This is a genomic window from Pseudomonas sp. PDM03 (assembly GCF_014852385.1).
Classification (GTDB): domain Bacteria; phylum Pseudomonadota; class Gammaproteobacteria; order Pseudomonadales; family Pseudomonadaceae; genus Aquipseudomonas; species Aquipseudomonas migulae.
In genome coordinates this window covers 1-203,509 of the sequence record NZ_JACVBM010000010.1, presented here as the reverse complement: position 1 = coordinate 203,509, position 203,509 = coordinate 1, and the positions used below count along the sequence as shown (strand labels likewise).

The window sequence follows — 203,509 nt, the reverse complement described above, 5'->3', positions numbered from 1 at the left end:
GAAACGATGCATCGCCGATGGTAGTGTGGGGTTTCCCCATGTGAGAGTAGGTCATCGTCAAGATTAAATTCCGAAACCCCAATTGCGAAAGCAGTTGGGGTTTTGTTTTGCCCGCAGGAAAGTGGCGAAAAAAAGGGCAGCCACATTGGCGGCCCTTGAAAACACTGCATTGTCAGTGGAACTTTGGCAGAACGTATTCAGCAATCTCTTCAATAACCCCGGCAACCGGGCGTTCGCTACGACGCACATGCAGGCCAACATGTTGTACCCCGGCTTCACGTAATGCCTGAAGCTCATCAATCAGCGCCAACCGCCCGCAAATGCCGCCAAAACGCACACGTCGCATCGGAGCGTGAGGATTGGCTGCCAGATCAAGGTGGACAAAGCTGATGTAAGGTTTATCCCCACCCACCTCGCGCCACAACCCGACCCGACGCCGATGCTCATCTGGCGTGCCCGGGTAGGCGAGCCAGCCATCCATGTGCTCACCAATCCATGCGGGTGATTGCTGGCCAAGACCTGCCACCAACAATGGAGCCGCTTCATCTCGCTGCGGAAGCAAGTGCGCACCTTCAGGCAGACGGCCTTCACCCTGGTCGCGCAACAACTCCACCGTGTCGCGAAAAATCTCTCCCCTCTGATCGTAATCGACCCCAAACAATGGATATTCCATAGGCCGGTCACCACTGGCCACGCCAAGCAGTAAACGCCCATCGCTCAACTCATCAACACTGTTTGCTGACTTCAAAGTGAGCCAAGGCTGACGCAATGGAAGTACAACCGCCGCCGTACCCAACATGATGTTGTCGGTGATTCCGGCCAGGTACCCAAGATAGGAAAAGGTTTCGAAAACCTGTGCGGCATCGCCGAAATTCGGGTCGTAAACCGGTACATCGCGGACCCACAGAGCACGGAATCCAGCCTTGTCCGCCAGCCTCGCCATCGCTGCATGTTGCTTCAGATCCGGAACACCAAAAGGGCGGTCTTCGGCAATTCGTCGGCGCTGGCCGTCGCTGGACCAATCGTTATCCAGTGGCAGCTCCAGCCCAATGGAAAAACCGTTCGAACCGAGTAATCGTGTAAATCGTGGATGCATGAACAAACTCCAAAAAAGGAATGACATGCACCCAGTATCCACAGGCCTATCTGCAAGAAAAATGCATGAATCGGAATATCAATTTTGAACAAATCGCACGAGTCAGAAAAAACCAACCGTCGTTTTGGCCCTCAAGGACAACCGTTAGAGGAAATCGCACTAAAGTGACCGCACGGTTTTTGGTATGGTGCAGCTCGTTTTTTTAACGGACTGATTTCAAGCCTACGGATCGGCGCCCCTTTTTAGTTAAAGAGCAGCTGCAGAAATGCCCCAACCGATACCGATCAAGGACCACGAAAAAGAGACGCGCCTGGTCAACAAAAGACTGATGGCTTGCGCCTTGTTCGTCGTCGCTATCACCTGCGCACTGGTGGTGCGCCTGTACGTGCTGCAAGTCGTCGAGTTTGACTATCACTCGACCATCTCGGAAAACAATCGCGTCCACGTATTGCCGATCACCCCCACGCGCGGATTGATCTACGACCGCAATGGCGTGGTCCTCGCGGACAACCGCCCCAGCTTCAACCTGACCATCACCCGCGAACGCGCCGCTGACGTCAAAGAAGAACTGGATGAGGTGGTCAATCTCCTGCACCTGCCCGCTGAAGACCGGACGTTGTTCGACAAGGCGATGAAGCAGGCGCGCCACCCCTTTGTGCCTGTCACGCTGTTCTACGAACTCAGTGAAGAGCAAATCGCCGTACTCGCCGTCAACGAATTCCGCCTGCCCGGAATCGACGTAGAGCCGCAGTTCGTTCGCCATTACCCGATGGGCGCGCACTTCGCCCATTCCATCGGCTACGTCGGTCGAATCAACGAGAAAGAATCCAAGGCCCTGGACACTGTCGAGTACCGAGGCACCCAATCCATCGGCAAGACCGGGATTGAAAAGTTTTATGAATCAGAATTGCACGGCCACGTCGGTTACGAAGAAGTCGAAACCAACGCCCAAGGTCGCGTGCTGCGAGTGCTCAAACACACCGATCCGGTGCCTGGTAAAAACATCGTCCTGAGCCTCGACGTCAAACTTCAGGAAGCCGCCGAAGAAGCCTTGGGTGATCGTCGCGGTTCAGTGGTCGCGCTCGATCCATCGACCGGTGAAGTGCTGGCCATGGTCAGCAAGCCAAGCTTTGACCCGAACCTGTTCGTGACCGGGATCAGCTTCAAGGAGTACGCGGCACTGCATGACTCCATCGACCGGCCGCTGTTCAACCGCGTACTGCGCGGTCTTTATGCGCCCGGTTCGACCATCAAGCCTGAAGTGGCGATTGCCGGCCTGGATGCGGGTGTCGTGACCCCGCAAACCCGTGTCTTCGACCCGGGTTATTACCAGCTCCCGGACTTCGATCACAAGTACCGTAACTGGAACCACAGCGGCGACGGTTGGGTGGACATGGACGCGGCGATCATGCGCTCCAACGACACCTACTTCTACGACCTGGCGCACAAGCTGGGCATCGATCGCCTGCACGACTACATGGCGATGTTCGGGCTTGGCGAGAAGGTCTCGCTGGATATGTTCGAAGAGTCTGCCGGCTTGATGCCGTCTCAGGCCTGGAAGCGTGCCACGCGCCGTCAGGCGTGGTTCCCCGGCGAAACGGTGATCCTCGGCATCGGCCAGGGTTACATGCAAGTCACGCCGCTGCAGCTGGCTCAAGCCACCGCACTGATCGCCAACAAAGGTGTCTGGAACCGTCCGCACCTGGCCAAGACCGTGGACGGTGTGACGCCAGTGGATGAGCATCCGATGCCAAACATCCTGTTGAAAGACCCGCGTGACTGGGAGCAGGTCAACCACGGCATGCAAATGGTCATGCACGACGCTCGCGGGATCGCCCGAGCGGCGGCCCAAGGCGCCCAATACCGCATCGCCGGGAAAAGTGGTACCGCGCAAGTGGTCGCGATCAAACAGGGTGAGCGCTACAACCGGGCGAAAACCCTGGAGCGGAACCGCGACAACGCCTTGTTTGTCGGCTTCGCGCCAGCCGAGCACCCGAAGATTGTCATCTCGGTAATGATCGAAAACGGCGAGGCCGGCGGTCGCGTCGCCGGGCCTGTGGTGCGACAGATCATGGACGCCTGGTTACTCGATCAGGACGGCCACCTGAAACCGCAATACGCCACGCCGAGTAAAGCGCCTGGCGATCCTCACGTTTAACCGATCAAGGCTTCACAGCACAGGCTCACGAATGCTGAGCATGTGCTGGAAGCTTTCGAGGAACACGGTTTCCGCCTGACTCATCTTCTGCTCGCGATTCCACAGCAGCTGAATATCAAAATCCACCACCCCATCCTCCGGCGGCAACCGCCACAGCAACCCTTGCTCGACATCCCTTTTCACCAAATGCGTCGGCAGGCAGCCAATCCCGTACCCTGCGCAAATCAATCGGTAAATCTCTTCGAAGCTCGTCGATGAAGCAACGATCTTGCCGGTAAAACCCTGCTGGTCGCGAAACAGCGTCAGCGGCGAAAGATTTCCGCCGAGCTGGTCGCTGGTGAAACTGACGAAGTTTTCTGCGGCGAGCTGTTCCAGCGTCAGATTCTCTTGTCCGAACAGCCGATGACGCTGGCCGCAAAAGTACGCATAACGCTCTCGGAACAGCACCCGCTGTTCCAGCCTCGGCTGCGGTAAACGACACAGGCCGACGCCAATGGTCGCGGTCTTCTGCAGCAACGAACTGATGATGTTCGAGCTGCCCATCACCTCGACTTCCAGCTCGATTTTCGGGTGGGTTTCATGGAAGTCGGCGAGGAACTCGTCGTAATGCCGCGCCTGCACACCGCTGACGGTGAGGATGCGGATCTTGCCCACCACGTCATCGTGACGACTCTCCACCACGGTGCCCAATCGCGAAATATCGCCGTAGATATCCGTCGCAATGCGCAGGACTTCTTCCCCGGTTTCCGTCAGGTCAAACCGTCTCCCGCTACGGGCAATCAACACGCATTCCAGTTGTTCTTCCAGCCGTTTAAGCGCCTGGCTGACGGCCGACTGCGTGATGTGCAACCGCGCTGCGGCACGGCTCATGCTGCCTTCCTGGCCGATCACAAGGTAGGTGCGCAGCAGGTTCCAGTCGAGGCGATCGTTCAGAAAACGTCGGCCCACCCAGGGGTTAGTGGAAGTCATGACAATCCCATGTAGTAGCAGTGCTAATAGTAAAGATAAGAATATGAAAATTGACTAATCCTGGCATGGAAGCGATAAAGCCCACAAGCGCCACAGAGCGCAACCGTAAACAGCCTTCAGTACCTGCCCAAAACTATAAATACACAGGGTCCTTGCATGCATACCACCGCACAGCCGCGTCGAGCGGCGGCCGCTGCCTTCATTGGCACGACCATCGAGTTCTACGACTTTTACATTTACGCCACCGCGGCGGCGTTGGTGCTTGGGCAAGTGTTCTTTCCCAGCAGCGACCCGGTGATGAGTACCCTGGCGGCTTTTGGCAGTTTCGCCGTCGGCTTCATCGCCCGTCCCATGGCCGGCATGGTTTTCGGACACTTGGGCGATCGTCTGGGCCGCAAGAAAATGTTGCTGGTGACGATGGCGCTGATGGGCGTGGCAACTGCCGGCATCGGCCTGTTACCCAGCTACGCCAGCGCCGGTATCTGGGCACCGATCGGCCTGATCGTGCTGCGTTTGATCCAGGGCATTTCCGTCGGAGGCGAGTGGGGCGGGGCCGTGTTGATGGCCAGCGAGCACGCGCCAGCCAAGCGCAAAACCTTCTACGCATCATTCGCCCAACTCGGCAGCCCGGCCGGTTTGTTGCTGGCGTTGATTGCTTTTCGCCTGGTGACATCACTCGAACCCGAAGACTTCCTCGCCTGGGGCTGGCGTCTGCCGTTCCTCGCCAGTGGTGTGCTGATGATGGTCGGCCTGATGATCCGCTCCGGCGTTCATGAGTCGCCGGAATTCGCCAAGGCGCGGGACAACAACGAGACCGCCAAATACCCGGTGAAAGACGTGATTCGCACGTGCTGGCGGCAGATCCTGTTCGCTGCCGCCGCAGTGACCATCGGCTCGGCCGGGTTCTTCTTCACCAACACTTTCATGATCACCTACGTCACCCAGTATCAGGGCATCGCACGCTCGACGATTCTCGATTGCCTGTTCCTGGTGACCGTCATTCAGTTGCTCTCGCAACCGCTCAGCGCACTGCTCGCCGAGCGCATCGGCGAAGGTCGTTTTCTCAAGCTCGTTGCGCTGCTGTGCATGGTCACGCCGTACCCGATGTTCTTGCTGGTGGGCACGCAAAACATTCTGTTGATGACCCTCGGCATCGCCCTCGCGGTTGTGATCCTTTCGGCGCTGTACGCGGTGATCGCCGGTTACATGACCCAGGCGTTCCCGGTGCACCTGCGCTACTCGGGCATTTCCATCGCTTACCAGTTGAGCTGTGCACTGGCCGGCGGCACCACGCCGCTGATCGGCACGCTGCTGGCGAGCAAGTTTTCCGGACAATGGCTGCCGTTGGCGGTGTTCTTCACCTTGCTTTCGGCCCTGTCCCTGATCGGTGTTTGCGGGCTGGCCCGCCTGCGCGCCAACCCGGTCGTCACCCACGCTGTTAAAGAGGTGTATTCGTGAGTAAACCTGAACACATCGGCCCGGTTGAATGGAAGGCCCGTTGCGAACTGGCTGCGCTGTATCGGCTGGTCGCGCACTTTCGCATGACCGATTTGATCGACACCCACATCACCCTGCGGATTCCAGGGCCTGAGCATCACTTTCTGATCAACCGCTATGGGGTGATTTTCGACCGCATGCGCGCCTCGGATCTGGTGCGCATCGATCAGGATGGGCGCGTCGTCGATCCGCATTACGAAGGTCATCGGGTCAACGCCGCAGGGTTCGTCATTCATTCGGCCATTCACATGGCCCGTCCGGACCTGAATTGCGTGATCCATACCCATACCGCCGCCGGCATGGCCGTTGCGGCGCAGAAACAGGGCTTGCTGCCGATCAGTCAGCACGCGCTGAAGTTCTATGGCAAATTGGCGTATCACACCTATGAAGGCATCGCGTTGTCGCTGGATGAGCGCGAGCGGTTGATTGCTGATCTGGGGCCGCACCGGGCAATGATCCTGCGCAATCACGGTTTGCTGGTCGGCGGCTCCGGCGTGGCTCAGGCGTTCCAGGAGATCCACTTTCTGGAGCGGGCCTGTCAGGCGCAGGTGGCGGCGCTGGCCGGCGGTTCAGCGTTGCATTACCCGTCGCCGGAAGTGTGTGCACACACCGCCGAGCAGTTTGACCGCGATGAGCAGGACAACATCATCGACCTGGCCTGGGAGGCCGCACTGACCCTGATCGAATCCCAGCGTGAGTCCTACTTATCGTGAAAACCGTCATCAACACCGTGGTTTTGCTCTCCCGCGACACCTTGCTGCTCAAGCAACTGCAAGCCGCGTTCGCCCGCAGCGCGCCGCAGCTCACCACCGTGCTGGCGGATGATCCGCTGGCCAAAAATGCGCAGATTGCCGCGTGCTGGTTCCCTTTGCCGGGCAGCCTCGCCGCGTTACCGAATCTTCAGGTGATTCACTCGGTGGCGGCCGGCATCGATCACCTCGATCACGACCCGTCGTGCCCGGATCTGCCCGTGTGCCGGGTGGTCGATCCCGGTCACCGTCAGGGCATGACCGAATACGTACGCTGGGCGGTGATTCACTATCACCGTGGTTTCGATCAAGTGCTGTTGCAGCAACAGGAACAGCGCTGGGAGCGGCCGCTGCAACGGGCGGCGGGGCAATTCAAGGTGGGTGTGATGGGGCTGGGATCGCTGGGCAGTGCCATCGCTCAGGATCTGGCCGCTTCCGGTTATGACGTTCGTGGCTGGGCGCGCAGTGACAAGACGATAAGCGGTGTGCAGACCTTCGCCGGTGCGGCAAACCTGAAACCGTTTCTTGAGGGTGTGGAGTTGCTGATCAACTTGTTGCCGCTGACCAGCGAAACCCGCGGCATTCTTGGTCATTCAACTTTCGAACAATTGGCCAATGGTGCTGCGCTGGTGAATTGCGGCCGGGGCGGTCATCTCAATATCGACGACCTCGAGCACGCCCTGAAACGAGGAAAACTGCGCGGCGCGCTGCTGGATGTTTTCGAGCAAGAACCACTGCCGGTTGATCACCGTCTCTGGACAATGCCCGGCGTGACAATCACACCGCACATGGCTTCGGCGGCCTCCCACGACTGCATTGCCGAACAAGTTGCGGAGAACTTTCGCCGTTTAAATGCCGGCGAACCTTTATTGAATAACGCGGACCGATTACTGGGTTACTGAATATAAAAACTCGCCCACTCAGTTGGGCGAGACATAACAACAATCCCTCACTCTCAAACGATTTACTGCCAGTCAAAACAATTAAATAAACGAGTTCTGAAGAATTCCTGGAGTCAGTGATGAGCGATCTATCGTCCGCAGAAAAGTCCGGTGCCCCGCCGGAAGTTGCAATCAGCATGAAAAAAGTTGCCGTGGCCAGTGTCATCGGCACCACGGTGGAATGGTACGACCTGTTTGTGTTTGCCACCGCGTCGGCGTTGGTCTTCAACAAGGTGTTCTTCCCGGACTTCGTGCCGCTGATCGGCACATTGTTGGCATTCGGCACCTTCGCTTCGGCGTATCTGGCGCGGATTGTCGGTGCGGCATTGTTCGGGCACTTCGGTGATCGCTTGGGTCGCAAGTCAATGTTGTTGATTTCGCTGTTGACCATGGGCGCCGCCACGTTCGCGATCGGTTTGTTACCCAATTACGCGGCCATCGGGATATGGGCGCCGATCCTGTTGTTATTGCTGAGGGTCATTCAAGGCCTGGCGCTGGGCGGTGAGTGGGGCGGGGCGGTGTTGATGGCGGTGGAACATGCGCCGGCCAACAAGCGCGGCCTGTACGGTTCCTGGGTGCAGATCGGCGTCCCGGCCGGGACCATGATTGCCAACCTGGCGTTCCTGGTGATCGCCGCGTGGCTGTCGCCTGAAGACCTGTTGGCCTGGGGCTGGCGCATTCCGTTTCTGGCCAGCGTGCTGCTGATCGCCGTGGGTTTGTACATCCGCCTGAACATCGCCGAAACGCCAGCCTTCAACAAGGTCAAGGAAGCGGAAGTGCAGGTGAAAATGCCGCTGGCCGAAGTCTTCCGCAAGTACTGGAAGCAAGTGGTGCTCGGCGGTATTGCGACGATGTCGACCGGCGCGTCGTTCAACATCATCGTCGCGTTCGGCCTGACGTACGGCACGCAGAATCTTGGTTTCAGTCGCAGCGTGATGCTGGGCGTGGTGCTGCTGTCCTGCGCCTGGTGCATCGTCATGCTGCCGGTGTTCGGCGCGTTGTCGGACCGATTCGGTCGCAAGCCGATCATTGTCGCCGGCATCGTTGCTGAGGCGTTGGTCGCGTTCCCGATGTTCTGGCTGATGGACACCAAGGAGCTGTCGCTGGTGATCTTCGGCTACTTGCTGTTGATGACTGCATTCGCCGCCAACTACGGGCCTATCGCGACCTTCCTGGCGGAGTTGTTCGGCACCCGCGTGCGTTATTCGGGACTGTCGATCAGCTACATGCTGTCCGGCCTGCTGGGCAGCGCCGCAACGCCCATCGTCACCACTGCGTTGCTCGCAGCGACCGGCAAAGGCTCGTCGGTGGCCTGGTACATGATCGGCGCGGCGCTGATTTCCTTGCTGGCGCTGTTGCTGCTGACCGAGACGTTCAAGCGTGACATCAGCGAAATCCCGGCGGCGGAGCCGGCCGCCGATCAACCCGTTCGCAAACCTTTCAAATCGGCTGCGGCCTGATTCATGGAGCTCAACAGCATGCGCAGAATTCAATCCGCTCCGGGCTTCATCGGCCCGGTCGGGCCTTACTCTCAAGCGGTGGTCAGCGGCCATCTGGTGTTCACCGCCGGGCAGATTCCGGCCCAAAGCACACTCGATGAGCAGCCCGCCGATTTCACCGAGCAAGTGCGGCAAACCTTGCGCAATCTCGAGGCGATCCTGATTGAAGCCGGCTCGGGTTTCAGCCACGTGATCAAGGTCAACGCGTACCTCACCGATCCCGCGCAACTGGAGCCGTTCAACGCGGTGTATCGCGAGTTTCTCGGCCATGCACCGCCGGCGCGAACCACGGTGTGCGTGGCACTGTGGGGCGTGTCGCTGGAAATAGACTGTGTGGCCGAGGTGATTGCCAGGGAGTCGCAGCATGGATGAATCACAGTTGGTCGAGCAGTTCAAAGCGGTCAGCTTTCCAACCCTTGGCCATTTTCTGGAGGCGGGTTTTGCCGACTCGCAACTGCGGGCGATGGTACCCAATGTGAAACTGGTGGGCCGTGCGCTAACCCTGAAATTGGTGGGCGCCGATGCCATTGCCGTCAACCAGGCGTTGGCGCTGATAAAGCCGGGCGACGTGTTGGTGATCGACACCGGCGGCGACTGGCAACACGCACCGGTCGGCGCGGTGACCAGTTGTGCCGCGAGTTGTGCCGGGGCGGCGGGCATCGTGGTCGACGGTGCCGTGACTGATTTGCTGGAGCTGCGAGAGGGCGGATTGCCGGTTTTCGCTCGCGGCACCAGCCTGCTGACCACCAAGCTGCACGGTCGCGGCGACAGCCAGATCAACCAGCCGATTCACTGCGCAGGCGTCACCGTGCAGCCGGGTGATCTGGTGCTGGCGGACGACAACGGCGTGCTGTTTCTCGATTGGCACACTGCGGCCGGTGTCATCGAGCAGGCGCTGGCGTCCGATCATGCCGAGCCGCGCTTGCTCGAACGTTTGCGTGCCGGTGAACCGGTCGCGCAGGTGTTGCGCGTCTAAGCCGTCAGGCAGCGTTGCAGGCTCTCGATGAATATCGTTTCGGCCCGGCTCATGCGCTGCTCGCGGTTCCACAGCAAATGAATGTCCACGTCGGCGATCCCTTCGTGGGGCGGCAGGCGCCAGAGCAATCCGGCGTCGACGTCCGCCGCCACTACGTGCTCGGGCAAACAGCCGATTCCGAACCCGGCGATCACCAGTCGCCGGACTTCTTCCAGGCTCGGTGACGACGCCACGATGCGTCCGCTGAAGCCCTGCTGATCGCGAAAAATCGTCAGCGGCGAGAGCATGCCGCCGATCTGGTCGCTGGTGAAACTGACGAAATTCTCCCGCTGCAAATCCCCTTGGTCGACGTTCTGCTGGCCGAACATCGCATGATGCTTGCCGCAGAAAAACGCATAGCGCTGACGCAGGAACAACCGTTGCTCCAGGCGCGGTTGCGGACGGCGATTGAGGCTCAGCCCCAGCGTCGCGGTTTTTTCCTGAAGCGCACTGACGATGTCGGAGCTGCGCATCACATCCACCTCCAGATCGACCCGCGGGTGCTGCCGATGGAAGTCCGCGAGGAAGTCATCGAAGCGTTCCGAGTAGATCCGGCTGATGATCAGCAGGCGCACCTTGCCGATCACTTCGTCGGCCGGTTGCTCCAGCACGCTGCTGACCTGGGACATCTGCCCATAGATTTCCCCGGCCAGTGCGAAGATCTGCTCGCCGACTTCGGTCAGGGCAAAACGTGGACCGCGACGGGCGATCAGTTGGCGGCCGAGTTGTTCTTCCAGACGCTTCAATGCCTGGCTCACGGCGGGTTGCGTCAGGTGCAGGCGGGCGGCGGCGCGGCTGATGCTCAGCTCCTGGCCGATCACCCGAAAGGTGCGCAGCAGGTTCCAGTCCAGTCGGTCATTGAGCAGGCGTTGCACATCGCGTTCGACCATGTGGCTCTCGATTATAAGCTGTCGTAATACTGCGCATAATAAATAGAAAATTGACTAATCATAGCCTCGGGACGATAAATCACTCCCAGACAGGCACCGTCAGAGTGCCTTGGATTTACTGCTTTTCTCCTGCCAAAAAAACAATCAATGGAGTCCGAACCATGAAGCCCCCAGCTTCTTCCCAGCCACGCCGTGCGGCAGCCGCAGCCTTCATCGGCACCATGATCGAGTGGTACGACTTTTACATTTACGCCACCGCCGCCGCGCTGGTGTTCGGTGCGCTGTTCTTCCCCTCCGACGACAAACTGTTCAGCACCATGGCCGCGTTCGGCACCTTCGCTGTGGGCTTCTTCGCGCGGCCGTTGGGCGGGATCATCTTCGGCCACATCGGTGACCGCATCGGGCGCAAGAAATCGCTGATCATCACCTTGCTGATGATGGGCGTGGTCACGGTCTGCATCGGTTTGCTGCCGACTTATGCACAGATCGGCGCCGCAGCGCCGGTACTGCTGATTCTGCTGCGCATCGTCCAGGGCATTGCCGTGGGTGGCGAGTGGGGCGGGGCGGTCTTGATGGCCGGCGAGCATGCGCCGAAAGGTCGGCGCAATTTCTTCGCGTCCTTTGCGCAACTTGGCAGCCCGGCCGGTTTGATCCTGTCGCTGCTGGCATTCAGCGCAGTCACCCGTTTGCCGGAAGAAGACCTGATGAGCTGGGGCTGGCGTCTGCCGTTCCTCGCCAGTTCGTTGCTGCTGCTGGTGGGGCTGGCGATTCGACTGGGCGTGAACGAGTCTCCGGAATTCCTCGCCAGTCGTGAACTCGCCGCCAAGAGCACGCGTAAAGAGCAGGCGCCGGTCATGGAAGTCCTGCGCACCGCGTGGCGTCCGTTGTTGTTGTGCATCGGCGCCAACACCTTGGGGATTGCCGGGGTGTATTTCACCAACACCTTCATGATCGCCTACACCACCCAGCAACTGCAGTTGCCGCGCTCGCTGATCCTCGAGTGCCTGTTTGTGGTGGCGATCATTCAGTTCTGCATCCAGCCGTTGGCGGCGTGGCTCGCGGAAAAAATCGGCGCCACGCGTTTCCTGTGCCTGGTGTCGTTGTTGGCGATGGCTTCGCCGTACCCGATGTTCGTGCTGGTCAGCTCGGGCCAGGCACCGCTGATCATCCTTGGCATCGCGCTGGCGGTGGTGTGCATGGCGTCGTTCTACGCGGTGATCGCCGGGTACGTCAGCGGCATGTTCGAGACCCGCGTGCGCTACACGGCGATTTCGCTGGCGTATCAGATCTGTGGCGCCGTGGCCGGTGGTTTGACGCCGCTGATCGGCACGCTGCTGGCGCATAAATTCGCCGGTCAATGGTGGCCGATGGCGCTGTTCTACAGCCTGATTGCTGCGACTTCGCTGGTCTGCGTTCTGTCCCTTGCTCGTCGCCATGCCAGCGCTGAACGCGTTGAGCTAGCCACCATCTGAACCTGTAGGAGCCGGCTTGCTGGCGATGGCGTCTGTCCAGTGAATCAATTGGTTGACTGACCCACCGCTATCGCCAGCAAGCCGGCTCCTACAGGGGATCGTCGTTTCGAATATTTTTGGAGAGTCTTATGTTGAAGATTAATGGCGAACGCCTTTGGGCGAGTCTGATGGCGATGGCCGAAATCGGCGCCACCGCCCGTGGCGGCAGTTGCCGCCTGGCCTTGAGCGATGAAGACAAGGCCGGTCGCGAACTGTTTGCCCACTGGTGCCGCGAAGCCGGCATGACCCTGAGCGTGGACGCCATCGGCAACCTGTTCGCCCGCCGCGCCGGCACTGACCCGGACGCTGCGCCGGTGATGATGGGCAGCCATCTCGACACCCAGCCTGAAGGCGGACGCTTCGACGGCGTGTACGGCGTGCTCGCCGGCCTCGAAGTGGTACGGTGCCTCAACGACCTCGGCATCCAGACCCGCAAGCCGCTGGAAGTGGCGGTGTGGACCAACGAAGAAGGCGCGCGCTTCACCCCGGCGATGTTCGGCTCGGCGGTGTTCACCGGCATCATGCAATTGGACGCGGCGCTGGCGGTGCGTGATGCCGAAGGCATTAGCGTCGGTGATGAGCTGAAACGTACCGGTTATGCCGGCGAGCGTCCGTTGGGCGGCGCGGTGGATGCGTATTTTGAAGCCCACATCGAACAAGGCCCGATCCTTGAAGACAACGCCAAGAGCATCGGCGTGGTCAGCGGCGGCCAGGCGATTCGCTGGCTCGACGTGCGGGTCGAAGGCATGGCCGCTCACGCCGGCACCACGCCGATGCCCCTGCGCAAGGATGCACTGTACGGCGTGGCGCGGATGATTCAGGCGATTGAAAGTCTGGCCACCGATTTCGCCCCGGAGGGACTGACCACCGTCGGTGAGTTGAGCATCAACAAGTCGTCGCGCAACACCATTCCGGGGTTGGTGAATTTTACCGTCGACCTGCGTCATCACCGCGACGACGCCATCGAGGCGATGGAGCAGCAAGTACGCGCGCGGCTGCAGGCGATTGCCGACGGTCGCGGCCTGAACTTGACGATCACCCCGCACTGGATCAGCCCGGCGACTCCGTTCGACGCGAACTGCGTGGCGGCGGTGCAGCACGCTGTGGATGCCCTGGGCTACGCTCAGCAATCGATTGTCAGCGGTGCCGGGCATGACGCGATTCACCTGGCGCGGTTCTGCCCGACGGCGATGGTGTTCATCCCGTGCGTCGGCGGCTTGAGTCATAACGAAGCCGAAGACGTGCTGCCGGAAGACGTGCGGCAAGGCACCGACGTGCTGCTCAACGCCGTGCTGTCCCGCGCCGGCAGAACTGAATAAACCCGATCCGTGTAGGAGCGAGGCTTGCCCGCGAAGGCGTCAGCACAACATCGACGTTTGACTGACACACCGCCTTCGCGGGCAAGCCTCGCTCCTACAGGAGGGTGCACTCGGATTCGAGAATTACGTTATCTGACAGGTATCAATCCCATGCGCAGTTTTTTCCATCCCGAACAATTGCTTCACCATCCACGCAGCTATTACTCCCGCGGACAGATGCGCACGCCGCAGGAAGTGCCGGAGCGTGCGCAGCGACTGGTGCAGGCGTCTCGCTCGCTGGGCTTCAAAGTCGAGCAGCCGGTGGATGCCGGACTTGATCCGCTGCTGGCGGTGCACGGTGCGCCGTACCTGGCGTTTCTCCAGGAAGCGCATCAGCGCTGGAAGGAAATCCCGGAAGATTGGGGCGACGAAGTGATGTCGAACATCTTCGTCCGTGAGCCAAACGCTCTGCGCGGAATCCTGGCTCAGGCCGCACGTTATCTCGCGGATGGCAGTTGCCCGGTGGGCGAACAGACCTGGCGTTCGGCCTATTGGTCGGCGCAAAGCGCAGTGGCCGGCGCGCAGGCGTTGCTTGATGGCGAGCCGGCGGCTTACGCCCTGTGCCGCCCACCGGGGCATCACGCCCGGGCCGAAGCGGCCGGTGGTTTCTGCTATGTGAACAACGCGGCGGTGGCTGCGCAGGTGTTGCGCGGCGGGTTTGAACGCGTCGCGGTGCTCGACACCGACATGCATCACGGTCAGGGGATTCAGGAGATTTTCTACGACCGCGATGACGTGCTGTACATCTCGGTGCATGGCGATCCGACCAACTTCTATCCGGGGGTTGCCGGGTTTGCGGATGAGCGCGGTGCCGGGGCGGGCGAGGGGCTCAACCTGAACTTGCCGATGGCCCACGGTTCGAGTGAGGCGGACTTTCTTGGGCAACTGGAGGTGGCGCTGGCGGCGGTGAAGGATTTTGCTGCCGAGGTGTTGGTGCTGTCCCTGGGTTTCGACATTTTCGAGCTGGACCCACAGAGCAAAGTGGCGGTGACGCGGGAAGGGTTTGCGCGGCTGGGTGAGCGGATTCGCAGCCTTGGGTTGCCGTGCCTGATTGTGCAGGAGGGTGGGTATCACCTTGAGAGTCTTGAGGACAATGCACGGGCGTTTTTTGTCGGGCCCGAGGTGTGGCGGATCTGATTCTTTGTGGACTGGGAGGCCGCCATCGCTGGCAAGCCAGCTCCTACAATGGATTGGTGTGAACGCTAAATTGTGGTTAACGCCGAACCTGTAGGAGCTGGCTTGCCGGCGATGAACGATGACGCGGTTGGCTTGAAAGAACACAAGCGCTGTAAGGCACTTGCCATCGCCCTGACGTTAACGTAAAGATTGCGGCAGGGCGCTGAACTTAAAAAAGCGCAGGGCGGACCGATCCGGAGCGCTTGATGACGCTAATAAAAACAACTTCCCCCAAGCTGCACCGCGAAGCCCGGCTGGCCCGGGAAAAACTCCATCTTGAGGGTGAAGTCCCCGATGGCGTATTGCGGGCGGAAATCGATGCATCGTGGCGACGCAGCCTCAGCCATGGCGTGCATTTCAACAGCAAACATGAACTGGCGCTGGAATCGAGCGCGAGCCTCGACGTGCTGCTGGCGAACAATCGCCTGCTGATCGACGCGGCATTGCCGGCAATCGATTACCTGGCCGACCGCCAAGGCAAGGAAGGCCTGATCATCCTCGCCAACTCCGACGCGACCATCCTCGCGGTCGAAGGCCGTGCCGATCGCCTCAAGGGCAGCGGCCTGCAGGACTTCACCCTTGGCGCCTGCTGGAGCGAAGCCGCTCGCGGCACCAACGCGCTGGGCACCGCGCTGGTGGAAGCCCGGCCGACGATGATCGATTGCGGCGAGCATTACCTCGATCGCCTGACCGATTTCTCCTGCACCTCAGTGCCGATTTATTGCCCGCAAGGCGACATCCTCGGCGTCCTCGACCTGACCCGCGAAGGCCCGCTCGGCCGCGTTCACGACAGCACCGCGCTGTTGGCCATGGCGGTCAGCCAGATTGAAAGCCGGGTGTTCAACGCCAGTTTCCCCGACCAGATCGTGTTGGCGTTCCACAGCCGTCGGCAGTACCTCGAATCCCCTTGGCAGGGCTTGCTGGCGGTGAGCCTTGGTGGGCAGATTCTTGCGGTCAGCGCCCAGGCGTGTCAGTTGCTCCATGCCGAACGCTCGGCGCTGGTCGGTCGCCGTTGCGAAGAGTTTCTCGGTGTCGACGGCTTGCAACTGTTGTCGCGTTTGCACCAGGGCGGCGTCGGCAGTTTGCAGACCGCCAAAGGTGAGTTCTTCTACAAAACCCTGCGTGCGCCGCAGCGCTCGATCAACGTCAGCACGCCGCCGCGCAGCACCGCCAAAACCGCCAAACCTCAACCGGATCTCGACGCCCTGGCCGGCAGCAACGTCCGTTATGCCCGCGCCCTGCGCATGGCCCGTCAGGGGCTGGCCAACGAGTTGCCGGTGTTGCTGCTCGGCGAAACCGGCACCGGCAAGGAAATGATCGCGCGCGCTTTGCACATGGCTGGCAGCCGCTGCGACAAACCCTTTGTCGCGGTGAACTGCGCGGCGATCCCCGAAGGCCTGATCGAGTCGGAACTGTTCGGCTACCGCGAAGGCGCGTTCACCGGTTCCCGTCGCGGCGGCATGGTCGGGCGTCTGCAACAGGCCCATGGCGGCACGTTGTTTCTCGACGAAATCGGCGACATGCCGCTGGCCTTGCAGGCGCGTCTGCTGCGCGTGTTGCAGGACCGCAAGGTCGCGCCTTTGGGCGCCGGTGAAGAACAGGACATCGACGTCGCCCTGATCTGCGCGACCCACCGCGACCTCAAGCGTCTGGTCGAAGAAAAACACTTCCGTGAAGACCTGTTCTATCGGGTCAACGGCATCAGCGTGATGTTGCCGGCCCTGCGCGAACGCGACGATTTCAACGCGCTGGTCGGTCGTCTGCTGGCCAGGCTAGAAGCACCGGCCATGCTCCTGCATGACGACTTGAACCGCTTGCTCGCGGGTTACCACTGGCCGGGCAACATCCGCCAACTGGAAATGGTCTTGCGCACGGCGCTGGCCATGCGCGAACCGGGGGACACCGTCCTCACCCTCGATCACTTGCCCGACAGCATGCTCGACGAACTGAACGCCAGCGAGCGGCCGGCGTCCGGGAGCATTCGCGAAAACGAACTGGAGCTGATTCGCCAGTCCCTGGACAGCCATCAGGGCAACGTCTCGGCCGCTGCCGACGCCCTGGGCATCAGCCGCGCAACCTTGTACCGCAAGCTCAAACAGTTGCGTTCGTGATGCAGCGCCTGATCGTTCGGCTGATCGACAGCCAGAATCCCGAAGCCCTGCAAGCGGCGTTGCGCTGGCTCTACAGTTTTGTGCGGCCGCACCGTCTGGCGATTGCCGGACTGCTCGCTCTGTCGGTCTGCGCCTCGTCGCTGGTGCTGGTGCAACCCTGGCTGACCAAGCTGCTGATCGACGATGGCTTGCTGGCGCGCAACTTCCCCATGCTGGTGCTGATCGCCGGGTTGATGATCGTCGCAGGGCTGCTCGGCACGGCGCTCTCGGGGATCAATCGTTACCTGCACACGCGGCTGTCCGGGCGGATTCTGTTTTCGCTGCGCGACGACCTTTATCGGCATTTGCAAACCCTGTCGCCGAGCTTCTACGGGCAACGGCGCATTGGCGACCTGATGTCGCGCCTCGATGGCGACGTCGCGGAGATCCAGCGCTTCGCCGTGGACTCGCTGTTCTCGGCAGTGTCGAGCGTGATCGGCCTGGTGGTCGCCGTGGCGATGCTGCTGACGTTGTCGTGGAAGTTGTCGCTGCTGGCGCTGGTGCTGATTCCCCTCGACGTGCTCTGGCTGCGCTGGATGCGGCGCAAGGTCGAGCGCGATGTGCGCCAGTTGCGCGAGCGTTCGGCGGACATGTCGTCGTTCATGGTCGAGACCCTGCCGGTGATGAAATTCATTCAGTCGGCCGGTCAGCAGCAACGTGAGTCGCGGCGTCTGGAGGCGTTGGGGCAGGGCTACATGAGTCAATTGCTGCGCCTGCAAGTCACCGAGTTTTTCACCCAGGCGGTGCCGGGCACGCTGACCTCGCTGTCCCGTGCCTGTGCGTTTTTGATTGGCGGTTATTGGGTGGTGCAAGGGACGTGGCAACTGGGCGCGTTGATTGCGTTTTCCACGTACTTGGGGATGGCGGTCGGACCGGTTCAAAGTCTGCTTGGGCTCTACGTGGCGATTCAGCGGATGACGGTCAGTCTGGGGCGCGTCATGGAATTGCGCGGTGAAGAACCGACCGTGCTGAGCCCCGTTGAACCTCGGTCAATGCCAACTTCCGGCGAATTGCGTTTCGACGACGTGCACTTCAGCCATCCCGGTCGGCCGAGCACCTTGCGCGGCATCGAAGCGCGGATTCCCTACGGATTGAAAGTCGCCCTGAGCGGCGGCTCTGGGGTCGGCAAATCGACGCTGATCGATTTGCTGCAACGGCATCACGATCCACAGTCCGGGCGGGTGCTGCTCGGCGAAGTCGACCTGCGGGAACTGGACCTGTTCCAGTTGCGCCGACGGATTGCCGTGGTCAGTCAGGACATCGTGCTGTTTCGCGGCAGCCTTGCCGATAACCTGGCCTACGCGGTGCCCGACGCCAGCCGTGAAGCAATCGCCGACGTGGCGCGGCTGGCGCAACTCGACAGCCTGATCGCCTCATTGCCCGAAGGCCTCGACAGTCCGCTGGGCGAACGCGGTCAGCAGTTGTCCGGCGGGCAGAAACAGCGCATCGCCATCGCCCGGGCACTGTTGCAGGACCCGCTGATTCTGGTGCTCGACGAAGCCACTTCGGCGGTGGATGAAGCCACCGAGCGCGAAGTGATCGAGGCCATCGACCGACTGTTTGCCGGACGCACGCGCATCCTCATCAGTCATCGCCCATCGACCCTGGCCGATGCCGACCTGCGCTTCGAATTGCTCGACGGCGTGCTCACGTCGAAAACGGTGCAGCATGAAATCTGAACTGCGAATCGGTGTGGTGGACAGCGGCCATTCGGCGGCGCAGCGGGTGCAGGTGATCGCCGGACGACGGTTCTCGTTGCTGGCGGACGGCCTGGCCGAAAGTGACTTGCGCGACGACCCGCTCGGCCACGGCAGCGCGGTGATCGAAGCCATCAGTCATCGGGCTCCTTCGGCGGTGTTCTGCGTGGCTCAGGTGTTCGACCAGCGCGGCGTCACCAGCGCCTTGCAGATCGCCACGGCGATTGACTGGCTGGTGGCGCAGGACGTTCGGCTGATCAATCTGAGCCTCGGTTTGCGCCAGGACCGCAGTCTATTGCGCGAAGCCTGCGCGGCAGCGGTAGCGCAGGGCATTTTGCTGTGTGCGTCGAGCCCGGCGCAGGGCGAGGGTGTGTTCCCGGCGAATTATCCACAGGTGCTGCGGGTGACCGGCGATGCGCGTTGCGCCGAACAGGAATGGTCATGGCTCAACAGCGCTCAGGCGGATTTCGCGGCGTGCGTGCACGGGACGTATCCGGGGCAGTCCGGTGCCAGTCTGGGCTGCGCGGCGTTGAGCGGGCACATTGCCGGTTTCCTGGTTTCCCAACCCGAGGCGAGCAACGAACAGATCATCGACTGGCTGCGCAAGAATGCCCGTTATCGCGGTCCTGAACGGCGCTTCGGAGCATGATCCTGATTCTGGGCGCGGGGCCAGCGGGGGCGGCGGTTGCCTTGGGCTTGCGGCGACTCGGTTACCCCGTGACGCTGGTCAGCGAGTGGCGCCGGTTCGCCGCGCTGGAGGGCGTTTCGCTGCGGGTGCTGGAGGCCTTGCGCGGTGCCGGTCTGCATCAGGCGCTGGCGGATGCGGCGTTGCCGTCGCAGCGGCAGGTGTCGTGGAACGGTCAGCAGCATGCGCAAAACATCGAATTCCTGCTGGACCGCCCGAGCTTTGATCGAGGACTGCGCGAGGACCTGCGCCTGGCAGGCGTTGAGCTGATTGAAGGTCGGGTGCTGAGCGTTCAGACCTCAGCGGAGGGACATCGGGTCGAGATCGAAGGGCTCGAAGCGTTGGTTGCCGATTTTCTGGTGGAGGCGCGCGGACGCCAGGCACCGGCACTCGGCAAGGGGCTGCGCGGGCCGGAGACGGTCAGCCTGCTCAATCGCTGGCAAGGCGCGCCGGGCAACACCGCCAGTGCCGTGGAAAGCCTTGCGGACGGCTGGGCGTGGATGGCGCGGCGGGCGGACGGTCAGTGTTATTGGCAATGGACGGTGGACGTCGCCAGCGCCGAGCTGCCGGGCAAGGCGCAGTTGCTCGATTACTGTCGCCAGCAGCGCCAGGGTTCCTCGTTGGCGCGTGAGTTCTTTGGTGTCGAACATGAGGTCGATCTACAGCTGCACGCCCGCAGCAGCACCGCGATTCTGAGCCCGCAGGTGTGCGGCGAAAACTGGATTCGGGTCGGCGATGCGGCGATGGCGGTGGACCCGCTGTCGGGCAATGGCATCTTTCAGTCCTTGTCCTCGGCGTTGCAGGCGCCGACGGTGATCAACACGTTGTTGCGAAAACCTGAGCGGGCGGCGTTGGCACAGCGCTTTCATCAACAGCGGGTAGAGCAGTTGTTTTTGCGTTTTGCGCGGATCGGGCGGGACTTTTATGCCGATGAGCAGCGTTGGCTGGATCAACCATTCTGGCAGGCGCGGCGGCAGTGGCCGGATGCCGAGGTGGCGCATGCCGAGGCGGATTTTGCCGCGCTGCGGATCGAGCGGGCGCCGGTGTTGAAGGATGGGTTTGTGGATGAGGCCGAGGTGGTGATCACAGCGGATCAGCCGTTGGGGATCTGGCATGTGCAGGGGGTTGAGTTGGCGCCGCTGGTGCGGCGGTTGCGCACTGAACCGGCGGAACAAGCTTTAGCCGGGTTGACGGTGGAGCAGGGGAGGATGGTTCGCAGTTGGTTGTTGGGGCAGGGATTCAAGCCCTGATATTTGTAGCGATTGGTCTGGCTCTATCGCGAGCAGGCTCGCTCCCACATTGGAATGTATTTCCCTGTGGGAGCTAGCCTGCTAGCGATGGGGGCCTGGAGGGCGCCGCTACTACAGCTTGATCAACACCGACTTCAACTCGGTGTAATGCTCAATCGCCGCATACCCCATCTCCCGCCCAACCCCCGACATCTTGTACCCGCCAAACGGCAGTGCCGGGTCCAGGGCGCTGTGGCAATTGACCCACACCGAGCCCGACTTGATCCGCGGAATCATCCGGTGCACCGCCGCCAGATCATTCGACCAGATGCTCGCGCCAAGCCCGTAGGGACTGTCGTTGGCCATGCGCAACGCGTCGGCTTCATCATCAAATGGAATGGCCACCAGCACTGGCCCGAAGATCTCTTCCTGCACCAGCGAGTGCTTCTGGTCGACATCAACGATCACTGTCGGTTTGACGAAGAATCCCGGCCCGAATTGTTCACCGCCGCAGGCAATCGTCGCACCGCTTTCCCGACCTTTTTCGATGTACCCGTAAACCCGTTCCTGCTGGCGCGCCGAGATCAGCGGCCCCATCTCGACACTCGGGTCCAGCCCGTTGCCGAGCTTCATGGCGTTGGCAATGTCGGCGATGTCCGCCACCACATTGTCGAAATGCTTGCGCTGCACATACAGCCGCGAACCGGCACAGCAGACCTGACCCTGGTTGAAGAAAATCGCGCTGGCAGCACCTGCGGCGGCGGTCTTCAGGTCGGCGTCGGCCATGACGATGGTCGGCGATTTGCCGCCCAGTTCCAGGGTGACGCGGGTCATGGAATCCATGGCGATCTTGCCGATCTGCTTGCCGACGGCGGTGGAGCCGGTGAAGGTCAGCTTGTCCACCAGCGGGTTGTGGGTCAGCGCCGAACCAGCGGTGATGCCGGTGCCGGTGACCACGTTGAACACGCCTTCGGGATAACCGGCTTCCAGCACCAGTTCAGCAAGTTTCAAGGCAGTCAGCGGGGTTTCATCGGCGGGTTTGAGCACCACGGTGCAACCGGTGGCCAGTGCCGGGCCGAGTTTCCAGCAGGCCAGCAGCAGCGGGAAGTTCCAGGCGACGATGGCGCCGACCACGCCCACCGCTTCGCGACGAATGAAACTGTGGAACTGATCGTTTGGCATCAGCGGCAACGACACTTCCACGCTGGAGCCTTCGATCTTGGTCGCCCAACCGGCCATGTAGCGCAGGAAGTCGATGGACAGTTGCACGTCCATCACCTGAGCCACCGCCGCGCTCTTGCCGTTGTTCAGGCATTCCAGCTGCGCCAGCAGTTCGGCGTCGCGTTCCATCAGGTCGGCGAGTTTCCACAGCAAATTCTGCCGCTCGCGGGGGCGGGTGCGGGTCCAGGCGGAATCATCGAACGCCTGACGCGCCGCGAGCACCGCACGGTCAACGTCTTCGGGCGTGGCTCGCGGCACCACGCACAGCACTTCGCCGGTGGCCGGGTTGTGCAGTGGCATGGTCTGGCCGTCGGCAGCCTCGACCCAGTCGCCGCCGATAAGCATGCGCGGGGCGCGCTGGATGAACGCCGAGGTGGCGGGAAGCAGGTAGGGGAGCGTCATGGCGAGGCCTCTTGTTGTTCGTGAGAACGAGGCTTTCGCAATGGCTGTGCCAACTGTCCGGAAGGGCCGGATAGCCCTTTGGCGGCGGGCGTGGGATGAAATTCGGGGCCGTCGGGTTCCGCTGTGTTGTCGCAAATCGCGACGGCAGCTGAGATTCAAGAGACGGTTTTTTCAGCTCAGGCCAACGACGGGGCCTGAGCTGATTCGGGCACTCCGCGCCTGTTGTCGGAATCAGGCCGTCACGTCGATCTTATTGCGCTCGGCCAGCATCACCGTTTCCGTCTCCCGCGTCATCCGCTCGCCTTTACTCCACAACTGGGAAGAGAAGAAGCCGTTCAGGGTTTCAGCGTTTGGCACCGAGCCTTTCTTCAAGAACAGGGCGCCCAGATCGATGGTGTTGGCGAAGTTTTCCTTGTTCAGGTTGTACCCGCCCACGTAGCTGCCACCCCATACGGAGTCGGCGGCCACCAGGTCGATGGAGGCATCGCGGTAACTGCTCGCTGCCGATTTCAGCGAACTGGAGGCATTCAGCAGATTGTTCAGCCGATTCATATCGGAAGAACTGAGCTGGCCTGAACTGTTGAGGGCTTTGAGGCTTCCATCCGCTTGAATGGTGAAGCCAAATTTTTTGTCGGCGAGATCCGGATAGGCGTGGGCCAACGCTGACTGGAACTCTTCGAAGGAGTATTTCAGCGATTGATGGGCATTTTTGTGCCGCTCGGCAACCTGCGGGAAGTCAGGTGACTGGGATCGGCCGATCCAGGTCTCGATCGATTCCATGGCCGGACTGGGTGCCGGGGTTTCATCGCCTGGATGGTAAATCGCTGCCGGATTGATGTTGACCGCTGTTTTCAGCAGGTCTTCACTCAGCGTTTTCGCGGTCAGTGGTTGGCTGGACTGGCTGAGCTGAGCGGCCGATGGCTGGATCAAGGCAGCATTTAAAGAAATTGCCATGTCGTCATTCCCTTAACGTTTGGTGTAGGCAGGTTATCGACACAAAGCGCGATAACTTGAACGCCGATGACCACCCGTCGAGACGACGAGCAACCGGGTTGCGCCCTTGAGCCCCCCACTTTTGGGGAATAGAATTTTCAGGCTCGGTGGTGAAATGACGGAGCATTTCCCCTGCTATACATCTGGCGTAAGGGAGGTTGCGATGTTCCTTTCAACCCTGGAAATTCAAAGCATCATCGAACACAGTTTTCTACCCGCCGTCTGCACCTGCAACATGGAAGCGGACCAGTCCATGACGATCCGGGTCTGTGACTGCATGACGGGCAAAGTGGACCTGATCGCCACCCACGTTCCGGTGTGGACACTCGACAGTCCCCATGCCATCGCCACGCTGGTGGCGGACATGCGCCAGGAAATCGAGGCGCACAAGAGCATTCATCCCACCTATTCCATCTGAACCGGCGACAAGCCGCACCGTTGAAGGCCGGTGCGGCTCGCGTCAGGCAATCAGGCTGCTATTTTCCGGGAAATCTCGTCGAATGTGTTGCCATCCACGGCGGCCAGCAGCTTTTTGTCGTCTTTCAGCGTTGCCAGAAAGGTCACTTCGGTTTCTTTTCCGGCCAGCATGAAACCGGCAATCGCGCCGATGGGCCCCAGCAGCATGGCGCCGGCGACGCCGAAGCCGATGGCGTCCTTGATGTTGTTGATCGACTCTTCGTTGGCGACTTCCACGCTTTTGAACGAGGAGAGTGGCAGGGTGATGCCGGGCCACGGGTGAAGCGACGTTCTCAAGGTGAAAACGCCGTCTCTGTACTCTCCGTCACCCTGCAGAAAGTCCCCCGCCAGGACAGTGATGTTTGCCATTTCGTTATCCCCTGAACGGCAATTGGTGAACAACCATTTCGCCCCCGCACGGGCCTGTCGTCAATCGTCGTGCGATGAGCTGTCCCGGTTAAGGCATCTATGCTTGTCTCAGACTGCAACAACTGTCGCGATATTAGACGCACGCGCTCTCGATCAAGCATGGCCAATCGCATTCAACTTCACGCAAACGCTTGATAAAAAAGGTAATCGGCAAGCTGGCACGCTCCGTGTATTGCTCATCGCAGACGTTTCTCTTGCCTCCGTCTGCGGTGCGCCGCCGGCGGCAGAAACCATAAAAACGATAAGCCACAAAAATAAGAAAGCACCGTGCGAGGTTCGACGTTGATGAAGAGAAAACTCCGATCAGGCCTGAGCGTCAGTCTGCTGGCCGTGGCCGCGTGTGTGGCGCTGCATTCGCCTGACAGCCTGGCAGCCCGCGACGCCCAGACCATCCTCAAGGAAACCTGTCAGGGCTGTCACACCCCTGAAGCCGAAAACACCCTGAGCCGCATCAGCCACCAGCGCAAAACCCCGGAAGGCTGGCTGATGAGCATCGCCCGGATGCAGACCATGCATGGTTTGCAGATCAGCGATGACGACCGCCGCACCCTGGTCAAATACCTGGCCGACACCCAGGGCCTGGCGCCGAGCGAGACGGACGGCGTGCGTTACGCGCTGGAGCGTCGACTCAATACCGTCGAGAAGTTCGACGACCAGACCAGCCAGATGTGCGGTCGCTGCCACTCCGGTGCGCGGGTCGCCTTGCAGCGTCGCCCGGCCCAGGAATGGGAGCGCCTGGTGAACTTCCACCTCGGTCAATGGCCGTCCCTCGAATACCAGGCGTTGGCCCGCGACCGCGACTGGTTCGACATTGCCCGCAAAGACATGGTGCCGCTGTTGGCCAAGCGTTATCCGCTGGACAACCCGGCCTGGAAAAAATGGCTGAGCGCAGCACCCAAAGCCGAAGCGTTTGCCGGTGACTGGAGCTTCAGCGGCCACTTGCCGGGCAAAGGTGAACTGGCCGGTGTAATGAGCGTGACCGCCGCTGGCGACGACACCTTCAAGGTTAGCGTCAAAGGCCAATACGCCGACGGCACGCCGTTCAATGGCGACGGCAGCGCGATTCTCTACACCGGCTACGAATGGCGCGGCAACGTGACCATCGACGGTGTGACCATGCGCCAGGTGTTCGCCGCCCAAGGCAATGCGATGCAAGGCCGGATGTTCGAGGCCGAGCACGATGAACGGGGTCTGGACTTCGTCGCGGCCAAGCAGGGCAGCAGTCGTTTGCTCGCGGTGCAGCCGGGTTACCTCAAGGCTGGCAGTGAGTCAGAAGTGACCCTGGTCGGCAGCGGTCTCAGCGGTAAACCGAGCTTCGGCAAAGGCGTGGAAGTGGTCGAAGTGCTGGAGCAAAGTCCGCAGCGTATGCGCGTCAAGCTCAAGGCTGCGGCCAACGCCCAACCGGGACTGCGCAACGTCACCGTCGGCACGCTGAAAGGCCCGACCCTGTCGGTCTACAGCAAAATCGCCGAAGTCAAAGTCGTGCCCGAATTCTCGGTGGCGCGGATCGGCGAGGGCGGTGGTTCGACGCCGAAAGTCCAGGGCCGTTTTGACGCCGAAGCCTGGGGCAAGGGGGCTGACGGCAAACCGTATCGCATCGGCGTGTTCCCGGCGCAATGGAAAGTCGAAGCCTTCGACGACCGCGCCAAGGAAGACGAAGACGTCAAGTTCGCCGGCACCATGCAGGCTGACAGCGGCGTGTTCACACCGGGCGATGCGGGGCCGAACCCGCAACGCAAAATGTCCACCAACAATGCCGGCAACCTCAAGGTGATCGCCGCCGTCGACGACGCAGGGAAATCCCTGACCGGCGAGGGCCAAATGATCGTCACCGTGCAACGCTGGAACAATCCATCCATTCCTTGAGTTGGCTGACCGTTAACCGTTTCAGACACTTTTTGGAATGACCGCAGGCCTCGTAAAGGAGGTCTGCACAGGAGGTTGCAATGGGCGCTATTTTGAATCTGGTCGAGCGGAATCTGCACGAAGTGCACGTCGACGCCGACCGCATGCTGTTCCACATTCCCAGCAGTTCGCTGTTCGCCAGCGATGAGCTGACGGGCACCATCATCGACACCTTGCGCGGTCCCGGCTGTTCGTCGGACGACCTGATCCAGCGCTTGGCCGCACGTTTCAACGGCGAAGAAATCACCGAGACCCTGCGCGAGCTGATCTCGCTGGAACTGGTCAGCGACGGTTCGCCGTTGACCCCGGACATCGGCACCAAACGGGTCGAGCGCACCGCGATCAATACCGTGGTGCTCAACGTCAACACCGGCTGCAACCTGAGCTGCACCTACTGCTACAAGGAAGACCTCGACAAGCCCTCGGCGGGCAAAAAAATGGACGTTGAAACGGCGATTGCGTCAGTGGAAATGCTGCTGCGCGAATCCCCGGACGAAGAGCGCTTCACCGTGGTGTTCTTCGGCGGCGAACCGCTGAGCAATCGCAAGTTGATCGAGTACATGGTCGATTACTGTGAGAAGCGTTTTCGCGAGGCCGGCAAGTTCGTCGAGTTCGTGATGACCACCAACGCCACGCTGCTCACCGAAGAAACCGTGGACTACCTCAACGCCCACCGATTCGGGCTCTCCGTCAGTATCGACGGGCCGAAAACCGTGCACGACCGCAACCGCATCACCGTGGGCGGGCAGGGCACGTATGACGTGGTGCGGCGCAAGGCCGAGATGCTGCTGTCGCGCTACAACAGTCGTCCGGTGGGCGCGCGAGTGACGTTGACCACCGGCGTCACCGACGTCGAAACCATCTGGGATCACTTGTTCAACGAGCTGGGGTTTGCCGAAGTCGGCTTTGCTCCGGTGACTTCGGGCGACATCAGCACCTTCAACCTGACTAGCGATGAGCTGATCGAAGTCTTCGCCAACATGAAGAAGCTCGGTCGGCGTTATCTGGAAGCGGCGCTGGAGCACCGCAACATCGGCTTCTCCAACCTTCACCAGTTGATCACCGACATCCACGAAGGCCACAAAAAAGCCCTGCCATGCGGCGCCGGCCTGAAAATGCTGGCGGTGGATCACAAGGGCGAACTGAACCTGTGCCACCGTTTCACCGGCTCGTCCTTGCCGACCTTCGGTAACGTGCACAGCGGTGTGAAACAGGTTGAGTTGAACGACTTCCTGTCCCAACGCCTCGACCGTACCAACACCGGCTGCGAAGACTGCCAGATCCGCAACCTCTGCTCCGGCGGCTGCTACCACGAGAGTTACGCCCGTTACGGCGACCCGACCCACCCGACCTATCACTACTGCGAACTGATGCGTGACTGGGTCGACTTCGGCATCGAGGTCTACACCCGGATCATGGCCAACAACCCTGCGTTTATCAGCAGCTACATCACTCCGCGCAAGGCTCACTGATATGAAACATCTCAAGGCAATCAATAACAAAGCGTTGAAACTCGATGAGGCCGCGGCCGAAAACCGTATCGAAGAAGTGGTGGCGATGAGCTCTGTCGCGGGCTGCGCCTCGACCACCGACCCGGGTTGGGAGATCGATGCGTTTGGCGGTGTGTCGTCGCTGTGCCAGCCGATGGAAGCCGACCTGTATGGCTGCTCCGACCCTTGCTGGTGGCCGGCCCAGGTGCCGGACATGATGAGCACCTACCCGGACTGGAACAAGGATGCCCAGGCGTCCAACGACAACTGGCGCAACCTTGGCACTGTCTTCCCTAAAGACAAGTGATCGGACAGACAAGAAGGATTCCAGCATGCCTAGCATCAAAGCCTGCGGCCTGGCCGCGTTTGCCGTCCTGAGCACCTGTTCGCTCACTGTTCTGGCCGATGAAAACACTGCTCTGCAAGACGGTCACGAGTACATGTTGACCACCAATTACCCGAACAACCTGCACGTGATCGACCTGGCCACGGACACGCTGTTCAAGACCTGCAAGATGCCCGACGCCTTTGGTCCGGGCACCGTCCAGTTGTCGCCGGACCGCAAGACCGCCTACGTGCTGAACAATCACTACGCGGATGTCTACGGTGTCGAGCTGGACAGCTGCAAACAGGTGTTCCACGCCAGCATCACCCAAAAGCCGGGGGAGAAAGCGAAGTCGATGTTCGCCTTCACCCTCAGCCATGACGGCAAGGAGCTGTTCACCGTTGCCAACCCGACGTTGATGCTCAATGACCGCTATGAAGTTCAGCAGCCACGACTGGATGTCTACGCCACCGACGCTGGCATGGATGCCAAACCCGTGCACAGTTTCCCGGCGCCACGGCAGCTGACCATCATGCAGAGTGGCGACGACGGTACGCTTTATGTCGCCGGGGCGGACGTCTACAAGGTCGATGTGAAAACCGGCAAGTTCGACGTGCTGATCCCCAGCCGTCACTGGAAACGGGCGAACTACAGCGCACCGGACGTGCTCTACGTGTGGAACCAGCAGACCTATCGCCATGACTTCTCGCTGCTCTACACCGCGGCAAAGTTCAAGGACAAGAAGCAGGATCCGTTGACCGCCGAGTACCTGTACGGGCTGTTCAGCATCGACCTGAAAACCGGCAAGACCGAAACCACCGACTTCGGCCCGCTGACGGAAATCTACTTCAGCGGCATGCGCTCGCCGAAGGACCCGAACCTGATGTTCGGCGTGCTCAATCGCCTGGCGAAGTACGACATCAAGGAAAAGAAAATGCTCCAGGCGGCGACGCTGGATCATTCCTACTACTGCATTTCCTTCAACAAGGACGGCAGCAAGATTTACCTGGCGGGGACGTTTAACGATGTGGCGATTTTTGATGCCGACAGCCTGAAACAGGTGGGCAGCATTAAATTGCCGGGTGGGGATATGGCGATTACCACGGCGCAGATTTTTGTCCGGTAATTCCAGCGTCTGACCTGACGCCATCGCCGGCAAGCCGGCTCCTACAGTGTTCAGCGGTGTTCACGCAATCGCGATCACACTGCAAATCCCTGTAGGAGCCGGCTTGCCGGCGATAAGGCCAATGAATCCAATCGAGAACTTACTGCCCCGGCACCGGGCAACTCAAATCCCCCTCCTGACACTTCAAGTAAGTTTTGAAAGCCTCCACCCGAGCCTTGGTCAGGTCCGTGATGCAATTGCTGTAAATCAACGGATAAACACTCCCGCCCTCAACCCCCGACGCTGAAAATTTGCACTCGGCATCCCGGAACCCGATCCACGCCCGTTGCGCGCCAATCAACTGCTTCTTGCTCTCGGGGCTGTCCTTCAAGCGCGCGGTGATCTGCTGGTAAAGCGCATTCAACTCCTTGTCCGCCGCCTTGTTCTGCTGCGCCGCGCATTGATTCATCGTGGCCTGGTCGGTGGCGTTGTCGCAATCGAGGGCATGGGCAACGGTGGTGAACAGCAACGGCGTCAGCGCCAGGAGCACGCGTGGGTTCATGGGAAACTCGCTGTGACAGGAAAAGAGGAGGTGCAGTGTAGCGAAGCCTCATTCACTTGCGGTGTCAGTGCCTGAAGCCTTGAGCAATTGATCCGCGCAAGCCTCGATGTCTTCGCGCAGGTATAACTTCGCCAGCCAACGTTCGGGAATCGCCTGGACACCGTAGAAAGCGCCGGCCAACTGACCGACGATGGCGGCGGTGGTATCGGCGTCATCGCCCAGGTTGGCGGCCTTCAGGATGGCGGCTTCGAAGTTGTCGGTGTGATGAAAACACCACAGCGCGGCTTCGAGGGAGGCCACGCAATAACCGCTGCCACGGATAGCGCTTTCAGGTTTGTCGATATAGTCGCCTCGGGCGATGGCGGCGACTTTGGCTTCCCGGAATGCCGTTGCCGGCAAGCGGAGTAAATCCGCTTTGGCCGCGCCCTGTAACGCGTTACCTGTCAGCTCGGCGAACAACTGGCAGCACTCAACGGCTTCAGGCGCGGCGTGGGTCGTGCGGGAACTGTTTGCAGAAAACGCCCTGATCCGGTCACGGTCGGGGAAGTAATACAGAACCACCGGCACCAGCCGCATCAACGAGCCATTTCCCGCCGTGTAGGGATCGGTTGAGCCCGCGAAGGGGTCGCCGGTTTGCTGATACCGGGCCAAAGCCTCGCTGACGGTCATGCCGATGTCGAAGCATTCCCCGGTTGAACTCAGGTAACCCCATTGCCACCAATTAAGGTAGCGGCCCATCTGGTCGGCGGCATCGAAGCCGTTTTTGCCCAGCAGGCTTTCGGCCAGACACAACGCCATTGAGGTGTCATCGGTCCATTGCCCGGGTTTCAGGTTGAATGGGCCGCCGCCCACCATGTCGGTCAGGGGCCTGAACGAGCCGCGTGGCTGAAACTCGACCGTGGTGCCGACGGCATCACCGCAGGCCAGGCCCAGCAGGGCGCCGCGATAACGTTCCGTGAGTGAGGGCTGCATGAATCTTCCTTGTCCGGTCAATGTCGTCCCTGCAAACGGTAGCAGCTCCCGCCCGTTGACTCTTGTTCGCAGCGCCGAACTTTGGCCCGGATGTGCGGCCGAATATTTCAGGCAGGTTGATTGAGAGGCCCGATTGGTACAACTTTAGGGTTGGACTTGTGGTCACACAGGCCTACTGTTCAGTACAGGAGGTGACTTATGAACCCAGCATCAGATCGCATCGAAAGGAAGATCCTGCTTAAAGCCCCGCGCTCGCAGGTCTGGCGTGTGCTGGCCAATGCCGAAGCGTTCGGGCAGTGGTTTGGCGTGGCATTGGAGGGCAAGCGTTTTGTCGCCGGCGAGTGGACTCAGGGGCAGGTCACGTACCCCGGTTATGAGCACGTTTTGTGGAATGTGCTGGTGGAGCGGGTCGAGCCGGAGCGGGTGTTTTCGTTTCGCTGGCATCCCTATGCGGTGCGCCCGGAAGTCGACTATTCCCAGGAACCCACCACGCTGGTGAAGTTCGAACTGGAAGACCACCCGGAAGGAACGTTGCTCAAGGTCTCCGAATCCGGTTTCGACCATATTCCCCAGTCGCGTCGGGAAAAGGCTTTCCGCATGGACAGCCGGGGCTGGGAGGAACAGATGAACAACATCGAACAGTATTTGGCTGAAACCGCCAAAGCCCGGGTGAGACAGGAAGAATGATCACCATGGTGCAGGCGCTGACCGTCGTAGCTCCGCTGCAGGCCGTGAAAATCGCGGCTTGAGCGCTCGATACCTGAGGCGCCTAAGGGTTTTCGGAAGGGCTGGTATAGCGAATGTCTTACACGCGATGGTAGCTATGTCGTCTATTGCACATTGGATCCGATGCGTAATCTAGCCACATCAACTGAAGCACAGGAAGCGCTTCAGGATCACGGATGATCGACCATCAGCAAGGATTCGCTACCGACAGGGAGTCGACAATGGTCTTGGGAAAAACCCGCCTCTGGCGGGTTTTTTTTCGCCTGTAGAAAAGTGATTCAACCATCACGTACATCAACTGTAGGAGCCGGCTTGCTGGCGATGGCGTGCGTTCAGGCGATAAATCTGTTGACTGACCCACCGCCATCGCCAGCAAGCCGGCTCCTACAATTCATCCCCGTCGTACACAGAGTGTGAGCGAACCTGAACCCACATTGATTACCTACAAGCCGAGATTTGCTGCGGCCCGTTCAGTGATCAGCGTCCGCTGCAGCAACGATGGCGCCGTACGCCGATGAGCCTCTGCCAAAACACTCTGAGGCGCTGATTCCGGGCTGCCAGACTCGAACGGCGGCGCCGGCGCGTACTCCAGCTGCAATTGCACCAATTGCGCCGTGTCCTTATCGAACAATTCAGCCGCCAGGGTCAGGGCAAAGTCGATCCCGGCGGTGATCCCTCCACCGGTCAGCAGATTGCCATCGCGCACCACCCGATCCTTCACCGGGATTGCACCCAACGGGCCAAGCAACTCGTGATACGCCCAATGAGTGGTGGCGCGCTTACCCTTGAGCAAACCTGCCGCGCCGAGTACCAGCGCGCCGGTGCACACCGAGGTGACATACCGCGCATTGACCGCCTGCGTCTTGATGAACGCCAACGTCTGCTCATCCTCCATCAACGGCCCGACACCGCTGCCGCCGGGAACGCAGATCACATCCAGCGCCGGGCAATCATCGAAAGTGGTGGTGGGCTTGAGCACCAGGCCGGTGCTCGCGGTGACCGGCATCAGGTCTTTCCAGATCAAATGCACCTTCACGTCCGGCAGCGAGGCGAGCACGTCGTAAGGGCCGGTCAGGTCCAGTTGCTGAACCTGCGGGAACAACAGAAAACCGATCTGCAACGTCATGGTGTTTTTCTCGTGAAGTGGGTGGACGGCTTCACTGTAGGCTCGTAGGATTTGGCGTATACGCCAATTACCCCACGAATTACGCCAAGCATGCCCAAGACTATCCATGTGCTCGCCTTCACCAACGTGCAACTGCTCGACGTCACCGGACCGCTGCAGGTATTCGCCTCGGCCAATGACATTGCCCGCCAGAAAGGCTTGTCGCCGCCTTACGCACCGACGGTGATTGCCAGCGGCGGCGGGGCGGTGACGTCGTCGGCGGGCTTGGCGCTGGTGGCCGAACCGTTGCCCGGGCAGGGCAGCGACACATTGATCATTGCCGGCGGCTGGGGCGTTTATGCGGCGGCGGAGGATGAGGCGCTGGTGGCTTGGGTGCGTGAGCATGCGGCGGGGTGTCGGCGGGTGTCATCGGTGTGTACCGGGGCGTTTTTGCTGGCGGCCAGTGGTTGGCTCGATGGCCGGCGGGTGGTCACTCACTGGACCCGTTGCGAACAGTTGGCGCAAAAACACCCGCGCTTGCGTGTCGAACCCAATCCCATCTTTATCAATGACGGCCCGGTCTGGACCTCGGCCGGCGTCACTGCCGGTATCGACCTCGCGCTGGCCATGGTCGAAGAGGACCTCGGTCGCACCATGGCGCTGGAAGTGGCGCAGCAGTTGGTGGTGTTTTTGAAGCGTCCGGGCGGTCAATCACAGTTCAGCGTGACCCTGTCGTTGCAAAAGGAAGGCAACCGTTTCGACGATCTTCACGCCTGGATCAGCGAAAACCTCACCATGGACCTGGGCGTTCCGACCCTCGCCTTGCAGGCTGGCATGAGCGAACGCAGCTTCGTCCGTCACTACCGCGCCGACACCGGCCAGACGCCCGCGCGGGCCATCGAACTGATTCGGGTCGAGACGGCGCGGCGGTTACTCAGCGATACCGGCGTGCCGATCAAACGGGTCGCGGTGCAGTGCGGGTTTGGCAGCGAAGAGACGTTGCGGCGCAGCTTCCTACGGGCGATGGGCGTGACGCCGCAAGCCTATCGCGAGCGGTTTTCGGTGAGTTCTGAGGCAGATCAGACTTCCGTTTCCATGACCTGATTGAAGTACTTCGCCCGATCCGGCGTAAACGTCACCACCATCCCGGTTCGCGAGCAGGTCAATGCCCGCTCTTCAGCCAGGTCAACGTCCAGGTCCTCCCCGCGCAAACCTTGCCACTGGGCGAGGTACTTGAGGGATCCGTACTTTTCGAGTTTCTTCAGGCTGCGGCTGACGCCCCCTTTCCAGCCCAGCACCGGCAGTTCACCGGCCAGGCATTGTTGGGCCATTTCGGGGAAACGGGCGGCGCGTTGGCGGCCGATTTCCCAGCATTTGATCAGGCCTTTGTCGGGGCCTTCCCACAGTTCATCGCGGTTCAGGCCGGATCGGAGTGGGGTGTCGATGCTGCGGTAGATGCGCTGGCTCATTCAGGTTCCTTGAATTCGGGTTTTGTTGGACAGCTCCGCTGTACCCGTTGAGGAGGGATGTTAGGTGGGGATGTAATGATCGGCAACAAACGATTTTCCGGGGGCGGTGCGGTTTTGTTTAGTGCTTGTAGGTGTGTGGCCTACAGGGCCTGGGTGTTTAAGCAGGCGGACCGCGTTAACGTTCGATCGCCAGCAAGCCGGCTCCTACAGTGGACCGAGTCCTTCCAGAAGAAACGCGATCAACTGTAGGAGCCGGCTTGCTGGCGATAGGGCCTTCACATTCAACCAACATTTCGCCGCTTCCACCTTAAGCGGCCATATGGCAACTTGCAGGCCCTTGTCGAGAGCCGAGCCATGGCCAACCCCTACCGCGAACTGTTCAAAGCCCCGGGCAGCCGAGCCTTTGTGCTGGCCGGGATGATCGCGCGCATGCCGATTTCCATGACCGGCATCGGCCTGATCACCATGCTCTCGCAATTGCAGGGCGGCTACGGACTGGCCGGTGCGGTGGCGGCGACGTTTGCTTTGGCCACGGCGTTTTGCGCGCCGCAGGTTTCGCGGCTGGTGGACCGTTTCGGGCAGCGCCGGATCTTGCCGGTGTCGGCACTGATCGGTGGCGGTGCGTTGTTGCTGGTGTTGTTGTGCACGCGTTTGCAGGCGCCGCAATGGACACTGTTTGTGTTTGCCGCGCTGGCCGGTTGCATGCCGAGCATGTCGGCGATGGTGCGGGCGCGCTGGACCGAGGTCTATCGCGGCCAGCCGCAACTGCAAACCGCGTACGCCCTGGAGTCGGTGCTCGACGAAGTCTGTTTTATTGTCGGGCCGCCGCTGTCGGTAGGCTTGTGCGTGGTGGTGTTCCCCGAAGCGGGGCCATTGGCGGCACTGCTGATGCTGGCGATTGGCGTCACGGCGTTCGTCCTGCAACGGGACACCGAACCGGCGATACATCCCCATGAAGAACACCATCAGGGCTCGATCATTCGTTCCAGCGAGATTCAGCTGCTGATGCTGTTGATGGTCGCCATGGGCACCATTGTCGGCGTGGTGGATGTGGTCAGCGTGGCCTTCGCCCAGCATCAAGGGCAACCGGCGGCGGCGAGCATTGTGTTGTCGGTGTATGCCATCGGTTCATGCCTGGCCGGATTGGCGTTCGGCGCGCTGCGCTCGAAAGTGCCGCTGCCGCGACTGTTTCTGTACGGCGGGGTGGCGACGGCGGTGACCACGTTGCCGTTGCTGCTGGCGACCAATATTGTCGGGTTGGCGCTGGCCGTGTTCGTCGCGGGCCTGTCTTTTGCACCGACGCTGATTGTCGCCATGGCGTTGGTGGAACGCATCGTGCCGCCGGCCAAACTCACCGAAGGCCTGACCTGGCTGGTGACGGGGATGAGCATCGGCGTGGCGATTGGCGCGGCCAGCTCGGGTTGGCTGGTGGATGCGTTTGGCGCGCGTAGCGGGTTTTGGGTGGCGATTGCGGCGGGGGCGGTGGTGCTTGGTTCCGCAGTCCCAACCTATCGCCATTTGAAATAGTGCTTTACCTGTGTAGGAGCCGGCTTGCTGGCGATAGCGGTGTGTCAGTCACATCAATGTCGATTGATACGCCGCCATCGCCAGCAAGCCGGCTCCTACAGGGGGCTCTGTACTAATTCCCGGCGGCGCTCATCCGTTCTCTTAGCAGACAACTTTTCGAGGTAAGCCCGGTGACCCAGCTGACATTGCTGTGCCTGCCCTATTCAGGCGCGAGCGCCATGGTTTACAGCCGCTGGCGGCGCAAACTGCCGGAGTGGCTCAAGCTGCAGCCGGTGGAACTGCCGGGCCGTGGCGCGCGGTTCGGCGAACCGTTGCACACCGACATGCGGCGCCTGGCGCTGCAACTCGCCCAGGAACAGAAAGCCACGCTCAAGGCGCCGTACGCGCTGTTTGGCCACAGTCTCGGCGCGTTGCTGGCCTGTGAAATGGCCCATGCCTTGCGCTCGCTGGGTTGCCCGGAACCGGTGGCGCTGTTTGCCTCGGGCACCGCTGCACCGACGATGCGGGCTGATTACGATCAGGGTTTCGCCGACCCGAAAACCGATGCCGAGCTGATCGAGCAACTGCGCACCCTCAATGGCACCAGCGAAGAAGTGCTGGCCAATGAAGAACTGATGAGCCTGACACTGCCAATCCTGCGCGCGGACTTCCTGCTGTGTGGCCGTTTCGAGCCGATCCAGCGTCCGTTGCTGAAATGCCCGGTGCACGTGCTCGGCGGCAAAGAGGATCGCGCAACCACCGAACAACTGATCGGCTGGAGCAAGGAAACCCACGGCAGCTTTTCCGTGGACATGCTGGCCGGCGGTCACTTCTTCATTCATGAGCACGAAGCCAAGGTGCTGCGCGTGATCAAGGACCAGCTCGACGTTCATCATCGCCGGCACGCCATGGCTGCGACTGCTTAATACAATCTCAAAATCACCTATCCCCCTGTAGGAGTGAGCCTGCTCGCGATTGCGGTGGTTCAGTCAACATCAATGTTGAATGATGGACCGCATCGCGAGCAGGCTCGCTCCCACAATGATTTTGTGGCGGTCCACAGACCTCGATTCACCTCCCTCCTGACACTTATTCTCATTCGCTAATTTTTCCGGTCTGCATTCGTTTTATAGGGACGACGTGCCTTTGTGCTTCCCGCCACTGATCCGGATGCTTAGAAATGAATGCTGATGACTCCTTGAAACTTGCTCGCCGGTTTATCGGGTTGCCCCTGGAAAAGCGCCAGATGTTCCTTGCGGCCTTGCAAAAGGAAGGCATTGATTTCGCCCGCTTCCCCATTCCTGCCGGCGTCGAGGCCGAGGATCGCCAGTCGCTGTCGTTTGCCCAGCAACGCATGTGGTTTCTCTGGCAGCTGGACGCGCAAAGTGGCGCCTACAACCTGCCGGGCGCGGTGCGTTTGACCGGTGCGTTGAACCTGTCGGCGCTGGAACAGGCCTTCGTCAGCCTTGTGGAACGTCACGAAACCCTGCGCACGGTGTTCCAGCGCCAGGCCGACGACACCTTGCTGCAAGTGCCCGCCAGTGCGCCGCTGATCATCAAACACGTGGACTTCAGCGCCTTGCCGGAAACGGAGCGCGAACGTGCCGTCGCCCAAGCGGCCGAACAGCAATCGGTGCTGCCCTTCGATTTGTCCATCGGCCCGCTGCTGCGGGTGACCTTGCTCAAACTCGCCGAGCAGGAACACGTCCTGCTGCTGACCCTGCACCACATCGTCTCCGATGGCTGGTCGATGAGCGTGCTGATCGACGAATTCATCCGCTGCTACGACGCCTTCGAGGTCGGTGCACAACCGCAACTCGCGCCGCTGCCGATCCAGTACAGCGACTACGCCTTGTGGCAACGCCGCTGGCTGGAGGCAGGCGAGCAGGCGCGCCAACTCGATTACTGGCAAGCGCAACTCGGCGATGAGCACCCGGTGCTGGAGTTACCGACCGACCACTCGCGCCCGGCGATGCCGAGCTATCGCGGCACGCGATACGAATTCGCCGTTGACATGCAACTGGCCGAGCAACTGCGCGCCACAGCGCAGAAACACAACATCACCCTGTTCATGCTGTTGCTCGGGGCGTTCAACGCGTTGCTGCATCGCTACACCGGACAGACCGACATCCGCGTCGGCGTGCCAATTGCCAACCGCAACCGCGCGGAAATCGAAGGCCTGATCGGCTTCTTCGTCAACACCCAAGTGCTGCGCACCCGGCTCGATGGCCACACCCGCGTCGACGATCTGCTGCGCGCCATCAAGGAGACCGCGCTCGGTGCCCAGGCCCATCAGGACTTGCCGTTCGAGCGTCTGGTCGAAGCGCTGAAACTGGAGCGCAGCCTCAGCCACACGCCGCTGTTCCAGGTGATGTACAACCACCAGCCGCAGGTTGCGGACATGTCCAGCATCAGCACCGCGTCCGGCCTGGTGCTGGGCGCGATCGAGTGGGAAGGGCGCACCACGCAGTTCGACCTGACCCTCGACACCTATGAAAAGGGCGGCAAGCTGCACGCCGCGCTGACCTACGCCAGCGACCTGTTCGACGCACCGACCATCGCGCGCATGGCGCAGCACTGGACGCGGCTGTTGCAGGCGATGGTGGTCGACACACATCAGCGGGTCGGCGAGCTGCCGATGCTGGCGGCGGATGAACAACAGGTGCTGGTGCATGACTGGAACCGCACCGCCGAAACCTATCCCGTCGAGCACTGCATTCATGAACTGATCCACGGCCAGGCCTTGCGCACACCCGAGGCGTCGGCGCTGGTATTTGGCGACCGACAGCTGACTTATGCACAGCTCAATGCGCGCACCAATCAGTTGGCGCATTACCTGCGCGAGCAGGGTGTCGGTCCCGATGTGCTGGTGGGGATCGCCGTTGAGCGTTCGCTGGAAATGGTCATTGGCCTGTTGGCGATTCTCAAGGCCGGCGGCGCTTACGTACCGCTCGATCCGGAATACCCGGCGGAACGCCTGGCCTACATGATCGAAGACAGTGCGATTGGTGTGTTGCTCACCCAAAGCACCTTGGTTGACACGCTGCCGACCGAGGGCATCAAGGTCATCGCACTGGATCAGGACGAGGACTGGCTGGCCGGTTACAGCGAAAATTGCCCGCAGGTGTCGGTGAATCCGCTGAACCTGGCCTATGTGATTTACACCTCCGGTTCCACCGGCAGACCCAAGGGCGCCGGCAACAGCCATGCGGCGCTGGTCAACCGCTTGTGCTGGATGCAACAGGCGTACGGGCTGGACGGCCGCGACTCGGTGTTGCAGAAAACCCCGTTCAGTTTTGACGTGTCGGTCTGGGAGTTCTTCTGGCCGTTGATGACCGGTGCTCGTCTGGTGGTGGCGCCGCCGGGCGCGCATCGCGAGCCGGCGCGGTTGATCCGCCTTATCGGCGAGTTCGGCATCAGCACCTTGCACTTCGTGCCGTCGATGCTTCAGGCGTTTATCCACGAGCCGGGTGTTGAAGCCTGCACCAGCCTCAAACGCATCGCGTGCAGCGGTGAAGCCCTGCCGCTGGATGCCCAGCTTCAAGTGTTCGCCAGATTGCCGGGCGCCGGGTTGTTCAATCTGTACGGGCCGACTGAAGCGGCCATCGACGTGACCCACTGGACCTGCGTTGACGAAGGCGCCGACAGCGTGCCCATCGGCCGGCCGATTGCCAACCTGCGCACCCACGTGCTGGACGCGCAGTTGCTGCCAGTGCCGGCGGGCGTGGCGGGGGAGTTGTACCTGGGCGGCGCGGGTCTGGCGCGCAGTTATCACCGGCGTCCGGGGCTGACGGCCGAGCGCTTTGTGCCGTGCCCGTTCCATGACGGCGCACGCCTGTACCGCACCGGCGACCGCGTGCGCCAGCGTGCCGACGGGGTGATCGAATACCTCGGCCGCCTCGACCATCAAGTGAAACTGCGCGGTCTGCGTATCGAACTGGGGGAAATCGAAACCCGCCTGATGCAGCATCCGCTGGTGCGCGAGGCGGTGGTGCTGGTGCAGGGGGGCAAGCATCTGGTGGCGTACCTGGTGCTGGAAAACGTCGAGGCGCAGTGGCCGGAAACCCTCAAGGGCTGGCTGCTCAATAGCCTGCCGGAATACATGGTGCCGACCTACCTGATGCCGCTCGATGCCTTGCCGGTGACCGCCAACGGCAAACTGGACCGCAAGGCCCTGCCGCAACCGGACGCAGCACCGCAACAGGCGTTCGTCGCGCCGCAAGATGCGATGCAGATGGCATTGGCGCAGATCTGGCAAGACGTCCTGGGTCTGGAACGCGTGGGCCTTGAAGACAACTTCTTCGAACTGGGCGGTGACTCGATCATCTCCATTCAAGTGGTCAGCCGCGCCCGTCAGGCCGGCATCCGTCTCAGCCCGCGCGACCTGTTTCAGTACCAGACCGTGCGCAGTCTGGCGCTGGTGGCGACGTTCGACAACCGCAGTGCCATCGACCAAGGACCGGTCAGCGGCGAAGTGCTGCTGACCCCGGCGCAACACTACTTCTTTGAGCAGGCCATCGCGCAACCGCAACACTGGAACCAGTCCTTGCTGTTGACGCCGCGCGAGGCGCTGAACCCGCAAGCACTGGAAGCCGCGCTGGTGACGGTAATCAACCATCACGATGCCTTGCGCCTGCGGTTTACCGCGAGTGTTGATGGCTGGCAGCAGTCTCATGGAGCACAGGTCGAAACGGCCGGATTGTGGCAGCGGCACGCGGCGTCGACCGAGGCGTTGACGGCCCTGTGCGACGAAGCACAACGCAGCCTCGATCTGGCCGAAGGTCCGTTGCTGCGCGCGCTGCTGGTCAGCCTCGACGACGGCACGCAACGCCTGCTGTTGGCGGTCCACCATCTGGCGGTGGACGGCGTGTCCTGGCGGCTGCTGCTCGAAGACCTGCAGCAGGCCTACGCGCAATTGGCGGGTGGCAGCGCCGCGACGTTGCCGGACAAAACCAGCGCTTATCAACACTGGGCCAAGCACCTGCAAGCGCATGCCCGCACGCTGGATCAGCAACTGCCGTACTGGCAGGCACAACACGCCGATGCCCGCGACCTGCCGTGTGAAAATCCACTGGGCAGCCTGCAGCATCGCCACGGCCGAAAAATCGAATCGAAGCTCGACGCCGGGTTGACGCGGCAATTGTTGCAAACGGCGCCGGCGGCCTATCGCACTCAGGTCAACGACCTGCTGCTGACCGCTCTGGCGCGGGTGATTTGCCGTTGGACCGGGCACAACTCGACGCTGATCCAGCTCGAAGGCCATGGCCGTGAAGACCTGTTCGACGACCTCGACCTGACGCGCACCGTAGGCTGGTTCACCAGCCTGTTCCCGGTGCGCCTGCAACCTCACGCGCAAACGGCGAACACGATCAAGGCGATCAAGGAACAACTGCGCGCCATCCCCGACAAAGGCCTGGGTTATGGCCTGCTGCGTTACCTCGGCGAACCGGCCCAGCGTGAAGCGTTGCAAGGGTTACCGGCGCCACGCATCACCTTCAACTACCTCGGCCAGTTCGACCGCCAGTTCGATGAGGACGCACTGTTTGTACCCGCAGCGGAAAGCGGCGGTCAGGCCCAGGGTGACGATGCGCCGCTGGCCAACTGGCTGACGCTGGAAAGCCAGGTCTATGGCGGTCAACTCTCGCTGCAATGGGGTTTCAGTCGCGACATGTTCGCCGACAGCACCGTTCAAAAACTGGCCGACGCCTACACCGAAGAACTCACTGAGCTGATCGAACACTGCTGCGCCACGCCGGCGGGGCAGGTCACGCCGTCGGACTTCCCGCTGGCACGGATCAATCAGGCGCAGCTGGACGCCTTGCCCGTCGCCGCCCCGGCCATCGAAGACATTTATCCGTTGACGCCGATGCAGCAGGGCATGCTGTTCCACACCTTGTATGAGCCGCAGGCCGAGGCCTACATCAACCAACTGCGCCTGGATATCCGGGGGTTGGAACTGGCGGCCTTCGGTCGGGCGTGGCAGGCGGCGATCAACCGCCACGACATTCTGCGCAGCAGCTTCCACTGGTTGGGCCTGGAAGCTGCGCATCAGGTAATTCATCGCCAGATCGACCTGCAATTGCAGGTGATCGAAGCGGCCGATATCGACCTCGATGCGCTGGCAGCCGAGGAGCGTAGCCGTGGTTTCGAACTCAGTGCCGCGCCGCTGTTCCGCCTGATGCTGGTGCGCCAGTGCAGCGACGCCTGGCACCTGATCTACACCAGTCATCACATCCTCATGGACGGTTGGAGCAACGCGCAGTTGCTCGGCGAGGTGATTCAGCATTACGCCGGGCAAACACTGGCCAAGCCTTTGGGGCAATACCGCGACTACCTCGGCTGGATTCAGCAGCAGCCACCGGCGGCGGGCGAACAGTTCTGGAAACAGGCGCTGGCCGCGCTCGAAACGCCGACTTTATTGGCGCAAGCCTTGCCGACGCCGGTCGAAGGCCGCGGCATGGGCGAGCATCACCTGACGCTCGAAAGCGCCGCGATGCAGCGTCTGGCAGAGTTTGCCCGGCAGCAGAAAATCACCCTCAACACCTTGTTGCAGGGCGCGTGGGGCCTGCTGTTGCAGCGCTACACCGGCCAATCGTGCGTGGCCTTCGGTGCGACGATTGCCGGGCGATCCGCACCGTTGCCGGGTATCGAGCAACAGCTGGGCCTGTTCATCAACACCTTGCCGATCATTGCCGCGCCGTCGTCCGCGCAACCGGTCAGCCAATGGCTCAATGAACTGCAAGCGCTGAACCTGAGCCTGCGCGAGTTCGAGCATGTGCCGCTCTACGACATTCAGCGCTGGGCCGGGCAGCAGGGCAACGCGCTGTTCGACAGCTTGCTGGTGTTCGAAAACTTCCCGGTGGCCGAAGCGCTGAAGCAAGGTGCACCGGCGGGCCTGACCTTCGGCGCATTGCGCAATCACGAAATCACCAGCTACCCGCTGACCCTCGGCATCGAAGTCGGCGCCAGCCTGCGTCTGGAATTCAGTTTCGACCGGGCCTTGTTCAGCGCCGCGCAGATCGAGCGTTTGAGCGCGAACCTGCTGCATGTGCTGGAGCAATTCGTTGTGCAGCCGCAGCAGGTATTGGGCGCTGTCAGTCTGTTGGACGCGAAGCAAACAGCGCAGGTATTGCTGGGCTCGCGTCCCGCCGCGCCGCTGCTGGACAGTCCGCTGTTGGCGCATCAGCGTTTCGAGCAGCAAGCGGCCCGCACGCCCGATGCATGGGCCGTGATTGTCGGCGACGAGCGACTGACTTATGCACAGCTCAACGCCCAGGCCAACCAGCTCGCCCATCGCCTGCGCGAACACGGTGTGGCGCCGGGGCAGCGGGTCGGCCTGTCGGTGCGGCGCAATGCGCAGATGATCGTCAGCCTCATGGCCATCCTCAAATCCGGTGCCGGTTACGTGCCTTTGGACCCGGACTACCCGGCCGAACGCCTGGCCTACATGATCGAAGACAGCGGGATGGATTTGCTGCTGGCGCAACCGGAGCTGCTGACCGATGTCGCGCTACCCGAAAGCTTGCCGCGCCTGGCGCTGACGACGGCGTCGCTGGCCGGCTATTCCACGACCAACCCGGTCAACCTCGCCTGTGCCGAAGACCTCGCGTACCTGATTTACACCTCCGGTTCCACCGGGCGACCGAAAGGCGTGTGCCTGGCCCACGCCGCGCTGCGCGAGTTTTGCGTGATTGCGGCGGACTATTCGCAACTCAGCGCCGACGACCGCGTGCTGCAATTCGCCACGTTCAGCTTCGACGGCTTTGTCGAGCAGTGCTACCCGCCGCTGTGCGTGGGCGCGGCGCTGGTGTTGCGCGGCGATGAGTTGTGGGACACCGACACCTTGTACCGGCAGATCAGCGAACAGGGCGTGACCCTGGCGGACTTGCCGGCGGCCTACTGGTATTTGCTGGCTCAGGAATGGGCCGCGCAGCCTCAGCGCGACAAAGGTCGGTTGCGGCAGGTTCACGTCGGTGGTGAAGCCATGTCGCTGGAAGGGCTGAAGCTCTGGCATGCCGCCGGTCTCGGCGACGTACGCCTGCTCAACACCTATGGGCCGACCGAAGCCACCGTGGTCTCCAGCACTCACCTGTGCACCTTGGCCGACACGCAAAACTTGATCGGCGTGCCGATTGGCCGTGCGTTGCCGGGCCGGGCGCTGTACGTGCTGGACACCGAAGGCCATCTGCTGCCAACCGGTTGCGTGGGCGAGTTGTGCATCGGCGGTGATGCCGGCATTGCCCAGCACTATCACCAGCGTCCGGGTTTGAGTGCCGAACGTTTTATCGCCGATCCGTTTTCCACCACGCCCGGCGCACGTTTGTACCGCAGCGGCGACCTGGCGCGGTATCGCGAGGACGGCGCGCTGGAATACCTGGGGCGCATCGATCATCAGGTGAAAATTCGCGGTTTCCGCGTTGAACTCGGTGAACTGGAAGCGCACCTGCAAGGCTTGCCGATGATCAGCGAAGCCGCAGTGCTGGTGCACGAAGGCGTCGGTGGCAAGCAACTGATCGGTTATGTGGTGCCGGTGTTGTCGAACGCCGAGTCGCGTCAACTCACCGAAACCGTGCGCCAGGCGTTGGGCGAGCGTCTGCCGGACTACATGCTCCCGGCGCAACTGGTGGTGATGAGCGCATTGCCGCTCAACCGCAACGGCAAACTCGACCGCGCGGCGCTGCCGGCACCCGAAGTCTGGGACGCCGTGGCCGGCACCGCACCGCAAGGTGAGCTGGAAATTGAGCTGGCGCAGATCTGGCAGCAGGTGTTGCAGGTGGCCCGCGTCGATCGCGAAAACAGCTTCTTCGAGTTGGGCGGTCATTCGTTGCTGGCCACGCAGATCGTTTCGCAGATTCGTCAGCGTCTGGGCTTGTCGGTGAGTTTGCGCAGCCTGTTCGAACACCCGCGTCTGCAGGATTTCGCGGCTCAGGTGCAAGGCCTGCGGCACGCCGCCAATGTCTGCGAACGCCCGGCGCTGGTGGCGGACCACTCCGGCGAACGCCAGCCGTTGTCCTTTGCCCAACAGCGGTTGTGGTTCCTGTGGAACCTTGAGCCCGATAGCTCGATGTACAACATGCCCGGCGCCTTGCGGTTGCGCGGCGCGTTGAACCTGTCGGCGCTGCAGCAAACCTTCGAAACCCTGGTGCAACGCCACGCCGTGCTGCGTACCACGTTCTATGAGGAAGACGGCCAGGCCTGGCAGCGGGTACACGCCGAACTGCCGTTGGATTTCGCCATCAGCGATCTACGGCACTTGCCGGCCCCGGACGTCGAAGCCGCGCAGTTGGCCCGTGAAGAAGTCGCCCGGCCGTTCGATCTGCGCAACGGGCCGTTGCTGCGGGTGCGGGTGTTGCAGGTCGCGGATCAGGAGCATGTGCTGCTGTTGACGGTGCACCACATCGCGGCAGATGACTGGTCGTTCCGGATACTGATCAATGAATTCGTCACGTTGTATCCGACCCTCAACCGGGGTGGTGTCGCGCAATTGTCGGAGCACAGCGTGCAATACGCCGACTTCGCCAAATGGCAGCGCCAGTGGCTGGAGCAGGGCGGCGAGTTGCAACGTCAGCTCGATTACTGGCAGACGCGCCTCGGCCAGCCGCAAGCCGTGCTGGAGCTGCCGGGCGACGGCGATCAGCGTCAGGCGCAGGAGGGCGCCAGCCAACATTTCACCTTGAATTCGACCTTGAGTCAGCAGTTGCGCGATTTCGCCCAACAGCGTGGATTGTCGCTGTTCATGGTGCTATTGGCCGGCTTCACCCTGGTGCTGCGCCAGCGCACCGAGGTCAGTCGCGTGCGCATCGGCACCGATATCGCCAACCGAAATCAAGTTGAGCTTGAACAAATGGTCGGCTTCTTCGTTAACCAATTAGTGCTGCAAGTGGAGGTTGATGCTGACGAGGCTGTCGGGCAACTGTTGCAAGCCTGTCGCCGTGCGGTTCTGGAGGCTTCGGACCATCAGGACCTGCCGTTCGAGCGGCTGGTGGAAGCGTTGCGCTTGCCGCGGCGGGCCGGGCGTTCGCCGTTGTTCGACATCAAGTTGATCTATCAGGAAGGCGTCGGTCGCTTGCCCTCCATGGACGGCTTATTGGTCGAGGACTTCCCGTCGGGCCGGCAAGCCGCCGAAATCGGCATGGTCGCTGCGTTCTACAACGAGGCCGAACACATTCACCTGAGTTTCGAAACACCCGCCGGGCAGTACTTGCCGAGCACGCTGCAAAGCCTGTTCGAACAAATCGAGGCGGTACTGCAAGCGTTGTTGCGCGCCGACGAGCTGACGGTCAGCGATCTGCTGGAACTGGCCACCGAGGTGCAGCGCCGTGCCGATGCGCGATTGAACGAGCAGCGCAAGGCGTTGCTGGGCGGGCCCATGGCGATCAAGCGTCGTCGCGGCACGCCGGCAACGCAAAACGCGGCGGACTGATTCATTGCGGCGGCGCCAATCGGGCGCCGCCGTCATCATTTTCTGGAGGGGTTTATGACTGTTTCAACCACCAAGTCCATTCCCAAAATCGGCCGCGGTGCGCGCAAGAGCCTGTCCACCGACCCGACCCGGCTGGTGAGTTTTGCGCCGATGTTCGACGGTGCCAGCATGCCGCTGGTGTGCCGCCCGGCAGTGCCTGGTGTGAGCCTGGTGGAATGGGCGACGGAGAATCGCGACCTGATCGAAAGCAAGCTGCTTGATCACGCGGTGATTCTGTTTCGTGGCTTCCAGGTGGCCGACATCGCCGAATTCAACCGCTGCGTGGCGGCGATTTCCGACGGCGCCCTGGAGTACCTGTTCCGCGCCTCGCCACGGACCCAGATCACCGGTCAGTTCAAAATCTACAGCTCCACCGATTACCCGGCGGCGGAGAAAATCTTCCCGCACAACGAGCATTCCTATTCGCCGGTGTTCCCGCGTCACCTGTACTTCTACTGCGACACGCCCTCGACCACCGGCGGCGAAACCCCGTTCGGCGACACCCGCGAAATCCTCGCGCGGATCGACCCGGCGGTGCGCGAAGAGTTTCAGCGTAAACGCATCATGTACGTGCGCAACTACGGCGACGGCATGGGGCTGCCATGGCAGACCGTGTTCCAGAGCGAAGATCGCGGTGAAGTCGAAGCCTACTGCGCGAAGATCGGCATTCAGGCCGAGTGGAAGTCCGGCAATCGCCTGCGCACCCGACAAAACGGTCCGGCCATCGTGCGCCATCCGCTGACGGGCGAGCGCATCTGGTTCAACCACGGCACCTTCTTCAACGCGCTGACCCTGCCGGACAGCATCCGCGACAACCTGCTGCGTGAATTCGGCCCGCTGGACCTGCCGCAAAACACCTTCTTCGGCGACGGCTCGGCCATCCCCGATGACGTCATCCGCCACCTGCAAGGCATCTACCGCGACGTGATGGTCGAGTTCGCCTGGGAGAAGGGCGACGTGGTCCTGCTGGACAACATCCTCAGCGTGCATGCGCGCAACGAATTCACCGGCTACAGAAAAATCCTCACGGCCATGGCCATCGCGCAGAAAAGCGCCGACCTGGATCAGGAATAAGGACCCTCGACATGAACACCACCGCCCTCGAACCTTCGGTAGACGTTTTCCAGACTTCGGCTCAGCAGGCCTTTTATTTGCGCGCTCAGGAACTGGGCGGACAGCCGCTGTTCGCCGCCCTGACCGTGCCGGTCGCCCAGGCTGTGGAGGCGCAGGCATTGCGTGCGGCACTGGATGAACTGGGCCAGCGCCATGAAACCCTGCGCACGGTCTATCGCCGTTTGCCGGGGATGAAATGGCCGGTACAGAGCCTGTGCGATGAGCTGCCGGTCGCGTTGTTGGGGCGCGTGTCTTCGCTGGATGAAGCGCTGAGTCGCAGCCGCGAAACCCTGGCTGAGGCGTCGGATCGGGTGCTGGTGGTGGCGCAAGTCGAAACCACGGACGGGCAGCATTTCGTCACCTTGCTGGCGCTGGCCAGCAGCCTCGATGCAGCGTCGCTGCGGGTGCTGTCGGCGGAGCTGGCGAGCCTGTTGCGCGGCGAAACACTGGCCGACAATCAGGAAGACTTGCAGTACCTGGATTACACCGCGTGGCAGGAAGAACTGCGCGAAGAAGACATCGGCCATCAAGGCGCCGCGTTCTGGCGCAACCTGCAACAGCAGTTCGCACTGGCCCATCATCTGCCTTTCGAAAAGGCTGTTGAAGTGACGCTGGCTCGCCATCAGGCGACGCTCGACGACGGGGCATGGCTGGCTGATGTGCAACGACTGGCCGACGCTCAGGGCATCGAAGCGCAGCGCGTGGCGTTGCTGCTGTGGAGTGCGTTTGTGGCGCGCATCGGCAATCAGGAAAAGTTGCTGATGGGCTGGGAAGTGGCGGGGCGCAACGAGCAGACCGACGCGACCCTGGGGCGTTTCGCCCGCCGTTTGCCAGTGGCGTTCGATCACCGCAGCCACGAAACCCTGGCGCAAGCGCTGGCCTCGTTTGCTGGCAACGTCGAGCAATCGCTGTCCTGGCTCGACTGCCTCAACGAGTTCGAACTGAGCGCTGAAGTCGCGACGCCGCTGCGTTATGGCCTGGTGTATCAGGCCGATGCCGACGTGAACATCGAAGTGGACGATGCCAACCCGGAAGTCCTGCGCCTGCGGGTTCAGGGCGAACAGTTGCAGCTGTCGTGCCTGGCCGGTGCGGTGCCCGAGTCGATGCTGGCGGCCTGGCTGGAACAGTTTGTCGAATTTAGCCGCCAGTTGCTGACCTCGCCCGAGCTGACCCTGGGCCAGGCCACTCAGGTCAACGCAACGCAAATGACCCGTCTGATCGAAGGCTTCAACCCGCTGGCCGCCGAGCAGGCACTGCCGCATCGCTACCTGCAAGACCTGTTCACCGAACAGGCACGCCTGCATCCGCAGCGCATCGCCGTCAGCGTCAATGGCCAACGCTTGAGCTACGCCGAACTGGATGCACGCTCCAACCAGGTCGCCAATACCCTGCGCGCACAAGGCGTGTCGCCGGATGAAATCGTCGCGGTGTACGGTCAGCGCTCGCTGGAAATTGTTATTGCACTGCTTGGCACGCTCAAGGCCGGCGCCGCTTACCTGCCGCTCGATCCCAACTACCCGATCGAGCGTCTGGCGTTCATGTTGCAGGACGCCGCTGCACGCCAGGTGCTAGCCTGCCAGCCGCTGCCGGAAGCGTTGCACGGCGAGCGGGTGATTTCGCTGATGCCGCAGGCCGAAGTCTGGTCCGCATCAAACGAGCAGCCGGCAACCCTGGGCGACGGCGCCAATCTGGCCTACGTGATTTACACCTCCGGTTCCACCGGAAAACCCAAGGGCGTGATGATCAGTCACGCCAACGCGGTGGCCTCGACCCTCGCACGCAGCGCGTTCTACCGTCAGCCGTTGCGCGCGTTCCTGATGCTTTCGTCGTTCTCGTTCGACAGCTCGGTGGCCGGGGTTTTCTGGGCGTTGGGGCAGGGCGCGACCTTGTGCCTGCCGGACGAAGACAGCTACAAGGACCCAGCGCTGCTGGCGGCGCTGATCCAGCGTGAAGAGGTTTCCCACTACCTGACCTTGCCGTCTTACCACGCACAGATTCTGGAGCACCTCGACAGCCACGCCCTGGCGTGCGTGATCGTGGCCGGCGAAGCGTGCAGCAACGCCCTGGTCGCACGACATCGCGAGGCCTTGCCGCAAGTGGCACTGGTCAACGAATACGGCCCGACCGAAGGCACGGTCTGGTGCTCGGCGTGGGAACTGCCGCTCGGTCAGGATGACGACACCATCCCGATCGGCCAGCCGATTCCGGGGATGCGCATTCACGTGCTGGGCCCGGACCTGATGCCGGTGGCCGTGGGTGTCGAAGGTGAGCTGTATGTCGGCGGCGCCGGCCTTGCCCGAGGCTATCTCAAGCGTGCCACGCTCACCGCTGAACGTTTTGTGCCCGACCTGTTTGCGAAGCAGGCCGGTCAACGCCTGTACCGCACCGGCGACCTCGCACGCTACCGCGCCGATGGTGTGCTGGAGTACCTCGGTCGGGTCGATCATCAAGTGAAAATCCGTGGTTTCCGCATCGAACTGGGCGAGATCGAATCCGCCATGCGCAGCGCCCCCGGCATCGAAGACGCCGCCGTCATCGCCCGCGAAACGCCGACCGGTCCGCAACTGCTGGGCTTCGTGATTTCCCCGGCCGACACCGCCGACATCCGCCTCAACGAATTACGCAGCCACCTCAGCGAAGCGCTGCCGGAGCACATGCAACCTGCGCGCTTGCAGGTGCTGGAACGCTTCCCGCTGATGCCCAACGGCAAACTCAACCGCCAGGCCTTGGTGGACCTCGACGTACGCCGCAGTGCCTTCGTCGCCCCGCGCACCGATCTGGAAAAAGTCCTCGCGGCGATCTGGGCTGAAGCGCTGCACGTGGAGCGGGTCGGCGTGCACGACAGCTTCTTCGAACTCGGCGGCCACTCGCTGCTGGCGACGCGGATTCGTGCGCGGATTCAGGAAGAACTGAACCTGGCGATCCCGCTGAAGCTGTTCTTCGAAGGCGACACCCTGGAACGCCTGGCGGCGGAAATCGAGCAGTTCCGTCAGCACAGTGAACACAAAGAAAACGATGTAGACGCGCTGGAAGCGTTGTTCGACGAAGTGGATGAGGAACACACGCGATGAGTGCTGCACCGGACAGAATGATGACCCTGGCCCAGCGTTTCTGCGGCTTGAGCCTGGACGCGCGGCGTGCCTTGCAAGAAAAGATGCACGCGCAAGGCCTGACCCTTGAGCTGCTGCCGATCCCGCCAAGGGACCCGGCGGTCGACACGCTGCCGGCGTCGTACGCGCAGCAGCGTTTGTGGTTTTTGTGGCAGATGCAGCCGCAGGCGACCGCGTACAACCTGACCGGTGCCTTTCGCCTGAGCGGTGAGCTGAACCGCGCCGCGCTGGCGCAAACCCTCGCTGCGCTGGTGCAGCGTCATGAAGTGCTGCGCACCACCTTCGTGTTCGATGAGCAGCAAGTGCTGCAAAAAATTCACCCGCAGATGGACGTGCCGCTGGTCGAGGCCGACGCTGCTGACGAGGCCGAACTGCATCGCCAGGTCGGCCTCAACGCCGAGCAGCCATTCGACTTGCAGAACGGTCCGTTGATGCGCTGCCGGTTGATTCGCCTCGACGCGCAGCAGCATGTGCTGGTGCTGACGTTCCACCACATCGTCACCGACGGCGGTTCGCTGCCGATTCTGTTGCAGGAATTCACCCGGCTCTACGCGCAACTCAGCGCCGGGCAAGCGCCGCAACTGCCGGCGCTGGGCATTCAGTACGCCGATTTTGCCCGTTGGCAGCGCTTGTGGCTGGAGGCCGGCGAGGCCGAGCGTCAGCTTGCTTACTGGCGTGAACAATTGGGCCGCGAGCACCCACCGCTGAACCTGCCGGCCGACCGTCGTCGCCCGGCGATCCCGAACCAGCAGGGCGCCAGCGTCGAGCTGAACGTGCCGGCGGCCCTGGCGTCTGCTCTGAAAGATCTCGCCCGTCGCGAAGGCTGCACGCTGTTCATGGTGCTGATGGCTTCGTTGCAAACTTTGTTGCATCGCTACAGCGGCGAACGGGACATTCGTGTCGGCGTGCCGATTGCCAACCGTACCCGTCAGGACGTGGAAAACCTGCTGGGCTTTTTCGTCAACACCCAGGTGCTGCGTACCCAACCCCATGCCGACCAGCCATTTTTGCAATTGCTGGCCGAGGTCAAGACGGCGGCACTGGGTGCGCAGGCGCATCAGGATTTGCCTTTTGAGCAGTTGGTCGATGGCCTGGATGTCGAACGCAGCCTGAGCCACACGCCATTGTTCCAGGTGATGTTCAACCACCAGCGCGATGCCGGCGGCGAACAGCGCTGGGACTTGCCGGGCCTGAGCGTCGAGCCACTGATCTGGGACGAAAAGACCACCAAGTTCGAGCTGATGCTCGACACCGTGGAGAGCGACGACGGTATCCACGCCTCGTTCGTCTATGCCATCGAATTGTTCGACGCTTCGACCATCGAGCGTCTCGGCCAGCATTGGCTGAACCTGTTGCAAGCCATCTGCGCCGACAGCTCGGTCGCCTTGGCTGACCTGAGCATGCTCGCCGCAACCGAGCAGCACGCCACGTTGCTGGACTGGAATCGCAACGCCGCTTCGCAGGCCACGAACTCTCTGTGCGCGCATCAACTGATCGAAGCCCAGGCCGCCGCGCACCCGCACAACATCGCGGTGACCTGCGACGGCGCCACCCTCAGCTACGCGCAACTGAACCAACAGGCCAACCGCATCGCCCAGCGTCTGCGCGAACGCGGTGTCGGGCCGGATGTGTTGGTGGGGATCGCGCTGGAGCGGTCGCTGGAAATGATCGTCAGCGTGCTGGCGATCCTCAAGGCCGGTGGCGCCTACGTGCCGCTGGACCCGGAATACCCGCAGGATCGTCTGGCCTACATGCTGGCCGACAGCGGCACGCGCCTGTTGCTGACCGACTCCGCGCTGCTGCCGCGTTTGCCGTTGTCCGAAGGCCTCGAAGTGATTTGCCTGGACCACGCCAGTGACTGGCTGAATGAGGCGTCCGTCGAGAACCTGCCGAACCTGACCTGCCCGGAAAACCTCGCGTACGTCATCTACACCTCCGGTTCCACCGGCAAACCCAAAGGCACCTTGTTGCCGCACAGCAACCTGACCCGTCTGTTCAGTGCCACCGAACACTGGTTCGGTTTCAACGCGGACGATGTCTGGAGCCTGTTCCATTCCTACGCCTTTGACTTCTCCGTCTGGGAAATCTTTGGCGCATTGTTCTACGGCGGAAAATTGGTGGTGGTGCCGCACGCCATCAGCCGTTCCCCGGAAGAGTTCGCCCGCCTGCTGTGTGATGAGCAGGTCACGGTGCTCAATCAGACCCCGTCAGCGTTCCGTCAACTGATGCCGTTTGCCTGCGCGAATGCCCAGGGCATGGCCCTGCGTTATGTGGTGTTCGGCGGCGAGGCGCTGGACGTCGCGAGCCTGCGTCCATGGTACGACGCGTTCGATGAGCAACAGCCGTTGCTGATCAACATGTACGGCATCACCGAAACCACGGTGCACGTGACCTACCGGCCGTTGTCCCGCGCCGACCTCGACGGTGCGAACAGCTCGCCGCTGGGCGAGCCGATTGCCGACCTGCGCTGGTACGTGCTCGATCCGCGCCTGAACCCGGTGGCCAAGGGCTGCGTCGGCGAGCTGTACGTTGGCGGTGCCGGTCTGGCGCGGGGTTATCACCAGCGCGCCGATCTGACCGCCACGCGGTTTGTCCCGGACCTGTTCGCCGCCGAGGCGGGTGCACGCCTGTATCGCACTGGCGATCTGGCGCGCTATTGCGCCGATGGCAGCATCGAGTACGCCGGTCGTATCGACCATCAAGTGAAGATTCGTGGCTTCCGCATTGAGCTGGGGGAAATTCAGGACCGCCTGCAAAGTCACCCGGCCATTGAACAAGCGCTGGTGCTGGCGCCCGAGATCAATGGCAGTCAGCAACTGGTCGCCTGGTTCACCGTCACCCAAGACGTCGCCGATTTGCGTCAGTCGCTGCGTGAACATTTGCAAGCGGGCCTGCCGGATTACATGGTGCCGGCGCATTTGCTCAAGCTTGATCAGTGGCCGCTGACCAGCAACGGCAAGCTCGACCGCAACGCGTTGCCCAAGCCTGATGCTGCCCTGGCGCAACAGGTTTACACGGCACCGATGGACGACCTGCAAACCGAGTTGGCGGCGATCTGGCAAGACGTGCTCAAGCTTGAGCGTGTGGGGATCGACGACAACTTCTTCGAACTGGGCGGCGATTCGATCATCTCGATTCAGGTGGTCAGCCGTGCGCGTCAGGCCGGGATTCGCATCACCCCGCGTGACCTGTTTCAACACCAGACCGTGCAGAGTCTGGCGAAGGTCGCGCAGCGCAGCGCCGGTCTGGTCATCGATCAGGGACCGGTGCGCGGTGATGTGCTGCTGACACCGATCCAGCATTGGTTTTTCGAGCAGTCCATCGAGGCCCGGGACCACTGGAACCAATCAGTACTGCTGGAACTTCGAGAGCCGCTGGACAGCACGTGCCTGCAACAGGCATTGGCCGCGTTGCTGGAACATCACGACGCGCTGCGCCTGCGTTTGCATCAGGTGAATGGCGTGTGGCAACAGGCTCAGGCCGAGCACTGGAACAGCGCCGAATTGCTGTGGCAGCGTCAGGCCGCGAACGCCGACGAGCTGCTTGAGCACTGCAACGCCGCACAGGCCAGCCTGAATTTGCACGACGGCCCGCTGTTGCGCGCCTTGCTGGTGGACATGGGCGCGGCCGGTCAGCGCTTGCTGCTGGTGGTGCATCATTTGGCGGTGGACGGCGTGTCCTGGCGTCTGTTGCTCGAAGATTTGCAAACGGCCTACGATCAGGCGCGTCAGGCTCAACCTGTGCGCCTGCCGGCCAAATCCAGCGCCTATCAAGCCTGGGCGGCGCGTTTGCGGCTGCATGCGCAAAGTCCCGAACTGGCGAGCCAAGCGGCTTACTGGCAGCGCCAGTACCACGACGTGGTGGTGGCGCTGCCCGCCGATAATCCGCAAGGCAGCCTCGCCAGCCAACACGCCGTGAGCGTGGAAACCGTGCTCGACAGCACCTTCACCCGCCAACTGCTGCAAGACGCCCCAGCGGCGTACCGCACGCAGGTCAACGACCTGTTGCTGACGGCGTTGGCGCGGGTGTTGGGCAACTGGACCGGCCAGCCATCGACCCTGGTCAAACTGGAGGGTCATGGTCGTGAAGACCTGTTCGACGACATCGACCTGACCCGCACCGTGGGCTGGTTCACCTCGATTTTCCCGGTCAAGTTGACCCCGGTCAGTGATCTGGCCGGGAGCATCAAGGCGGTCAAGGAACAGCTGCGCGCCGTGCCGGACAAAGGCATCGGCTTCGGCATCCTGCGGTATCTGGCGCAGGCCGGTCTTGAGGATTTGCCGCAACCGCAAGTCACCTTCAACTACATGGGCCAGTTCGATGCCAGTTTCGATGAGCAGGCACCGTGGCGCCCGGCCCGTGAAAGCGGGGGCGCCGAGCAGGGCGCTTCGGCCGCGCTGGACCGTGGTCTGAGCATTAACGGTCAGGTGTACGCCGGGCAATTGCGCCTGAGCTGGACCTTCAGCCGCGACGTGTTTGCCGAGCACACCGTGCAGCGTCTGGCCGAGGCCTACGCTGGCGAACTGCAACAGCTGATCGAACACTGCCTGAGCGGTGCCGGTGGCTTGACGCCGAGTGACGTGCCGCTGGTCCGCGTCGATCAGGCGCAACTCGATGCACTGCCGCTGGCGGCGCGTGAGATCGAAAACATCTTCCCGCTGTCGCCGATGCAGGAAGGCATGTTGTTCCACAGCCTGTTCGCCCCGGATGCCGGCGCTTACATTCCGCAGATGCGCGTGGACGTGCAGGGCATTGACGTCGAAGCGTTCCGCAGCGCCTGGCAACAGACGCTGGAAAACCATGAAGTGTTGCGCGCCGCGTTCTTCAGCGAGAGCAATGGCTCGCAGCCGCTGCAAGTGATTCTGGCCAACGCCACGTTGCCGGTGACCGTGCTTGATTGGCGTAATGAAACGGATCAGGTACACGCCCTGGAACGTCTGGCCGAAGACGATCGCCTGCGCGGTTTCGACCTGACAGCCGCGCCGTTGCTGCGCCTGACCCTGGTGCAAACCGCGAACGACACCCATCACCTGATCTTCACCAATCACCACATTCTGCTCGACGGCTGGAGCACCTCGCAGCTGTTCGGCGAAGTGTTGCAGCGTTACTCCGGCGTGATGCCGGTGGCGAGCGGCGGTCGGTATCGCGATTACATGACGTGGCTGGGCGGGCGTGATCTCGCTGCGTGCGAAGCGTTCTGGCTGGAGCAATTGCAGGCGTTCAACGAGCCGACCCGTTTGACCGGCGCGATGCCAGGACCGGTCGCAGGGCAGGGCGACGGTCATCGCACCGTTCACCTGAGCCTGGACCGGGCGGCCAGCGAACGCCTGAGCGGCTTTGCCCGTCAGGCCCGCGTGACGCCGAACACCTTGCTGCAAGCGGCGTGGCTGTTGCTGTTGCAGCGCTACACCGGCCAGCGCACCGTCGCGTTCGGCGCCACGGTGTCGGGGCGTCCGAGCGAGTTGCAGGGCATCGAGCAGCAAGTCGGCCTGTTCATCAACACCTTGCCGGTGATCGCCACGCCGCATCCTGAGCGCACGGTCAGCCAATGGGTGGACGAGGTGCAGGCGCTCAATCTCAAACTGCGCGATGTCGAATACACGCCACTGGCGGATGTGCAGCGTTGGGCCGGGCACTCGGGCGAGTCGCTGTTCGACACGCTGCTGGTGTTCGAAAACTACCCGGTCGCCGAGGCGCTGGAGGGTGGTAATCCGAGTGCGCTGAAGTTTTCCGGTATCAGCAATCACGATCAAACCAGTTTCCCGCTGGCCATCGCCGCCGAGCTGGGCGAGTGCCTGGACCTGCGTTTCAATTACGACACCGCGCTGTTTACCGCCGAGGCCATCGACGGCCTGAGCAAGCGTCTGGTGGCGTTGCTCGATGCCATGGTGCGCGAGCCGCAGCAAGCCTTGGGTCGCCTGAGCCTGCTCGACACTGCGCAGACCGAGCAACAAGTGCAAGGCTTCAACGACACCGCCGTGACTTGGCCCGACGTGCGTCCGGTCCACCTGTGCTTCGAAGCCCAGGTACTGAAAACCCCGGACGCCCCGGCGTTGGTGTTTGCCGGTCAGAGCCTGACGTATCGTCAACTCAACCAGCAGGCCAACCGACTGGCGCACTACCTGCGTGCCCAAGGTGTCGGCGCCGAAGTGCTGGTGGGGATTGCCGCCGAGCGTTCGCTGGAACTGGTGATCGGTCTGCTGGCGATCATGAAGGCCGGCGGCGCCTACGTGCCGCTGGACCCGGATTACCCGCGCGAGCGCCTGGAACACATGTTCGAGGACAGCGGCGTGCACGTGCTGTTGACCCAGCGTCATCTGCTGGCGCAATTGCCGATTCCCGCCGGGACATCGGCGATCTGCCTGGACGACAGCGCTCAGTTAGTCGAAGGCTTGAGCGACGAAAACCTGCCGTGCGTGGTCGAGCTGCAGTCGCTGGCGTACATGATTTACACCTCCGGCTCCACCGGTAAACCGAAGGGTGCGGCCAACCGTCACGATGCGTTGTTCAACCGCATTGAGTGGATGCAGGGCGCGTACCCGCTGGACGGTCGCGACACCGTGCTGCAAAAGACACCGTTCAGTTTTGACGTGTCGGTGTGGGAGTTCTTCTGGCCGCTGATGGTCGGTGCGCGCCTTGCGGTGGCCGAACCGGGCGCCCATCGCGACCCGGCGCAGCTGGTGCGTTTGATCGAGCAGTATCAGGTGAGCACCCTGCATTTCGTGCCGTCGATGTTGCAGGCATTTGTTCAGGGCGAAGGCTTTGAACGTTGCGCCAGCCTGCGGCAAATCATGTGCAGCGGCGAAGCGCTCTCGGCGGATTTGCAGAACAGCCTGTTCCGCGTGCTGCCCGGCGTTGCTCTGTACAACCTGTACGGGCCGACCGAAGCGGCCATCGACGTGACCCACTGGACGTGCGTCGATGACGGCTCGATCAGCGTGCCGATCGGTTACCCGATTGCCAACCTGGTGACCTACATTCTCGATGACAGCCTGCAACCGCAAGTGGCGGGCTGCGTCGGTGAGCTGTACTTGGGCGGCATCGGTCTGGCGCGGGGTTACCATCGCCGTCCGGACCTGACGGCCGAGCGTTTTGTTGCCAGCCCGTTCGGCGCACAGGGCGAGCGGCTGTATCGCACCGGCGACCTGGCGCGTTATCGCGATGACGGCGTGATCGAATACGTCGGCCGCATCGACCATCAAGTGAAGATCCGTGGCTTGCGTATCGAACTGGGTGAAATCGAAGCCTGCCTGCTGGAACATCCACAGGTGCGCGAGGCGGTGGTGATCGCGCTGGATGTCGGCAAGTCCAAGCAACTGGTGGCTTACGTGGTCGGCCAACCGTTGGTGCTCGACGGGCTCAAGCAGCACCTGCGCAACGCGTTGCCCGAACACATGCAACCGAGCCATGTGATGTTGCTTGAGCAACTGCCGGTGACGCCGAACGGCAAACTGGATCGCCGCGCGTTGCCGCAACCCGATCAGCAGGTTCGTGAATACATCGCGCCGCGCAATGCCGTGGAGGCGACGTTGCAAGAGGTCTGGCAGGCGCTGTTCGAAGTGCCGGTCGGGATTCAGGACAACTTCTTCGAGCTGGGTGGCGACTCCATCGTGTCGATCCAGGCGGTCAGCCGTGCGCGCAAGGCCGGCCTGAGCATTTCGCCAAAGCATGTGTTCAGCCACCCGACCATCGCCGAACTGGCGACCGTCGCCCAGGCTGTGGAAGCCGAGGAAGCCGCGCCGGTAGTGGCTGCGCCGGCGCTGAAAATCGAGCTGAGCGAAGCGCAATATCAAGCGCTGGCATTGACGGCAGACGAGGTGGACGACGTTTATCCACTGTCGCCGATGCAGCAGGGCATGCTGTTCCACTCGGTGCAGGACGGTGACTCGGGGCTGTACGTCAACCAGATCGAAGTGGGCGTGCGTGGCGTTGACGGTCCGCGTTTCCGCGAGGCCTGGGCCGATGCCGCGCAGCGTCACGCGATCCTGCGTACCGCGTTCCTGTGGGAGGGCGACAAAGAGCCGCTGCAAGTGGTGCTGCGCAATGCGCCGGCGCTGCTGACCGAACTCGACTGGCGCGGTCTGGATAACCAGGTCGAGCGTGTGCGCCAATTGGCCGCCGATGAACGTGAGCGTGGCTTCTCGCTGAATCGTGCGCCGTTGTTACGCCTACTGCTGGTGCGTCTGGAAGACGACCGTTATCGCCTGATCTGGACCTACCACCACATCCTCATGGACGGCTGGAGTGTGTCGCGCCTGATCGGTGAAGTGCTGCGTCATTACAGTGGCGATGCGCAGGAGCCGGTGGCCGCGTATCGCGACTACATCGACTGGCTCGGCCAGCAAGTCGCCGAGGCCAGCGAAGCGTTCTGGAAAGCCAGACTCAACGCCCTCGAAGGTGCCACGCACTTGGCCCGCGCATTGCCAGTGAAGGCGCCGCAAGCGGGTTATCACGCGATCTATACGCACCTGAATGCGCAGCAGACCGCACGTTTGCAGGCGTTTGCCCAGCAACAGCAAGTGACGCTCAACACTCTGGTGCAAGCCGCGTGGCTGCTGCTGTTGCAGCGTTATACCGGCCAGCGCACGGTGACGTTCGGCGCCACGGTGTCGGGCCGACCGGAAACCCTCAACGGTTCGGAGAACATGCTCGGGCTGTTCATCAACACCTTGCCGGTGGTCAACAGCGTGCCGACCGAGGCGAGCGTCGGTGACTGGCTGCGCGAGATCCAGGCCTATAACCTGGATATCCGCGACTTCCAGCAAACCCCGCTCAGCGACATTCAACGCTGGGCCGGGCAGGGCGGGCAGTCGCTGTTCGACAGCATCATCGTTTTCGAAAACCAGCCGGTGGACCGCACGTTGCGCGAGTGGAACGGCGATTCCCTGCGCTTCGAAGATGTCTCCGATTTCGGCCTGACCAGCTTTGCGATGGACTTGATGGTCAGCCTCGATGAAGGGTTGCGCATCGAGTACATGCACCAGCGCGATCAGTTCGACCTCGCCACCGTCGAAGTGCTGCGCAGCCACATGGAAAGCCTGATGCAGCGTCTGTGCGACAACGCCGGGCGCGCCGTGGGCGAGATCGGTTTGCTGACGCCGGACCAAGGCCGGCAACTGGACGGCGAGCTGCCGACGCTGGCCGACGACCACGAACGACCGGTGCACGAGTTGATCCGCGAGCGTGCGCGGCTGCAACCGGAGCACACCGCGTTGGTGCTCAGCTACGCCGACCGCGATGCCGAACACTTGAGTTATGCCGAGCTCGACCGTCGTTCCGATGCACTCGCGGTGCACCTGCTGGAACAGGGCGTGCAGGCCGAAGACGTGATCGGCGTGTTCATGGAACGCTCGCTGGAGCTGGTGGTTTCACTGCTGGCGGTGATGAAGTGCGGCGCCGCGTATGTGCCGCTGGATCCGCAATACCCGCAGGAACGCCTGCGCTACATGATGGCCGACAGCGACATGCGTTTGCTGCTGACCCAGGAGCGTTTGCGTGACACGGCGCAACTCAATCCGGGCACGCCGATGGTCGCCGTGGATCGCTTGAACCTCGACGTCGAGGTGTCGGCGCCGCAAAACAACGTACTCGCCGAGCAACTGGCCTACCTGATTTACACCTCGGGCTCGACCGGCAAACCGAAAAGCGTCGCCGTGGCCCACGGGCCGTTGAGCATGCACGTGCAGGCGATCGCCGAGCTGTACGAAATGGACCCGACCAACCGTGAACTGCATTTCATGTCGTTTGCTTTCGACGGTGCCCATGAACGCTGGATCACCGCGCTGATCAGCGGCTCGACCCTGGTGGTGCGTGACAACACCTTGTGGACCGCCGAGCAGACCCTGGCGGTGTTGCACCGTCAACGCATCACCGTCGCCTGCTTCCCGCCGGCGTACTTGCTGCAACTGGCCGAACACGCCGAGTTGCAGGGCGGCAACCCACCGCCAGTGCGCATCTATTGCTTCGGTGGCGATGCGGTGCCGGACGCCACGTTTGAACGAGTCAAGCACACGCTCAAACCGCAATACCTGGTGAATGGTTACGGCCCGACGGAAACCGTGGTCACGCCGCTGCTGTGGAAAATCGCTGCCGACGGTCACTGCGAGGCGATGTATGCGCCGATTGGCCGCCGCGTCGGCACCCGCAGCCTGCATGTGCTGGACATGGACCTCAATCCGTTGCCGGTGGGCATGGTCGGCGAACTGTACATCGGCGGTCGTGGCGTTGCGCGTGGCTACCACCGTCACCCGTGGCAAACCGCCGAGCGCTTCGTCGCCGATCCGTTCAGCAGTGACGGCGGCCGTTTGTACCGCACCGGTGACCTGGTGCGCCGCCGCGAGGATGGCGTGTTCGATTACGTGGGGCGCATCGACCATCAGGTCAAAGTGCGCGGCTTCCGCATCGAACTGGGCGAAATCGAAGCCCGTCTGCGTGAGCAAGTCGGGGTCAATGACGCGCTGGTGGTGGTGCGTGACGGCGGGCAGGGGCCGCAACTGATCGGCTATGTGGTCGCGGTTGAAGACGACGGCCTGGGCCTGCGTTGCCAGGCGGCCCTGCGTGAAAGCCTGCCGGATTACATGGTGCCGACGCAGGTCGTGGTGTTGCCGCGTTTCCCGCTGACACCGAACGGCAAGCTTGACCGCAAGGCCTTGCCCGACCCGACTTTCGAAGGCCGCGACTACGTGGCCCCGCGCACACCGCTGGAATGGGCGCTGGCCGAGATCTGGCAGCAAGTGCTGGGCGTCGACAAAGTCGGCATCACCGACAACTTCTTCGAGTTGGGCGGCGACTCGCTGCGCACCCTCAAAGTGATTTCGAAGGTGCGGGCGCTGAACGAGCCGGGCTTCCAGTTGAAACTGCGCGACATGATGGCCAAACCGACCATCGCCGGGTTGTCCGGTGTCGATGAGCAACCGCTCAAACAGAGCCCGGAACCGTTGCTGCTGTTGAACCAGTCGATGGACGATCAACCGGCGCTGTTCTGCCTGCACGCCGGGTTCGGCACGGTGTTCGACTACGAACCGCTGGCCCGTCGACTGGAAGGCCTGCGCACGGTATACGGCGTGCAATGCCGCATGTTGCTCGACCGCCAGTGGCACGACACTTCGCTGCAGCAAATGGCTGCGGACTACGTCGAAGCGATCCGCCGCAAGCAACCGCAAGGCCCGTATCACTTGCTGGGCTGGTCGTTGGGCGGGGCGCTGGCGTTGCTGGTCGGCGACCTGCTTGAACAGCAGGGCCAGCGTGTGGCGTTCGTCGGCCTGGTGGACAGCTTTGTGCCGACCCAGGCCAACGCCGTCGCCAGTGTGGATGAGTGGCGCACGGACCTGCGCGAGTTCCTCGGTGCAACCTTGAGCATGGACAGCGATGCCATTGCCCAGGCATTGAGTGTCGAAACCACGGGTGATCAGGACGCTGTCGCGCGGATCATTCGCACGGTGATCGACACCGAAGGCGAACAGGCCAGCGGTTACGCATTGCTCGGGGCCGATGAGTTGGCGCAGACGTTCATGGTCAGCACGCGCTTGAAGGCGCTGTCGCGGCAGGTCGAGACCTTGCCGCTGCCGCACGCCGAACTGTGCTGCTGGTGGGCCGATGGCAACCCGACGGCCGAACGCGCGACGCTGGAGCGTCAGCAACCACGGCTGCGCAAAGTGCAAACCGTCGCCGCCAGCCACTTCGATATCCTGCAACGGGATGAATGCCTGAGCGCCGTGGTGACGGCACTCGGTCGCGAGGTGGTGGCGCAGGACTAAGGTTTTTACCGCGCCAAAACAAGCTCGCCCTAATGAACGGCCCTCACGGTTCGTTTATAGGGCGAGCTTTTTATTTTTTGGAGACCACCGCCCATGGCACTGCACCCGGACATCGAAGGTTTTCTAGAGCTGGCCGAGTTCGGCCGCCTCACCGGCAAAAGCCTGCCCATGCACGAGCTGAGCCCGACCGAAGCGCGCCAGCAATTCGAACAAACCTCGCAGCTGCTCGACGCCGCACCGATGGGCGCGCTGACCGTGACTGCGGTCAGCATTCCGGCCCGCGACGGCCATCTGCTCAATGCACGCCTCTATGCTCGACCGTCGCTGGGCACGCAGGAACGCCCGGTGCTGCTGTATTTCCATGGCGGCGGTTACGTGGTCGGCAGCCTCGATTCCCACGACACCCTGTGCCGGCGACTGGCGCTGGCGGGTGGTTTTGCGGTGCTGTCGGCGGATTATCGACTGGCCCCGGAACACCGTTTTCCTGTCGCCTACGAGGATGCCGAAGACGTGACGCGCTGGCTCGCCACCACCGGCGCCGGTGCCCTCGGGCTGGACCCGGTACGTATCGCATTGGCAGGAGACAGCGTCGGCGGCAGCCTGGTGGCTTCCTTGTCGATTGCTATCGCCCAGGACCCACAGGCCTGGCCGCTCACGCCACGGCTGCAAGTGTTGTTGTACCCGGTGATCGACGCCGTGGAAAAACGCCCGTCGCTTGCACGTTTCGCCGAAGGCTACCTGCTGGAAGCGACCACGCTGGAATGGTTCTATCAGCAATATCAACGCAGTGCCGATGATCGCCGCGACTGGCGCTTTTCCCCGTTGTTCGCCGAGACCCTGCAAGGGCTGACACCGACCGTACTGTGGTTGGCCGAATACGACCCATTGCTGGATGAAGGCCTGGCCTGGGCTGAAAAGCTGCGTGCCGTCGGACAACCCGTAGTGCTGGACGTGAAAGCCGGAATGACCCACGACTTCGCACGGATGGGGGAGATGGTCCAGGAAGTACCAGCGATGCTGGAGCAACTGGCGGCGCAGATCACTGAAAGCCTGAGTTAATCGTGATCTGTAGGAGCCGGCTTGCTGGCGCCCGCTTGCCGGCGATGGCCCCCCCGCGGTGAATCAGACAAACCGTGTCGCCTGCATCGCCAGCAAGCCGGCTCCTACAATTGGCGGTGGTGCCGAAACTCGGCCCACCCCGGTCCTGTAGGAGCCGGCTTGCTGGCGATAAACGATAACGCGGTCTGACTGACCGCCTACCGCGCCATTCACCGGCTTCCTACAGCCGAGGTAAAACGCGAAAACTCCGGGGAAATTTCCGACATCTTTTTAGGGTTGGCGCTCGGACGTTCGCCGTATAGCGTTGTGGCTCCCTGCAGTTGGCAATGGAGTGATGTACCGGTATGAACATCCAGGAAATCAAAAGACGCTTGGCCAGACCCGCCACAAAATTCGTCGCCGGCGGATTTCGTCCCACCCATGGGGATGACGAAAGCTGGCTTGGAAACGTATTCCTGTTTCGCCCGGATGAAGGCGTCCCGAGAAACGACGCCGGAGCTGAACTGCTTCCCTTTGCACAATTCCACCTCCCCAGTCTGCCGTTTAACAGTCCGGCGCTGGACGGCGTTCGCGTCCTTACCTTGTTTGTTTCCAGTCCCTTGCCGGAAGCACTGGACCCGATGGGGAACAACTGGCTGATCAGGGAGTATGGATTTGACGATGTACTTGTCCGCAAAGAGCTGCCGGTAGCAGGCTCATACCTCAAGCCCTTTCCGTTGCTGGCCGAACGGGTCGCAGAAGACTTTCCACTGTGGGATGGCGGTGGCGCACCGGCGGACCTTGAAGAGGAAATATGCAGCCTTCAGCGGACGGGCGAGATAGAAAGCTACTCAGACCTCGTGACTCACACCTACGAACACAAGATTGGCGGCTACCCCTCGTTCTGCCAGTCCGGCGTGGACCTCGGTGATGATTTTGAATTCGTGTTCCAGATTTCCTCCGACACGAAAATCAACCTGAACGTGGTGGATTGCGGGAGCCTGATGTTCTGGAAGAGCAAAAGTACGGGGGAATGGGTGCTTTACTACGATTTCTACTAGGTCGGGTGCTGAAGCGAATGGCCTGCATCCAGCTTGATAGGAGGGGCGCACTTCGTCTTGAGAGCAACGACAGCCAGCCGCATACCCATTAGACTGCTGAATAATGAACACCGGAGGTGACTATGAGTGCCGAACTTTCCCCCATTGTTTCAGAGTTCGAAACCGAAGAGCAGGCTGCCAGTTACGACCTTTGGTTTCGTGCCAAAGTGCAAGCTTCGCTCGATGATCCACGACCGAATGTCCCGCATGATCAGGTGATGGCTGATATGCGAGCCCTCATCGAATCAAAGCGCAACAAGCACGATGCTGGTTGAGTGGCGGCCCGAAGCGCGGGCTGAACTCTGGCAAATCCTGAATTACATAGGCGACCGTCACCTTGTAGCAGCCAGCGAGCTGTATCAAGCCATTGAGGCTGCTACATCAGCGCTTCCTGAACATCCCTACCTCTATCGATTTGGCCGGGTACCCAATACTCGTGAAATTGTTGTGCATCCCAACTACTTGGTGGTTTATCGAGTAACGGAACGAATCGAGATTCTGAGCGTTTTGCATGCCCGGCAGGAGTATCCCTGACGTTAGCCTGACAGCCCCTTAGTACTCAGCCAACCACATGGAAAGAGCGTTCAATTGGACTGCCTGATTTGAATCGCCACACGCGAATACGCAACATTGGCGTGCTACACGAAACCAATGCCCGGGACTTGGATTCAAGAAGATTCGAGATGAGTTTCACGGCGCCGAACTCACGATCATCATGGAGCAAGGGCTGGCGTTAGCTTGTCTCTGAGAATCGAAAAGGTAATCGGATAGTCCTATCAAACAGTGAGCAGGCTTTCTGCAAGGAGCAATAGGCATGTTTGCAACTTATTTACACAACAAGCTGGTGCGATTGGAATTCCTCGTTGTGGTAATGCCTGCTAGCTTCGCTTTTGGGGCGTTGGGGTTATATACAATGCTGTCAGCAGGCTTGTTAGGGGTAATTATCGTCTTGGTGATGGTCGTGCCAAGTTTCATCGCTGGGGTTTGCCTGACTCACATGTATCTTTGCTTTGAGGACGAGGCTGAGCGATGCATTTTGGCCCCTCTACTACTGGTTGCCTATATCTGGTTGTTGTTAGCAGTTTTTTACCAAGACGGGCTAGGTTTACCTAACCGATATGAAAACTGGTTTGTATGGCTATTAGGAGTATGGGGCCTCGCAATTGTCGGCGTGCACTGGCTGTGTCTTTTTTGTTGCAGATTCGAGCTGCCACGACGTAATCAGCGTTTGAAAAAGCTACCGGATCGCATATGAGTAATTCCCAAACGAACGAATTATTCTGAATACCTGCTCCTCCGCTGAGTAATGTTGTAGCCCGAAGGCAATCGCTGCGAAACACAATGATGGTCGCGAGGCGCAAACTGAACTCCATCCACCCCAAAAACAACACCGGGCCGCAAGCGGCCCGGTTTTGTTCAGCATTTAACGTACTTAGCAATCAATAATTAGCCCGCAACGTCAACGTCAGATTACGCGGATCGCCGTAGAAGTTAGTCCCCCACGAAGCGTCCACTCGATCGTAGTACTTTTTATCAAACAGGTTATTGCCGGTTAATGTCGCCGACAGGTTCTCGTTGAACTTGTAGCCCACCTGCGCGGTGGCGATGCCGTAGCCGCTTTGTTCGAAGCGTACTTCACGCTGGTACCAGGTCTTGCTGACCACACGCACGCCGCCGCCGACGCTGAAGTCTTTGAGCGGGCCGTCGGCGAATTCGTATTTGGTCCACAGGTTGAAGTTGTGCTTCGGTGTGATGGTGCTGAAGGTGCTGCCTTCGGTCGCGTCGTCAGATTTCAACAATTTGGTGGTGGTGAAGGCGTAGCCGGTGACGATGCTCCAGTTGTCGGTCAGGTTACCGCTCAACTCGGTTTCCCAGCCCTGGCTGCGCGCCTTGCCTTGTGCTTCGTTTCCACCGGTGTCGGCGTTGAATTGAGCACGGTTTTCATCGTAGATGCGGAACATCGCGATGCTGGCGTTCAGGCGGCCGTCGTAGAACTCGCGCTTGAGGCCGACTTCATATTGCTTGCCTTTACGCGGTCCGATGGGCGAGTTGTCGCTGTCGAGCTCGCTTTGTGGCTTGAACACGCCGGTGTAGCTGGCGTAGGCCGACAGTTCCGGAGTCAGCTTGGCGATGATGGCGCCGTAAGGCACGACCTTGCGGTTGATGCTGGTGTGGGCTTCGCCGAAGCTGTTGAAGAAGGCGTTGGCGTTCTTTGCGTCGCTTTCGTACCAGGTCACACGGCTGCCGCCGATCACGTCGAGCCAGTCGGTGACGTTGAACTTGGCGCGGGTATAGAGGCCGTACTGGTCGGATTTGGACCAGTTACCGTTGTTGCGCTCGTAGTCGTTCTTGGGAATATCGATACTGCCCGGGTTGTAGACGTTGATCGGGAAGTACTCGCCGCCACCGTATTCGAAGTCTTTGTCGAGGTGCTGGTACTCGGCGCCCACGGTGAACTCGTGTCTGCGATCCGCGAATTCGAACGGCGTGGTGACGAAGCTGTCGACGCCGATGGTTTTGATGTGGGTGTAGTAGTCGTACGCCACGGCCGAGCTGTCGCCGGTAGCCGGATCGACAGCACCGTCGGCCCAGGTGAAGTTACGCTGTGGCGTTTCTGCGTCGCGGTAGGTGACGGTGGTCTTGAACTGACCGCCGTTGTCCAGCGCGTGATCGACCTCGGCAAAGGACTCCCAGACTTTCTCGTTCAGGGTGTTCCACTTGGCATCGACGAACGTCGAGCGCGGCACGTCCAGCAACTTGCCGTCGGCAAAGGCCGGCAAACCGAACGCCGGGGTGGAGTGGTTCTGCTGGTAGGCGCCGCCGACCGATAGGGTGGTGGACGGGTCGAGGTCGAACTCCAGGCGACCGTACACCATCGGGCGTTCGTTCTGGGCGGAGTCGACGAAGGATTTGTTGTTCTCGTAAGCGGTGATGAAGCGACCGCGCACGGTGCCTTGATCGTTCAAGGGGCCGGTAACGTCCACCATCGAGCGGTAGTGGTCATAGGAACCTGCGCCCAGTTCGCCGCCGAGGGCGAATTTGTTCAGGGCGCGCTTGCGCACCACGTTGATGGTGCCGCCGGGTTCGCCAGCGCCTTGATACAGGCCGGATGGGCCGCGCAACACTTCGACGCGATCGTACATCGCGAGGTCGAAGCTGGTGCCCATGTCGCCCTGGCCGGTCGGTTGCGATACGCCGTCAACCTGTACCTGGTCGACGAGGAAGCCGCGCATGTAGACGTCGTTCAGGCTGGAACCGGAGTTGTAGGTCTTGATGGTGACGCCGGTGACCTGGCGCATCGCGTCTTGCAGGCTGTTCATATTCTGGTCGTCCATGCGCTGGCGCGTGACGACGGACACCGACTGCGGGATGTCCTTGAGCTTGATGTTGCCCTTGCCGATGCTCACTTGATCGGTGGTGTAGGAATGCGTGCCTTCAGTGGTAGGCCCCGGCGCCACGCCGGAAATGGCGGTCGCGCCCAGTTGCAGCGCGCTGGAGTTACCCGCGACCGGAATCAGCGAAACGGTGTTGCCCGTCAGTTGAAACGTAATGCCGCTCCCCAGCAGCAACGTATTCAATGCCTGTTCCGGCTCCAGATTGCCGGAAACCGCCGTGGACTTGAGGCCGTTGACCATGTCCTGGCTGTACAGAATCTGCAGGTCGGTTTGTTGACCCAGTTGCTGCAGCGCGCTGGCCAGCGATTGCGCAGGCACGTTAACGTTCACCGGCCCGGCCTGGACCTGAGAGGTGCCCAGCAGCAACAGGGTCAGCAACGCACCCGGTACGACTGTTCGGAATTTCTTTTGCGGCGCGATGGCCAGAGCCAACGGCGCGCGGGACAGGGTAGGGCTTTGCATTGCTCAAATCGCTCCTAAGGTGTGCAGATTTTTTAGTTAATGATAATTATTATTAGACGCATCACCCCGACGAAACCGGAAAACAAACTCCGAAAATCGTCGAGGTATATGGATTCAACGCTGCTCAGGCGGTCGCCCGTTCCGTCACCACGCGGCCCGATTCCATGCGCACCAACTGATCGGCCATGTCGAAATAGCGGTCGTCGTGGGAGATGACGATGATGGTTTTGCCCAGTCGCTTCAGGTCCGGAAGCAGCTCGGTGTAGAAGATCCGGCGGAAGGTCGGGTCCTGGTCGGCCGCCCACTCGTCAAACACCAGCACCGGGCGTTCTTCCAGCCAGGCATTGACCAGTGCCAGGCGTTTACGCTGGCCGGTGGACAGGTCGGTGGTGGTGAAGCTGCCGTCCTTGACGCTGACCTTGTGCGCGATTTCCAGGCGTTGCAGGTATTTGTTGGCGTCTTCGGGAATGTGCTGATCGCCCTGCACCACGTCATCGAACAGGTAGTAGTCGGCAAAAATCGTGGTGAACAGTTGGCGGTAGTCGTCACGGTTCTGCGCATCGACACCTTCGCCGTTGAGCAGGATTGCGCCTTGTTGCGGCGCATAAAGCCCCAGCAACAACTTGATCAGCGTGGTCTTGCCGCAGCCGTTTTCGCCGACGATGAAAATGATGTCGCCCTGTTCGATGGTCAGGTTCACCGGCCCCAGGCGGAAGGCTTCGCTGCCCGGTGCAGCCGGGAAGGCATAGCTGACGTTGTCCAGTTGCAGGCTGTTGACCACGGCCGGTTTTTTGCCGGTGTCGTTGAGCAGCAAGTGCGGCTCGGGCGAGGAAAACCGGCTCGACAGTTCGGCGATGCGGCGGAAGGCGATCCGCGCCCGGCTGACCACCGGCAAGGTACCGACCAGATGCTCGATGGGGCCTTTCATGTACAGCAGCACCAGGACGAAGCCGCTCATCACCGACTTGTCGGCGCTGGGCCAGAACGATTGCAGGGCCAGCGCCAGGCCGATGACCACGAAGAACAGCATCGACCCCAGCGTCTTGGCGATCACGAAGGTATTGATCGAGCGCACCTGGGTGTTGCAGATGAAATCCGCCGTGCCCTGAATGCCCGAGGTGAACATGCGCTGGCGGCGCGGACGGTGAATGCGCAGTTCCTTGGCGCCGCCGGCGATGGCGTTGTAGTGCTTTTGCAATTCGTCTTCGGCGTCACGGGCGGCCATGAAGCCCTTGATGCCCTTGCCCTGTGCGTAAAACTGGATGCCGGTGCCGATGGCAATCGCCAGCACCATCATCAGGAACATCGGCCACGACAACAGGGCCAGGTAGCCCATGCAGCCGAGGGTCACGGTCAGGGAAATGGCCAGCGGCGCGAAGGCAAACGCGAAGTCGCTGATGGTGTCGACGTCATGGGTCAGCACCGGGATCAGTCGGTGGCTGCGATAGCGTTCGATCTGTTCGATGGGCGCCGACAGCACCTTTTCCCCCAGCTCTTTGCGCACCTTGGCGATGATGTGCTGGCCGACGTAGTTGGTGCCGATGTCCGAGCAGATCGAACTCGCCAGCGCCAACAGGCAAAGGCCGCCGAACAGTGCGACCACGCCTTGGGTCAGGCCGCTTTCCGAATGCAGGGCATTGTTGATCGTGGCCAGCAGCACCGTCACGCTCAGACCGCCCACCATGCCCAGAATGATCGACAGGCTGACCACCAGCCGGAACGGTTTCAGGAGGGTGAACAATTCATGAATTGCACCGCGGGCAGGCTGGGTCTTGGGAAGATGCATGTGAGAAAGGTCTCTTGGGTCGTGAGGCAGATACCCAGAAGAACGTGTGGCCAGGCGTTTAATTTAGACGGCCGCCGACTGGCGGCGGCCGGGGGGAAGGGGTGTCAGCCTTTGGACGGCAGATCACGCACGACGCGGAAACCGATCCAGTCGCCACGGGTTTGTGGGTAGATGTTGTTGCGGTTGCCGGAACGCGAGAACACCGGCGCTTCGCCCCAGTCATTGCCGCGAATCTGCAAGGCTTCGCAGTTGGGTTCGACCCACGCGCTGCCGTCGGTGGGGGCGCCCACGTAATCGCTGTGCTCGCAGTCGGCGATCCACTCGTAGACGTTGCCGTGCATGTCGTACATGCCGAAGGCGTTCGGCGGGTAGCTGCCGGCCGGGGAGGTGTAGCTGTAGCCGTCGGTTGGCCCGTAAGTATTGGCATGGGTGGCGATGCTGTACTCGGTGCCCTCATCGAACGGGAACGGGAACGGCCCCGTTGAACCGGCACGGGCGGCGTATTCGCGCTGGGCCTCGCTGACGATGTGGTAGTGCTGGCCGGTCTTGAGCGACAGCCACGCGACATACGCGCTGACCTCGGCAAAGTTCATGCACACCGCCGGCTGACGCGGGCTTTGTGGATAACGCGGCTTGCTGTTGATGCACTCGCGGCCGGGGCGCGTATCGCCGTCGGGAATGGTGATCCCGGTTTCTTTCAGGTACTGGTCCCATTCGCCGGCGGTGATCTGGTAACGGCTCATGGCAAACGGCTTGTCGAACGTGACTTCGTGCATCGGGCCTTCATCGGGTTCGCGACCGACTTCACCTTCCGGCGTGCCCATGGTGAAGGTGCCGGCGGGCAGCACCACCATTTCCGGGCAGTTGCGGCAATCCTTGAACACCTTGCCCGGCAGCGGTGCGGTGGTGGCCTGGGCCGCGCCGGGCAACGCGGTGCCGAGCAATGCCAGGATTGTCAGTGCCCCGAGTTGTGGGCGCGACAACCCGAGTCTGTGCAGGATGTTTTTCATATGCATTCTCGCTAAAGGAAATCGGTGTTTCAGAGCTTGCCGGCCAACAACGTCATGATGCGATCGATGTGCGCCTCGGTGTTGAGCAGGCCCGGCGACAGGCGAATGATCGGGCCGACATCGCGGTCCACGGCATCGCAGACCACGCGCTGGTCCATCAGGAAATTGGCGACTTCTTCGCAGTCGCGGTTCTTGATCCGGAAGAACGTGAAGCCGGCGGAATACTCGGGCGACAACGGCGTGACGAGCTCCACCGACGGATGCGCCTGCAAGCGCTTTTTCAGGTAGCTGTTGATTTCATGGATGCGTGCCTGAACCTCGGCCTTGCCCAGGTCCAGATGCAACTTGAAGGCTTCGGTCAGCGCCCAGCGGTGTTCAAACGAGTGATAGCCGCCGTAGGTCATCACGGTCGAAAACGTGGTTGCTTCGGAGAATGTCGGGATGGTTGGCGTGAGGTCCTTCATTTCATCTGAGCGGGCGCAGATGATCCCGGTGCCCCGTGGGCCGAACATCCATTTGTGGGTGCCGGCGATGAAGTAGTCGCAATGCATGTCCGGGAAATCGAGGTTTTCCACGCCGAAGCCGTGGACGCCATCGACCACATAAAGGATGCGATCCTTTTCCTGGCGGTCGCGGTTTTTCTCGGCGACCAGTTTGCCAATCTCGCCGATGGGCAGCTTCACACCGCTGCCGGAATGCACCCAGGTCATGCCGAGCACGCGAGTCTCGGGGCGAATGTTGCGGGCAATCGAGGCCAGTATTTCTTTCGTCGAAACCTTGTACGGGTCTTCGAACAATTTGATTTTACGGACCTTGGTTCCGTCCTTTTGCGTACGGAATTCAAACACGCTGTTGGCGGCGTAGTGCTCATGTTCGCTGGTCAGGATTTCCTGATCCGCACGCACGTGAATGCCGGCGTAAATCATCGCCAGGCCTTCGGTGGTGCTGCCGGTCAGGGCGATCTGCGAAGGCTTGGCTTTCAAATAGCGGCCAGCCCACACGCGAACGTCTTCTTCGCGGCGTTCGGTTTCGCCGCGATGCCAGTCCATCGCCAGGCCTGGGTTGCGGTCGAGGTTGGCGCGGTGCATCTCGATGGCTTCGCGTACGGGGCGGGGGTGTGAGGTCACCAGGAAGTTGGCGAAATGCAGGTAATCGGGATCCTGATTGAACAGCTGGCGAAACTGCGCCCATTTGTCTTTGGGCAGCGGCGCCGGCGTGGCGGCCAGAGCCGGCAAGCTGACCGCTGAACCCAGGGGAATGGCGGCTGCGACAATGCCGGCCTGCTTGAGGAATGTACGACGGTTGGTCATGAATTCGGTTCGCTTGGCAAAGTGAATGTCAGTGTTTGGCGACGGGTCTGGAGGACTTCTGCACCTGATCCCAGACACGCAGGAAATTGCCGCCCCAGAGCTTGGCGATGTCGGCCTCGCTGTAACCGCGGCTGATCAGTTCGGCGGTCACGTTGCGTGCCTCGCTGACGTCTTTCCAGCCGTTCAGGCCGCCACCGTCGTTGAAGTCGGAGCTGATGCCGACGTGATCGATGCCGATTTTTTTCACGGCGTAGTCGATGGCGTCGCCGTAATCCTTGAGGGTGGCCTTGGGTTCTTCATCGACAATGCCGTAGAGCTGACTGGCGTATTCGCCGAAACGCTGTTCCGACCACACGGTGATCACCGGGTCGCCCGGCATCAGCGCCATCTCCAGGCCTTGCAGCGGTTGCAGGTCGAAACGTGCACGCAGGGCGTTGAGTTTGTCCTGGGTACCCTGGCTCAGCGGCTTGATGTAGGTCGGGAAGCCGACGATCTGCACCACGCCGCCGCTGTTCTTGATCAGCTGCATTTCGTTGTCGCTGAGGTTGCGCGGGATGTCCACCAGCGCCCGTGGCGCCGAGTGCGAGGCGACCATCGGTGCGCGGCTCAATTGGCTGACTTGCTCAAGCGCTTTGGTCGACATTTGCGACACATCGATGATGACCCCGAGGTCGTTCAGGCGATGCACCGCTTGTTTGCCCAGCTCTGACAGGCCGCCCAGCGCATCACGGGAATCATTGAAAAACGGCAACGGCCGGGACGAATCGGCCCAGGCGTTGTTGCCCACGTAACTGAAACCGAACATGCGCATTCCGCGCGCGGCCCACTTATCCAGGGCGTTGACGTCGTTGCCCAGCGGGTAGGCGTTGAGCATGCTGATGAACACGGCGAACTTGCCCTCGCCGTGCAGGCGTCGGAAATCGTCCGGGGTGTAGGCAATGGCCACCTGATTGGGGAAGTCGCGCACCAGGGTGGTGATGATTTTGTAGCGTGTTTCCTGCTCGTGACGGGCTTCGTCGATGAACCCGGCGGTCGGGCGGTGCGGGGCGTTGTCGCCGTTCCAGATTTCAGGCCAGCCGAAAATGGTCAGCGCCGCGCCGGACAGGCGACCACGCGCTGTCTTGACCAGGTCGAACTGGCCGCTGCCGTCCTTGTCGGCCTCGTTTTCGGCGGTGCCGAAATCCATGGGCACGGTGATGTGGCTGTCGAACGAGAGGATGCGTTCTTGCAGTTCATCGGCCTGTTTCATCACCGCGACCGGGTAGCCGGGGTTGTCGTTGAGCCAGTAATCCCAGGCCGCAAACCCTGCTGCGCCAGCGATGGCCAGCGCCAGGGGCAGGCCAATGAAAAGAGCCTTTTTCGAACGAGGTTTTGTCATTGCCATCTCAGTCAGGTTCGCCGTCGAGGGTGCAGGCGCGGGGGCCTTTGCTATCTGGGAAGAACGAGTGGCCGAGTGGGAAATTTAGTGCGGCTGAGGGCCTCTTCGCGGGCAAGTCGGATCGCCGCACCGCTCGCTCCTACAGGGTTTGTATGCCGACCTGTAGGAGCGAGGCTTGCCCGCGAAGCTTCTAAATTTGTCGAGGCAACAAACGTTCTAGCTTGGATAAAGCCTGCTCCATGGCTGACACAGGTAGGGCAATGACGATTTCTCGACGATGGTTCCTGGCGGGGCTGGCACTGACCGGTGCCGCCCTGCCTGCGGCGTATTACGGGCATCGCGAACTGACAAAACCGGACCCGACCATTACCCCCGGCGAAGCGTCATTCGACGTCGCGGATGTGGCCGGTCAGCGTTTGGCCAGCACCTTGCAGGGCGTCTGGGACATTCGCTTCGAGGGGCGTGACGCGGGGCTCGACGGCTTGCCTCGCGAGGGCTTGCAACTGCTGCTCGACGTCGGTCACAAGGGCCGAGGGCTCAACGGTTTTCTCGATACTTTCGAGGCGCTGCGTGCCGCACCGCCGCCGCGCTATCGCGTCCTCGGCGATCTGGCGGGCATAGATAACCAAGAGCTGAGCTGGCGCCTGATCGATTCCCGATCCCCGACCGGGACGCCGGACTACGAATTCACCTTCAAGCTGGACGAAGTCTGGGCCGCGTTCGGCAATGCCGGCAGCGGCACCTTGAGTGGGCGTGTGCTGCGTCTGGATCGTCCGTTGGCCTTGACCGCCCAGGACAACCGTTTTGTCGCGGTCAAACAGGTGTTCCCTGAAGCGCGCGAGCGCACGGGCCTGGGCCCGGCATTGCTGGCGTGGCTGATTTCGCCCGAGCACCGCTTGTTCCATCAGCTCTGGCACGCCTCCCGCGACAAATGGCACACCTTGTCCGAAGACAAGCGCAACGCCTTGCGCGGCATCGGCTGGCAGCCGGGGCTGCGGGACAAGGAGCGCGATGCGCGCGGGCCGCGCAAGGACCGCAATGGCTCGGGCATCGACTTTTTCTTCATGCACCGACACATGCTCGGCACCGCGCGCTCCCTGCAAGACTTGCCGTCGTGGCAGCAATTTCCGTTGCCGCAACCGGAACTGGTGCGTGATCGCCAGGCCTTTGCCCGTTACTTCGACAACCACGACGGCACCGCTTTGCCGCCAGCCTGGCGCGCTGATGACGATGACGAGTATTCGCAATGGGTGGCCGATCTCAAGACCGCCGAGACCTATCACAGCAATTTTCAGGTCTGGGAATCGCGATACCGTGACCCGCGTTACTTGTCGAAATTGACCTTGGGGCAGTTCGGTTCCGAGGTTGAGCTCGGGTTGCATGACTGGCTGCACATGCGCTGGGCGTCGGTGCCCCGCGATCCGTCCAACGGCCAGCCTGTGCCGTTCGCCCGGGACACCGCAGACTTTTCCGCCCGTTGGTTCGCGGCGGAAAACGACTTTCTTGGCGACCCGTTTTCCTCCCATGTGAACCCGGTGTTCTGGCATTTCCATGGCTGGATCGATGACCGCCTCGAAGACTGGTTTCGTGCGCACGAGCGCTTTCATCCGGGGGAAGTCAGGCGGCTGGAGGTCAATGGTGTGCCGTGGTTTGCGCCCGGTCGCTGGGTCGAGATCGACGATCCGTGGCTCGGCCCGAGCACCCACGGCTGCAACACCACACCGGGGTTGCAGGCGGGCAAGTCGGTGGAAATGGACCCGGAAACCATGAAGCTGGCGCTGCGGATTACCTTTGGTGAAGATGAGAAGAAGCTCAAGGATTTGTTCAGGAAGGTGCCGCAACGACCCTGGTATGCGCGGAATTTGAAGGCTAAAGCGGTGATCAGTTAATCCAGAGATTCCGCGTTATCGTTCAATCGCCGGCAAGCCGACTCCTACAGGATTTATGTGTGCCCCAGGATTTGCGTACGGCACCCAAACTGTAGGAGCCGGCTTGCCGGCGATGGCGATTGTGAGATCGCCACACATCACAACACCTGCCACCCACCCCCAAGCGCCTTGTACAACGCAACACTCGCCTGCAACCTCGCCAACCGCAGCTGCACATTCAAATCCTGCGCGGCATACAGCGTGCGCTGGGTCTCCAGCACTGTCAGCAAATCCTCGGCCCCGGCCTGATAGCGGCTTTGCGCAATGTCGAAAGCCGTTTGCGCCTGATTCAATTCTTCACTTTGCCATTGGCGCTGGGCGTCCAGTCCGCGAATGCCGGTCAGGGCTTTTTCCACGTCGGCAAAGCCGTTGATGATCGCGCCACGGTAGGTTTCCAGCAGCTCTTCCTGGCGCGCGGTGGCTTTATCACGTTCGGCGCCCAGGCGACCGTTGTTGAAAATCGGCGCGACCAATCCGGCGGTGAGGTTGTAGAACGGGCTGCGCAGCACATCGCTGAACGTGTCGGCGCCAGAACCGATCTGGGCGCTCAATGTCACGGTGGGCAGCATTTTCGCCCGGGCCACGGTCACATCGGCGCGTGCGGCCGCCAGCTGCGCTTCGGCGCGAGCAATGTCCGGGCGACGGTTGAGCAAATCGCTGGGCACGCCCGCACCGATGACCGGCCAACTGAGCTGGTCGAAGCGCTGATCGTCGAGCGTCAATGCCTGAACCGGACGGCCGAGGAGGGCGGCGAGGGTGATCCGTGCTTCTTCGGCTTGTTGCTGCACCAGCGGCAACTGCCGTTGTTGCGCGGCCACCAGGCTTTTTTGCTGGGCCAGTTCCAGTGCCGTGGCAGAGCCTGAGTCGAAGCGGGTTTGTACCAGGTTCAAAACCTTTTGTGCGTTCGCCAGATTGAGCCGCGCGATACGCTGCTGTTCCTGCAATGACAATGCTTGCGCGTAGGTGCTGGCAACCGCACTGAGCAGCGTCAACTCAACCGTATCGCGATCGAACTCACTGGCTCGCAGGCCGAATTGCGCACTGTCGCGGGAGGCGCGCTGGCCGCCCCAGAAATCGATTTCATAACTGGCGCTGAGGCTGGCGTCGAAGTAATCCACCGCCTTGTTGCTGTCGTCGGCGTCCAGTTGGCTGTAGCCGTTGCCGCGCATCAGCTTCTGGCGATTGGCGTTCCCGGCGGCTTTCACTTCCGGCAACAGCGAACCGCCGGCGATCACGGTGGTGGCTTGCGCTTGACGCACCCGGGCCAGTGCCGCCGCCAGGTCATAACTGCCGACGCGGGCCTGTTCAATCAGTTGATCGAGCTGCGGGCTGCCAAAGTGCGTCCACCACTGGGCGTTCTGCATCAAGGCGTTTTCATGGTGTGCCGACTGCCAGGTGGGCGGCGGCTGCAGGCCACTGTCCGGGCGCGGGTCCGGGTTGGCGCACGCGCTGAGCAACACGCAGAGGGTCAACAGGCTGAGTGGCGCTTTCATAGATCGATCATTCACTGGTAAGGGCCGTGACCGGGTCGAGCCGGGCAGCTTTGCGGGCCGGCATGAAGCCGAAGACAACACCGGTGACCAGGGCGCAGCCGAAGGCACCGAGTACCGCTATCAAAGAGAACGCGACGGCCACTTCGCTGAGAATCAGCACGCCGCCGACGATCAGCGCCAGAGCAATGCCGGCGAGGCCGCCGACCACCGAGAGCATCACCGCTTCAGTGAGAAACTGCCGCAGGATGTCGCGCTGACGGGCGCCAGTGGCCATGCGGATGCCGATCTCGCGGGTACGTTCGCGCACGGTCATGAGCATGATGTTCATCACGCCAATCCCGCCCACCAACAGCGAAATCGCGGCGATCGAGCCGAGCATCAGCGACAGGGTATTTTGCGTGCGCGCCTCAGCCTGAATCATCGCTGCGTTGTTGGTCAGTTCGAAATCCTTTTTGCCGTCGTGCAGGCGCAACATCAACTGCTCGATGGCGGTTTCCGTCTCTTTGACCTTGCGCGCATCGGCCGCCGCGATGGCCACGTATTCGGGGTTGTGGGTGCCGAACAGCCGCACACTCGCGGCGGAATACGGGATGGCAATGCGGTCGTCGCTGTCGGTGTCGCCGGAGCTGGCACCTTTTTCCGCGAGCACGCCGACCACCTGGAAGGGCACGTTTTCGATCAGGATGTACTGGCCGATGGGGTTGGCCACGTCCTTGAGCAATTTGGTCCGCACCTTGTGCCCGATCACCGCGACGGCCGCCGCGTTGCGTTCATCGTCCTGGGTGAAATAGCTGCCTTCCACCACCGGCCAATTGAAGATCGCCGGGAAATTGGTGTCGTTGCCGCCGACGTAGCTCAAGTGGTCGAGGTTGCCGAAGCGCACCCCGGCCTCCTGGCCGTTGACCGGCATGATGCGCGTCACCTGCGGCAGGCTGCCGACCGCCGCGACGTCATCGAGGGTGATGATGCCCAGCGGTGTTCGCGGGTTCGGTGCCGAGCCGCTGAGGTAAATGATGTTCGAGCCGAACGCGCCCATCTGCGCCATCACCTGGCGCTTGCTGCCTTCACCGACGGCGAGCATCACCACCACCGACGCAACGCCGATGATGATCCCGAGCAGTGTCAGCGCGGTGCGAAACTTGTTGATCCACATCACCCGCCACGCGGCGTGCACGGCGTCCACCAGTTCGCCTTTCCAGGCCCCCGTGGCCTCGGCGCCTTCGCTCAGGCGCTTGCGCAAATCCACGGCTTGCAGGGCGCCGGGGTTGGCCGAGGTTTGTACGTCGGGGTTGTCGTGGGCACTGTCGCTGATGATCAGCCCGTCGCGGATTTCGATGATGCGTTTGGCCCGGGCCGCGACTTCGCGGTCGTGGGTGATGAGGATCACCACGTGGCCCTGGCTCGCCAGTTCATCCAGCAACGTCATCACCTCGGCACCGCTGTGGCTGTCGAGGGCGCCGGTGGGTTCGTCGGCGAGGATGATGTGGCCGCCGTTCATCAAGGCGCGGGCGATGGATACGCGTTGTTGCTGGCCGCCGGAGAGTTGGTGCGGGCGGTTGCCGGTGCGTGAGGCGAGGCCGAGGCGGTCGAGCAGGGCGGCAGCGCGGGCGTGGCGTTCGGCGGCCGGGGTGCCTGCGTAGATCGCCGGCATCTCGACGTTTTCCTGGGCCGAGCCGGACGGAATCAGGTGATAGCCCTGGAACACAAAACCAAAGGCTTCGCGGCGCAGCCAGGCCAGCTCATCGCTGTCGAGCCCGGCGACGTTCTCCCCGGCGAAGCGGTATTCGCCGGACGTCGGGCGGTCGAGGCAACCGAGGATGTTCATCAGCGTCGACTTGCCGGAACCGGACGCGCCAACAATCGCCACGAACTCCCCTGCATGGATCGACAGGTCGATGCCGCGCAGCACGTGTACTTGCGGTGCGTCGCCGCCGCCGTAGGATTTGCGGATGTCCTGCAGGTCGATCAGGGGCGTCAGCATCTAGCCGCCACTCCCGTCTGCCGGGCCGATCAACAGGTGATCGCCTTCCTGCAAGCCGTCGAGGATTTGCACCCGCAGGCGATCGCTGATGCCGGTGCGCACCTCGCGTTGCTCGATGCGGCCGTTTTTGGCAACGACCTGGGCGGTCTGGATGTTCGGTTGCGTGCCGCCTTGCAACGCAGCGATGGGCGCGGTGAGCACGTCTTTCGCCTGGTCGGACACGAAGAACACTTGTGTGGTCATTTCCGCCATCAGTGCGTTGTCGGCGTTATCGACGTCGAGCAGCACGGTGTACAGCACCACGCGAGCGCTGCCACTTTTGCTCGAACTGGTCGGGCTGCCACCGCCCTGGCTGGTCTGGTCCAGAGGCTTGGGCGGCACCGGCAGGATTTGCCGCACGGTACTGCTCCAGCGCCGCTTGCCACCGCTGAGGGTGGTGAACCAGGCCGTCATGCCGGGTTTGACGTGGCCGATGTCGGCTTCCGAGACTTCGGCCCAGACCGTCATCGGCGACAACTTGGCGATGCGCAGAATCAACGGTGTTTGCTGTTGCGCGTTGAGGGTCTGGCCGACCCGGGCGTCGAGTGCAACCACGGTGCCGGACATCGGCGCGTAAATGCGCGTGTAACCGAGCTCGGCCTGATCGCTGCGCAGGCTGGCCTGGGCCTGGCGGATCTGCGCCTGGAACATGTCGATGCGCGCCTGGGTGGCGCGCAGCTCTGCCTGGGCCGTTTGCACGTCTTCTTCGCGGGTGGCGCCGCCGGCCTTGAGGTTCTGCTGGCGCTGGAACTTTTGCCGGGCCAGCTCGTGCTGTGCCCGTTGTTCCTCGAGTTGCGCCTTGAGGTTTTCCACGGAAAAACGCCCGGCGTCGAGTTTGGCCTGTTGCGTGGACGGATCGATTTCCACCAGCAACTGGCCTTCCTTGATCACGTCACCGACTTCCACATGGATCTTCTGGATCTGCCCGGACGCCTGCGCACCGACGTCCACGTAGCGTCGAGGTTGCAGGGTGCCCAGCGCCGTGACGCTGCTTTCGATGTCCCCCCGACTGACTTGTACGGTGGCGAATTTGTCTCGGCCGGGCGGGATGACCTGCCAGGCAGCCACGGCGATAACGGGGATCAGACAAAGTGCTACAAGCAGGGCGCGTCGGGTGTGTCGGGGACGTTTCATGCAGGGTTCCGGCCAATGGATATCGGCCCGTCGCTCAGCCTGCGCACGAAATCCGGCAACAGTTGAACGCTGTCGGGAAGCCGACAGAGACGGGGAGCTGTCCTTTATACGAGGAAAGAACCGAGGAATTTAGGCGCGGACACAAGCCGACACAATCACATTGCGGGAGCGGCGGGGATCGTATTCACAACACAAAACTTTGTAGGAGCCGGCTTGCTGGCGATGGACGAAAGTGCGCCGCGTTGATTCAAGCAGAACGCGTTATCGTTAACGACCATCGCCAGCAAGCCGGCTCCTACAGGGGATCGGGTGCATAAAATAGCCGGTTGCAAGCAGGGAGTATTAAACAGATCGAAGACTATTTATCGGGCAAATTGAAGCAATACTTTAAATCTATATGAGAATTACTATAAATTACGCACCTCGAACTGCCACTATCGTGCCACTGCCCATTTCGGCGGTCGTTGCGGTGGCTCAAGGAAAGAAACCGCACCCCTGCGGCCGGGAGTCATGGTTGGAAAACTACTATCGCGAGCTGGTGTGTTTCCTCAACGCCAAGCTGGGCAACCGTCAGGTGGCCGAAGATGTGGTGCATGACGCTTATGTGCGGGTTCTGGAACGTTCCAGCGACACGCCGATCGAGCAGCCCCGGGCATTCCTTTATCGCACCGCGCTCAATCTGGTGATCGACGACCATCGGCGCAATGCCTTGCGTCAGGTCGAATCGCTGGAAGTGCTCGACAACGAAGAACGCTATTTCACCCCGTCCCCGCACAACAGCCTCGACCACGGTCAACGCCTGGAAATGCTCCAGCGTGCCCTGGCGGAATTGCCACGGCTGTGCCGCGAGAGTTTCCTGCTGCGCAAGATCGATGGCCTGTCGCACCCGGAAATCGCCGAACGCCTGGGAATTTCCCGGGCGCTGGTCGAGAAGCACATCGTCAATGCGATGAAGCATTGCCGCGTGCGGATGCGCCAGTGGGATGCCCACTGATCTTCTCCGCTGGGTAAAAAAACAATATTAAATTTTGTTTCATTGTCCTCGTTCCCTATCAACAGACGACCTGCTGTCCTGCTCAAGGCTGGTCAGGTCACTTAGGCTTACGCCCCACTGTTGAGGGGTTCATCCAGAGGACACTGGAAATGACACAGGCAATTGCATCGCCCATCGTTCACGACCTGATCGGCGTCGGTTTCGGCCCTTCGAACCTGGCGCTGGCCATCGCACTGCAAGAGCGCGGGCCGAGCCAGGGCGAGCTGGATGTACTGTTTCTCGACAAGCAGGCGGACTATCGCTGGCACGGCAACACCCTGGTGACCCAGAGCGAATTGCAGATTTCCTTCCTCAAGGACCTGGTGACCCTGCGCAATCCGACCAGCCCGTATTCCTTCGTCAACTACCTCAAGCAACACGGTCGTCTGGTGGATTTCATCAACCTCGGCACCTTCTATCCGTGCCGCATGGAATACAACGACTACCTGTGCTGGGTCGCCGGGCAATTCGCCGAGCAGAGCCGTTACGGCGAAGAAGTGCTGACCATCGAGCCGGTGCTGCACAACCAGCAGGTCGAAGCGTTGCGCGTGATCTCCCGCGATACCCAAGGCCAGCAACACGTGCGCACCGCCCGCTCGGTGGTGGTCAGCGCCGGTGGTACACCGCGTATTCCCGAAGCGTTCAAGGCGCTGAAGGATGACGGTCGGGTGTTCCACCACTCGCAGTACCTGGCGCAGATGGCCAAGCAGCCGTGCGTGAACAATCAACCGATGAGCATCGCGATCATCGGCGGCGGGCAGAGCGCGGCGGAAGCCTTCATCGATTTGAACGACAGCTTCCCGTCGGTGCAGGTCGACATGATCCTGCGTGGCTCGGCGCTGAAGCCGGCGGACGACAGCCCGTTCGTCAACGAGGTGTTCTCGCCGGAGTTCACCGACCTGGTGTTCCAGCAGGCGAGCAGCGAGCGCGAGCGTCTGGTCAACGAGTACCACAACACCAACTATTCGGTGGTGGACATTGACCTGATCGAACGCATCTACGGGATCTTCTATCGCCAGAAAGTCTCGGGTATCGCGCGTCATGCGTTCCGTACCCTGACCACTATTGAAAAAGCCACCGCCACCGAGCGCGGCATCGAACTGGCAGTGCGTAACAACGCCACCGGCGAAGTCACGGTTCGGCATTACGACGCGGTGGTACTGGCTACCGGTTATGAGCGTCAGATGCATCGCAAACTGCTGGCGCCGCTGGAGCAATACCTCGGTGATTTCGAGGTGGACCGCAACTACAAGCTGATCACCGACGAACGCTGCAAGGCCGGCATTTATATGCAGGGCTTCTGCCAGGCGAGCCATGGTTTGAGCGACACCCTGTTGTCGATCCTGCCAATTCGCGCGGATGAGATTGCCGGTTCGCTGTATGAGCATGGTAAGCACCGTGGGCATGGCCGTTCGGTGGTGGATCTGCTGCTCGCGACAGCTAGCTAAGATCTTCTGCGTCTGTTCGGTCGCCATCGCCAGCAAGCCGGCTCCTACAGGGGAATGCGATCACCTGTAGGAGCCGGCTTGCTGGCGATAGCGGTCTGAACAACACCACAAAATATTCAATCCTGAACCCTTCCTGAAGATCCCGGCAATTCCCCGACGACTTGCCAATGCATCGTTTACTCTCCAGAAATCGGGGCGTAAGCTTCGCGCGTTTTCATCAATAGCGGAGACCCACAGTGGGTACTTGTTCGAGTGACAGTAGTCGGCCGGTTTCGATAACCGGCAACAACCCGGCAAGATAACGCGCAACCTTTTGTGCCGTTGTCTCGCCTGATAGCGAGCAGCGGCATCCCGATCGCGGCCAGTCCTGGTCCGTGTCCCGACGTCCTCTCATCGACGCTGAACCGTGCGTGATGTTCGACTTTTTGTCGTCATCGCGGCGCACCGACACGCCTGCTGGAAGGTTTCCCGGCTGACCCTGGGGGAACTGCCATGAACCTGAACCTGCTCAAAGAATTCTTTGCCGGATTCCTGCGCACCCGTCACATCGCCCGACACTTCCGTCGCCTGGCGCTGCTGGAAACCTTCACCGACACCACGGTCAGCCGCGAGGTGCCGCCCACTTTGGCGCAAACCCTGGTGAGCGCCGCCAACAGCGACACCGGCCAACTGCTACACAACCTCGGCAGTCACACCGATGGCCTGAGCGAAGCCGAAGCCGATGCACTGCGCGTGCAATTCGGCCTCAACGAAGTCGAGCACGAGCAACCGCTGCCGTGGTGGACTCACCTGTGGCACTGCTACAAAAACCCGTTCAACCTGCTGCTGACATTGCTCGCGGTCATCTCGTGGCTGACCGAGGACATGAAAGCCGCCATCGTGATTTTCTCGATGGTGGTGCTCTCGACCTTGCTGCGCTTCTGGCAGGAAACCAAATCCAACCAGGCGGCCGACGCGCTCAAGGCGATGGTCAGCAACACCGCCACGGTGATGCGTCGCGATGCCCTGCGCACCGAAGTGCCCATCAAACAGCTTGTGCCGGGCGATCTGATCGTGCTTTCGGCCGGCGACATGATTCCCGCCGATTGCCGGGTGCTCAGCGCCAAGGACCTGTTCGTCAGCCAGGCGGCGATGACCGGCGAATCGATGCCGGTGGAAAAATTCCGCCACCAGCAGGACAGCGACACCAGCAATCCGCTGGACCTGGACAACATCCTGTTCATGGGCACCAACGTCGTGTCCGGCACGGCGATCGCGGTGATTCTGACCACGGGCAACAGCACCTATTTTGGCGCGCTGGCCCAGCGGGTCGGCGCCACCGATCGCGCGCCGACGTCGTTCCAGACCGGGGTCAACAAAGTCAGCTGGTTGCTGATCCGCTTCATGTTCGTCATGGCGCCGCTGGTGCTGTTCATCAATGGGTTCACCAAAGGCGACTGGACCGAAGCGCTGCTGTTCGCACTGTCGATTGCCGTGGGCCTGACCCCGGAAATGCTGCCGATGATCGTCACCTCGACGCTGGCAAAAGGTGCGGTGTTCCTGTCGCGCAAAAAAGTCATCGTCAAGCGCCTCGACGCGATTCAGAACTTCGGCGCCATGGACGTGCTGTGCACGGACAAGACCGGCACCCTGACCCAGGACAAAATCTTTCTGGCGCGCAACGTCGACGTCTGGGGCAACGACTCCGACGACGTGCTGGAAATGGCCTACCTCAACAGCTACTACCAGACCGGCCTGAAAAACCTGCTGGACGTGGCGGTGCTCGAACACGTTGAAATCCACCGTGAACTGAAAGTCGGCACGGCGTTTCACAAAGTCGACGAGATCCCGTTCGACTTCACCCGGCGGCGCATGTCGGTGGTGGTCGCCGAGCGCGGTCAACCGCATCTGTTGATCTGCAAAGGTGCGGTGGAAGAGGTGCTGGCGGTGTGCACGCGGGTGCGTCACGGCGAACGCGATGAAGCACTGAGCGATGAACTGCTGGCGCGGATTCGTCAGGTCACCGCCTCATTCAATGCCGAAGGGCTGCGGGTGGTGGCGGTTGCCGCGCGGCCAATGATCGAGGGGCGCGACACTTACAGCCTGGCGGACGAACAGGCCCTGACGCTGATCGGCTACGTGGCGTTTCTCGATCCACCGAAGGAAAGCACCGCGCCGGCCTTGAAAGCGCTGGCCGCGCATGGCGTGGCGGTGAAAGTGCTGACCGGCGACAACGAACTGGTGACCGCGAAGATCTGCCGCGAGGTCGGTCTGGAGCAGCAAGGCCTGCTGATGGGCAACGACATCGAGCGCATGACCGACGCTGAACTGGCGCGGGCCGTGGAGACCACCAACGTCTTCGCCAAACTGACGCCGTCGCACAAGGAACGCATCGTCCGTCTGCTCAAGGGCAACGGCCACGTGGTCGGGTTCATGGGCGACGGCATCAACGACGCCCCCGCGCTGCGCACCGCTGACATCGGCATTTCGGTGGACAGCGCCGTGGACATCGCCAAGGAAGCGGCGGACATCATCCTGCTGGAGAAAAGCCTGATGGTCCTGGAGGAGGGCGTGCTGGAAGGGCGGCGGACCTTCGCCAACATGCTCAAGTACATCAAGATGACCGCGAGTTCGAACTTCGGCAACGTGTTCTCGGTGCTGGTGGCCAGCGCATTCATTCCGTTCCTGCCGATGCTGCCGATGCACCTGCTGGTGCAGAACCTGCTCTACGACATTTCGCAGATCGCCATTCCGTTCGATAACGTCGATGAAGAAATGCTCAAGCAACCGCAGCGCTGGCAACCGGCGGATGTCGGGCGCTTCATGCTGTTCTTCGGCCCGATCAGTTCGATCTTCGACATCACCACGTTTGCCTTGATGTGGTACGTGTTCGACGCCAATACCCCGGACCACCAGACCCTGTTCCAGTCCGGCTGGTTCGTGGTCGGGCTGCTGACCCAGACGCTGATCGTGCACATGATTCGCACGCCGAAGATTCCGTTCCTGCAAAGCCGCGCTGCCATGCCGCTGCTGGTGATGACCGGAATCATCATGGCCGTGGGGATTTTACTGCCGATGGGCCCCTTGGCGCACTACTTCAAATTGCAGGCGCTGCCGTCGCTGTACTTTGTGTTTTTGCCGGTGATTCTGCTGGCGTACATGGCGCTCACCCAGGCGGTGAAGGGCTTCTACATCCGCCGGTTTGGCTGGCAGTAATGCTGCCAGATGTAGGAGTGAGCCTGCTCGCGATAGCGGTAGATCAGCCACTTTAATGTTGGATGTACCACCGTCATCGCGAGCAGGCTCACTCCTACAGGGGATCGTGTGTTTTTCAAAGGATTCATCATGCAAGCACTCAACAACATCAACCTGACCTCCCTGGTCGACACCCTGGTCAGCCTCAGCGCGGCCTTCATCCTCGGTGGCCTGATCGGCTTCGAGCGCCAATACCGCCAACGCACCGCCGGCCTGCGCACCAACGTGCTGGTCGCGGTGGGGGCGGCGATTTTCGTCGACATGGCCAACCGCCTCGGCGGGGCCGAAGGCGCGGTGCGGGTGGTCGCCTACGTGGTTTCCGGCATCGGCTTCCTCGGTGCCGGGGTGATCATGCGCGAAGAGGGCAACGTGCGTGGCCTCAACACCGCGGCAACGCTTTGGGCCTCGGCGGCGGTCGGTGCCTGCGCGGGGGCCGATCTGGTCCTGGAGGCCTTGCTCGGTACGCTGTTCGTACTGGCGGCCAATACCTTGCTGCGGCCGATCGTCAACAACATCAACCGTCAGCCGCTGGATGTGATTTCGGCTGAAGTCACCAACATCGTTTACGTGATCGCCCGCCGTTCCCAACAAAAAGCCGTGCTGGCGCTGCTGGAAGCGGAACTTGAGCGCAGCAATTACCCGGCGAGCGATGTCGATGTACATGCGTTCGGCGCAGATGAAATCGAGGTGGAGGCGACCCTCGCGACGACGTCCGTGGACGGCGACGAACTGGATGCGTTGGTGGCGCGGATTTCGACATCGACGCTGGTGGTGCAGGCGTTCTGGAGTCCGAGTACGACGGAATAGCGTTGAATCCCCTCTGACAACGGAATAAATGCCTCGGGTTTTAGGAATAGTCCTACAGAAAGCTCGTTGGCTCTTCCGTAGCCTTGCGGCCTCACGAATCTGAAACCCTCCTGGGGGCCCCGGTTGCCGAACAAAGCGTTACGTATCCTGATTGCCGACGAGCAGCATTTTCAGCGGATGAGAATCGAGCGCCTGTTCAACCGGCTCGACTATTACCGCGTGGCCCCCGTGCAAAGCCTTGCCGAACTGTTGACCCTGATCGAGTACGGCGGCGTGTCTTTCGACCTGGTGGTCATCAATGCCGCGCTGTCGGACGGGGCCCTGGACCTGCGCGACTTCTTCCTCGATCACCCACAGGTTCACCACGCCTTGATCTATGACGGGCTGCTGATCCCGGCTTGCGGGCAGCAAAAGGTTCAGGTGAGCGCTGCTGCATTGCCCGATCTGGCGTGCATTCAACGACTGATGGCGACCGTTGATCCTCAGCTACCGTTCGTCGGCACTGTCATTTCTGTCAGGTAGTCGGGCGCGTGTTTCCGTGCAAGAGTCTTCGCGCAGCTGCTGCGTGTAGCCGGGGTCTGACCCATGGGCATTCATTACCCAATCGTCTTGTATCTGCACAGGGAGTTGCCATGAAGTCAGCGGTAATAGCAGACGATCATCCTGTGGTGTGCGCTGCAGTCGCGATGTTGCTTACACAGCTGGGATTCAAACTGATTCATAAGGTATCCAACGGCAACGAGGTCTTTTCAGCGATCCGTAAGCATCAACCCGATCTGGTGGTGCTGGATCTGATGATGCCCTGTCTCGGCGGGCTGGAGGTGTTGGCCCGCATTCAGGCCAGCGACGAGCGATGCCGAGTACTGGTTTTCACCGGGCAAGATCCGCGGTTTTATCAGGAGCGCTGTATGCGTGCCGGCGCCAGGGCGTATGTTTCCAAGGCCAACGACTTGAAGCATTTGCACGAGGCAGTGCTGGCGGTGATGGCCGGTTACACCTATTTCGCCAAGCTGCCGTCGAGTTCGGTGTCGTTGAGCACAATGCAACTCAGCGAGATGGAGAGGATCGACAAGCTCTCCGACCGTGAACTGACCATATTCCGGTACCTGGCCGAGGGATTAAGCAACAAGGAAATCGCCAAACTCTTGAACCTGAGCCACAAGACCATCAGCACCTACAAAACCCGTTTGACGGAAAAACTCAATGTGCAATCCAAGGTTCACTTGAGAGAGACCGCCCAGCGTAACGGTCTGATTTGAGTGAGTACCTCTCGGCAATGGCGTCGGCTGATTTACCTCGTACTCCCGGTCTGTTTGTGGGTATCGACTGCCTATGCCCAACCGCAATCACTGACCCTGCTGGGACGCTCCAGCGTCGACGGCTACGACGTCAAACTGTCGGATGCCGATTCGCGTGTGCTGCGCCAGAAGGGCCGGCTGGTGCTGGCCGTCTCGGCGCCGGATTATCCGCCCTTCGACATCACCACCACCGGCACCGACTACGAAGGGCTGACGGCTGACTATGCCGGGCTGCTCAAACAGCTATTGAACGTAGAGATCGATGTTCACCGCTATGCATCGCGGGACGAGGCGGTGCGTGCGATCAAGGACGGCGCGGCTGACCTTCTGGGAACGGCCAACCGTTATGAGGTCGAGGATCCACAACTGCGGATGTCCAGTGCCTATGCCGATGATCAACCGGTGCTGGTCACGCGCACCGATTCATCCCAGCCACTGGACCCGGACCTGGCCGGTAAACGGCTGGCGATGCTGTACCACTATTTGCCCAAGCAGCAAGTGCAGGCTTTTTATCCCAAGGCGAATGTGCAGCTGTTCCCTTCGACGCTGGGCGCGGTGGGCGCCGTTGCGTTTGGTCAGTCGGACGCTTATCTGGGGGACGCCATCAGCGTCAATCACCTGATCAGCAAAAATTACCTCAACAACGTTCAACTGGCGGATTTTTCCCGTATGGAATCCGGGCGTTTCGCGTTTGCGATGAACCTCGACAACCTCCAGTTGCAACGTATCGTCAACCGGGCGCTGGCGGCGATCCCGACCAATGAACGAATGAATATCCTGCGGCGATGGGGCGGCAGCGGGGCTTCCATTGCCGGCACGCAAGCCCTGCACTTCAGTGTCGCCGAGCAACGCTGGCTCAATAATCATCCACGCGTGCGAGTGGCGATCAACCAAAACCTCATGCCGATTTCCTTTATCGACAGTGAGGGCAAGTACCGGGGCATCAGCATTGATGTGCTGGCGAAAATCAGTTTGCGCACAGGTTTGAAATTCGACATTCAGCCAACCCGGTCAGTGGCCGAATTGTTCGAATGGATCAGGAGCGGTCATGTTGATGTGGTCGCCGGGATCAGCCCCAGCATTGAGCGTGAAACAGAACTGCGATTTACCCGGCCGTTTCTGACCAGCCCGAATGTGCTGGTGACCCGCATCGCATCCGACAGTCCGCAGACACTGGATGAGATGGCGGGAAAAAAACTGGCCATCACCCAGGGCAACAGTGCAGGGGAGTTCATTCGCCAGCATTTCCCGCAGGTCGAACTGGTCACTGCGCCGTTGACCGCGGACGGGATGGAAATGGTCGCCCAGGGCAGGACGGATGGCGCCATCAACTCGTTGATCGGTGCCCGGATCATGATTTCCCGGCAATACCGCGACCGCCTGCAAGTGACCAGCACCGTCGGCACCGATCCTGCCCGCAGTACCCTGGCAACCAGTCGCGAGGCCGTTGAGCTGCATTCGATCCTGGACAAGGCGCTGCTGAGTATCTCCCCTGAAGAAATCGATGAAATGACCGGTTATTGGCGCAATGACCTGATGGTCGAGCAGAGCTTCTGGCTGCGTCACCGGCAGGACATTCTCCAGGCGTTTGTCGGTGCCGGCGCCTTGCTGTTGCTGGCGCTGGCCTGGATCGCCTGGCAGCGCCGGCAAATCCGCCTGCGTCAGCAATTGCTCAGTCAACTGCAGGACGCCAAGGATGCGGCGGATGTGGCGAACCGTGCCAAGACCACGTTTCTGGCGATCATGAGCCATGAGATCCGCACGCCGATGAATGCGCTGCTTGGCATGCTCGAACTGGCGCTGATGCGAGCGGATGAAGGCGTCACCGACCGGTCGGCCATCGAGGTGGCGGCCAATGCCGGGCAACAGTTGCTGGCGTTGATTGGCGACATCCTGGACATCGCCCGCATCGAATCCGGGCATTTGTCCCTGACGCCGGAACGGGCCAACCTGCGCACGCTTGTTGAATCGGTGTGCCGGGTGTTTGAAGGCTTGGCCCGGCAGAAGAACCTGGAGTGGCGCGTCGACCTGGGCGAGCACAGCGACGCCGACGTGTTGATCGACCCCACGCGTTTCAAGCAGGTGCTGTCCAATCTGCTGAGCAATGCGATCAAGTTCACCCAAGAAGGTGAAGTGCGCCTGACGCTACGGGTCGAGCCCCGTCGGGCAACTGGCGGTCTCGGTGCGCATTGAAGACACCGGCATCGGCATCAGCGATATCGATCGGCAGCGACTGTTCAGCCCGTTTGTGCAGGCGCAAAACAGTCAGCAAACAGGTCGAAACGGCTCAGGCCTGGGGCTGGTGATCAGCCGCACGCTGTGCGAAATGATGGGCGGTCAATTGCAGCTTGCCAGCGTGTTGGGGAAGGGCACGCGGATTGATGTCTGCCTGGATCTGCCCGCCTTGCAACCGTTGCCGTCCAGTGAGTTACCTGACCGTGAGGAACAGGCGCAGACCCGGCCACTGACCATTCTGGTGGTCGACGATTACCCGGCCAATCGATTGCTGCTCTCACGGCAGTTGAGCTACTTGGGCCACCGGGTGATGGACGCCGAGGACGGTCAGCAAGGTCTTGATCGGTGGCGCGAGTATGAGTTTGATGTGTTGATTACCGACTGCAACATGCCGGTGCTCAGCGGCTATGAGTTGGCCGGGGCCATCCGCGATGAAGAGCAGGCTCAGGGATTGCAACCGATCCTGATTCTGGGGTTGACCGCCAATGCGCAGCCCGAGGAGAAAGCCCGTTGCCTGGAAGCGGGGATGGACGACTGCCTGTTCAAACCGATCCGCCTGGCGGATCTGGGCGCCTGGTTGGCGTCCAGATTTGCCGATGGGTCACCGGTGCCGCCGCTCGAAATACCCTCAACCGCCGAGATCGACTTGAGCGGTCTGGAGCGCTACGTCGGCGAGGACGACGAGCTGATCAATCAACTGTTGAGCGACCTGGCCGCGACCAATCGCACGGATCGGCAGGAGTTGCTCAAGGCCCATGCCCGTGGCGAACAGCATGCCCTGTGCAAGTTGGCGCACCGCATCAAGGGCGGGGCGCTGATGGTGCGGGCGGTCAGTCTGATCGAATGTTGCGAGGACCTCGAGCGTGCCTGCGGTGATGGTCGTGCGGGACTGATCGACGAAGCTGTCGATCAGTTGCAGCAGGCCATGATGCGCCTCGACCAACGCCTGGCGCAGGGCTGACGCTTAATCCCAGTTCGGCGCGATGCCTTTGGGGCTGGTCAGGCGGTGGGCGCGTTCAAGGCCGGCGATCAGTGCCATGTCGGCGTCGCTCAGGGTCAGCGCGCAGGCCTTGAGGTTGCTTTCCAGGTTGGCGCGCTTGGTCGACGACGGGATCACCGCGTAACCCGATTGCATGGCCCAGGCCAGGGTGACTTGCGCAGGCGTTGCTTGCAGACGCTCGGCAATCTGCTGGATGACCGGGTCTTTCAGCACTTCGCCGTACGCCAGGGTCATGTAGGAGGTGATCTGGATGTCCTGGTTCTGCGCGAACTCGACGACCTTGCGGTTTTGCAGGTACGGGTGCAGTTCGATCTGGTTGGTGGCGATGTGCTCGGCACCGATAGCGGCGATGGCTTGTTTCATCAGGTCGACGGTGAAGTTGGAGACGCCGATCTGCCGGGTCAATCCGAGTTTTTTGGCTTCGAGCAACGCGCCCATGAATTCTTCGACCGGCACCTGGTTTTCCGGCGATGGCCAGTGGATCAGCGTCAGGTCGAGGTAGTCGGTCTGCAGTTTTTGCAGGCTCTCTTTGAGGCTGTCGAACAAGCGTTCCTTGGCGAAGTTGGCGACCCAGATCTTGCTGGTGATGAACAGCTCTTCACGGGCAATGCCGCTGGCCGCGATGGCCTCGCCGACCTCGGCTTCGTTCTCGTAGATTTGCGCGGTATCGATGGCGCGGTAGCCCAGTTCCAGGCCAGTGCTCACCGAATCAATGACCACCTGGCCTTGCAAGCGAAACGTACCAAGACCGAATGCGGGAATAGACATCAATGACTCCAGGGGTTGCAGTGGGAATGGGCACGAGTATCCGTGCCTGCATCCTTGAGAAAAACCGCTGGATGGGCAAAGCAATGTTTACCGCAAGTCATGAATCGTAAGGCAAGAGGATTCGCGGCGTTGCAACGGACGCCTTCGCGGGCAAGCCTCGCTCCTACAAGAACATCACACGCCCCTGTAGGAGCGAGGCTTGCCCGCGAAGGCCGCGCCTCGGTTTCGGATCTTATCCGCGAGCCTCAAGAATCATGCAAGTCGTCGACCCCGTCGCATACAACCGCCCATCCACATCATAAATCCGCCCCTCGGCCAGTGCCGTCGAACGCCCCAGGTGCACAATCTTGCCCTCGGCCCGCACCGGTCCGCTGGCGCCGGTCAACGCGCGGACATAACTGATGCGCAGATCCAGCGTCGTATACCCCTGGCCCTTTTTCAGCTGCGTATGAATCGCGCAGCCCATGCATGAATCCAGCAAGGTCGCCGCATAGCCGCCATGCACGCTGCCCAGCGGGTTGTAATGCCGAGCGTCCGGCGTGCCCTGATATGGGGCCTATTAGTAGTTAGGAAATGCTCCATGTAAGGAGGGCGACCGAAGAGTTTTTTGAGAGAAGAGAGGCGATTGTGCGTCGTTGCCCACACGGAGCTGCTCGAGCTAAATGAAATGGCTGAAGCTACAGTTTGATCGAGGTGTAGATGGTCGGAGCATGAGGATTTTGGACACCTAGGTCATACAAGGTAATATGTCCCTGGTTTCGCAGGCACATCCGATTGGCTCGCCTAGGCCGGACAAAACGATCAAGTTTCGACCATCGCATTTAGCATTAATGTTTACGAGTTATCTGGGGGGCAATATCCGAGCACTCGATACCATTCACGATTTGCTAATTCGTGACCTGCCGAAGATGAGCCACCAAAGCAATGCTACCTTTACCATATTGATCTCCGTCGCATAGCTTATGGCGATTCCATTTTCATCCAGCAACACACCTCCGGCGCCTCTCAAAAGTGCATGCCCAGATACGACATCGTGCTGAAACCTGATAGAGCGAGATACCGCATACAGCATCGCCGGCGGCTACTCGGGCTAATCTGTAGGCGATTGATGGCTTGGGCTGGCATTTGCAGCTTATGTTGTGTGCTTGCCGGGCAGCATTAGCCCGGTTGACCAAGTTGTCATCAAGAATGTGTATGCCGTTGGTTTTGGTGCCAATCAGGTGGTAGTTACGATCAACGCGAGCGATTGTGATTATGAGCTTTCAGGCAAGTTCACCTGTGATGCTCACGTGGTACGAGCAGCCTTATCCTCAACGCTGCCGAATAGTCCGGCCGAGTGATTCGAATATCGGGCCTTCCTGGTTAGAGAGCAGAGATGAAATTTCAGAAGACGCTTCAGGGCAAACCAAGAGGATCTACTACGCCAGAAGTGCTAATGCAGCACCTCAACTTCTTGGCCAGAGAGAGTGTGAATATCGCCAAAGGTGGCATAACGGTTAGGGAGATCATCCTTCAGAGCTGGCATTTTGACGGGGATTACTTCGATCTTATTTTTTCGGAGCCGGCGCTCGAGTTCCTGCAGTCAACGGACGACCCACGAATTGAAATTGTTCAGATTGTATTTGACCAGGTTGAACCGAATTTTCATTTCCACGATGACCTAAAAGACGCCAAGGTGCATTCGGCGGTATTGGCTCTCCATACGTTTGAATTTGGGGATCGTCGCTTCCTTCCACAGCCTGAGGACCTAACAGGTACGGTCACGTTCATTCGCTATGGCGAGAAGTGTTACGCCGTCACAGCCAAACACGTGGTGACGTATTTGACTGATCAGGCATCCGAGCGAAAACAGCCTGTCCGTTACTATTGTCCAGTAAATACAGGTTTGGTAATTCGCGGTCCTTTTGTGGCACCACCAAGGGAATTTTTTCCTGATCACGAGCCAGATGTCGCCATAACACCGATCGACGAAGCGGCGTTGTTGAGAATCGGCAAGCGACCTTTTGTAATTTCGGATAATGATCCTGTTTGGCCTCTTCCATACGCTATGGCCACCGGTTTTCCGACTGCAGAGAAAAAGGACGTTGATTCCAAATTTGGGGGCGTTCAGCTGAGTATGGGTTTCGTCAGGGCTGTTGCTGCCGGAAATGGTGCGGATGGCAAACATCACAGCGTGACCTTCTACAGCGATTTAGACTCTCTCCCTCCTATTTCGAAGTTGAGTGGAATGAGTGGCGGACCGGTGTTTTGGTCTGATGCCGAGAGCTATGGTCTCGTTGGTTTTGTGAAGGAGGCTCTCGAACAGGAGGGCGGCGAGGTGAGCGGCGACACCGCCAAGGTCCATTTCTGGGTGCAAAGAGTCGATCAAGTCATCCTCCGCGATTGGATTAATCATGTAGAGGAAAATTGGCCACACGAAAGGGAGAAACAGGACGCTTCTGATTCGCTGCTATTCAAGGAAATTGAAGAGCGGAACCTTCGAAATCGAGAGGATTTTTTTAGACGATCCCGTCGCGATATCGCGTATCTAGAGTGGTGCGCAAAATTGGGGCAGCGTGATCGCAAACCGCGTAAGAAAAACGCCGAACTATACCTTCCAGAGTGGATGTAGCAGAGGTAGTGACCAGGTAATGATTTCCAAGCTCCTGTTGAATGACACTTGTTTTTTCATCATCTGCGTAGTTGTAACCCTTGTAGGCGTTTGCCTTGGGGTTTGGATGATCGGTTCGGGTGATACCTTCGAGACGGTCAAAGGCATCGCCCTGATTGTCATCTGCACTGCTTAGCCGTAAGTAAAGAAATGTTGTCTCTAGGTCCATTTTCAGCGCTTAAAGGAAAGAATTCTTTACCTTACTGCATGATTTTTTGGACAAGGGCAAAACGACATAGCAATCGCGCATACGACCCCATTGACAAAAGCGCCCCTAGCCCTGACAGAGACCTTCAGAAAACGACCCAAAGGCCTAGGGTTTTGAGAGTCGGTTGCATCCACCCAGTTTTCATCAGCGTATTACACACCTCGTTATTCGTCGCCCAGCCATGTATCGAGACAAATTATGAATTCTCACATAATTGTGCATAAAGCTAATTTTTTAGAATCTGCAACCTTTTATGTTACCCCGTGCTTTTAGTTTTTCTGAATCGACACCATAACCGAGTGAAAATTCTTTACTAGAAGCGCAACGGCTTTTGCCTTTGGCTAAAGCGTCTCAAGTCCGAGCGCTTCAATACATCGCCCAACGCCACTGACGAGACACCCTGTGTTGGCGCTTCTCACTTGACGTAAGCTTGCGGCCAGAGCATGACTAAATATCATCTGGCCGCAAGCACACGAAGTTACCAAAGCGCCAAGCTGTAGCTGACAATCAAGCGGTTCTCGTCAATGTTGCTGAGGAAGTTGCTGCGAGTGGTTGCGTTACGCAGCTTCAACCCAACATTCTTAAGCGGCCCGCTTTGAATGACATAACCTAGGTCGGTGTTCCGCTCCCAGGTTTTACCGTCGCTTAGGCCTGGGCCACGATCGACGTTGTCACCTGACAGGTAACGGGTCATCAGATTCAGTCCGGGCACACCCAACGCTGCAAAGTCGTAGTCATAACGCACCTGCCAGGAGTGTTCGTCCTGATTACCAAAATCGTTGATCTGCACTTGGTTGATCAGTGCATCGTCGGCACCGTTTACGTTGGCGAACCCGGTGTTGCCGCTCAGGTGCTGGTAACCGGAGCTAAAAGCGTGGCCGCCTAGCTTGTAGGTAAACAGCGCGCCGAAGGCATTGTTATCCACGTTACTGCCACCGTCGCCGCTGGAGTGGACAAAACGCAGGTCGGACTTGAGGCTATGGCCTTCCCCTAACGAAAGTTGATGCACCAGGTTTACCAAGTGTTGCTTGTAGATGCCGTCCAGGCCGCCGTAGTAATAACTGGTGGTCAACTCCGGCTTCCATTGGTAGCGACCACCGCCAAATAGGAACTCATTGCTAGTCTTGGACTGACCCAGCACGATGTTTCGCTTGCCGCCATTGAATACCGTCAATACCTCGTTATTTGAAGAGTCACGCTGGTTGACGCGATCAATACGGCCAAGGTCGAGGCTTAGGCCATCGATCTCGTTGCTGTTCACCCAGGCACCCCGAAAGGTTTGCGGCAACAAACGACCGTCGTTACGCATCAATGGCGGAAGCACTGGCTGAAGGGTGCCGAGCTTGAGAGTGCTTTTGGATACCCGTACTTTGGCCGTGATGCCAGCCTCACCGTATTCGTCCTTGGCGCGCTTGGGCGCCTCGCTGTTTGTCTTGAGCAGACCGGTTCCGACCCGATCAGGACTGGAGTCCAGTTTGATACCGAGCAGGCCGCTCACATCGATACCCAAGCCGATGGGTCCTTCTGTAAAGCCTGACTCCAATCGTAAAGTGAGTCCCTGAGCCCATTCCTCTGCTTTGCTCTGCGTCGCACCGTCCTGCCGGAAGTCGCGGTTCATGTAGAAGTTGCGCGTATCGAGACTGGCCTTACTATCGCCCACAAAAGCGGCACTGGCTGATCCGGCAGCGCCCAGGATAGAACCCGTGCAGACCACATGAATTAAGGTTTTCAAGTCGTACCGCATGGAAAGTTTTCCTCTTGCTATTATTATTGTCATTACTGTTTCTTATTTTTCTGATTATTCATAAACCTGAGCCAGCCAAACCGTCGATTAGGCGTGGCTGATGTTCGCAGGTCGACATAGCTGAAACGCTCTATCATTGAGCCGAGATCGAAGCAGCGATTGAAGCGATATTCGAACTCGGCCAGATAGCGGGGGGAGCTCAAAATTGGTGGGGAGGGCGCTTGCCTGCCCTCACATCAGCGGCCTTTCTTCCAGAGATAGCCACCCAACAAGATGCCTATGCTGCAAATAATCGCCACATAGTAGGCCGGGCCCATAGGGCTTTCCTTGAGCAGCAGGGTGACAGCCATCGGGGTAAGGCCACCGAAGATTGCGTAGGCAAGGTTGTAGGAGAACGACAGTCCGCTGAAACGGACAACCGCCGGGAAGGCTTTAACCATCACGAACGGCACCGCTCCGATGGTGCCGACGAACAGGCCGGTCAGTGCGTACAGCGGGAACAACCAGTCGGGGTGGTCGAACAGGCTGTGATAGAAGGTCCATGAGGTGACCAGCAGCGCGGCGCTGCCGAATACGAATACCCGGCCAGCGCCGAAGCGGTCCGCCAGTGCGCCGGAGCACACGCAACCGACGCTGAGAAATACGATCGCCAGACTATTGGCTTGCAACGCAGTGGTCGGTGAGAAGTGGTAAATGGTTTGCAGCACGGTCGGGGTCATCAATATGACCACGATAATCCCGGCCGAAAGCAACCAGGTGAGCAGCATCGAGATCGCAATCGCCCCGCGATGGTCACGCAGTACCGCACGCAACGGCACCTCTTCGGCCAGTGCCTTGCGAAGCTGCAGCTCGGCGAACACTGGGGTTTCATGCAGCCAGCGGCGAAGATAGACCGAGAACAGACCGAACACACCACCGAGCAGGAAAGGGAGTCGCCAGGCGTAATCGGAGACCTCAGTCGGGGTATAAATGCTGTTGATTACCGTAGCGACCAGTGAGCCGAGCAGGATCCCGGCGGTTAGGCCGCTGGTCAGCGTGCCGCAGGCATAACCCACATGGCGTTGCGGCACGTGTTCTGAAACGAACACCCACGCCCCCGGCACTTCACCGCCAATCGCCGCGCCTTGAATGACCCGCATCAGCAGCAACAGAATCGGCGCCCACATGCCAATCTGCGCATAGGTCGGCAGCAACCCCATGATCAGCGTCGGCACGGCCATCATGAAGATGCTTAGGGTAAACATCTTCTTGCGCCCCAGCAGGTCGCCAAAGTGCGCCATGACGATGCCACCCAACGGCCGTGACAGATAGCCGGCGGCAAAGATGCCGAAGGTCTGCATCAGACGCAGCCATTCTGGCATTTCGGGCGGGAAGAACAACTTGCCGACCACAGCAGCGAAAAATACAAAGATAATGAAATCGTAAAATTCCAGCGCACCGCCTAGGGCAGATAGAGATAGGGTCTTGTAATCATTGCGTGTCAACGGACGTGTCGATTGTACGGGTTGCACGATGCTTGAATGCACTGTGGTCATGGCAAGGGCTTCTCTTATTAGTTAGATCCAGAATCCACAACAGAGTTGGGTGTGGCCTGACAGGTTCGGCGCGATAGCAACTTGTTCGAAAAAGCATATTCTCAACGCCTGGTAGGCATTAAGAAGGAGTTTGCGACCAAAGTGGTGTGCCGAGTCAGAATTCTTTCTCTTAATATTATTATTGGGAACCGCGTGATAACTGGAAAATAATGAGGTTCAAGCCAAAAAAGACGCAATGGCCAAAACTCTCAACTTCGCTGACTGGTTTGGACTGAACGCTTTGCAAAACGATCTGATACGGTAAATACCCTCGTATCTGATATGGGTGCTTAGTATCACTTATATCAATACTTATCTAATTTGCTTCAACTTGGAGCGTGTACACACACAGATTTTGTCTTATCGGATAGCTCCAGCAGCGCCGTCATCAGTAGCATCTTCTAGTTGTGGCGCAGGGGATATGCATGCTGTCTACGTAGTAACACGTAGGCGTTGCGTACGTAGTAACGCGGATTTATTTGTATAGTACATGCGCGGATATTTGCTCGGTTCCGCGCCGCGGACACAATTATAAAAATTACCGCCGCAGTCATGGGCTGTCGGCAGGAGACACGCTATGCCCCGTCTGGCTAAACACCTCGCCTGGTTTGCCGTGGCTGTCCTGGGAGCGTTTGCGCTGAGTGTCGTGGCCCTGCGCCGCGGCGAAGCGATCAATGCCCTCTGGATCGTAGTCGCAGCAGTCGCTATCTATCTCGTCGCATACCGCTACTACAGCCTGTTCATCGCTACCAAAGTGATGCAACTCGACCCCAATCGTGCCACGCCCGCTGTCGTTAACAATGACGGTCTGGACTACGTGCCGACCAACAAACACGTACTCTTCGGTCACCACTTCGCCGCCATTGCTGGCGCGGGGCCGCTGGTCGGTCCGGTCCTGGCGGCGCAGATGGGTTACCTGCCCGGTACGCTGTGGCTGATTGCCGGCGTGGTGCTGGCCGGTGCCGTTCAGGACTTCATGGTCTTGTTCATGTCCACCCGCCGCAACGGCCGTTCCCTCGGCGACATGGTCCGTGAAGAGATGGGCCGCATCCCCGGAACCATTGCGCTGTTTGGCTGCTTCCTGATCATGATCATCATCCTCGCGGTGCTGGCGCTGATCGTGGTCAAGGCCCTGGCCGAGAGCCCCTGGGGGATTTTCACGGTGATGGCGACCATCCCGATCGCGATGTTCATGGGCATTTACATGCGCTACATCCGTCCGGGCCGCATCGGTGAAATCTCCGTTGTCGGCGTGCTGTTGCTGCTGGGTTCGATCTGGCTCGGCGGGCAGATTGCCGCTGATCCGGTCTGGGCCAAGGCCTTTACCTTCACCGGGATCCAGATCACCTGGATGTTGATCGGTTACGGTTTCGTCGCCGCGGTATTGCCGGTGTGGCTGATTCTGGCGCCGCGGGATTACCTGTCGACCTTCCTCAAAATCGGCACCATCGTGGCCTTGGCGATCGGCATCCTGATCACCATGCCCGACCTGAAAATGCCGGCACTCACCCAGTTTGTCGACGGCACCGGGCCGGTGTGGAAGGGCGGGTTGTTCCCGTTCCTGTTCATCACCATCGCCTGTGGTGCGGTCTCCGGTTTCCACGCGCTGATTGCTTCCGGCACCACGCCGAAGTTGCTGGCCAGTGAAGGCCATGCCCGTTACATCGGTTACGGCGGCATGCTGATGGAATCCTTCGTCGCCATCATGGCCATGGTTGCCGCGTCGGTGATCGAGCCGGGCGTGTACTTCGCCATGAACAGCCCAGCGGCGCTTGTCGGCTCCGATGCTGTTTCAGTGGCTCAGACCGTCAGCAGCTGGGGTTTTGCAATCACCCCGGAAGCGCTGCAAGCGGTGGCCAGGGACATCGGTGAAACCACCATCCTGGCCCGTGCCGGCGGTGCGCCGACCCTGGCGGTAGGTATCGCGCAGATCCTGCACCAGCTTCTGCCGGGTGAAAACACCATGGCATTCTGGTACCACTTCGCGATCCTGTTCGAAGCGCTGTTCATCCTGACGGCAGTCGATGCCGGTACCCGGGCCGGCCGATTCATGCTGCAGGACTTGCTCGGCTCCTTCGTGCCGGCGCTGAAACGCACCGAATCCTGGACCGCCAACCTGATCGCGACCGCCGGTTGTGTGGCGATGTGGGGTTATCTGCTGTACCAGGGCGTGATCGATCCGCTGGGTGGCATCAACACCTTGTGGCCGCTGTTCGGTATCTCCAACCAGATGCTGGCCGGTATCGCGCTGATGTTGGCGACCGTTGTGCTGATCAAAATGAAACGCCAGCGCTACGTCTGGGTCACCATGCTGCCCGCCGTGTGGCTGCTGATCTGCACCACCACCGCCGGCTTCATCAAGCTGTTCGACGCTAACCCGGCGATCGGTTTCCTGGCCCTGGCCAAGAAGTACAGCGATGCCCTGGCCAACGGTCAGATCCTCGCTCCGGCCAAGAGCATCGATCAGATGCAGCACGTGATCTACAACGCGTACACCAACGCAACGCTGACCGCGCTGTTCTTGCTGGTGGTCTTCAGCATCCTGTTCTTTGCACTCAAGGTCGGTATCGCCGCCTGGGGCAGCAAGGAACGTACGGATAAAGAAGCACCATTCCAGGCAATGCCGAACGCTTGATCGAGGATTGCAGCATGTTCAATGACCTGAGTCGCCTCGGTAAATACCTCGGTCAGGCCGCGCGCCTGATGGTCGGGATGCCCGACTACGACAACTACGTCGAGCATATGCAAACCAAACACCCGGACAAACCGGTGATGGACTACGAGATGTTCTTCCGGGAACGGCAGGAAGCCCGCTACGGAAGCAAGGCCGGGCCGAAGTGCTGTTAGTCTGCTAAGCGGGCTCGACAGTTGATGTGGGAGCGGTATAACGTCGCTCCCATTTCTTTTGCATAGCTAATAGAACTGTTTTTACGCTCTCTTGACCGATTATCGGTCCGTACATGGTTGTCGCACTGTCTCAACGGAGCGTAGTCGTCGGTTAGAGCTCAAACCACGACGTCACCAAAGCATGGTCACTGGCAGCTAAAATATTCGTCAGCTACTCTGCTTGTCTCATGTTTTTTAGTAGAACACCCGTGGCGATTTCCCTGATTCAAATGTTTGATGAAAGGTGACGTTTGAATGCATGGATTTCAAAGTTTTGTTTTTGGTGTATTGTTTAGGAACTAATCACGTAGAGATTTCCTATGTCCAAACTAGCAGAATTTCGTCAGCTCGAAAAACATCTCGCCGAACAGCTTCAAGCGCTAGAAGCCCTCAAGGGTGATGCTGGTCTCAAGAAAGAAATCGAATTCGAATCGAAGCTGCGTGACCTTCTGGCCAAGTACGGCTACAGCTTAAAGGACGTCATCAATTTGCTCGATCCACAAGCTGGTCGCCGCGCTCCAATGGCCGAAACTAAATCCGGCAGCCGTAAGCCTAGGCAAGTGAAAATTTACAAAAATCCAGAGTCTGGTGAGGTTGTGGAAACCAAAGGTGGGAACCATAAGACGTTGAAAGAATGGAAAACCAAATATGGCTCAGACAAAGTCGAATCTTGGCTGAGTAAGTAATGTAAATTTGAATGCAAAAGGGCCTTTTGAGGCCCTTCTTGTTATCTGCTACCAAGGGCTGCGGAGTATTTCGGCGTAGTGGAACCGCAAAGGTCCCGCAAATCACCTTCAGGCCTCCACCATTAACGACGATGGTGCGCGCCTTTTAACACACGCCATCGCTCTGGACGTATGGGCTGTTGCGCCTCGTTATCTATTAAAAAACGATAAGACTTTCTTGTATAGCTGATCGTCGCGATTAACCGGAATACGCGGTTATACCGTGTGTCCGGTTGCCTGTGCATGAGCGCCTCAAACCAATAATGTCCTCAGCATAGAAACCTGCTCGGCATCTGCTTTTTGGATGGTAGTTTGACATCGAAATCGGGACTGCCTCTTAATCCCACAATTGAGTTGCGCGGCGTCGACATTCGAAAATAACAAAAAACCTTACCGCTCAGGCAGCAGTTCCTTTCTTAAGCGTTCTGCGGCTTATCTGTTCAGGGTTCTATCCATGAGTGAAAGATCATCAGTTTTATAGGTAAATAGAGTCGTCAGAGCGCTAACGCTGGCTAGACGGTTGGGGTCAGCGAAAAGCAGGCGTCACCCGTAAAGTGAATGGAATCTCTCAGGCAGTTCATTTCATACTGCGTGTCACTTCAAGCGCTTACGCCCAAAAATGGATAGCGTTTGAACAAGCTGTTACCGGAAGGATCTTCGCTGATCGCGAAGCTTCAAACTTTTCCACCTCTGCCCGAGGCGCATCATGCGAATTCACGTCACGTTCACTGATCGCGTCGGTATTACCCAGGAAGTCCTGGCGTTGCTCGGTGCGCGTAACCTCAACTTGGACGCGGTGGAGATGATCCCACCTAACGTCTACATAGATGCGCCGGACCTCAGCCAGACGGTGCTGGACGAGCTAAATTACGCGCTATTACGGGTAGAGGGAGTCAAAGCTGTGGAGCTTGTCGACATGCTCCCGGGTCAACGTCGCCGTCTTCAACTTGATGCGCTGTTGGCCGCCATGAGCGATCCGGTATTGGCGGTGGATCCGGGTGGTTACGTCCTGTTGGCCAATCACAAATTGGTCAGTCTTTATGGCAGCGATCCGACGGGTGAGCCCCTTTCAAATTTGTTCGCGGCGCCGGACTTGGCAAAATCCTTGGTCGAAAAAAACTTTCGGTTGCCGATGTGCGAGGTAAATTTCAAGGGGCATGACCTTTTGCTTGACGCCACTCCAATCATAGGCACAACTCAAAGCGCACGTTTGCTCGCGGGTGGTTTGTTGACGCTTTACCCCCCGAGCCGTATCGGAGAGCGCCTAGCTTCGCTGCATCACGATCACGCGGAAGGTCTGGGAGCATTGCTTGGAAAATCGCCTGTGCTTGAACAGCTCAAGACGCGACTGCATAAAGTGGCCGGCCTCGACGCACCGTTGTTGATTCAGGGTGAGACGGGAACGGGTAAAGAGCTTGTCGCGAGAGCTTGTCATACCATGAGTGCTCGACGCGACGCGCCATTTTTGGCTCTGAACTGCGCTGCGCTGCCGGAAAGCCTGGCCGAAAGTGAACTGTTTGGCTATGCAGCGGGTGCGTTTACAGGCGCACAGCGCGGTGGTAAGCCGGGGTTGTTGGAGCTATCGGATCGAGGCACGGTGTTTCTCGATGAAGTTGGCGAAATGTCGCCATACTTGCAAGCCAAATTGCTGCGTTTTCTTAGTGATGGCTGCTTCCGCCGTGTCGGTGGCGATCGCGAGGTGCATGTCAGCGTGCGGGTCCTGTGCGCCACCCACCGCAATCTGGAACGCATGGTGGCAGAAGGTAGTTTCCGCGAAGATCTCTTTTACCGACTCAACGTCCTGAATCTGACGGTGCCGGCGCTTCGCGAGCGTGGGCAGGATATCCTGCTGTTGGCTGAACACTTCTTGCGCCAGGCTTGCGAACAAATTCAACGTTCGTCCTGTTGTCTGGCGCCATCGACCTATCCGCTGTTACTGAACAATCGATGGTCAGGGAATGTTCGCCAGTTGCAGAACGTCATTTTTCGAGCGGCCGCAATCTGCGAAGGGGATGTGATTGACTGCGATGGGCTTGAGCTGGCCGGTACTGAGCTGATCAGTCAGAAGGCAGATTCCGAAGCGGTGGTCAGTCTGGAAGCGGCGGTGCAGGACTTCGAGAAATCGTTGTTGGAGAGATTTTATCTGGCGTATCCCTCAACCCGTCAATTGGCACATCGGCTGCAAACCTCGCACACCGCGATTGGACAGCGGCTACGCAAATACGGGATCGGCTCGCGATCGTAGCTTTCGCCTGTTGGGGTTACGCGGTTCGAAAACGTTCCGCCGGAGCGTTTTCGCTCCAATGGCGGTTAAGCGCCGCGTGCCTTGGATTTGGCCTCGCCGCCAAGATGAAGCCAGTCTGCTGCCTGGAACGAATTCGATCCGCACAACCTGTATTTGTTCTCATTAATAAAATAACCCACTGATATATATAGCAATATGTAGATGGCATCGTCTTTGCTCTTGTTCTATCAACCCAGCCGACTTTTCGCCGGCCTGTTCGTCCTAACATTGGACACATTGATAACAAGAGGAAAATCCATGAGCACGCTGCGTTTCACTTCCGAGCATGAATGGTTACGTCTGGAAGCTTCCGGCGAATTGACAGTCGGCATTACAAACTTTGCTCAAGAGGCATTGGGCGACGTGGTTTTCGTGCAATTGCCAGACCTGGGGCCCTTTGCCGAAGGACATGAGGTGGCGGTGCTGGAGTCGGTGAAAGCCGCGAGTAATATCAGCATGCCATTGACCGGCGATGTGGTCGCGGTCAACCAGGCGCTGGCCGATGACCCCGAGCAGGTCAATGCCTCGCCGATGAACGATGGCTGGTTCTTCCGTATCCGTGTCGACAATCTTGATGCTTTCAACGATCTGATGGATCAGGAAGGCTATGACCGTTTCCTGGCCGAAAACGCCTGAGCCGGGGGTAGAGATGAACAAGCCACAGATTCCCTTGGGCACGGACAACGAATTCATTGCCCGCCACATCGGTCCTCGCGACGAAGACATTAGCGCCATGTTGACGCTGATCGGTCATGACTCGCTGGAAACCCTGATCGACAGCGTCGTTCCGCAGAGCATCAAGGGCACCAGTGTGCTCGAGTTATCGGCGGGGCAGGGCGAAGCCGAGGCCCTGGCCGCGATCAAGACCGTCGCCGGCAAGAACCAGCTGTTGCGCACCCACATCGGCCAAGGCTATTACCCTTGCCATACGCCGACGCCGATCCTGCGCAACCTGCTGGAGAACCCGGGTTGGTACACCGCGTACACACCATATCAACCGGAAATTTCCCAAGGTCGACTGGAAGCGCTGCTGAATTTCCAGACTTTGATCAGCGACTTAACCGGGATGGAAATTGCCAACGCCTCGTTGCTCGATGAAGCGACTGCCGCCGCCGAAGCCATGACCTTCTGCAAGCGCCTGGCAAAAAACAAAGCGCCGGCTTTTTTTGTCTCGCGCCACTGCCATCCGCAGACCCTCGACGTTCTGCGCACCCGTTCCGAACCGTTAAACATCGAGATTGTGATCGGCGACGAGTCCGAACTGGAGAAAGAAGGGCTCGACGGGTATTTTGGCCTGCTGTTGCAATACCCGGCCAGTACCGGCGAGATTGTCGATCATCGTTCGCTGGTCGAGCGCGCCCACCAGGCCGGTGCATTGGTGGCGGTGGCGGCCGATCTGCTGGCATTGACCCTGCTGACACCGCCAGGTGAATTTGGTGCCGATGTGGTGTTGGGCAGTGCCCAACGCTTCGGCGTGCCCTTGGGTTTCGGTGGCCCGCACGCCGCTTACTTTGCGACACGCGATGGCTTCAAGCGCGACATGCCCGGGCGCCTGGTAGGCATTTCCATCGACCACCATGGCAACCCGGCGCTGCGCCTGGCGATGCAAACCCGTGAACAACACATTCGTCGTGAGAAAGCCACGAGCAACATCTGCACCGCGCAAGTGCTACTGGCCAATATCGCCAGCATGTACGCGGTCTACCATGGCCCCAAAGGCCTGACAGACATCGCCCGCCGTGTGCATCGCTTGACGTCGATCCTGGCCCAGGGCCTGGAACAACTGGGGCATCGGGTTGAGCAACAGCATTTCTTCGACACCCTCAGTGTCGTGCCGTCAATCCCGGTGCAAGCCGTGCATGACGCGGCCAGGTCGGCGGGAATCAACCTACGTGTCATCGACCCACCTCGCGTCGGTCTGTCGCTGGACGAAACCTGCGAGCAACAAAGCGTAGAGGCGCTGTGGGCCGTGTTTGCAGTCAAAGGACAGTCGCTGCCGGACTTCCTCGCCCTGGCGAAAACCACTGGCGATTGCCTGCCACTGTCGTTGTTGCGTGAGACACCGATCTTGCAGCACGAAGTGTTCAATCGTTATCACTCGGAAACCGAGCTGATGCGCTACCTGCGCAGACTGGCGGACAAGGACCTGGCGCTCGATCGCACCATGATTCCGTTGGGCTCCTGCACCATGAAGCTCAATGCCGCCAGCGAAATGATCCCGATCACCTGGCCCGAGTTTGGCGCCTTGCATCCGTTCGCGCCTGGCGAGCAAACCCGGGGTTATCAGCAACTGATCAAGGAGCTGGAGCAGATGCTGTGCGCGGCTACGGGTTACGACGCCATGTCGTTGCAACCCAATGCAGGCTCGCAGGGCGAGTACGCAGGGCTGCTCGCCATTCGTGCGTATCACGCCAGTCGTGGCGAAGCCAATCGCGACGTCTGTCTGATTCCTTCGTCGGCCCACGGCACTAACCCGGCCACCGCACAAATGGCCGGTATGCGCGTAGTCGTGGTCGATTGTGATGCCAGGGGCAACGTCGATATCGCCGACCTTGAGTACAAGGCGCAACTGCACGAAGAGCGCTTGGCGGCATTGATGATTACCTACCCATCGACCCATGGAGTGTTTGAAGACGGCATCCGGCAAATCTGCGCTATCGTGCATGAGCGCGGCGGCCAGGTGTATATCGATGGTGCCAACATGAACGCCATGGTGGGGCTCTGCGCACCGGGCAAGTTTGGTGGTGATGTCTCGCACCTGAATTTGCACAAGACCTTCTGCATTCCCCACGGCGGTGGCGGGCCAGGCGTTGGACCGATCGGTGTCAAGGCACACCTGGCGCCGTTCCTGCCAGGGCACGAAACCATGGCGCGCAAGCAAGGCGCCGTCAGCGCCGCGGCCTTCGGCAGCGCCAGCATCCTGCCGATCACCTGGATGTACATGCGCATGATGGGCGGGGAAGGCCTCAAGCGTGCGTCGCAACTGGCCATCCTCAGCGCCAACTACATTGCCCGGCGGCTAGAGGATCATTACCCGGTGCTATACACCGGCGAAAACGGCTTGGTCGCGCACGAATGCATCCTCGATTTGCGCCCGCTCAAGGAGACCAGCGGCATCAGCGTGGAAGACGTGGCCAAGCGTCTGATCGACTTCGGTTTCCATGCTCCGACCATGTCGTTCCCGGTGGCGGGCACGCTGATGGTCGAGCCGACCGAGAGTGAATCCATGGAAGAGTTGGACCGCTTCTGCGACGCGATGATCTGCATCCGCGAAGAAATTCGTGCCGTGGAAAGTGGCGAACTCGATTCGCACGACAACCCGCTGAAAAACGCTCCGCACACTGCCGCCGAACTGGTCGGTGAATGGGGGCATTGCTACAGCCGGGAATTGGCGGTGTACCCGCTCGAGTCGCTACGCGACAGCAAATACTGGCCACCGGTCGGTCGTGTCGACAACGTTTATGGCGACCGCAACCTGTCCTGTGCCTGCCCACCGATGTCGATTTACCAAGACGCTTGATGACTGTGCCCGGATCTCGCCCGGGCCTTCGCGCGAGTGCGTTGTGTCTACTCAAACAAAAAAGGAAAGCTCACCATGTTCCATAAAAGTCTGACTCTGTCCGATTTCGACCCTGTGCTCGCTGAGGCCATTAATCGCGAAGTGAAGCGCCAGGAAGACCACATCGAATTGATCGCCTCCGAGAACTACACCAGCCCGCAGGTGATGGAAGCCCAGGGTACCGAACTGACCAACAAGTACGCCGAGGGCTATCCCGGCAAGCGCTACTATGGTGGTTGTGAACATGTCGACGTGGTCGAGCAACTGGCGATCGATCGCGCCAAGGCGTTGTTCGGTGCCGGCTACGCCAACGTGCAGCCGCACTCCGGTTCTCAGGCCAATGCTGCGGTCTATTTGGCCTTGCTGCAAGCCGGCGATACGATCCTGGGCATGAGCCTGGCCCATGGCGGGCATCTTACGCACGGGGCGAAGGTCAGCTCGTCCGGCAAGCTGTACAACGCCGTGCAATACGGCATCGATGCCAATGGCCTGATCGACTATGACGAGGTCGAGCGCCTGGCGGTTGAGCACAGACCGAAAATGATCGTCGCCGGTTTCTCCGCCTATTCCAAAACCCTCGACTTTCCACGTTTCCGTGCCATTGCCGACAAGGTCGGGGCGTACCTGTTCGTTGACATGGCGCATGTCGCCGGTCTGGTGGCTGCCGGCCTCTACCCGAACCCACTGCCGTACGCTGATGTGGTCACCACCACCACGCACAAGACCCTGCGCGGTCCACGCGGTGGGCTGATTTTGGCCAAGGCCGATGCGGAACTGGAGAAGAAGCTCAACTCGGCCGTGTTTCCGGGCGGGCAGGGCGGGCCGTTGATGCATGTGATTGCCGCCAAGGCGGTGTGCTTCAAGGAGGCGTTGGAGCCGGGTTTCACGGATTACCAGCTGCAGGTCATCAGGAACGCACAAGCCATGGCTGAAGTGTTCAAGCAGCGGGGCTACGACGTTGTGTCCGGTGGCACTGACAATCACCTGTTCCTGGTCAGCCTTATCCGTCAGGGCATTACCGGCAAAGACGCCGATGCTGCGCTGGGTCGTGCTCGTATCACAGTTAACAAAAATGCCGTGCCTAACGACCCGCAATCTCCATTTGTGACGTCCGGTCTGCGCATCGGTACGCCCGCCGTCACCACGCGTGGCTTGAAGGTTGTTGAGTGCGTAGGGTTGGCTAACTGGATCTGCGACATTCTGGACAACCTCGGCGATGCCGACGTCGAGGCTCATGTCGCGCGGCAAGTGGCCGGTCTGTGCGCGTTGTTCCCAGTGTACGGGGCCTGATCAATATCAACATTCGATGACCCAAGGCACACGGCCCGCCGTCGCTGGGCCGTGAACTTCATCGAATGTTGACCGCCGTTCAATTCATGCCAGGAGTTAACCATGTCCAATAACGAACTGTTGCGCACTCCATTGCATGCGTTGCACCTAGAACTGGGTGCACGCATGGTGCCCTTCGCGGGCTACGAGATGCCGGTGCAATACCCGCTGGGTGTCATGAAAGAACATCAACACACGCGCGCACAGGCAGGCCTGTTCGATGTATCGCACATGGGGCAGATACGCCTGCACGGCGCCGGTGCCGCCCAGGCGCTGGAAGCCCTGGTGCCTGTGGACATCGTCGACCTGCCGGTGGGCATGCAACGTTATGCACTGTTCACCAATGAGGACGGCGGCATTATCGATGACTTGATGGTGGCGAACGCCGGTGACCATTTGTTCTTGGTGGTAAACGCCGCCTGCAAGGATCAGGACTTGGCGCATCTGAGCAAACACTTGCAGGGCCATTGCGAGGTCGAGTCGCTGTTCGAGAGCCGTGCATTGCTCGCACTTCAGGGGCCCCGCGCTGCCGATGTGCTGGCGCGCCTGGCACCTGAAGTGAAAAGCATGACGTTCATGCAATTTGCGCAGGTGCGCTTGCTTGGCGTCGATTGCTACGTCAGTCGCTCCGGCTACACCGGTGAGGACGGGTACGAAATTTCCGTACCGGTCGAGCAGGCGGCCACGTTGACCCGTTCACTCCTGGCCGAACCAGAAGTGAAGGCGATCGGCCTGGGTGCCCGGGATTCATTGCGACTAGAAGCGGGTCTGTGCCTGTACGGCCATGATATGAACCCGGACACGACGCCCATCGAAGCCAGCCTGACTTGGGCCATTTCCAAAGCACGACGCGCCGATGGTGTCCGTGCCGGCGGCTTCCCGGGTGCGGAACGTATCCTTGCCCAGCAACTCGATGGCGTGGCCAGCAAGCGCGTCGGGTTCCTGCCGAAAGATCGCACACCTGTACGTGAGGGGACGCAGATCATCAACGCGCAGCAAGAATTGATCGGTCAAATCACCAGCGGTGGTTTCGGTCCCAGCTTCGACGGGCCGGTCGCGATGGGCTATTTAGAGAGTGCCTATGCCGTCCTCGGCACGGAGGTGTTCGCGCTGGTGCGGGGCAAGCCTGTGGCCATGGAAGTCGTCAAAACGCCGTTTGTGGCGCAGCGTTACTACCGTGGTTAACACTGGTGCTATTTTCCTGGGAGCTGGGCAATGACAGACATGCAAAAGGCTGATCTTCGGCCGGAGCCGTTGCAGGCTGGTGTCAAGCTGCGGGGCGCGGAGAAGGTCGCGCGTATTCCGGTAAAAATTCTTCCCACCGAAGACATCCCGCGCAAACCGGACTGGATTCGCGTACCGATCTCCACGTCGCCCGAAGTCGCGAGGATCAAGGCATTGTTGCGCAAGCACAAATTGCACAGCGTCTGTGAAGAGGCTTCTTGTCCAAACCTCGGCGAGTGCTTCAGTGGAGGCACTGCCACCTTCATGATCATGGGGGACATCTGTACCCGCCGCTGTCCGTTCTGCGATGTGGGGCACGGGCGCCCGAAACCGCTGGATGCCGATGAACCACGCAACCTGGCGACTGCCATTGCGGATTTGCGGTTGAAGTACGTCGTAATCACTTCGGTGGATCGCGACGATCTGCGAGACGGCGGAGCAGGGCATTTTGTTGAATGCCTTCGCGAGATTCGAAAGCTTTCACCGGGCGTGCAGTTAGAAACCTTGGTTCCCGATTACCGCGGGCGTATGGACGTGGCCCTGGCCATCACCGAGCAGGAGCCGCCAGATGTGTTCAACCACAATTTGGAAACAGTGCCGCGGCTGTACAAGGCGGCCCGCCCGGGTTCGGATTTCGATTGGTCGTTGGACCTGCTGGAAAAATTCAAGAAACGCGTGCCTGGTGTTCCCACCAAGTCCGGCTTGATGCTCGGGCTGGGTGAGACGGATGACGAGGTGATTGAAGTCATGCAGCACATGCGTGAACACGGTATTGAAATGTTGACCTTGGGGCAGTACCTGCAACCTTCACGCAGCCATTTGCCGGTTCAGCGTTTCGTCCACCCGGATGTATTCGCCTGGCTGGCAGAGGAAGGTTTGCGCATGGGGTTCAGCAATGTCGCGTCGGGTCCGTTGGTTCGTTCTTCATATCATGCGGATCAACAGGTGCAAGGCATCCGATTGCCATGATCAGGACGATGGTGCAGGGCTCCAGATTTGTTTTTTTCCTACAAGAAGGAATAATAATCGGCTCCCAGTGATTTATAGTTGGATGTTGATTGCGTTAGCGTCGATGCGGATGTCGAAAAAGCGGCGCCACTCACGAAACGAATGCGCTGCTTTTATCGATCAGTGGACAGATGTCTTGAGCTCACAGTAGCGCGATCAACTTCCTTCAGCCGGTAATCATTCTTTCGCGCCATGCCCAACCTGATGGCGCCGATCCCGCATCGGTGATGGTCAGAGAATGGCGGCAATTTTCGAACGCGCTCCAGCCCAACGCCCGTTCCGTATGAAGGAGGGTATTCATATGCTCCAGTCGAGGATGCCTTTTAACCACGGTTCATGATGCGTTGTAGCAACAGTCGCTCAATCGCGCCGCTCACCAAGATGCATGTCCGTTCTTCACGAACCTTTCATGGACCGGGTGGTGCGCCAGTCATCTCGTCGTGGTTCAGGACTACCTTAAGTTCCGCCGATGTCGAATTATCCACAGAATGAGTGCATATAACTGTGGATAATGGTCTGAGAGCCGCAGTGCAAACGGCTTGTCGCCTATTGATCGTTAAATGAGCATTGTGCAAGGCATGCCTGAATACCTCGTCAAATTCCCTTAATTGCCTTCGCTCCGGTGCAGTGTCATAGGTTCGACAGTAGAGCTTTTGGAATTGTGACTACTGCACGTCTTGTAGTGTGGCGAACGACACAATCAAACAGCGTTAAACCATATCAAGGACAATGAAAATTTCGCCAATACGTCTTCACCCGATTTGCGAGCTTGTCCAATCCCGCCCACTGGCGACTATGGCCGCATCCTCTGGAGTGATCAAATCACCGGTTGCTCAAGTGAGCCCGAACGACCAGGTGGGGTAGGATGAATTTGGATTTCAGTTACGTATCGCCCGCGACCGCCACACCATCATTTTCTCAACCTGCAGGTCTTTCAAGGTGTGAGGAATGGACAGCCACTACCGGACCGAACTCATTTTTGCATGTTCTGCGAGAGTACGTCTTGAATTCCAAAGCAGGGCAAAAGTGCTTCAGTACTAATTCTCGCAAACACACTCCGGTGAGAGCGTTAGCTTGAAACCTCATTCAGTTTCTCGCCGGTTCCGAGCAATACGCGACGCTGGGAATTCCAGTTTTTTGCAGAGAAAAAACGATTGCATAAAATGAGCGTAATTCTCGGGATAACGCAGCAAGTATGCGTAGAGACTTTAAGTTTTGACGTTTTCGAGTCAGTGGCGGCCCTAAGCTTGTGTCCATAGACATAACGCTAGATGACTGCCATGACCAATATTGCTAGAGACGCACTGAATAACCTCACTCGCAAGGATCTGCTGGAGCTGCGGGCGTATATCAACGGCGAGTGGGTGGATACCGACGGAAAGCTCGCCGTTGTCGATCCGGCCACGGGGGAGCGCATTGCGCAGGTGGCCCATTGCAGCCCTGTCTGGGCCGACCGGGCTGTTGAGGCCGCCAGTGCGGCACTCTCTGGTTGGGGACAGCTATTGCCGCTTCAGCGCGGGTTGATTTTGCGTAAATGGGCGGTGCTCATGCGCGGGCATGCCCAAGACCTGGCCGTCATCATGACGGCAGAACAGGGCAAGCCGTTGGCGGAATCGTTGGGTGAGATTTCGTATGGCGCCGCGTTCCTCGACTGGTTTGCGGCGGAAGGCGAGCGCTGCTATGGCGAAACCATACCTAGCCATCTGGTGGGTAGTCAGTTGCTGACGAAGTTGCAGCCGATTGGCGTGACGGTTGCGATCACACCATGGAATTTCCCCAGCGCGATGATTACTCGCAAAGCGGGTGCAGCACTGGCTGCGGGTTGCACAATGATTGTCAAACCGGCGCCAGAAACACCGCTATCGGCGCTAGCGTTGGCCAAACTGGCCGAAGAAGCAGGCATGCCCGCTGGTGTGTTCCAAGTGCTGACCGGCGATGCGGTCGCCCAGTCTGCAAGATTGCTTCAATTTCCTGAAGTGCGCGCCTTCAGTTTTACCGGTTCGACTGAAGTCGGGAAAATCCTGCTCAAGGCATCCGGTGATACGGTCAAGCGGGTATCGCTTGAACTCGGTGGCCACGCCCCTTTCATTGTTTTTGACGACGCATCGATTGATGAGGCAGTGGCCGCTTGCATCAACGCAAAGTTCACCACGTCCGGTCAGGACTGCCTGGCGGCCAACAGGATCTACGTTCAGCGCGGCTATTACGACAATTTCGTGGCGGCGCTTGCTGCGCAGGTCAGGACGCTGAGAGTGGGCCATGGACTGAGTCCCAATGTCGATATCGGCCCTATGACGCGCAGTTCCGTGGCTGCTAAGTGTCAGGCCCAGATCATCAATGCTGTGTCCTTGGGCGCGACCCTTGTTGTGGGGGGGACCGAGATCAACGGCAATTTCGTGCAGCCTACCGTGCTGGCCGATGCAACGGACGAGATGGACATTGCGCAGGACGAGACATTCGGGCCGGTTGCAGCGGTGTTTGTCTTTGACACGGAAGAAGAAGTGCTGCAGCGCGCTAACAACTCTGAATTCGCATTAGCAGCTTATGTGTACACCAACGATTTGCGGCGTGCACTTCGCCTTTCCGATCGCCTGCAGTACGGCATGGTCGCGATCAACACGCCGAAGTTTACCGGGGCACCCATTCCATTCGGTGGATGGAAGCAGTCCGGATTGGGAAGGGAAGGCTCGAAGCACGGCCTGGAAGAGTACATGGAAATCAAATATGTCTGTTTTGGCAACCTGTGAAAGTTAAGGAGATACTCAAATGAACAAAAATCAACACGATATCACCGCAGCCCAGGATCGTAATTCAGTGCTTCATCCCTTCACTAATCTGAAGGATTTTGCCTCTGGCAAAATGGGCGATCCGACCATCATCGAAACGGGCAAAGGGATTCGCATCACTGACTCCACCGGCCGCGAATACATCGACGGGTTTGCCGGCCTGTATTGCATGAACATCGGTTATGGCCGTACTGAAGTGGCCGACGCTATCTCTCGTCAGGCGCACAAGCTGGCTTACTATCACAGCTACGCCGCGCATACCACGGATGAACTGGCGAAGCTGTCTGATCGCTTGGTGAAAATGTCGCCTGGCAAAATGAGCAAGGTGTTCTACGGTACCTCGGGCTCTGACGCGAACGAAACCCAGGCGAAACTGGTGTGGTATTACAACAACCTGCGCGGCTTGCCGAAGAAGAAAAAAATCATCACGCGTGATCGTGGCTATCACGGTTGCTCGGTGATTGCAGGTTCCATGACTGGCATGAACTTCTACCACGATCACATGGACCTGCCGGTATCGGGCATCTTGCGCACGGGCGTTCCCCATCACTATTGGGACACCCTGGCTGGCGAAACCGAACTGCAATTTTCCGCCCGACGCGCACAGGAACTCGAAGCGCTGATCCTGCGTGAAGACCCGGATACCATCGGTGCTTTCATCGCGGAACCGGTACTGGGTACCGGCGGTATCACGCCTCCGCCTGAAGGGTACTGGGCAGCGATTCAGCCGATCCTGAAAAAGTACGACATTCTGTTGATAGCTGACGAAGTGATCACCGGTTTTGGCCGTACGGGGGCGATGTTCGGTTGCGATAAATACGACATGGAGCCTGATCTGATTACCGTTGCCAAAGGCCTCACTTCGGCCTACATGCCGCTCTCGGCGGCGATCGTTGGCGAGAAAGTCTACAAGGTCATGGAAGAGGGCGCGGATCGCGTGGGGGCGTTCTCACATGGGTTTACGTACTCCGGCCATCCCATCTGTGTTGCCGCTGCGAATTCGGTGCTCGACATCGTTGAGCGTGAGGACATCCCAGGCAATGCTGGCCGTGTTGGTGAGTACCTGCAAACCAGCCTCAAAGAAGTATTCGGGCATCTGCCGATCGTGGGTGAGGTGCGTGGTGTGGGTCTCATGGCCGCCATTGAATTCGTCGCAGACCCGGCGACTAAAAAACGCTTTGACCCAGCACTGAAGGTTGGCGCCCGGATCTCCAAAGCAGCACGCGATCTGAACCTGATTGCACGGGCGATGCCGCACGGAGAAATCCTGGGCTTCGCACCGCCACTGGTGGCCACAAGGCAGGACGTGGACCAGATGGTCGATATCGCCCATCGCTCCGTGCAAAAGGTCATCGACGAATTGGCCAAAGAAGGCGCGCTGCGCTAAACCACGCAGACGCTGTCATGAATCAAGGCCGGTTTCGTACCGGCCTTTTTTCTGGGCAAGTGACAAGACGCGCCGGGTATTGGCAGCCTGTTGATGTCCCTCGGGCTTTGCCGAGCAGGGGGGCCGTATGAGAGGATCCGGCTCCCGATCTCGTCATCTTGTCACTGTCGTCGTGTTGCTCTGAGGGGAAGCCAAATGTTTGTTCTTGATCGAATCGACGCCAACATATTAAACGCCGTGCAAAAGAACAACCGGATCACCTCGGAAGAGCTGGGCAATCTGGTGGGGTTGTCAGCCACTGCCTGCCAGCGTCGCTTGAAGACGTTGCGCAAAGAGGGCGTGATTGAAGGCGATGTGTCGATTGTCTCGCCGAAAGCCGTTGGGCGAAATGTGTTCATGCTGGTGCTCGTTACATTGGAACGAGAACGCTCCGACATTATTGACCGGTTCAAGAAGTCCATTCGCAATACGCCGGAAGTTATGACGGGTTACTACGTCACGGGTGACTCGGACTTCGTCCTGGTGATCACGTCCAGGAACATGGAAGATTATGAACAGTTCACGCGCCGGTTTTTCTATGAGAACTCGGATATCAAAAGTTTCAAGACACTGGTGGTCATGGATCGAGTAAAGGCCGGATTCGAGTTACCCATCAACCTCGATTGATTTGTCCATATCCCGAAAGCCTCCGATCGCCTCTGGCAAGCGAGGCACCGGCAGCCTACGGGGCAGCCCAAGCTTTCTGTAATCCTCCCGCAATTCTCCAGCGCACCCGCTCCCAGTTTCTTCTTTTTAGCCACTTTCATGGGCCACTTCGCCACTGGCAACTGCTACCGGATCACGCAGCTTTTCCTCGTTAATCGCCGATATTGTACGAATTTACTCTTCAGCAGAGTGTTTATCGTCGGATATGGTTTGTGGGAATGGCTATTATTTGTCCAGGGCAGTAGTTGCATAGAGACACTGAGTTGGTTGCGAGGGCATATGAATAAGAAGAGCAAGGGTCGGCTGACAATAGACTGGGAACTGACAGGTCGTCAGTACGGAAGTCTCAACTTTCCTTGGTCCAGGAACGAGTCTGCATGGGGCAGTCTGCAAATTCCGGTGATTGTCATCAAGAACGGGAAAGGGCCGTTCATTTTGCTGACGGGGGGCAATCACGGTGATGAGTACGAGGGGCCGATCGCCTTGTCCAACCTGGCGCGGGCACTTGACGTGCAACGTGTCACCGGAACCATCTGCATCGTTCCAGCCCTTAACTATCCCGCGCTGAAATCCGGCACCCGACTTTCTCCCATCGATGGTTTGAATATGAACCGAGCCTTTCTGGGTCGGGCAGAAGGGACCATCACCGAACAGATTGCGCACTTCGTCGAAGCTGAGCTGATCAGTCGCGCCGACGCCGTACTGGATATACACGCGGGTGGGCGGACCATGTTTTTCCAGCCCTTCGCGGTCTCTCATCAGTTGCCCGACGAAGCTCAGACATTGCGTGCCCGCGAGGCGTTGATCGCCTTCGGTGCGCCGATCGGTCTGATTCTGGAAGAGCTGGACAACGAAGGCATGCTGGACACCGCCGTGGAGCAGAAGGGCAAACTGTTTCTGTCTACCGAACTGGGCGGAGGCGGTTCCACCACCGCGGCCACCGTCAAACTGGCTCAAGACGGCGCCCACAACTTCCTCGTGCACACGGGCGTCTATGACGCTGCGATGAAGACTCCTGCGACACCGGTCTCAATCATGGAGAACGAGGCCAACGGTTATGTCAGTGCGCAGACCAGCGGCTTCATCGAGTTCACACACGAACTGGGTGACGGGGTGGAAGCCGGGCAGGTGATTGCCCGCATCCATGACTTCGAAAATTTGCACAAAGAGCCTGAGGCAATCCTGGCACCGGTCACGGGCACTCTGTTGGGCCGTCACTTCGGAGGCCACATCACGAAAGGTGATTTTCTGGCGATGTTTGCCAGTCCGGAAAACTGACAGGCACGTCCTGCCACTAGAGTTGCTAGGCACCCCCATAATTCAAATAAGACGAGGTGAATCATGAGTGACCCGTTTTTCACAGACGCTGAATACGAGAGCCGTCTGCAAAAGGTAAAACATCGAATGGCGGAGGCTTCCGTCGATACCTTGTTGGTGGCAGATGCCAACAATATCTTCTGGCTTACAGGTGCCGCAGACTGGTCGTTCTACACGCCGCAGTTCGTGATCGTCAGTCTGCAGGAAAGCAAACCGATCTGGATCGGCCGCGCCATGGATGCACCCGGCGCCGCGCTGACCAGTTGGATGGGCGCAGAACATGTCATCGGCTATCCCGAAGACTACGTCATGCGCAAGGACATTCATCCCAGCCAATACATCGGCGAGTACGTTGCCAACCGCTGGCCGAATGCACGACGGGTCGGCTACGAATCAGACAGCTATTTCTTCTCGCCTCGTTCCCTGAGTTGCCTGATTGCGCAGTTGCCCAACGCTGTGTTCGTGGACTGCGACTTACTCGTCAACCGGGTGCGGGTCGTAAAAAGCGAGACCGAAATACGGTACCACCGCGAAGCCGCAGTGATCGTGCAAGGGGCGATGCGCGTCGCTCAGGATCTGATCCGGCCAGGCGTTCGCCAGTCCGACGTCATTGCAGAAATCTACAAGGCCCAGATTACTCCGGATGCACCTTTCGGCGGTGATATCACGGCGCTGTGCCCGATCATCCTGGCTGGCGAAAAAGCGTCCGCGGCGCATCCGGCCTGGACCGACGAGAAGTTCACCGACAATCAGACGGTCGCCATTGAATTGGCCGGCGCTCGCCGGCATTACACCACCGGCCTGGCGCGCACGGTTCACCTGGGGTCGAACCCGCCTGCGGAGTTGGTCAACACCGCCGCTGCAGTCGAGGAGGGCATGCATGAAGTCCTGGCCATGGTCAAAGCCGGGGTCAGCGGGGCGGATGTCCATGCCACCTGGCAGCAAGTCCTGAATCGGCACGGACTGCGCAAGGACAGTCGGATCGGTTACTCGATCGGTATCGGTCTGCCGCCAGACTGGGGCGAGCACGTCATCAGTTTACGTCCGGGGGAGCATGAGCCGATTGAAGGCAACACCACGCTCCATATCATCCTGGGCATGTGGATGAAAGGTTGGGGGATGGAAACCTCCGAAACCATCGTTGTTCAGCCGCAAGGTTATGAGTGTCTGACCCGGTTTCCTCGCAGCGTTAATATCAAGCGTTAATCGCTGACACCTATCATCAATGGCGGCTCTAATACCAGAGTCGCACTTCAACTGCTAAACGGCGGAGAGTGCCATGAAAACTATTTCAAGCATGATGTGCGCGTGCGCGTGCGCGTTTTTCGCGAGTATTGCTGCAACTTACGCTTATTCAGCCAACGATGTTTCGCCTCTTAAGAAGGAACTTTCCATTGGCGCCGATTTAAACTATCCGCCTTATGATTATTATGTGGATGGCAAACCAACAGGCTTTGATCCATCGCTGTTGGCGCTATTGGCAAAAAGAATGAACGTCGAACTGACGTTCTCCGATACTCGCTTTGCAAGCTTGCTGCTGGGTCTTAAATCCAACCGCTTCGATCTGGCTTCCGCCGGTATGTACGTCACCCCGGAACGCGCGCAACAGATCAATTTCCTGCCTTACATGAAAACCGGTGTGTCGTTGGTGGTTTTGAAAGGCAGTGCGAATCAGCCGTTGACGCCTGAGGAACTGTGCGGGTTGCGGGTCAGCAGTATTCAGGGTGCGGCGTGGATTCCCAAACTGACAGAGTTCTCGAAAACCGGATGTGTGGACAAGGGTAAAGCGCCGATCAAGCTGTCGGAGTTCCCATCCTCGGCAGAGGCGGTCCAGACGCTGTTCGCGAAAACCGCGGATGTCCAGACTGAAGACGCAGCGGTTGCCGCGGTCGCGGTAAAGAATACGGCCGGGCGCATTGAAATCAGTTCCAAAGAAATTCTCTATCCCGTCGTGGGTGGTTATGGGCTGCGCAAGGACAACGAAGTGTTGCTGACGGCGATGACCAAGGCGCTTCAAGACATCAAGGATTCTGGTGAATATGCCGCATTGTTGAAGGAGTACAACTTGGCCGAGCCTTCTAAGGAAGAAATAGCAGCGGCTCTTGGCAAGACCAACTAACACTTCCGCAATTACAATAAAAGGTGGCTCAAGTGGAATTCGACGTGCGCTATGCGATCAGTCTTTTGTGGAATCGCGAGTTTTGGAGCGCCACATTACTGGTCGTTGAATTAAGTATTCTGGCGTGGCTGTCAGGCATTGTATTCGGTTTTTTTCTCGCGTTGGGCAAGTCGTCTAACAGGATATGGCTGAAGCAATTGTGCAGTGGCTATATCTGGTTCTTCAGAAGCTTGCCGCTGTTGGTACTGCTGATACTGATCTATAACTTGCCGCAGGTATTTCCCCAGACAGGGGCGGTACTTTCGAATCCATTCCTGGCGGGCTTGATCGGCATGATCTTGAACGAATCGGCCTACATCGCTGAAATCCATCGGAGCGGTCTGGTTGCCATTCCCAAGGGCCAAGGAGAAGCGGGCAGATCGCTGGGGCTGGGACGGCTGGCATTGCAAAGCCGGATCATCATTCCGCAGACCATCAGGGTGACACTCCCGGCCCTGGCCAACGAATACGTCAACATTGTGAAGCTGACGTCGCTCGTTTCGGTCATTTCCCTGTATGAAATTCTGGCGGTCGGTCAGCGCTTGTACACGCAGAACTTCCGGGTTCTGGAAACCATGCTGGGCGTGGCGTTCTACTACGTGTTCATCGTTACGGTTGTGGGCTGGCTGCTGTCGTACCTAGAGCGCAGGCTGGACTTCACGGCGGCCAGGAACACCAATCCGACTGCCGGACCATCGGGGACTTCCAGCGATATTTTGCCAGTGCGTGAAACGGCCACCGGCGAGACCGCCTTGGAAATTGTCGGGGCCAGGAAAAGCTACGGCAATCTGGAGGTCTTGAAGAGCATTGACCTGAGTATCAAGCGCGGTCAGGTGGTGTCGATCATCGGGCCGTCCGGCTCCGGCAAGACTTCCTTGATCCGTGCCATGAACGGGCTCGAACCGCTGGACAAGGGCAAGGTGCTGTTGGACGGCAAACCATTTCTGGATGCGGATGCGGGCAAAGTCGTCCCGTCGCTGGATCAGGCAGTCGATATCGGCATGGTGTTTCAGAACTTTAATTTGTTCCCGCACAAGACCGTGCTGGAAAACGTGACCCTGGCGCCGGAGTACCACCAACGAGGATCGAAGCTGGCATGCGAACTGTCGGCCCGCGCGATTCTGCAGAAAGTTGGCCTGAGCGAACATGTGCACAAGTATCCCCATCAGCTCTCGGGTGGCCAGGCGCAACGGGTCGCAATTGCACGGGCGATGGCGATGCAGCCTTCCATGATCCTGTTCGACGAACCCACTTCTGCGCTCGATCCCGAACTGGTGGGGGATGTGTTGCGGTGCATCGAAGACCTGGCGAGCGAAGGGATGACCATGGTCATCGTGACTCACGAGATGGAGTTCGCGTTCAAGGTGTCGAATCGCGTGATTTTCATGGAGAAAGGCGTGGTGGTCAAAGACGCCGCACCTGCCGACATGATGCGATCGTCCGATCAGCGCATCACCCGATTCATCGGTAACTCGGAGCATTTCAAACTCAGGGCGGTGTAATGTGCGAGGAAGCGATGTGAATCTGCACAGGCGGGAAAGAGGGCGTCTTTCCCGCCTTATAAAAAATCGGGGGCGTACCTCCACTCAGACTATCGCCTGATAGAACGCCTGAGGCTGGTCGAGGATGGCGCGTAATAGCTGCAATCCTTCCTCCAAGATCTGGCGGTCGGCGGCAGCACCTAACGAGATTCGAACTGACTAGCTGGAGCGGTGACTTGGCGTAGGCGCAAAGCTCGGGCAGGAAGGATCTTGATCTGCTGGCGTTCCGCTTGATGCCGTACGAGGACCTACCAGGGTTGCGGAAGATGCAGCCAGATGTGCGAGCGCTGGGGTGGGGCACTGAAGTTCAGATCGGCGAAAACCTGCTCTGCGATGTGCAGTCGCGCGGCGTTTTCCGTGAGAGGCGAGGTCAGCGAAGTCATCACTTTCGGATGGAGGGACACAGCACAGGCTCCATGCCCTTTACTTGACCGACACTGGCGATATGGCCAATCAGAAAATCGGCAAACGAATAGGTTTTCGAGGTTGTTTTTATCTGGTCCCGGAAAACGATATGAACGGGTAGCGGGGCAGGCTCGTAGTCTTCAAGCAGCAGTTCCAGGCGACCTTCCTGTACGTCGTTAGCGACCTGAAACAAAAGCGCACGCGTGATCCCCCAGCCTCCCCTAGCGATGTTGATGGCGGCTGCATGGGTGGTGACGGTCACTCGAGAGTCCAGGATGATTTCCAGCTCCCGATCCTGACTCTGAAAGTGCCATACCTGTGCAGGCCCAATGGTGGTGGAGTCGACGATCACTTTGTGACGCAACTGCTCAGGTTCTTCCGGTCGACCATACCGTTGAAGGAAAGACGGTGAGGCGCAGACGATTTGTCTCACTTCGCCAATCTTTATCGCATGAATGCTTTCCGATTCCAGCTCGCCGACCCGTATCGACAAGTCCACATTTTCGTTGACCATGTCGATTTTCTGATCGACGAATAAACACGTCAGGCTGACCTCGGGAAATTGGTTCAAGTAATCGCTGATGAGCGGGGCGATAAATGACTGACCGAACTGGATAGGGGCCGCCACGGTCAAAAGTCCGCAGGGTTCGATGTGGTGACCAACGGCGGCCGCCTCGGCCTCGCGGATCTCGGCGATAATATGTCGGCAGTCCACCAGAAAGCTTTTTCCGGCGTCACTTAAACTCACGCTCCGAGTATTGCGTAAGAAGAGAACCTGCCCGACTCTTTGTTCCAGTAAAGCGACCGAGCGGGTCACGCTAGGTGCAGAAATACGCGCTCGTCGAGCGGCGGCAGCAAAACTTCCCTCCTCAACCACCGCGAGAAAAATTTCCATTTCCCGAAATCGAATCACTGGTATTCCCCTACACCGCGAGTGAAGTGTCCTTTAGCGCTTGAGCGATAAGTCACAGAGTTGAGTAGTGCCGTGGCCTCGGCCAGGCGGGCGGCGTCTTACATTTCCAGTTGCAACGGCTCGGTGCCAGTTGCCGGGACGGCGCAGCAGATCAGGGCTTCACCTGAGGGCAGTTGAAACTCGGGAGGTTCGGCATAGGTCACCGTACCCTGAAGAAGAGGGGTACGGCAGGTGCCGCAGGAGCCGTTACGGCAGCCAAAGAGCGGCGTTAAATCATTCTGTTCGGCCAGATCCAGCAGCGAACCACTCTCCGGATCCCAGGACGCCTCCTTGCTCGACGCCTTGAACGTGACAGGCACCGGTTCGCTTGCAACCGGCCCAAGCTCCCCCCGTGGTTGATCCTCGCTGGCGGTACGCTGGAGGCTAGACGGGCCGAACGTTTCGGCGTGGATGCGTGAGTCGTTGACGTCCAATGCGCGCAGACCGTCGTACATCTGCTGCATGAACCCCTTGGGGCCACAAAGGTAAAAGTCATAGTCATCGAACGGCAGCTGTTGACGCAGTAGGTCGATGCTCAGCCGACCCGGGTGCTCAAAATGAACATCCGGTTTGGCATCCGTGAAGTGGCTTAAAGCACGCAGGTAGTGAAGTTTGCCGTCCGCGGCCGCGACGAGGTCGGCGAACTCTTGCTGGAAGGCCAGTTGAGCCTTGTTGGAGGCGGAATGAAAAACCCAGATGGGGCGGCGATGCAGGGTGCGCGTGCCCTCGTGAACCAGATGCCGCGCCATAGCTAACGCCGGGGTAACGCCGACGCCCGCCGCGAGCAGGACCACTGGGCGATGCACGGAAGCGTCGATCGTGAAGCTACCGGCCGGGGCGCGGGCATCAATCAGGTCGCCAACCCGAATGTTGTCGTGCAGATGCGTCGACACCGTGCCTTCGCGCTTGACGCTGATGCGCAGCGCGCCATCTGCCGGGCCGCTGGAAAGCGTATACGTTCGCACCAACGACTTGTCCTGTCCGGCGAGGGTGACGCGGATTGGCAAATGCTGCCCGGCCAGATACGTTGGCATGCCGAGGCCGTCGTCGGGCAACAGTTGGAACGAACGGATGGTTTCAGTCTCGTCGACGATGCCAGCCACCCGGTACGGACGCCAGCTCTGCGCCAGTGCAGCCGCTTTCAGACGCCTGTCCGCGTCTTCCCAACTGCCGGTCATCAGCACGTTGGGCGAGGTGCCGTCCTCTATCTCCACCCAGCGCAGCGGGAGCCCGCCGGGACGGCGGATGACGCGCTCCGGGAAAAAGCGCCACAGGCGCTCGGCGCCTGTGAACGCCTGGGTTTCCGGCGATTCGAGAATTACCTCGGCGCGTCCGGTCAACTGAAGCAGATCGCCACGACGCATGTCGACGAACACCAGGCCTGCGCGTGGATTGAGCAGCATGTTACCCAACGTGTTGAAGAACAGATTGCCGTTGAATTCCGGCACGGTCAGCACGCCATATTCATCGACCCGCACGAAACCCGGCTTGCCGCCACGATGGGAAACGTCGACCTGACGTTTTTCTTCACGCACCACGTAGGAGGCGACATAGAATGAGTCCGCGGCGGTGATCATCGCGATGTCGTGGCTGTTCAGGGTGTCGGACCGACTGAGTTCCCCTGGCGGCGTGTCATCGAACACATAACGGCGTAGCTGAATGTAGCGGGGGCAATGACCGTAAGTCTGTGTCGGATCGATTTCGAAACCGGTATTGTCATCACGCCGCACAAAACCGTTGAGCCGGTTGCGTCGTCGGGTATGCAGTTCTATGCCCAGCATGGCGATGCCGTCGCCGTCTTCCATGCCGACGTCTGCCGGGTCCGCCGGCTCTCGCGGCAGATCAAGGATCAGTCTCCGTGGATCGGGCGACTGGGCGAATCCCGGCTGCCCCGTGCGCAAGGTCGCCCACGGGTTACCCTGCGGATCGACGCTGCCCAGGACCACAAACGGCAGCTGCGCGTAAAACTCCCGATGCTGGTCGGGCAGCCAGTTGCGCGACATCTGCATTTTGCCGACCTTAACCATTTGCTCGACCGCACCGACGCTTCTTTGCAACTGCAACTCGCCTTCGTTCCAGGGGGATTTTTCTGTCTCTTCCATGGGCGTGCTCTCGGCGGTGATTTCGGCGAATGAATGCGTCAATCGTCCCATAGCTGCCTGGGGGGCAGAACCGTCGCGCCGCTCAATTCATCATTTCGCTTTTTGAAATGATGAGGCGGTTATCGCGAGCGGCGGATCAGGGGCGGAAGCCGGGCATAGCAGGTGCTGACATCTGAAAAACCAACCGGTTTTTTGAGTCTGCACGGACAGAGAGGGGGGCAAAATCGAGTGGCGTTCCAGGGTTCATGGGGTGCCTGCAGGGGCAGGCACCCAGGAAATGTTTGTGGAGCTTGAGGGACGGCTATCTAAACAGCGTGACGATCTACTTGTCTTTGAAAGGCCGAATCGACAGGCAAACGGAAAGGATCTCCGTAGCACCTTCAGCACCGGAGACAAAGGCATGTCGCATGGTGCTGTCGATGTAGCAGCTGTCGCCCACATTCAACGTCAGCGGCGCATAGTGATCAGTGTGGAAAATAAGCACGCCTGACAACACGAAGACGAATTCCTCGCCGTCGTGCAGGCTCCAGTCTTCAATCGGCGGAACTTCGTGGTTCCTGATCGTCATGCGTAACGGCACCATGACTTTGGATTTCAGCGCCGCCGAATGTACCCGGTAATCGTAGAACGGCGTGCTGAACAGCTCCGCTTCCTCGGCCTTGGTGGAGATCAGTCGGGCCATGCCGGTTTGAGGCTGGCTGGCCGACGCCCCATCCATGATGTCGACAAAGTTCATTTGCAGGCATCGAGCGATACTCAACAACGTATCAAAGCTGGGGCGTGACTGGCCTTTTTCGATTTTCGAGATCGCCGCTATCGACACCCCGCTGCGCTGGCTGAGTTCCTCCAGCGTCCAGCCGCGCGCATTGCGCTGGGCCTTGATCTCAGTGCCGAGCAAGGGATCAGGTCTGGGTTTAATAGGGTTAATACTCAACTTCCATCTCCGTAAATTTCAACCGAGGCAGCGGGTCAATACGTCTGCAACCAACGATTCGACCCTGGGTTGTACCTCTTTTACCTTGGCGACGGCAGTATAGAGAAATTGTTCGACGTCAACATCGTTGCGGATCAGTGACTCGAGATTAATCTCAACCCATGTTCTGATCGTCGCCTCATCAACTTCTGGGTGAAACTGCATCCCGACGGTATTGCCCTTCTGGAAGCCCTGTAACACCGCACCCGAGCTGGCCAGCTTTTCGGCGCCTGCAGGGAGGGTGAAATTGTCGCCGTGCCAGCGAAACCACGGACCGGCCCAGGTTGTATCGACGGCCACATCATTCAGCAGCCAGCCCGAATCGCGGTATCCCATCGGCTTGACCTCGGCGTCATGGGCGGCAGCGAGCATCTGCCCGCCGAAACAGATACCAAATATGGGGCGACCGCGCGCGATCAGTTGTTTCGTGAACGCGAGCTCGGCCTCGATCCAGGGAATGTGCAGGTCGTAAACCCCATTTGGCGATCCCAGGAGAACAAAAAGATCAGCCGACTCTGGATCGATGTCATCGAAATTGGCCGTCCTGGCATCGATCGTTTGCAGTTCGAAACCGTGCAAATCACGAAGGATTGGGCCAACCAATCCAATCCCCGTGTCGGGGGAGTGCTGAAGAACAATGGCTTTCATATTTGGGCAGTCCAAAGATGTTGAATAAAAGTAGTTTTTATTTTTTTACAAACGAGTCGTGGTTGTGGATCGCTTGTTGACGCGTTCGATCGATCGAGACGCGGAATACGTCCTGTCGGGAGTAGTGGCCAGTGGGGTCGAAGTTGTGTCGCTCTTCGCGCACACGGCCTAGATCGGCATCGAAGGAAATGATCTGTTCCTTGCCATCCTCAGCCTGCGCGACAACCTGCCCGGAAGGGTCGACGATGCACGAGCCTCCTGTGAATATGACGTCCACGCCGTCGTCTTTGAGTGCGTCGTAAAACACAAAATCCTCAGGCACGTCCGACAGCGAGAGAAGGCCGCTGGAGCTGACTACCCAGACTCTGCCTTCGGTGGCAATCAGTTGCCCGGCATTCTTGATCGCTGACGCGTTGCCTGGCCACACGCTGACATGAATGTCCTCGCCTTGCGCATAGAGCGCAAAGCGAGCCAGCGGCATCCAGTTTTCCCAGCAGTTGAGGCCGCCGACCTTGAACTCGCCAAAGTCGTGGGCCTGCAATCCGTGACCATCGCCCGGTGCCCAGCAGAGACGTTCGTCGAACGTCGGGACCAGCTTTCTGTGGACCCCAAGTAGACCCCGCTCGGGGTGAATGGCCACGAGCGTGCAGTAGATTGAGCCGCGGCCTTCTCGTACGCCGCGCTCGTTGATTCCCAGATAAACGCCAACGCCATAGTCACGACTGGCCTCGACGATCAAATTGATTTCGTGGCCCGGCACTTCGACGGCTGCCTCGAGAAACTGCGAGTACGCACGTTTCTGAAGAGGGTCATCGAAGGCCGATCCATTGGTGCGGCATATCCAGAACGGGTAGCCGCTCAGAAACGACTCCGAAAACACCAAGAGTTCGATACCCTGTTCGCTCGCTTCCTTGATCGCGTCGATGACGATCTGGCATGTCCTGGCTCGATTGAGCCAGGCAGGCCGCAACTGAGCTGCGCCAATTTTCATAGTTAACCTCCTGGTTCTTGAGTTCATGAGTACGCTTCTGAGCAGCTAACGCTCAATTAGTACATTTCGAAGTATTCAGACTGTTCCCAATCGGTGACTGCGGAGAGGAAGCGGTTGGCTTCAAACTCCTTCAACATCACCATGTAATTGTGGAAAACAGGCCCCAGTTCTTCCTTGAGCACTTCGTTGTTCTTGAACGCGACAATCGCTTCCATCAGGCTCATCGGCAGTTGCGGACGATCCGCCAGGTAGGCAGCCTTGACTGCTTCACCTGGATTGAGCTTGTTCGCGATGCCGTTTCTGCCCGCAATGATCTGCGAGGCGATGTACAGGTACGGGTTCGCCGTCGGTTCACCCACACGGTTTTCGATGCGCGAAGCCTTGTCGCCAGGACCGCCGATCGAACGCAACATGGAGCCGCGGTTTTCGTGGGCCCAGGAAGCCTTGTTCGGGGCAAAACCGTCTGGCCGGTGGCGTTTGTAGCCGTTGACGGTCGGGGTGGTGAGCAGTGCGGTACCCGCGGCGTTTTTCAGCAGACCGCCCATGTAGTGCATGCCCAGTGGCGACAATGGACCTTCGTGATCTTCTCCTGCCATGAACACGTTGTTGCCATTGTTGTCCACGACGGACTGGTGCATGTGCCAGCCACTCGGGAACACGTTCTGTACCTTCGGAATTGCCATGAAGCTGGCGTGCAGGCCATTGCGGCGGCACAGCTGTTTGACCGCCGAGCGGAACAGCAGTGCAGCGTCGGCCGCTTGCATGGCGTCCATTGGCAGGAAAGTAACTTCGCATTGACCAGGACCCCACTCGTCTTCGAGGGTTGCTAGTGGCAAGCCGAGCTTCTGGACATTCTCATGAATGAACGAAAGCAAGCCTTCCACTTCGTCGCCCCGGTTTTCCGTCAGGTACTGATAGCCGTGCTGGATCATCATGACTTCAGGCGGTGCTGCCGGGTTGGCGCAAGATTCTGGCGAAAGCTTCGGATCCAGCAGTTTGAAGACGTAGAACTCGAACTCCAGACCCACGACCATGTTCAAGCCGTCGGCTTTCAATTTCGCGATCTGGTCACGCAGGATCTGCCGCGTCGAGAACGGGCAGGGCGCACCGTTCGAGAGGTACGCATCGCTCAGGCACCAGCCAGTGTCTTTTACCCAAGGGAGCACACGGAATGTGGTCGGATCCGGTACCAGGATGCCGTCCGGCAGACCGATCATCTCAGGTACGCCAAGCGCGTTCTCAGCGCCGAAAGGAGGGACGATCGGATGGTTGGTCGTGTCGAAGATCGCTGTAACGAGCTGGAAGTCCTTACCGCTGTGCAGGGCGGTCTTGAATTCTTCGACGGTTATCGTTTTCCCGCGAACGATACCGTGTTGGTCACCCCATCCCAGACGAATAAAGCGTAATCCTTCTTCCTCGATACGCTGGAGGACACCGGCCGCGGCGCGTTCCATGTCCTCAGTCCAGAGGTTGTGACGCTTGATGAAGTGAGCTCTTTCGGTAGACATATCTGGCCTCATTTTTGTTGTGATGCAGCTTGGCTATGACGAATGCGCTTTACGGTTTTCGTCCCTTCGAATGTGGGGGGGACAGTTCCAGCATACAGCTATTTTTCTTTTGCGCGAGAAAAATTTTACTGATATGTTTCTTATGCGTCCTGTTTTTCTCCTTTACGAAAATAATAAGAGGGTAAAACGTATGAACTCTGTTCTCGCAACCGCAATCGGCGTCGGCGTCATGGGTGGCATAGCCACCTTCATGTTCCTAAGCATAGAAACTCTGCTTCTATGGGCCGCTTTTGTTGCCTGGGCGTGCTATTTCGCCTTGGGCGGTGATCGGCCCGCCATCTCACTCAACCTCACGTCAAACGCCTTTGGCGTCGTGGTCGCATGGATTGTTGCGTTGCTCGCACTGGCCAAGCCCTTTCCCGCGCTCCCAGCACCGGTGTGGGTAGGTTTGCTCGTCGCTCTCAGCGTCTTCCTCTACATCATGGCCTCGCGCATATACATCTTCTCCTCGGTCCCGGCAGCGACCTTGGGCTATGCCACAACCTTTGCTTACATCAGCCAGACACCTGGCGCTTTCGCTTATCCAGCGTTGCTGTCCGCCGGGTTTCACAACGTGCTGATAGTGGTCATTGTTTCGATGTCTATAGGAACAGCTTTCGCAGTGGCTTCCGCGAAGCTGTCAGCGGCTTTGACAGCCAAGGCATAAACCGAAGAAACCGCCGCGGGTCCGCTTGGAGCGGGCCACGGCAACTCTGCGCAATCCGAGGAAATACTCATGTCCAAAGACTGGAAAACTGCACGTCGATCGATGTATTACGCGGGGGCGCCAGAACCTGATGATCCTGTGCTTGAGAAAGGCAAGGTGGCGCTACTGGTCATCGATGTGCAAAACACCTACCTGGAACGCCCAGACCCCGCATTGCTCGACGAAATGGAGCGGGCCCGATTCGACGCATGGACACCGTTCCATCAGCGAATGCATGGAACCGTAATTCCGAACCTGGAACGATTGATTGGTGCTTTCCGCCGAGCGGATCTCGAAGTCCTATTCGCGCGCATCGCCTGTCAGAAAGAGGATGGCAGCGATCGTTCGCTGAGCCAGAAAAAGCCCGGCTGGAACAACCTGCTGCTACCTGCGAACGAGCACGCCTCTCAGGTGATCGACCGTCTCGCACCTGCTTCGGACGAGATCGTCGTTCTAAAGACGACAGACAGCGCGTTGACTGGCACCAACCTGCGACTGATCTTGCGCAACTTGGGCATCACCCACGTGGTGTGCGCGGGGCTGTTTACCGACCAATGCGTTTCATCCACAGTGCGTAGCCTCGCCGACGAGAGCTTCGATGTCATTGTGATCGACGATGCCAGCGCGGCCGGCAGCATAGAGCTTCACAACAAAGAGTTGGAGATCCTCAACATGATCTACTGCAATGTGATGACAACCAATGAGCTCTTCGACTATCTCCCTTGAGCCCAAGTCGGCAATTACGGGACGCATGGTGCTGATTCTGAAGGGGTGAACCGCGGTGGAGCTGGTGGCAACTCACAGAGTAGGTGGGGGCCGCCGGCGACCTGAATGCAACAGCGATCAGCGTGTCGATTCGAGACCCAGGGCCCCTAGTTTTCCAGAAGCAGCGACGGCAGGTCGGAAAAATTCGATGAACAATAGTTTGATCGTAAATTTTCAACTGGATCACCTAGTCATCGCCGTGAAGGACCTACCGCGCGCAATTGAAAACTATAGGCAAATGGGATTCAACGTGGTGTCTGGCGGCCGTTCTGAGCATGCTCCCACGAAAAATGCGCGGGTGTTTTTCTTCGACGGGTCTTACCTCGAACTCATTGAGTGGACGGCGCCGGCGCCTGGCGAGAAATGGTACGACCGCCTGACTCAGTATGGAGAGGGCTATGTTGGCTTTGCCCTTCTGCCATCAGACATCACCCGTGCAATCAGTCAAGCAGCGCTTGCCGGCATACATTGTAGCGGGCCTGTTGCGGGTGCGAGCATCAAGTACTCGGACGAGCAAGTGCAGTGGCATTTGAGCTGGCCAGACATCCACGCATTACCCTTTTTATGCAGTGATGTGACGCCTCGCTCCCTGCGAGTCACGGAAGGTCACGTCCGTCATCATCCAAATCTTGCGTTGGGCATTCAATCCATCGCGTTTCGCGTGGCCAAACTGGAGTCCAGCACGCGATTTTATTGTGGGCTGCTGGGAACGAAGGCTGAGCAGGGCCCTGATGAGCTTTCATTGCTCGAATCGGAAGGCGTAGTCGTACGAACATTCAGATTCGGTGGCACTGAGCTCCACCTGGTAACCCCTGTCGACTCCTCGGGCCCCGGTTTGGGAGCATGGCTTTCAAGAGAGTTGAAAACCAAGGGGGAGGGCATCTACGGCCTGTGCATTCGGGGAATCAGGCAAGGCTTTTCAAGCGAGTCGTTATCGGAGCTCAGCCCTGGGACAACATTGCGTGTTGCCTCTGAGGACATGAGTTTACTCGAGCAGATATCGCCCGTCGCCAAGTCCAATTGATGTCGAGATGAGGCTTCACAGTACTTTGGCTACCAAGGGCATTGGATGATCGAAATGCGGACTGCCGAGCCGTTATTTTGTGGTCGCGAGTTGAAGAGAGCAGGGCGCGTTTCAATGGGAAGCCGACGAAGCGAAAGGGTTATTGGCGGCTATTTACCTCCAAGACCCATCAGATCACTCTTCCAGATTTGGCAATTCCGTTAACCAAGTTCATACCTGTATGTTCGTTTGAATCGACTTCATATTGCACACAAGTCACCCAGACACAGTGAATGGGCTGACGAAAATATTTCCAGTGTTGCGCACCTTTCTCAGCGTATTTCCATGAGCTGTCTGCCAGGCGATAACGCCGTTTTCGGATACATGAATTGGAAGCCCCTGCGAAGTGACTGGTCGCTCACAGCTACTTGTAACCGCTATCAAGGAAATTGCATGAAGCCGCTTTTCGAACACATCGTGCTTGGAGCGTTGAAGGCCTCCAATCGAATCATCATGGCGCCTCTGACTCGTGCTCGCGCCACTCGCGACCATGTCCCGACCGAAATCATGGCCCAGTATTACGCGCAGCGCGCCTCGGCCGGTCTCATTATCGGCGAAGCTACCGGCATTTCCCGTCAAGGTGTTGGATGGCCTTACGCACCAGGGATCTGGTCCGAAGAGCAAGTTAAGGCATGGAAGCTGGTGACACGGGCGGTGCATGACAAAGGTGGGTTGATCATCGCGCAACTTTGGCATATGGGGCGTATGGCTCATTCTGCCGTAACTGGTCAGCAACCGATATCGTCGAGCGCGACCGCTATGCCGGGAGACGCTCACACCTATGACGGCAAGAAGCCTTTCGAGGTGGCTCGCCCCCTGGCCGTGGATGAGATTCCAGATCTCATCGCTGATTATGTCCGTGCTGCCAAGAATGCCATGGCTGCGGGTTTTGACGGCGTTCAAATCCACGCGGCGAACGGTCAATTGATGGATCAGTTCTTGCGCGACAACAGCAATATGCGCGCCGATGAATATGGCGGCAGTATTGAAAATCGTGTGCGCCTGTTAGAACAGGTTACGCGAGCGGTGGCGGATGCCATTGGTGCGAATCGTACGGCGGTTAGGCTATCCCCCAATGGCGAAAGCTATGGTGTGGACGACAGCAATCCTGCCCCCCTGTTTACGGCAGCCGCTCAGATGCTGGATGACATCGGTATTGCCTTTCTGGAATTGCGAGAACCGCCACCTAACGGCACGTTCGGTGCAACCGACGTACCGCGGCTTTCTCCACTGATCCGCAAGCATTTCAAGGGGCCGATCATCCTCAACAGCGACTATGACGTGACTCGAGCCCAGGCTGACCTCCTGAGCGGTCTTGCCGATGCCATCAGCTTTGGGCGTCCCTTCCTGGCCAACCCCGATTTGGTCGATCGCCTGCACAAAGGCGCGCCGCTGAACGAGGATGATATGGAGACCTACTACAGCCAGGGTGCAGAAGGTTATACCGACTACCCGACGCTTACAGAGAGCCAGGCAACGCTAGCCTAAACAACTCGAAGCGGCTTACGAATGAATGACGACAAAAAAAAGGCGCGATGGTGGGTGATAGAAAAAGGTCCTGGATTCTACCGGCGTTACTGAGTCTGTTCGCGTTCGCCGCTAACTCGCTGTTCTGCCGCTTAGCGCTAATTGACAGGGATATCGACCCAGAGTCCTTCACTGCAATTCGACTGCTAAGCGGTGCAACATTTCTCCTGCTGCTAGTCAGTATAAGGATGCCGGGCAAGGCAACGGGCGGCAGCTGGAAGGGCGGCGCGTCTTTGTTTATATACGCCTGGTTCTTCTCGATCGCCTACGTCGAACTCGGTGCTGGCATAGGCGCACTAATACTGTTTGGCGCTGTGCAAATCACCATGTTCACGTATTCCTGGCTTAAGGGTGAGCGGGTCCGCACCAGGGTATTGGCGGGAATGCTGATGGCGTTCGGTGGTCTGATCGTTCTACTTCTCCCGGGCGCGACTGCGCCTGAACTCGGTAGCTCGATGTTGATGATGATTTCCGGGATCGCATGGGGCGCCTATTCGCTAATTGGGCGCGGGTCTGCCAATCCGACTGCCGACACCTCTGGGAATTTCCTCAGAAGCCTTCCATTTATAACGTGTCTGGTTTGGGTGGCACTGTTGGGAGATGGGCTGCATGTAAGTGCGGCCGGATCGACGTACGCCGTGGCATCGGGCGTATTGGCATCCGGTTCTGGATATACAATCTGGTATGGGGTGGTCAAACGCATTTCAACCCAGCATGCAGCCATACTTCAGTTGAGTGTTCCGATCATTGCTTCTCTGGGGGCCGTCATCTTTTTGAGCGAGCCCATTTCTCTGCGCTTGGTGATTGCTACGACAGCGGTTCTAGGGGGAGTTGCGCTGTCTTTGGCTTCTCCTCGGCAGGAACGTATCGTTTCAGCCCCGGAAAAGCTTCGTTAGTTACTTCTGTAGAATTTTAATTCTGATTATCAAGTTTGGTGATAAATGATCAAGCGGGGATTGAAGCTTGACATTGTTGCCGAAGATAAGGGAGTGTTGAATAAACTATCATCTAAAGTGATATGCATAATGAGTCGCAAAAAAAACCGCCTGGAAACAGGCGGTAAACCAAAGGGTGGCGCTTAAAAACTTCACCGATATCTTTGCTGGTGAAATATCTCGTTGCCACATTTATCAAATTACCTCAAGGTCAGGCTTTTTTCCATTATTTATATCAATATTAATAATCGACATTGGTTGCTGTACCTGAGTTGTCATTAGTTGTATTTATCGCCTCGCGGCATATGCTGGCTTTCTAATACCAATAAGATCTGAATTCGTAACCAGTCGCCATTTGTTGGTTAACGATCACTTAAGCGTCCTGCCAATAATAAATCCAGTACGTTTTCTTGGAGCATCTATGATTAATCGCAAAACTATCGCGGTGGCGTGTGCGTTGTTCTCGATCAACACACCAACTGCATTCGCCAGTGAGCAGTCCGAGTCCAAAGGATTTGTCGAGGACAGTGACCTGAAATTGCTGTTGCGTAACGCCTACTTCAATCGCGATTATAAAAATCACGCCAATGACGCGAAAGTATGGGGTCAAGGCTTCATCAGTACGTTTCAGTCGGGCTTCACCCAAGGCACTGTAGGGGTGGGGGTGGACGCCTTCGGTCTGCTTGGCGTCAAACTCGACAGTGGTCGGGGTCGAAACTACAAAGCTTTTTTTGATACCGATAGTAATGGGCGCCCGGTGGACGATCTGTCGGAAGCTGGCGCTGTTCTCAAACTGCGTATTTCCAACACTGTGCTGCGCTACGGTAACCAGTTTCCATCGATGCCGGTGCTGGCGTATGACGACTCTCGTCTATTACCCGAGGCGTTTACCGGTACGCTGGTCACCAGCAAGGAAATCGAAGGCCTGGAACTGAATGCAGGTCGATTCACCGCCGATAGCCCGATGGGCGATCCGGCGCGGGATCCGAACCGTCTCAAGAGCATCAACGTGATCGGTGGCACTTACAGCGTCACCGACGCTTTGAGTGTCGCGGCTTATCACTCCGACGTGGAGGACACCTACAAGAAGTACTATGGCAACGTGAACTATACGGTGCCGTTTTCCGAATCCCAGGCGTTGAATCTGGACTTCAACATCTATCGCACCGACTACGACAACGGCTCTCAAGCCGCGCTGGATTTTGGCGGCGATGGCGTCAACGACAGCAATACCATCTGGAGCTTGGCGGCCAAGTACAGCGTCGGCGCGCATTCCTTCATCGTCGCTCATCAGCGTAACAGCGGCGATGCGGGTTATGCCTATGACTATGGCGACGGCGGCAGCACTATTTATGTGGCGAACTCGTACTACTCCGACTTCAACCTAAAGGACGAGCGGTCCTGGCAATTAAGCTACGAGTTGGACTTCGCGGAGTTCGGGCTACCGGGACTCACCTACAAGACTGCTTATGTTCGCGGTAGCAACATCGATGCGGGCGGCGAGCAGGACGGCACCGAGCGTGAGTTCTTCAATCAGGTCAAATACGTGGTGCAGGACGGCACGTTGAAGGATATGTCATTCAAGTTGCGCAATTCGATCTACCGGGCAGACCGCGATGTCGGTCCCAACCTGAATGAAGTCCGGGCCTTTATCGAATACCCGCTGGACTTGCTTTAATCGATTGCGCCGTTCAGCCATTGCATTCCGGGCGCTGTGTAACTTGGAGATGTTGTGGAAATGGCTGCGGCGCAAACCTTCGCACCGTTCTTTGATCGGTGCGAAGGTCCAAGCAGATGCCGGCGAAAAAAAACAGCGCATTCAGGGTATGAATGCGCTGCCAGCTATCTCGAAAGGCAGAGTGTTTTGAGGTTATAGCAGCGGGATGGAGTAACTGACGATCAGGCGGTTTTCATCCTGGGAGCGGGTATTCGGCAGCTCAGTACGCCAAGTGGCGTTTTTCCACATCAGGCCCAAGTTCTTCAAGGCGCCAGACTGAACAACATAACCAACGGTCAAATCCCGTTCCCACTCTGAGGCGTCATCAGCCGCTTTACGACCTGCCGCATTCACGGTATCGATATTGTTCCCGCGTACGTAGACTACGCCAGCAGTCAAACCAGGCACGCCAACTTTAGCGAAATCATAGGAGTAGCGTGCTTGCCAGGAGCGCTCGCCGGCTCGGGCAAATTTCTGGATTTGCATGTCACTGATGATGTATGCCGAAGAACCGTCGCCCTGGTTAAGCCAAGGGAAGTCACTGCTGCCGTTACTGACTTGGTAGCCTCCACCGAAGGTATGACCGGCTACCGAGTACAGGAACAGGCCACTGTAAAGATTGTTATCGACCTTCCCCTTTCCGCTGGGCGCGTTGTAGTTGCCAGTGGTGTAGTAAGTCGAGTCGTGACCATTGGCGCCGTCATCGGAGCTGTTGAAGTAACGCAGGTCGGATTTCAGAACACCCGTACCGATTTCCCAGTTGTGAATCAACCCTAGGAAATGCTGCTTGTAAAAATTGTCCAGGTTTCCGTAATAGTACTGGGCAGTCAGATCCTTTGTGATTTTGTAGTCACCGCCGCCGTAAATAAACTTGTTGCTGTCACGCCCCGATGCTGTGCGGCCATTAGCGCCCGCGATCGACAATTCTTCGTTGTTGCTCGAGTTACGACCCTTGACGTGCTCGATCTGACCGCCGACCAGTGTCAAGTCTTTGATGTCATTCGAAGTGATCTGACCGCCCTGGAAGGTTTGCGGCAACAGGCGACCGTCGTTGGTAACGATGACTGGCAGCTTCGGCTGCAGGGTGCCTAGCCTCAATTCAGTCTGCGAGATCTTGGCTTTGGCGGTTAGGCCTAGGCTGGAAAAGTTATCAACCGCTTCGCCGTTGGACTTGCTTGGGAAAACTATACCGCCATAAGCGTTGTTGCTCGCACCGTTCGTACCTCCACCCGAATCAAGTCGTACGCCCAGCAGGCCTATTGCGTCTACACCGAAACCGACCGTGCCTTGGGTATAACCGGAGGTAAAGCGCAGGTCGAAGCCTTGCCCCCACTCCTCATATTTACTCGGCCCGGTACCATCACGGAGGTCTTGGTTGATGTAGAAGTTACGCAGCCCCAATGTAGCCTTACTGTCTTCTATAAAACCGGCGGCGTTTGCGTTCTGGGCGAGCACGACCGAGGCGACCGCTAAGGACAAGGTGGATCGATACATGTTTAGCACTCCATTTACTATTATTGTTTTGCGCACAGAGCAGAGCCGACACAGCGAAGGTCGGCTCCAAATTGAGGAGGATTAATCAGAGGTTAAAAACGATAGCAGTCACTGACTCAACTAAAAGCCATTAGCCGGAAATGACTTCCAGTTTGGGAACCATACGAATGGCCTTTGAGAAGTTGGCCAGATTAACCGAGGTTTTAGTGGCGACGCGATGCAACTCTTCCACTTTCTCGGTTGGTGCATCGGTATGAATGCGGACGACGAAGCTTACCTCGTCATAGCCTGGATTGACGTTCTCATCCAATCCCAGAAATCCACGCAGATCCAGTTCACCATCGGTTTCAATTTCGAGGCTGTGAATAGTGATTCCCATCACCGAAGCGTTCACTGCATAACCAACGGATAGGCAGGCGTTCAACGCTGCCATCAGTAGTTCTTGTGGATTTGGCGCTGTGTTTTCCCCCAACAGTTCCAGTGGTTCATCGGCCGCAATTTCAAAGTGACGAGGGTGATCCTGACCACTCAGGTGATAGCGGCTCACAGTCGCCACGCTGCGGGTTTGATGCTGCCACTTAGTCTTTACGTTGAAGCGCGCATGACGTTTGGATTCATCTTGCTTGATGCTTTGCGCAAAATCTTGCAGGGCAGGGACATTGATACCGTTGAGGAAGTTGCTCATATCTAAATCCTGTTTGAATTGTGGATGAAATCAAAACTACAAAGCTGTCGCATGCGAAAGCTCTGTCAGTGCGAATAAGCAAAACTCGAGCACGGCCTTGTTCAACTTTATTGTTGGCGAATTCCGTCTGACGGTTAAAAATTGGTCGCGTGCAATGAAGGCTTTTAATGCTGTACTTAATTAAACTTGGGCAGTTTCGTACCATTTTCGATCTGGTGTAGGAAATCGCATGATTTTGCGAATAGTGTCGGCGTTGGATTTGTTCGTCAGCATTTCAATTAACAAAAAGGCAACTTCCGATGCGGTACCGGGACCGCTGGAGGTAATGATATTTTTATCGCGGACGATTGGCTGATCAATGAACACTGCCCCTGTATCAACAAGCTGCTGCTTCCTGCGTCCACCGACTTGATGATAAATCGTAGCCTTCCTGTCTTGCAGCGCTCCGGCACGTCCCAGACTCAGCGATGAAACACAAACGCTAGCGACAATTTTTTGGGCATTCATAAAGTGCTTGATAGCGGCTAGATACGGTTCGCTCAACGCTTCCTCGTAGAATCCGCTGGGTTCGAACCCCCCGGGTAGCGCCAGTGCATCAAAATCATTGAGGTCCAAATCTGCCAGCATTCGGTTTGGCCGAATAGTGATATCGAAAGTAGAAACGATTTCTGGCCTGAGTCCCGCCATTACCAGTTCAATTTTTTCATCTCCCAGTAAATCAGCCCAACCAAGAATGTCGGTAAACGCAGCCATTTCCATTGGCTCAACGCCATTTGCGAGCAGCATCAAGACCTTTTTCACACTCGTTCTCCATCTAACGGCAGGCATCAGCCTGTCTACCGGATTAATGGGCGGGATACTTGATGGTTTGTTCCTTGGTTACAACCCTCGGATTTGCAATAAACAATTCCACTGTGTGAAAAAAACGTGTTGGTGGGCAGCGACATGTGCTGTTCATGCCAATCGCCAACTAGGTTCCGCCTCACGAACAACATCGGCTACCCAGTCCACGAACGCTCGCACGGTAGGTGAAAGGTGACGGTTTTTTGGGTAGATGACAGATAGTGGAACTGAAGGAGCGGAGTAGTCGGTCAGTATGGGCTGAAGGCGTCCACTCATGAGGTGCTGAATCACCATATAGCTTCCTGCACGAATGATCCCCAAGCCTTCGAGGGCGCACGCTACGTACGCATCCGTATCGTTGACGATGAGGCGCTCCGGCATTCTGATACAGCGGTCCTCGCCATCCACAACGTAGTGCCATTCCATCGAACGTGCCGTTCGACTCGATAAGTAGCCCACGGCTTGATGTCCGGCCAGATCCTCAAGGGATTTCGGCGTTCCGTGAAGGGCGAGGTACTCCGGTGAGGCGCATGTTATCCAGTCAAAGCCGCCAATGCGCTTTGCAACCAGCGTCGAAGAGTCTTCAGGGGTTCCCGTGCGGATGACGCAATCAATACCCTCCTGAACCAATTCGACGGTTCGGTCAGCCATTGTCAAAGTCAGTTCGACGTCTGGAAAACGAGACTGGAAGTCCTTGATCGAGGGCAGCACAACAAGGCGCGCTAGGGACAGTGTCATGTCTACTCGCAAGCGGCCACGAGGCTTTCCGGCAGATCCCGGGAAGCTTGACTCGACAGCTTCAACGTCGGCCAGTAATCGCCTGCAGTGGTCGTAATAGAACGTGCCATCCGGGGTCAGGCTGATATGGCGAGTGGTCCGTCGTAACAGGCATACGCCGAGAAATGCCTCCAGATCCTTCACCGCGCGCGTTACCCGCGAAGGCGGTAGGGAAAGGCTATCGGCGGCCCGGCTGAAACTGTGCATTTCGACGACGCGAGTGAAAATTTGCATTGATTGGAGGCGGTTCACTTCATCACTCCTTACCAGAATTTGTTCTCATTCAAGCAATAAGTATGACTTATTACTGTTGAATTCTACCTACTTACGCCATTTTGGTGCTGGCGAAAGGGGGTGATTATTCCAAACAAGGCAATAAATTTACCCAGGTTTTGATCTAGATGTCCATGCGAAGCGTGCTCAGACTCCAAGCTATCCAACTTGGCTAGGCACATCACATGAATCCCTTTAAGAAACATCATCTAGCGGTCCTGACGGTTGCCATCGCAGTGATTGGCGGTGGGAGTGTCCTCTTGAATAATGGTTCGCAGGTACGCGCAGAAGCAGCTGCGGCACTGCCGACCGTGAAGTACCAACCAGCACTGCAACGCGCGGTGTCGGACTCGCAGGATTACACCGGTCGCCTCGAAGCGGTGGACGTCGTAGACGTACGACCGAAAGTGCCGGGAACTTTGCTGACCGTGCATTTCAAGGCCGGTCAGCATGTTCGTCAGGGCGAGCTTCTTTTCACCATTGACCCGGCGCCGCTTGAGACCCAGGTGCGTCAGGCGCAGGCGAACCTATCCGTTACTGAAGAGCGCAAACGGCTTACTGAACTCGAGCAGGCTCGTGGGAAAAGGCTGATGGAGTCGAACTCAATCGCGCGCAGAGAGTTTGACGTGCTCGACAATGCGGCCCGAGAGGCAGCGGCATCTTTGAAAGGCGCGCAGGCTGCATTGGCTGAGGCTCAGTTACAGCTCAGCTACACGCAAGTGAAGGCGCCGATTGCAGGGCGTATCTCGCGCGCGGAAATCACGGCGGGCAACGTAGTGCGGGCAGGTGGGGATGCGACACCACTCACCCGAATTGTTTCTGACGACAAGCTCTACGCGTCTTTCAACGTGGACGAGCAGAGCTACCTGCGAATCATCGCACCCTCGCTGCAGGCCGGTGCGCAACCGGTGATCAAAGTTGGTCTTGCTAACGATAACGCCTTCCCCTATGCGGCCATCATCGAGGCGATCGATAACCAGATGGATACTCGCTCGGGAACAGTGCGAGTTCGCGCCAGGATTGACCGTGTGAGCCCCGAAATGCTCCCGGGTCTCCAGGCAAGAGTTCGTCTTCAGGGTGGGAAGCCGTACAACGCCGTGATGGTCGACGATGCCGTCGTGGGCACCGACCAGGACCGCAAGTACGTGCTGATCGTGAACGCTCAGAACAAGGTCGAACGGCGTTTCGTCGAGCTCGGCGTTCTCCAGGGAAAAGAACGGGTTCTGCGCAGCGGAGTTGAAGCGGGTGCCAGAATCATTGTGGACGGTGCATTCCGAGCTCCACCGGGTTCCGAGGTGTCTGCGGTCGCCGCCGACGTTCAGAAGGAGCCTGCCAGTGCCTCCAACGGAGGCCGGTCGTGAACATCTCCAAATTCTTCATCGATCGCCCGATCTTTGCGTGTGTGCTATCGGCGCTTATCCTGCTTGCGGGGATCGTCTCGGCGTTCAATATGCCGGTGTCGGAATACCCGCAGGTCATTCCTCCCTCTGTTGTGGTGCATGCTCAATACCCGGGCGCGAACGCCAAGACCATCGCGGAAACAGTTGCGGCACCACTGGAGCAGTCCATTAACGGCGTGCAAGACATGCTGTACATGGATTCGAAAGCCAGCGGTGACGGGCACCTGTATCTGACGGTGACTTTCAAGCTTGGAACCGATCCCGATAAAGCTCAACAGTTCGTGCAGACGCGTGTCTCCCAGGCTCAAGCGCGACTTCCAGAGGATGTTCAACGGCTGGGCGTTACAGCTATTAAGAACTCGCCCATCATCACCATTGCCGTACACATGGTTTCGCCGAATGGCACCTACGACAATAACTACGTGAGCAACTACGCCATCCTCCACGTGAAGGATCGTTTGGCAAGAATTGCAGGCGTTGGTGAAGTGTCGATCTGGGGGCCTGGTGGTTATGCCATGCGTGTGTGGCTGAACCCGGCCGCGCTGGCTGAGCGTGGTCTTAGCGCCAACGATGTTGCCGACGCTATTCGTCGTCAAAACATTCAGGCTGCAGTCGGTACCATCGGCAGCGCACCTACGCCTTCGGACACTGCATTCCAGCTTAACGTCAACGCCGATGGGCGACTCAAAACCCCTGAAGAGTTCAAAAGCATTGTCATCAAGTCCGATGCTCGAGGGGCAATTACTCGACTGGGAGATGTTGCCCGCGTAGAGCTCGGCGCCGAGGATTACGGCATCCGCGCAACACTGGACAACGCACCTGCGGTCGCGGTGACCGTGCAAGAAGCTCCCGGAGCCAACTCGCTAGAAATTTCTCGCGAAGTGCATCGGGTCATGAAGGAGCTCGAAAAGGACTTTCCACAAGACCTCATCTACCGAGTTGTCTATGAGCCGAGCCGTGCGGTTCAGAGTGGTATCGATGCTGTTATCGAAACGCTCTTGGAGTCCGTGGCGCTGGTGGTGCTGGTCGTATTTCTGTTCCTGCAGACATGGCGCGCGTCGATTATCCCTTTGCTGGCGGTACCGATCTCGATCATCGGCACGTTTACCTTCCTACTGCTGGCAGGGTACTCCATCAACACGCTTTCGCTATTCGGCCTGGTGGTAGCGATCGGCATTGTGGTCGACGATGCCATCGTGGTAGTCGAGAACGTGGAGCGAAACATCGCGCGCGGGCTGAATCCCCGTGAGGCGACGTATCAGGCGATGCGGGAGGTTAGTGGCCCTATCATTGCCATCGCTCTTACGCTGTCCGCTGTCTTCCTGCCGCTGGCCTTCCTCAGTGGCTTGACCGGGGAGTTCTACAAACAGTTCGCGGTCACCATCGCCATTTCCACACTGATCTCTGCCGTCAACTCGCTGACATTGTCTCCAGCACTCTCGGCTTTGCTGTTGAAGGGACATGGCGAGGCTCCTGATGCCGTGACCCGTGTGACGCAAAAGCTGTTTGGCCGCTTCTTCGGACGCTTCAATCGGACGTTTGATCGTGCATCCGTTGGATACGGAGGCAGCATTGGTGGTCTGGTCAAGCATAAGGGCGCAATGCTCGTGGTGTACGCGGGACTGCTATGCGCTACCTGGTGGCTCACCGGTCATGTTCCAGGTGGTTTTGTGCCTGCACAGGACAAAGAATACCTGGTTAGCCTCGCTCAGTTGCCGGAGGGATCGACACTGGATCGCACCGAAGCAACCATGAACCTGATGAACGAGATCGCGCTCAAGCATCCTGCGGTCATGGGGACGTCGGCCTACAGCGGCCTTTCGATCAACGCCGTGACGAAAAGCTCCAGCACTGCGCTGAGCTTCGTCCTGCTCAAGCCGTTCAAAGATCGCCAAGGTATCAGCGCAAATCAGGTGGCGGCCGATCTTGCCCGTGAATTCAGCACCATCGGTAACGCTTTCACCGGCATTTTTCCACCTCCGCCGGTTTATGGTCTGGGAACACTTGGGGGCTTCAAACTACAGATCGAAGATCGATCGGACCTCGGCTATGAAGAGCTCTACAAAGCGACTCAGGCTTTCATAAAAAAAGCATCCGAAGCGCCAGAACTCGGTCCGCTGTTTTCAACCTACACGGTAAACGTTCCTCAGCTGAAGATTGACATCGACCGTGCGAAAGCGCTGCAGCTCGGCGTGGACACGCCGGCGATATTCGACACGTTGCAAGCCTTCCTTGGCTCGTACTACGTCAATGACTTCAACTTCCTGGGGCGTGTCTATCAAGTACGCATGCAGGCCGACAATCAATTCCGCTCCAAACCGGATGACATTGGGCAACTGCACGTACGCAGCGAGTCAGGGCAAATGATTCCGCTTGCCTCGGTGGCGAAGGTGTCTCAGACCTATGGTCCGGATCAAGTCGTTCGATACAACGGTTTTACCGCTGCTGACATTGGCGGAAGTCCGGCTCCAGGCTACTCATCGGACCAGGCCATGGCCGCGATCCAAAGGATCGCCACTGAAACGTTGCCAGCGGGCATGACCTATGAATGGACCGACCTGACGTATCAACAAATTATTGCAGGTAACACCGCGATCTGGATTCTTCCGCTCTGCGTGCTCCTTGTGTTCTTCGTTTTGGCCGCCCAGTACGAAAGCCTGACGTTGCCGCTGGCCATCATCCTGATCATCCCGATGAGCATCTTCTCCGCATTGCTCGGGGTGTGGCTCACAAAGGGCGACAACAACATCTTCACGCAAATCGGTCTCATCGTGCTGGTGGGTCTGGCGTCGAAAAACGCCATCCTGATTGTCGAGTTTGCCCGTGAGCTGGAGATGGCCGGGATGTCCACGGTGAAGGCAGTGATCGAAGCCTGTCGTCTGCGTCTGCGGCCGATCCTGATGACTTCAATGGCCTTCATCATGGGCGTCATTCCTCTCGTTCTGTCCACAGGGGCAGGTGCAGAGATGCGCCAGGCGATGGGTATTTCGGTGTTCTTCGGAATGATTGGCGTCACGCTGTTCGGTCTGTTCCTCACACCGCTGTTTTACGTGGTCGTGCGGGCGCTTGGCGGCAGCAAACCCTTGCGCTCTGCAGCGCATCACGAAGCCCCGGCCCTCGTCCCTCATCATCTTGAACAGAAGCAGCCGGAGAGTCTGGTATGAGCAACCGAAACCACGCACGCCTGCCAGGGGCACGGGTAAACAGAAGTGCAATTGCACTCGCAGTCGGTGTGTCGCTTCTGTCGGCGTGCTCGATGACGCCCGTCGAGAACAGACCGGACATCGATGTGCCAGCGAATTATGCGGAGTACGATCACCGGGCATTTGTAGCATTGAAGTCCACCGAAGAACCTGGGCGCTGGCAGCCAGCTGAACCTGCGGACCAGCAAAAACCTTCTCCGTGGTGGAAGGTACTGGGCGACTCGACGCTGGAGCAACTGGAAGAGGAGGCCCTTGTAGCCAATCCCGATGTCACCATCGCAATGGCGCGGCTCAAGCAATCCCGGGCCCTCACTGCTCGAAGCCAGGCGGCCCGTTTCCCGGACGTTGACCTCGGTTTCGGCCCAACTCGTCAGCGCACTTCAGGTGCAGCTGACGGGTACGGGGATGGCGCACCCGGAACCACTCAAACACTATGGCGGGCGCAGGCAACCGTTGCCTACGAAGTAGACCTTTTTGGTCGTGTCTCGGCTGGGGTCGCAGCCGCTCAGGCTGATGCGGATCAGCAGCAAGCATTGGCCCACCAGATGTTGCTGCTTGTTCAGGCCGACGTCGCCAGAACCTACTTCAGCCTCCGTCAACTGGAGGGCGAACATCGCCTGCTACGGGAAACCGTGAAGCTTCGCGAAGACACCGAGACACTGCTGCAGCGAAGGCTGAATGACGGCGACGTGGCCAGCTATGTTGTCGATCAGGCAAAAACAGAACTGTTCTCTGCCCGGGCTGAACAATTAGCAGTCGAACGCCAGTACGCACTGACGGCGCACGCGTTGGCGACGTTGCTGGGCAAGCCTCCGGCGTCGTTTACGCTTGAGCCAAAACCCCTGGAAAACGTCACCGTTCAGATTCCGCCAGGTATCCCATCGACGTTGCTTGAGCGTCGGCCGGACATCGCAGCCGCAGAGCGAGCCATGGCCGCCGAGAACGCCAGGATCGGCGTGGCGAAGGCTGCCTTTTTTCCTTCGCTCTCGCTGACCGGGGCTGTGGGCTATGAGTCGACGGATCTGGGAAACCTGACCAATTGGTCGCAGCGAACATTCCTCCTAGGTCCTTTGGTAGGAACGGCCTTGAGCCTACCTATCTTTGATGGCGGAAGACGCGAGGCCGACATTGATCGCGCCCGCGCCCTTTATGACGAGCGGGTCGGTGAATATCGCAAAACGGTACTCCAAGCCTTCCGCGAGGTTGAGGACTCATTGGTGTCCATCAGGACACTCGACGAGCGAATCGGCCATCAACGCGGTGGAGAAGAAGCATCGTCGCGTGTCGCACGGTCTGCGCAGCAAAGATTCGATGAGGGCGATGTCGACTATCTCGTGGTGGTTGATGCGCAGCGCACCCTACTGCGCAGTCAGCAATCGCTTATCCAGTCAGAAGGCGAGCGTGCTCGAGCGACCGTAGATCTGGTGCGCGCACTCGGCGGCGGCTGGCAAGTCGGCGACGCTGAGAAGTCCGGGACGAAAGGCTGATAGGGAAGGGGGCGAAGGGCCATTCGAACTTGTCTGGCCTTTACCCAACCCTACCGGTCGATCTTGGTAAGACACACTTGGCAGTTGGAGATTTTTACATGTCCGTCTCAGATTTATTCAAACCGCTCACTCTCTTGCATGGTCCAGCAATGCGAAACCGTTTCATGCTGGCCCCGCTTACCAATCAACAGAGTGGGCGTGACGGTTTCGCGTCTGAATTCGATCAGGAATGGATCAGACAGGTTGCGCAAGGGGGTTACGCATTGATGCAAACCTGCGCCACGCACGTCGAGGAAACGGGTATTGGATTTGACCGACAGTTGGGCATCTTCAGCGACGCTCATTTGCCAGGTTTGACGCAGATGGCCACTTCGATCCGCGAAGGTGGTGGTCTCTCTGCGGTGCAATTGCACCATGCGGGACATCGTGCAAATCCGTTGTTGGGAGGCGTTCCAGCGCCTGCTTCCGATTACACCGTGCCGGGTGTCAGAGCGCTGCCGACTGAAGAAGTAGAACGCATTCGCGATAGCTTTATTACCGGCGCCAAAAGAGCAGAACTGGCAGGGTTTGATGGTGTTGCAGTGCATGGTGCTTTCGGGTGGATCCTGTCGGAGTTCATGTCCCCGCAATTCAACGACCGGACCGATAAATACGGCGGTAGTATCGAGAATCGCGCCCGCCTCACGCTCGAGGTCATCGAGGGTATTCGGCGCGAATGTGGCCCTGAATTTCAAATCGGCTGGCGTTTGTCGGTCGAGCGCTACGGGCTGCGTCTGGAGGAATTGCGCGATATTACTGCAGACATACTTGATCGAGAGTTGATCGACTATCTGGACCTGGCCCTTTGGGACTCCGCTCAGATCGTGCAAGACGGTACGTTCAAAGGACAGAGCATGCTGAGTGTTTTCACAGAGCTTCCACGCAGAGGTGTAAGGATAGGAACAGCAGGCAAGATCATGAGCGCCCAACGCGCCGGGCAATTAATGGATGAAGGATGCGACTTTGTGTTGATTGGTCGGGCCGGCATTCTTCAGCGCGACTTCCCTCTTCAAGTAGAGGCAGACCCCTTCTACGACAGTCCAAAACTTCCAGTGACGGCTGACTATTTGCGCAAGGGTGGGTTGAGCGAGCGATTCATCAATCATATGCGCGGATGGCAGAGCTTTGTTCAACGTGGAAGTTTGTGAGATCCAGGGCGTAAGCAACGTTGCTCGGAATTAAACGACGGGCACTGGATAAATGTCTGGTGTCCACTCTATTGATCAATAAGCGCTTTTAAGGGTTGGTTGAGTAATTCAGTTTTTATCATCTAAAAATATTAACATAAGAAAAAAACGATGGTTTTATCCTATTAAGGGGAGGGCGCTGTGTTTCTAAAATTTCGCAGTAAAGTCATATTGCTTGCCGTTATTCCAAGCCTTTCTTTGGCACTGGTCATCAGCGGAATAATTTGGTTTGTATTGCAAAGTCTGGCTGCAGAAGAGGTCGAGCAGGCTAGGGAATTGCTTCTGGAAGAGCGCAAACTTGCCCTCAAGAATTATCAGCAAATCGCAGAGGCGGCTATCAAGCCAATTTACGATGCCTCTGAGCAGGGGGATATGGAGGCTCGCAAACAAGCCATTGCCATTCTCAAGACTCTTCAATTCGACAAAGCGAGCTACTTCGCTGGGTATACGTCCGGCAGCGTGCGTGTTTTTTGGTCTGATAAGGACCAGGATATAGGGAAGGATTTTTCGGACGTCAAGGATGCCAACGGGATCTATGTGATTCGCGGCCTGGTCGCAGCCAGTAAATCAGGGCCAGCATTTTTTAGCTACGACTGGCCAACGCCGGGCAGTGACAAGCCAGTTCCAAAGATCGGTTATTACCACTACCTTCCTAAATGGGACCTGTCGTTTGGCACTCAAGTCAATCTGGATGACGTAGAAGAACGTGTACAGGTCATTGCGACATCGATGCAGACACGATTGGGTGCTTCTGCCGCAATGATCGTAACTGTGGTGGCGTTGCTGCTGCTCATCGTTGCAGTCGTAGCTGCTGTCCTGGGTAATGGTCTGGTTAAACCTATCCTAGCAATCAAGCAGAATCTCGATGATATAGCGGCCGGAGACGGAGATCTCACACGCCGTCTACCCGACGGAAACGACGATGAACTAGGAGCACTGTCGAAGTCGTTTAATCGATTTGTCGAAAAAATTCGTGGACTGGTCCGACAGATCTCCGAGATGACAGATCAATTGGCACTGTTGGTCGACAATGTATCTGTGCAGGCCTCTCGTTCCGAAAAAGCAATGACTGGGCAGCGACTTGAGACCGATCAGGTTGCCACTGCCATTCACGAAATGTCCGCGGCAGCTCATCAGGTTTCTGCCAGCGCGCAAAGTGCCTCGCAGGCTGCCCGCGAAGGCTCCGATGTGAGCAGCGAAGCCAAGTCTGTAGTGAACAAGAGCATCGCCAGCATTCATGAACTGATTTCGGATGTTAACCAAACGAGTGCTTCGCTCGATAACCTCCGTTCAGATGTTCATTCGATCGCGAGCGTTGTGGACGTTATCCGATCAATTGCTGAACAGACGAACCTACTGGCGCTCAATGCTGCAATTGAGGCAGCGAGAGCCGGAGATGCTGGCCGTGGATTTGCTGTAGTGGCAGATGAAGTACGAGCGCTTGCCAGTCGTACCCAACAAAGCACCGTAGAGATCAACGAGATGATCAGTTCATTGCAGCGCGGCGCCGAAGAAGCGGTGGTTGCCATGGAGCGTTCCAGTGAGTCCGGCAAGATCACTGGGAAGCTGGCCAATCAGGCCGGAGAGTCATTGGACTCGATTGCGCTATTGATCGAAACCATCAATGACATGAATGCGCAAATTGCCAGCGCTTCAGAAGAACAGACGTCGGTTGCCGAGGAAATCAATCGCAGCATGACCGCTATTGCCCACGCAGTGGATTCTGTAGCAGATGATGCGTTGGTCGGTGCGAACACAGCACAAAAACTTACGGAACTCGGCGAGCGACTAAGGATGCAGGTCAAGCAATTCAAGATTTGATGGATTTTTGAAGTGTGAAACCTTCCATACTTATATTCGGCGTTACAGTTTTGTCCTGAGACGCAGATTGAAGTAATTAAATAGGGGCACTGCCATGTTAATCAACGCTGTCAGCACTCTTGAAATCGAAATCACGGAGGGCAATGTAAGCGCGTTCAGATGCTGCGTTGTCAACTATATATCTAGATTTGAAAAGTTGCCCGGCTGCTTAGCATACGGGTTAACTAATAGTGCGTTGTATCCTAACCTTTGGTTACTTAGTGGCTATTGGGAAAACAAGGAAGCGATGCGAGCTCATTTTATCGCTTCAGAGTTCAACGCATTGATTTGGATGATTGGCAGGCGTTCACTGGGCGTTCGATTTGCCAGCTACTTTCCGCACACTGGCGGAGAAGCATGATGCCAATTGATCAAACGATCTTCCACAAGTTTGACCTCAATTCGTTAGTCACGTTTCTGGTGGTTTATCAGGAGAGAGGTGTATCCAAAGCGGCCAAAACGCTGAAAGTGACGCAACCTGCAGTCAGCAATGTGCTGAGCAAACTACGGGCAAGATTTAACGATCCGCTCTTCATCCCTTGTGGCCGAGTGGTGCGACCGACCCATAAGGCAGATCTGATCGCTGAAGTGCTGGGACCCGCGATGATCATCGTGCAAGCGCTCATCACTCAGGATGCGATAGACAAAGTAGCTGTATGCCCGACTACACAACAGATGAAAGCTGGAAATTTCAGCCTGACAGGAAAATAAATAAACATGTTTGCCAAGTATAAATTCTCAACGAAATTGCAGAGTGCTTTTTTTTTATGTGCCTGTATCACGCTGCTCGTTGGATCAATTGGAATTACGGGAGTTGGACGGTTAGCAGATGCGCTGTCGAAGACCTATTCTGAGGATCTGATAGCGGTCTCCAGCGTGGGAAATATTTTGAGCGGGGTGACGGCACACAATCGGGGGGTTTATCGCTTAATAAGCGCCAAGGCACTGAATGCTCCCGAGGCCGATATCCAAAGACTGCATAGCGAAATAACGAACAGCCTTGACACTGTAGAACGGACGTTGAGCGCTTCGCGCGACCTTCTCCAGGGCAAAGATAAAGATGTTTTCAAGAATATTGACGAGCGCTGGTCGAGCTATATCGCAACCTCTCGCAAAGCACTCGAGCATATCAATAATGGTGAAATCGAGATTGCACAGAAGCAGCTTGATAACGGGAACCTTCAAGTATTTCGAGAGCTGCGACAGTCTTTGCGAGAAATGGTGACTCACAATGACAAAGGGATTCAGGACGGCGCCAAACGGGCCATGGAGCTGCGTCAGACTGTTTTCTCTCAGTTAATCATCGGCATCGTTGCCGCCTTTTTATTTGCCTTGGGCACTGGCGTCATCATTACGCGCATGATCACCCGCCCTCTGGCCGAAGCTGTGGCAAGTGCCGAGCGTATTGCCAGTGGCGATCTCACGCATCCGATCTGCACTGAGCGCTCTGATGAGGCAGGCCGACTCCTGGCCGCGTTGAGCGACATGCAGATCAGTCTCAAGAATACATTGCTGGAAATTGCGAGCGCAGCGGATCAACTGGCTACATCCTCAGAAGAACTGAGTGCGGTCACCGATGAGAGTACACGTAGCCTGATCCGGCAAAATGATGAGATTCAACAAGCCGCGACTGCTGTCACTGAGATGACCAATGCTATAGAACACGTGGCTACAAATGCGGTCTCCACATCGGATGCCTCACGACACGCTACAGACGAGGCGGAGGATGGGCGCAACCAGGTTGAGCGGACAGTCGACGGCATTCATATCGTGCTAAGTGATATTCAGAGGTCATCCGAGACAGTTACTGATTTGGCTTCTCGTGTGCACAACATCAGTGGGGTTCTGGATGTTATCCGCAGCATCTCTGAACAGACCAATTTACTGGCGTTGAACGCCGCGATTGAGGCAGCGCGCGCTGGCGAGCAGGGGCGAGGATTTGCAGTGGTCGCCGATGAAGTTCGTGCGCTGGCTCATCGAACGCAAGCGTCAACAGTCGAGATTGAAACCATGATTGGCGCGGTGAAGACCGATGCCGACAGCGCGGTCGCCGCGATGGGCAAGAGTCTTGCGGTGGCAACGGCTACCCAGAATAAAGCGCGCCAGGCAGGCACCGCGCTCGAGCAAATCGCACGCAACGTTTATCAGATCAACGAACGTAACCTGGTGATTGCCTCCGCCTCCGAACAACAGGCGCAAGTCGCTCGCGAAGTCGACAAAAATCTACACAACATCCAACAGCTGTCTGAACAAACCACTGCCGGAGCGAACCAGACGGCAGGATCCAGTCGAGAACTGTCCCACCTTGCGGCCTCATTCAATATGATGGTTTCGAAATTCAAACTGTAAAAAGCTATTGGCTCCGCGCACTCAAGGAACAATATGAACAAATTCCAAGCAATGGAGGTGTTCGTCCAGGTGGTGGATACCGGCGGATTCAATCGTGCGGCTGAAAACCTGAAGCTTCCCAAGGCAACCGTCACCACCCTGATACAGTCGTTGGAAACTTCTCTATCGGTGAAGTTGTTGAACCGGACCACGCGCCACGTCAGTGTGACTTCCGATGGTGCTGTCTACTATGAGCGGTGCTTACAGATACTTTCAGACGTTCGCGATGCGGAGGATTCTTTAATACAAAGCCGCCGGAATCCATCGGGGCGTCTGCGCGTCGATGCTCCTACCGGCCTGGCCAGCGACGTGATCATTCCTGCTCTTCCTGACTTCTTCGCGTTGTACCCGGATATCCGATTGGAACTGGGTTGCAGCGATCGTCCGGTTGACCTGGTGGAAGAGGGCGTGGATTGTGCCATACGTGGTGGTCGCCGTTTGGCTGACTCACGGTTGATTGCGCGACGGGTTGGAACAATGAATTACGTCACTTGCGCCTCACCCGCATATCTGGAGCAACACGGGCGACCAACGCACCCCGACGATCTTGTGCATCATCGTTGTGTGAACTACTTCTCCTCCCGTGGGGGTAAACCATTTGATTGGTATTTCACGCGAGGCGACGAAAGTGTTCAGGTCGCGCTATCCAGTCACATTGCGCTTAGCGACAGTTATGCTTATACCTCCGCGGGCCTGTCAGGGCTGGGCATTGTGCAAATGGCCAATTTTCTGATGACACCCTTTATCGAGGACGGACGATTAATTCCAATACTGGAAGACTGGACCAATGAGCCCCTGCCGATTCATGTCGTATATCCACAGAACCGTCACCTTTCGGCCAAGGTTCGCGTGTTTGTAGAGTGGATCGCAGATTTGTTTTCCAATCATCCGACGATGCGCGAATAAAGACCTGCAAAACTCCACATTACAAATTGCCATGGAGCTTTGCAGGGGCGCTTATCTAATTAAAGCTGTTCGGCTGCCAAAGCATCGCGAACACTTGGCCGCGTCCCCATTCGTGCCATGAATTTCTGAATGGAGGTGTATTTGGATAGGTCAATATTCACTCTTGGTGCCCAAGTCAAAACATTATACAAGTAGGCATCCGCGATTGAAAATGTGTCGCCTAAAACATAATCGTTGTTAGTCAGGTGCTTTTCAATATAGTCAAAATGAGGACCCATATAGCCTTCCGCAAAGCGACTCTTCGACGCTCCATCCACAAACGACGAAAACATCACGCCCATGCCTTTATGCAAATCAGAAGCCACAAAGTTTAACCATTCCAGGGCCTTATAGCGCTCCCGGGTACCAAATTCAGGTAAAAGTCTACGCTCAGGGTTGCCATCTGCAATCCATTGCAAAATCACCGCCCCTTCAGTGAGGACGTCACCGTTCTTCAATTTTAAGGCAGGCACGTAGCCTTTTGGCGTTACCTCGTAGTAATTACCTTCAACAGTTGTTTTGGTGGCGAAGTCGACTTTGATAAGTTCAAACTTCTGCTCGGACTCGCGCAATGCGATTTGTGAAGCAAGACCGCAAGAGCCAGGCGCAAAATACAGTTTCACAGTACCTTCCTTCTATTTTATCAACGATTCAAAATCACGTGCATCATGACGCTCTCGCAAGAACTCGCCCGGAGCTCCAGAGGTGCGGTTAACGACTTTGCCGCGCGCAACTGCGGGTCGAGCGGCAATCGCGTGATACCAGCGCAGCAGATGCTTGTATTCCTCTACAGCAAGGAACTCGTGTGTGGCGTAAACACCGTAAAGACTGCCGGGGTACCACGGCCAAACAGCCATATCTGCGATCGTATATTCGTCCCCCGCTAGGAATTCATTCGATGCCAGGTGGGTATCCAGAACATGTAACTGTCGCTTGGTTTCCATGGCATAACGATCGATCGCGTATTCGATCTTGATCGGCGCGTAAGCATAGAAATGGCCCAGGCCGCCGCCAACGAAGGGAGCGGATCCCATTTGCCACATCAGCCAGTTGAAAGTCTCGGCTCGCGCTCTGGGGTTAGTGGGCAGGAACGCGCCGAACTGCTCCGCAAGGTAGACCAGGATCGAGCCGCTCTCGAAAACCCGAGTAACGGGATCCGTTGTATGGTCCACAAGCGCTGGAATCTTGGAGTTGGGGTTGATATTGACGAAGCCGCTGCCGAACTGGTCTCCCTCGAAAATATCTATCAGCCATGCATCGTATTCAGCGCCTGAATGCCCTGCCGCAAGTAGTTCCTCCAGCATGATCGTGATCTTCTGACCATTGGGCGTTCCCTGCGAGTAAAGCTGTAGGGGGTGCTTACCTACCGGCAGCTCTTGTACGAACCGGGAACCTGATACCGGACGATTGATGCTGGCAAATTGGCCGCCGTAGGTGGACTTCGGACTCCAGACCTTAGCTGGCATATAACCTGCTGGCTGGTTCTCATGAGAATTGTCTGACATCGATTACTCCTTAGGTCGGAGACATTCAGAATGTTTAAAACGCTGTATGCAATATCATAAAGCGACTTGAAGAAAGTTGACGTCGAAATACTATCGAGGCTTGGAAGATTGATATATAGCGACTGGGCGAATTCACAATTCACCAAATTGAATAATGTGGTGGTGTGATGAGTGTTTTGAAGAGTGGACTAAGAGGTTTGATGCGAAGAAAGGAGGGGGAGACCCTCCTTTTGCTTTTTAGACGACATTAATTCGATTAGTGCGATTACCAATGTACCATCGGAAGTCCGGCGACGGGCGACTTAAAGTAAGCTATGCGGTCGTGCCTCAGGCTGCCAACATATACTGTAGAAAGGTCAACTCCACCGAATGTGATACTCGTGAACCAAGGAGAAATTTTTCCGCCACACGCGAGCATCAACTCAGCATTAGCCTTGTCTTCATCAAACGCTGCGAGCAGCTTTTTACCTGCCTCGCTTCCTTTGTCATCATCCAGAATTATTTTAAGTTCGCCATCAGGAGTAATTGCGAAAATTCTATCGAGCATAATGTGAGTGCCCCACAGATTGCCGAAAGAATCGAAAGCTATTCCATCGATAAAACCACGATGGTTATCAGGGCCAAAGACTTGGCGATCGGTCAGAGAGCCATCGTCGAGTACACGCAACCTTGAAACTCGCATTGCGCAGGTCTCGGCAACGTATAACCACTCTTCATTTGCATCTAGTCTGATCTCATTTGTAAAATGAAATCCATCTGCAACGACTCTCAATTTTCCATTTTCGTATAAGGCAATATAGCCGTCGCAGACATTGGGACTCATCGCCTCCATCCAGTTTTTTGTGCGTGTGGAGATGGTCATCCAGATCCGGTCTTTACTATCTCTTAGAACGAAATTTACCTTTCCTATCGGTAGGCTGTCTATCGAGTCTGCGAGTAAACTGAACGCTCCGGAGCGACTCATTAGTTCCAGTCGATCAGTCCCAAAATTCGAAATAATGATGTCCCCGTTACGAGCGAAAGCCAAGCCGTTTGGCAGACTACCCGTGGTTAACCTGGACTCTTCATCGTCAGATGACACTATTGATTGTGTAGCTGCTTCGCTAGGCAAAATCAGCGCTTGCCTACCGTCAGGTTGAATGTGAACGACGCCGCCGCGAGCATCAGCAGTCCATAATGATCCGTCGCGCTCTGCCAAAATACATTCAGGTCTATGGAGGTTGTGACCGATATATTTGATGGCAGATGGATCTACTTTAAATCCTTCCAGTGGGTTTAATGGGCGCATGAGCAACTCCTATTTGGTTGTTATGAGGTTTAGCGCAATTCAACAGGTCGATTTGGTATTTCATCACTAGGATTTATAGCAATAATTTGACGCTGAGTTTTCGTCGCTATCTTTCTATCAATAATTGCTGATCCGCGGGCTTAAGAAATTGAAAATTGGCAAGATCAAGCGTACCCTTCAACCTGAATCGATATAAATGGATTCTGTGAATACCAGCAATTCATGCGAAAAATATAAAAAGAGGCACAGGCATGCGATTTAACCGACTTGATTTGAACCAACTTGTAGCGCTCGATGCATTGCTGCGTGAAAAAAGTGTTTCTAAAGCGGCAGAGCATGTTTTTTTAAGTCAGTCCGCTATGAGTAACTCACTGACGCGCCTTAGAGAGTATTTCCAGGATGAGCTTTTGGTTCCCGCGGGAAGAAAAATGGTGATTACATCTCTTGGAGAACGTCTCGCTCCGGAAGTGCAATCAATCCTTATCAGGATTCAGGCGGTTACCCAGCTACGCGAAAATTTCGATATTTATACTTCAACTATCGAAATCTCGCTCATCGTCTCTGATTATATTTGTAGTACATTTATGCCTGCTGTGGTTAAGGCTGTTGCACTCGAAGCGCCCCACGTTAAGATTAGAATGACACTACTAAATGGCACCTATCTTGAAAAACTGGACAGGGGAGAGGTTGATTTTTTAATCGTCCCTGACCACTTTTCCCATAAATCCCACCCGACTGAACCGCTTTTTGAAGACAGGTTTTGCTGCGTCGCTTGGAACGAAAATACAGAGCTGCAAGGTAAAGTCACCTTTGAGGATTATCAGAAGCTTGGGCATGTTGTGACGCAAATCGGTGATGGGCGCACTACGTTGTTTGAGGACTGGTTTTTAGAAAAGCATGGAGATGTACGCAGAATAGAAATTGTTTGCCCGTATTTTAGTCTTTTGCCAAGCTTGGTTGTCGGAACGAATCGTATTGCGACCGTGCACTATCAGTTGGCACATCTATATCGAACGACATTCCCAATCGCGATTTATGACCTTCCTGTAGAAACCCCCGTTTTTCGAGAGTTGATCCAGTATCATAAGTCTTTTGAGAGTGATCAGGTTTCGGTATGGTTTCGGGACCTGTTGCGTAGAGTCGCGAGTACTATAACTGAAAGGTAATGAGCATTTAATTTGGCGGCGATATCGACTTTTCCGAACATCACCATCATCGACGGTTGATCGCAAATGTCGGGAGGCTGTTTTTGTAGCGATGGAGCTTGCTCCCGTTCACAGCGCAGCAATCGAATGCCCGAATGACGCGTTTTCAGCAGTAAAACGCGTCGGCTGGTTTGGGTGGCTTCGTCACCAAACGGGAGCAAGTTCCCTCGATACAAAGGCGGGTTGTTGAGGGTCAGATCCGCAACCCGCCATCCATTTCCAGAATCCGCCCGGTGTAGTAATCGTTCCCGAAGATGTACGCCGCTGAATGGGCGATCTCTTCCGGTTTACCCATGCGCTTGAGCGGAATCCCCACGGTCATTTTCTCCAGCGCTTCGGGCTTCATACCCAGGGTCATCTCGGTTTCGATGAACCCCGGGGCAATGCCAGCCACACGAATACCGTAGCGTGCCAATTCCTTGGCCCAGGTCACAGTAGCAGCGGCGACACCGGCCTTGGCGGCGGAGTAGTTGGTCTGGCCGGCGTTGCCGGCACGGGAGATCGACGAGATATTAATGATCGCGCCGCTGTTGTTCAGCTCAATCATTTTGGCCGCGACTTCACGGGTGCACAGGAATACGCCGGTCAGGTTGACGTCGATGACCGACTGCCACTGGGCCAGGCTCATCTTAGTCATCTCGCCATCCTTGACCTTGATCAGCAGACCGTCGCGCAGAATCCCGGCGTTGTTGATCAGGCCATGGATCGCCCCGAAGTCCTCGGCAACCTGGGCGACCATGTGGGTCACTTGCTCTTCATTGGCGACGTTGCACAGGTAGGCGCGGGCTTCGATTCCCTTTGCCTTGCAAGCGGCGACGGTGTCGTCGAGCTTTTCCTGGTTCAGGTCCACCAGCGCCAGCTTCGCGCCTTTACCGGCGAAATACTCGGCCATGGAACGGCCTAAACCCTGGCAACCGCCAGTGATAATGATTACTTTGTCAGTTACTTGCATTCTCTTGCCTCATTAGCAGAATGAGCGAACTGGGGGATCAGCCTTTTGGTTTTACTTTTGGCACGCTATCTTCCAAGAATTTCACGACCCAGCCTGGTTCTTCTTGTAAAAATGGAGGCAGGTTGTGGACATAATGTGCGAAGCCAAAAATAGGTTCTTCCCAGTCTCGTGGAATCCAGTTGTCATCTACGTAATCAGCATCTGCACCATATTCAGCTTCACCACCGGCAGGACATGGCAGGTAATAAAATAAGCCCGAATCAATACGATGGCGACCTAGGCCAAAATGGGATTTTTCCCACCCCTTGCGCTCCATATAATTCGCACCGATCATCATTTCATCAATATCTTCTACGCCAAAGTTGGCATGGTGGAAACTAACGGCACCGTCGTTACCCGCGAATGGCAAACTGGCATTCAAGAAGAAAATGTTGTGATGATTATTGCAACCATCAGCGCGTGCGTAGATACCGAATGTACGTTGATAGTCGGATAGTCTGAAGCCAAGGCGCTCGCGCATGAATTCGAAAGTTTTTTCGAAATCGGCCACAGCGAATACGACATGCTGGAGGACCTTTGGACGTGCTCGCAAGCGCCATTTGCGATGTTGGTTCAGACGATTAATTCGTCCTGGAGAGTTCAAGGCATCAGGCGCAGTCAATACCGTCTTCTTCTGGTATAGCCGTAAAGCCATCGCCAGTCCACAGTCGGTCAAAAAGTGAACTGTTCCATCTACATCGATGGTTAGATCTCGATCCCTTGCTAGTCCCTTGGTAAGGACACTCAGCGAATCCTGAGTGTCTACCCCCCAAACAGTTTCCTGTACCCCGCACCCAACAAGTTTGGATTGTGGAAGCCGCGGATCCTCAATATGACGCAGAATTATCCGAGAGCCTTCCTCCAACTTGAATACAGAGGAGTGTTCATCCTGGGAGTATAGCGGCAAACCGAAATCGTCAAAAAAACGCGTTGACTCTTTTAAGTTTTCTACGCCATACACTAGTGACTCAATTCCAATAATTGGCATTATAATCATCCATATGATTGTTGTTTTTGTCAGTTTTTTTGCATTTGCATCGCACTTGGCGGGTGCGAGTGGTCGTGTTGACGTCTTGTTCGTCTCGATCACTCTGAACTAAATGCAGTTAGCACCAGACATTACCGTGGTAAGTCACGTTGTTGGAGTGGGTTTGATAAATACATCGGATTGATGAGATGGATGCCTGACTCGCTACCCATCATTCCTCGTTCCCCGCAGGTGCGCCGGCTTGCGCACGAGGTATTCATGAGATCCATCGGAGCCATTTATAAAAGCCACTTATCAGGATCCATCGCCATCGATAACTTGGCTGAACAAATACAAAAATCGATGGGTCCGGCACGCTTCGGCTCATCCTGATGTAGGGGTTCAGGCTCATGGGATGTATCAAAAAAGCTCTTATCGTCGGTGGCGGCATCGGTGGTCTGGCGGCTGCAGTTGCAATGCGTCAAAAAGGGGTCGAGGTCGACCTCGTGGAAATCAAGAAAGAGTGGACCGTTGTAGGGGTGGGTATCATTCAGCCTTCCAACGCTTTGCGTGCCCTTTCTCACATTGGCCTGGCGCAGCAATGCATCGAAAATGGATGGCCCTTTGAAGGTTGGCAATTGTTCGATAACAATGGGGTTCTTCTTGGCGAGGTTCCAACGCCGAAGGCTGAGAATTCTGATTGCCCTCCTAATAATGGGATTACACGACCTATTCTCCACAGTTTGCTATCCGAGGCTGCCATTGATCTCGGTGTGTCCATTCAGCTGGGAGCGTCGGTTGAGTCCATTGATCAGTCGGTTGAATCTGCGTTAGTTACTTTTACCGACGGTCGACAGGCCTCCTACGATCTGGTGGTTGGCGCAGATGGGGTTTACTCCAAGGTGCGCGATCTGGTATTTGGACACACTGAGCTTAAATTCGTTGGCCAGGCGGTTTGGCGGTTTATCACCGCTCGTCCGAAGGAAATGCGTTGGGGCGGCATCTACTACGGCAAAAATAATAAAGTCGGACTGGTCCCGCTCAGTGAAGAATTGATGTATTTGTTCCTGGTGACGTCAGAACCAGGTAATCCACGAAAACCCAATGATCAATTACACACATTATTGCGTGAGCAACTCAGCGATTATACGGGCCTGGTCGGTCGACTCGCTGAAGAGTTGAAGGACGCGTCACAGGTCGTTTACAAGCCAATTGAAGAGTTGTTTGTTGAAGGTTCCTGGTGCCGGGAACGCGTCGTGTTGATTGGGGATGCTGCCCATGCGTCCAGCCCACATCTTGCTGCAGGCGCGTCGATGGCACTTGAGGATGCGGTTCTGTTGGCGCAACTGGTGGATGAAAGCGAAGATCTCCAAGAGGCTCTAAAAGTTTACGACGAGCGACGTCAGCCCCGGTGTCGTAATGTCTCGGATGCCTGCGCAAAACTTGTGAAGACTGAACTTCAAGAGTGGGCTGGAGAGCCGCTTAGCCACGAGCCTGGCCAGGTTTTTGCTGGGGCCCTGCAAGATCTGGCGAGGCCTTATTAATTTTCGAACAAAAGTGATGATTCACAATTGTTATCGAAATCCATGGCGCGTCGATTAAACCGGTGCTAGCCATTCTTATTCATATGCCAAACCACAAACTGCTCCTGCCACCTATCAAGCAGATCCGTGGCGCGAGTTGGTTTGTGTGCAGTTTGATCATAGCGTCGGACAGTTTGCTCGCAAATATTTCTGGAGAGATAGGATGTTAGAGTACTTCCCAACCAATTATGTCTGGAATTTGGCAACGAATATTTCGTTGAACACAGGTGGCCATTTTGGCGAGGTTCATAATATATGCCACAGGCTCATTGAAGTTTCGAAGCAGGGTGATGATGAAAGCAGTGTCGCTTTCTACGAAGCCTGGAGTGAGCAGGCTAACACTTTGATTGAACTCGCTCTTGAAGACCTCGCCGCCGGTCATACATTAAGCGCCGCTGCGAAATACGGGCGTGCATCCAATTACTATTTAACCGCCGAACGCATGCTCTCACAACACTTCTCGCAGCGTGAGGAAGCCTATAAGCGTGGTATCGATTATTTCGTCAAGCAGATCAGCTTGGGCAATGAGAACTGCGAAACAGTAGAGGTTCCTTATCGTGGGACCAGTTTGCCCGCACTGTTCGTCAAGGCCGAAGGCGTAGATGGGCGTAAGGCCCCTGTTGTTGCGCTATTCAATGGGCTGGATAGCTTCAAGGAAATGATCTATGGCTCAGGTATCGCCCAACAACTGGCAAAGCGTGGCATTTCGAGCATTATTGTTGATCAACCTGGAGCGGGCGGTGCTATTCGCCTCAAAGGGCTGACTGCAGTGGTTGAAAGCGAGCATTGGGCCGGTGCCGTGGTCGATTATTTGGAAACCCGCCCCGAGGTTGACTCTGGAAAGATCGGCGTTACTGCATGGTCTTTAGGCGGTTACTACGCGCCCCGTGCAGCTGCCTTTGAGAAGCGCTTCAAGCTTTGTGTTGCATGGGGGGCTAACCACAATTGGGGCGAAGTACAGAAACAGCGTCAGGCTCGCGAGGGCGCCAATCCTGTACCGCACTATTGGGAGCACGTGAAGTGGGTCTGGGGAGAGGAGAGCACGGAGAGTTTCATGGCTATGGCGCCTCGTGTGACGTTGGAAGGCGTCGTGGACAAGATTACGGTGCCATTCCTGGTTCTACACGGCAGTAACGATCGTCAAATAAATATCAAGTACGCCCACCAATCTTACGAACAAGCTGTAAACAGCCCTTTGCGTGAGCTGAAAATTTTCACAGAGCGCGAAGGTGGCGTCGAACATTGTAGCGCCGACAATATGTCGAACGCTCGAGATTACATTGTCGATTGGATTAGTGATGTTTTCAAAGAATACGTTTCCTAAAGATATAAGTTAATAGACGGATGATTAAGTCTTTTTTTTCTGTTCTCTTTCACTATAGGAAAACTTATGAAAAATATTAAGGGTAAGGTAATCATCACCTGCGCTATTACAGGTGGTGTTCATACACCCAGCATGTCCGAGCACCTGCCTGTCACTGCGCGGCAAATCTCCAATGCTGCCATCGGCGCCGTGCAGGCTGGCGCATCAATCGTACATCTTCATGCCCGTGATCCTTTAAGCGGCCGACCTAGTCAAGACACTTCATTGTTTCGCGAGTTTGTAGGCACTATTAAAGAACAGTGCAACGGCATTATCAACATCACTACAGGTGGCGCGCCGACGATGGGCGTCGATGAGCGACTGCAGCCGGCGCTTCAACTCAAACCAGAATTGGCGTCCTTGAATATGGGATCGATGAATTTTGGGCTTTTCCCAATGCTGGGACGCTACAAAGAGTTCAAGCATGATTGGGAAGCGAAGTACTTGGAGAGCACTCGCGATACCGTGTTTCGGAACACTTTCAAAGACATCGAAAATATCCTGCAATCCTGTACGGATAATGGCACTCGTTTTGAGTTCGAGTGCTATGACACTGCTCATCTCTATAATCTCGCGCACTTTCTCGACCGCAAGCTTGTAACTCCGCCGCTATTTGTACAGACGGTATTTGGCATTCTTGGTGGCATCGGCCCGCATCCCGATGATGTTGCTCACATGAAACGAACCGCCGATCGTTTGTTTGGCGATGATTTCGTTTGGTCCGTTCTGGGTGCCGGGCGCGCGCAGATGCCTACGGCGGCCATTGCTGCGGCTAACGGAGGCAATGTCAGGGTTGGCCTGGAGGATTCCTTGTGGGATCAACAAGGCGTACTGGCTCGAGAAAACGCAGATCAGGTTCGCAGAGTCAGGAAGATCATCGAAGGCCTGGCGCTAGACGTAGCAACCCCTGACGAAGCCCGGGCACTGCTCGCCCTGAAAGGCGCGGATCAAGTGGGTTTCTAGCCAGGTTTTCGCTTCCTTGTGGCTTGAATGCGGCAGCGAATTCAGCGGCTGATGCATTCATGCCATCCATGCGTTCCATTGATGTAAACCGTTTAACGAATGGATGGCATGACTGTAGCGTAAGGGTCGTAGCGAGGGGAGAGGTTTAACAGGAAGTTAGAAGGCCAACATCGCAGATGTAGGACCTACGTCTAACACTCTGTAATGCAGTACTAATAAATAAAATAAAAATGGTATTTTCTCATGCGTATTGATAATAAAAGCCTGGCTCGTGCTGCCCAATTTTCATCATTGCTAATTTCTGTGCCATTGATGGCTCCCGTTGCATCGGCATTTCAATTTACGACCGACAACCCTGATGTTAAAGGTTATTGGGATAATACCGTAAAGTACAGCAGTGCCTACAGGTTGCATGGGCAAGATAGTTCATTGACGTCTGATGTGAATGCGGATGACGGGGACAGAAATTTTAATAAAGGGTTGGCGTCCAATCGATTCGACCTCTTCTCGGAGTTAGGAATGAGCTATCAACAGTTCGGCTTCCGGGTTACCGGGGCTGCCTGGTATGACAGCGTCTATAACAAAAGTAATGACAACAGTTCCACCACGGTCAATCATCTTGGTCAGAGCGACCATTTCGACAATGAGACAGAAGAGCTGGCTGGCCGTAAAGCTGAATTGCTCGACGCTTTCGTATATGGCAGCTCAGAAATTGCCGGTCATAACACATCTTTCCGCTTGGGTAAGCACACACTTTTGTGGGGACAAAGCCTGTTTTTCCCAACCAATGGTATTGCTTACGGACAAGCGCCGATTGACGCAGCGAAAGCGCTTTCGGTTCCAAACACCAGAGCGGCTGAACTGTTCAAACCGATCAACCAACTGTCGATGCAATTTCAGTTTTCCGATACGGTGAGCATGGCCGCGTTTTATCAACTGGATTGGGATAAAACCCGTTTAGCCCCTTCAGGTGGATTTTTTAGTACCTCTGATGTAGTCGGGGAAGGTAATAAACGGATCATTGTTGGCCAAAATCCGGTCATTGGCGATGCTGATGGAAACATTTCGCTCTATCGAGGTAAGTCGAAAGATGCCAGTAAATCGGGTCAGTTCGGCTTAGCGTTAAACTTCAACCCGGCTGAAGGTAATACCGAGTACGGGCTATATGCGATCCGTTTCAACAATCGACTTCCTCAAATCTATGCCTATCAAGGAAAGAATTTCCTTGGTCAGCCAGGGCAGGTGGGCGAATTCTCCGAGGTTTACTCCGAAGGCGTAAAAATGCTGGGCGCCAGCTTCAGTACCAGCGTCGGTGACGCCAGCTTCGGCGGGGAAGTTTCCACTCGCTACGACATGCCTCTGCGTAAGCTGGGGCCGGTATTCGTTGATGTTGATGACAACAGCCGTGATGCACATGCGCTTGGCCGTACTGTTCATGCACAGTTGTCCAGTATTTACCTGGTGCCTCGAACCCCATTGTGGGAGTCGGCGAGCTTCGTTGGCGAGTTGGCTTGGCACCGATTGTTGTCTGTTACAGATAATAAAGAACAGTTCGACTCCAAGGATTTCACCGACAGTGCTGTGGGTGCAAGGTTTGTTCTTGAGCCAAATTATTACCAAGCTGCGCCTGGATTGGATTTGTTTGTACCCATGGGTGTTGGTTACACACACGGTAAGTCTCCAATCGACCCTGCGTTCAACAATTATAATGCCGACGGTGGCGGCGACATGAGTATTGGTCTGCGAGCCGTTTACGACAATACGTGGAATGGTTTGCTTAATTACACTCACTTTTACGGCAGTGGCAACAGTTCCGATAATGCCTATCGGGATCGCGATTTCATTTCATTCTCTATACAGCGTGCATTCTAGTATTAATCACAAAAATAATAGTTGAGGAATATTCAATGAAGCTCTGTTCAGTAGGTGCTATCGGTTTAATTTTCTCATTCATTGGCACGGCACATGCCGCCGTTGCGCCACAAGAAGCGGCTCAACTGAATACAACGTTAACTCCCTTCGGCGGCGAACGTGCGGCGAGCCCGGACGGTAAAATTCCAGCCTGGACTGGAGGTTATACAACCCCAGACGCCAATTACAAATCAGGTGGGAAACGGAGCGATCCATTTGCGAACGAAAAACCTGTATATAGCATAACTGCGAAAAACTACCAGGATTACAAGGCGACCTTGACCGAGGGTCAGCAGGCGATGTTTGTTAAATATCCTGATTATCGAATCGATGTTTATCCAACTCACCGTACAGCTGCAGCACCTCAATGGGTGTACGACAATACGGCGCGCAATGCCATTGAAGCGAAGCTGATTAAAGATGGTTTCGCTGTCGAAGGCGCTTATGGTGGCATACCGTTTCCTATTCCGAAAAACGGAAATGAGGCGATGTGGAATCACATGCTTCGGTGGCAGGGCCAAAGTTTGACTTTTGAATTCAGTGCTTACAACGGCACTTCATCTGGCCGCACCGTGTTGACTTCCACGAACAGTAGCTATTATCAGTTTCCTTATTATCTGAAGGACGGGCGAGACAGTTTTAATGGCATCTATCGCCAACTGAAGCTCGTACCAACTGCACCACCGTTGCAAGCAGGGCAGTCGATCCTGGCTCTGGATCCTCTCGATCAAGTTGCTCAAGGCCGTCCTACATGGCAGTACCTGACTGGGCAACGCCGCACACGGAAGTTACCTAACGCAGCGTTCGATACGCCATCGTTTGTTACTTCCGGGCAGATGAATTTCGACGAAGTTTATATGTTTGAAGGACCGATGACCCGTTATAAGTGGAATTTGGTAGGTAAGAAAGAAATGCTCGTCCCTTATAACAACAACAAGGGGCTGTCGCCTACCAAAGATGCTGATGTTTTAGGCGCCAATTTCCTGAATCCGGATTACGTTCGGTGGGAGTTGCACCGCGTATGGGTGGTAGAAGCGGATCTCGCTCCTGGTATGAGGCACGTCATGCCCAAGCGTCGATTCTATCTCGACGAAGACACCTGGCAGGCTGTGTTGTCTGATAGCTGGGATGCGAATGGAAAAATCTGGAAGACTGGCTACATGCATAGTTTAGTCATCCCTGATCTTCCTGGGACAATTAACGGCAGCTTTGGTGTTTACGATTTGCAAAGCGGCAGTTGGTTTGCGAACAACATCATGAGTGGGCATCAGGATCAAATCACACTTCGTGCTCCTTGGCCTAACTCGTTTTTTACAGCTGACTCGCTGTCGAGTGAAGGCGTTCGTTAATTATTTTGCGATCAGCGCCGGTGGTGCTCATCGCGTTAGGTGCTGATCGTGACCTGCAGACTTTTCAGTATTATTGCGTTTTTTTTATCGTTCGCCGGGACATTTCCGGTTGCCGGACTTGTAGAGGCTGCGTCAATTAGTAATGCCTCCCCAAGTTATTATTTAACGGCGGTTGCAAGCTCTGATGGCAAGAAGCTTATCGGGGTTGGTGAAAGAGGGATTATCACACTATCCGAGGACGGTGGTTCAACCTGGCACATTGCTGAGAATGCAGGGCAGGATACGCTCACTGACGTGGTGTTCACCGACGCTGATAAAGTTTGGGTTGTTGGGCATGCGGGCACCTTATTGAGCAGTGTGGACGCTGGTGGATCGTGGAAGACGGTGCTTCAAGGTTCGAAAGTTTCCGAACTCGCGCTGGCGGAGGCACAGCGGATCAAAGACACAGCTGTCAGCGACGAACAGCACCAACTCGCCGCGAATTTGCAAGCGAATGCTCAGCGAATGATCGAAAGTGGATCAAGTGAACCGTTGTTTTCGCTGCTATTTACAGATGAGTTACACGGGTACGCCGTAGGGGCTTATGGGGTGGTATTGCGTACCGATGACGGAGGGCATACCTGGAAGGCCTGGTTGGGGCACGTGGACAACCCTCAAAAATTGCACATCTATGCCATTGCGCAGGCGCAGGGCGGGATCTACCTGGTAGGGGAACAAGGATTTATCGCTCGTTCGACCAACGATGGCGATCATTTTTCCCGCCTGGAAACCGATTTTTCAGGGAGCTTTTTTACTATCGCCGCCGCTGCTGACAAGAGTCTCTACGTTGCCGGACTTGAAGGCGTGGTCATCCGATCGACCGACAACGGCAGTACTTGGGCCGCCGTGGAAGTGGCTACGAAGCAAAGTTGGGTCGCTAGCGAAGCGATGCCAGATGGGTCGGTTATTTTAGCGAACGCTAACGGCGGTTTTTTCCGGTCCGTTACGGGGCATAAATTCTCAACGCTATCGGTTTCACAGGATGACGGACTGTGTGGCTTCAAAACCCTGTCGAACGGAACCGTTATTACTGCGGGCCCTCGTGGCATCTCGACCAAGTCTCTCAACTTATCTGGCAGTGCTAGTACGGAAGTAAACCAATGAAACAACATAATGCAGCTGCCGGAGAGATCGAGAATGACCCGGTCACCCTCGAGCAATTTGATCCGAAATCAGGATCTTTCGTAGAACGGGCCATTTTCAACAACCGTGCAGTGGTCATACTGATTTGCGTATTGCTGACAGTGATATTGGGTTTCCAGTTTAAAAACCTTGGGCTTAATGCCAGCTTCGAGAAAATGATTCCCAGCGGCCACCCTTATATTGTCAACTATCTGCAAAATAAGGCTGAGCTCGCCGGGCAAGGAAATTCACTGCGCATTTCCGTGGAGAATCCTTCCGGTTCGGTGTATGACGCGAAATATCTGGAAGTGTTGAAACAGATCAGTGATGAAGTGTTTCTGATTCCCGGGGTTGACCGTCCATTCATGAAATCGCTCTGGACGCCCTCTACACGCTGGATGGCCATCACGGAAGAAGGCTTGGACGGCGGACCGGTCATGCCTGACGACTATGATGGGTCCAACGCTTCCCTGAACAAGCTGCATACGAACGTCAATAACTCGGGTGAGATCGGACGCCTGGTCGGACTGGACGGAAAATCCAGCATTATCTATGTTCCGTTGTTGGCGGTGGATACTCAAACTGGACAAGCAATCGATTACCGTCATCTATCCAGTCGCCTTGAACAGATACGTGGTAAATATCAAACCGATAATATAAAGATTCGCATTATCGGCTTTGCGAAAGTCGTCGGCGATCTGATCGACGGGCTCCAGAAGATTTTACTCTTCTTTATCCTGGCAATCGTTATCACAGGGGGCGTGCTATTCCTCTATACGCGTTGCGTACGCAGCACGCTGTTGGTCCTGGGTTGCTCAATGGTCGCAATCATTTGGCAACTTGGAATTCTTCCGCTGATTGGGCTACAACTGGATCCGTATTCAGTGCTGGTGCCCTTTTTGGTCTTCGCGATTGGTATCAGTCACGGTGCCCAGAAAATGAATGGCATCATGCAGGACATCGGCCGTGGCACTCATCGGCTGGTTGCTGCACGGTTTACCTTTCGTAGATTGTTTCTGACCGGACTCACTGCATTGCTGTGTGATGCCGTAGGTTTCGGTGTGCTTACCATCATTCAGATTCAGATCATCCGTGAACTTGCAATGGTTGCGAGTATCGGTGTCGCTACGCTGATTTTCACAAATCTAATTTTGCTTCCGGTGTTGTTGTCTTACATCGGGGTCAGTTCATCCTCGGCTTTGCGCAGCTGTCAGCAAGACGAAGGTACTGCGGCTTCACGAAATCCACTTTGGGTATTTCTTGATCGATTTACAGAACGTCGCTGGGCCAGTGCGACGCTGATTTGTTCGGTTATTTTGGCGGGTGCCGGTTATTGGGTTAGCCTGGATGTAAAGATCGGAGATCTTGATCGCGGCGCGCCGGAATTGCGACCCGATTCCCGTTACAATTTGGATAATGACTTTATTACCAAGCACTATGCTGCTACAAGCGATGTCATGGTGATTATGGTCAAAACGCCGAATAACCAATGCACTCGTTATGAGACACTCAAAAAAGTCGATGAGCTCGAATGGCGCCTGAATAAAATACCTGGTGTTGAGTCGACGAGCTCCCTTGCAAGCTTAAGCCGTACTGCGCTCGTTGGAATGAACGAAGGCAATCCGAAATGGTACGAACTAAGTCATAACCAGGGTATGTTGAACGCAATCGCTACCAACATGCCCAGAGATGTTTTCAACCAGGATTGCAATCTTTTATCGATCTTTGTTTACCTAAGTGATCATAAAGCTAGCACTCTTAAGGCGGTAACGCGGGTTGTTGAGGCATTTGCGGACTCTGCCAACGATTCGCAAACTACAACGCTGCTCGCGGCTGGAAGTGCCGGCTTTGAGGCTGCTACCAATCAGGTTGTGGAGCGCGCCAATCATGAAATGCTGTTGTGGGTTTATGCTGCTGTTACGATCCTCTGCCTCATCACATTCAGGTCTTGGAGAGCTACTCTTTGTGCAATCCTGCCGTTAATGCTCACATCGGTTTTATGTGAAGCGCTAATGGTTGCGCTAGGTATGGGCATCAAAGTCGCAACCCTTCCGGTAATTGCCTTGGGTGTTGGGATCGGGATCGACTATGCGCTATATGTGATGAGCGTGATGATTGCCCATCGACGTGAAGGATATACTCTGTCGCAGTCCTATTTTCAGGCTCTGTTATTCACCGGTAAGGTGGTGATGCTGACTGGGGTTACCTTGGCATGTGCAGTATTTCTTTGGGTATTTTCGCCGATCAAATTTCAGGCAGACATGGGTGTCCTGCTCGCCTTTATGTTTTTATGGAATATGCTCGGTGCGTTGATACTGTTACCGGCCCTGGCCCATTTTTTGCTCCCGGATACTCAACGACAATCAGAGCCCGTGTCGGGCCCTTATGATAGGGAGGTCGACGAGGTCAGATCACACAGTCAGGAAAATTCGATAATGCGTGAGTACACATAAGGATCTCACGCCGGATTGCACTGGGGGGGAGGAGCGGGAAGTCGTCCTCCTTTCGGCTTTTTTCCAAATATGCTGGCATTGGCGAGCTTTCAGGTATTCACCTTGTCAATGTGAAGTATTCATACAAGCTGTTTGATCAATACAATAATCGCTTGTATTTTCCAGTTTGATAAGGTTGTTACGTGTTCACCTGTTGTCGCGAAGCAAAGCTAGAAAAAACAATAATAGGCGGTGTTTTATGCAACTCATTACTTGTCGTTTGGCCACTCCCATCATCGTGTATTGTCATCCCAAAATTAAGGCATTGATCTATATCTGAGTGTGTTTGGCGAAGTGACGTCTTTGCAGGCGTTATTATCCATAACATTAAAGCAGCAAGCTTATTGTCAACTTATATAAAATTTGGGAGCCGCCACATGACTTTTCTGCTTAACGCCTGGTATCCAGCAGCCTGGGATTACGAAATTGAGAAAGAGAAGCTCTTTCCGCGTAAACTTTTGAATCAAAATATCTTGTTTTTTCGCAACTTAGAAGGTATCGCCCAAGGTGTCAGTGATCGTTGTCCGCATCGTTTTGCGCCATTACATATGGGGCATCTCGTTGGAGATTCCGTGCGGTGTGCTTACCACGGTCTTGAATTTAATGGTAAGGGCGAGTGTGTACACAATCCACATGGCGATGGAAAGATACCGAAAGCAGCCAAAATAAAAGGTTATAAGCTTGTTGAACGTTACGGTATTGTCTGGATATGGATGGGGGCAGAAGAACGGGCTAACCCAGACGATATTCCTATTTTCGAAGAGTTGAATACCGACGATTATTATATTGGCCGCGATTACCTGCACGCCAGAGCGAACTATGTTCTGGAAACCGATAACATCATGGACTTGAGTCACATCGAATATTTACACCCCAGCACCCTGGGCAGTGACTCGGTGAAGCGTGCAACCACAACGGTTGAGCAGGACGGTAATACTGTATGGTCCAAACGGTTTATAGAAGGAGAAATCATGCCGGATTTTCTCTATGACGTTTTTGATTTTCCCGCTGGTACAGTTATGGATCGGTGGCTGGAAGTGCGTTGGGATGCACCTGCGACACTGTTGTTGAATACCGGCGCGACGCCTACGGGTAAAAGCCGTGAAGAGGGAAGTCCCGTTCCAACCGTTCACCTCTTTACCCCGGAGACAGAGACGACAACGCACTACTGGTTCTCGATTTGCTTCCCGAAATACTTGGAGGATGTGGGAGAGCGGAAGGCGAAAATGTATATCCAGGGTCTTCGTGTTCCTTTCGAAACTGAAGATCTGCCGATGCTTGAAGCACAACAAAAAAGCATGGGGGATGAGGAGTTCTGGGATCTGAAGCCAATCCTGCTCATCGGGGATGCTGGCGCAATTCGCGCACGCCGAATACTCGACCAAATGATTGCAGATGAACAGAACCTGGATAGCAAGGTAAGCGTCTCGGGGGCGCAGGGATGATCAATGTTCGCGTTGTATCTCGCAGAAGTGAAGCTGTTGATATCGATAGCTTCGAGCTTGTCAGCGTCGATGGCAAAGAACTCCCGCCCTTCAGCGCAGGATCGCATATTGACGTGCACACCAAAGCAGGGTTGACGCGTCAATATTCACTATGTAACGCACCCGATGAAAGGCATCAATATCGAATTGGCGTGCTAAAGGATCCGTCCTCTCGTGGTGGTTCGCAGTCCATGCACGAGCTTGACGTAGGTGACACACTATTTATCAGCTCTCCAAGAAACCTGTTTCCGCTTGCCCATGAGTCACGATACACCATGCTTTTTGCAGGCGGTATAGGCATTACGCCGATCCTGTGTATGGCGCAAAGGCTGGCGAAAACCAGTGCCGCTTTCGAACTGCATTACTGTGCGCGCGCCTCTGATCGAGCGGCGTTTGTTGATGAACTGCGTCAATCCAGCTTTTCTGATCGAGTATTTTTTCACTTCGATGACGGTGAACAAGAGCAAAAGCTAAACGCTGATAAAGTGTTGGCCGTACCTCCTCCTGGAACTGATCTCTATGTCTGTGGACCTACAGGTTTCATGGATTTCATCCTTGGAACTGCTGAAGGAAAAGGTTGGCCTGCAGGCAGTTTACATAAAGAGTATTTTTCCGCGCCTCAAGTGATTGGCGACACTGATGCATTCGAGGTGATGCTCGCTAGCACGGGGGAAACGTATGTTATTGCCGCGGACAAAAGCGTCGTAGAAGTTCTGGCTGAAAATGGGGTTGAGATACCTGTTTCTTGCGAGCAGGGGGTTTGTGGCACTTGTGTCACTAAAGTGCTTGAGGGCACGCCTGATCATAGAGACATGTTTATGACTCAAGAGGAACACTTACGAAACGACCAGTTTACTCCATGCTGTTCTCGTGCCAAGAGTGCGAGACTTGTTCTGGATATATAGAATAACCTCTCACGTGTTTGTAATTTCAAGAGTTCAATAGAATATTTGATACGGCGATATAGCGTGCTTGAGGCATCTACGTGTGTCTTGGGTCAGCGCTTCGCCTCCGGAAAGCGCAAATGTTGCTACACATCTAACCGATGTTTGAAAAGACGGAATTAACGGGGGCGTAGTATATGTTTGGTTGGAGTAAGGTTGCGTTAATTAATAAAATATTGGAGCAGCTGGTAAGTATTCTGGAAAGACAAGTGTTGGATGAGGATTTGCTCGCTAAATTTGAGCATCCACTCGCAAGCCGTGCCTCCAGAGCGTTGCTGAATTTGCATCGTCGCGAGCAAAGTTATATTGAGCAGTTAGATCTTCAAACTGCACGCTGCAATGATCTTACGCATATGGTTGCTACTGTCCAACAACAGGGTTCGCGTGATAGCTCGCGACTCGTGCATTTCAATAGCCTCAGCCAGGAAGGGTTGTGGGAGATCGAGACTGAAAAGCGCGAGTTGACCGACGACAACAACACCTTTTGGTGTTCCACTCGTTTCGGAGAGTTGCTTGGTCTGGATCAACAAGCAATCGCAAGTGACTGGTTCGCCCGAATTGAAGCTGATAGTCGTCCGGATTTCTTAGGCTGGCTGTCCATGTTGTTGCGCCAACAAGGTAGCGGCCAGCGCGACATACGAATGACCAAGGCTGATGGTGGTGACGCTTGGTTCAGTTGTGTAGCCAGTGTTGTGAAGTCTGGTAGCAAATCTCGTTTGTTTGGACTGTTGCGTGACATCCGGGTCGAACGCAAGCGAGAGGAGGAGTTGTCGAAAGTATTGACGCGCTTCGAGCTGTCCCGCGAACTGCTCAGTGATGGTATATGGGACATGGAGATCGTTGGGGGGGATCCATTCAATCCGAACAACAAAGTGTGGTGGTCGCAGCAGTTTCGTACGCTTCTCGGTTTCGAAGGCGAGGAAGACTTTCCTTCCCGCCAGGAGAGCATGACCAGTCTGATGCATCCGGAGGAAATCGCCAGTAACGTCGATTTGCTTTTGGCGCACCTCAATGATCGAACGGGTAAAATCCGGCTGGATGCCACCTATCGTCTACGTATGAAAACGGGTCAGTACCGTTGGTTCCGGGCTCGGGGGGAGACCCGTAGGACTCCTGATGGCAGCCCCCTGAGAATTGTCGGGTCGTTGGAAGATGTCCATATCCAACATGAGCAGCAGCATCTGCGCGCGGCTCAAGAAGTTCAGCGCCGGGAGCTGGAGGACAAACTGACAGAGCTGACGGGCGTTGTATCTACAATCCGAAGCATCGCCAATCAAACCAATCTGCTGGCACTCAACGCTGCAATTGAAGCTGCCCGCGCCGGAGAGGCTGGACGTGGATTTGCGGTCGTCGCCGACGAAGTACGTAAACTTGCCACGCTCAGCAGTATCGCCACCCAGAAAGCTGTAACGCTGGTAAGTGGGCGTAGTGACTGAAGTGTTTCGCATTTCTTGGTGCTCTTCTTTATCAGAACACCTCTGATCAACCACAACTTCTCCAGCCTGAAGAAACAGAAATTTGACCGAGCGTGCAATTCATATTTTCTGTCGCCCAGGCTATTACTCCACTTATTAGCAAATTCCTTCGTGCAAAAAAAAGCCGCCTGAAAACAGGCGGCAAAACCAAAGGATGATGAAGTGGAGCTCACCACAACGAATGTTCGCATGGGACATTTGCTGGAGTCTGCACTCTTCATCGCGGTTGATAATAATCGAAATTACTAATAAATATGCATCATTGTTGACAATTTCAATTATCAATTTAATGTCGTTGAATAAATTTGCCTAGCTTGATATATATGAGAATTAGCTCAGATAAAGTATATCATTTAAATAAATATATTTATTGTAGTGATGTGTTGTGCGGAAGCTTCTATCGGAGGCTGCAGCTTCGCTACTTGCCCTTCTGTCTGCGCATCGAAAAACATGAGAGCTGCCCATATTTTATGAATGAGGAGCGATTGCATAAAAAGAGCGTATTTCTTGGCGTAACGCAGTAAGTGTGTATACAAGATTAACTTTTTGACGTTTTCGAATAGGTTCGCGGCCCTAAGCTTCTGTCCATAGACATAACGCTAGACGACCGCCATAACCGACAAGATCTATTGGAGCTCCGCACGTTACCATTGCGGTCCTGTCTGGGCCGATCGCGTTGTTGACGCCGCCATGCGGCACTTTCCGGTTGGGGGCAACTGCTGCCTCTTCAGTGTGGATTGATTTTGCGTAAATGGCCTGTGCTCATGCATGAGCATGCTCAAAACATGGCTGTCATCATGATGGCGGAGCAGGGCAAGCCACTGGCGGAGTCATTGAGTGTGATTTCGTCCGGCTTGGCATTTCTTAAATGATCCGCGTCTGACGTCGGGCGCAGCTACGGCGTAACCATTTCTGGCAGTCTATCCGGCACTCAGTTGCTGAGGAAATTGCAGTCTATAGGGTGATGGTTGCGATCACGCCATGGAACTTCCCAAGCGCGATGAATACCCGCAAGGCAGACGCGGTACTGGCAGCCGGTTGCACAATGATCGTCAAGCCTGCGCCAGACTCCCGCTCTCCGCACTGGTGCTTGCCAAACAGTCCGAATAAGCAGGCATCCCGGCAGGTAGTCCAGGTACGGGACGCCATTTTTGCAAACGGCGCTAAATGTATGGGTGTTACCAATCGCGTGACCGAGAAGATTGCCAAACTGGATGTACGCTTCGGAGTGCAACTGTCTCGGACAGACATAGGAATCACGGCCGTGCGTGGCGTTTTGATAATTTGAGTGGTTTGCTCTACAAACCTTTCCTGAATTGAAACTGGATTGGATAACCTGGTGATGTATGGTGAGACTTGGTGATGAAGACGACAGGGCGTTTACACTCGTTCATTCGAGTTCATGAAGCTCGCGAGTTACGCGTTCTAATAAATTAGAAAGGTCACCGTCGTCAATAAGATAGCTGCGCGCGAAAAGCGTGACCGGGTGGATTCCTAAAACGGTCGCTAACTCATCAACTTTCTCTATAGATGGGCTCTTACGGCCATTTTCGACCTCGCTGACGTAAGCCTGACTCGGGGCAAGGGCTTCCTGTGCCAAACCCTTTGTGAGACGCGTCTGGCGCAGGGCTTTTCCAAATGCTTCCTTCAGTTCCATTTGCCCGACTCGCAAAAGGAATGATGAAGCCCGTCACGCTAGAAATTAACTATACTCAATAGCGATATTTATGGAGGGCGATCGATGTTTCGAACCTTTGAGTGGGCGGAAGTACCGTTAGTCCCTTTGCTGGGAGAGACCTTTCGCACCTGGATGTGCGTCGAGTACGACGCGAATCTCCGCTGGTTCAATGTGTTAATTGAGGAACGAACTGGAAGGCGACGTTTCCCAATCATGCTCATGGTCGTCGGTGAACGTGCGTTGTGTGCGTTACTCGCGCAGCAAACTAAAGCGATGGTGGTTCGGAGCGTCCAATTCGTGAGCCCTGGAGAGATTAATCGGTCTGGTCGCCAACGGATGGAACCATTGTGTAAGATTGAATTGCTATCCCAGCACGGCCTCGAAGGATTTTTGTACGAGGTTGAAAATGGCACGACTTACTTCGTCGGTGATGCCAGCTTGCAACCGTTCAATGGGACATTTCGCGAAGTTATTTTTGATAAGTCAATGTGCTTAGGCAGTCTTTGAAGATTAATGATTCCCCAAACATCTTCGTAACAGCCAAGTGTGCATATGCCATGTGTCATCTTACCTATACACGGCATCTTGATGTTTTGAAGGGAACGTATGATGAGCAACCTAAAAATAATCAAAAGGGCAGGTTGGCAAGCATAGATCGGAGGCTACCGTCGTATCGATGAGGTAGCACGCATTTCGAACAGTCCGAGTGGCCAAACATATCAAAACATTACTGCTTTCATTTTGCGGTACGTGCTAAGGCCGAAAATGAATAAGCCTGTAGGGATGACTTCCGGGTGGCGGCTGCACCCAAGCTAGAGATAGACCAGCGCTGCGAGCAGTCTTTTGTTTGTTTGTTTGTTTGTTTGTTTGTTTGTTTTGCGTAACATTCAATCGCACATTTTCGACAGTCAGTTCGAGTGCATGTATGCAATTCATCGGATCTGCCTTGTTTGCGCATCCAACTTTCATGTACCGTTTCGATAAAGCTAACCTCGATTGCTTGCAGCCGCCCCACATCGGCTGCTGAATACATGGCTGCCGCAAATCGCGTGTGTCAACCTGAAATTGCTGGGCTAAGTCCCGGAGCAGACCGCTAACCAAACTCAACCATGTTGGCAATGGCGGCACTCTGGGAATATCCATTTCCCGGTTCATCTTGGCCCGTTCCAATAGTTGCTTCAGAGTTGGAGAAGTCCAATGGAGTTGGTGTGGGCTACCGAAGACTTGCTAATGGCCGGGCGTCCCTATCCCGGCTTTCCGATCTTGCTATGGGACACGATGGAGAGTTGCGTCCCAGTCAATGACTTTATACGTCACTACCTGTTGCACGGAAAAATTGAATCCAGGAAATCGTGGGCAAGCACGGGGCGCGCAATGTATGACTTTTTCAGTTTTCTCCAGGCGCACGACCTTGACTGGCGCGATGTAGACCGTGGCGAGGCCAAGACTCTCGTGGCGGGCTACAGAGGTTATTGCCAGGAGGAATGCGCGTTGGCGCCATCGACGACGCGGCAACGGTTGAGTTATGTCTGCAGTTTTTATGATTATGCACTGTTGCAGGGGTGGGTGTCCCGGCTGCCATTCGAGTATGAGGAGCGAGTAGGCCAGCGTGCGCCAGGGTTTCTGGCTCACATTGCTGCCCGCGGTGGCGGGATTGAGACTAAAGACGTCATGCCGCGCGCGCACCGGACTTTACCGAAGTTCCTCAGCATGGATCAGATCAGGGTGTTATTGGCCTCGGCAAAAAACCCGCATCACCGGATGATGATCCGATTCGGGCTGCACACCGGCTTGCGCCGAGAGGAAATTGCGACGTTTCCGCTTGCCTACGTCATCGACTCGGAAAAGGCTAGTCGAAGGGAGGGCAACATTGAAATACATCTCAATCCCTATGATGGCAGTGGCATGCGCACGAAGGGCAGTAAGCGACGCACCATCCACGTCAGTCCACGCTTTTTTTCGGAGTTGTCCCGCTATGTGGAGCAGGTTCGCGGTGAGCGAGCCTGGTTAACAGACAACAGGCACAAGCCGCTGTTTCTGAACCAGTTCGGTGAGCCTTTTGCGGATAGCGGCAAAGGTATCGAACGCATCGTTAGAAAAATCGGCAAGCGCGCGGCAATCAAAGTTCATCCGCACATGCTACGCCACACATACGCTACACACACTCTCTCGACTCTTCAACGGAGTGGCGCAAGCATTAAGGCGTTGGTGTTTATACAGCGGCAGTTGGGTCATAGCTCGATCCAGACGACCATGGTGTACCTGCACTTGATTAACGAGTTGGCCGACGACGCAGTACTGGCCTACGAGGATGAATTGAACGATGAGTTGGAAGCCGCCTGATGGGCAAGCGCAAGCTCTTCCACAAAACAGACCTTTCTATCCCACAAGTCGAATATCGCCATGACGCAGCAGGGTGTGTCGTTATTCTCCCGGAGGCAATCCCCCCAGCTAACACGCTCGTTGCTTTTAGCCGCAATGCCTCAAGTGTTCGCAGTTTCGACTTCGCGCGATGGTACGGTTTGGACATTGATCCAATCACCTACGCCTGTCAGCGTCAGATCGAGCGTTATCTGGCCGGCCAAGACGGTCAGCTTGCTCAGAGTACCATCGTGGGCTACTGCAATGGAGGCATACAGCGTTTGCTCGATTACCTTGTGCTTTGCGCGACGGCGCTTGGGCGTGAGCTGACGTTGAATGACATTGATCGGGCACTGATCGACGGATTTCTTGGATTTCTTGCTGCACAGGATATTACTACTGTCAGTCAGAAGGCGTATTACACCGAGGTGAAGTCGGTACTGACTGCGTTGGGCCGACGCGGGCTGATTATTTTAGTGAGAACGGGAGATGACGCAACTTTTCCCACCAACCCATTTCCGAACAGCAATCGTAAGAGCAAGGGGGAAACGTCGTTACCGCGGTTGCAAAGACAGGCCCTTTCCAAAGCCCTCAAACAGGATGTCCAGCCGATCTGGCGGGAAGACGCGCAGTTAACTGCCGACCTGTTAGCCTGCGCAATGCTGATAGTCGCACTGTACACCGGTCGCAATACCACACCGCTGTTGGAACTCGGGCGCAATTGTTTAGTTTCTCATCCCAAGGACAGTACTTCGTTCTTGGTTTTGTGGAAACGCCGAGGGCACACCTCCAGCAAGGTGGCCTTACGGAAGGGCAGCGTGCGTGGGGTGGAATCCACGCCGACTGTCAGGGGTAATGTCGAGCGAATAATGAAGCGCGTACTGGAGCTTAGCGAACCCTTGCGCGCCATTGCGCCGGAGGATCTAAAAGAGCGTGTGTGGTTATATATCTCGCGCGCTAGCCGAACTACTGGCGATGTTACGGTGCTCACGGATGGGAGTCTAAGGAATGCGATCAAAAAGCTGGTCAAAAAATACAATCTCATGGATAGCGTTGGTATGCCGTTGCGCGTCAACGTCTCGCGTTTGCGAAAAACATTTGCTAATCGCATTTATGAGTTGTTGGGCGGGGACCTAGTTAGTACAGCCATTGCCCTGGGTAATACGCCACAGGTGGCTGGTCGGAACTATCTAGCTCCCGGCGAGACGGCGATGCGTAACTGGCAGTTCATGGGCGAAATCCTGGTTCAGGAGTTGCTAACTCACACTATCGGCGCAACATATCATTCCAGCCCAATGGGGCACTGCGGCGATCCAGAAAATGGCGAGTTTGCCCCGAAGCAGAAAGGGGCTGTGTGCACGTCATTTCTCAACTGCCTACGTTGCAAACATTACGCCGTGACGGGGGAAGACCTATACAAACTATTCAGCTTTTACTACCGCGTATTTGCGGAGCGTACGCACATGAGCAAGGCGCGTTGGGCGCGGGAGTATGCACATATTCCTCGATTAATTGATGACTATATCGTTGCCGAGGGGTTGCGCCGTGGAGTTTTCAAAGCAAGAGACGTCGATGCTGCTCGCACACGTGCGCGGCAAGAGCCGCATCCGTTTTGGTCCTACGATGTCATAGAGACGCTCGAGGTATTTTCATGAACGAGTATATCGCGACAACTGTGTCGCCGGCACGTATCGCAGCGCAACCGGCCGATGTGCGCGATTTGGAGTGTCGCGAGCGTGACGCGCTGATCGTGAAGGCCCTAAAGGTCGATGGCCATTGGCTCATCTTAAGTCGGTATAGTGATGACCTCTGGAACTTGGACGGTTTTACCAGCAATACGCCGGATAGCGAAGAGTGCGTCGATTTTCGTCGGGTGCCTCTTGAGTTGCGTCCAGTAATGAAGGAATTGATGTACCGCTACTTGCGAAGAGGGCTAAAGGGACAGAAGCGACCAAAGGGTAGTACGATCCGCGGCTATTTTAAAGTTACCTTGCCGTTTCTCGAATATTTAACGGCCTTCAAAATCCATAGCTTCAGCGGGATCACTCCAGCTGTCTGCGCTGCATATGTAGAGTTCTGCAAAGCCCTAACGGTGAGCGGGTGTAATACTAAGCCGCTTTCGAATTCATATCTGCTCAAACGCCTTTATGCAATAGAATGGCTTTATGAGTTGAGTCAGTACAGTCATGATCCAATCCGCGAGCACCCTTGGGCTGATAGCTCAGCATTGGCAATCTCAGGGTTGCCGGGCAGAGGTCAAGAGGCATCACGGGGAATCAAGACACCTCTAATTCCAGATGATGTGTTCTGTATTTTGTTTGAGAATGCCTACCGGGCAATTGAGAGTGGAAAGGATTTACTTAATATTCGCGACGCGTTGATAGGCGCCGTCAAAGCGCAAAAAAGTCGCTCCGCATCCACACTTCTACGAGCCAGAACAGAATGTCTTACCTCTTTCGGCTGGGAAGGAGGAGTTGAAGCATTTGAGGTAGCCTTTTTACGTTTACGAACGGCGTGCTATATCGTTCTAGCTAGCATCTCGGGTTGCCGTAATCATGAGTTGGCCTATCTGCAGATAGGTGCACACCACCGTACCGAAGATGATGAGGGGACAATCTTTCATTGGATGAGATCCCGCTCCGATAAAACAGACGCTGGTTTACACGATTGGATGATTCCGGACGTGGGGGTGCGAGTTTTACGTTTGATGGAACGCTGGGCTCAACCGTATCAAACCATGCTTGCCAATGAGATTGCATCTCGCCGCCGGAGCAATCCTCTTGATCCAGAGATCGCCAAGGCACAACAGCATCGCCGAGCTCTATTTATAGGGGTGGATTCGAAGCGGGGCAATCGCGTTCGGACGTTATGCCACCGTCGGTGGAACCATTGGCTCAGCACATTCGCGCGCGAATGTGGTGTTGATTGGAATCTCGCCAGTCATCAGTTTCGCAGAAAATTCGCCAACTATGTTGCTCACAGCAAATTTGGCGATCTCCGTTATCTACGTGAGCACTTTGCACATTGGACAATGGACATGACATTGGGCTATGCAATCGACGAGAGTTGGAGCCTGCGCCTTGATTTCGAACTATTCAATGACATTCAGTCCGAATTGGCAGATATCAAATTTAGTGTGGTTAACACCTGGTTGGGAAATGAGCCGTTAGCGGGGGGATATGGTCGGGCGATTCATCGGTGGAAGCGGGACCCGGACAACCTTGCCATTTTTGAGAATCATAAAACATTGGTGTCCTCTATCGCCGAAAGTACGGCAATCCGCAGCAACGGTCACGCCTGGTGTACCGCAGATAACGATGGCTGCATCGGCAACACCCTGGATCGGAGTCGCTGTACTGACTGCAACAACGCAGTGATTGCTCAGGGGCATATCGGCATCTACAAGCGGCTCTATGAAAACTTAAAAGAGTTGCTGGCATGTAAAGATATTGGTGAGGGTGGCCGCCGGCGTGTTCTGCGCGATCAGGCGCGATACCGGGACTTGCTGGTGCAACTAGGGTACGACCCGGAGACAAAGGACGAATGACCATCAAGCGCAAACCGGCTGATGCACGCGAAAAGGATTTGCAACTTGCGCTAGCCCGTATCCAACGAAATCGATCACGCACAGGTGAAGTTAAAGTCAGCATTGCTGCGGTGGCGCGTGAGGCGGGCGTTTCATCAGCGCTGATCCATAATCATTATCCGAAGATCGCTGAGGCCATTCGCACCGTTCAGGGACGCGCTAGTCGCGCGCTGCGGGATGTGAAGCATCAGGAACTCATTGCGCAGCGTAAGAGGAATCGTGAACTACGCGAGGAAATCGAGGAACTGCGCAGCAAGGTGGCCCGCCTAGCTTCCATTAATGAGATGCTGCTAAACGAAAACTGCCTGCTTAAGTCAAAACAAAGCCATCTCAACATCTTTGACCTAATACCAAAACCATAAAAACCGTTACCAACAATAAGTCGTTGAAAGTCTTACGCAAACGTATAACTAACTGTTAGCAAGGCTCCGGAAGGCATGGAAGATGAACAGCCCGGCCGACCATTCGATAGGGATGAAGTCCATCAGCGTGCCAATCGGCGGCGAGGGCAGTTCACCGTTGCCGATGCCCTCGAAGAACTCGGCCGGCGACAGCGCGCTGACCTCGGCCAGCGACAGGCTGCCGGGCCCGGCCAGACGTGCGCGCATGGCGTCTTCCTGAGCGATCCATTGGGCGAGGGAGGCTTCTCGGTTGGGGCTTTGCATGTTCAGTGTCCTCGGACGGGCGCAGATATTATGGTTGTAATCTGTGCTGATATTATGTCCGAAATAAACACTCCGCCAGCCCCCACTCATCGGCCCTGTAGGAGCGAGCCTGCTCGCGATGGAGGTCAACGGTAACGCAGCCAGTCTGACACCCCGCGGAGCTCTCACGTTTTTCGCGAGCAAGCTCACTCCTACAGGTTCGTCCGTGTCGGCAAAAAAGGGCTAGGCGATGTCGCTGTGGGTGAATTCCTCTCCCAGAAAATCGATCAACGCCCGTACCGACGGCAGCAACCCACGGCGAGAGGGGAAGATCGCATGGACGATCCCGCACTTGGGCGCCCAGCCCGGCACCAGTTCGACGAGGCGTCCTGCGGCAATGTCATCGCGCACCACCACGCTGGGCAGGTGCGCGACGCCAATCCCCGCGAGCACCGCGTGACGCAGGGCCAGCAAGTCATCGGTGACCATGCGCGGCGCGTGTCGGATCAGCGCGCTGGCGCCGTTCGCACCGAACAATTCCCACTGATATTCACGCTGCGCCGCGCCCCAGTGCACGCTGGGCAAACCGCTGAGGTCGGCCGGGGAGGCGGGCGTCGACAAGCGTTCGGCAAAGGCCGGGCTGCCCACCAGGCATTGGGTGCTGTTGCCCAGCACCTTCATCACCATGTCGGTGTTCTCCAGCGGCGGAAAGCGCACGCGCAAGGCAATGTCGAAACCCTCATGGATCAGGTCGACCCGGCGGTTGGTGCTCTCGATGAACAACTCCACCAACGGGTATTTGAGCATGTAGCGGGTCAGCATCGGCCCGACCCAGGAGTTGAGCAACGCGGTCGGGCAACTGATGCGCACCAGGCCTTGCGGTTCGGAGCGGTTGCGTTCGATCAGTTCGGCGGCGCTTTCCGCTTCCACGCGCATGGCCAGGCAGCGCTGGTAATAGGCCTGGCCGATTTCGGTCAGCGAACAATGTCGGCTGGTGCGGTGCAACAGACGCACACCGAGGCGCTCTTCAAGTTCGGCGATGCGTCGGCTGAGCTTCGATTTGGGCATGTCCAGCGCCCGCCCGGCCGCAGCGAAACCCTGATGTTCCACCACTTGGGTGAAGTAGTAGAGGGTGTTTAGGTCTTCCACCATCGTTCTCCATATAGAACGCTAAGGCTGATTTTTGCAGTCTAGCGCACCAAAGGGTTCGGTTTTAAGCTTTGTCCATCGCGTCAAACCACAGATTTCGGAGGCAGCATGAAAAACATCATCGGCATCTACACGAGCCCTCGGACCCATTGGGTCGGCGACGGTTTTCCGGTTCGTACGCTGTTTTCCTACGACAACCTGGGCAAACACATCAGCCCGTTTTTACTGCTGGATCACGCCGGCCCTGCTGAGTTCACCCCGACCACCGAGCGTCGTGGCGTTGGTCAGCATCCGCACCGCGGTTTCGAAACCGTGACTATCGTTTACAAGGGCGAACTGGAGCACCGCGACTCCACCGGCAGCGGCGGCAAGATCGGCCCGGGCGATGTGCAATGGATGACCGCCGCCTCGGGGATTCTCCACGAAGAGTTCCACTCCGAAGGCTTCGCCAAAACCGGCGGCACCCTGGAAATGGTCCAGCTGTGGGTCAACCTGCCGGCCAAAGACAAAATGGCCGACGCCGGTTACCAGACGATTCTCGACGGTGATATTCCGAGCATCCCGCTCAAGGACGAGGCCGGCAGCCTGCGCCTGATCGCCGGCGAATTCGACGGCCACACCGGCCCGGCGCGGACATTCACCCCGGTCGATGTCTGGGACTTGCGCCTCAACGGCGGCAAGTTGCTGACCCTCGATCTGCATGAAGGTCGCAACACCGCACTGGTGGTCCTGCGTGGCACGGTTCAGGTCAACGGCCTGGAGCTGGTGCGCGAAGGGCAGTTGGCGTTGTTCGAACGCAATGGCCATCAGATCAGTCTGGAAGCCAATAACGACGCCGTCGTGTTGCTGCTCAGCGGCGAGCCGATCGACGAACCCATCGTTGGCCACGGCCCGTTCGTGATGAACAGCGAGCAAGAGATTCACCAGGCCTTTGCTGACTTCCAGTCCGGTCGGTTCGGCCGGATGCACGGTTAACCCTACAGGTTCAACAACCCGCTCTACACAGGATGCGTAGGCCGGTTCCGGGGCCAGGGATGGCTGTTGCCTGAAATAAAGAGGAGACGCACATGAGTACCGTTAACGCGGCCAACTTCAATGGCCAAAAACCGACCATCGATCCCAACGACAGCGCGATGCTGTTGATCGACCACCAGAGCGGATTGTTCCAGATCGTCAAGGACATGGACGTACCGCAACTGCGCGCCAACGCCATTGCCCTGGCCAAAGCCGCGACACTGCTGAAGATGCCGGTGATCACCACCGCTTCCGTACCGCAAGGACCGAACGGACCGTTGATTCCGGAAATCCACGAAGCCGCGCCGCATGCTCAATACGTGGCGCGCAAAGGTGAAATCAACGCCTGGGACAATGCCGAGTTTCACGCGGCAGTCAAAGCCACCGGCAAGAAAACCCTGGTGATCGCCGGCACCCTGACCAGCGTATGCCTGGCGTTCCCGTCCATTGCGGCGGTGCATGAAGGCTACAAAGTGTTTGCCGTGGTCGATGCTTCCGGCAACCACTCGAAACTGGCCACTGATCTGACGATTGCCCGTTTGGCACAAGCCGGGGTGGTGCCGATCGACATCATGGCTACGCTCTCTGAGCTGCAAGGCTCGTGGAACCGTCCGGACGCCGAGCAGTGGGCGGCTGTCTACGCCCAGGCCATGCCGCATTATCAATTGCTGATCGAGAGTTACCTCAAGGCCCAGCAAGTGGCGAACGAACACGAAGTGCTGGATTCCCAGCGCTAACCGGGTACCCCACGCCGATTTCCACTCGGCATCGATAACACGCGAGGACTACTGAAATGACTACTTCTTACAAACGTCTCGACAAGGATAACGCCGCCGTTCTGTTGGTGGATCATCAGGCGGGCCTGCTGTCTCTGGTGCGGGACATTGAACCGGACCGTTTCAAGAACAACGTGCTGGCCCTGGCCGACCTGGCCAAGTACTTCAAATTGCCGACCATCCTCACCACCAGTTTCGAAACCGGCCCCAACGGCCCGCTGGTGCCCGAGCTCAAAGCGCTGTTTCCGGATGCGCCTTACATTGCCCGTCCTGGCCAGATCAATGCCTGGGACAACGAAGACTTCGTCAAGGCGATCAAGGCCACCGGCAAGAAGCAACTGATCATCGCCGGCGTGGTGACCGAGGTGTGCGTGGCATTCCCGGCGCTGTCGGCACTGGCGGAAGGTTTTGACGTGTTTGTGGTGACGGACGCTTCCGGCACGTTCAACGAGCTGACCCGCCAATCGGCCTGGGACCGCATGTCGTCCTCCGGCGCGCAATTGATGACCTGGTTCGGCCTGGCCTGCGAGCTGCATCGCGACTGGCGCAACGACGTGGAAGGCCTGGCGACCCTGTTCTCCAACCACATCCCGGACTACCGCAACCTGATGACCAGCTACAACACGCTGACCAATAGCAAATAATCACTGACACACATCACCCCTGTAGGAGCCGGCTTGCTGCGGGCGGCGTTCCGACGATAGCGGTAGAGCAGTCAACAATTGAGTGACTGTCAGACCGCCATCGTCGGAACGCCGCCCGCAGCAAGCCGGCTCCTACAGGTTTTTGTGTTGTTCTCAAGCCTGCGTTTGCTCCTACACTGTGCCCATCCGTACATGGCTGGAGTTGCTTGATGCTGTCACTGCTTACCAATCACCCGCTGGTCTGTGCCCTGATCCTGATCATCATCGATCTGGGGCTGTGGCGCTTGATCAGTGCCAGTGGCAGCAACTGGAAACTGTTGGTGCGGCTGCTGATTTTCACGTTGTTCAGCATCCTGTTGTTCAACGAAGGCCTGAACCCTCTGGAACCCGCGCCCTGGGCGGACAACGTGCCGTTGCACCTGGCGGCGACCGGTTTGCAGATTGGCTGGTGGCTGTTCGGCGCGCGCACCCTGACGGTGTTGATCGGCGCTGGGATGATGCAACGGGTCGGGCACACCGGTCGCCTGCTCCAGGATTTGCTCGGCGCGGTGATTTTCCTGATCGCGATCATCGCGGCCCTGGCGTATGTGCTCGACCTGCCGGTCAAAGGCGTGCTGGCGACGTCCGGCGCGTTGGCGATCATCGTCGGCCTGGCGTTGCAAAGCACCCTCAGCGACGTGTTCTCCGGGATCGTCCTCAACACCACCAAACCCTATCAACTGGATGACTGGATCTCCATCGACGGCACCGAAGGTCGGGTCACCGACATCGATTGGCGCGCCACGCGCCTGCAAACGTCCCAGGGCAGCATGGCGGTGATCCCCAACTCGCTGGCGGCCAAGGCCAAGATCATCAACTTCAGCCGGCCGAGCGATATTTTCGGCGTGTCGATCAGCTTGCAGTTGAGCCCGCACGCACGTCCGCAAACGGTGATCGATGCGCTGGAGCGGGCGATGGAGGGGTGCCGATACCTGCTGGCCAAGCCGGCGCCGTGTGTCGCGCTCAAAGGTTCGAGCGCCACCGGCGTGGAGTACGAAATCAGCGGCTTTGTGGTCTCGATGGACCAGAAGCGCATGGTGCGCAATCTGCTGTTCGATCTGGCGTTCCGGCACTTGCAAGCGTCGGGCGTGAGCCTGTTGTCCAGCGTCGAATCGAATGCACCGGTGAACCTGTCGCGGCCACGGGCGTTGCTGGAAAGCTCGGCGATTTTTTCGACTCTGCGTCAGGAAGAAAAAGAAACCTTCAGCCAGCACATGACCCTGCAAAACTTCCGCGCCGGGGAAATGATCCTGCCGGCGGGGGAGGTCAGCGATCATCTGTTCATCATCGAATCCGGCGTGGTCTCGGTGGCGCTGAGCCGCGCCGGGGGCAAGTTCGAGTCCGGGCGCATGGGGCCGGGCGAGGTGATCGGCGAGGGCGGGATCTTGTCGGACACGGCGCTGCCGGCGGACTTCAGCGCCAAGACCGCCTGCAGCCTGTACCGGATCGAAAAGGATTACCTCAAACCGTGCCTGGATGCGCGGCATGACATCGGCGAAGCGATGAAGGCGTTGCTGGATTTCCGTTTGCACAAGGCACAGACGTTGACCCAGGAAACGCCGAAGGTGGTGGAGAAGAAGGGGTTTTTGCAGTGGTTGCGCAGTCGGGCTTAGCGATCCGGGTTGGATGGCCGCTACGCGGATCGCTGGCAAGCCAGCTCCTACAGGATGGATGCAAGGCTCGGGTCACACGGCCCCTGTAGGAGCTGGCTTGCCGGCGATGGCGGTAGCCGGCTCACTGCAAATTCCGGATCAGAAATCCAGCGTCGCCGACACCTTCAGCGTCCGCGGCGTGCCCTGCGTCAGGTACCCGCCATTCGCCGAGGCCCAATACGCCTTGTTCGCTACGTTCTCCAGATTGGCGCGCAAGGTGATGTACTTCTCGTCCATCTTGAAGGCATACCGCGACCCCACATCAAAGCGGTTCCACGCCGGAATGCTCTGGGTGTTGGCGGCGTTCAGGTATTGCCCGCCGGTGCGCAGCATCCGCGCACTGAGCGCCGCGCCTTCGATCCCCGGAACGTCCCAATCCGCCCCGACGTTGAGTTGAAAACGCGGTACGCCGACAGCGCGGTTGCCGTCGTTGACCCCGTTGGTGCTGCCTTCGATTTCGGTCTTCATCAGCGTCGCACCGCTCAGCAGGCGCAGGCCATCAAGCGGCTCGCCATAGACGTTCAACTCCACGCCTTTGTTTTGCTGCTCGCCATCGACCCGGAAGATCCCGTCCTGGGTGTAGCTCGACGGTTGTTCGATGCGGTACACGCCCAGGCTCGCGCCATAGGTGTCCATGTCCAGGCGCACGCCGGCTTCGATTTGCTTGCTGCGCACCGGGGCGAAGGTTTCGTCGCGGTTGATCGCGCTGGTCGGCGGCGTGGGCCCCTTGGCCAGGCCTTCGATGCGGTTGGCGTAGAACGAAACGTGTTCCCACGGCTTGATCACCAGGCCATAGACCGGCGTGCTGATCGACTCTTCATAACTTGAAGTGCGCGCGCCGGTGGTGGTGTTCCAGCCGTCGACGTTGAGCGTCTGGCGCCGTACGCCGAGGGTGAGCAAGACGCGATCATCGATGAAACCCAGGGTGTCGGACACCGCGGCGCTGCGCAGGGTGTTCTTGCCGACGATGCGCGGATCGTGAATGTCGCTGGCAAACGATGTGGGGCTTGGGCGCGGTTTGTCAGTGACGTCGTAGAGGTTGGTGCTATAGCGCGTGGCGGCGCCTATGGTTTCGAACGCCGAGCGTTGCTGGCCCCAGATACCCGCGAGGCCCAGGTTCAATTGGTGACTGATCGGCCCGGTGTTCAAGTGGCCGTTGAGGCCGGTCATCAGGCTTTTGTTGTCCTCATCGTGAGGCGAGTAGAGCATGCCGCCCCGGGCATTGCCGTTGAGGTCGGTGACGGTCAGCGACGAATACACGCCGTTCTCCCGTGTGTGTTTGGCGCCGCCGGACAGATAGGCGGTCCAGTTGTCACTGAGGTCATACTCGGCGCGGGCCATGCCGAAGGTGTCTTCCAGTTGCGAGTAGCTCCAGCTCTGTGCGTAACCGGCGTTGGCATCCGGCACCTTGGGCGCTTTGCTCAAGGTCGAATCGACATAGATCACCGAGCGGCCCTGATTGATCACCTGTTTCTGATAGCCCAGGTCCGTCGACACCCGCAGGCGATCACCTCGGTAGTCCAGGCCGACGCTGATCAGCGACGAGCGACGGTCTTCGTCATCGACGGCGGTGGCGCCTTCGCGTTGCAACAGATTGACCCGCGCGCCGAATCGGTTGTCTTCACCAAAGCGCTGGCCCAGGTCCAGATGCCCGCCGACCCGGCCATCGTCACTGTAATCGAGAGTGACGCTGCGGGTCGGCACATCGTTGGCGCGTTTGGGTTGCAGGTTGACGCCACCGCCAATCCCGCTGCCGCTGGGTGTAACACCATTCACAAAAGCGTTCGGTCCCTTGAACAACTCGACCCGTTCCAGCGCTTCGGTGGCGATGATCTGCCGGGGCAGGATGCCGTAAAGACCGTTATAGGAAATGTCATCGGACAGCAGCGGCAAACCGCGGATCACGAACACCTGGGAGAAGTTGCCAAAGCCGGCGGACTGCCGCACCGAAGCGTCGTTGAGCAACACATCACCCACGGTCTGCGCTTGCTGGTCGGCGATGGTTTTGGCGGTGTAGCTGGTGACACTGAAGGGCAGGTCTTTCAAGGCCTGGTTACCGAGCATGCCGATCTGCGCAACCTTGGCGACCTGACCGCCACCGTAGGTGTCCGCGTTGTCGTCGCGCAGGGCGCTGACGCTGGTGGCGCCCAGCTCCAGCGCACCGTTGGCAGCGACTCGCGGCGCCACGGTGTAACCGTTTCCGCCCGTGCTGATCAACTCGAAACCGCTGCCCTCAAGCAATTGCGCGAAGCCCGATTGCCCGCTGTAGTTGCCTTGCAATCCCGGACTCTGGCGATTGCCCAGTTGCGCCGGATCGAACGACAACGGCACGCCGACCGCCACGGCGAATTGCGCCAGAGTATGACTGAGCAAGCCCGGCCCTATATCGACGTTGCGGCTGGCACTTTCGCTGACGGTGTCAGCGGCATGGCTGTTGATCGGCAGCAACGCGGTAAAGGCCAGGGCAATGCTCAGGCTCAGGGCCTTGAGCGGGAAATCGGCGGGGCGGTGCAGCGGTGTTGAAGTCATTCGGCGTTCCTGTCGAGCGCGTGGAATTGAAGAGGTCTATCCACACACCGAACGAAACGCGGAAAGGTATCAGGGGACTGTGAAATAGTTTTTCAGCGCGCTCAGGCCCGCGGCTCGACCGACAGCCAGTAGCGGGTCAGGCTGCTGATTTTCAGTGGCAGCGTATCGCTGAGCAGACGCAGGCTGGCATCGGTGTCACGCAGGGAAAACGCCCCCGACACCCGCAACCCCGCGACATCCGCATGACAACGCAACACGCCGGGGCGATAGCGGCTCAATTCGCCGAGCAATTCGTCCAGGCGCATATTGCTCGCCAGCAACATGCCCTTGTCCCAGGCCAGGGCGCTGGTGTCGAAAGGTTCGAGCGCATCGAGGCGATTGAGCTTGAAGCTCTGGCGCTCACCGGCCTTGAGGGTCGTGCTCTGCTGGAGCAACTGCGGCGTGACTTCCACCAGCCCTTCGAGCACCGACACCTGGCTTCGCGAGCCAGTGATGCGCACGCAAAACCGCGTACCCAGCGCACGGGCGATGCCTTGCGGGGTTTCGACGATAAAGGGCCGGGCGCCGGGGTCCTTGGCGGTGCTGATCAACACTTCGCCATCCAGCAGCACCACTCGGCGTTCACGCGGGGTAAAGGCAATGTCCACCGCACTTTCGGTGTTGAGCAGCACCTGACTGCCATCGGGGAGTTGCAGGTTTTTCTGTTCGCCCACTGCCGTGCGCTGATCGGCGGTCCATTGTTGCCAGGACACGTGTTGTGAGGCGATGCCCAAGGGGCCGGCCATCAGCAGCAAGCCAATACGCGTGAGGGTCTGGCGGCGGCTCAAGCCATCCTTGCGTGCCGCTCGCTGCAGGGTCTGGATGGCCAGGTTGGCCGGCACGCTGCGAAATTCTCCGAGCAGCGCTTCGGCCCGTTGCCAGGCCAGCGCATGCTCGGCACTGCGATTGCGCCATTGGGCAATGGCGTGATGGTCGGACGGCGTCGCGCTGCCTGAATGCAACTGCACCAGCCAGTCGGCGGCTTCGCCGAGAATGTGCGGGTTGATCATCGACGAATTCATCAGGCGACACTCAGGCAGGTAATGAACGCGGTGCGCATGTGCCGTTTGACGGTGATCAGCGACACATTCAGGCGTGCGGCGATCTGGTTGTAGGTCAGCCCTTCGATCTGTGACAGCAGGAAGGTTTCGCGAGTGATGGCCGGCAATTCGCGCAGCAGCGCTTCGATGCGCATCAGGGTTTCGAGAATCAGCAGGCGGGTTTCCGGTGATGGCACCTCTGTGGCCGGAAGGTGGGCAATGGTCTCCAGATAAGCGCGCTCGATGTCCTGTCGACGCCAGCGATCAATCACCAGGCCCTTGGCGATGTGCGTCAGCAATGCCCGGGGCTCGCTGCCCCATGGCTTGACGACTTGCCGGGTCAGCAAACGCAGGAACGTATCGTGGGCCAGGTCCGCCGCGTCGCAGCGATTGCCGAGTTTTCGCTGCAGCCATCCCTGCAGCCAACCGTGGTGTTCGCTGTAGAGGGTATGGATTTGCTGGTTCAAAGGCTGGTCGGCTGACGACATGGGGGACTGATACTCTTTTCCGGCGTCCTGGCCTGATGCAATTAAGAATTGATCGCATTCTAGTGGCGAGGACCGAGTGCTGGCAATCAGCCCGACAGACTATTTTTGGCCCCCCTGTAGGAGCCGGCTTGCTGGCGATAGCATCACCTCACTCATCAATTTGCTCCGAGTTGCCCGCATCGCCAGCAAGCCGGCTCCTACAAGGGGGGGCGGCGGTCTACTCGACTTCTGAGAAATTGGATATTCCAGCAGCCGGCCTGCGGGACTAACTTAGCTCCACCCCCACTTGCTCCTGGAGCCTGCCATGAAACCTCGTATCGATTTCTACACCGCGTCCCCTGATGCCCTCAAAGCCATGATCGCCTTGGAAACCGCCGTTTCGAAGCTGCCGCTGGAAAAGACTCTGATCGAACTGGTCAAGCTGCGTGCATCGCAAATCAACGGCTGCGCCTTCTGCATCGACATGCACACCGCCGATGCGATCAAGGGCGGCGAAACCCCGCGTCGCCTGTTTGCCGTGACCGCCTGGCGCGAGGCCCCGTTCTTCACCGAGCGCGAACGTGCTGCGTTGCTCTGGACCGAATCCCTGACCCAACTGAGCCTGACCCATGCTCCGGACGAAGATTACGAAGTGGTCGCTGCGCAGTTCAGCCCCAAGGAAATGGTCGACCTGACCGTGGCGATTTCCACCATCAACAGCTGGAATCGTCTGGCCGTAGGCTTCCGTAAAACGCCTCAGGCCTGATCAGTGAGCGTCCGCTGACGGCGCGGCCGGTGGTTGCACCTTGCGCATCAAGGGCACCATCGCCGTGGCGATGATGAAGCAGACCATGATCATCAGAAACGCATCGCCGTAGGTTTGCGTCTGCGCTTCGCGGTAGGTCAGCAGCCATAACTGGTGCAGGCTGGCGGTGACACCCGCATCACCGCTTTGGCCGAGCGTGGCGAAGTTGTTGCCGACCTGGGACAGCCATTGATTCAGGGCTTCGTTGGTGCTGTTGAGGTTTTCCGCCAATCGTGTGAAGTGCAGGTTGGTGCGGTCATTGAGGATCGTCGCACAGGCCGCGATGCCAATGGCTCCGCCGAGGTTGCGCATCAGGTTGAACAGCCCGGAAGCGTGTTTGAGTCGCGCCGGTGCCAGGCCGCCGAGGGTCAAGGTGACCGCTGGCGGCACCGCCAGTTGCTGGGCAATTCCGCGCAGCGCTTGCGGCAGCATCAATTCCTTGCCTCCCCAGTCATGGGTGATCGGGCTGAAATCCCACATCGACAAAGCGAACAACCCAAGGCCGGTCATCATGACCCAGCGCAGATCGATGCGGTTGGCCAGAAAGGCGTACAGCGGAATCGCCATGATCTGGAACACCCCGGTGGAGAAAACCGCCAGACCAATGTCCAGCGCGCCATAACCCCGCACCCGACCGAGAAACAGCGGCGTCAGGTAAATCGTGGCAAACAGGCCGATCCCGGTGACAAACGAGAAGAAGCAGCCGAGGGCGAAGTTGCGGTCTTTGAGGGCGCGCAAATCGACGATCGGGTTGGCCACGTGCAAGGTCCGCCCGATGAACGCCAGGCCTGCCAGGCCGCTGATCCAGGCGGTGGTCAGAATCGTGCGGTCACTGAACCAGTTCCAGCGCGGGCCTTCTTCAAGGGTGTATTCCAGGCAGCCGAGAAACAGCGCCAGAAACACCATGCTCAAATAGTCGGCGCCCTTGAGCAGCGACAGTTCCGGCTGATCGATTTTCACCAGCATCGGCACCGCCACCGCAACAAAAATCCCCGGCACCAGGTTGATGTAGAACAGCCAGTGCCAGGAGGACACGTCGGTAATCCAGCCACCAATCACTGGCCCCAGTGTCGGTGCCAATGACGCCACCGCGCCGATGGTCGCGGCGGCGATCACCCGTTGTTTGCCGGTGAAGAAAAAGAATGCCGTGGTGAACACCAGCGGGATCATCGAGCCGCCAAGAAACCCTTGCAGGGCGCGGAAGGCGATCATGCTCTGAATGTTCCAGGCCGCGCCACAGAGCAGGCTGGCCAGGGTGAAACCCACCGCGGATGCGCAGAACAGCCAGCGGGTCGAGAACACGCGGGAGAGCCAGCCGGACAGCGGAATCACGATGATTTCGGCGATCAGGTAGCTGGTCTGTACCCACGCCGTTTCATCAGTGCCCGCCGACAACCCGCCGCCGATATCGCGCAACGAAGCCGAGACGATCTGGATATCCAGCAGGGCAATGAACATGCCGATGCACATGGTGGCGAAGGCGAACACCTTGGTCGCCGTCGCCATGTTCGCGGCGTTGAACGGCTGCGCGGGGGCGGCGAGGGCGCGGCTCATGGCGCGCTGGCCACGGCAGGCGTTTCAGGCTCCTTGCGTGTGTCGACTTCAGCGGTCACCGACAGGCCGGGACGCAGATGCCCGAGCACGCCGTCGGCGGGATCGAGCACGATCCGCACCGGCACTCGCTGCACGATTTTGGTGAAGTTGCCGGTGGCGTTTTCCGGTGGCAACACGCTGAACTGCGAACCGCTGGCTGGCGCGAGGCTGTCGAGGTGCCCGTGGAATACCTGCCCGGAGAGCACGTCGGCGTGAATGATCACCGGTTGGCCCGGTGTCATGTGCGCCAGTTGGTCTTCCTTGAAGTTGGCATCGACCCACAGCCCGCTGGCCGGCACCACCGACAACTGCTGCGAACCGGCCTGCGCATACGCACCGACCCGCGCCCGGCGATTGCCGATCACGCCATCCATCGGTGCGCGCAACTCGGTGTAGCCGACGTTCAATTGCGCCAGGTCTCGTTCGGCCTTGGCCTGCATCAGCGCGGCACGTGCTTGCTGTTTCTGAGTGTCGATCACGTTCAATTGGCGTTGCGCTGCCAGCAGTTCAGCCTGGGCTCGAGCGCTCAAGGCCTGGGCGGTCTTGAAGGTGGCGTCGGCCCGTTGCGCACTTTCCACGGAGACAGCGTTGCTACCGACCAGGCGTTTGTAGCGTGCATTGTCGTCCCGTGAGCGGGCCGTTTCAGCGCCGGCGGCATCGATCCCCGCACGGGCCTGACCGATCACCGCGTGTTGCAGTTGCTCAGTGGCGTCGAGGTTGGACAGCAAGGCTTCTTGCGCGGCCACCGCGCCTTCGGCCTTGGCCAGGTTGGCGCGGTAGTCACGGGAATCGAGGCGGATCAACACATCGCCGGCCTTCACTTTCTGGTTGTCGCTGACCAGCACTTCTTCGATGTAACCCGCGACCTTCGGCCCGATCACCGTCACGTCGCCGCCAATGTAGGCATCGTCGGTTTCTTCGATGAAACGCCCGGCGGTCCACCAATGGGCGGCGTAAAGGCCTGAAAATACCAGGGCAGCAATGGCCAGCGTCAGCAGGATCAGGCGCTTGAGCAGGGGAGGCTTGGGCGTGCTCACCGCAACGGCAACGTCGGGTTCAAGGCTGGGCATGCTGGTCATGGAGGATTACCTGTGGGAATCGGCGTTTAATTACGTGCGTAATATGACGCATGTAATATTTGGTCGCAATTAATTTCTGCTGCCGATCGTCAGGTGCTTATTTTCACCAATGGCCAGGGGTGATGCCGGTCATGTCCTTGAAGAAGGCAATAAACGCACCGTCACAGGCAAAAACCAGTGCGAAGGCGCTGTAACAGGAATTCGCAGTATCCCCTTGCAGGAGCCGGCTTGCTGGCGATGGGGCCCTTGGATGTGCATCGATCATGCGGACGCCATCGCCAGCAAGCCGGCTCCTACAGTGGATCGATGTGAACGTTGAAACCGGAGCTCACACAAAACCCTTGTAGGAGCCGGCTTGCTGGCGATGGGGCCTTTGGATTGGCATCGATCATGCGGACGCCATCGCCGGCAAGCCAGCGCCTACAGGACTGCGTTAATCCTCGCGTTTGACGACCAAAGTGAGGATGTCGTAACTGGCGACCAGTTCACCCAGCTGGTTGGTGACTTCCACGTCCCACGCCACCACGCCCTGCGGAATGCCCTGCGGGCTCTTTTTGCCCTGATCGATTTTACGTTTGCAGGTCAGGCGCGCCTGGATGGTGTCGCCGATGCCCACCGGGTTGATGAAGCGCAACGTATCCAGGCCGTAGTTGGCCAGCACCGGGCCCGGTGCCGGGGAGACGAACAGACCGGCCGCCGCCGACAGCACGAAGTAGCCGTGGGCGATGCGTTTGCCGAATTGCGATTCCTTGGCGGCGATCTCGTCGAAGTGCATGTAGAAGTGATCGCCGGACAGGCAACCGAAGTTCACCAGATCGGCCTCGGTCACGGTGCGACGGTGGGTCAGCAGCGACTCGCCGATCTGCAGGTCCTGGAAGAACCGGCGGAACGGATGTACTTCAGTCTCGATGACCTTGGCACCGCGCACGTATTCGCCGGTGACGGCAGCGAGCATGGTCGGCGAGCCTTGCACTGCGGCGCGTTGCAGGTAGTGTTTCACTGCGCGTAGGCCACCGAGCTCTTCACCGCCACCGGCACGACCCGGCCCGCCATGCTTGAGTTGTGGCAGGGGCGAACCGTGGCCGGTGGATTCGGCGGCGGATTCGCGGTCCAGCACCAGCAAGCGACCGTGCCAGGCTGCCGCGACAGGAATGGCTTTGGCCGCGATCTGCGGATCCTTGGTGATCAGGCTCGCCACCAGGCTGCCTTTACCGCGTGCGGCCAGGACCAGTGCTTCGTCGAGGTCGTCGTAGGCCATCAGCGTGCTGACCGGGCCGAACGCTTCGATGTCGTGCGCGCCGCCTTCAGCGTGCGGGTCGCGGGCCTGCAACAGGGTCGGCGCGAAGAACGCACCCTGGCTGACGTTTTCGCCACGCGGTTCAAAACCGTCGCGAGCGCCAAACAGCATGTCGCTGCTTTGCAGCAGGCTTTCCAGACGCTCGGCGACGTCCTTTTGCTGATCGTGAGAGGCCAGTGCCCCCATGCGCACGCCTTCCACCGACGGGTCGCCGACCACGACTTTCTTCAGGCGGTCGCGCAAACGGGTCGCGACGGCATCGATGTGTTTGGCCGGCACGATGGCGCGGCGGATGGCGGTGCATTTCTGCCCGGCCTTGGTGGTCATTTCCCGTGCGACTTCCTTGATGAACAGCTCGAACTCTTCGTCGTCCGGGGTCACGTCCGGGGCGAGGATCGCGCAGTTCAGCGAGTCTGCTTCGGCGTTGAACGGCACCGAATTGCGGATCAGGTTCGGATTGACGCGCAACTTGGCTGCGGTGTCGGCGGAACCGGTGAACGTCACCACGTCCTGGCCTTGCAGGCGGTCGAGCAAGTCACCGGTGCTGCCGATGATCAGTTGCAGGCTGCCCGCCGGCAGCAAGCCGGATTCGTCCATCAGCCGCACCACGGCTTCGGTCAGGTAGCTGGTGGCGCTGGCCGGTTTGACGATGCATGGCATGCCGGCGAGAAAGCTCGGCGCGAACTTTTCCAGCATGCCCCAGATCGGGAAGTTGAACGCATTGATGTGCACCGCCAGACCACCGCGCGGCACCAGAATGTGCGTGCCGGCGAAGGTGCCGAGCTTGCTCAGCTGCATCGCCGGGCCTTCGTGGACGATGTTGCCCGACGGCAGTTCCCGCGAGCCGAGGCTGGCGTAGGTGAACAGCGTGCTGTTGCCGCCCTCGATATCGATCCAGCTGTCGGCGCGGGTGGCGCCGCTGTGGTGGGAGATCGCGTAAAGCTGTTCCTTGCGTTCGCTCAGGTACAAGGCCAGTGCCTTGAGGCGTTGCGCCCGTTGCTGGAAGTCCAGCGCCATCAAGCCGCTGATGCCTTGGCGACGACCGTGCTCGACGGCTTCGGCGAAGTCCGGGCGTTCCTCGTGGGTGCGTGCAATCTCGTGGCCGTCGATGGCGCTGCGCAGCACCTGGGCACCGTGTTGGCCGATCCAGCGACCGGCGATGAAACTTTGCAGGGTAGGGGCGTGAGACATCACGATTCCTCCAGGTTGTGAAAGGTGTTGGCGCGGCGGTAACCGCGCCCTTCAGGGATTACCAAAGCGCCACGGTGTAACCGACGATCAGCCGGTTTTCATCGAGGGCGGTGTTCAGGCCATTGCCGGAGCGGAAGGTCACGTTGCGCCAGCGCAGGCTGACGTCCTTGAAAACGCCGCTCTGGATGACGTAACTGATGTCGGTGTCGCGCTCGCGCTCACGACCGTTGTCGACGGTGCCGGCCTTGACGTGGCGACCGTCGGTGTAGCGGGTCATGAAGGTCAGACCGGGAATGCCCTGCGCCGCGAAGTCATAGTCGTAACGCAACTGCCAGGAGTCCTCGTCGGCGCGGGTGTAGGTGTTGAAGGTCACCAGGTTGACCACGTACGGATCGCCGCCGTTGAGGAACGGAAAGGCACTGTCGCCGGACAACTGCTGGTACGTGGCACTGACCTTGTGGGCACCGTGGGACACAGTGAACATGCTGTTGAAGTTGCGGTTGTCGATACGCCCGGCGCGCTCGGCGCCATCGCCCCGGCTGTCGAAATAGCGCAAGTCGCTGCGCAGATTGAAACCGTTGCCCAGCGGCTGGGTATGCACCAACCCGACAAATTGCTGGCGATAAATCTGATCGAGCTTGCCGTAGTAGTAGCTCAGGTTCAGTTGCGGACTGAACGCGTAGCTGCCGCCGGCAAAGTCGAAGTGATCACTGCTGGCGGCGGCGTAACCGATGTCATCGTTGCTGGAGGAATCCCGCAGGTTGGCCTTGGTCAGGCGCCCGGTATTCAGCGTCAGGCCACTGATTTCCTGGCTGGTCAGCAAACCGCCTTCGAAGGTCGAACCGAGCAGGCGGGTGTCGTTGTAGGTCGCCACCGGCAGCAGGGGTTGCAGGGTGCCGAGCTTCAACACGCTTTTCGACACCCGCACCTTGCCGGTCAGCCCCAACTCGCTGAACTCGTCCGCCGGCTCATGGCTTTTCGGACCGAAGGGCAGCAGCCCGGTGCCACGGCGATCCGGGCTGGAGTCGAGTTTCAATCCCAGCTCCCCCAACGCATCGAGACCGAAGCCTAAAGTGCCGTCGGTGAACCCGGACTCGATGCGCGCGGTGAAACCCTGCGCCCATTCTTCAGCCTTGGATTGCGCCGCGTTGTCCTGGCGGAAATCGCGATTGATGTAGTGATTGCGCATTTCAATGCGGGCCTTGCTGTCGTCGATGAAGTCGGCCATGGCGCTGGGGGCGACCATGGGCAGGCTCAATGCGGCGGCCAGCGAAAACAGTGATTCGTAGGGTGCAGAACGTGCGGGCTTCATTGTTTTTATTCCCTGCCATCAGTCGGTCGTGATTAGTGCTTGCTGGCGCCGGAGGCACCGATGCCGGTCATCGAACGGATGAACTGCGCCAGGTAGCGGCCGCGCTCAAGGGCCGCTCGCGGCGAGGTGTCGGTGACCGAAAACAGCCAGGCACTGAAAAACGCGAGGCTCATGGAAAACAGCGCCGGGTTGGAGTACGGGAACAGCGCCTTGTCGTGATGCAACACGTTGACCCACACCGCCGGGCTCAGCACCAGCAGGACAATCGCCGAGACCAGCCCCGTCAGGCTGCCGGTGACCGCGCCGCGAGTGGTCAGGCCTTTCCAGTACATCGAAAGGAACAGCACCGGGAAATTCACCGACGCGGCGATGGCCAGCACCAGGCCGGAAAGGAACGCAATATTCTGCGATTCGAACAGCAGGCCGAGGATGATCGCCAGCACGCCGATGCACAGCGTGGCAATGCGCGACACGCGGATTTCCTGCTGCTCGGTGGCCTGGCCCTTGCGCATAACGCAGGCATACAAATCGTGGGACACCGCCGAGGCACCGGACAACGCCAGGCCTGCAACCACCGCCAGAATGGTGGCGAACGCGACTGCCGAGATGAAGCCGAGGAACAGGTTGCCGCCCACGGCTTGCGCCAGGTGCACGGCGATCATGTTGCCGCCGCCGATGATCGCGCCGCTGGCATCGCGGAACGCAGGATCGGTGCCGACCATGACGATGGCGCCGAAGCCGACGATGATCAGCAGCAAGTAGAAGTAGCCGATGAAACCGGTGGCGTAGAACACGCTTTTACGCGCTTCCTTGGCATCGCTGACGGTGAAGAAACGCATCAGGATATGCGGCAGGCCGGCGGTGCCGAACATCATGCCCAGCCCCAGCGAGATCGCATCGATCGGGTTCGACAGCAAACCACCGGGCGCCATGATCGCGCTGCCCTTGGCGTGCACGGCAGTGGCGCCGGCGAACATCGCTTCGGTGCTGAAACCGAAATGCTTGAGCACCATGAACGCCATGAACGTGGTGCCGAACAGCAGCATCACCGCTTTGATGATCTGCACCCAGGTGGTGGCGAGCATGCCGCCGAAGGTCACGTAGAACACCATCAACACACCGACCAGCATCACCGCGTAGAGGTAGTCGATGCCGAACAGCAACTCGATCAATTTGCCGGCACCGACCATCTGCGCCACCAGGTACATCAACGCGACAGTCAGGGTGCCGAACGCCGAGGTCAGGCGCACCGGGGTTTGCTCCAGGCGATAAGAGACCACGTCGGCGAACGTATATTTGCCGAGGTTGCGCAGGCGCTCAGCGATCAGGAACAGGATGATCGGCCAGCCCGCCAACACGCCCAGGGCGTAGAGCAAGCCGTCGTAGCCATTGAGAAACATCATCGCCGAGATGCCGAGGAAGGACGCCGCCGAGATCATGTCGCCGGCAATCGCCAGGCCGTTTTGGAAGCCAGTCATGCCACCGCCGGCGGTGTAGAAGTCGCTGGCGGAGCGGGTACGCAATGCGGCCCAACGCGTGACGCCGAGGGTGAACAGCACGAACACCAGGAACATGCCGATGGCGTTCCAGTTCAGTGGGCGGGACGCGCCGTCGGCGGCGACCGCGAAGTCGGTGACTGCTGCCAGCGGCAACAGGAACAACGCCAGGAGCCGGCTCATCGGGCGCACTCCTGTTTCAGCTTTTCGTTGAGCGGATCAATCACGTTGTTGGCGCGATAGACGTAGAAACCGGTCAGCGCGAAGGCCAACACCACAATCACCACACCGACCAGCATGCCCACCGAGGTCACGCCGCCGCTCAAGGATTGGCCGAGGGTGGCGGGGGAGAACGCCACCAGCAACACGAAGCCGAAATAGATCACCAGCATGATCAGCGACAGCGACCAGTACAGGTTTTGTTTGCGACGAACCAGCTGGATGAAATCGGGGTGCTGGCGGATGAGTTCTACGTCTGTGGGTGTCATGGCACGCTCTCTGTTGTTTTTGTTGTGGGGTGAAACGTGGTGTTTCGGCGTAATGCCTGCTGGAACCGGTTTTCTGTAGGAGCCGGCTTGCTGGCGATTGCGGCCTGATATTCACCGGTGATCTCAAGCGCCTCATCGCCAGCAAGCCGGCTCCTACAGAAACCGGATTCCGGCAGGCAGTACACGAAACCTGTAGGAGCTGGCTTGCCAGCGATGACGGTCTGAAGTTCGCGGTGATTTAACGGACCTCATCGCCGGCAAGCCGGCTCCTACAGGGTTTGTGTTGTTTTCAGAGTTGGTCGAAATCCAGGATGACTTTGTCGCTGACCGGATACGCCTGGCACGACAGCACGTAACCGGCAGCCACTTCGTAGTCTTCCAGGGCGTGGTTGCTGTCCATTTCCACTTCGCCTTCGATGACCTTGCATTTGCACGTCGAGCACACGCCGGCCTTGCACGAGTAAGGCAGTTCGGCGCCCTGGGCGTTGCCGGCATCGAGGATGCTCTGGCTGTTGCGCGGCAGGTCGAAGGCCAGAGCGCGGCCGTCGCTGATGACGGTGATCTGACTGACCGCCGCATCAACTTGCCGTGCAGCCTCGCGAGCCTCGCGTTTTTGCTGGCTGCCAGCGGCGGCGAACAGTTCGAAATGGATGCGCTCCGGTGCCATGCCCTTGGCCTTGAGGCTGTCGCGCACGGTTTCGGTCATCTCCTGCGGGCCACAGATGAATGCCGCATCGAGGGCTTTGACATCGAGCCAGCGGGAGAACAGTTGCTCGCATTTCTCGGCGTTGATCCGGCCGTTGTACAGGTCGACATCCTGCTGCTCGCGGCTGAACACGAAGATCAGGTTCAGACGCTGCAAGTAGCGGTTTTTCAAATCTTCGAGCTGTTCACGGAACAGCGCGCCGGAACTTGAACGGTTGCCGTACAGCAGCGTGACGCGGCTGTGCGGTTCGGTTTGCAGGGTGGTCTTGATGATCGACAGGATCGGCGTGATGCCGCTGCCCGCCGCCACGGCCAGGTAATGACCGTGGCGTTGTGGGTCGAGCTCGACGCAGAAGTGCCCGGCCGGCGGCATCACTTCCAGGCTGTGCCCGGCCTTGAGCTGCTCATTGGCGAATGCGGAGAAACGCCCGCCAGCCACACGCTTGATCGCGACGCGCAGTTCGCCGTCATTAACGCCGGTGCAAATCGAATACGAACGACGCACTTCTTCGCCATCCATCTGCGTGCGCATCACCAGGTGCTGGCCCTGGGTGAAGTGAAAACTGTCTTGCAGGTGCTGCGGAATATCGAAGGCGATGGACACCGCGTCACGGGTTTCGGCGCGCACGTCCTTGATGGTCAGGCTGTGAAATTTGCTCATTATTGTTCTCCAGCTGGGACGGCCGATCGCCGCTCAGATGCACTTGAAATAGTCGAACGGCTCGCGGCAATCGACGCAGCGGTACAACGCCTTGCACGCGGTGGAACCGAACTCGCTGAGCACTTCGGTGTGCGCGCTGCGGCATTGCGGGCAAACGATCACGGGGCTTTCGCCGAGCAGGCTGCGCTTGCTGGTGCTGCCGTCGGGCGGTGCGATGCCATAAGCGCGCAGGCGTTCGCGGCCGATGTCGGTGATCCAGTCGGTGGTCCACGCCGGGGTCAATTTGCGTTCCAGTTGCGGTGCCCTGAAGCCGGCAAGCTCCAGCGCATCGCGGATGTCGCTTTCGATCACCTCGGTGGCGGGGCAGCCGGAGTAGGTCGGCGTGACCACCACGTGCAAGTGACCGGCTTGCCAGTCGAGATCGCGCACGATGCCGAGGTCGACCACGCTGACCACCGGCACTTCCGGGTCCATGACCTGCGCCAGGGTCGCCCACGCGGCGGCCAGGTCGGTCGGTTGGGCCGGCCGGGCGCCGAGGTCGCTGGCGATCAGCTCACCAGGTTGCATCGGGGTACGCTCGTGGCAGGAATTGCATCTCCGCCAACAGGATGCCGAGGTGTTCGGTGTGCAGCCCCTTGCGCGCATTCAGGTAGAAATAGCTCGGCGCGGCAGGCACGGGCAGGGTGGCGCTGGCGAAAATCTCGTTGACCCTGGCTTGCCACGCGGCGGCGACGGTGGCGATGTCCGGGGTGATGCCGGCTTCGCACAGACGCTGTTCGCTGTCATCGGCGGCGATCAGTTCCACGGTAAAGCGCCAGACCTCAGGGATCGCTGCGAGCATGCGCTTGTGGCTTTCCTCGGTGCCGTCGCCCAGACGCTCGACCCACTCGCTGGAGCGGCGCAGGTGATAGGTGACTTCCTTTACGGCTTTGGCAGCGATCCCGGCGATGCGCTCATCGCTGGACTGGCTCAAACCTTTAAGCACTTCCAGGTGCCAGGCGTCATACAGGAACTGCTTGAGGATGGTCACCGCGTAATCGCCGTTGGGTTGTTCCACCAACAGCAGGTTGCGATAGGCGCGCTCATCGCGACGGAACGCCAGGTGATCGGCATCGCGATCGTCGCCCAGCAGTTCAGCGGCGTATTCCAGCCAGTTGCGCGCCTGGCCGACGAGGTCGAGGCCGACGTTCATCAGCGCCAGTTCTTCTTCCAGCGCCGGTGCCTTGCCGCACCATTGGCACAGGCGCTGGCCCTGGATCAGGGCGCTGTCGCCGAGGCGCAGCAGGTATTCGATCAGATCGGTGTTGTTATTCATGGTCGACCTCACATGTGCCCGACTTCGGCCGGCAGCTCGTAGAAGCTGGCATGGCGATAAACCTTGTCGTCCGACGGGTCGAACAGCGGGTCTTTTTCATCCGGCGACGAGGCGGTGATCAGTGCAGACGGCACGACCCACAGGCTCACGCCTTCGCTGCGACGGGTGTACAACTCACGCGCGTTCTCGATGGCCATGGTGGTGTCGGCGGCATGCACGCTGCCGACGTGCTTGTGGTTGAGGCCGTGCTTGCTGCGCACGAAGACTTCGAAAAGGGTCCATTCGGACATGGCGGTGTCTCCAGATCAGGTGGCCGAATCAGGCGGCGTTCTTGTTTTGTTTTTTGCGGGCGTGGGCAACTGCGGCTTCGCGGACCCAGGCGCCGTCTTCAATGGCTTTGCGACGGGTGGCGACGCGTTCCTGGTTGCACGGGCCGTTGCCCTTGAGCACTTCGTAGAACTCGCTCCACTGGATTTCACCGAAGTCGTAATGGCCGCGTTCGGCGTTCCACTTCAGGTCCGGATCAGGGCAGGTGCAACCGAGCAATTCGAGTTGCGGGATGGTCTGGTCGATGAAGCGCTGGCGCAGTTCGTCGTTGCTCTGGCGCTTGATTTTCCAGGCCATGGACTGGGCGCTGTTCGGCGAGTGTTCGTCGCTCGGGCCGAACATCATCAGCGACGGCCACCACAGGCGGTTGATCGCGTCCTGGACCATGTCTTTTTGCGCCTGATTGCCGTGGCGCATCATGGTCAGAAGGATTTCGTAGCCTTGGCGCTGGTGGAAACTTTCTTCCTTGCAGATGCGCACCATGGCCCGGGAGTAGGGGCCGTATGAGGTGCGTTGCAACACCACCTGATTGACGATCGCGGCGCCGTCCACCAGCCAGCCCACTGCGCCCATGTCGGCCCAGTTCAGGGTCGGGTAGTTGAAGATGCTCGAGTACTTGGCCTTGCCGCTGTGCAGCTTGGCGATTTCTTCGTCGCGGTCGGCGCCGAGGGTTTCCATGGCGCTGTACAGGTACAGGCCGTGGCCGGCTTCGTCCTGAATCTTGGCCATCAATTGCAGTTTGCGTTTGAGCGATGGCGCGCGGGTGACCCAATTGCCTTCGGGCAGCATGCCGACGATTTCCGAGTGGGCGTGCTGCGAGATCTGCCGGATCAGGGTCTGGCGATAGGCATCAGGCATCCAGTTTTTCGCTTCGATCTTGATTTCTGAATCGATTTTTTCCTGGAAAGCGCGTTCCTGTTCGGACATTTCCGACAGGTCCTTGATGCGCTTAACGCCGGTTTCTACAAGCTGTGCGTACATTGGGGGTCTCCCGCCTTGAATCTGATCGAGGGCATGGAGAACTTTATAAGCGATACAGAATTTAATATCAAACACAAAATATCGTGTCGTATGTTTTTTTGTATCGCTTTTGGGTGGGGTGTATATCCGTTTCTTCGGTAACGGCGGCTATTGGTTTCGCCCTTACGGCGAGTCACTTGCAAAAGCGGCAAGTAACCAAGCGCTCTTGCCCCTTTCGTTCGGTGCCTCGCTAAGGCTCGGCATGCCCTCGCTCCGGTCCTGCTCCGTGGGCCCGCCGCGATCGGCCATCCATGGCCGTGCGCGGCTAACCCGGCATCCATGCCGGGTTGCCCACTGCGCAGAACCTCCACTCGGCCTCT

Annotated in this window: 143 protein-coding genes and 10 pseudogenes; 98 read left to right on the top strand and 55 right to left on the bottom strand. The window is 58.0% G+C overall.

What is annotated here, in order from left to right:
• Window positions 1–172 precede the first annotated feature (172 nt).
• Window positions 173–1,096 (bottom strand): TIGR03571 family LLM class oxidoreductase, encoded by a 924-nt coding sequence (locus tag IB254_RS16360; protein WP_192418093.1) that lies wholly within the window; start codon window positions 1,094–1,096, stop codon window positions 173–175.
• A gap of 265 nt (window positions 1,097–1,361) precedes the next feature.
• Here IB254_RS16360 and mrdA point away from each other — a divergent pair, with 265 nt between their 5' ends.
• A complete protein-coding gene (mrdA, locus tag IB254_RS16355; protein ID WP_192418087.1) occupies window positions 1,362–3,254 on the top strand; it encodes a penicillin-binding protein 2 in 1,893 nt (630 codons plus the stop codon).
• A gap of 12 nt (window positions 3,255–3,266) precedes the next feature.
• Here the strand turns inward: mrdA and IB254_RS16350 are convergent, their stop codons facing one another.
• Window positions 3,267–4,223 carry a LysR family transcriptional regulator gene (locus IB254_RS16350; RefSeq protein WP_008028009.1) on the bottom strand — a complete coding sequence of 319 codons (957 nt, stop codon included), beginning with the start codon at window positions 4,221–4,223 and terminating at the stop codon, window positions 3,267–3,269.
• Between the two features lie 156 nt (window positions 4,224–4,379).
• Here IB254_RS16350 and IB254_RS16345 point away from each other — a divergent pair, with 156 nt between their 5' ends.
• From IB254_RS16345 to IB254_RS16320, 6 genes are all read left to right on the top strand, one after another.
• Window positions 4,380–5,681, top strand: coding sequence for an MFS transporter (locus IB254_RS16345; protein WP_192418086.1), 1,302 nt, complete (start codon window positions 4,380–4,382; stop codon window positions 5,679–5,681).
• Window positions 5,678–6,433: a class II aldolase/adducin family protein gene (locus IB254_RS16340; RefSeq protein ID WP_008028005.1), complete on the top strand. Its 756-nt coding sequence runs from the start codon at window positions 5,678–5,680 to the stop codon at window positions 6,431–6,433. The genes IB254_RS16345 and IB254_RS16340 overlap by 4 nt, the downstream gene beginning before the upstream one ends.
• Complete coding sequence (locus IB254_RS16335) at window positions 6,430–7,371, top strand: 2-hydroxyacid dehydrogenase (protein ID WP_192418085.1); 942 nt, start codon at window positions 6,430–6,432, stop codon at window positions 7,369–7,371. Before IB254_RS16340 ends, IB254_RS16335 begins: the two co-directional genes overlap by 4 nt.
• A 119-nt stretch (window positions 7,372–7,490) precedes the next feature.
• On the top strand, window positions 7,491–8,870 hold the full coding sequence (locus IB254_RS16330) for an MFS transporter (RefSeq protein ID WP_192418084.1): 1,380 nt from the start codon (window positions 7,491–7,493) through the stop codon (window positions 8,868–8,870).
• A gap of 18 nt (window positions 8,871–8,888) precedes the next feature.
• Window positions 8,889–9,281 (top strand): RidA family protein, encoded by a 393-nt coding sequence (locus IB254_RS16325; protein ID WP_192418083.1) that lies wholly within the window; start codon window positions 8,889–8,891, stop codon window positions 9,279–9,281.
• Window positions 9,274–9,885, top strand: coding sequence for an RraA family protein (locus tag IB254_RS16320; protein WP_192418082.1), 612 nt, complete (start codon window positions 9,274–9,276; stop codon window positions 9,883–9,885). The genes IB254_RS16325 and IB254_RS16320 overlap by 8 nt, the downstream gene beginning before the upstream one ends.
• Here the strand turns inward: IB254_RS16320 and IB254_RS16315 are convergent.
• Window positions 9,882–10,814 carry a LysR family transcriptional regulator gene (locus IB254_RS16315; RefSeq protein ID WP_008027993.1) on the bottom strand — a complete coding sequence of 311 codons (933 nt, stop codon included), beginning with the start codon at window positions 10,812–10,814 and terminating at the stop codon, window positions 9,882–9,884. The genes IB254_RS16320 and IB254_RS16315 overlap by 4 nt on opposite strands.
• Before the next feature lie 161 nt (window positions 10,815–10,975).
• Between IB254_RS16315 and IB254_RS16310 the strand changes: the two genes are divergently transcribed.
• The 7 genes from IB254_RS16310 (at window position 10,976) to IB254_RS16280 (ending at window position 20,641) form a co-directional block, all read left to right on the top strand.
• A complete protein-coding gene (locus IB254_RS16310) occupies window positions 10,976–12,286 on the top strand; it encodes an MFS transporter (RefSeq protein ID WP_192228853.1) in 1,311 nt (436 codons plus the stop codon).
• Window positions 12,287–12,414: 128 nt separating this feature from the next.
• Window positions 12,415–13,644, top strand: coding sequence for a Zn-dependent hydrolase (locus IB254_RS16305; RefSeq protein ID WP_192418081.1), 1,230 nt, complete (start codon window positions 12,415–12,417; stop codon window positions 13,642–13,644).
• Window positions 13,645–13,794: 150 nt separating this feature from the next.
• Window positions 13,795–14,820: a histone deacetylase family protein gene (locus tag IB254_RS16300; RefSeq protein ID WP_192418080.1), complete on the top strand. Its 1,026-nt coding sequence runs from the start codon at window positions 13,795–13,797 to the stop codon at window positions 14,818–14,820.
• A gap of 245 nt (window positions 14,821–15,065) precedes the next feature.
• On the top strand, window positions 15,066–16,970 hold the full coding sequence (locus tag IB254_RS16295) for a sigma-54-dependent Fis family transcriptional regulator (RefSeq protein ID WP_192418079.1): 1,905 nt from the start codon (window positions 15,066–15,068) through the stop codon (window positions 16,968–16,970).
• Window positions 16,970–18,688, top strand: a complete 1,719-nt coding sequence (locus tag IB254_RS16290; RefSeq protein ID WP_192418078.1) for an ABC transporter ATP-binding protein — start codon at window positions 16,970–16,972, stop codon at window positions 18,686–18,688. Before IB254_RS16295 ends, IB254_RS16290 begins: the two co-directional genes overlap by 1 nt.
• Window positions 18,678–19,355 carry a S8 family serine peptidase gene (locus IB254_RS16285; RefSeq protein WP_008027979.1) on the top strand — a complete coding sequence of 226 codons (678 nt, stop codon included), beginning with the start codon at window positions 18,678–18,680 and terminating at the stop codon, window positions 19,353–19,355. Before IB254_RS16290 ends, IB254_RS16285 begins: the two co-directional genes overlap by 11 nt.
• Entirely contained in the window at window positions 19,352–20,641 is a 1,290-nt protein-coding gene (locus IB254_RS16280) for a tryptophan 7-halogenase (RefSeq protein WP_192418077.1), read from the top strand. Before IB254_RS16285 ends, IB254_RS16280 begins: the two co-directional genes overlap by 4 nt.
• A 111-nt stretch (window positions 20,642–20,752) precedes the next feature.
• Here IB254_RS16280 and IB254_RS16275 read toward each other — a convergent pair whose 3' ends face one another.
• Together IB254_RS16275 and IB254_RS16270 are read right to left on the bottom strand one after the other, a co-directional pair.
• A complete protein-coding gene (locus IB254_RS16275; RefSeq protein ID WP_008039918.1) occupies window positions 20,753–22,243 on the bottom strand; it encodes an aldehyde dehydrogenase family protein in 1,491 nt (496 codons plus the stop codon).
• 231 nt (window positions 22,244–22,474) lie between these two features.
• Window positions 22,475–23,197, bottom strand: a complete 723-nt coding sequence (locus IB254_RS16270) for a hypothetical protein (protein WP_192418076.1) — start codon at window positions 23,195–23,197, stop codon at window positions 22,475–22,477.
• Between the two features lie 202 nt (window positions 23,198–23,399).
• On the opposite strand from IB254_RS16270, the gene IB254_RS16265 reads away from it, so the two are divergent.
• Entirely contained in the window at window positions 23,400–23,654 is a 255-nt protein-coding gene (locus tag IB254_RS16265; RefSeq protein WP_008027970.1) for a DUF1652 domain-containing protein, read from the top strand.
• A 50-nt stretch (window positions 23,655–23,704) separates the two neighbouring features.
• Here IB254_RS16265 and IB254_RS16260 read toward each other — a convergent pair whose 3' ends face one another.
• A complete protein-coding gene (locus IB254_RS16260; RefSeq protein WP_192418075.1) occupies window positions 23,705–24,061 on the bottom strand; it encodes a hypothetical protein in 357 nt (118 codons plus the stop codon).
• Between the two features lie 345 nt (window positions 24,062–24,406).
• Here IB254_RS16260 and peaA point away from each other — a divergent pair, with 345 nt between their 5' ends.
• The 4 genes from peaA to peaD all read left to right on the top strand — a co-directional run bounded on the left by peaA (window position 24,407) and on the right by peaD (window position 28,967).
• Window positions 24,407–25,987 carry a quinohemoprotein amine dehydrogenase subunit alpha gene (gene peaA, locus IB254_RS16255; RefSeq protein WP_192418074.1) on the top strand — a complete coding sequence of 527 codons (1,581 nt, stop codon included), beginning with the start codon at window positions 24,407–24,409 and terminating at the stop codon, window positions 25,985–25,987.
• An 80-nt stretch (window positions 25,988–26,067) separates the two neighbouring features.
• On the top strand, window positions 26,068–27,498 hold the full coding sequence (gene peaB, locus IB254_RS16250; protein WP_046032632.1) for a quinohemoprotein amine dehydrogenase maturation protein: 1,431 nt from the start codon (window positions 26,068–26,070) through the stop codon (window positions 27,496–27,498).
• A gap of 1 nt (window position 27,499) precedes the next feature.
• Window positions 27,500–27,823: a quinohemoprotein amine dehydrogenase subunit gamma gene (qhpC, locus tag IB254_RS16245; RefSeq protein WP_008027961.1), complete on the top strand. Its 324-nt coding sequence runs from the start codon at window positions 27,500–27,502 to the stop codon at window positions 27,821–27,823.
• A gap of 25 nt (window positions 27,824–27,848) precedes the next feature.
• Window positions 27,849–28,967, top strand: coding sequence for a quinohemoprotein amine dehydrogenase subunit beta (gene peaD / locus IB254_RS16240; RefSeq protein WP_192418073.1), 1,119 nt, complete (start codon window positions 27,849–27,851; stop codon window positions 28,965–28,967).
• 139 nt (window positions 28,968–29,106) lie between these two features.
• Here peaD and IB254_RS16235 read toward each other — a convergent pair whose 3' ends face one another.
• Together IB254_RS16235 and IB254_RS16230 are read right to left on the bottom strand one after the other, a co-directional pair.
• The gene (locus IB254_RS16235) at window positions 29,107–29,508 is read right to left on the bottom strand and encodes a lysozyme inhibitor LprI family protein (protein ID WP_192418072.1); all 402 of its coding nucleotides are present in this window, start codon (window positions 29,506–29,508) and stop codon (window positions 29,107–29,109) included.
• 48 nt (window positions 29,509–29,556) lie between these two features.
• On the bottom strand, window positions 29,557–30,480 hold the full coding sequence (locus IB254_RS16230) for an ADP-ribosylglycohydrolase family protein (RefSeq protein ID WP_192418071.1): 924 nt from the start codon (window positions 30,478–30,480) through the stop codon (window positions 29,557–29,559).
• A gap of 198 nt (window positions 30,481–30,678) precedes the next feature.
• On the opposite strand from IB254_RS16230, the gene IB254_RS16225 reads away from it, so the two are divergent.
• Complete coding sequence (locus IB254_RS16225; RefSeq protein WP_192418070.1) at window positions 30,679–31,167, top strand: SRPBCC family protein; 489 nt, start codon at window positions 30,679–30,681, stop codon at window positions 31,165–31,167.
• A gap of 481 nt (window positions 31,168–31,648) precedes the next feature.
• Here the strand turns inward: IB254_RS16225 and inhA are convergent, their stop codons facing one another.
• Window positions 31,649–32,332, bottom strand: a complete 684-nt coding sequence (inhA, locus tag IB254_RS16220; protein ID WP_192418069.1) for an isonitrile hydratase — start codon at window positions 32,330–32,332, stop codon at window positions 31,649–31,651.
• A 90-nt stretch (window positions 32,333–32,422) separates the two neighbouring features.
• Here inhA and IB254_RS16215 point away from each other — a divergent pair, with 90 nt between their 5' ends.
• Window positions 32,423–33,415 carry a GlxA family transcriptional regulator gene (locus tag IB254_RS16215; RefSeq protein ID WP_192418068.1) on the top strand — a complete coding sequence of 331 codons (993 nt, stop codon included), beginning with the start codon at window positions 32,423–32,425 and terminating at the stop codon, window positions 33,413–33,415.
• On the opposite strand, the gene IB254_RS16210 is transcribed toward IB254_RS16215, so the two are convergent.
• A complete protein-coding gene (locus IB254_RS16210; RefSeq protein WP_008027948.1) occupies window positions 33,391–33,780 on the bottom strand; it encodes a hypothetical protein in 390 nt (129 codons plus the stop codon). The genes IB254_RS16215 and IB254_RS16210 overlap by 25 nt on opposite strands.
• A 354-nt stretch (window positions 33,781–34,134) precedes the next feature.
• On the opposite strand from IB254_RS16210, the gene IB254_RS16205 reads away from it, so the two are divergent.
• The 11 genes from IB254_RS16205 (at window position 34,135) to IB254_RS16155 (ending at window position 65,120) form a co-directional block, all read left to right on the top strand.
• Complete coding sequence (locus IB254_RS16205) at window positions 34,135–35,307, top strand: MFS transporter (RefSeq protein ID WP_008032303.1); 1,173 nt, start codon at window positions 34,135–34,137, stop codon at window positions 35,305–35,307.
• 170 nt (window positions 35,308–35,477) lie between these two features.
• Complete coding sequence (locus IB254_RS16200) at window positions 35,478–36,212, top strand: thioesterase II family protein (protein WP_008032305.1); 735 nt, start codon at window positions 35,478–35,480, stop codon at window positions 36,210–36,212.
• Between the two features lie 254 nt (window positions 36,213–36,466).
• Window positions 36,467–45,709 carry a non-ribosomal peptide synthetase gene (locus IB254_RS16195; RefSeq protein ID WP_192418067.1) on the top strand — a complete coding sequence of 3,081 codons (9,243 nt, stop codon included), beginning with the start codon at window positions 36,467–36,469 and terminating at the stop codon, window positions 45,707–45,709.
• Window positions 45,710–45,763: 54 nt separating this feature from the next.
• Window positions 45,764–46,822 carry a TauD/TfdA family dioxygenase gene (locus IB254_RS16190; protein WP_192418066.1) on the top strand — a complete coding sequence of 353 codons (1,059 nt, stop codon included), beginning with the start codon at window positions 45,764–45,766 and terminating at the stop codon, window positions 46,820–46,822.
• An 11-nt stretch (window positions 46,823–46,833) separates the two neighbouring features.
• Window positions 46,834–49,932, top strand: a complete 3,099-nt coding sequence (locus tag IB254_RS16185) for a non-ribosomal peptide synthetase (protein ID WP_192418065.1) — start codon at window positions 46,834–46,836, stop codon at window positions 49,930–49,932.
• Complete coding sequence (locus IB254_RS16180) at window positions 49,929–61,727, top strand: amino acid adenylation domain-containing protein (RefSeq protein ID WP_192418064.1); 11,799 nt, start codon at window positions 49,929–49,931, stop codon at window positions 61,725–61,727. The genes IB254_RS16185 and IB254_RS16180 overlap by 4 nt, the downstream gene beginning before the upstream one ends.
• Before the next feature lie 93 nt (window positions 61,728–61,820).
• Window positions 61,821–62,786 carry an alpha/beta hydrolase gene (locus IB254_RS16175; protein ID WP_192418063.1) on the top strand — a complete coding sequence of 322 codons (966 nt, stop codon included), beginning with the start codon at window positions 61,821–61,823 and terminating at the stop codon, window positions 62,784–62,786.
• 344 nt (window positions 62,787–63,130) lie between these two features.
• Entirely contained in the window at window positions 63,131–63,826 is a 696-nt protein-coding gene (locus tag IB254_RS16170; RefSeq protein WP_192418062.1) for a DUF1963 domain-containing protein, read from the top strand.
• Window positions 63,827–63,948: 122 nt separating this feature from the next.
• Window positions 63,949–64,140, top strand: coding sequence for an antitoxin (locus tag IB254_RS16165; RefSeq protein ID WP_192418061.1), 192 nt, complete (start codon window positions 63,949–63,951; stop codon window positions 64,138–64,140).
• Window positions 64,130–64,399, top strand: coding sequence for a type II toxin-antitoxin system RelE/ParE family toxin (locus IB254_RS16160; protein ID WP_192418060.1), 270 nt, complete (start codon window positions 64,130–64,132; stop codon window positions 64,397–64,399). The genes IB254_RS16165 and IB254_RS16160 overlap by 11 nt, the downstream gene beginning before the upstream one ends.
• Window positions 64,400–64,679: 280 nt before the next feature.
• Window positions 64,680–65,120, top strand: coding sequence for a hypothetical protein (locus IB254_RS16155; RefSeq protein WP_192418059.1), 441 nt, complete (start codon window positions 64,680–64,682; stop codon window positions 65,118–65,120).
• A gap of 184 nt (window positions 65,121–65,304) precedes the next feature.
• On the opposite strand, the gene IB254_RS16150 is transcribed toward IB254_RS16155, so the two are convergent.
• From IB254_RS16150 to pvdM, 5 genes are all read right to left on the bottom strand, one after another.
• A complete protein-coding gene (locus IB254_RS16150; protein WP_192418058.1) occupies window positions 65,305–67,722 on the bottom strand; it encodes a TonB-dependent siderophore receptor in 2,418 nt (805 codons plus the stop codon).
• Between the two features lie 124 nt (window positions 67,723–67,846).
• Window positions 67,847–69,508 carry a cyclic peptide export ABC transporter gene (locus IB254_RS16145; protein WP_192418057.1) on the bottom strand — a complete coding sequence of 554 codons (1,662 nt, stop codon included), beginning with the start codon at window positions 69,506–69,508 and terminating at the stop codon, window positions 67,847–67,849.
• Between the two features lie 104 nt (window positions 69,509–69,612).
• A complete protein-coding gene (locus tag IB254_RS16140; RefSeq protein ID WP_192418056.1) occupies window positions 69,613–70,518 on the bottom strand; it encodes a formylglycine-generating enzyme family protein in 906 nt (301 codons plus the stop codon).
• Between the two features lie 29 nt (window positions 70,519–70,547).
• Window positions 70,548–71,828: an aminotransferase class V-fold PLP-dependent enzyme gene (locus IB254_RS16135; protein ID WP_192418055.1), complete on the bottom strand. Its 1,281-nt coding sequence runs from the start codon at window positions 71,826–71,828 to the stop codon at window positions 70,548–70,550.
• Between the two features lie 28 nt (window positions 71,829–71,856).
• On the bottom strand, window positions 71,857–73,206 hold the full coding sequence (pvdM, locus tag IB254_RS16130) for a pyoverdine-tailoring dipeptidase-like protein PvdM (protein ID WP_192418054.1): 1,350 nt from the start codon (window positions 73,204–73,206) through the stop codon (window positions 71,857–71,859).
• Window positions 73,207–73,466: 260 nt separating this feature from the next.
• Here pvdM and IB254_RS16125 point away from each other — a divergent pair, with 260 nt between their 5' ends.
• On the top strand, window positions 73,467–75,095 hold the full coding sequence (locus tag IB254_RS16125) for a PvdJ/PvdD/PvdP-like protein (RefSeq protein WP_192418053.1): 1,629 nt from the start codon (window positions 73,467–73,469) through the stop codon (window positions 75,093–75,095).
• A gap of 137 nt (window positions 75,096–75,232) precedes the next feature.
• On the opposite strand, the gene IB254_RS16120 is transcribed toward IB254_RS16125, so the two are convergent.
• From IB254_RS16120 to IB254_RS16110, 3 genes are read right to left on the bottom strand one after another with little or no spacing between them, the layout of a single operon-like run.
• Window positions 75,233–76,627, bottom strand: a complete 1,395-nt coding sequence (locus tag IB254_RS16120) for an efflux transporter outer membrane subunit (RefSeq protein ID WP_192418052.1) — start codon at window positions 76,625–76,627, stop codon at window positions 75,233–75,235.
• Window positions 76,628–76,634: 7 nt separating this feature from the next.
• Window positions 76,635–78,608: a MacB family efflux pump subunit gene (locus IB254_RS16115; protein WP_192418051.1), complete on the bottom strand. Its 1,974-nt coding sequence runs from the start codon at window positions 78,606–78,608 to the stop codon at window positions 76,635–76,637.
• Complete coding sequence (locus tag IB254_RS16110; protein WP_192418050.1) at window positions 78,609–79,781, bottom strand: efflux RND transporter periplasmic adaptor subunit; 1,173 nt, start codon at window positions 79,779–79,781, stop codon at window positions 78,609–78,611.
• A gap of 514 nt (window positions 79,782–80,295) precedes the next feature.
• Here IB254_RS16110 and IB254_RS16105 point away from each other — a divergent pair.
• The 7 genes and pseudogenes from IB254_RS16105 (at window position 80,296) to IB254_RS16075 (ending at window position 90,797) form a co-directional block, all read left to right on the top strand.
• Window positions 80,296–80,775, top strand: coding sequence for a sigma-70 family RNA polymerase sigma factor (locus tag IB254_RS16105; RefSeq protein WP_008032335.1), 480 nt, complete (start codon window positions 80,296–80,298; stop codon window positions 80,773–80,775).
• Between the two features lie 149 nt (window positions 80,776–80,924).
• Window positions 80,925–82,262, top strand: a complete 1,338-nt coding sequence (locus IB254_RS16100) for a lysine N(6)-hydroxylase/L-ornithine N(5)-oxygenase family protein (RefSeq protein WP_192418049.1) — start codon at window positions 80,925–80,927, stop codon at window positions 82,260–82,262.
• Window positions 82,263–82,754: 492 nt separating this feature from the next.
• Window positions 82,755–85,457: a magnesium-translocating P-type ATPase gene (gene mgtA, locus IB254_RS16095; RefSeq protein ID WP_192418048.1), complete on the top strand. Its 2,703-nt coding sequence runs from the start codon at window positions 82,755–82,757 to the stop codon at window positions 85,455–85,457.
• Window positions 85,458–85,586: 129 nt separating this feature from the next.
• Window positions 85,587–86,303 carry an MgtC/SapB family protein gene (locus IB254_RS16090; RefSeq protein ID WP_008032341.1) on the top strand — a complete coding sequence of 239 codons (717 nt, stop codon included), beginning with the start codon at window positions 85,587–85,589 and terminating at the stop codon, window positions 86,301–86,303.
• A gap of 123 nt (window positions 86,304–86,426) precedes the next feature.
• A complete protein-coding gene (locus IB254_RS16085; RefSeq protein ID WP_192418047.1) occupies window positions 86,427–86,825 on the top strand; it encodes a chemotaxis protein CheY in 399 nt (132 codons plus the stop codon).
• Window positions 86,826–86,935: 110 nt separating this feature from the next.
• Window positions 86,936–87,562 (top strand): response regulator transcription factor, encoded by a 627-nt coding sequence (locus IB254_RS16080; protein WP_192418046.1) that lies wholly within the window; start codon window positions 86,936–86,938, stop codon window positions 87,560–87,562.
• A 27-nt stretch (window positions 87,563–87,589) separates the two neighbouring features.
• Window positions 87,590–90,797, top strand: a pseudogene (locus tag IB254_RS16075) (transporter substrate-binding domain-containing protein).
• Window positions 90,798–90,800: 3 nt separating this feature from the next.
• Here IB254_RS16075 and dkgB read toward each other — a convergent pair.
• The 3 genes and pseudogenes from dkgB to IB254_RS29515 all read right to left on the bottom strand — a co-directional run.
• Entirely contained in the window at window positions 90,801–91,604 is an 804-nt protein-coding gene (gene dkgB / locus IB254_RS16070; protein ID WP_192418045.1) for a 2,5-didehydrogluconate reductase DkgB, read from the bottom strand.
• A gap of 232 nt (window positions 91,605–91,836) precedes the next feature.
• A pseudogene (locus tag IB254_RS16065) lies at window positions 91,837–92,154 on the bottom strand (PaaI family thioesterase); the annotation flags it as partial.
• A gap of 284 nt (window positions 92,155–92,438) precedes the next feature.
• Window positions 92,439–92,716, bottom strand: a pseudogene (locus IB254_RS29515) (inositol monophosphatase); the annotation flags it as partial.
• A 263-nt stretch (window positions 92,717–92,979) separates the two neighbouring features.
• Between IB254_RS29515 and IB254_RS16060 the strand changes: the two are divergent.
• Window positions 92,980–94,215, top strand: coding sequence for a hypothetical protein (locus IB254_RS16060; RefSeq protein WP_192418044.1), 1,236 nt, complete (start codon window positions 92,980–92,982; stop codon window positions 94,213–94,215).
• A gap of 725 nt (window positions 94,216–94,940) precedes the next feature.
• Here IB254_RS16060 and IB254_RS16055 read toward each other — a convergent pair.
• Window positions 94,941–96,206 (bottom strand): OprD family porin, encoded by a 1,266-nt coding sequence (locus tag IB254_RS16055; protein WP_192418043.1) that lies wholly within the window; start codon window positions 96,204–96,206, stop codon window positions 94,941–94,943.
• Between the two features lie 236 nt (window positions 96,207–96,442).
• Complete coding sequence (locus IB254_RS16050; protein ID WP_192418042.1) at window positions 96,443–97,741, bottom strand: MFS transporter; 1,299 nt, start codon at window positions 97,739–97,741, stop codon at window positions 96,443–96,445.
• Window positions 97,742–98,357: 616 nt separating this feature from the next.
• Here IB254_RS16050 and IB254_RS16045 point away from each other — a divergent pair.
• From IB254_RS16045 to IB254_RS15970, 16 genes are all read left to right on the top strand, one after another.
• Window positions 98,358–100,415 (top strand): carbon starvation CstA family protein, encoded by a 2,058-nt coding sequence (locus tag IB254_RS16045; RefSeq protein WP_192418041.1) that lies wholly within the window; start codon window positions 98,358–98,360, stop codon window positions 100,413–100,415.
• Window positions 100,416–100,429: 14 nt separating this feature from the next.
• On the top strand, window positions 100,430–100,627 hold the full coding sequence (locus tag IB254_RS16040) for a YbdD/YjiX family protein (protein WP_054050768.1): 198 nt from the start codon (window positions 100,430–100,432) through the stop codon (window positions 100,625–100,627).
• A gap of 359 nt (window positions 100,628–100,986) precedes the next feature.
• Window positions 100,987–101,352, top strand: coding sequence for a histone-like nucleoid-structuring protein, MvaT/MvaU family (locus tag IB254_RS16035; protein WP_192418040.1), 366 nt, complete (start codon window positions 100,987–100,989; stop codon window positions 101,350–101,352).
• A 745-nt stretch (window positions 101,353–102,097) separates the two neighbouring features.
• Window positions 102,098–103,636, top strand: a complete 1,539-nt coding sequence (locus IB254_RS16030) for a sigma-54-dependent transcriptional regulator (protein WP_192418039.1) — start codon at window positions 102,098–102,100, stop codon at window positions 103,634–103,636.
• Between the two features lie 297 nt (window positions 103,637–103,933).
• Complete coding sequence (gene gcvH, locus IB254_RS16025) at window positions 103,934–104,311, top strand: glycine cleavage system protein GcvH (protein ID WP_192418038.1); 378 nt, start codon at window positions 103,934–103,936, stop codon at window positions 104,309–104,311.
• A 13-nt stretch (window positions 104,312–104,324) separates the two neighbouring features.
• Complete coding sequence (gene gcvP, locus IB254_RS16020) at window positions 104,325–107,195, top strand: aminomethyl-transferring glycine dehydrogenase (protein WP_192418092.1); 2,871 nt, start codon at window positions 104,325–104,327, stop codon at window positions 107,193–107,195.
• A gap of 75 nt (window positions 107,196–107,270) precedes the next feature.
• Entirely contained in the window at window positions 107,271–108,524 is a 1,254-nt protein-coding gene (gene glyA, locus IB254_RS16015) for a serine hydroxymethyltransferase (protein WP_192418037.1), read from the top strand.
• Between the two features lie 102 nt (window positions 108,525–108,626).
• Entirely contained in the window at window positions 108,627–109,748 is a 1,122-nt protein-coding gene (gene gcvT / locus IB254_RS16010) for a glycine cleavage system aminomethyltransferase GcvT (protein WP_192418036.1), read from the top strand.
• Between the two features lie 30 nt (window positions 109,749–109,778).
• Window positions 109,779–110,756: a lipoyl synthase gene (gene lipA, locus IB254_RS16005; protein WP_192418035.1), complete on the top strand. Its 978-nt coding sequence runs from the start codon at window positions 109,779–109,781 to the stop codon at window positions 110,754–110,756.
• Window positions 110,757–112,075: 1,319 nt separating this feature from the next.
• The gene (locus IB254_RS16000; protein WP_192418034.1) at window positions 112,076–113,542 is read left to right on the top strand and encodes an NAD-dependent succinate-semialdehyde dehydrogenase; all 1,467 of its coding nucleotides are present in this window, start codon (window positions 112,076–112,078) and stop codon (window positions 113,540–113,542) included.
• A 19-nt stretch (window positions 113,543–113,561) separates the two neighbouring features.
• Window positions 113,562–114,968 carry an aminotransferase gene (locus IB254_RS15995; RefSeq protein ID WP_192418033.1) on the top strand — a complete coding sequence of 469 codons (1,407 nt, stop codon included), beginning with the start codon at window positions 113,562–113,564 and terminating at the stop codon, window positions 114,966–114,968.
• A gap of 195 nt (window positions 114,969–115,163) precedes the next feature.
• On the top strand, window positions 115,164–115,634 hold the full coding sequence (locus tag IB254_RS15990) for an Lrp/AsnC family transcriptional regulator (RefSeq protein WP_192418032.1): 471 nt from the start codon (window positions 115,164–115,166) through the stop codon (window positions 115,632–115,634).
• Between the two features lie 138 nt (window positions 115,635–115,772).
• Window positions 115,773–116,951 carry a succinylglutamate desuccinylase/aspartoacylase family protein gene (locus tag IB254_RS15985; protein WP_225602375.1) on the top strand — a complete coding sequence of 393 codons (1,179 nt, stop codon included), beginning with the start codon at window positions 115,773–115,775 and terminating at the stop codon, window positions 116,949–116,951.
• 63 nt (window positions 116,952–117,014) lie between these two features.
• Window positions 117,015–118,196: a M24 family metallopeptidase gene (locus IB254_RS15980; RefSeq protein ID WP_225602374.1), complete on the top strand. Its 1,182-nt coding sequence runs from the start codon at window positions 117,015–117,017 to the stop codon at window positions 118,194–118,196.
• A gap of 73 nt (window positions 118,197–118,269) precedes the next feature.
• Complete coding sequence (locus tag IB254_RS15975; protein ID WP_192418031.1) at window positions 118,270–119,109, top strand: transporter substrate-binding domain-containing protein; 840 nt, start codon at window positions 118,270–118,272, stop codon at window positions 119,107–119,109.
• A gap of 32 nt (window positions 119,110–119,141) precedes the next feature.
• Window positions 119,142–120,650 (top strand): amino acid ABC transporter permease/ATP-binding protein, encoded by a 1,509-nt coding sequence (locus tag IB254_RS15970; RefSeq protein ID WP_192418030.1) that lies wholly within the window; start codon window positions 119,142–119,144, stop codon window positions 120,648–120,650.
• 421 nt (window positions 120,651–121,071) lie between these two features.
• Here the strand turns inward: IB254_RS15970 and IB254_RS15965 are convergent, their stop codons facing one another.
• The 6 genes from IB254_RS15965 to IB254_RS15940 form a co-directional block, all read right to left on the bottom strand.
• On the bottom strand, window positions 121,072–121,989 hold the full coding sequence (locus IB254_RS15965; RefSeq protein ID WP_225602373.1) for a LysR family transcriptional regulator: 918 nt from the start codon (window positions 121,987–121,989) through the stop codon (window positions 121,072–121,074).
• A 116-nt stretch (window positions 121,990–122,105) separates the two neighbouring features.
• Window positions 122,106–124,148, bottom strand: a complete 2,043-nt coding sequence (locus tag IB254_RS15960; RefSeq protein ID WP_192418028.1) for a pyridoxamine 5'-phosphate oxidase family protein — start codon at window positions 124,146–124,148, stop codon at window positions 122,106–122,108.
• Window positions 124,149–124,470: 322 nt separating this feature from the next.
• A complete protein-coding gene (locus IB254_RS15955) occupies window positions 124,471–125,082 on the bottom strand; it encodes a helix-turn-helix domain-containing protein (RefSeq protein WP_192418027.1) in 612 nt (203 codons plus the stop codon).
• Between the two features lie 18 nt (window positions 125,083–125,100).
• Complete coding sequence (locus IB254_RS15950) at window positions 125,101–125,769, bottom strand: glutamine amidotransferase-related protein (RefSeq protein ID WP_192418026.1); 669 nt, start codon at window positions 125,767–125,769, stop codon at window positions 125,101–125,103.
• A gap of 37 nt (window positions 125,770–125,806) precedes the next feature.
• On the bottom strand, window positions 125,807–126,760 hold the full coding sequence (locus tag IB254_RS15945; RefSeq protein ID WP_192418025.1) for a carbon-nitrogen hydrolase family protein: 954 nt from the start codon (window positions 126,758–126,760) through the stop codon (window positions 125,807–125,809).
• Window positions 126,761–126,816: 56 nt separating this feature from the next.
• On the bottom strand, window positions 126,817–128,268 hold the full coding sequence (locus tag IB254_RS15940) for a glutamine synthetase family protein (protein WP_192418024.1): 1,452 nt from the start codon (window positions 128,266–128,268) through the stop codon (window positions 126,817–126,819).
• Window positions 128,269–128,458: 190 nt separating this feature from the next.
• On the opposite strand from IB254_RS15940, the gene IB254_RS15935 reads away from it, so the two are divergent.
• The 6 genes from IB254_RS15935 to IB254_RS15910 all read left to right on the top strand — a co-directional run bounded on the left by IB254_RS15935 (window position 128,459) and on the right by IB254_RS15910 (window position 134,981).
• The gene (locus tag IB254_RS15935) at window positions 128,459–128,974 is read left to right on the top strand and encodes a DUF1097 domain-containing protein (protein WP_139049937.1); all 516 of its coding nucleotides are present in this window, start codon (window positions 128,459–128,461) and stop codon (window positions 128,972–128,974) included.
• A 69-nt stretch (window positions 128,975–129,043) separates the two neighbouring features.
• Window positions 129,044–129,739, top strand: a complete 696-nt coding sequence (locus IB254_RS15930; RefSeq protein WP_192418023.1) for a cysteine hydrolase family protein — start codon at window positions 129,044–129,046, stop codon at window positions 129,737–129,739.
• Window positions 129,740–129,926: 187 nt separating this feature from the next.
• The gene (locus IB254_RS15925; RefSeq protein ID WP_192418022.1) at window positions 129,927–130,802 is read left to right on the top strand and encodes a VOC family protein; all 876 of its coding nucleotides are present in this window, start codon (window positions 129,927–129,929) and stop codon (window positions 130,800–130,802) included.
• A 432-nt stretch (window positions 130,803–131,234) separates the two neighbouring features.
• Window positions 131,235–132,329, top strand: a complete 1,095-nt coding sequence (locus IB254_RS15920) for an alkene reductase (RefSeq protein ID WP_192418021.1) — start codon at window positions 131,235–131,237, stop codon at window positions 132,327–132,329.
• A gap of 47 nt (window positions 132,330–132,376) precedes the next feature.
• Entirely contained in the window at window positions 132,377–133,264 is an 888-nt protein-coding gene (locus IB254_RS15915; protein ID WP_192418020.1) for a DMT family transporter, read from the top strand.
• Between the two features lie 460 nt (window positions 133,265–133,724).
• Window positions 133,725–134,981 (top strand): OprD family porin, encoded by a 1,257-nt coding sequence (locus IB254_RS15910; protein ID WP_192418019.1) that lies wholly within the window; start codon window positions 133,725–133,727, stop codon window positions 134,979–134,981.
• A gap of 192 nt (window positions 134,982–135,173) precedes the next feature.
• Here IB254_RS15910 and IB254_RS15905 read toward each other — a convergent pair whose 3' ends face one another.
• The 4 genes from IB254_RS15905 to IB254_RS15890 all read right to left on the bottom strand — a co-directional run bounded on the left by IB254_RS15905 (window position 135,174) and on the right by IB254_RS15890 (window position 139,071).
• Entirely contained in the window at window positions 135,174–136,514 is a 1,341-nt protein-coding gene (locus IB254_RS15905; protein WP_192418018.1) for an OprD family porin, read from the bottom strand.
• 130 nt (window positions 136,515–136,644) lie between these two features.
• Window positions 136,645–137,199 carry an OsmC family protein gene (locus IB254_RS15900; protein WP_192418017.1) on the bottom strand — a complete coding sequence of 185 codons (555 nt, stop codon included), beginning with the start codon at window positions 137,197–137,199 and terminating at the stop codon, window positions 136,645–136,647.
• Window positions 137,200–137,379: 180 nt separating this feature from the next.
• A complete protein-coding gene (locus IB254_RS15895; RefSeq protein ID WP_192418016.1) occupies window positions 137,380–138,000 on the bottom strand; it encodes a DJ-1/PfpI family protein in 621 nt (206 codons plus the stop codon).
• 153 nt (window positions 138,001–138,153) lie between these two features.
• Complete coding sequence (locus tag IB254_RS15890; protein WP_192418015.1) at window positions 138,154–139,071, bottom strand: LysR family transcriptional regulator; 918 nt, start codon at window positions 139,069–139,071, stop codon at window positions 138,154–138,156.
• 206 nt (window positions 139,072–139,277) lie between these two features.
• Between IB254_RS15890 and IB254_RS15885 the strand changes: the two genes are divergently transcribed.
• The 11 genes and pseudogenes from IB254_RS15885 to IB254_RS15845 all read left to right on the top strand — a co-directional run bounded on the left by IB254_RS15885 (window position 139,278) and on the right by IB254_RS15845 (window position 151,562).
• Window positions 139,278–140,453, top strand: a complete 1,176-nt coding sequence (locus tag IB254_RS15885; protein WP_192418014.1) for an efflux RND transporter periplasmic adaptor subunit — start codon at window positions 139,278–139,280, stop codon at window positions 140,451–140,453.
• The gene (locus tag IB254_RS15880; RefSeq protein WP_192418013.1) at window positions 140,450–143,656 is read left to right on the top strand and encodes an efflux RND transporter permease subunit; all 3,207 of its coding nucleotides are present in this window, start codon (window positions 140,450–140,452) and stop codon (window positions 143,654–143,656) included. Before IB254_RS15885 ends, IB254_RS15880 begins: the two co-directional genes overlap by 4 nt.
• On the top strand, window positions 143,653–145,182 hold the full coding sequence (locus IB254_RS15875; protein WP_192418012.1) for an efflux transporter outer membrane subunit: 1,530 nt from the start codon (window positions 143,653–143,655) through the stop codon (window positions 145,180–145,182). Before IB254_RS15880 ends, IB254_RS15875 begins: the two co-directional genes overlap by 4 nt.
• Before the next feature lie 98 nt (window positions 145,183–145,280).
• Window positions 145,281–146,369 carry an NADH:flavin oxidoreductase gene (locus IB254_RS15870; protein ID WP_192418011.1) on the top strand — a complete coding sequence of 363 codons (1,089 nt, stop codon included), beginning with the start codon at window positions 145,281–145,283 and terminating at the stop codon, window positions 146,367–146,369.
• A gap of 180 nt (window positions 146,370–146,549) precedes the next feature.
• Window positions 146,550–147,371: pseudogene (locus IB254_RS29895) on the top strand (cache domain-containing protein); the annotation flags it as partial.
• A gap of 36 nt (window positions 147,372–147,407) precedes the next feature.
• Entirely contained in the window at window positions 147,408–148,229 is an 822-nt protein-coding gene (locus IB254_RS29890) for a methyl-accepting chemotaxis protein (RefSeq protein ID WP_412548224.1), read from the top strand.
• A 94-nt stretch (window positions 148,230–148,323) separates the two neighbouring features.
• The gene (locus IB254_RS29885; RefSeq protein WP_192418009.1) at window positions 148,324–148,629 is read left to right on the top strand and encodes an antibiotic biosynthesis monooxygenase family protein; all 306 of its coding nucleotides are present in this window, start codon (window positions 148,324–148,326) and stop codon (window positions 148,627–148,629) included.
• Window positions 148,629–148,979 carry a LysR family transcriptional regulator gene (locus IB254_RS15855; RefSeq protein WP_192418008.1) on the top strand — a complete coding sequence of 117 codons (351 nt, stop codon included), beginning with the start codon at window positions 148,629–148,631 and terminating at the stop codon, window positions 148,977–148,979. Before IB254_RS29885 ends, IB254_RS15855 begins: the two co-directional genes overlap by 1 nt.
• 6 nt (window positions 148,980–148,985) lie before the next feature.
• Window positions 148,986–149,759, top strand: a pseudogene (locus tag IB254_RS29880) (MCP four helix bundle domain-containing protein); the annotation flags it as partial.
• A 165-nt stretch (window positions 149,760–149,924) separates the two neighbouring features.
• Window positions 149,925–150,617 (top strand): annotated as a pseudogene (locus IB254_RS29875) (methyl-accepting chemotaxis protein); the annotation flags it as partial.
• 33 nt (window positions 150,618–150,650) lie between these two features.
• Complete coding sequence (locus tag IB254_RS15845) at window positions 150,651–151,562, top strand: LysR family transcriptional regulator (RefSeq protein ID WP_192418007.1); 912 nt, start codon at window positions 150,651–150,653, stop codon at window positions 151,560–151,562.
• A 59-nt stretch (window positions 151,563–151,621) separates the two neighbouring features.
• On the opposite strand, the gene gstA is transcribed toward IB254_RS15845, so the two are convergent.
• The 3 genes from gstA to IB254_RS15830 all read right to left on the bottom strand — a co-directional run bounded on the left by gstA (window position 151,622) and on the right by IB254_RS15830 (window position 154,394).
• Window positions 151,622–152,224: a glutathione transferase GstA gene (gene gstA / locus IB254_RS15840; protein ID WP_192418006.1), complete on the bottom strand. Its 603-nt coding sequence runs from the start codon at window positions 152,222–152,224 to the stop codon at window positions 151,622–151,624.
• Window positions 152,225–152,236: 12 nt separating this feature from the next.
• A complete protein-coding gene (yghU, locus tag IB254_RS15835; protein ID WP_192418005.1) occupies window positions 152,237–153,106 on the bottom strand; it encodes a glutathione-dependent disulfide-bond oxidoreductase in 870 nt (289 codons plus the stop codon).
• A 265-nt stretch (window positions 153,107–153,371) separates the two neighbouring features.
• Window positions 153,372–154,394 carry an SMP-30/gluconolactonase/LRE family protein gene (locus tag IB254_RS15830; RefSeq protein WP_192418004.1) on the bottom strand — a complete coding sequence of 341 codons (1,023 nt, stop codon included), beginning with the start codon at window positions 154,392–154,394 and terminating at the stop codon, window positions 153,372–153,374.
• A 251-nt stretch (window positions 154,395–154,645) separates the two neighbouring features.
• Here IB254_RS15830 and IB254_RS15825 point away from each other — a divergent pair, with 251 nt between their 5' ends.
• Window positions 154,646–155,560, top strand: coding sequence for a LysR family transcriptional regulator (locus IB254_RS15825; protein ID WP_192418003.1), 915 nt, complete (start codon window positions 154,646–154,648; stop codon window positions 155,558–155,560).
• A 232-nt stretch (window positions 155,561–155,792) separates the two neighbouring features.
• Here IB254_RS15825 and IB254_RS15820 read toward each other — a convergent pair whose 3' ends face one another.
• On the bottom strand, window positions 155,793–156,551 hold the full coding sequence (locus IB254_RS15820; RefSeq protein ID WP_192418002.1) for an SDR family oxidoreductase: 759 nt from the start codon (window positions 156,549–156,551) through the stop codon (window positions 155,793–155,795).
• A gap of 37 nt (window positions 156,552–156,588) precedes the next feature.
• On the bottom strand, window positions 156,589–157,578 hold the full coding sequence (locus IB254_RS15815; protein ID WP_192418001.1) for a VOC family protein: 990 nt from the start codon (window positions 157,576–157,578) through the stop codon (window positions 156,589–156,591).
• 389 nt (window positions 157,579–157,967) lie between these two features.
• On the opposite strand from IB254_RS15815, the gene IB254_RS15810 reads away from it, so the two are divergent.
• The 13 genes and pseudogenes from IB254_RS15810 to IB254_RS29860 all read left to right on the top strand — a co-directional run bounded on the left by IB254_RS15810 (window position 157,968) and on the right by IB254_RS29860 (window position 173,570).
• On the top strand, window positions 157,968–159,101 hold the full coding sequence (locus tag IB254_RS15810) for an FAD-dependent monooxygenase (protein WP_192418000.1): 1,134 nt from the start codon (window positions 157,968–157,970) through the stop codon (window positions 159,099–159,101).
• Window positions 159,102–159,303: 202 nt separating this feature from the next.
• Window positions 159,304–160,464: an alpha/beta hydrolase family protein gene (locus IB254_RS15805; protein ID WP_192417999.1), complete on the top strand. Its 1,161-nt coding sequence runs from the start codon at window positions 159,304–159,306 to the stop codon at window positions 160,462–160,464.
• 66 nt (window positions 160,465–160,530) lie between these two features.
• Window positions 160,531–161,466 carry a 3-keto-5-aminohexanoate cleavage protein gene (locus tag IB254_RS15800; RefSeq protein WP_192417998.1) on the top strand — a complete coding sequence of 312 codons (936 nt, stop codon included), beginning with the start codon at window positions 160,531–160,533 and terminating at the stop codon, window positions 161,464–161,466.
• Between the two features lie 243 nt (window positions 161,467–161,709).
• Window positions 161,710–163,338: a DUF1302 domain-containing protein gene (locus tag IB254_RS15795; RefSeq protein ID WP_192417997.1), complete on the top strand. Its 1,629-nt coding sequence runs from the start codon at window positions 161,710–161,712 to the stop codon at window positions 163,336–163,338.
• A gap of 35 nt (window positions 163,339–163,373) precedes the next feature.
• Window positions 163,374–164,726, top strand: coding sequence for a DUF1329 domain-containing protein (locus IB254_RS15790; RefSeq protein ID WP_192417996.1), 1,353 nt, complete (start codon window positions 163,374–163,376; stop codon window positions 164,724–164,726).
• A gap of 48 nt (window positions 164,727–164,774) precedes the next feature.
• Window positions 164,775–165,869, top strand: a complete 1,095-nt coding sequence (locus tag IB254_RS29760) for a WD40/YVTN/BNR-like repeat-containing protein (protein ID WP_192417995.1) — start codon at window positions 164,775–164,777, stop codon at window positions 165,867–165,869.
• Window positions 165,866–168,340, top strand: coding sequence for an efflux RND transporter permease subunit (locus IB254_RS15780; protein WP_192417994.1), 2,475 nt, complete (start codon window positions 165,866–165,868; stop codon window positions 168,338–168,340). The genes IB254_RS29760 and IB254_RS15780 overlap by 4 nt, the downstream gene beginning before the upstream one ends.
• 416 nt (window positions 168,341–168,756) lie before the next feature.
• The gene (locus IB254_RS15775; protein WP_192417993.1) at window positions 168,757–169,824 is read left to right on the top strand and encodes an aromatic ring-hydroxylating dioxygenase subunit alpha; all 1,068 of its coding nucleotides are present in this window, start codon (window positions 168,757–168,759) and stop codon (window positions 169,822–169,824) included.
• A complete protein-coding gene (locus IB254_RS15770; RefSeq protein WP_192417992.1) occupies window positions 169,821–170,768 on the top strand; it encodes a PDR/VanB family oxidoreductase in 948 nt (315 codons plus the stop codon). Before IB254_RS15775 ends, IB254_RS15770 begins: the two co-directional genes overlap by 4 nt.
• Window positions 170,769–170,944: 176 nt before the next feature.
• Window positions 170,945–171,940 (top strand): annotated as a pseudogene (locus tag IB254_RS15765) (PAS domain-containing protein); the annotation flags it as partial.
• Window positions 171,941–171,952: 12 nt separating this feature from the next.
• Window positions 171,953–172,225: pseudogene (locus IB254_RS29870) on the top strand (methyl-accepting chemotaxis protein); the annotation flags it as partial.
• A gap of 761 nt (window positions 172,226–172,986) precedes the next feature.
• Window positions 172,987–173,154 (top strand): annotated as a pseudogene (locus tag IB254_RS29865) (NAD-dependent succinate-semialdehyde dehydrogenase); the annotation flags it as partial.
• 92 nt (window positions 173,155–173,246) lie between these two features.
• Window positions 173,247–173,570: an aldehyde dehydrogenase family protein gene (locus tag IB254_RS29860; protein WP_192417990.1), complete on the top strand. Its 324-nt coding sequence runs from the start codon at window positions 173,247–173,249 to the stop codon at window positions 173,568–173,570.
• A gap of 102 nt (window positions 173,571–173,672) precedes the next feature.
• On the opposite strand, the gene IB254_RS15750 is transcribed toward IB254_RS29860, so the two are convergent.
• Entirely contained in the window at window positions 173,673–173,939 is a 267-nt protein-coding gene (locus IB254_RS15750; RefSeq protein ID WP_192417989.1) for a helix-turn-helix domain-containing protein, read from the bottom strand.
• Between the two features lie 84 nt (window positions 173,940–174,023).
• Here IB254_RS15750 and IB254_RS15745 point away from each other — a divergent pair, with 84 nt between their 5' ends.
• From IB254_RS15745 to IB254_RS15725, 5 genes are all read left to right on the top strand, one after another.
• The gene (locus IB254_RS15745; protein ID WP_192417988.1) at window positions 174,024–174,467 is read left to right on the top strand and encodes a hypothetical protein; all 444 of its coding nucleotides are present in this window, start codon (window positions 174,024–174,026) and stop codon (window positions 174,465–174,467) included.
• 690 nt (window positions 174,468–175,157) lie between these two features.
• Window positions 175,158–176,303 carry a tyrosine-type recombinase/integrase gene (locus IB254_RS15740; RefSeq protein ID WP_192417987.1) on the top strand — a complete coding sequence of 382 codons (1,146 nt, stop codon included), beginning with the start codon at window positions 175,158–175,160 and terminating at the stop codon, window positions 176,301–176,303.
• Window positions 176,303–177,976: a hypothetical protein gene (locus tag IB254_RS15735; RefSeq protein ID WP_192417986.1), complete on the top strand. Its 1,674-nt coding sequence runs from the start codon at window positions 176,303–176,305 to the stop codon at window positions 177,974–177,976. Before IB254_RS15740 ends, IB254_RS15735 begins: the two co-directional genes overlap by 1 nt.
• Window positions 177,973–179,868: an integrase gene (locus IB254_RS15730; protein ID WP_192417985.1), complete on the top strand. Its 1,896-nt coding sequence runs from the start codon at window positions 177,973–177,975 to the stop codon at window positions 179,866–179,868. The genes IB254_RS15735 and IB254_RS15730 overlap by 4 nt, the downstream gene beginning before the upstream one ends.
• Entirely contained in the window at window positions 179,865–180,269 is a 405-nt protein-coding gene (locus IB254_RS15725) for a TetR family transcriptional regulator (RefSeq protein ID WP_192417984.1), read from the top strand. The genes IB254_RS15730 and IB254_RS15725 overlap by 4 nt, the downstream gene beginning before the upstream one ends.
• A gap of 78 nt (window positions 180,270–180,347) precedes the next feature.
• On the opposite strand, the pseudogene IB254_RS15720 reads toward IB254_RS15725, so the two are convergent.
• Together IB254_RS15720 and IB254_RS15715 are read right to left on the bottom strand one after the other, a co-directional pair.
• A pseudogene (locus IB254_RS15720) lies at window positions 180,348–180,572 on the bottom strand (PaaI family thioesterase); the annotation flags it as partial.
• A gap of 222 nt (window positions 180,573–180,794) precedes the next feature.
• Window positions 180,795–181,703 carry a LysR substrate-binding domain-containing protein gene (locus IB254_RS15715; RefSeq protein WP_192417983.1) on the bottom strand — a complete coding sequence of 303 codons (909 nt, stop codon included), beginning with the start codon at window positions 181,701–181,703 and terminating at the stop codon, window positions 180,795–180,797.
• A gap of 105 nt (window positions 181,704–181,808) precedes the next feature.
• On the opposite strand from IB254_RS15715, the gene IB254_RS15710 reads away from it, so the two are divergent.
• The 4 genes from IB254_RS15710 (at window position 181,809) to IB254_RS15695 (ending at window position 185,786) form a co-directional block, all read left to right on the top strand.
• Entirely contained in the window at window positions 181,809–182,675 is an 867-nt protein-coding gene (locus IB254_RS15710; RefSeq protein ID WP_192417982.1) for a pirin family protein, read from the top strand.
• Window positions 182,676–182,767: 92 nt separating this feature from the next.
• Window positions 182,768–183,451, top strand: coding sequence for an isochorismatase family protein (locus tag IB254_RS15705; protein WP_008032355.1), 684 nt, complete (start codon window positions 182,768–182,770; stop codon window positions 183,449–183,451).
• 56 nt (window positions 183,452–183,507) lie between these two features.
• Window positions 183,508–184,134, top strand: a complete 627-nt coding sequence (ycaC, locus tag IB254_RS15700) for an isochorismate family cysteine hydrolase YcaC (RefSeq protein WP_008032356.1) — start codon at window positions 183,508–183,510, stop codon at window positions 184,132–184,134.
• Between the two features lie 209 nt (window positions 184,135–184,343).
• Window positions 184,344–185,786, top strand: coding sequence for a mechanosensitive ion channel domain-containing protein (locus tag IB254_RS15695; RefSeq protein WP_192228888.1), 1,443 nt, complete (start codon window positions 184,344–184,346; stop codon window positions 185,784–185,786).
• Window positions 185,787–185,924: 138 nt separating this feature from the next.
• Here IB254_RS15695 and IB254_RS15690 read toward each other — a convergent pair whose 3' ends face one another.
• The 3 genes from IB254_RS15690 to IB254_RS15680 all read right to left on the bottom strand — a co-directional run bounded on the left by IB254_RS15690 (window position 185,925) and on the right by IB254_RS15680 (window position 189,921).
• On the bottom strand, window positions 185,925–188,354 hold the full coding sequence (locus tag IB254_RS15690; protein ID WP_192417981.1) for a TonB-dependent receptor: 2,430 nt from the start codon (window positions 188,352–188,354) through the stop codon (window positions 185,925–185,927).
• A 101-nt stretch (window positions 188,355–188,455) separates the two neighbouring features.
• Complete coding sequence (locus IB254_RS15685; RefSeq protein WP_192417980.1) at window positions 188,456–189,415, bottom strand: FecR domain-containing protein; 960 nt, start codon at window positions 189,413–189,415, stop codon at window positions 188,456–188,458.
• Entirely contained in the window at window positions 189,415–189,921 is a 507-nt protein-coding gene (locus IB254_RS15680) for a sigma-70 family RNA polymerase sigma factor (RefSeq protein WP_192417979.1), read from the bottom strand. Before IB254_RS15680 ends, IB254_RS15685 begins: the two co-directional genes overlap by 1 nt.
• Before the next feature lie 304 nt (window positions 189,922–190,225).
• Between IB254_RS15680 and IB254_RS15675 the strand changes: the two genes are divergently transcribed.
• Window positions 190,226–190,666: a carboxymuconolactone decarboxylase family protein gene (locus tag IB254_RS15675; RefSeq protein WP_008040019.1), complete on the top strand. Its 441-nt coding sequence runs from the start codon at window positions 190,226–190,228 to the stop codon at window positions 190,664–190,666.
• On the opposite strand, the gene IB254_RS15670 is transcribed toward IB254_RS15675, so the two are convergent.
• From IB254_RS15670 to paaA, 11 genes are all read right to left on the bottom strand, one after another.
• Window positions 190,667–192,259 carry a DHA2 family efflux MFS transporter permease subunit gene (locus tag IB254_RS15670; RefSeq protein WP_008040021.1) on the bottom strand — a complete coding sequence of 531 codons (1,593 nt, stop codon included), beginning with the start codon at window positions 192,257–192,259 and terminating at the stop codon, window positions 190,667–190,669. It lies immediately after the preceding gene.
• Window positions 192,256–193,377: an HlyD family secretion protein gene (locus IB254_RS15665; protein ID WP_192417978.1), complete on the bottom strand. Its 1,122-nt coding sequence runs from the start codon at window positions 193,375–193,377 to the stop codon at window positions 192,256–192,258. The genes IB254_RS15670 and IB254_RS15665 overlap by 4 nt, the downstream gene beginning before the upstream one ends.
• Window positions 193,378–193,810: 433 nt before the next feature.
• Window positions 193,811–195,865, bottom strand: coding sequence for a phenylacetic acid degradation bifunctional protein PaaZ (paaZ, locus tag IB254_RS15660; protein WP_008044141.1), 2,055 nt, complete (start codon window positions 195,863–195,865; stop codon window positions 193,811–193,813).
• 58 nt (window positions 195,866–195,923) lie between these two features.
• Window positions 195,924–197,177 (bottom strand): OprD family porin, encoded by a 1,254-nt coding sequence (locus IB254_RS15655; RefSeq protein ID WP_192417977.1) that lies wholly within the window; start codon window positions 197,175–197,177, stop codon window positions 195,924–195,926.
• Window positions 197,178–197,209: 32 nt separating this feature from the next.
• Window positions 197,210–198,856 carry a cation acetate symporter gene (locus tag IB254_RS15650; protein WP_008032374.1) on the bottom strand — a complete coding sequence of 549 codons (1,647 nt, stop codon included), beginning with the start codon at window positions 198,854–198,856 and terminating at the stop codon, window positions 197,210–197,212.
• A complete protein-coding gene (locus tag IB254_RS15645; RefSeq protein ID WP_008032377.1) occupies window positions 198,853–199,161 on the bottom strand; it encodes a DUF485 domain-containing protein in 309 nt (102 codons plus the stop codon). The genes IB254_RS15650 and IB254_RS15645 overlap by 4 nt, the downstream gene beginning before the upstream one ends.
• Window positions 199,162–199,450: 289 nt before the next feature.
• A complete protein-coding gene (gene paaE, locus IB254_RS15640) occupies window positions 199,451–200,527 on the bottom strand; it encodes a 1,2-phenylacetyl-CoA epoxidase subunit PaaE (RefSeq protein ID WP_008032379.1) in 1,077 nt (358 codons plus the stop codon).
• Between the two features lie 33 nt (window positions 200,528–200,560).
• Window positions 200,561–201,094 (bottom strand): 1,2-phenylacetyl-CoA epoxidase subunit PaaD, encoded by a 534-nt coding sequence (paaD, locus tag IB254_RS15635; protein WP_192417976.1) that lies wholly within the window; start codon window positions 201,092–201,094, stop codon window positions 200,561–200,563.
• Window positions 201,081–201,842, bottom strand: a complete 762-nt coding sequence (paaC, locus tag IB254_RS15630; RefSeq protein WP_008032384.1) for a 1,2-phenylacetyl-CoA epoxidase subunit PaaC — start codon at window positions 201,840–201,842, stop codon at window positions 201,081–201,083. The genes paaD and paaC overlap by 14 nt, the downstream gene beginning before the upstream one ends.
• A gap of 8 nt (window positions 201,843–201,850) precedes the next feature.
• Window positions 201,851–202,132: a 1,2-phenylacetyl-CoA epoxidase subunit PaaB gene (gene paaB / locus IB254_RS15625; protein ID WP_007943393.1), complete on the bottom strand. Its 282-nt coding sequence runs from the start codon at window positions 202,130–202,132 to the stop codon at window positions 201,851–201,853.
• A gap of 28 nt (window positions 202,133–202,160) precedes the next feature.
• Window positions 202,161–203,150: a 1,2-phenylacetyl-CoA epoxidase subunit PaaA gene (gene paaA / locus IB254_RS15620; RefSeq protein ID WP_008032385.1), complete on the bottom strand. Its 990-nt coding sequence runs from the start codon at window positions 203,148–203,150 to the stop codon at window positions 202,161–202,163.
• Window positions 203,151–203,509: the final 359 nt, after the last annotated feature.

What these genes read in the sequence shown, in the direction of transcription:
- IB254_RS15845 (WP_192418007.1), top strand. Translation starts at nt 150,651, where the DNA reads ATGAACAAATTCCAAGCAATGGAGGTGTTCGTCCAGGTGGTGGATACC.
- IB254_RS16140 (WP_192418056.1), bottom strand. Translation starts at nt 70,518, where the DNA reads ATGAAAAACATCCTGCACAGACTCGGGTTGTCGCGCCCACAACTCGGG.
- IB254_RS16310 (WP_192228853.1), top strand. Translation starts at nt 10,976, where the DNA reads ATGAAGCCCCCAGCTTCTTCCCAGCCACGCCGTGCGGCAGCCGCAGCC.
- ycaC (WP_008032356.1), top strand. Translation starts at nt 183,508, where the DNA reads ATGACTACTTCTTACAAACGTCTCGACAAGGATAACGCCGCCGTTCTG.
- IB254_RS15935 (WP_139049937.1), top strand. Translation starts at nt 128,459, where the DNA reads ATGAACTCTGTTCTCGCAACCGCAATCGGCGTCGGCGTCATGGGTGGC.
- IB254_RS16320 (WP_192418082.1), top strand. Translation starts at nt 9,274, where the DNA reads ATGGATGAATCACAGTTGGTCGAGCAGTTCAAAGCGGTCAGCTTTCCA.
- IB254_RS15905 (WP_192418018.1), bottom strand. Translation starts at nt 136,514, where the DNA reads ATGTATCGATCCACCTTGTCCTTAGCGGTCGCCTCGGTCGTGCTCGCC.
- gcvP (WP_192418092.1), top strand. Translation starts at nt 104,325, where the DNA reads ATGAACAAGCCACAGATTCCCTTGGGCACGGACAACGAATTCATTGCC.
- IB254_RS29860 (WP_192417990.1), top strand. Translation starts at nt 173,247, where the DNA reads ATGGTTGCGATCACGCCATGGAACTTCCCAAGCGCGATGAATACCCGC.
- IB254_RS16055 (WP_192418043.1), bottom strand. Translation starts at nt 96,206, where the DNA reads ATGCGGTACGACTTGAAAACCTTAATTCATGTGGTCTGCACGGGTTCT.
- IB254_RS15900 (WP_192418017.1), bottom strand. Translation starts at nt 137,199, where the DNA reads ATGAGCAACTTCCTCAACGGTATCAATGTCCCTGCCCTGCAAGATTTT.
- IB254_RS15805 (WP_192417999.1), top strand. Translation starts at nt 159,304, where the DNA reads ATGTTAGAGTACTTCCCAACCAATTATGTCTGGAATTTGGCAACGAAT.
- IB254_RS15870 (WP_192418011.1), top strand. Translation starts at nt 145,281, where the DNA reads ATGTCCGTCTCAGATTTATTCAAACCGCTCACTCTCTTGCATGGTCCA.
- IB254_RS15945 (WP_192418025.1), bottom strand. Translation starts at nt 126,760, where the DNA reads ATGAAAATTGGCGCAGCTCAGTTGCGGCCTGCCTGGCTCAATCGAGCC.
- IB254_RS16215 (WP_192418068.1), top strand. Translation starts at nt 32,423, where the DNA reads ATGCCCAAGACTATCCATGTGCTCGCCTTCACCAACGTGCAACTGCTC.
- IB254_RS16080 (WP_192418046.1), top strand. Translation starts at nt 86,936, where the DNA reads ATGAAGTCAGCGGTAATAGCAGACGATCATCCTGTGGTGTGCGCTGCA.
- yghU (WP_192418005.1), bottom strand. Translation starts at nt 153,106, where the DNA reads ATGTCAGACAATTCTCATGAGAACCAGCCAGCAGGTTATATGCCAGCT.
- IB254_RS15920 (WP_192418021.1), top strand. Translation starts at nt 131,235, where the DNA reads ATGAAGCCGCTTTTCGAACACATCGTGCTTGGAGCGTTGAAGGCCTCC.
- IB254_RS15885 (WP_192418014.1), top strand. Translation starts at nt 139,278, where the DNA reads ATGAATCCCTTTAAGAAACATCATCTAGCGGTCCTGACGGTTGCCATC.
- IB254_RS15855 (WP_192418008.1), top strand. Translation starts at nt 148,629, where the DNA reads ATGCCAATTGATCAAACGATCTTCCACAAGTTTGACCTCAATTCGTTA.
- IB254_RS16360 (WP_192418093.1), bottom strand. Translation starts at nt 1,096, where the DNA reads ATGCATCCACGATTTACACGATTACTCGGTTCGAACGGTTTTTCCATT.
- IB254_RS15750 (WP_192417989.1), bottom strand. Translation starts at nt 173,939, where the DNA reads ATGGAACTGAAGGAAGCATTTGGAAAAGCCCTGCGCCAGACGCGTCTC.
- IB254_RS15655 (WP_192417977.1), bottom strand. Translation starts at nt 197,177, where the DNA reads ATGAAGCCCGCACGTTCTGCACCCTACGAATCACTGTTTTCGCTGGCC.
- gcvT (WP_192418036.1), top strand. Translation starts at nt 108,627, where the DNA reads ATGTCCAATAACGAACTGTTGCGCACTCCATTGCATGCGTTGCACCTA.
- IB254_RS16330 (WP_192418084.1), top strand. Translation starts at nt 7,491, where the DNA reads ATGAGCGATCTATCGTCCGCAGAAAAGTCCGGTGCCCCGCCGGAAGTT.
- IB254_RS15670 (WP_008040021.1), bottom strand. Translation starts at nt 192,259, where the DNA reads ATGAGCCGCGCCCTCGCCGCCCCCGCGCAGCCGTTCAACGCCGCGAAC.
- IB254_RS15800 (WP_192417998.1), top strand. Translation starts at nt 160,531, where the DNA reads ATGAAAAATATTAAGGGTAAGGTAATCATCACCTGCGCTATTACAGGT.
- IB254_RS16265 (WP_008027970.1), top strand. Translation starts at nt 23,400, where the DNA reads ATGTTCCTTTCAACCCTGGAAATTCAAAGCATCATCGAACACAGTTTT.
- IB254_RS15930 (WP_192418023.1), top strand. Translation starts at nt 129,044, where the DNA reads ATGTCCAAAGACTGGAAAACTGCACGTCGATCGATGTATTACGCGGGG.
- IB254_RS15775 (WP_192417993.1), top strand. Translation starts at nt 168,757, where the DNA reads ATGACTTTTCTGCTTAACGCCTGGTATCCAGCAGCCTGGGATTACGAA.
- IB254_RS15715 (WP_192417983.1), bottom strand. Translation starts at nt 181,703, where the DNA reads ATGGTGGAAGACCTAAACACCCTCTACTACTTCACCCAAGTGGTGGAA.
- paaE (WP_008032379.1), bottom strand. Translation starts at nt 200,527, where the DNA reads ATGAGCAAATTTCACAGCCTGACCATCAAGGACGTGCGCGCCGAAACC.
- IB254_RS15810 (WP_192418000.1), top strand. Translation starts at nt 157,968, where the DNA reads ATGGGATGTATCAAAAAAGCTCTTATCGTCGGTGGCGGCATCGGTGGT.
- IB254_RS16040 (WP_054050768.1), top strand. Translation starts at nt 100,430, where the DNA reads ATGTTCAATGACCTGAGTCGCCTCGGTAAATACCTCGGTCAGGCCGCG.
- IB254_RS16090 (WP_008032341.1), top strand. Translation starts at nt 85,587, where the DNA reads ATGCAAGCACTCAACAACATCAACCTGACCTCCCTGGTCGACACCCTG.
- IB254_RS15780 (WP_192417994.1), top strand. Translation starts at nt 165,866, where the DNA reads ATGAAACAACATAATGCAGCTGCCGGAGAGATCGAGAATGACCCGGTC.
- IB254_RS15645 (WP_008032377.1), bottom strand. Translation starts at nt 199,161, where the DNA reads ATGACACCCACAGACGTAGAACTCATCCGCCAGCACCCCGATTTCATC.
- IB254_RS16285 (WP_008027979.1), top strand. Translation starts at nt 18,678, where the DNA reads ATGAAATCTGAACTGCGAATCGGTGTGGTGGACAGCGGCCATTCGGCG.
- paaB (WP_007943393.1), bottom strand. Translation starts at nt 202,132, where the DNA reads ATGTCCGAATGGACCCTTTTCGAAGTCTTCGTGCGCAGCAAGCACGGC.
- IB254_RS15910 (WP_192418019.1), top strand. Translation starts at nt 133,725, where the DNA reads ATGATTAATCGCAAAACTATCGCGGTGGCGTGTGCGTTGTTCTCGATC.
- IB254_RS15815 (WP_192418001.1), bottom strand. Translation starts at nt 157,578, where the DNA reads ATGCCAATTATTGGAATTGAGTCACTAGTGTATGGCGTAGAAAACTTA.
- IB254_RS16155 (WP_192418059.1), top strand. Translation starts at nt 64,680, where the DNA reads ATGTTTGCAACTTATTTACACAACAAGCTGGTGCGATTGGAATTCCTC.
- IB254_RS15695 (WP_192228888.1), top strand. Translation starts at nt 184,344, where the DNA reads ATGCTGTCACTGCTTACCAATCACCCGCTGGTCTGTGCCCTGATCCTG.
- IB254_RS15950 (WP_192418026.1), bottom strand. Translation starts at nt 125,769, where the DNA reads ATGAAAGCCATTGTTCTTCAGCACTCCCCCGACACGGGGATTGGATTG.
- IB254_RS15915 (WP_192418020.1), top strand. Translation starts at nt 132,377, where the DNA reads ATGGTGGGTGATAGAAAAAGGTCCTGGATTCTACCGGCGTTACTGAGT.
- paaD (WP_192417976.1), bottom strand. Translation starts at nt 201,094, where the DNA reads ATGCAACCTGGTGAGCTGATCGCCAGCGACCTCGGCGCCCGGCCGGCC.
- IB254_RS15820 (WP_192418002.1), bottom strand. Translation starts at nt 156,551, where the DNA reads ATGCAAGTAACTGACAAAGTAATCATTATCACTGGCGGTTGCCAGGGT.
- IB254_RS16325 (WP_192418083.1), top strand. Translation starts at nt 8,889, where the DNA reads ATGCGCAGAATTCAATCCGCTCCGGGCTTCATCGGCCCGGTCGGGCCT.
- IB254_RS15790 (WP_192417996.1), top strand. Translation starts at nt 163,374, where the DNA reads ATGAAGCTCTGTTCAGTAGGTGCTATCGGTTTAATTTTCTCATTCATT.
- IB254_RS16230 (WP_192418071.1), bottom strand. Translation starts at nt 30,480, where the DNA reads ATGCAGCCCTCACTCACGGAACGTTATCGCGGCGCCCTGCTGGGCCTG.
- IB254_RS15745 (WP_192417988.1), top strand. Translation starts at nt 174,024, where the DNA reads ATGTTTCGAACCTTTGAGTGGGCGGAAGTACCGTTAGTCCCTTTGCTG.
- IB254_RS16180 (WP_192418064.1), top strand. Translation starts at nt 49,929, where the DNA reads ATGAGTGCTGCACCGGACAGAATGATGACCCTGGCCCAGCGTTTCTGC.
- peaA (WP_192418074.1), top strand. Translation starts at nt 24,407, where the DNA reads ATGAAGAGAAAACTCCGATCAGGCCTGAGCGTCAGTCTGCTGGCCGTG.
- peaB (WP_046032632.1), top strand. Translation starts at nt 26,068, where the DNA reads ATGGGCGCTATTTTGAATCTGGTCGAGCGGAATCTGCACGAAGTGCAC.
- IB254_RS16115 (WP_192418051.1), bottom strand. Translation starts at nt 78,608, where the DNA reads ATGCTGACGCCCCTGATCGACCTGCAGGACATCCGCAAATCCTACGGC.
- IB254_RS16160 (WP_192418060.1), top strand. Translation starts at nt 64,130, where the DNA reads ATGCTGGTTGAGTGGCGGCCCGAAGCGCGGGCTGAACTCTGGCAAATC.
- IB254_RS15940 (WP_192418024.1), bottom strand. Translation starts at nt 128,268, where the DNA reads ATGTCTACCGAAAGAGCTCACTTCATCAAGCGTCACAACCTCTGGACT.
- IB254_RS15965 (WP_225602373.1), bottom strand. Translation starts at nt 121,989, where the DNA reads ATGGAAATTTTTCTCGCGGTGGTTGAGGAGGGAAGTTTTGCTGCCGCC.
- paaZ (WP_008044141.1), bottom strand. Translation starts at nt 195,865, where the DNA reads ATGTCTCACGCCCCTACCCTGCAAAGTTTCATCGCCGGTCGCTGGATC.
- IB254_RS15925 (WP_192418022.1), top strand. Translation starts at nt 129,927, where the DNA reads ATGAACAATAGTTTGATCGTAAATTTTCAACTGGATCACCTAGTCATC.
- IB254_RS16170 (WP_192418062.1), top strand. Translation starts at nt 63,131, where the DNA reads ATGAACATCCAGGAAATCAAAAGACGCTTGGCCAGACCCGCCACAAAA.
- IB254_RS16175 (WP_192418063.1), top strand. Translation starts at nt 61,821, where the DNA reads ATGGCACTGCACCCGGACATCGAAGGTTTTCTAGAGCTGGCCGAGTTC.
- IB254_RS29890 (WP_412548224.1), top strand. Translation starts at nt 147,408, where the DNA reads ATGACAGATCAATTGGCACTGTTGGTCGACAATGTATCTGTGCAGGCC.
- IB254_RS16135 (WP_192418055.1), bottom strand. Translation starts at nt 71,828, where the DNA reads ATGACCAACCGTCGTACATTCCTCAAGCAGGCCGGCATTGTCGCAGCC.
- IB254_RS16235 (WP_192418072.1), bottom strand. Translation starts at nt 29,508, where the DNA reads ATGAACCCACGCGTGCTCCTGGCGCTGACGCCGTTGCTGTTCACCACC.
- IB254_RS15985 (WP_225602375.1), top strand. Translation starts at nt 115,773, where the DNA reads ATGGGCCACTTCGCCACTGGCAACTGCTACCGGATCACGCAGCTTTTC.
- IB254_RS15960 (WP_192418028.1), bottom strand. Translation starts at nt 124,148, where the DNA reads ATGGAAGAGACAGAAAAATCCCCCTGGAACGAAGGCGAGTTGCAGTTG.
- IB254_RS16045 (WP_192418041.1), top strand. Translation starts at nt 98,358, where the DNA reads ATGCCCCGTCTGGCTAAACACCTCGCCTGGTTTGCCGTGGCTGTCCTG.
- IB254_RS15705 (WP_008032355.1), top strand. Translation starts at nt 182,768, where the DNA reads ATGAGTACCGTTAACGCGGCCAACTTCAATGGCCAAAAACCGACCATC.
- IB254_RS29885 (WP_192418009.1), top strand. Translation starts at nt 148,324, where the DNA reads ATGTTAATCAACGCTGTCAGCACTCTTGAAATCGAAATCACGGAGGGC.
- mgtA (WP_192418048.1), top strand. Translation starts at nt 82,755, where the DNA reads ATGAACCTGAACCTGCTCAAAGAATTCTTTGCCGGATTCCTGCGCACC.
- IB254_RS16035 (WP_192418040.1), top strand. Translation starts at nt 100,987, where the DNA reads ATGTCCAAACTAGCAGAATTTCGTCAGCTCGAAAAACATCTCGCCGAA.
- inhA (WP_192418069.1), bottom strand. Translation starts at nt 32,332, where the DNA reads ATGACGTTGCAGATCGGTTTTCTGTTGTTCCCGCAGGTTCAGCAACTG.
- IB254_RS15710 (WP_192417982.1), top strand. Translation starts at nt 181,809, where the DNA reads ATGAAAAACATCATCGGCATCTACACGAGCCCTCGGACCCATTGGGTC.
- IB254_RS16270 (WP_192418076.1), bottom strand. Translation starts at nt 23,197, where the DNA reads ATGGCAATTTCTTTAAATGCTGCCTTGATCCAGCCATCGGCCGCTCAG.
- IB254_RS16290 (WP_192418078.1), top strand. Translation starts at nt 16,970, where the DNA reads ATGCAGCGCCTGATCGTTCGGCTGATCGACAGCCAGAATCCCGAAGCC.
- IB254_RS16190 (WP_192418066.1), top strand. Translation starts at nt 45,764, where the DNA reads ATGACTGTTTCAACCACCAAGTCCATTCCCAAAATCGGCCGCGGTGCG.
- IB254_RS16280 (WP_192418077.1), top strand. Translation starts at nt 19,352, where the DNA reads ATGATCCTGATTCTGGGCGCGGGGCCAGCGGGGGCGGCGGTTGCCTTG.
- peaD (WP_192418073.1), top strand. Translation starts at nt 27,849, where the DNA reads ATGCCTAGCATCAAAGCCTGCGGCCTGGCCGCGTTTGCCGTCCTGAGC.
- IB254_RS15975 (WP_192418031.1), top strand. Translation starts at nt 118,270, where the DNA reads ATGAAAACTATTTCAAGCATGATGTGCGCGTGCGCGTGCGCGTTTTTC.
- IB254_RS15990 (WP_192418032.1), top strand. Translation starts at nt 115,164, where the DNA reads ATGTTTGTTCTTGATCGAATCGACGCCAACATATTAAACGCCGTGCAA.
- IB254_RS15740 (WP_192417987.1), top strand. Translation starts at nt 175,158, where the DNA reads ATGGAGTTGGTGTGGGCTACCGAAGACTTGCTAATGGCCGGGCGTCCC.
- IB254_RS15675 (WP_008040019.1), top strand. Translation starts at nt 190,226, where the DNA reads ATGAAACCTCGTATCGATTTCTACACCGCGTCCCCTGATGCCCTCAAA.
- dkgB (WP_192418045.1), bottom strand. Translation starts at nt 91,604, where the DNA reads ATGTCTATTCCCGCATTCGGTCTTGGTACGTTTCGCTTGCAAGGCCAG.
- IB254_RS16100 (WP_192418049.1), top strand. Translation starts at nt 80,925, where the DNA reads ATGACACAGGCAATTGCATCGCCCATCGTTCACGACCTGATCGGCGTC.
- IB254_RS15690 (WP_192417981.1), bottom strand. Translation starts at nt 188,354, where the DNA reads ATGACTTCAACACCGCTGCACCGCCCCGCCGATTTCCCGCTCAAGGCC.
- IB254_RS15980 (WP_225602374.1), top strand. Translation starts at nt 117,015, where the DNA reads ATGAGTGACCCGTTTTTCACAGACGCTGAATACGAGAGCCGTCTGCAA.
- pvdM (WP_192418054.1), bottom strand. Translation starts at nt 73,206, where the DNA reads ATGACAAAACCTCGTTCGAAAAAGGCTCTTTTCATTGGCCTGCCCCTG.
- IB254_RS15875 (WP_192418012.1), top strand. Translation starts at nt 143,653, where the DNA reads ATGAGCAACCGAAACCACGCACGCCTGCCAGGGGCACGGGTAAACAGA.
- IB254_RS16060 (WP_192418044.1), top strand. Translation starts at nt 92,980, where the DNA reads ATGAAATTTCAGAAGACGCTTCAGGGCAAACCAAGAGGATCTACTACG.
- IB254_RS16125 (WP_192418053.1), top strand. Translation starts at nt 73,467, where the DNA reads ATGACGATTTCTCGACGATGGTTCCTGGCGGGGCTGGCACTGACCGGT.
- qhpC (WP_008027961.1), top strand. Translation starts at nt 27,500, where the DNA reads ATGAAACATCTCAAGGCAATCAATAACAAAGCGTTGAAACTCGATGAG.
- paaA (WP_008032385.1), bottom strand. Translation starts at nt 203,150, where the DNA reads ATGTACGCACAGCTTGTAGAAACCGGCGTTAAGCGCATCAAGGACCTG.
- IB254_RS16315 (WP_008027993.1), bottom strand. Translation starts at nt 10,814, where the DNA reads ATGGTCGAACGCGATGTGCAACGCCTGCTCAATGACCGACTGGACTGG.
- IB254_RS15685 (WP_192417980.1), bottom strand. Translation starts at nt 189,415, where the DNA reads ATGAATTCGTCGATGATCAACCCGCACATTCTCGGCGAAGCCGCCGAC.
- IB254_RS16195 (WP_192418067.1), top strand. Translation starts at nt 36,467, where the DNA reads ATGAATGCTGATGACTCCTTGAAACTTGCTCGCCGGTTTATCGGGTTG.
- IB254_RS16050 (WP_192418042.1), bottom strand. Translation starts at nt 97,741, where the DNA reads ATGACCACAGTGCATTCAAGCATCGTGCAACCCGTACAATCGACACGT.
- IB254_RS15725 (WP_192417984.1), top strand. Translation starts at nt 179,865, where the DNA reads ATGACCATCAAGCGCAAACCGGCTGATGCACGCGAAAAGGATTTGCAA.
- IB254_RS16150 (WP_192418058.1), bottom strand. Translation starts at nt 67,722, where the DNA reads ATGCAAAGCCCTACCCTGTCCCGCGCGCCGTTGGCTCTGGCCATCGCG.
- glyA (WP_192418037.1), top strand. Translation starts at nt 107,271, where the DNA reads ATGTTCCATAAAAGTCTGACTCTGTCCGATTTCGACCCTGTGCTCGCT.
- IB254_RS15825 (WP_192418003.1), top strand. Translation starts at nt 154,646, where the DNA reads ATGCGATTTAACCGACTTGATTTGAACCAACTTGTAGCGCTCGATGCA.
- IB254_RS16205 (WP_008032303.1), top strand. Translation starts at nt 34,135, where the DNA reads ATGGCCAACCCCTACCGCGAACTGTTCAAAGCCCCGGGCAGCCGAGCC.
- IB254_RS16185 (WP_192418065.1), top strand. Translation starts at nt 46,834, where the DNA reads ATGAACACCACCGCCCTCGAACCTTCGGTAGACGTTTTCCAGACTTCG.
- IB254_RS16000 (WP_192418034.1), top strand. Translation starts at nt 112,076, where the DNA reads ATGACCAATATTGCTAGAGACGCACTGAATAACCTCACTCGCAAGGAT.
- IB254_RS15770 (WP_192417992.1), top strand. Translation starts at nt 169,821, where the DNA reads ATGATCAATGTTCGCGTTGTATCTCGCAGAAGTGAAGCTGTTGATATC.
- IB254_RS15795 (WP_192417997.1), top strand. Translation starts at nt 161,710, where the DNA reads ATGCGTATTGATAATAAAAGCCTGGCTCGTGCTGCCCAATTTTCATCA.
- gcvH (WP_192418038.1), top strand. Translation starts at nt 103,934, where the DNA reads ATGAGCACGCTGCGTTTCACTTCCGAGCATGAATGGTTACGTCTGGAA.
- IB254_RS16030 (WP_192418039.1), top strand. Translation starts at nt 102,098, where the DNA reads ATGCGAATTCACGTCACGTTCACTGATCGCGTCGGTATTACCCAGGAA.
- IB254_RS15830 (WP_192418004.1), bottom strand. Translation starts at nt 154,394, where the DNA reads ATGCGCCCATTAAACCCACTGGAAGGATTTAAAGTAGATCCATCTGCC.
- IB254_RS15650 (WP_008032374.1), bottom strand. Translation starts at nt 198,856, where the DNA reads ATGAGCCGGCTCCTGGCGTTGTTCCTGTTGCCGCTGGCAGCAGTCACC.
- IB254_RS15735 (WP_192417986.1), top strand. Translation starts at nt 176,303, where the DNA reads ATGGGCAAGCGCAAGCTCTTCCACAAAACAGACCTTTCTATCCCACAA.
- IB254_RS16110 (WP_192418050.1), bottom strand. Translation starts at nt 79,781, where the DNA reads ATGAAACGTCCCCGACACACCCGACGCGCCCTGCTTGTAGCACTTTGT.
- paaC (WP_008032384.1), bottom strand. Translation starts at nt 201,842, where the DNA reads ATGAATAACAACACCGATCTGATCGAATACCTGCTGCGCCTCGGCGAC.
- IB254_RS15995 (WP_192418033.1), top strand. Translation starts at nt 113,562, where the DNA reads ATGAACAAAAATCAACACGATATCACCGCAGCCCAGGATCGTAATTCA.
- IB254_RS16300 (WP_192418080.1), top strand. Translation starts at nt 13,795, where the DNA reads ATGCGCAGTTTTTTCCATCCCGAACAATTGCTTCACCATCCACGCAGC.
- IB254_RS16260 (WP_192418075.1), bottom strand. Translation starts at nt 24,061, where the DNA reads ATGGCAAACATCACTGTCCTGGCGGGGGACTTTCTGCAGGGTGACGGA.
- IB254_RS15730 (WP_192417985.1), top strand. Translation starts at nt 177,973, where the DNA reads ATGAACGAGTATATCGCGACAACTGTGTCGCCGGCACGTATCGCAGCG.
- mrdA (WP_192418087.1), top strand. Translation starts at nt 1,362, where the DNA reads ATGCCCCAACCGATACCGATCAAGGACCACGAAAAAGAGACGCGCCTG.
- IB254_RS15680 (WP_192417979.1), bottom strand. Translation starts at nt 189,921, where the DNA reads ATGTCGTCAGCCGACCAGCCTTTGAACCAGCAAATCCATACCCTCTAC.
- IB254_RS16275 (WP_008039918.1), bottom strand. Translation starts at nt 22,243, where the DNA reads ATGACGCTCCCCTACCTGCTTCCCGCCACCTCGGCGTTCATCCAGCGC.
- IB254_RS15665 (WP_192417978.1), bottom strand. Translation starts at nt 193,377, where the DNA reads ATGACCAGCATGCCCAGCCTTGAACCCGACGTTGCCGTTGCGGTGAGC.
- IB254_RS16145 (WP_192418057.1), bottom strand. Translation starts at nt 69,508, where the DNA reads ATGCATCTTCCCAAGACCCAGCCTGCCCGCGGTGCAATTCATGAATTG.
- IB254_RS16225 (WP_192418070.1), top strand. Translation starts at nt 30,679, where the DNA reads ATGAACCCAGCATCAGATCGCATCGAAAGGAAGATCCTGCTTAAAGCC.
- IB254_RS16345 (WP_192418086.1), top strand. Translation starts at nt 4,380, where the DNA reads ATGCATACCACCGCACAGCCGCGTCGAGCGGCGGCCGCTGCCTTCATT.
- lipA (WP_192418035.1), top strand. Translation starts at nt 109,779, where the DNA reads ATGACAGACATGCAAAAGGCTGATCTTCGGCCGGAGCCGTTGCAGGCT.
- IB254_RS16350 (WP_008028009.1), bottom strand. Translation starts at nt 4,223, where the DNA reads ATGACTTCCACTAACCCCTGGGTGGGCCGACGTTTTCTGAACGATCGC.
- IB254_RS16165 (WP_192418061.1), top strand. Translation starts at nt 63,949, where the DNA reads ATGAGTGCCGAACTTTCCCCCATTGTTTCAGAGTTCGAAACCGAAGAG.
- IB254_RS16295 (WP_192418079.1), top strand. Translation starts at nt 15,066, where the DNA reads ATGACGCTAATAAAAACAACTTCCCCCAAGCTGCACCGCGAAGCCCGG.
- IB254_RS16210 (WP_008027948.1), bottom strand. Translation starts at nt 33,780, where the DNA reads ATGAGCCAGCGCATCTACCGCAGCATCGACACCCCACTCCGATCCGGC.
- IB254_RS16120 (WP_192418052.1), bottom strand. Translation starts at nt 76,627, where the DNA reads ATGAAAGCGCCACTCAGCCTGTTGACCCTCTGCGTGTTGCTCAGCGCG.
- IB254_RS16305 (WP_192418081.1), top strand. Translation starts at nt 12,415, where the DNA reads ATGTTGAAGATTAATGGCGAACGCCTTTGGGCGAGTCTGATGGCGATG.